The organism is Roseospira visakhapatnamensis (genome assembly GCF_014197915.1).
Taxonomy (GTDB): domain Bacteria; phylum Pseudomonadota; class Alphaproteobacteria; order Rhodospirillales; family Rhodospirillaceae; genus Rhodospira; species Rhodospira visakhapatnamensis.
The window spans coordinates 1-174,787 of the sequence record NZ_JACIGK010000005.1; the positions used below are offsets into that span (position 1 = coordinate 1).

Sequence of the window (174,787 nt, forward strand, 5' to 3'; positions counted from 1 at the left end):
CATGCGGACCGACCTCCTAACGGTCAGTCCGTTGAATCATAAAATCGATCCCATGGGAATCCCTGGCGACTCAACCCGACCCCAGAGCACTCTAGTCGCGTTGGTGTCTCCCATCCTGGCGGCCGGCGCCGTCCCCCAACGCATGCTACCTCTGATGATCTGTCTGATCGCATGGATCGGATTGGCGATCGCCATCACGGTCCGCCGTATCAACCGCTATCGGGGCGGCCCCCGGTGGTTTCCCCCCTATGGCCAGGACCCGTTGCCCGAACCGGTCGGAACCGGCGCCCCCCGCGCGCCCAGGCCCGACTAACCGCGACCCTTGAGTGCCGGAAATCTGGAGGGTTCGGGAGGCTGTGCTTCTCGGACGGGTGGTAGGGGGCAGGAGCCCCCTGGTTGATGTTTCAGGAGGCCCGGAGCATTGGCATCACCCGCCCGCGAATCGGCCGCCGATGAGGAATTCCTTGTTGCCCTCGGGGCCGGTGATGGGGCTGTCGGTGACGCCGAGCACGGTCCAGCCCGGCAGCCCCGCCAACCAGCCGGCAATGGTCTCGCGGACCTCGGCGTGCAGGGCCGGGTCGCGCACCACGCCGCCCTTGCCGACGCGGTCCCGGCCGACCTCGAACTGCGGCTTGATCAGCGCCACCAGATGCCCGCCCGGCCGCAGCAACGCCAGGGCGGCCGGCAGCACGGTGCGCAGGCCGATGAAGCTGGCGTCACAGACCACCAGGTCGACCGGTTCGGGCACCTGTTCGGCGGTGAGGTGGCGGGCGTTGGTGCGCTCCCGCACCACCACGCGGTCGTCGACGCGCAGTTTGTGGGCCAGTTGCCCATAGCCCACGTCGACCGCGTAGACCCGCGCGGCACCGCGCGCCAGCAGCACGTCGGTGAAACCGCCGGTGGAGGCGCCGACGTCCAGGGCCACGGCTCCCGCCGGGTCGATCCCGAAGGCATCCAACCCGGCCACCAGCTTCAGGCCGCCGCGCGAGACCCAGGGGTGATCCTGGCCGCGCACCGCCAGCGCCACGTCGGGCGCCAGCCGCTGACCGGGCTTGTCCAGGCGGCGCTCTCCCGAGAACACCAGCCCGGCCATCACCAGCGCCTGGGCGCGCGCCCGGCTGTCGACCAGCCCCCGGTCCACGAGAAGCTGGTCCAGGCGCGGGCGCGTGGCCGGTCTCGGGGGCGGGCTCAGGGCGCGTCGCCGGCCAGGCGGACGATGACGCCGAGGTCGTGGGACTCGGGTGTCAGGGGCGCGCCGGCCAGATCGCCGTGCAGGTCCTCGACCACGAAACCGGCGGCCGCCAGTTCGGCCGTCAGCGTCTCCACGGTGAAGTGCTGCAGCCAGTTGTACACCCGCCAGACACGCCCATCGGCCTCGACAATCGTATAGCGCTCCAGGCACAGGCTCTCGGCGTCATACAGGAAGGTCTCCTGCAGGCCCAGGTAGTCCCCGGGCGACCAGAAGCCGTCCATCAGCCGCCGCGCGGCGAAGGTCCCGGGGCGAAGTGTCTCGAAGCGGGCGCGGGTGAAGACGTCGAACGCCACGCGCCCGCCGGGCTTCAGATGGCGCCGCCAGACGTCATACAGGCGCCGGCGCTTCTCCGGCGACAGGGGGCAGAGATCGCCGTAGATCAGGGTGATGGCGTCGAAGCGCTCGGCCGCGTCGAAGGCCAGGTAGTCGGCCTCATGATAGGTGATGGCCAGGCCCGCCGCCTCCGCCTGGGTCCGGGCATGGGCCAGGGAGCGCGGCGAGAAGTCCAGCCCGGTGACCGTGGCGCCGGATTGGGCTGCGAAACGCTGGGTGTACAGACCGGGGCCACAGCCGAAGTCGCACAGGTGCCGGCCCGGCCCCAGGTCCAGGCGCTCGGCCAGCCATGCCACGGTGGCCTCGATCACGGGCAGGGTGCGCGACGCCTGCGGCGCCTCCGGGTTCAGGTGATAGGTCAGCATCTGTGCCGAGAGATGCGGGTCGACCCACAGGGTTTTTACTGTATCGGCGCCGAACGGTGACGGGCGCTGGCCCAGGTCGGACAGGGCATCCGTCAGCACGTCCAGCAGGGCGGGATCGCGGTCGGTCGCGGTGGCGGTGGTCATGGCTTGGACCTGATGGTGATGAGCGGGGCGGCCCTTCTTCCACCGCACGCGCGCGGCGTCCATGACACATGTCAAGGACACCACGCACGGCCGAAAAACGTGCGCGCGGCGGTTCTTATACCAGCGGCGGATGAGTGTGACTCATCCGCCGAGCGGCACCGGCCACGGACTGCAACGGTCATTCTCAATGACCGTTGGTATTAGGCCGGACGAAAGAAATCGTTGCCCTTGTCGTCGACGACGATGAAGGCGGGGAAGTTCTCCACTTCGATCCGCCAGACGGCTTCCATGCCCAGTTCGGGGTATTCCAGCACCTCCACCTTGCGGATGCTCTCCAGCGCCAGTTGCGCGGCGGCGCCGCCCACGGAACCCAGGTAGAAGCCGCCATGCGCCTTGCAGGCGTCCGTCACCACCTGGGAGCGGTTGCCCTTGGCGATCATGACCATGGAGCCGCCGGCGGCCTGGAACTGGTCCACGTAGGCGTCCATGCGGCCGGCGGTGGTGGGGCCGAAGGAGCCCGACGCCATGCCGTCGGGGGTCTTGGCCGGGCCGGCATAGTAGACGGGGTGATTCTTGACATAGTCCGGCAGGCCCTGGCCGGCGTCCAGCCGCTCCTTCAGCTTGGCGTGGGCGATGTCGCGGGCCACGATCATGGGACCGGTCAGGGCGACCCGGGTCTTGATGGGGTACTGGCCGAGCGTGGCCCGGATCCGGTCCATCGGCTGGGTGAGGTCGATGGGCACCACGTCGCCGCCCAGCTTCTCGTCCTTGATGTCCGGCATGTAGCGGGCGGGGTCGCGCTCCAGCGCCTCGACGAACACGCCGTCGGCGGTGATCTTGGCCTGCATCTGGCGGTCGGCGGAGCAGGACACGCCAATGCCCACCGGGCAGGACGCCCCATGGCGCGGCAGCCGCACCACCCGGACGTCATGGCAGAAGTACTTGCCGCCGAACTGGGCGCCGATGCCCAGACGCCGGGTCATCTCCAGCACCTCCTGCTCCAGGCCCACGTCGCGGAAGGCATGGCCGCTCTTGCCGCCCTCGATGGGCAGGCCGTCCAGGTACTTGGCAGAGGCCAGCTTGACGGTCTTCAGATTGGCCTCGGCCGAGGTGCCGCCGATGACGATCGCCAGGTGATAGGGCGGGCAGGCGGCCGTGCCCAGGGTCTTCACCTGCGCTTCCAGGAAGGCCATCAGCGACGCCGGGTTCAGCAGCGCCTTGGTCTGCTGGTACAGGAACGTCTTGTTCGCCGAACCGCCGCCCTTGGCCATGACCATGAACTTGTAGGCGCTGCCCTGGGTGGCGAACAGGTCGATCTGGGCCGGGAGGTTGTTGCCGGTGTTGACCTCCTCGTACATCGACAGCGGCGCCATCTGCGAATAGCGGAGGTTCAGGGACGTGTAGGCATTGGCGATGCCCTGGGACAGGGCCAGGGCGTCGTCGGCGCCGGTGAACACGCGCTCGCCTTTCTTGCCCAGGACGATGGCGGTGCCGGTGTCCTGACACATGGGCAAGACCATGCCGGCGCTGATGTTGGCGTTCTTCAGCAGTTCCAGGGCCACGAAACGGTCGTTGGGCGACGCCTCGGGGTCATCCATGATGGCCCGCAACTGGGCCAGATGGCCCGGCCGCAGCAGGTGGGAGATGTCGCGAATGGCCTCCTCGGCCAGCCGGGTCAGGCCGGCCGGATCCACCACCAGCATGTCCTGGCCCCGGAACCGGTCCACGGCGGCGAAATCGCCGTCGAGACGGCGATAGGGCGTGGTGTCCTCGGCGACGGGGAAGAGTTCGGCGAAGGCGGCGTCCAGCATGGTGGTCTCCGGGGCTGCGACGATCACGAGGAACGATCGGGGGGGGGACGGTCACGAAAGGCGATCGGTCCGGATGATCGGTCGGGGCGATCGACGCGGATGGGGGTGGTTGACGAGGGGGCACCGCGCCGCCCCGGGGGATTGGGTCCGGCGTGGAGCAAGGCACGGCCATCCCCCTCGGGGACGGCGGACTTACTGTTTCTTGCGGAAGGCGTCGAGGGCGATCACCTTGGCGCCGTCCTCGCCGGAGTCGGCCCCCGGGCGCGTGTCCGCGCCATGGTCCTCGTTGCCCTCGCCGCCGCCGACCAGCATGTCCCAGTCGGCGGGGACATCCTCGTCCATGTCCTCCCCGTCGCCGTCCATGGTCATCTCGGTCTGGAACTGCAGGCCGAAGCTGGCATGGGGGTCGGCGAAGGCGGTCACGGCGGCGAACGGAACCCGCAGGCGCTCGCGCTTGCGGTTGAAGCTGAGGGTCACCTCCAGGGCCTCCTCGAACACCTGCAGGTCCCAGAACTGGTTCTGGAGCACGATGGTCATGTCCTGGGGGTGCTGGGCACGCAACCGGTCGGGCATCACCACGCCGGAGCGGGTGGTGTCGAAGGTGATATAGAAATGGTGCTCCCCAGGCAGGCCGCCCTGGGTCTCCACCACTCTCAGCGCGTCACGCAACACCCCGCGCAGGGCATTTTCGACCATGCGATCGTAATGAAAGGTGGTGACGTCGTCGTTCACGGTCCTGGTCCCGTTTGCCGGAGAAAAGCACGGCCGCCGCCGGGTCCGGCGCGATCCGACCCCGACCCAGACTAGCAATATCGCGCGCCGTGGGAAACACCGTGCTGTCGAGGCCGGCACGGAAGATACCCCGCCGTCGCGCCGACGGTAGTGGTGTGACACGGGTTGGACGCAGGGTGGGGCGGCCTGATGCCGGCTTGGTTGGGTCAGCCCATATCATGCACCAATATCGCGAGTCGCGTTAGGCGCGTCGGTGGGCGGGATCGGCGGAGGATGGGGGGCTTCTGTTGGCGGGTGCCCCCCGAACCCCGCCCGAGTCTGCTAAGAACCCGGGACTTTAGAGTCGGTCACCAGCACCGCATTACGCAGCGACGGCTTCCGGAGCATAGTTGTCGTTGGCAACTATTGCATATGGCCCGATGACGGTGGTGCCATGCCGAACGCAACCTGTCTCTTTACCACGCGTGTCGAACCTGGTTCGCCCCCGTGAGACCCCGCGCGCCGTTGATCCAGACGACGGCGGAGCCCGAAGTGGTGGAGGCGCCGGGTACTGCCCCCGGGTCCACGACGCTTATTCCAGGCAGGGTTTAGCGTCATAGCCGGCGAACCGGCGGATCCAAATATAGAGTGTGCGGCGACCGCATGCAAAGGGGATCGCACGGACGTCGCGCGAGACGCTGCCCTACTCGGGGCCAAGGGCCGGCACCACCACCCGGGCCAGGGTCAGCACGTCCACCGTCAGGGCGCCGGCGCGGCGCAGCACGCGGGCGCATTCCTCCACCGTGGCGCCGGTGGTCAGCACGTCATCGACCAGCAGCACCCGCCGCCCAGCCACCCGCGCCGGGTCGGGCACACGAAAGGCCCCCCGCACGTTGGCGACGCGGCCCGGCCGTCCAAGCCCTCCCTGGGAGGGCGTCGCCCGCCGCCGTGCCAGCGCCAGCGGATCCCAGGGACGGCCGCTACGCCGGGCCAGCGCCCGCGCCAGCAAGGCGGCCTGGTTGTAGCGGCGCCGCCACAGCCGCCAGCGATGCAGCGGCACCGGCACGATCAGGTCCGTGCTGGCCAGCAGCGGCGCGCCCGCCCGCGCCATCCAGGCGGCCAGGGGGCGGGCGGCGTCGGTGCGATCGCCATGCTTGAAGGCCAGCACCAGGGCGCGGCTGTGATCGTCGTAGACCAGCACCGCGCGGGACCGGTTGTAGGCGGGGGGACGGCGCCGGCAGGACCGGCAGATGACGGCATCGCCGCCGACCGCACCGCCGATCGCGCCACCGGTCTCGCCAGGGTCCCCCAGCGCGTCGGCGAACGGCGTGCCGCAGCGGTCGCACAGGGGCGCGGTGATGAAGGCGGCGGCGGCGAAGCAGGCCCCGCACAACGCCCCCGGCTCGGCCACCAGGTCGCCGCAGTTCAGGCAGCGGGGCGGCAGCACCAGATCCAGCAACGACCGCAGGACCCGTTGCCCGGCGCCGGGCGGGCCGGTCGCGGAGCGGGGCCGGGCGTCGTCCATGACGCGGCGCGGACTCAGAGGCCCATCACCGCGCCGTCGCCGCGCGGATCGACGGCCCCGGCCACGGATCCCTCGGGATGGCGCGTCACCGCGCCCAGGTGCCCCATGATGTCGTCAAGGGCCGGCCGCCGCGTGAGCCGATGACCGAGACGCTCCAGGTCGGCGGCCAGGGCGGGGTCGAGGCGATCCTCGATCAGCACCTGAAGGTCGGTCTCCGGACCCGGCCGCCAGCGCGGCGCCGCCAGCGCCGCCGCCAGGTCCTGGCCGAACAGGACATGGCGGGTGAACAGCAGGGCTTGCAGCATCGGCAGGGCCGCGCCGCCCGTACCGCCGAACACCATCATGCGGCCGTCGCGCAGCCGGGCCACCGGCGCGGTCAGGCCATGGGGCGGCTTGCGGCCCGGCAGCAGCACGTTGGGCAAGGTGGGGTCGAGCTGGAAGGCGCGCGCCTGATTGGTCCACAGCAGGCCGGTTTCGGGCAACAGCACGCCGGCGCCGAACGGCTCGTGCAGGGTCTGCGCCAGCCCGGCGGTGCGTCCGGCGGCATCGATGCAGCCGATCCATGCCCCGTGTCCGCCGCCATGCGCCATCCTCGGCCCCGGCCTCGCGCGCTGGCGGTCGAGGGCGGCGGCGCTCTGGTCCAGCATGGTGTCGCTGAGATAGGTGGTGGGATGCACCGCCATGTAGCGCGGATCGCTGAGGTGCCGGTCGCGCACGGCGGCGGCCGCCCGCATGGCCTGGATCAGGCCGTGCGCGTGGTCAAGCCCGTCGGCGCCCGTGGGGTGCAGCCGTTCGGCCATGCCCAGGACCATCTGCGCGATCAGCCCCTGGGTGGGCGGGGGGCCGTCGTGGATCGTGGCGGAGGGGGTCTTCAGGGTCAGCGGCCGGCGGCGCACGGAGCGATGCGCGGCCAGATCGTCGGACACCAGCGGGCTGCCGAGGGCCTTCAGATCGGCGCTGATGGCCCGGCCGACGCCACCGCGATAGAAGTCGTCGAGGCCGGCGGCCGCGAGCGCCCGCAGGGTCTGTCCCAGCGCCGGGTTGGACAGGGGGTATCCAGGCGCCGGCGGCGCGCCGTCATCCAGCAGCAGGGACGCCAGCGGCGTGACCGCCAGGTCGCCGGCCGACCGGGTTACGGCGCGGGCCAGGCCGTCCGGCATGGGATGGCCGGCCTCGGCCCGGTGAATGGCGTCCTCCAACAGGCGGGCCAGCGGCAGGCGCCCTTCCCAATGGCGGGCGCCCACCTCCAGCGCCGTCTGCCAGCCGGCCACGGCGCCGGGCACGGTGGCCACCGCCCGTCCGCCATGGCGTGGTGGCCGGGTCAGGCCCTGGCGGCGGTCGTCATCGGCGGTGACCGCCCGCCCGGTGACGCCGGTGGCGTCGATGGCCAGCGGTGGCCGGCCCGGCCGCGCCAGCAGCCAGAGCCCGTCCCCGGCCAGCCCGCACAGGTGCGGGCAGACCACGGCCGACACGGCGGCGGCGGCGACAACGGCCTCAATGGCGTTGCCGCCCTCCCGCAGCACCTCCAGGCCAGCCCGCGCCGCCAGGGAAGTCGGTGCGACGATCATGGCCCGCTCGGCTTGGACGGTGGTCGGCATGGGGGCACAATCCATCGGTTGGTGGCGCGCCAGGGGGGCGAGTGTCGTCCCGGGAGTCCGGGCTCCTCCTGTATGGGCCAGGTGCCCCCCGGGCGTCCAGCCCCCGCGGCGCGGAAACGGTCGCCTTGATGGTATGCCGGGGTGCGAAACGCCGACTCCGATCAAAGGAATGCGTCCCGGCGCCGAAGGGCCGCCTGGGTTCCGGTCCCCGTCTTGCCCGTCCCCGCCGGGAGGGGTATTGACAAGGCCCGCAATGGCGCCTCGTCGCGCAGCCATGGAGTCCCGGGCCATGCCTCGGAAGGATTACACCCACAGCGTCTACATGCCCATTCCATGGGAAATCTTCCATCGCGACACGCGAATGTTGGCGCACCGCATCCTGGCCACCAAAGTGGTGTACAAGGGCATTATCGCCATTGCCCGGGGCGGCCTGATCCCCGCCTGCATCATCGCCCGGGAACTGGACATCCGCACGGTGGAGGCGGTGAGCATCGCCAGCTATGACGATCGCAGCCAGGGGACGCCGCGCATGCTCAAGGGCGTGGACGCCGATCTGGTGGGCGACGGCGCGGGCTGGCTGGTGATCGACGACCTGGTGGACTCCGGCGTGACGGCCAGCGTGGTCCGCGACCTGCTGCCGGCCGCCACCATCGCCACCGTCTATGCCAGGGTCGAGGGCCAGAACACCGTGGACCTGTTCGCGGTGCCCGTGAACAGCGAGGTCTGGCTGTTGTTCCCCTGGGACGCCGAACTGTCGCCCAACGAGCCGCTGGCGCGCCTGCGCTCCCCGGCTGGCGAGGCGGACTGATCCCGGGCGGTCACCGGCGGGCGACCGGCGCCGAACCACCGGGCATGGCACGCCGGCGGGGGACGCCCCATATGCTGCGGATCGCGCGCGTCCGGCCGGCCCGGGCGCGGGCCTACCCCACTCCGGAGTCTGGATCATGCCCCCCGTCGCCCCACCTCCCGTGTCTCCGACGCACGGCGCCCCGCCCCAACCGCTGTCCGACGCCGCCGGTCTGGGGGGACTCGCCAGGGTGCCTCGGGAACCTCTTGGATGGCGTGACAACCTGGTGGTGGACTGGCTGCTCCAGGACGGCTGGCGCATGGGCACGCCCGAGGCGCTGCTGGCGGGACTGGGGGCGGCGCTCTGCGGCCTGGGTGTCCCGGCGGACCGCATCAACCTGGCCATGCGCGTCCTGCACCCGCAGGTCTTCAGCCTGGCCTTCCTGTGGCACCCGGGCCTGCCCGTGGAGCGGCGGGAGGGGCCCTACTCCCTGCTGGACAGCGACGTCTTCCTGCTCAGCCCATTCAACGACCTTCTGAACGACGGCGCCAGCGCCATCCGCCGCCGGCTGACGGGACCGGCGGGGTCGCTGGACTACCCGATCCTGGAAGACCTGGCGGCCGAGGGCTTCACCGACTACGTCGCCTTGGCGCTCCCCTTCGGCGACGGCCGGCACAGCGCCATCACCTTCGCCACCCGGACCGACGGCGGCTTCGCCGTCCCCCAACTCGCGGTGATTGACGACGCCTTGCCGGTGCTGGCGCGCATGGTGGAAATCCAGGCGCTGCGGCACACCTCTCTCACCCTGCTGGAAACCTACCTGGGGCGGCAGACCGGGGCGCGGGTGCTGGACGGCAAGGTGCGCCGGGGCGACGGCGAGGTGCTGCACGCGGTGCTCTGGTTCTCGGACCTGCGCGGGTCCACGCCCTTGGCCGAGAGCATGGATGCGCGCTGTTTCCTGGAAACGCTGAACGGCTACTTCGAAGCCATGGCCGGCGCCGTCCTCGATCATGGCGGCGAGGTGCTGCGCTACATCGGCGACGCGGCACTGGCCATCTTCCCCTTCGTCCCAGACGACACCGACGCCACCGATCCGGCACCGCCGCGCGCGGCCCTGGCCGCCGCCCTCGACGCCCGGACGCGCATGGCCGACCTGAACACCCGCCGCCGGGAAGCGGGCCTGCCCTGCCTCAACCATGGCGTCGGCCTGCACGTCGGACGGGTCACCTACGGCAACATCGGCGTGCCGGCGCGTCTGGAGTTCACCGTCATCGGCGCCGCCGCCAACGCCGCCGCCCGGGTGGAGGGGCTGTGCAAGACCCTGGACGAGACCATCGTGGTATCCGACGCCTTCGCCCGTCGCCACCCCGGCCCCTGGCGGGATCTGGGGCGGCACGACCTGCGCGGACTAGACGGCGCCTTCTCGGTGTTCGCCCCGGAGATGTAGTACAAGCGGTCCATGGACCATGACCCCCGACGTCCGTGACCGGCCCACACCCCCTCCCGTTCCTGGATGCCGAATGTCCCTCTCCAAGCCGGTCATGCGCCGTGAGCGCCACGCGCCGCGCGACACCACTGGAAGCCCGCCGACACCGACGGATGGCATGATCGAGATCACCGGCGTCAGCCACCGGTTCGGGGACCGGGAGGTCCTCAAGACCCTCTCCCTGACACTCCGGGAGCGGCGCGTCGCCGTCGTGGGCAGCAACGGGTCCGGCAAGAGCACCTTCGCCCGCCTTCTCAACGGCCTCCAGGTTCCCACCGAGGGCCGCGTCCTGGTCGACGGGCTGGACACCCGCACCGAGGGACGCGCGGTGCGCCGGCACGTGGGGTTCGTGTTCCAGAACCCAGACAATCAGATCGTGTACCCGATCGTCGAGGAGGACCTCGCCTTCGGCCTGAAGAACCTCGGGCTGGACAAGCGGGAGATCGCCGCCAGGATCGACGCCGTGCTGACGCGCTACGGCCTGGAGAACCAGCGCCAGCAGCCCTCCCACACGCTCAGTGGCGGCGAGAAGCAGCTGTTGGCCATCTCCGGCGTCCTGGTCATGGCGCCCCGCTACGTCGTTCTCGACGAGCCGACCACCCTCCTGGACCTTCGGAACAAGCGCCGCGTCGCCGAGGCGATTCGCGGGCTCGACCAGACGGCCATCGTGGTCACGCACGACCTGGACCTGGTGAAGGACTTCGACAGGGTCCTCGTCTTCGATGACGGCCGGGTGGTGATCGACGACGCGCCATCCCGGGCCTTGGCGCGATACGTGGACGCGATGGGATGAGGCTCGGGCTCTACCTGGCGGGCGACTCGCTCTTTCACCGAATGTCGCCCGGTCCCAAGCTGGCGACCGTCGCCGTCGCCGGGACGGTTCTGTTCTTCCTCGACGACTGGCGCGCGCTGGCCGCGTCCCTGGGTGTGGTGTTGCTTCTGTACGCGATCGCCCGCGTGCCCTGGCCGGTGGCGGTGGCGCAAATCCGCCCCACCCTGTGGGTCCTGGGGCTGCTGTTTGTCATGCTGGCGCTGATCGAGGGACCGCTGGCGGGCGTCGTCATGGTACTGCGCTTCGCCGCGCTGATCCTGCTCGCCGCCCTGGTGACCCTCACCACGCGGGTGTCGGACATGACGGACGCCATCGAGGCGGGGCTGCGCCCGTTCGCCCGCCTGGGGCTGAACCCGGCGGTGGTCAGCCTGGCGATCTCGATGGCCATCCGGTTCATCCCGCTGATCGCCGAGATCACCCGCGAGGTCCGGGATGCCCAGCGGGCGCGTGGCCTCGGTCGCAGCGTCCTCGCCGTGGCGGTGCCCGTGATCGTGCGGACCATCAAGCTGGCGGACGACGTGGCCGATGCCATGGACGCCCGCTCCTACGACCCGACCCCGCGATCGCGGCGGGACCACGCGGCGGTGGCGGCGGCGGACCGGGATACGGGCAACCGCGCCCGGTGATGGGCGGTCTTGCAAGCCGGAGTCGACGGCGCCGCCGCCGGCATCAGTCCGCGATCCGCAGCCGGGCGTCACGGAACCCCGCCGCCGCGATGTCGGCGCACATCGTCTCCCACTCGCAGTCCACACAGGCATCGCGGAAGGCGCCCTCGGCATAGGCGGCCCTCAGGCGTTCGACCCTCTCCCTGGTCAGGACGAGGCGCTCCCCGGTTCGCACCCTCCAGCCGACCCGTGCCGACAGGGCCGCCGCCGCCCGGGCGTCCCTGTCCAGCACCGACCGGCGCAGGCAGTGGGCGTCGCCGGCCTCCGCGTCCACGACCGGACCGCAGATATCGTCGGGTCCCTCGACCAGCAGGCCCTCTTCACCGGCGGACAGCCGCGCGACCACACTGTCCAGAGTGGCAACGAACCGGGCGCTGTAGCCGTTGCCGGCGTAGCCGAGGATGCAGAGCAGATGATGGGCACGCAACCGCACGGTCATGATGGTTTCCTCTTGGTCGTCTTGCGGAGCGGCCGGTCCCCCGATCCAGGTCCAGGGCTGGCGATTCTCCGCCGACGGTGTACAACACCCAGGCTGAACAGCCTGGAGGGGGTTCGATGCAGACCAAGGATATCGTGTACATTGCCCTGTTCGCGGCCCTGACCGCCGCGCTGGGTCTGTTCCCGCCCCTGGCCGTCCCCGTCATCGCGGTTCCGATCACCGCCCAGTCCATGGGTCCCATGCTGGCGGGAGGCATTCTGGGCGCGAAGCGCGGCGCGCTTGCGCTCGTCCTGCTGCTGGTGCTCGTCGCGCTGGGCCTTCCCCTGCTCGCGGGCGGACGCGGGGGCTTCGGCGTCTTCCTGGGACCGACCGGCGGCTTCATGATCGGGTGGGTGGTGGCCGCCTTCGTCATCGGCTGGCTGTTCGAACGGTACTGGTCACGCCTCAGCTTCCTTTTGGCCGTGACCTTCATGTTGATCGGCGGCGTGGCTGTCGTGTATCTTTTCGGTATACTTTGGCTTGTTTTTTCCGCGCAAATCTCCGTCGCGCAAGCCACCCTGAGTTCCATGGCCTTTATCCCCGGCGACATCGTCAAGGCCGTCCTCGCCGCCCTGGTGGCCCTGGTGATCAAGCGGTCCTATCCGCTGATCGGCAGGGCCTGAGGTCGGCCAGGACCCCGGCCACGCCGAGTCGTGTTCGGATCCCCGCCGGACATCGGATACAGCACGGCGTAACGGGACCGCAAAGGGTTGGCGCGGCCCTCACCACGGGCCATATTCCGGGTCCGAGAGACGCACGAGGTCGGCCAACCATGGAGCAAACGCCGCTCAAGCGACCGCAGTTCTTTTTCACCACCGCCCCCATGCCCTGCCCCTATCTGGAGGGCCGGTTGGAGAGAAAGATCGTGACCGACCTCGCCGGCGCCGATGCCGACATGGTGCACGACGCCCTGTCGCGCGCGGGGTTCCGGCGGAGTCACACCATCGCCTACGCGCCCGCCTGCCCCGGGTGCCAGGCGTGCGTGCCGGTGCGCATCCTGGTTCGTGAGTTCACCTCGGGCGGCACCCTGAAGCGCATCTGGAAGACCAACCGGGATCTGCGCGTGGATCTGGTGCGCCCGGTGGCCACGGCCGAGCAGTACCAGCTTTTCTCGCGCTACCAGCAACGCCGCCATGGCGACAGCGACATGGCGCTGATGGGGTTCTTCGACTACCGCTCGATGGTGGAGGACAGCCCCATCGAAACCGTAATCGCCGAGGTCCGCGATGATCACGGCGCGCTGGTCGGGGCCTGCCTGCTGGACCGCATGGTCGATGGCCTGTCGGCCGTCTATTCATTCTTCGATCCCGACGCGCGGACCAAACGCAGCCTGGGCACGTTCATCGTGCTCTGGCTGATCGATCAGGCCCGGGTCGAGGGCCTGGGCCACGTGTATCTGGGCTACTGGATCGAAGACAGCCCGAAGATGGCCTACAAGAAGCGCTTCCGCCCCCTCGAATCCTTCGGTCCGCAGGGATGGTCGCGCCTGGAGCCGTGAGGCTGGCCGGCCGTCCGGGCATCGGCGGCGGATGAGAATCCCTCATCCGCCGGATGGTCCCGGGCTTTCCTCCCTCACCCGTTCGCCACCGCCGCCCCGTCGCCGGTCGCGGCGCGCGGGCGCGCCTCCCGCAGCAGGTGGACCAAGGCGCGGAATCCCTCGTGCTCGTGCAGCGCCTCCACCGGCACCGACAAACGGCGCCGCCAGTTGGGATGCTCGCTGACCGTGCCCGGCACATTGGCCTGATCCATCTCCCCCAGCGCGTCCTCCAGTTGCAGCAACAGCACCAGACTGGGGGTGGAGGCGATGAAGCGGTGGATGGCCTCCGACAAGGGGGACGAGAGCGTGGCGCCGGATCCGTCGTCGGTCACATCGATGCCCGCGTCGCGCAGCGTGGACAGGATGCGGTCGCGGTCGTCGGCGCGCGCGCGCCGTTCCCGATCATAGACCTCGGCCGAGGGAAACAGCTGCAGATCGTTCTTCACCTGAAGGTCATGCCCGGTCCAGAAGCCGCGCAGGGTCGGCAGGTCGTGCGTGGCCACGGCCACCACCGCCATGGCGGGATACTCGCCGGGCGTCTTCAGCGACTGGTCCATGTGGCGCTCGAAGACCATCAGGCGATAGGAGAGGATGTTCTCGTGATTCATGCGCTCACGGAACCCCTCGGGCACGGTCCCCAGGTCCTCCCCCACCACGACGCAGCGATTGCGATGGCTCTCCAGGGCCAGCACCGCCAGCATCTCGTCGAAGGGATAGAACACATAACCGCCGTCCTGGGCCTGACCCTCGCGCGGGATCCAGAACATGCGCATGAGCCCCAGCACGTGGTCGATGCGCAGCGCCCCGGCATGCCGCATGCTGGCCCGCAGGACCTCCACGAAGGCATCATAGGCCCGCTCGCGCAGACCCACCGGGTTGAGCGGCGGGAACCCCCAGTTCTGGCCGTTGAGGTTCAAGGGATCGGGCGGCGCCCCGACGGCGACGCCCTCCACCACCAGGTCCTGAAGGATCCAGGCATCGGCGCCGGTCGAATCGGCGCCCAGCGCCAGGTCGTGGTACAGCCCCACGGGCATTCCGGCGCCCTGCGCCTCGTCGCAGCACCGGCCCAACTGCCGGTCGGCCTCGAACTGAAGGTATTCATGCAGCGTCACCCGGACCGCGTGCTCGGCGGCGAAGGCCGCCACCGCCGGGGCGTCCGGATGGTGATAGTCGGCCGGCCAGTCATGATAGGAGTGGCCCACGTCGGCGAACGTCTCGGCCAGAACCTGATAGATGGCGAACAGCCGCAGCGGCCGCCCGCGCGCCGCCCGGAACGCCTGGAAGGCGCGGTCGCGGTCGGTGTCCCGGTCCAGGTCGCGGGCCCTGAACGTCTTGTAGAGCGCTTCCAGAACCGGCCACTTGGCGGCATGAACCGCCGTATGGTCGATCAGGTCGGTGGCGGTCAGGGCGTCCAGCCGCTCCCGGAATCCCGGCGTCTCCAGGATCGCGGTGGCATGATCGCTGTCGGCGAGTTCGGGCACCGAGGGAACATGGATGTACAGCGGGTTGAGGAACAAGCGGCTGCTGGGCGAATAAGGACTGGCGTGCCCCGGCCGGGTGGGGAACAGGGCGTGCAACGGGTTCAGGCCGACCACGCTAGCGCCCTCCCGGGCGCTGAGCGCGACCAGGTGGCGCAGGTCGTTGAAATCGCCCATGCCCCAGTCGTCCCGACCGCGCAGCGCGTAGACCTGCACCGTCGGTCCCCACATCCGCTCGCCCCGAGTCAGCGCGGCGGGCAGATAACAGCGCCAGGGCGCCACGATCACCGTGACCGTGACCGGCTCGACCCCGTCCACGGACACCGCCAGGTGATGATAGCCCCAGGTCACGGCCAGCGGCACCGCCAGGGACAGCCGCAGATGGCCGACCCCGCCCACGGTCGCCCCGCCGACGACGGCGCCGTCGGACAGGGACAGCGTGCCCGCCTGGGCCTGGTCGCCGGCGGACGCCGGCACGTCGACCAGCCCGGTCGGATCCGGCCGCCAGGACCAGGACAACGCGCGGTCACGCGCCGCCTCCGGCACCGACACCGCGAGGGGCAGGCGATCCAGCCCGTCGGCGTCGCACCGCAGCACCAGGCAGGGGGGCAGCATCCGGCTCCAGGCCCGGCGCTCCATCTCCTTCAGGGACGCGTCCACCTCGCCGTCATCGGCGACGGCCATGCCCATGCCGGCCAGGAAGATGCGCTTCGTGGTCTCGGAGACCACGGCATGGGTGCCGAACGCGTCCCAGTACTCCGGAAGCAACCCGGCGCGCCGGGCCAGCATTTCCAGCGAGTCTTCACGACTCATCCGTCTCTCCCTTATGCGGGCGGGTGTCCAACGCGCGCGGTGGCGAGCGTCGCGAGGGGCCGGCGACGCCCGGTCCTGGCCCCATGGGTCCCACGGCGGGCCGCGTCTGATGGTCGGCGGCCCTGGTGCCTGCGGTATCGTGGGCCTCGACACGCTGAAACAGCATCAACGAACGCCCCACCATCCGGCAGGTGTCCCCGTCCGCCAGCGGCGGACCGCTGCACAACGCCGGACCGAGAGAGGTATCCAGAAGCGGACGCCAGCGGCCATCCTCCGCCAGCGCCGGCAAGCGGCAGGCCAGCGTTTCTCCGCCCGCGTTCATGAAAATCAGGAAGCTGTCGTCGGGCTGCGGCTCGCCGGTGGCCGTGCGATGGTGTGTCCCGGCGTCGCCGCGCAACAGCAGGCCGAGGAACCGGGTCTCGCCGTTCTCCCAGTCCTGGACCTGGCGCTCCTGCCCGTCCGGGTTCAGCCAGATCGTGTCCAGGAGATCGGTCCCGGGGATCTCCTCGCCCTGGAAGAACTGTTCGCGGTGAAACACCACGTGGTCGCGGCGCAGCCGGATCAACCAGCTGACCATGCGCGCCAGGCGATGGCCGCTGGCCGGGATATGCTCCCAGTCCAGCCACGTGATGTCGTTGTCCTGACAGTAGGGGTTGTTGTTGCCCCTCTGACTGTGGCCGACCTCGTCGCCGGCCAGCAGCATCGGCACCCCCTGGGACAGCAGCAGCGTGGCCAGCATGTTCAGGCGCTGCCGCATGCGCACGGCGTTGATGGACAGATCGTCCGTCGGCCCCTCGACGCCGTGGTTCCAGCTCCGGTTGTCGTTGGTGCCGTCGCCGTTGTTCTCGGCGTTGGCCTCGTTGTGCTTATGGTCGTAGGAGACCAGATCCATCAGCGTGAAGCCATCATGGGCGGTCACGAAGTTGAGGCTGGAGGTCGCCGCGCGCCCGCGCCGGTCGAACACGTCGGCCGAGCCGGTGATGCGGCTGGCCATTTCCGGCACCTGCCCGGGATCGCCCCGCCAGAACCCGCGCACGGTGTCGCGGAAGCGGTCGTTCCATTCCCGCCAGCCCGGCGGGAAGTTGCCCAACTGGTAGCCTCCGTCGCCCACGTCCCAGGGCTCGGCGATCATCTTGACGCGCGACAGCACGGGGTCCTGGCGCACCGCGCCCAGGAACCCGGCCTGGCGATCGAAGTGGCCCATGTCGCGGGCCATGGCCGAGGTCAGGTCGAAGCGAAACCCGTCCACCTCCATGTGCTCCACCCAGTAGCGCAGCGAATCCATGACCAGTTGCAAGACCCTGTGATGTCGCAGGTTTAGGGTGTTTCCGCAACCGGTTGAGTCCATATAGTAGCGCTCGTTACCGGGAACGAGACGGTAATAGTTGGGGTTGTCGATGCCCCGAAAGGACAGCGTCGGCCCCATGTGGTTGCCCTCGGCGGTGTGGTTGTAGACGACATCCAGGATCACCTCGATGCCGGCATCGTGCAGGGCCCGGACCAGGGTTCGAAACTCCAGGACGTCGCCCCGCGCCAGATAGAGCGGATGCGGGGCGAAAAAGCCTATGGAGTTGTAGCCCCAGTAGTTCCGCAACCCCTTGCGCACGAGATGCCGGTCGTCCACGGACGCGTGCACCGGCATCAGCTCCACGGCGGTGATGCCCAGGGCCTTGAGGTAACCGATGACCGCCGGGGCCGCCATGCCGGCAAAGGTTCCCCGGTAGCTCTCGTGCACGTCCGGATGGCGCATGGTGAAGCCCCGCACGTGGAGCTCATAGAGCACGCTCTCCTGCCACGACCGCGACGGTCGTTGATGATCCGACGGCGCGCCCATGTCGACCACCTGGGCCTTCAGCATGGTCGCCGCGTTGTCCCTCGTGCAGAAGGACAGGTCGGCGCGGGGGTGATCCAGCTGGTGCCCGAAGTGCGCGCCGGACCAGTCGAGCGTCCCGGCCAGCGCCCGGGCATAGGGATCCAGCACCAGCTTGTGAGGATTGAAGCGCAGGCCGTGTTCGGGCTCGTACCGCCCATGCACGCGATAGCCGTACAAGAGCCCCGGCTCGACCTCGGGCACATAGCCGTGCCACACCTCGTCCGTATAGGACGGCAGGTCTACGCGGGTCTCCCGCCCCGATGCGTCGAACAGGCACAACTCCACGCGCGTCGCGTGCTCAGAGAAAAGGGCGAAGTTGACACCGCGCCCATCCCACGTGGCCCCCAAGGGAAACGGCTGGCCAGGCCATAGTCGAATATCTGAGCTGGCCAAGATGCCGCCCCCTCCCCTCGCCTGGATCGCGCGTCACGCGATGCCGTGCCCCGTGTTGGTGCCCCGTGTTGGCACCCTGTCTCGGCACCCCGTGTTAACACCATCATGTGTGGCGTGTGTCCCGCCGTGGCGCGCGCGTCCGCGGCTACGCGCCACCACCGCCATCGACGGTGACCTCCGCGGTCCGCTCGCCCATCACCAGACGATGCACGCCTCGGATCGGAATATGCGCCCAAGTGGGGCGGTTCGCCGTCTCGTAACCGATTTCATAGAACGCTTTTTCCAGCGTGAACAGATCCAGAAGGGCCCGCACCTGCTCCGCGTCCGACGGCACCGACGGACAGCCCTCGATGGCCTGCGCGTAGCCCTCCAGGAAGGTGGCCGCCACCTGGGTTTCCCAGGCGCGGATGACCGGTCCCAGATCCTCCAGCGCATCCGACTTCACCGCCCGGCGGTCGAACAGGGCCGCCCAGGCCGCGTAGTTGAACGAACGCAGCATGCCCGCCACATCCTTCAGGGGCAGGCTCTTCTGCCGCCGCTGGCTGACCTCGCGGGCCGGCTCGCCCTCGAAGTCCAGGATGTAGATGTCGTCCTTGGCAACCACCACCTGGCCCAGGTGCAGGTCGCCATGATAGCGCGTCTTGACCAGATCCAGCCCATCGGGCAGCGCGCGGTCGATCAGGCCGTGCACCCGGTCCCAGTTGTCCAGCAGATCCCGGACCAGGCCCGCCGTCTCCTCGTTCAGCGTGTCCCGCACCCGCTCCAGGGCGGCGCGGGCCTTGTCGGCCTCCACACGCACCATCGCGGTCCAGTGGTCACGGTCCTCGGGACGCACCGGCTCGGCCCGGAACGCCGGATCGTCGGTGTCGATGGCCATCGCCTTGTGCAACTCGGCGACCCGCCGGCCCATGGTGTGGATCAGCGACAGGTAGAGCGCGTGGTCCTCGTTCTCCGCCCCGCCGTCGTCGTGGCCGACATGGCCGCGCAGTTCGGCGTCGTCCAGGAACCGGCCCAGGTAATCCAGGGTATAGCCCCAGCCATCGCCCTGGTTGCGCACGAAGCCCTGCAACACCGCCAGCGCGGTCGGCGCGCCCTCGGAATCTTCCAGCGAGGCCCATCCCAGCAAGGGCGGCGTGTTGGCATACCCGGCCACCTCGGTCAGGAACAGGCCCATCTCCAGTTCCGGATGCACACCCGTGTGCAGGCGGCGATACACCTTCAGCACCATGCGCTCGTCGATCAGCATGGACGTATTGGACTGCTCGCGCCCCAGGCGCCCGATGGTCGCCAGATCGGCCGGCGGTTCGTCGGCGAGCCGCCGGGTGGCGCGGAAGCGCACCACGCCGCCGCCATCGGTCGGCCGGTCGATGCCATCACGCATGGCGTCGACGACGACGGCGGTGAACGGCGCGTCGGCCATGGCGTCGTGCAGCACGCCCACCCGATGCACCCGCCGCGCCCGGGCCAGCGCATAGGGCAGCAGGGCCAGCGCCGGATCCTCGTCCGTCTCCCAGGTCAGGGCCAGGGGCAGCAGGTAGCGCTGGGACTCCCCGTTGTTGAGGCCGGCGTCCATCAGGGTGATCAGGAACGACGGTTCGCCCGCGCGCGCCGGCAGCGCCACCTGGTCACCCACGGACACGCGCTGGAGCCCCTCTTCCTTGCCGGCGAACCAGCGCTGGTTGGGCAGGAACGAGGGCAGGATTTCGTCGATCAGCGACCGTCCCGTCTCCCCGGCGAACAGGCTAGCCCACCCCTTCGGCACCACCAGCGTCATCATGTCGGGCAGGGGATGGACATGGGGTTCGTGCCACAAGGGCGCCTCCGCTTCTTCTGTCAGGCGGAACCAGTAGAACCCATGGGCCGGAAGGGTCAGGAAGTAGGGCAGTTCCCCGATGGGCGGGAACGCGCTGCGTCCCAGCAGTTCGACCGGTACGCGCCCCTCGAACATCGACAGGTCCAGTTCCACGGGCTGCGAGGCCCGCGACAGGTTGGCCACGCACAGGATCGCCTCGTCCTCGAAGCGCCGCAGGTAGGCCAGGATCTTGCGGTTGCCGGGATACAGGAACTCCAGCGTGCCGCGCCCGAACGAGCGATGCCGGCTGCGGGTCTTGATGAGGCGGCGCATCCAGTTGAGCAGCGAATGGGGGCTGCCGGTCTGGGCCTCCACGTTCACGGCCTCGAACCCGTAGACCGGGTCCATGATGGGCGGCAGGAACAGGCTCGCCGGATCGGCCCGGGAGAAGCCGCCGTTGCGGTCCGGCGACCACTGCATGGGGGTGCGCACGCCGTCGCGGTCGCCGAGGAAGATGTTGTCGCCCATGCCGATCTCGTCCCCGTAGTAGACGACGGGCGTGCCCGGCAGGCTCATCAACAGGCTGTTGAGCAGTTCGATCTTGCGCCGGTCGTTGTTCAGCAGCGGCGCCAGGCGGCGGCGGATGCCGACGTTGATGCGCGCGCGCTGGTCGGCGGCGTAGGTGTCGTAGAGGTAGTCGCGCTCGCGATCGCTGACCATCTCCAGCGTCAGTTCATCGTGGTTGCGCAGGAAGATGGCCCACTGGCAGGTTTCCGGAATGTGGGGCGTCTGCCGCATGATGTCGGTGATCGGGTGGCGGTCTTCCTGGGCCACGGCCATGTAGATGCGCGGCATCACCGGGAAGTGGAAGGCCATGTGGCATTCGTCGCCATCGCCGAAGTAGGGGCGCACGTCCTCCGGCCACTGGTTGGCCTCCCCCAGCAGCATGCGGTCGCCGTAGTTCTCGTCCAGCCAGGCGCGCAGACGGCGCAGGACTTCGTGGGTCTCGGGCAGGTTCTCGTTGTTGGTGCCCTCGCGTTCGCACAGATAGGGGATCGCGTCCAGCCGCAGGCCGTCCACGCCGGCGTCCAGCCAGAACTTCATGACCCTGACCACTTCCTTGAACACGTTCGGGTTGTCGAAGTTCAGGTCCGGCTGATGGCTGAAGAAGCGATGCCAGTAGTACGCCTGGGCCACCGGATCCCACGCCCAGTTGGAGGTCTCCGTGTCCGTGAAGATGATGCGCGTGCCCTGGTACTTCTGGTCGGTGTCCGACCAGACATAGAAGTTGCGGTGATTGCTGCCCGGCTTGGCGCCGCGCGCCCGCTGGAACCAAGGGTGCTGGTCGGAGGTATGGTTGATGACCAGCTCGGTGATCACCTTCAGGCCCCGGTTGTGGGCCTCGCGCACGAACCGGCGGAAGTCCGGCAGGCTGCCATAGGTGGGATTGACCGCCTTGTAGGCGGCGATGTCGTACCCGTCGTCGCGCAGGGGCGACGGATAGAACGGCAGCAGCCACACCGCCGTCACACCCAATTCGGTCAGATAGTCCAGCTTGTCCGTCAACCCCCGCAGGTCGCCGATCCCGTCACCATTGCTGTCGGCGAAAGCCTTCACGTGAAGCTGATAGACGATGGCGTCCTTGTACCATTGGGGATCGGTGTTCATGGGCATGCCCTGAAGAAAAGGGGTGGAGATTGATGAGGCGTGAAGGCGCCCGCCCGGAGAGTCTCGCAAACCGCTTCGCCGGACGCCGGAAGCCGGCCGGCACGGCCCGAGCGGGACCATCGACCGGAGGCGTTCCGGCCGACGAGACCGGACCACCTGCCCGTGCCGACGGCGCCCTTCGCTCGGCGAGGCGCCCCCGTTCAAGTCGCCCGCCTAGAGGGATGGCGTACGGTAGTCCACCGGCCGCCAGGGAATCACCCGGAAAATGACCGCCGGGTTCACCGCCGGATCCAGATAGTAGTGATGCCAGCGTCCGGTCCAAAGGTGCCGCTCACCGCTCAGCAGTTCCTCCACCTCGAACGCCTGGGTCTCGGGGATGCCCATGGCCTCCAGCGGGAACTCCATCCACACGTGGGCCGGATCGAAGGGATTGGTGGTGCAGGCCACCAGGACGATGTTGTCGCCGTCCTCGGTCATTTTTCCGTAGAACAGGACGTCATCGTGGTCGCAGGCATAGAACCGGAGAGCCTCGAAGCGCCACAGGGCCGGGTTGTCGACGCGAATGTGGTTGAGCGCGGTGATCAGGCCCTTGATGTGGCCGGGGCGGTCCCAGTCCCAGACCTTGAACTGATACTTCTCGCTGTTGTTGTACTCTTCCTTCCCGGGAATTGCATCATTCTCGCACAGTTCGAATCCATTGTAGATACCGTAGACCGACGAGAGGGTGGCGGCCAGGACGGCGCGAATCATGAACGCGGGACGCCCCCCGCGTTGCAGGTACTCGGGTAGAATATCGGGAGTGCAGGTAAAGAAGTTGGGCAACATGTACTCGACACATTCGGTCTGCGTCAGCTCGGTCAGATACTCGGTCAGCTCCACCTTCGTGTTGCGCCACGTAAAGTAACTATAAGATTGCGTGAATCCCGCCTTGGCCAGCATCTTCATCATGGGAGGCCGGGTGAACGCCTCGGCCAGGAACTGCACGTACGGGTGCCGATCCTTGACCTCGCGAATGACCCACTCCCAGAACGGCACCGGCTTGGTGTGCGGGTTATCGACCCGGAAGATGGTCACGCCGTGGCTGATCCAGAACTCAAAGACATCGTACAGTTCACGCCACAGATCATACTGATGCGGCCCAAAGAACTCTACATTAACGATGTCCTGGTACTTCTTGGGTGGATTCTCGGCGTACTTGATGGTGCCATCGGGCCGGAACTTGAACCACTCGGGGTGTTCCTTGACCCACGGATGATCCGGCGAACACTGGATGGCGATGTCCAGCGCCACCTCCATGCCCCGGTGGTTGGCGGCGCGCACCAGCCGTTCGAAATCGGCCAGGGTTCCCAGGGCCGGATGGATGGCGGTGTGTCCGCCCTCCGCCCCGCCGATGGCATACGGGCTGCCGGGGTCGTCGGGGCCGGCCACCAGGCTGTTGTTCCGGCCCTTGCGATGGCTGACGCCGATGGGATGGATGGGCACGAAGTAGAGCACGTCGAACCCCATCGCCCGCACCTCGGGCAGGCGCCGGATGCAGTCCTCGAACGTGCCCCACCGGTCGGGATCCGTGCCCTGGGAGCGCGGAAACATCTCGTACCAGGCGGCGAACCGGGCGCGCACCGGCTCCACGATCAGCGGCAGCGGGGCATGATAGGTGACCGCCTCGCTTCGATCGGGCCACCGGGCCATTTTCGCCGCCAGGTCCGCCGACAGCATCAACGACACCCGCGCGGCCGGCTCCGGATCGGTATCGAAGCCGCGCAGCACCGTCTTGAGGTACTGGGCGTCCTCGCCCTGGGCACGGTCCTCGGCGTGCCGGACATGCGCGCGCCCCTCGGACAGTTCGAGCGACACGTCCTGGCCGGCCGTGTGCTTCTTGGTCACCTCGTCGACCCAGCTGGTCCAGGTGTCGCGCCACGCCTCGACCGTGTACTCGTAGCGGCCGATGTCCTCCAGCGGCATCTCGCCCCGCCACAGCGCCAGGCCGTGGTTGACGCAGTCCATCGGCTCTTCCCGCCAGGCGGCGTCGCCGGCCCCGGCGGGCCGCAGCTTCAGCACCGCCGACAGCGCGCCATGGCCCTCGGCGAAGACGGTCGCGTCCACCCGCAGGCGGTCGCCCACGCACCGCTTGACCGCGAACCGGCCGTGATCGATCTCCGGGCGCACCGCCTCGATGACGATCGGCCGGCTGGATAGGGAGGACAGATCGATGCAAACACCCGTGTCGGGCCTCGATCGCGCGCGCTTGGTCATGGTGCGGTCCTTGAATCCTTCACGAACACACGGATTTCGCCTGGCGCCAGCAGGACGGTGGCGTCGGGGGTGAGCACGCCATGGGCACGGCGCGGCGTGACCTCGCGCAATGCCCCGCCCTGGTCCTCGCGAAGCTGGCCGAGCACCGCCCCGCCGGGCACCGACCGGCCCGCCTCCAGGTCGAGATTGATGAGCGTCACGGCGAGGTCGGGATCGTACTCGGCCTCCCGGATCAGGGCGCTCACACTGGGCGCGGGGGTGAGCTGTCGCTGTGGCCCCTCCCAGTTGAGCACCCGGACGCGCCGCTTCAGGTCGTTGACCGCGCCCACGTAGTCGGAAATGTCGAAAGCAGGGTCTTCCCAGTGCTCGGGCCGGGTGCGCACCACGTCGGGCTTGCGGACGAAGCCGAACTCATAGCCCTGCGGCATCATCGCGCCGCTGGAGAACAGGGCGGCGAACAGCCAGGCCCGCTTGTAAGCGGCCTCCACGCGCGCCATCGGCCATGTGCCCGGAAGCTCGGCGCGCAGGCGCGGCGTATCGTGACTCTCGGGGAAGGCGATCGACGGCGCCAGCGAGCGGAAGCTGTTGTACTGCTCCAGCAGCCAGTCCGCCTTGAAGTCCCACCATTTGGAGCTGTTGAACAGATAATCGAAGCCGGCCGGCCGCAGGCCCTCGATCTCCTTCAGGCGGCATCCCAGGGTCTCGGCCGCGAACAGGGCCTCGGGCGCCCGGTCCCGCGCGGCCCCGATCAGGTCGGCCCAGACATCGGCCGGCACCTTGTAGGCCGCGTCACAGCGGAAGCCGGCGAAGCCCAGATCGACGAAGTGGCACAGGATCGCCCGATACCGATTGACCAGCGCGGCCCGTTCCGGACGGGGCGTGTAGTCCAGTTCCGCGAGGTCCCCCCACACCGTCTTGTTGTCGGCATTGGCGGGGTCGATGGCGAACGGTGACTCGACCTCGCCGTGCCGGTCGCGCACGTACCAAGTCGGATGCTCGGTCACCCACGGCGAGTCCTTGGCCGTGTGGTTGATCACCAGGTCCAGCATGACCTTCAGGCCATGGGCGCGGGCGGCCTCGAGAAAGCTGCGCAACTGATCGTCCACGGACCGGCCGCTGCCCTCGTCCAGCAGGGGATGCAGGCGATCATAGGCCTTGACCGCATAGAGACTGCCGGAAAACCCGGGATAGTGAAACGGGTTCACGTAAACCCAGTCGAACCCCATGGCGGCGATGTGCGACAGGTGCCCGGTCCAGCGGGACACCGGTCCAGACAGCAGCGGGAACAGGTTGTAGATACGCGGGGCGGGATGGGCGACGGGCGGGAAGGGCATGGTCCCGGAAATCCTATGCGACAACCCCGCCCGAGCCCGTGGCGGACCGGAACGGAGAGACACGGCGAAGGCCGACCGAGGCGCCAGACGTGGGCCGGCGGGGCAGCGCAATCCTGAAGCCCCCTGGCCCACGACGCCGGATGAGGACCCCGGCGGATGTGACCCCCGGGCTCAGCGCGCGGACACTACCATGCTCCCCGCCCGGAGGCGAAGCCCCGATCAGGGTCGGGATACCGACAAATTGCCGACGGATTCATGAGACCGACTCGCGGCACCCAGGCCCGTGACGAGGGCGCGGACCGGGTCCGGATCGCGCCGGCCATCGGCGCGGGTCGGGACCGGCCGGCGCGGGTCGCGCCCCCTTGTGTTCGTGACACCACATGTCGTGGCGTCACAATCGGGTCATACACAAATCGAGTGACGGAACCCCTTCATGCGTGTAGGCTTCGGGATGTGAGGGTTGGCACCGCGCGAGGGAGACGTCGACCATGGCCAAGCCCGACAGGCGAGCCGGCGCCCGAAGCCTCGATCCTCTCGGCCCCATCCATCGCGCCGCGAGGCGCACCGGGCCCATCATCGCCCGACCCGGCGGCGTCGGCCGCCGTCCTCGCGCTCTCGATCACACCCGTGTTGCCGCCCAACGCCTCCGGTTCCCGCCGGGGGCGTTTTTCGTCGGGGACCGGCGCAGGCCCCGGCCGGCCGTTGAACGCCGGCCCGTCGCCGACAGTTAGACCTTCGCTGAAAGGACGTGATCCTCATGGCCAAGCGTTCCAGCAAGACCACCCCCCTCGCCGTCGCCCGCCCGCCGCAGGACCATCGCCCCATTCCCCTGCATCCCCTCGGCGTGGGATGGGATCCGGTCGACAGCCACCGGGACCAGAGCTACAAGCGCACGGTGCGGCCGCAGAACGACAACCAGCGCCGCCTGCTGGACGCCATCGACGACCACCCCCTCACCCTGGCCATCGGCCCGGCCGGCACCGGCAAGACCTACCTGGCCATCTCCTCGGCCGTGCGTGCCCTGGAAGACGGCACCATCGACCGGATCGTGCTGTCGCGCCCGGCGGTGGAGGCCGGCGAGAGCCTGGGTTATCTGCCGGGCACCATGGAAGAAAAGCTGCTGCCCTACCTGCGGCCGCTGTATGACGCGCTGTCGGACCGCCTGGGCGGAAAGCGCCTGAAAAGCCTAATCGCCGACGGCACCATCGAGATCGCGCCGATCGCCTACATGCGCGGCCGCACCCTCAACAACTGCTTCGTGGTCATCGACGAGGCGCAGAACTGCACCTACGGCCAGATCAAGATGCTGCTGACGCGGCTGGGCTGGCATTCACGCATGATCATCACCGGCGACCCGGACCAGACCGACCTGCTGCCCGGCGTCTCCGGCCTGTCCGACATCGCCCATCGGCTGTCGGCGCTGGACGACATCGCCGTGGTGACCCTGACCGAGCGCGATGTGGTCCGCCATCCGCTGGTGTCCTGCATGCTGGCGGTGCTGTAGGGCGGTGTCAGGGGGCACGGCGCTGTACCACCCGCGGCGCCGCCCCCTTCATTCGCGGGACATCTTGCCCGCTATAGCCCCTCGAACAGCGCCGTGGACAGGTAGCGCTCGGCGAACGACGGCAGGATGACGACGATCCGCTTGCCCGCCCAGCCGTCGCGCCGGCCCACCTCTACGGCGGCGGCCAGGGCGGCGCCCGAGGAAATGCCCACCGGCAGGCCCTCCAGCCTGGCCACCGCGCGGGCGGTGGCGAAGGCGGTCTCGTTGCCGATACCCAGGACCTCGTCATAGATCTCCCGGTTCAGGATCTCGGGGACGAAGTTGGCGCCGATGCCCTGGATCTTGTGCGGCCCCGGCTTGCCGCCGGCCAGCAACGGGCTGTCCTCCGGCTCCACGGCGATCATGCGCAGGTCCGGATTGCGGGCCTTGAGCACCTCGCCCACCCCGGTCACGGTGCCGCCCGTCCCCACGCCGGAGACGACGGCATCCACCGCGCCACCGGTATCGCGCCAGATCTCCTCCGCCGTGGTGGCCCGGTGCACGGCCGGGTTGGCGGGGTTCTGGAACTGTTGCAGCATGAGGGCGCCGGGGATGGTGGCCACCAGTTCCTCGGCGCGGGCCACCGCGCCGTTCATGCCCTGCGGACCGGGTGTCAGGTCCAGTTCGGCGCCCAGCAGCTTGAGCATCTTGCGCCGTTCCACGGACATGGTCTCGGGCATGGTCAGGATCAGGCGATAGCCCTTGGCGGCGCAGACGAAGGCGAGCGCGATGCCGGTGTTGCCCGAGGTCGGCTCGACCAGGGTGGCGCCGGGTTTCAGGCGCCCATCGGCCTCGGCGGCCTCGACCATGGACAGGCCGATGCGGTCCTTGACCGAGGCCAGTGGATTGAAGAACTCGCATTTGCCGAGGATCTCGGCCGGGACACCCTCGGTCTCGGCGAAGCGGGACAGACGCACCAGCGGCGTGGCGCCGACGGTCTCGGTGAGGCTGTCGTAGATCCGGCCCCGGAAGGCGGGATGGGCGGCGGTCGCGGCGGATTCGGGGGTGACCATGGCAAAACTCCAGTTCGTGTATGTTGTTTACAGATTCAATCCATGTTCTCTTCGTATTTAATCAATCCTCGCCGCACCGCAACGAAAAAAAGCGCATCCGCCCCCACCCGACACGCCCCCCCTTCCCCGGCCGCCCGCAATGGGATAGGACCCCCCTCATGTCCCTGCTGCGCTCCATCGCCACGGTCGGCGGCTACACCCTGCTCAGCCGCGTCACCGGATTCCTGCGAGACATCCTGGTGGCGGGGGTTCTGGGCGCCGGCACGATCTCCGACGCCTTCTTCGTCGCCTTCCGCTTTCCCAACCTGTTCCGCCGGCTGTTCGCCGAAGGGGCGTTCCAGGCCGCCTTCGTGCCGCTGTTCGCCGGCCTGCTGGAGACCGAGGGCCGGGCCGAGGCCCGCCGCTTCGCCCAGCGCGCCTTCAGCGTGCTCGCCGTGATCCTGCTGGTGTTCACGGCGGCCATCGAGGTCGCCATGCCGCTGGTCATGGTGGTCATCGCCCCGGGCTTCGACGCCGTGCCGGGCAAGATGGAGCTGGCCACCGAACTGACCCGCATTGCCTTCCCCTACCTGCTGTTCATCAGTTTGGTGTCGCTGCAATCGGGGGTGCTGAACTCGCTGGGGCGGTTCGCGGCGGCGGCGGCGGCGCCGATCCTGCTCAACCTGACCCTGATCGCCGCCTTGCTGGGCCTGACGCCCTGGGTCGAGACCCCCGGGCACGCCCTGGCCTGGGGTGTCTGCGCCGCCGGCGTGATCCAGTTCGCCTGGCTGGCCTGGCACTGCCGGCGCGCCGGCATGGCCATCACGCCCATCGTGCCCCGGCTGACCCCGCGCGTGCGCACCCTGGGCAAGCGCATCCTGCCGGTGGTGCTGGGCGGCAGCCTGTATCAGATCAACCTGTTGATCGGGACGATCCTGGCCTCGCTGCTGGCCGACGGCGCGGTGTCCTGGCTGTACTACGCCGACCGGATCACCCAGTTGCCGCTGGGCGTGGTGGGCGTGGCGGTGAGCACGGCGCTGCTGCCGCTGCTGTCCCGTCAACTCAAGGCGGGCAACTGGGACGCGGCCGCCCACAACCAGAACCGGGCGCTGGAGGTGGCCTTGCTGATGACCCTGCCGGCGGCGGCGGCGCTGATGGTCATCCCCGGACCGGTGATCGCCACCCTGTTCGAGCGCGGCGCCTTCAGCCCCGCCGACACGGCGGCCACGGCGGCGGCGCTGGCGGCCTTCGCCAGCGGCCTCCCGTCCTATGTGCTGGTCAAGGTGCTGGCCCCGGCCTTCTTCGCCCGCGAGGACACCGTGACCCCGGTGCGCATCGCGGCGGCGGCCATGGTCGCCAACGTGGCCCTGAACCTGGTGCTGATGCAGGTGTGGGGGCATGTGGGGATCGCGCTTGCGGCCGCGCTGTCCAATTGGGGCAACGCCATCGCCCTCGCCTGGGTCCTGCACCGGCGCGGCCAACTGGGACTGGACGGCCGGTTCAAGGCCCGCCTGCCGCGGATCGCCCTGGCCACGGCGCTGATGAGCGTCGCGCTCGCCCTGGGCGCCTGGGGGCTCGGCCAGATCCCGGCATCGGGCGACCTGGCCCGGGCGACGGCGCTCGCGACCCTGGTTATCGGCGGCCTGCTGGTCTACGGCCTCGCCGCCCAGCTCTCCGGCGCCGCCAGCCTCGGCGAGATCAAGGGCATGCTGCGGCGACGTCCCGCCGCGTCATCCGCATCGTCCGCGTCGTCAGGCCCCCCGGAAGGTCCGCGCGGTTAGCAGCACCCGCCCCATCGCGGACACCACGCACAGCCCGGCCATGATCCAGGCCAGCACCGGGAATCCCGTGGGCCACAGGCAGAAGGCGACCAGGAACACGATCGTTTCCGTGCCTTCCATCAGGCCGCCCAGGTGGTACATCGACTTCCGCCCACGCGCCCGGGTGGTCAGGCCATGGCGCTCGGCCAGGATCGCGTGGGCCAGGAAGGTGCTGCCGGTGCCGATGAACGACAGCAGCAGCGCGGCCGCCGGCAGGGCATTGACGGCCGGATCGGCCAGCGCGAAGCCCAGCGGCACGGCGCCGTAGAAGGCGAAATCACAGACGATGTCCAGATAGGCCCCCCAGTCCGTCGGCCGGGTGGCGCGGGCGACGGCGCCGTCCAGGCCGTCCAGCACCCGGTTGAGGAGGATCAGGCCCAGGGCGACGGCGAACCACCCCGCCGCCAGGGCGGGCACCGCCAGCAGGCCGACGACGAAGGCGGCCAGGGTCAGGCCGTCCGCCGTGACGCCCCGCGCGGCCAGCCCGCGCCCCGCCGCCGTCAGCGGACCGTCGATCCAGGGCCGGAGGCACGCATCCAGCATGGCGATCCTCCGTCCCGCCGCGCCCGCGTCAGGCGCTGGTATCGACCGCCTTCGGCGTCTCCGGGGCGGGGTCGACGCCACCGTCGGCGGGGACCGCCGGCGCCGCGCGCTTCGGCCCGCCCCGCGAGACCACCACCATGGCCGGGCGCAGCAACCGGTCGTGGATGACGTACCCGGCCTGATACACCTGCACCACGGTGCCGGCCGGCACGTCCTTGTTCTCCATCTCCTGCACGGCCTGGTGCAGGTTGGGGTCGAAGGGCTGCCCCATGGCCTCCACCTTGGCCACGCCGTACTGGCCCAGCGCGCCCATGAACTCCTTGGCGGTCATCTCCACGCCGACCGCCAGGTTCTTCAGGTGCGGGTCGGCGGCGCGCGCCTCCTCGGGGGCGGCGGCCAGGGCGCGTTCCATGTTGTCGGCCACCGACAGCAGCGCCTTGGCCAGATTGGCGACGGCGTAGCGGGTGTTGTCCTGGATGCGCTTGTCGGCCAGACGCTTGGTGTTCTGGGCCTCGGCAAGGGCGCGCAGGTAGTCGCCGCGCATCGCCTCCAGTTCCGTCTCCAGCGCGGCGACGCGCGCGCCGAGGTCGGGCGCCGAGCCGGCGGCGTCGGTGGGCGATGCGACCGCCGCGTCGGCACCGCGCGCCTCCGCCGGGCCCGCCGGCTCGCCCGGGTCCAGGTCGAAACGCAGGGTGTCATCATCCGACATCGCGAAGGCCGGGTCCGGCGCCGCCGGGTTCGTCGCGGCGGCACCGGCCTCTGGCTCCGTCTCGGGTCCGGGAGCGTTGGGAGTGTTGGGGTCCTTGGCGCTGGTCTGGGTCATCGCGGGTTCCGTCTGAGTTGATCCGTCTGTGGTGATCCGTCGGGGACGGCGTGACAGGGACGCGGGTCGGGTCAGCCGATCAGGCGCCCGATCACCTTCGCCGTGTAGTCCACCAGCGGCACGATGCGCCGGTAGTTGATGCGCGTGGGGCCGACCACGCCGATGGCGCCGACGATCTCGCGGCGGCTGTTCTGGTAGGGGGCGACGATCATCGAGCAGCCGGCCAGGGTGAACAGGTCGTTCTCGGCGCCGATGAAGATCTGGACCCCCTCGGCGCCATTGACCAGGTCCAGCATGCGCAGCACCTGTTCCTTGGCCTCCAGGGCGTCGAACAGGGCGCGGATGCGGGTCAGGTCCTGGACGGCGTTCACGTCCTCCAGCAAGTGGCTCTGGCCGCGCACGATCAGCGCGCCGCCGGTGCGTTCGTCCGACCAGGTGGCCAGGCCGGCGGCCACCACCTTGCGCGACAGCACGTCCAGCAGGCCACGGTCGTCCGTCAGTTCTCCCAGGATGGCCTCGCGGGCCTCGTCCAGGGTGCGTTCGGCCAGCCGGGCGTTGAGGTAGTTGCTGGCCTCCACCAGCGCCGAGGGCGGCAGCCCGCGCGGTACCTCCACCACCCGGTTCTCCACCACGCCGTTGCCGGTGACGATCACCACCAGCGCCCGTCCCGGCCCCAGGTGCACGAATTCGATATGCTTGACCGAGGCGTCCGTCTTCGGCGCCACCACCAGGCCGGCGCAGCGCGACAGGCCGGACAGCAGGCCGATGGCCTCCTCCAGCATGGTCTCCAGGCTGCGGCCGGCGGCCTGGCACTGGGTCTCGATCCGGGCGCTTTCGACGGTGTCGATGGACCCCACCTCCAGCAAGCCGTTGACGAACATGCGCAGGCCGACTTCCGTGGGCAGGCGTCCCGCCGACGGATGCGGAGCGTACAGCAGCCCCTCGTGCTCCAGGTCGGCCATGACGTTGCGGATGGTGGCCGGCGACAGGGTCACCGACAACCGCCGGGACAGCGTACGCGAGCCCACCGGCTCGCCGGTCTCCATGAAGGATTCCACCAGCCGTTGGAAGACCTCGCGCGATCGCGCGTCCAGGTCTGTCAAGATCGTGGGGTCTGAGGCCATCGGCTCGCGGTCGCCTCTCCTGGGAGTCGGACCATCACCCGAACGCCGGGGTCGCGACGAAATCTAGGGAGCGCATGGCACCCCGTCAACGGCGCCCGCGCCGGGTTCCGTCCAGGTCGGCGCGCGGTTTCGTCCCGCCGGATTTGAGTCTAGGGTGCGCGACCTCGTCCTCTGTTCAGGAGTTCCCACCCCATGAGACCCTCAGGCCGCCTCGATACCCAGCTCCGCGCCGTCACCCTGGAAACGGGCGTGAGCAAGCATGCCGAGGGATCGTGCCTCGCGCGCTTCGGCGATACCCACGTGCTGTGCACGGCCAGCGTGGAGGAGCGCGTGCCCGGCTGGATGCGCAACAGCGGGCGCGGCTGGGTGACCGCCGAGTACGGCATGCTGCCCCGCTCCACCCATACCCGCACCAACCGCGAGGCGGCGCGCGGAAAGCAGACCGGCCGCACCCAGGAAATCCAGCGCCTGATCGGCCGCAGCCTGCGGGCGGTCGTCAACCTGGAAGCCCTGGGCGAGATCCAGGTGCGCATCGACTGCGACGTGATCCAGGCCGACGGCGGCACCCGCACCGCCGCCATCACCGGGGGATACGTGGCGCTGGCGCTGGCGATCCGCACGATGCAGGGGCGGGGCGTGATCAAGGCGAACCCGCTCACCGGTCAGGTGGCGGCCATCTCCTGCGGCCTGGTGGACGGCGCGGCGGTGCTGGACCTGGACTACGCCGAGGACTCCACCGCGCAGGCCGACGCCAACTTCGTCATGACCGACAGCGGCGGCATCGTCGAGATCCAGGGCACGGCGGAGACGGAGCCCTTCGCCGAGGAGCGGTTCCTGGTCCTGCTGGGCCTGGCACGGGACGGCATCACCGAGCTGTGCCGGCTGCAGCGGGCGGCCCTGGAGGGATAACGCGCCCGCCGGCCGATCGCCGCGACCGTCAGGGTTGATATGGATCGGGATCGTCCAGGCCCAGCAGGTCGGCATAGAGGCGCCGCCAAGCGTCCTCGTAGCGCCGATGGGCATCCGCGACGCTGCGCCGCGCGCCGACGGCGGCCCGCGTGACCGAGTCCGGCGTCAGGGCCAGCAGGGCCTCGGTCCAGGCCGCCGGGTCATCATGGCGGTCGACGGCCCAGCCGCCGCCGTCCGCGACCTGTTCGGGCAGGCCGTCCAGGGCGCTGACCAGGATGGGGCGGCCGGCGGCCCTGGCCTCCAGACCGACGAGCCCGAACGCCTCCCATCGCGACGGGATGGCGACCACGTCGACGTCGGCCAGGAAGCCGGGAACGTCCTGCACCGGCCCGCCCACGTGGACGTGCGGCAGTCCCTGGGCCTGGGTCCGCAATCGCCCCTCGTCCGGCCCCAGGCCGGCCAGCACCAGACGAATCCGCGCGGGGTCAAGGGGGCGCGCCGCCTCGACCAGGACGTCAAAGCCCTTCTGCTCGGCGTAGCGGCCGTAGGCCCCGACGACCAGGGGACGCCCGGACGGCCGGGCCGCCTCGCCCGCCGCGAAGGCGGCCGTGCACACGGTGGTGGGGACCACCGCGCAGCGGTCCGGGCGAACGACCCCGGCCCGCCGAAGCCAGTCCCCCTGCCCGCGCGACACCGCGACGACGCGGTCGGCCAGGCCATAGGACAGCCGCAGCATGACGTGGAACCGCAGCCGACGTCGGCGCGGAACCTTGAGGGCCTCGTAGGCCGCCGTATAGGAGTGCTCCTCGATCACCAGGGGCACGCCGGGATGACGCAGGCGCAAGCTGGCCAGCCACGGCAGCTTGCGCCAATTGGCCGTCACATGCACATGCAGCAGATCGGCCCCGAACCGCGGCGCCCAGGGGTCGCGCGGGTTGACCTCGACGCGCTCCATGTCGAACACCTGGGCCACGCGGCTGGTCATCACGTCCTTGATGTGCCGCGTCACGCCGCCCAGTCCGCCGTCATCGAGAAGATGGACGACCCGGGGTCGGGCCGGCCGGGCGCTCGGCGCGGATACCCTCATCCCCGGGTCTCCCCGGAGACGGTGGCGACCGAGCCCTCGGCGGGCGCCTGCCCGCGCCTCGCCCGCGCCCGGCCGATGGCCTTCAGCGCCACGGCCTCCAGGCCGGTGAACACCGCCCGGGGCAGCAGCCACAGCACCAGCGCCGCCCCCTGCGTGATCAGGGTTCGTTTGGGCTCGGCCAGCAGCGCCCCGGGTCCGACCCGCCAGGCGCGTCCCATCAACCGCAGCGCCGTTCCGGCATCGCGCGCGCGGACGGCGCGGCGCGCCAGGTAGCGGCACTGGTACGCCTCGGCGGCGCGGCCATGCCGGCGCACGATGTCCGGATCAAGCTGGGCCATCTTGTCCCGCATGCGGCGCCAGCTTTCGAACTGCCGCTCGATGTTGGCGGACAGGCCGTGGTCCCCCACGCGGTATTCGGTCAGAACGCGGTCCAGGCCCTGGAACCGCCAGGGCGTGGTCAGCGCCATGCGGACCCAGCACTCGATGTCCTCGGACTGGCGGAAGCTTTCGTCGAAGAAGCACAGCCTGTCGGACCCCGGCCCCTCAAGCGGACGGAAGGCGATCGCGTCCAGCGCCGCGCGGCGAATGACGGCGGCGCTGCCGTTGCCCACCGGGTTGCGCTTCAGGATATGGTCCACCGTGATGTCGGTCAGGCGCGGCGTCTGCACCAGTCCCAGGGGCACGCCGTGCTCGTCGATGAAGGCGGCGGGATCGAAGCTGACCCCCACGTCGGGGTTGGCCTCCAGGTGCGACACGTGATGGGCCAGCTTGGACGGCCGCCACCGGTCGTCCGAGTCCAGCAGCGCCACGTAGCGCCCGCGCGCCGCCAGGATGCCGGTGTTGCGGGCCCCGGCGAGCCCCCGGTTCGGCTGCTCAATCAACCGGATCCGGGGGTCGTCCAGGTGGCGCTGGACAATGGAGCGCGTCTCGTCGCCGGACCCGTCGTCGATCACCAGAAGCTCGAAATCCTCGAAGGTCTGGCCGCGAACGGATCGGATCGCGTCGTCGATGAAGGCCGCCACGTTGTAGGCCGGCATCACGACGGAAACCGTGGGGGGGGCGGACGGCATGGTCGCCGGGGTCCTGTCCGTTTCCATGATCGGGTCCTTCTTCTCCAGCGTCGGACGGCGAGGCGCCTATAGGCCGTGGCGGGCGAACAGCGTCTCGCCCAAACCACGCGGCACCACGGCCATCACCAGGGCGGCGGCCAGGGTCAGCAGGGTCCGGCGGGGTTCCCGGGTGGCCAGCGCCGGATGGCTGCGCACGGCATCCAGCATGAAGGCCAGGGCCTGGAAACGGCGCCCCCCGGACCGCAGCGCCTGCCGGGCCAGGTAGCGACGATGGCGCGCCCGGGCGTGCCGCAAGAGCACGGCCTGGTCCGGATCGGCGGTCGCGAACCGGGCGCACAGGCGCTCCCATCCCTGCGCCATGGCGTTCAGGTCGGCGGACAGCCCGCCCCGGCCCAGCCGGTACCAGACGGTGGTCGCGTCCACCCCCCGCACCTCGCCGTCGCCCCGGCAGACGGCGCGGGCCAGCCATTCCTGGTCCTCGGCATGGCTCAGGGTCTCGTCGAAGCCGCCGACGCGCGCCCAGGCCTCCCGCCGCACCACCAGATTGGAGCCGGTGCAGGCGGGATTGTCGCCCAGCACGTCGCCCAGGGTCAGCGGGTCCCCGGGCACCGTGGACCGGCGGCCCGTGTCCTGGCCATCCGCGGTCATGAAGGCCACGCGGCCGAAACAGGCGACAACGCGCGGATGGCTGCGCAGGAACGAGAGGTAGCGGTCGACCGCCTGCGGCGTCAGGTGGTCGTCGGCATCCAGGAACATCAGCACCTCGGCGCGCGCCGCCGACGCCCCGGCGTTGCGCGCCGCCGAGACTCCCCGCCGTGGACCGTCCATCACGCGAACCCGGCCGTCCTCGCCGGCGACGGCGAGGGCCAGCGCGCGCGACCCGTCGGAGGATCCGTCGTCGACGACGATCACCTCCAGCGCGTCCTCGTCCTGGGTCAGGGCGGACGACAGGGTCTCCGCCAGCGTCGCCGCCCCGTCGCGACAGGGAATGACGATGGAGACCAGGAGCTCGGGCGTGCTCATGACGCGCACTCCTGCAACGGGGCCTGATCCACGCGCGCGGTCCGGTCGCGGTGCCGCGTCGCCCGGATCCACACCCACACCATGAACAGCGGCTCCAGGGCCAGGTGGACGACGAGGATCGCTAGCGCGACCCCCAGCAGGCCGCCGGTCAGGCCGATCATCAGGGCTCCCAGGAACGCCACGGTGAACATCACGTTCCAGCGCAACTCCAAATGGGGGTGGTCCATGGCGCGCAGCAACTGCCCCGCCCCGTCGGCCAGGGGGCGCGTCAGGGCCGACAGGCACAGCAGCGTGAGGATGGGGATGGCCTCCGACCAGCGCTCGCCGAACACGATCGGCACGTACCAAGGCGCGAGCAGAGCCTGGGCCGTCACCACCGGTCCGGCGACCAGGACGGCCAGCAACAGGGCACGGCGCCAGCGGCTGACCATCACCCCCGGATCGCGGCCGGCCTCGGCCAGATAGGGGAACAGGACCACGTTCAAGGCGCCCACGAACGCCAGGCTCAGGCCCAGCCCGGCGCTGAACGCGAAGGCGTACATCCCCAGAAGCTCGATCCCGAGGTACGACCCGATGATCAGCTTGTCGGCATGCAGGCGGATCGTCTTCAACGCCTCCACCCCCAGGATGGAGCGCCCGAACGTCAGGAAACCGCGCACCGGCGCCAGCGGCACGTCGGGGTCACGGCGCCAGGGATGCGCCCGGCGCATCGCCACCACCCAGACCGGGGCCACCAGGATCTTCGGCAGGATGACCGCCCAGGCGCCGAGTCCGGCCACGGCGAGGGCCGCCGTCAGCAGGTTGTCGGCGGACACCTGGGAGCCGGCGACCAGGGCGATCACCTTCAGGCGGTTCTCGCGCATGACCAGGAAGCACTGGGTGAGCCCCAGCGGCATGACCAGATAGACGAGGGCCATGGCCGAGATCATCCAGGCCAGCGACGGCGCGTCGTACCAGACGGCCACCGCGACGCCGATCAGGCTCTGTCCGAGAAACAGCGCCCCGCACCAGACCCACTGGAGCCACCAGGCCCGGTGGCAGACGGCGTCCAGGTCGTCGGGCTCCGCCCTGATGATGCGCTGTCCGATGCCGGTGTTGGTCAGCACCCGGACAATCTCGTTGGTCGTGATCGCGATCGCCGCCAGCCCGTAGTCGGTGGGGTCCAGCATGCGGGCCAGGGCCACGGCGGTCACCAGACGCGTGACGCGGGTCATGGCCTCGGCCAGGCCGACCCAGCCCATGTTGCGCAGGAACCGGTCTCGCCCCAGTCCTGAGGCGAACTCGGCTAGCTTTGCAAACTGGAGGCGCGCGGACGGTTGCGAGAGATCACGCATGATCGGATACCTCCAGACGTCGTCCGCACGCTTTAGGAACGCTTTCCGTGTCAAGGAATACCAAGAATAGCAAAAACCGTGCCAAGGACACGCGCCCCGGCGCGGCGACGTCTCGGTTGGGCGCGTCGGCCCGACGGCCCCGGACCCGACCCCGCCGCGGGGTCATTTTGACCCGCACATCCCAAGGTGGTTATCAAATTGCCACGAACGCGCCCCCGCCGCCGCCGCCGGCCCCAGGATGCGGACCTTTCGGGCCGGCCATCCCTGGCACGCCCTTTGCGTGCGTAAAGACCCAGACAAGCACCTCGCCTGCGACCGCCCGGATACGGAGGGATGACCGGGCCCGGCGGCCGTGGCGCATGACCGGTCACGGCCGTGGCCGGGTGGAGACGAGCCGGAGCGGCCCGGTGGAAGCGTCATGCCTGTCCGCCGCCGCTCCGACGCAGGGAGCAGGGAAAGGACACCACCATGCCCACGCCAACGGCTGCCATCGGGACCGCGCACCAGCAGCCGGCCGTGTCTGGTCCGAGCGACGCCCCCCCGCCGCCCCGTTTCACGATTCTGGGGGTCGAGATCGATCGCTGCGGGTTTGACGAGGCCGTCGACTGGTGCGCCGCGATCGCCGACGGCCCCACGCAGAAAATCGCCGCCTTCGTCAACGCCGACTGCCTGAACATCGCCTCCGAGCAGCGGGACTACCGGCAGGCCCTGCCGGCGTTCGACCGGGTGTTCGCCGACGGCAGCGGCATTCGGCTCGCCTGCCGGCTGCTCGGCCAGCCGAGTCCGGACAACGTCAACGGAACCGACCTTCTGCATCCCCTGTGCGCCCGCCTGGCGCAGGGTGGCGTGCCGCTGTTCCTGCTGGGCGCCAAACCCGGCGTGGCCGACGCCGCCGCCGACGTCCTTCGCGACCGCCACCCGGGCCTGGACATCGTCGGCACGCAGCACGGCTTCTTTCATGAGATCGAGACCGAGACCATCCTCACGCGCATCAACCGGTCCGGCGCCAAGGTGCTGCTGGTGGCCATGGGCGCGCCGCGCCAGGAACTCTGGATCCGTCGCTACCGCGACCGGCTGGCGCCACGCCTGATCATGGGCGTGGGCGGCCTGCTCGACTTCACCGCCGGGCGGGTCTCTCGCGCCCCCGCGTGGGTGCGGCGCGCCGGTCTGGAGTGGACCTGGCGGCTGAAGGAGGAACCCGGCCGCATGTGGCGGCGCTATATCCTGGGCAATCCCTTGTTCGTGTCCCGCGTCTCCGGACAGCGGCGCGAGGAGGAGCGGGCCGCCAACCTGCCCGCCCGGCTGTCGGCGCGCTACGGGTCCGTGGCGGCGCTGATCCGCGACCGCTGGCGGGCCCGGCTGCGCATCACCCTGTGGCACGCCGGGGTGGCCTGCGGCCAGGGCGCCAAGCGCGGCCTGGACATCGCCGTGGCGGGCCTGCTGATCATCGCGCTGACCCCCCTTTGGCTGCTGCTGGCCCTGGCCATCCGGATCGACTCCCCGGGGCCGGTGCTGTTCAGCCAGATGCGGGTCGGGCGGCACGGCCGGCTGTTCCGCATGTGGAAGTTCCGCTCCATGTACCGGGACGCCGAGGCCCGCAAGGCGGCGCTGATGGCCCAGAACGAGATGGCCGGCGGCGTGCTGTTCAAGATGGCCCGCGATCCCCGGATCACGCGGGTGGGGCGGATCATCCGCAAGGCGTCCATCGACGAATTGCCGCAGCTCTGGAACGTGTTGATCGGCGACATGTCGCTGGTCGGGCCGCGCCCGCCGGTGCCCGCCGAGGTGGCGCAGTACAGCCTGCGCGACCGGCGCCGGCTGGACGGCGTTCCGGGGATCACCGGCCTCTGGCAGGTCTCCGGCCGCTCGTCCGTGCCGTTCCCGCAGCAGGTCGAGATGGACGTCAGCTACAACGACAGCCGGTCGTTCTGGATGGATGTCTGGTTGCTGATCCGCACCATTCCGGCCGTCCTGACCGGTCGAGGCGCGGTCTAGCATCCCCCGCGTCGGAAGGAGGCTCCCGACATGACCCACGCGGCCCCCGCGACGACTCACGAGACCCCCCAAGGCGCGGCGCAGGCCGCGACGGCCCCCGTGCCCAAGGTCCTGCTGCGCGCCGACCGGGACACGCCAGAACTGTCCCCGCTCAGCGACGACCGGCCCGCCGCCCTTCTGCCGGTGGCCGGCAAGCCGTTGCTGTTCCACGCCCTGGAAGACCTCGCGCTGTCCGGCATCCATGACGTCGTGGTCGCCGTCTCGCACTTCGGCACCCTGATCGAGGACGACCTGGGCGATGGCCGACGATGGGGGCTGACGCTGGCCTACCTGCCGACGGATGGCCGTGCCTCCGACGAGACGCTGCGCGCCCGCATCGATCCCCGGGCCAGCCACCCCTTCCTGGCGATCGACGCCCAGATCGTGCGCTCCCCGGTGGTGACCGCCTGCCTGGGCTGGCTGGCGGGCGACGCCGCGGAGACCGCTGGGCCGGGCGACACCGTCACCGTGACCACCGACGGCCGGACCGCGGGCATCACCGTGGTCCGGCCGGGCCGCCGGCCAGCCGACGGACCGCCGCCGTCACACCTGGCGCTGCCGGGAATGGCGCTTCCCGTGCGCACGCTGGCCGAGTATCACGCCGCCAACATGCGGGCGGTCGGCGGCGAAATCCCGGGCCTGTTCCTGGACGGGCGCGATGTCGTGAACACGGCGGAGGACCGCCTGATCGCCGAGGTGGGCAGCCGCGTGAAGGCGCGCCGGCTCCAGGACGGCAGCATGGCCCACGTGGGTCAGTACACGCTGGTCGACGGCCGCGCGTCGCTGGCGGGGCGGGTGGTCATCGGCGCCGAATGCATCATCGGTCCCGACACCGAAATCCGCGACAGCGTCATTCTGCCCCACACCCATATCGGCGCGGGTCTGCGGGTCGAGAACGCCATCATGAGCGGAACGCTGCTGATCCGCCCGGACCTGCATACCCATACGGTCATCGACGATCCCGGCTTGGCCGCCGACTTGCATCCGGCCTCCCGACGCCGCGACGCCTTCGCCGCGACACCGCTGAGCGAGCGCCTGCTGGCGCTGGCCCTGATGCCGGCGGGCCTGATGCGACGGCGGGCGCGCCACCGGGACCTATGGCGGGTCGTGCTGGGCAGGATGCGCCTGTTCGGCGTCCGGACCACCGACACGCCGGACCTGCCGCGCGGCGCCATCGCGCCGTCGGAACTGATGTTGCCCGAAACCGCCAGCCCGGAGGAATGCGTGCTGGCCGACCGCGTGGCGCTGCTGTCGCCGGGAGGGGCGCGATCCCTTCGCCTGCTGCTGCATGGCTGGCGGCACCTTCTGTAACGGCCTTGACCGGCGCACCCGACCGCCCTCCCTCCACGGAGACGCCCATCATGCCAAGCGAGTCCTGGCTTCGCCGCCGCCCGACCATCCTGGTGATCGACGACGACGTCGCGACGCGCCGTGTGCTTCAGCTATCCCTGAACCGGTCGCTGGCGGCCCAGATGCTGCTGGCCCATGACGCGACAACCGGGATCGCGCTCGCCGAGCGCAAGCGCCCGGACGTGATCCTGTTGGACTGGATGATGCCGGAGGTTGACGGGCTCGCCGCCCTCACCATCCTGAAAATGGGACCCACGACGCGCGCCGTGCCCGTGATCATGGTGACGAGCGTCAGCCGCATGGGCCAGATCGACGAAGCGCTGAGCGCCGGGGCCAGCGGGTATGTCTGCAAGCCTTTCGACTTCCATGTCCTGAAAACGACCGTGAACCGGGTGCTTGCCAAATCACGGCCGGCGGGCGCACGCGGTTGGGACCGGCTCGCGGCACTCGCCCAGCCGCTGGGCCTGGGATCGAACCGATGACCTGCCCGGTCTCCGCGCCGGGCTCCGGCGATGCACCGGCGGAGGCCGCCCGCGCCTCGGCGCCGCCCGGTGAGCACTGTCCGTTTTCCCCATCGGCGCACACCTCCGGGGCCGACCCGCCACGCCGCTGTGAACAGCAGATGCGCGCGGCCATCGACGCCGCCCTGGATTGCATCATCGCGGTGGACGCCGAAGGGCGGATCGTCGATTTCAATCCCGCCGCCGAGGAGACATTCGGCTACCGGCGGGACGAGGTGCTCGGCCGGATCATGAGCGGGCTGATCATCCCGCCGGCGCTTCGCGCCGCGCACGATGCCGGCATGGAGCGGTTGCGGCGGACGGGGGTGTCCCGGGTGGTGGGACAGCGCCTCGACCTGGAGGCGATGCGGGCGAATGGCGAGGTGTTCCCCTGCGAACTGGCGATCTCGGCCACCGACACCCAGACCGACCCGGTCTACGTCGCCTATCTGCGGGACATCAGCGACCGCGTGGAATCGGAACAGGCCCTGAAGGAGGCGCTGGCCCGGGCCGAGGAGGCGAGCCGCGTCAAATCCCGCTTCCTGGCCATGATGAGCCACGAGATCCGCACCCCCCTGAACGGGGTGCTTGGCGTTTTGGGCCTTTTGGAGGACAGCCCGCTCACGCCGGAGCAGTACCACTGGGTTCGCACCGGCGTGGACTCGGCGACCGGCCTCCTGGACATCATCAACGATATCCTCGATTTCTCGAAGATCGAGGCCGGACAGATGCGGCTGGAGGCCGAGGACTTCAGCCTGGTGACCCTGATCGATGGCGCGCTCGACCTGATGCGGCCCCGCACCATCGGCAAGGACATCACCCTGGTCCGCGACATGTCGGCGGCGCTGCCCGGGGCCATGACCGGGGATGCCGGCCGTCTGCGCCAGATTCTGCTGAATCTGCTGTCCAACGCGCTCAAGTTCACGGAAACCGGCGTCATCACCGTCACCGCCGCGCCGCTGGCGGACGCGCCGTCGGACGAGTCCTGGGTCCGCCTCACGGTGTCGGACACCGGACGCGGCATTCCCCAGGACCGGCAATCGGAGCTGTTCCAGGAATTCGTCTGCCTGGACACGGGGCTCGACCGCACCACCGGCGGGACGGGCCTCGGGCTGGTGATCTGCCGCCGGCTGGCCGAGATGATGGGGGGCCGGATCCACTTCGAAAGCGAACACGGCAGCGGCTCGCGCTTCCATGTGGATCTTCCCCTTCCCGCGGCCCAGGCGATGCCGATGGATGGGGCCCGGACCGCCACCGGGACCGCCACCCTGGCGCCTCCCGACACAGCCACCGGGGCGGCGGCGGCCGCCGCCGCCGAACGGCGGGGCAAGCCCATCCGCATCCTGCTCGCCGAGGACAACCAGACCAACGCGATGGTCGCCAAGGCGATGATCGGCAAGGCCGGCTATCGGATCGACACCGTCGCCAACGGCGCGGAAGCGGTGCAGGCGGCGCGGACCCTGCCCTACGACCTGATTCTCATGGATGTCTCGATGCCCGTGATGGACGGCCTGGAGGCCACCCGCCGCATTCGGGACCTGCCCGGCCGCAAGGCCCGGATTCCCATCGTCGCCATGACCGCCCACGCCATGCGCGACGAGCGCGAGGCGTTCTGGCAGGCGGGCATGAACGACTGCCTGCCCAAGCCCACGACACGGGACCACGTGCTGGGCGTGATCCGCCAGTGGACCAGCCTTCGGAGCTGGGACCAGCTTCACGAGGACACGCCGACGGACGCGCCGGCAACGGCGGAGCACGCCGCCGCCCCGGCCGCGCCCTACGACGACACCCCGGCGCTCGACGTTCAGGTTCTGGCCCGCCTGGCCCAGGAGACCGGCACCGACCTCCTGCCGCATCTGACCGAGGTGTTCGCCGACAACGTCCTGACGCTGACCCATGGCCTGATCGACGCCATCACGGCGTCGGACGCCACCGCCCTGGAGCGCGTCGCCCACTCCCTGGCCAGTTCGGCGGGCACCTTCGGCGCCATGACCCTGCACCGCCAGGCCCGCCACGTGGAAACGCTGTGCATGGAGGGCGACACGTCCACCGCCTTCCAGGCGGCGACGCAGATTCAGGAAGAAAGCGAGCGCCTGTTGACGGAACTGCCGCAGGCCGTCGCCGCGATTCAGGCCGACGACGTCGCGGCCACCGGAACGGCGTGAGCCGGGCGCCGCTCAGGCGTGCTCGGCCTGGACACCGGGCACCCGGGCGCTCCGCCAGCGGCGCGCCGGCCGCAAACCCGCGCCGACCAGGATCAGGCCGGGCCAGATCAGGTAGGCCAGGATCTCCAGGTTCTCGCCGAAGGAATAGAAGACCATCATCAGCGCCACGGAAAGCCCGGGTCGCGCCTCCGGGGTTCTCTGGGCGACCACGATCAGATGGCCCAGGGTCCAGACCAGGGGAATGAGCAGGGCCAGGAAGCCGACGATGCCCTTGACGAACAGCAGGCCGTACCAGCTGTGATGCGAGCCGATGGGCATGTACTCCACCAGGTGCGGCCCCCGTTCGACGACACCATGCCCCCAGATGGGCGCCTCGGACCGCCACCGCTGCCAGGCGATCCGCGCCAGGGCCTCGCGCACCCGCGTGGAATCGGCGCGAGCGCCCCGGAACTCGTTGACCGCGTCCTCGGCGATAATGAGCAGCGTGGTCGCGATCAGGCCGCCCAGGGTGCTCGCCAGCGCCCCCAGGGCGAGGATCGCGGGGTTCAGCAGTCGGCTCAACCCCCAGGTGGCCAGCGGAATCAGCATCAGCGCCAGCAGCGCCATGCGCGACTTGCTCAGAACGGCGATGATGACGGCGCCGGCCAGTCCGGCCGCCTTCCAGGACGGCGTCTTCTCGGCCAGGGCGCACACCAGCATGATGGACGACATGAACCCCGCCGCCGGCGCCCAGGGGGTGAAGAACTGCCAGCGTGGAGAGCCGTTGGACGGATCGATGAGATAGAGCTGGACGGCAAAGAACTCCGGTCCAGGCCCCCCCACCGCCTTCAGCGGCGAGACGTAAAGAACCTCCGGCAGCCGGACCACCCAGGCCGCGACCAGGACCGGCGTCAGCAGCAGCGTATGCAGTCCCACCACGCACATCGCCCGGTGAATGGTGGACGGGCGGATGTCGCTGACGACGCCCACCAGGATGAAGATGGCGATCAGCGCCCAGCCCTTGGCCCAGCCGATGGATGACTTGATCAACTTGCCCATGCCGAGATCGAACGACAGGTGGCCGCCGATCAGGGCCACCTCCATGGTGATCATGCCGATCACCCACAGCCAGACGGCGATGGGCAGGGCGGCCATGCGGGCCTTGGGCACGGGATCGTGGGTCAGGTACAGGCGCGCCAGGAACAGGCCGAACAACAGCCAGCCGAGCACCGGCCCCACCACGTACAAGGCGCCGAAGGCATAGAAGCCATAGGTCCAGACGATGGTGCGCTGAACAATGCGGTCCTCAAGACCCTGAGAGGACGGAACCGGGGCCGGGTCCGCCGTCATGAGGGCTCGGCCCGAAGCAGCTTGTGCAGGATGGGCTGGCGGATCCACAGCACCAGCAGGCAGGTCATCAGGAACAGGGAACCGAGCACGGCCCCCGCCACCGCCAGCGTCTTGCGGGGGGCCGAGGGATTCTCGGGCAGGGTCGGTTCTTCCAGCACCTGCACCAGGGGATACGCCTTGAACGCGTCGGCCTTGCCGCTGTCGACGCGGGCCAGGGCGGAGGCGAAGACGGCCTCGGACACCTGGAGGTCCCGCAACAGGTCCTCCAGGCGGGCGGCATCGTCGGTGCGCCGCGTGACCTCGGCGGCCAGCGCGGCGATGCGGTCGGACAGCGCCTGTTCGCCGCTGGCCAGACCGTTGGCCTCGACGGTGAGGGAGACCAGCTCGCGCAGCAACACCGTGCGGTCGGCGCCGCTGGTGAGGCTGACGAGGCGATCCAGGTCGGTGATCGGGCGCCCCAGAAGAACCTCGGCCCGGGCCTTCATGTCATCGCGAGCGGCCGCGCGCCGCGCGCGCTCGGCCCGCACCATGGCGTGATTGGGACCCCATTTGGTGGCGTGCCCGGCCAGCGACGCGCTGGCCTCCGCATGGACCTCGCGCAGGGCCTGGAAAGCCGGGTCGGACGTCAACGAGAAGGCATCGATCGCCACCTGAGGGGCGACGCCCAGTTGCTCGGCCAGGGCTTCGGCCTTGCGCTCCAGCCGGACACGCTCCGTCCGGGTTTCCCCCAGGTCGACGCGGAGATTGGCAAGCTGCGTGACACTGGCCGTGAACTGGTCGGGCGAGATCAGCCCGGTCCGGGTCTGGAACGCCAGGATGCCGGCGCGTGCCCGCCGGACACCCGCCTCGAACCCGGCCATCGACCGCCGATACCCCGCCTCCCGCTTTTGGGATTCGTCGGTCCGCAGCGAATCAAGCTGGATCTGGAACGCCGTCAGGACGGCGCCAAGCCGTCGCTGGGCTTCCTCCGGCGTGCCCGCGTCGATGCTCGCGTGAATAAGCTGCGTCTGGTCCACCAGCTTCACGCGCGGCTTTCCCAGGGTCTTGTGCGACAGGTCCAGCGTTTCGGCCGCCGCCAGCAGGACCACCTGGCTGGTCAGGATCTCCTTGTAGTTCACGGTGGGGCTGATGCTAGTTCCCGCGAAAGGGGACGGCGCGTTGGAACTCGCCTGCCCGATGCTCTCCAGGTTGACCGACGTGCCCACGCCGGCCCCGGGCAGGATCAGGCTGAAGTGGCTGCGCCAACTGGGCGGCGTCAGCACGATGTAGGCGGTCGTCAGGCCCCAGATCACCGCGATGCCGAGCACGCCGATCAGCAGATAGCGGCGCCCGCGTCCCGTCGCGCCCCCGGACCACAACAGAATGCCACGAAGCGCCACCAGCAACTCCGTGCCGGGCAGCGCGGCGCTCTTGTCCCGGGCCGGCCGCGCGTCGGGGTCGTCCGTCTCGGGCGACGTGACCTCGTCTCGCGTCCGCAGAGACTCGACCGGGCTGTGGGGCGGATGAGCATTCATCGCGTGTGTTCCGCAAAACCGACGGCGGACCGTGACTGACGCTGACCGGCGGCGTGGACGGCCTGCGGTCCCCCGCATCCGGACCGCCACCCGCTCGTGGGTGTGGCGGCGTCCGGGCCGCTCCGCCATCCGGACCGGCCCCTCCCCTCATCGGGCCAGAAGCCCCGCCAACGCCAGCGGCGACAGCACGTCGACAAAGCCCTTGGCGATGTCGCGGAGGGTGGTGACATCACTATCGTAACATGCGAGCGCGTCTCCGGGCAGCAGCACAGGGTTGAACGTGTCCCGATCGGTATCGCGCACAAGGGTCTCGATGGGGCGCTGGATCACCTCGCTGCGCTGGGTGACGGGGTTGGTGGAGATCAGCACGGCGTGGCGCGACGCATTGGTCGCCGGGATTCCGCCGACGCAGTTCGCCGCGACCAGGGCCTGCAGGAAGCGCGTGCCATAGGGCAGGTTGGACTGATCCTTGCCGATGGCGGACTGCGCGTTGCTGGAGGCCGGCTCAGTCAGGTTGGACATGTAGACCCGGATGCCCGGCGTGGTGACGGCGCTCGGTCGCGCCAGATCGGGCTGGAAGCATCCCTTCTCCGGGACGTGGACCGTGTCGCCGTCGGTCAGCGCGATATCGGCGCCGGCCGCGCCGGATGTCCCCGTCATCAGTCCGCGCAGGTCCAGGGTCCAGGCGCGGGGGCCGCGCCGCAGTTCGACGCGGCTCAGGTCGGCGTCCGGACGCACCCCGGCCGCCGCGCGCAAGGCCGCCGACACCCGCCGCCCCCCCGAGGCATCGCCGGAGATCACGGTGTCCTGGCCCGCCAGGTCCTCCGGCGCGCGCGCGTTGATCTCCACCGTGCCGGGCTGGAACACGGCCCCCGAGACGTTCACGCGGGCCGGACCACGGGCGGTGATCGTCAGCGTGGGCTGGGCGAACGCCCGGCGGAACAGGCCCTTGTCCACCAGCGCCTTGGCGAGGGCCGCGTTCACCTCGGCGAGCGGACGGCCGGCCGCCGGAATGGCCCCGACAAGCGGCACCGTCAACGCGCCGTCCAGCCCGATGACGTAGAGCCCCTCCAGGTCCTCCCCCTCGGGCAGGGACAGCCGCACCCGATCGCCGCTGGACAGCGGCAAGGCCGCCCCTCCGCCCGGCGGGGCGCGGGGGACGACCCCAAGAGGGGCATCGGCACCACCGGGTCCCGGCGCGGCCTCCGCGCAGGCCATGGCGGCCCGCTCCCAGCGCGACACGAAGGCTTCACGCGCGGTGGTGCCCGGCGGCGGCGGGGTGAGACGCTCCGGCATGTAAACCGCGCTGTCCGGCCCGGTTCCGTAGTAGGCCGACTCACCCGTGCACCCCGCCGTCAGAAGCAGGCCGACGAGACCGAGGACGACACGCCGGCGCCGGGGCAGACGCATGACCAGGCTCCTCCTCGCGTCGTGGCCGCACCCGGGACTGTCATCCGTCCCGCTCCGCTTCCAGGGCGGCGCGAGCCTCGTCGACCCCCAGGTAGATGGTGAACAGCTCGTTGAGGCGCGTCAGGTTGAGAAGGGCCCGGATGGGCGCCTGCGGCGTTGTCAGGACGAACGGAATGCCCTGTTCGGTCGCGCTGTTGTAGGTCGAGACCAAGACGCTGAGACCACTGGAGTCCATGAAGGTTGTGCCGGACAAGTCGACGATCAGGCCACCGCCATGCGCGCCAAGAGCCTCCATGAGGTCGCGACGGACGTCCGCCGTATTGTTCATCACGACTCTGTCCGGCACGGTGGCGACACCGATCGGCGCGGACGCGGCGGCACTGGAGCCGGAAGCTGGTGACGACATCGGCGTTCTCCTAGCTCGGTTTCACAGTCGATCAGAAGGCGCCCTTGATGCTATGCGGAACGCGACCAATCCGGTAGCAATCAAAAAGAACCCAGAGCATTTTTTACGGTGATAGGTGGATTTTCCGCCCGCGCCTGGGCCCGCGCCTGGGAAGGATCCCGGGCCCGGAAACGTCTCCAGGCGGAGACGAGCCTCTCCAGAACATCCTAAAATAGAGGATTCTTTCGTATTTTTCTACTATATAGGGTTGTCGTGACGGACCGGCCTTGGACGGCGGGCGCCATCCCGTCGTGGCCCGCCGGCCGACTCCCATGAACGGCAGTATACTTGGGGTGGCCGGCCCGCGTCTCATCGCTCATCGCCAGAAATCGGGATCGAACACATCGGTCGCGTGGAAACCCGGGATCAGGTCCACACCCGCGAGGCTCTTCAGACCATAAAGGGCCAAGGCCCCGGTGATCATGACGACCGCCACGATACCGCCGAACAACGAGGCGAAGGCGGCGCCACCCAGGGCGTGTTCGCCGGCCTTGCGCCGGTTCCGCTCCACGGCCGCCACGGACAGCCGCCGGTCCCGGCCGGCCAGCACCACCACATAGAACCGTCGGAAGTACACCGGAATCACGAAGCGAATGTCGATGGGATGTCGGCGCGACGGCGATCCGGTGCGGGACAGAACGAGCTTCAGGGCGCGGGCCTGCTCGGCATCGAACGGCGTCTTGGACTCGGCCACGAGATCCCGCCAGACCCTGTCGATCAGCGGATCGACGTCATCGTCGGGCGGCATCACCCCGTGCGCGGGCGAGCCTGAGGGGACAGCGGCCATGAAGACCTCCCTGTGCCGAAGGGTTGGCGAGTCCGCGCCTTTTAGATTAATCGAACTGCGATGCGTGCAAAATACGTGCTGACGACCGGCACGGGCGCGCCCACATCCGGTACCATGGCGACTCGGCATGACCCGCCGCCTGACCTAGGGGACCCCGTATCCATGACGCAGGACAACGCCCTTCCCTCGGCGCCCACGACAGCCGTGGGACTCGGCCAGCCTCCGGCCGCCGGGACACCGCCGGACCCCGCGCCGGAAACCGTTCTGGTCGTCGATGACGATCCCGCCATTCGCCTGTATCTGACGGCGTTGCTGACCCGCTGGGGCCTGCGCGTCGAGTCCGTCGACAATGGCGAGGCCGCCCTGGCGCGCCTGGCGAGCGGCGATATCGACCTGTGCCTGGTCGACTGGATCATGCCCGGCATGGACGGCACGGAGATGCTGCGGCGCGTGCGCCTCGATGAAGGCCCGGTTCGCGTCTACATGATCATGGTCACCGGGCGAGGCGGCGCCGAACACATCGCCGACGGACTGGCCGCCGGGGCCGACGACTATGTCAGCAAGCCCGTCGCCCCCAAGGAACTGCGACACCGGGTGGAAGCCGGTCTGCGCCTGGTGCGCGCGAACAAGGCGCTCGCGGATCGCAATCGTGTCCTGGAGGAAACCAACGCCAGCCTGGATGCCGCCGGCACCCGCATGCGCCAGGACCTGGAGGCCGCCCGCGCGATCGTGGCCGCCCTGTTGCCCAAGCCCGCCGGCACGGTGGGGGGCATGCGCTACGCCACCCTGTGGCGGCCGTTCAACCATGTCGGCGGCGACCTGATCGGGGTCCGGCCGCTGAACAGCCGGCAGACGGCGTTGTACTGCATCGACGTCGTGGGGCACGGCGTCACGGCGGCCCTGCATGCCACCCAGGTCCATCAGGCCATCACCCTGGCCGTGATCGGGCACGAGCAGGACGTGGGGCGCGTCGCGCGGGACCCGGCCAGCATCGTCGCCGACCTGAACCGCCATTTCCTGGACCGATCCGACGGCTCGCTGAACGTCGCCATGACCTATGGCGTCTTCGACGCCGAGGACGGAACCGTCGCCCTGTGTGTCGCCGGCAATCCCGTACCCCTGCTGCGGGGCCGCGATGGCGACGTGCGGCCCGCCGGCCGCCCGGGGTTTCCGGTGGGCATGCTGCCGATGGCCACGTACGAGACGGAGGTCGTGCCGATCTCACCCGGCGAGACGCTGGTGATTCATACCGACGGCCTCAGTGATCACCTGGGCGGCGGCGACGGCGTGGTCGCGGTGCTGGGACAGCCCGTCGCCGATACGGGCCTGCCCCTTCCCGATCCGATCATGCAGGGTATCCGGGCACGGTGCGAAACGGTCGCGGACGACCAGCACGACGACCTGTCGGCCCTGCTGCTGACGCCGTGCTGACGCCGTCGCCCCGACCGGCGTGACCGCCCGATCAGATGCCCCCTTGGCCCCGGCGCCGGGGAGGGGGGAGACATCACCTCCCTCCCACAGCGCGCGGGTCTGGCGCCCGGCCGTGTCCTCACGCGGCCTTGGTCTTGTATCCCAAGGCCGCGTTCAGCTTAGCCATGAGGTCGATGGCCGCATCGGGGATCGAGGTCCCGGGCGGGAAGATGGCCTTGGCACCGGCCTCCGTCAGGGCATCGAAGTCCTGCGGCGGGATCACGCCACCGACCACGATCAGGATGTCCTCTCGGCCTTCCTTGTCCAGCGCGGCGCGCAGCTCCGGCACCAGGGTCAGGTGGCCGGCGGCCAGCGACGAGGCACCGACGATGTGCACGTCGTTCTCGACCGCCTGGCGAGCGGCCTCGGCCGGGGTCTGGAACAACGGCCCGATGTCCACGTCGAAGCCCAGGTCGGCGAACGCGGTGGCGATCACCTTCTGGCCGCGATCGTGGCCGTCCTGGCCCATCTTGGCGATGAGGATACGCGGGCGGCGGCCGTCGTTGGCCTCGAACGCCTCGACCATGCCCTTGACCCGGTTGACCACATCGGACACGGCGGCGACCTCCCTGCCATAGACCCCGGAGATGGCGCGAATGTCGGCCTTGTGGCGCCCGTAGACCTTTTCCAGGGCGTCGGAGATCTCGCCGACGCTGGCCTTGGCGCGGGCAGCCGTCACGGCGAGTTCGAGGAGGTTGCCCTCGCCGGTTTCGGCGGCCTTGGTCAGGGCCTCCAGATGCGGACGCAGGGCCTCGTCATCACGCTCGGCGCGCAGGCGTTCCAGCTTCTCGACCTGCTCTCGACGCACGGCGGCGTTTTCCACCTTCAGGACCTCGATGTTGTCCTTGCCGGTGGCGCGGTACTTGTTGACGCCCACCACGGTCTGCATGCCGCTGTCGATGCGCGCCTGGGTGCGGGCAGCCGCCTCCTCGATGCGCATCTTGGGGATGCCGGCCTCGATGGCCTTGGCCATGCCGCCCTGGGCCTCCACCTCCTCGATATGCGCCCAGGCCTTGCGGGCCAGATCGGCGGTCAGGCGCTCCACATAGTAGCTGCCGCCCCAGGGATCGATGACGCGGTTGGTGCCGGCCTCCTCCTGAATGAACAACTGGGTCTGGCGGGCGATGCGCGCCGAGAAGTCGGTGGGCAGGGCCAGCGCCTCGTCGAGCGCGTTGGTGTGCAGCGACTGGGTATGTCCCTGGGTGGCGGCCATGGCCTCGACGCAGGTGCGGGCCACGTTGTTGAACACGTCCTGGGCGGTCAGCGACCAGCCCGAGGTCTGGCAGTGGGTGCGCAGCGACAGGGACTTGGTGCTCTTCGGCTCGAACTGGTGGATCAGCTTGGCCCACAGCAGGCGAGCGGCGCGCATCTTGGCCACTTCCATGAAGAAGTTCATGCCGATGGCCCAGAAGAACGACAGCCGGGGCGCGAAGGCGTCGATGGTCAGCCCGGCATCCAGGCCGGCGCGCGCGTACTGCACGCCGTCGGCCAGGGTATAGGCCATCTCCAGGTCGGCGGTGGCGCCGGCCTCCTGCATGTGATAGCCGGAAATGGAGATGGAGTTGTACTTGGGCATCTTCTGGGACGTGAAGGCGAAGATGTCCGAAATGATGCGCATCGATGGGAGCGGCGGGTAGATGTAGGTGTTGCGGACCATGAACTCCTTGAGGATGTCGTTCTGAATGGTCCCGGCCAGTTTGTCCGGCGTCACCCCCTGTTCCTCGGCGGCGACGATGTACAGCGCCAGCACCGGCAGCACGGCGCCGTTCATGGTCATCGACACGCTCATCTTGTCGAGCGGGATGCCGTCGAACAGTTGGCGCATGTCCAGGATGGAGTCGATGGCCACGCCGGCCATGCCGACATCGCCGGCCACGCGCGGGTGGTCGCTGTCATAGCCCCGGTGGGTGGCCAGGTCGAAGGCCACGGACAGGCCCTTCTGCCCGGCCGCCAGGTTGCGGCGATAGAAGGCGTTGGAGTCCTTGGCCGTCGAGAAGCCGGCGTACTGGCGGATGGTCCAGGGCCGCTGCACGTACATGGTGGGATAGGGGCCCCGCAGGTACGGCGGCTTGCCGGGCACCGTGTCCAGGAAGTCCAGGCCGTCCACATCGTCCGCCGTGTACAGCGGCTTGACGCCGATCTTCTCGGGCGTCTCCCACAGCAGGTGATCCAGGTGCAGGCCGGCCTCGGCGTCGGCGGCGGCGCGCCAGGCGGACGCATCCCCCTCGGCGCGGGGCTTGAGGGCGAGGGAAGAGAAGTCGGGAATCGCGCTCATCGGCTGGTCACTCCCAGATCAGCGTGCAGGCCGCGCAGCGTCCCCAGCACGTCGCACCCCATGTAGATGAACCGGTCGATGCCGGCGGCGGTATAGGCGTCCTGCTTGTCCCCGGGGCGGCCGGCCAGCAGCACGACCCGGCATCCCGCGGCCTTCAGCGCACGGGCGGTGGCCTCGGCAAGGTCGTCGTAGACCTTGTCGGAGGAGCACAGGACGGCGGCCCCGGCGCCGCTGTCCTTGAAGGCGGCGGCGCAGGCGTCGGCGTCGCGGAAGCCCTCGTTGGTCAGGCTCTCGATGCCGCCGGCGGCGAACAGGTTGGCGGCATAGGTGGCCCGTGCGGTGTGATGGGCGATGGGACCCAGGTTGGCCAGGAACACGCGCGGCCGCGCGCCGGTGGCGGTCAGATGGGCATCGGCGGCGTCGCGCAGGGCCTCGAAGTCCTCCGCCAGGCTGTGCGGCGGCAGCGGGGCGACCGTGGTTCCCGTGCCGTCGGTCGTGGCCTGGGCCAGGGCGCCCAGGGTGGCCCCCTTGATGGCCGCCGTGGCCAGATCGGCCGGGGTGGCGGTGGCGCCGAGGGCGCCCGGATCGGCCGTGGCCGACGCCCGCGTCGTCGCCAGCCGCGTCCCGGCCGCCGCGCGCAGCGCCGACAGATCCAGGGCGGCCAGTTCCGGGGCCTGCTCGTCCAGCTTGGCGAACTCGGACACGCCGGTGATCGGCGCCTTGCGCTTGGCGATGTCCTTGCGGCGCGCCTCCCGCACCTCGGCGATCTGCTCGGCGATGCGTCCCGACTCCAGGGCGCGGGCCATGCCGCCGTCGGCCTCAATGGCCTGGAACAGGGTCCAGGCGGCGCCGGCCAGATCCTCGGTCAGGTGCTCCAGCGCCCAGGAGCCGCCGGCCGGGTCGATCACCCGGTTGAGCTGGCTTTCTTCCTGCAGGATGAGCTGGGTGTTGCGGGCGATGCGGCGCGAGAACCGGGTGGGCAGGCCAAGCGCTGCGTCATGGGGCGGCACGGTGATGCCATCGGCGCCCCCGACGGCGGCCGAGAAGCAACTGATGGTGCCGCGCAGCAGGTTGACCCAGGGATCGCGGCGGGTCAGCACCCGCGTCGCGGTCACCGCGTGGATGCGGGCGGCCCGGGCCGGTTCGCCGACCCCGCAGGCCTCGGTGATGCGCGCCCACATCAGGCGCGCGGCGCGCAGCTTGGCGATGGACAGGAGCTGGTCGGTGCCCAGCGAAACGGTAAAGGCGATCTGCCGGCTGGCATCGTCCAGCGACAGGCCGCCGGCCTCCAGGGCGCGCAGGTAGGCGACGCCGGTCGCCATCGCGCAGGCCAGATCCTGGGCCTCGCTGGCGCCGGCGTTGTAGTAGGGCGCGGTGTCCACGCCCACCGCCGTCACCGCGCCCTTGGGGAAGGTGGTCGCGGCGTTGCGGGCGATGGCCGCCATGCGGCCCAGCGTCGTGTCCAGGTCGGCGGGCAGGCGCCCGGCCGTCGCCAGGGTGCCCAGCGGATCAATGTTGAAGGCGCCCCTGGCCTGCTCTTCCTTCACGCCACGCTGGCACCACAGGGCCACGGTCATGGCGGCGAGGGTCGGCGCCTGGGCGCCGGCGTCGAAGGCCAGCGGCACGCTGGTCAGGTCCACGCCAGACAGCAGCGCGTCCATCTCGGCCACCGACGACAGCGACAGCCCGCCCTCGCCGAACAGGTCGGCGGCGGCCGGATCGTCGGCGTCCAGGCCGGCGCGACCGGCGGCGTCCAGACGCAACAGCAACGAGGTGACGCCGTTGTCCAGGTCATCGTCCATGGCCGCCTGGGTGGCCGCCACATCCGGGTTGGCGTGCGGCTGGCGGATGTCCCAGCCGCTCATGGCCTGCGCCAGCGGTCGACCGCCCCGCGTGAAGGGCATGGCCCCGGGCATGCCGGACGGATCACCCTCCGCCGGCCAGTGCTCGCGCGTGTACAGCGGCTGAATGGCGATGCCATCCAGGGTGCGAGCCACCAGCTTCTTGTCAAAGGGCGCGCCGTCCAGCGCCTTCTCCACCAGGGCCAGCCAGTCGGCGTGCGAAGCGGGTGGGAAGTCGCCGGCCAGCGGCAGCGAGGCGTCCGTCATCGAGGTCTGACCCTTCCTTGGATGCGCGTGGGAGGGGCCGATGAGGGGGCCTCATCGGCCTCGCTCCGGCCACGGACTGACCACGGGATCATTCCGGGTGACCCGTGGTCCTGAGAGTTGATCGCCATCTTATCAAAGGAGCGCGGGCGCGTGAAAGCCCCCGCGATCACGGGCGCGCCCGGGTTTACGGCTCCCGCGTGGGCCATCGCGCGACGCACCGGACTCCGTGCGCCGGATCCCCCGCTCACAAGATCGTTGCGAGGTCGGCGCGAAATTGCAAGGCCCGACGGGACGGAATACCGAGCGGCCCGCTAGTCCTTGCGGCCGCCGGCGCAGGCGATGCAATGCGGAACGGCCGGATCGAACGCCAAGCGGCGGGCCGGGATATCCTCGCCGCACTGGAGGCAGATCCCGTAGTCCCCCTCGTCCATGCGCTTCAGCGCCGCGTCGATCCGGGCCAGTTCCACCTGGCGACGGCGTTCGGTCGCCTGGGCCATGGCCTGCTGCTGCAAGGCATCCATGCGCGACAAGCGGCCCATGGCGGTATCGCTGGCGTCCACCACGGCACGGTCGGCGACGGTGCTCGCCTCGTCGGCGCGCACGTCATCGCGATGCGCCACCAGGCGCGCGCGCAATGCGTCCAGGTCGAGGTCGGGTCTATGGGTCACGCGGACCTCCATCGGAAGGCCTCTCGGCGAGGCTCCCGGTCACGGACTCGAGAGCGAACGGCACACCGGGAACGAAAGAGTTGCATCATGACAATCGCATGACGCCGATCAGGATGCCATGACGAATCGCGGAGGCCAATGCCAGCGACGCAACGCAATCTAGGGCAAATCCCGAGCGATCCGAACCGGATCGCGACGACGATTTGCTTTAAAAACAAAAACGTGGAGCGTTTTGGGTGAGTCCAAAATCACGCAACACGCTCTAACGGACGCGTTCGACCTCCAGATCGGCGGACGACTCCGCGTCGGCGTCGGCCTCCCCGGAGACCGGGGTGGGAGCGGTACCCTCCGCGACGCGCCGGGGCAATGGCGCCAGGGCCTCCAGGAACAGGGTGGCCACCGCCGCCCAGTCATGCCGCAGGGCATGGGCGCGGCACGGCGCCGGGTCCAGCGCCAGCGCCGCCAGCGCCGCCTTGCGCAGGTCGTCGTCCAGCACACCGACGGGATGATCCGGATCGGTGTCGGCCAGCACGTCCCGGGGGCCGGCCACCGGGAACGCGGCCACCGGCAGGCCGCAGGCCAGCGCCTCCAGCAACACCAGCCCGAAGGTGTCGGTGAGGCTGGGAAACACGAACACGTCGGCGGCCGAATAGCAGCGGGCGATGGCCTCGTCGTCGTCCGGCTGCACGAAACGGACGCCCGGGTAGCGCCGTTGCAGGGACTCCCGCTCGGGTCCGACCCCGGCCACCATCTTGGAGCCCGGCAGGTCCAGGTCCAGGAACGCCGGCAGGTTCTTCTCGACGGCGATGCGCCCCAGGAACAGGAACAGCGGGCGCGGCAGATCCGAGAACGACGCGCCCTCCGTCGGGCGAAACACCTGGGTGTCCACGCCATGCGACCACAGCCAGAGATTCCTCAGGCGGCGCCGCCGCAACTCCGTCAGCGTGGAGGCGGCCGGCACCAGCACACGCGTGGCCGGTTTGTGGAAGTGACGCATCCAGGCGTACATCCACGCCAGCGGCACACCGGTCCGGGACTGGACGTATTCGGGAAAGCGGGTGTGGTAGGCGGTGGTGAACGGCCAGCCCCGGCGCTTGCACAGGGCGCGCGCCGCCAGCCCCAGCGGACCCTCGGTGGCGATGTGCACGGCATCGGGCCGCGCCGCGTCGATCAGACGGCGCAGCTTGCGCGCCGGGAATACGGCCAGGCGGATTTCCCGATAGGTGGGCATCGGCACGCTGAGGAAGGCGCCCGGTTCAATGACCGTCACCTGATGCCCGGCGGCTTCCACCTCGCGCCGGACACTCTCGATGACGCGCACCACCCCGTTGATCTGGGGGCGCCAGGCGTCGGTCACGATGCAGATGCGCACACCGGTGTCCTTCCGTGTCGCCCGGGCGCCCGGCCGCCCGGCCGAAAAGGGGTCCGTCGGTTGGAGGTCTTCGCTGGGCTGCGTCGCCGCATCCCGCGGCCGCCGCGCCCGCTTCGTCACCGCAGGCCCTGTTCACGCTGGAAGCGACGCCAACGGGCCACGTTCCTGTTGTGCTCCGCCAGCGTGGCGGCGAAGGCATGGCCGCCGGTGCCATCGGCGACAAAGTACAGGTCCTTGGTCTTCAGCGGATTGAGCACCGCCGCCAGGGCATCGCGCCCCGGGTTGCAGATGGGGCCGGGCGGCAGCCCCGCAATGACATACGTGTTATAGGGCGTCTCGGTTCGCAGGTCGCGCCGGGTCAGGCCCCGGCCGAGGCTCCCCGAGGGATCCAGACCATAGATGACCGTGGGGTCGGACTGAAGACGCATCCCCTTGCGCAGGCGGTTGATGAAGACTCCCGCCACATGCGCCCGTTCCTCCGGCCGGCCGGTCTCCCTTTCGACGATGGATGCCAGGATGACCGCCTGCCTGGGGGTGCGGATGGGCAAACCGTCGGCACGCGCGGGCCAGAGCGTCGCCAGCGTCTCGTCCATGGCGTCCATCATGCGCTGAACGACCGCGTCGCGACTGTCGCCCAGGGCGAAGTGGTAGGTTTCGGGCAGCACCTCGCCCTCGCCCGGGGTCAGGGAGAGGTCGCCGGACAACCCGCTGGTGCGGCGTACGAGGTCCAGGACGCGGCGCGTGGTCAGCCCCTCGGCCACCGTCACCTTGCGGGCCACCACGGCGCCCTCGGCGAGCATGTCCATGGCCTCGCGCGGGCTGACGCTCGCCGGAAACTGGTACTCGCCGGCCTTGAGCGCCCGCGCCTGGTCGGCCAGACGCACACCGACCTCGAAGATCAGCGGCTCGTCGACGACACCCGCGTCGGCCAGGCGCCGGGCGATGGCCGGCAGGCCGGTCCCCACGGGGACGACCACCGTCACCGGCTGGGCCAGCGGACCGGGGCTCGCGAACTCCTCCAGCACATACCGATAGCCGGCGTAGCCGGCCACCACCGCCACGCCCACCAAAACCAGCAGCAGGGTGAACAGACGCTGGATCATCGATCTCTCCGGGACGTCCTCGGGCGCGGCCCCCGACTTCCTCGCGCCGCCGCCGGCCACCGCCGCGCCGGGTCCGGTCCCGAACGGCGCGGCGGCGCGGGCGATGTCACGGGGTCTGGCCGATGATCAGGCAGGCGTTGGTGCCACCGAAGCCGAAGCTGTTGGACAGCGCGTTCCGGATCGGCCGTTCCTTGGCCTGCTTGGGCACCAGGTCCAGATCGCAGCCGTCCGAGGGATTGTCCAGGTTCAGCGTGGGCGGCGCCACACCGTTTCCGACGGCGAGGATGGAGTAGATGGCCTCGACGCTGCCGGCCGCTCCCAGCAGGTGACCGATGGCCGACTTGGTCGACGACATCGACAGGTTGGCGGCATCGGCCCCGAACAGGCGCTTGACCGCGTCGTGCTCGATCTCGTCGCCCAGCGGCGTGGAGGTGCCATGGGCGTTGATGTAATCGATGTCGCCCGGGTTCAGGCCGGCGTTGCGCAGCGCCGCCCGCATGGCGCGGAAGCCGCCGTTGCCGTCCTCGGCCGGGGCGGTGATGTGGTGTGCATCGCCCGACATGCCGTAGCCCTTGATCTCGGCATAGATCTTGGCGCCGCGCGCCTTGGCGTGCTCGTACTCCTCCAGCACCACAATGCCCGCGCCCTCGCCCATGACGAAGCCGTCGCGATCCCGATCCCAGGGACGCGAGGCCATGCCGGGCGTGTCGTTGAACTTGGTGGACAGCGCGCGGGCCGAGGAGAAGCCGGCGATGCCCAGGCGGCAAACCGCCGATTCCGCGCCGCCGGCCACCATCACGTCGGCGTCCCCGAACATGATCATGCGGCTGGCATCGCCGATGGCATGCGCGCCGGTGGAACAAGCCGTGACCACCGCGTGGTTCGGTCCCTTGAACCCGAAGCGGATGGACACGTGCCCGGAGACCAGATTGATCAGGTTGGCGGGGATGAAGAACGGGCTCACCTTGCGCGGACCGGACCGGTCGATCACCAGCGCGCCCTCGGCGATGCCCTGGAGGCCGCCGATGCCCGACCCGATCACGACGCCGGTGCGCTCGCGGGACTCCTCGTCCTCGGGCATCCAGCCGGCGTCCCGCACCGCCTCGTCGGCGGCCGCCAGGCCAAAGACGATGAACTCGTCCATGCGGCGCCGCTCCTTGGCGCTGGCCACGGAATCGGCGTCGAAGGAGCCGTCGCTCCCGTCACCGCGCGGGATGAGGCCAGCGACGCGCGCGGGAAGGTCGCTGACATCAAACCGATCGATGGCCCGAATACCCGATGCGCCGTTGACGATGCGATCCCAGTTGCGGGAGACACCGACGCCCAGCGGCGTGACCATGCCCAATCCGGTGACGACGACTCGTCTCATCTCATGTGCCATCCATGTTTGCGGTCCAGGCGAGAGGGGAGACGAAGGCCAGGACCGTGTCTCAACGCGGGGGGGGACGAACGCGGGCCCTCGACCCGGGGTCGGGCGGAACCGCCCGGATGGGTGCCGGACGGGCGGCCCTCCGGGATGTGTCCCGCGCCCCGCATCGCCGCGCCGGAGGGGTCCCGAAGACACGCAACCGGTCCCGCGATACCGCATGGCTTGGGCCGACATCCTCGGCGCCTCCCGCCTGGGCGCGCCGCTGGCCGCGTTCCCGCCGATCGCATCGCCCTCCCGGGCGCGTCCCCCCTTGTCCGGCGCATCCAATTACCGCGCCCGCCGGGGGCCTTTCTGGGGAGCCGGTGCCCCGGCGCTCCCAACCGTGGCGGTGGCTCCTGGCGATGGACGCGGGCCGCGCGACCTCGGTTCGGGCGCGGCGGTCGGTTCCCCCGGACTGTCGGCTACTTCGCGTTTTCGGCGATGAAGTTAATGGCGTCCTTGACGGTCAGGATCTTCTCGGCCGCGTCATCGGGGATCTCGCACCCGAACTCCTCCTCGAAGGCCATCACCAGTTCGACGGTGTCCAGGCTGTCGGCGCCCAGGTCGTCGATGAAGCTGGCGTTTTCCGTGACCTTGGACTCTTCCACGCCCAGGTGCTCCACGACGATCTTCTTCACGCGCTCGGCGACATCGCTCATCTTGCGTTTTCCTCGATTGGTTCCCATGTGGAGAGGCTCGAACCCGGGTGGTCACCGTTGCCGAATCCGAGGGTCTCCCCGATCGACGGTGCCCGGGGCGGGTACGATCGCGGTGCCGACCGATCCCAAGCCCGCGAGCCGGTCTGACCTGCCGCAAGGGGCGGCCGGCGCGACCGAAGACGCGCTACCTAACACACTTCGTTTCCCTTGACCAGCGCTGCCGCTCGACCATCACACCGCGATGCGCGAGGGGTGGAAGCGCCGGGAATTCCATGGGTTATGACCTCTTTTTCGGGTCTGGGCCGGGACCGTGACGACGCCGGTCGGCGGCGCCTCAGGGCATCGCCATGCCGCCGTTGACGTGCAGCGTCTGCCCGGTGACATAGCCGGCCTCGGCACTGGCCAGATAGACAACGGCGGCGGCCACGTCGTCCCCCGCGCCCATGGCGCCGGCCGGAATGGCGCCCAGAAGACGGGACTTCTGGTCGTCGGACAGGGCATCGGTCATGGCCGAGGTGATGAAGCCCGGCGCCACGCAATTGACGGTGATGCCACGCGGGGCCACCTCGGCGGCCAGCGACTTGCTCATGCCGATCAGACCCGCCTTGGAGGCGGCGTAGTTGGCCTGACCGGGATTGCCTGTGACGCCGACGATGGAGGTGATGGAGACGATACGTCCCCAGCGCCGCTTCATCATGCCCTTCATGGCCGCCCGGGACAGACGGAAGGCGGCGGTCAGGTTGACCTCCTGAACCACGCTCCAGTCATCGTCCCTCATGCGCAGCGCCAGGCCGTCGCGGGTCAGGCCGGCGTTGTTCACCAGGATGTCGAGGCCGGTGCCCAGGGCCGCCTCGGCCTCGCCCACCAGCGCGGTGACGGCGGCGGCGTCGGACAGGTCGCAGGGCACCACATGGGCGCGGCCGCCCATCGCCTCGGCCAGGGTCTCCAGGGCCGGGCGCCGGGTGCCGGAAAGGGCCACGGTGGCGCCCTGGGCATGCAACGCGCGGGCAATGGCCCCGCCGATGCCGCCGGAGGCGCCGGTCACCAGGGCGGTCCTGCCGCTCAGATCGAACATGGGAATGGTTTCCTTGGGAAGCGCGGGAGACGTCCGCGGACAGCGACACCATCGACGGCCGCGCGACGCTAGGCGTCGCGACGCGGGGCATCGCGACACGCCGCGCTGGAGCCGGCGGACGCGGCGGTCACATGCTGGCGAGAAAGCCCTCGATATCCTTCGGGGTCTGGACGCTGATGCCCTTCATGGCCGGGTCGATCCGCCGCGCGAGGCCCGAGAGCACCTTGCCGGTGCCCAGTTCCACCAGGGTCGTGACCCCCTCGTCCTTCATGAACAGCACGCTCTCGCGCCAGCGCACCGAGCCCGTGACCTGCTCCACCAGACGGGCCCGGATGGCGTCGGGATCGCTGATCGCGGAGGCCAGCACGTTGGCCACCACCGGCGGATTGGGCGCCACCATGGGCACGTCGGCCAGGGCGTCCAGCATCGCCTCGGCGGCCGGCGCCATCAGGGCGCAGTGAAACGGCGCGCTGACCGGCAGCATCACGGCGCGCTTGGCGCCCCGGTCGGCGGCCAGGTCGACGGCCAGCTTGACGGCCTCGGCATGGCCTGACACCACCACCTGGCCCGGCGCGTTGTCGTTGGCGGCGGTGCACACCCGGTCACCGGCCACCTCGGCGGCGATGGCGCGGGCCGCGTCCACGTCCAGGCCCAACAGCGCCGCCATGGCGCCCTGTCCGACCGGGACGGCGCGCTGCATGGCCCGCCCGCGCACCTTCAGAAGGCGGGCGGCATCGGCCAGCGAAAAGGCCCCGGCGGCGGCCAGCGCCGAATACTCGCCCAGCGAGTGCCCCGCCACGAACCGGGCCGAATCCGCCAGGGACACGCCGCCGTCCTTCTGAAGCACGCGGACCACGGCCAAGGACACGGCCATGAGCGCCGGTTGCGCGTTCTCGGTCAGGGTCAGGTCCTCGGCCGGTCCCTCGGCCATCAGCCGCGACAGCGACTGGGACAGGGCGTCGTCCACTTCCTCGAACACCTCGCGGGCGGTCTGGTATTCTTCGGCCAGGGCCTGCCCCATGCCCACCACCTGGGACCCCTGGCCGGGAAAGACGAAGGCCCGTGTCTGGCTCGCCTCGCTCATGTCCTGCCTCTCCTGTTGCGGACTCGTCGCCTCGATCGCCGGTGTCTCTCGCTCTCTCCGAGCGCCGGCCACGCGACATGCCGCGTCGGCCGTGGCGCGCCCGGCCCTCTCGAAGCCCACGATTCGAATGACGGGGGCGGCGGCGAGCGGGGACACCCTGGCATGGCCCCGGACCCTGGCGCGGCCACCCGTTGGACGGGGCCGCGCACCGGCCCGGACCATCTGAAACGAACCTGTAATGCCCTGGGTGGGCGCGTCCGTAAAGTCCTATGTACAGCTTCGTTGACACTTTGCCACAAAAAGGCGTGTTGTCTCAGGAAATCATACAAAACACGCGGGCGCACCCCCCTCATGCGCTTCGCGACCGGTCCCACCCCCTCCAAAAGGGTAGGTTCTGTCGCGGGATAGGTGGATCCGGCCGACATCGCGGTCCCGCCGCGCCGCTTGCGCCGGCGCCGGGACCGTGTATAGTGCGCCGTCCCGTGAACCCGCCGGCCCGGGATGCCGGCGGGACGGTTGTGTTCTGTCGGCACGTCCGATCGGACCTCGGCCGGCACGGGAGCGTCGACGCCGCAGGCGTCGATGTCTGCCGGCCTGGCCGGCGTATTCCCCTTGCCGGCGCGGCCGGCTATGCCCGCCCGCTCCACAGGCGCCGCCTGTCCGGAGCGGTGGGCTGAGACAATCCGAAAGGGACTTCGAGAATGCCATTGTACGAAAGCGTGGTCATCGCGCGGCAGGATCTGTCCGCCAACCAGGTGGAACAGATGGCCCAGCAGACCGCCGGCGTGATCAGCGAGTTGGGCGGCTCCGTCGCCAAGACCGAACACTGGGGCCTGCGCGCCCTGGCCTATCGCATGAAGAAGAACCGCAAGGGCCACTACTTCATGCTCAACATCGACGCGCCGGCCGCCGCCCTGCACGAGATGGAACGCCGCCTGCGTCTGAATGAAGACGTGCTGCGCTACCAGACCATCAAGGTCGAGGCGCTGGAGGAAGGCCCCTCCATCATGATGCAGAAGCCCGAGCGAGGCGATCGTCCGGACCGGGGCGGCCGTCGGGATCGGGGAGACCGTGGTGATCGGGGCGATCGCGGGGACCGTGGCGATCGAGGAGATCGGGGCGATCGGGGTGATCGCGGCCGGCGGCATGGAGGAGAGCAGTAATGGCCAGGCGTCCGTTTTTCCGTCGCCGCAAGACGTGCCCGTTCTCCGGCGCCAACGCGCCCAAGATCGACTACAAGGACATCCGCCTGCTTGGCCGGTATGTGTCCGAGCGGGGCAAGATCGTTCCCAGCCGCATCACCGCCGTCTCCGCCAAGAAGCAGCGCGAGTTGGCGCGGGCGATCAAGCGGGCCCGGTTCCTGGGACTGCTGCCCTACGTCATCAAGCAGTGATCGGCGACCGCTGATCCGGCCGGCGCCCTGCCCGGCGATCCCCGATGTCTCGGGAGACCGCCGGCCGGGCACCGGATCCGGAGGCAAGGACGGCACCACCATGCTCGCACGTCTGCCCCTCGCCCTGGTCGCCGGGCTCGCCGGTGGGTTCCTGTTCGTGGCCATGGTGATGCTCGGCCCGATTCTGGGCACCATCCCGTGGCTGGTCGCGCCGATGCCCGTGATCGCGGCCGGCCTGCTGCTGGGCTGGTCCGGCGCGCTGGTCGCGGGGACCGTGGCCGTCGTCGCACTGGCCCTGATGTCCCTGAACCCGGCCCTGGTCGGCCTGTATCTGATGTCCGACGCGCTGCCGGCGCTGGTCATCCTGTGGCTGGCGCTGCGACCGGCGCCGGGCGTGAGCCACCCCGATCCACGGCGGCCCGAGCACTGGGGCGCTCCGGGGCGCATTCTGGTCTGGCTGACGGTCCTGTCGGCGACCGGCCTGCTTCTGGCGGCCATGGTGGCCGGAGGCCCGCTGGCCGATCCGGTGCGGGTGACGGTGGAGCAGGTCGTCGACGACATGGCGGCCCTGTCGGCGGACGCGACGGTCGCCGAGGCCGTCACCGATCCCGCCGTGCGGGGGCCGCTGGTCGAGAGCCTGGTGTCCGTGATCCCCGGGGCCATGGCCATGGTGTGGACGATCCGCGCCGCCCTGGCCGGGGTTCTGGCCATGGCGCTGGTCTCGCGGCTGGGTCGGCCGGTGCGGCCGCGCCCGGTGTATTCGGCGACGCGGGTGCCCGCCTGGTATGGTGTCCTGTTCGCGGCGGTCCTGGCGATGTCGATGCTGGGGGGCGAGATCGGATACGTGGCCTGGTCGGCGACCGTGGCGCTGTCCCTGCCGTTCGTGGTGCTGGGGTTGAAGCTGGTGCACCTGGTGGCGCGCAAGACCCCGGCGCCGGGCGTGCTGCTGGTGGTGTTCTATGTGGTTCTGTTCGCGTCCGCCATCGGCTTGGTGGCCGTGGTGTTCGCTGGACTGGTGGAATTCGCGACCGATCTGCGGCGAGACGCGGGCGGTCGGTCAATGGAGGACGAGTGATGGAAGTCATCCTGCTGGAGCGCGTCGAGAACCTGGGCTTCATGGGCGACATCGTGAATGTGCGCCCCGGCTACGCCCGCAATTACCTGCTGCCGCAGAGCAAGGCCCTGCGCAAGTCGGACGCCAACCTGCGTTACTTCGAAACCCAGAAGGCCGAACTGGAGGCCCGCAACCTGAAGCGCCGCCAGGACGCCGAACAGGTGGCCGAGCGCATGGCCGGCCTGTCGATCGTGCTGGTGCGTCAGGCGTCCGAGGGCGGACAGCTTTACGGCTCTGTGAGCGCCCGCGACCTGGCCGATACCCTGAAGGACGAGGGCTTCACGGTCGGCCGCTCCCAGGTGCAGCTCAACGCGCCGCTTAAGGCGCTGGGCACCACCGAGGTGCGTGTCTCGCTGCACCCCGAGGTGGTGGTGGCCGTGACCGTGACCATCGCCCGCAGCCTGGAGGACGCCGAGCGTCAGGCCGCGGCGGCGCAGGCGGCGGCCGACGCCGAGGCGGCCACGGAGGCCGACGACCTGGTCGAGGACCTGGACGGCGCGGTCGACCTGGACGCCGACGGCGACGCACAGGACATCGAGGACGTCACCGACGAGCCGGAGTGAGCTGTCGGCCGCTCCGGCCGATCCTCGGTCTGGCGGCACGCGCCTCAAGAGACGCGGTCCCCTGTTCCGGTCGCGGCGAGAGTCGGGTGCCAAATGCCGGCGCGGGGCCGCGACACGGCATCCGTCCCCGGTTCTGGCCCGTCAGGACCGGGGACGGCCGTGGCCGGCCGGAGTCGGATCAGTCCTCCGTCAGTTCCGCCCGGTCGCGGAACTCGTCCAGGGCCTCGGGGTTGGCCAGGGCCTCGATGTTCTTGACCGGACGCCCGTGCACCACCTCGCGTACCGCCAGTTCAACGATCTTGTTGGACTTGGTGCGCGGGATATCGGCGACCTGCACCACCTTGGCCGGCACGTGGCGGGGGGTACAGTTCTGGCGGATCTGGCCCTTGATGCGCTTGGCCAGGGGCTCGTCGAGCGTCAGGCCGTCGCGCAGCCGCACGAACAGCACCACGCGCACGTCGTTATCCCACTCCTGACCGATCACCAGGGCCTCGACCACCTCGTCGAGCAATTCCACCTGCCGATAGATCTCGGCGGTGCCGATGCGCACGCCGCCCGGGTTCAGGGTGGCGTCGGACCGCCCGTAGACCACCAGGCCGCCGGTGTCGGTCAGCTCCACCCAATCGCCATGGGTCCAGATGCCGGGGAAGCGCTCGAAGTAGGCGGCGCGGAACTTGGCGTCGTCGGGATCGTTCCAGAAGCCGATGGGGGTGGAGGGGAACGCCTGGGTGCACACCAGTTCCCCCTTGGCGCCGCTCACCGGATGGCCGGACTCGTCGTAGACCTCGGTCTTCATGCCCAGGCCACGCTTCTGGATCTCGCCCCGATGGACCGGGGTGATGGGGCTGCCCAGCATGAAACACGACAGGATGTCGGTGCCGCCGGAGATGGACGAGAGCTGGATGTCGCTCTTGATGTCCCGATAGACGTAGTCGAACGACTCCGGCACCAGGGGGGACCCCGTGGAGGTCATGACCCGAACCGTGGCCAGGGAGTGGGTCTCGCGCGGCTTCAGGTCGGCCTTGCGAATGGCGTCGATCCACTTGGCCGAGGTGCCGAAGTGGGTCATGCCCTCGGCGTCGGCATAGTCGAACAGGATGGCGCCGGAGGGATACCCGGGGCTGCCGTCATAAAGCAGCAACGTCGCCCGCGCCGCCAGGCCGGCCATCAACCAGTTCCACATCATCCAGCCGCAGGTGGTGAAGTAGAAGACCCGGTCGCCGGGCTTGATGTCGCAGTGGAGCACGTGCTCCTTGACCTGCTGGATCAGCGTGCCGCCATGGCCGTGGACGATGCACTTGGGCACGCCCGTGGTCCCGGACGAGTACATGATGTACAGCGGATGGTCGAACGGCAGCGGGTCGAAGCGAATGTCCCCGGCCGTGTACGGCGCGATCAGGTCGTCCCAGGCCACCGCGCCGCGCACACCCGAAAGGTCGGCATCGGCGCGGGTGTAGGGGATGATGACCACCGTCTCCACCGACGGCATGCGCTCGACGATGGCCGCCGTCTTCTCCAGGCAGTCATGCGCCTTGCCGTTGTAGAAGTAGCCCTCCGCGGCGACCAGCACCTTGGGCTCGATCTGGCCGAAGCGGTCCACCACGCCCTGGACGCCGAAATCGGGCGAGGCCGAGGACCAGATGGCGCCGATGCCGGCGCAGGCCAGCATGGTGATCACGGTTTCCGGCATGTTGGGAATGTAGCCGGCCACCCGGTCGCCCTTGGCGACACCCCGCGCGATCAGCGCCTGCTGAACCCGGGAGACCTGATCCCACAACTCGCCGAACGTCAGCCGCCGACGCACATGGGTCTCGCCCCAGAACACCAGGGCGTCGGCGTCGCGGTCCCAGTCGGGGCGCAGCAGGTTGCGGGCCATGTTGATGGAGCCCTCGGGGAACCAGCGCGCGCCCGGCATGCGGGAGACGTCGTCCACCACCACCGCGCCCTTCTCGCCGATCAGGCCACAGAAATCCCATACCGCCGACCAGAAGGCCGCCGGCTGGTCGATGGACCACTGGTACAGCGAATCGTAGTCGCTCAGCGACAGGCCATGAGCCTGGTTCACCTGATCCATGAAGGCCATCATGGTACTGGCGCGGATACCGGCCTCGGACGGGCTCCAGAGCGGTTCGGTCAACGGTGTGTCCTCCCTTGGATGCGTTCCGGCCGCCAAGCTGGGGCGGGCAACGGGATACCGATCGGTCAGTGGTGGCTCATCGACCGTGGATTCGTTTTCTTCGGTTCGTCTCCCCCACCAGGGATTATGCCGGGGATTATGCCAGGGATTATGAATGTCGGGCATTCTGCCCCACCGGAACGATCTGGCCAAGGGGGGCAACCCGCGCGGTGGCGCGGCGGCGCGATGGCCTCCAGGGCGCGCCGATCGGGACCCCGTGCTCCGGAACCGCGGGCGCGCCATCAGGCCGCCGCCACGGCCCCCCCCTTGGCGCGAGACCCGCCCGAGTACATCCATTGAGATTTCGGACGTGATGGTTCTCTTCAAAAGACGCACCCCGGGGTCGTGCTGGACGATCGCCGTGCCGCGAAAATCCAACCGCGTATAGCGCGTCGTACAGGGCGCGATCCCGGCCGTCCGGACAGAGACGACACGCGGACCCGATCCGGAACGGCTCCGTTTCGTCGGACGCCCCTCGCCTTTCTCCTTGCCGCTTGACTTCCCGCCGGCTCCTGAAGAACCCTAGTCCAAACGTGGGCGAGGGAGGGTCCCGGGTGATGCGTGCGCGGGCGGCGGTGGAGCAATCGCCGGAAGACGCGGTGGTCGAGGTCATCAATCCAACCGGCCGGGGCCCCGTGGTCCTGGCCTGCGAGCACGCCAGCAACGCCGTTCCCGCCGACCTGAACGCCCTGGGGCTGTCGCCGGCCGCGCTGTCCAGCCATGTGGCCTGGGACCCCGGCGCCCTGGCCGTGGCCCGGGCGTTGGCCCAACGGCTGGACGCGCCCCTGGTGGCGGCGCGGGTGTCCCGCCTGGTGGTCGACTGCAACCGCCCGCCGGAGGCCGTCGACGCCATGCCGGCGCACAGCGAGGTCTTCGCCATCCCCGGCAACGCCGCCCTGACCGCCGACGAGCGGCGACGCCGGGCCGAGGCCATCCACCATCCCTTTCACGCCACCCTCGCGTCATGCCTGGACGACGCATCCCGCATCCATGGTCGCGCACCGGCATTGGTGACCGTGCATTCCTTCACGCCCGTGTACAATGGCGTGCCCCGGACCCTGGACCTGGGGGTGCTGCACGATGCCGACGCGCGCCTGGCCGACGCCCTGCTGTCGGCGCCGGCGCTGGGACCGGCGAGCGGGCTGGTGGTGCGACGCAACGAGCCCTACGGTCCGGCCGACGGCGTGACCCATACCCTGGCGCGGCACGGCGTGGCGCGCGGCCTGCCTCACGTGATGCTGGAGATCCGCAACGACCGGATCGCCGACGAGGCCGGGCAGCGAGCCTGGGCCGGTCGTCTCGCCGATGCGGTGACGCGGGCGCTGGAGGCGTTGGCGGTCGCCGAAGCGGTGGCCAGCGGGGTGTGAGAATCAACAAGGACAAACACATGCCAAAGGCCATAAGAATATATGTGCGGACAGTGGATAAATTCAATCGCGGCATCGGGCGCGTGACGATGTACATGATCTTCGTCATGATGGGTGTGTTGCTATGGTCGTCGATCTCCAAGACGTTCTTTTTGCCCTCTCTCTGGACCCTGGAAGTCGCCCAGTTTCTCATGGTGGCCTATTTTTTGGTCGGCGGCGCCTATTCCCTTCAGCTTGATTTCCACGTGCGCATGGACCTGCTGTACGGGTCCTGGTCGGACCGCACCCGCACCTGGATGGATGTCTTCACCGTCCTGTTCCTGATCACCTATCTGGTGCTGCTGCTGATCGGCGGCCTGTCCAGCACCCAATACGCCCTGGAATACGGCGAGCGCAGCTACTCCGCCTGGCGGCCCTACATGGCGCCCATCAAGATCGTCATGTGCATCGGGATTACCCTGATGCTGCTTCAGGCCATCTCCACCTTCTTCAAGGACCTGGCCCGCCTGCGCGGCGAGGAGATCGCGTCATGAGCTACGAGCTCATCGCTCTCCTGATGTTCGCCTCCATGATGGTGATGCTGCTGACCGGACAGCGCGTGTTCGCCGCCATCGGTGTCGTCGCCTCCGTCTCCGCCCTGCTGATGTGGGGCGACGGCGGCTCCGAGATGGCCTTCAGCGCCGCCATGAAGCTGATGAAGTGGTACCCGCTGCTGACGCTGCCGATGTTCATCTACATGGGCTATATGCTGTCGGAATCGGGCATCGCCGACGATCTGTACAAGATGTTTCACGTGTGGTTCGGGCCGGTGCGGGGCGGCCTGGCCATCGGCACCATCGCCCTGATGGTCGCGGTCTCGGCCATGAACGGGCTGAGCGTCGCCGGCATGGCCATCGGCGCGTCGATCGCGCTGCCGGAACTGCTGCGGCGGAACTACGACAAGATCATGGTCACCGGGGTGATCCAGGCGGGAAGCTCGCTGGGCATCCTGGTGCCGCCCAGCGTGGTCCTGGTGCTCTACGGCATGATCGCCCGCCAGCCCGTGGGCCAACTGTGGCTGGCCGGGGTGACGCCGGGGCTGATGATGGCCGGGCTGTTCGTGCTGTACATCGGCGTGCGTTGCTGGCTGCAACCGTCCCTGGGACCGGCCCTGCCCAAGGACGAGCGGTCCGTGTCCTGGCGCGAGAAGCTGCTGTTGCTGCGGGCCGGCATCCTGCCGCTGTTCATTTTCTTCTCGATGATCGGCCTGTTCGTCCTGGGCTACACCAGCCTGGTGGAAAGCTCGGCCATCGGCGCGCTGGCGGCCACCCTGGCCGCGCTGATCAAGCGCCGGCTGACGGCCACGGTGATGGAAGAGACGCTGCGCAAGACCCTGGGCGTCACCGCCATGTTCATGTGGATCATCCTGGCGGCCCTGTGCTTCGGCGCGGTGTTCGACGGCCTGGGGGCGGTCAAGGCCATCGAGACCCTGTTCGTGGAGCGCCTGGGCCTCAGCCCCTGGACCATCCTCATCCTCATGCAGTTGTCGTTCCTGCTGATGGGGACCTTCCTGGACGACACGGCCATGCTGGTGATCGTCGCGCCCCTCTATGTGCCGCTGGTGGGGGCGCTGGGCTTCGATCTGGTCTGGTACGGCGTTCTGTATACAATTACTTGCCAAATCGCCTACATGACGCCACCATTTGGCTACAACCTGTTCCTGATGCGCGCCATGGCCCCGCCCGAGGTGACGCTGATGGATATCTACCGGTCCATCGTCCCGTTCGTGATGGTCATGATCCTCGGCCTGGTGCTGGTCATGGCCTTCCCACAAATCGCGATGTGGCTGCCCGAGATGGTCTACGCCCGTTGAAAGACCCCGGAGCCATGGCGCATCGCGGACCCGGCGGCCGACCAACGGACGCCCTCACCCCGACAGGGAGACACGGCCCATGACGACGAACAGACGCGCCTTCATCAAGACCGCCGGCCTGGGCGCGGCGGCGGCGGCCGGCGCCACCACCCTGGCCGCGCCGGCGGTGCATGGTCAGAGCCCCATCCGCTGGCGCCTGCAAACCTATGCCGGCCCCGCCCTGGCCGAACACGTCATCAAGCCGTCCATCGATGCCTTCAATACGGTGGCCAACGGCGAGATGGAGATCGAGCTGTTCTTCGCCGACCAGCTCGTCCCGACCGGTGAGCTGTTCCGCGCCATGCAGCGCGGCACCATCGACGCGGTGCAAAGCGACGACGACTCCATCGCCGCGCCGGTGGACATCTCGGTGTTCGGCGGCTACTTCCCCTTCGCCACCCGCTACAGCCTGGACGTGCCGGTGCTTTTCAACCAATACGGGCTACGGGAGATCTGGGAGGAAGCCTACGGCGAGATCGAGGGCGTCACCTGGCTGTCCGCCGGCGCCTGGGATCCCTGTCACTTCAACACCAAGAACCCGATCCGCAGCCTGGAGGACCTGAAGGGCCTGCGGGTGTTCACCTTCCCGACCGCCGGCCGGTTCCTGTCGCGCTTCGGCGTGGTGCCCGTGACGCTGCCCTGGGAAGACGTCGAGGTGGCCGTGCAGACCGGCGAACTGGACGGCATCGCCTGGTCCGGCATCACCGAGGACTATACCGTGGGCTGGTCCAAGGTGACCCCGTACTTCCTGACCAACAACATCTCGGGCGCCTGGTGCGGTTCCTACTTCGCCAACAGCGAGCGCTGGGACGAATTGCCGGCGCATCTCAAGCAGCTTTTCCGGCTGTGCATGGACAGCAGCCACTACTACCGCCAGCACTGGTACTGGGGCGGCGAGGCGAACCTCCGCGTCAACGGCACGGACATGCAACTGACCACCATCCCCGAGGCCGAGTGGCAGACGGTCGAGGACGAGGCCATGACGTTCTGGGACGAGATCGCCGCCGAAAGCGAGCGCAACGCCCGCGTCATCGAGATCTTCAAGAAATACAACGCGGTCATGAAGAAGGCCGGACCGCCGTACCGCTCCGCGTGAGTCCGAACACCGCAGGGCGAACCGGGCCGATGCCCGGTCCGGGTCCTGGGAGCACAGCCCCCAGGACCCGATCTTTTCAAGCGAGCGAGAGGGTGCGGGACATCGCCTCCCGCGTCCCGCGTGCGGATCAGTCGGGCGCCTTGGTCTGCAAGGCCAGCGCGTGCAGTTCACCGCCCATCTTGCCTTGCAGCGCGGCATAGACCATCTGGTGTTGCTGCACCCGGGTCTTGCCGCGAAATGCCTCGGAGACGATGTTGGCGGCCAGATGATCGCCGTCGCCCACCATGTCCTCCACCGCCACCTGGGCGTCCGGGAAGGCGGCCTGGATCAGGGCTTCGAGGTCGCGGACATCCATGGGCATGGTCGGGGTCTCCTGGGATGGGTATATGCTCCCCGCACTCTAGCGCCGAAGGCAAGCGATGTCATCGGGCTGCCAGGGCCCGCCACGGATGGGCGATCCGCCGAACGGGCGGGATCCGTCGCCGGCTCCCGCCCGGGTCGGTCCATGGCGGACGCCCCGCCGCCGTTACTCCAGAACGATCGCCGGGGCGTCGTCCGCGTTGTCCGGGGTGACATCGATGATCGCCGCGCGGCCGACCACCGTGGTCGGCACGTCGCACGCGCTCATGCACACCTCGGCCGGCTGAGCATCGGGCCGGCTGTCGGCGATGAAGCCCTCGCGATTGGGCATCTCGATGTCGCCGATGTTTTCGTTGCTGAGAACGAAATCCTCATCGTCGATCACGAAATTGATGTACAGCAGATACGCGGTCAGGGCGTAGACCTGATCGGGCGTCATCAACTGCGCCTGTCCGAAGGGCATCGCCCGGTAGATGTAGTCGTACAGGGTCGAGGCATAGGGCCAGTAGCTGCCCGGGGTCTTCACGGGGTTGCCGCTGGCCAGGGTATCCTCGCCGCCGAACAGCACCGGATAACGTTCCAGGCCCTCGCCGAACTCGCCATGGCAGTAGGCGCACTGGACCATGTAGATCTCTTCGCCCTCGGCGGCGGTGCCCTGGCCCATGGCGGCGCCGGTGCCATCGGGCATGACGTCCACGTCCCAGCCGGCGATTTCCTCGGGGGTGGCCGGACGGCCCAGGTCGTAGACATGACCCGCGGCGATCTCGTCGGCCACGGCCGTGGCTCCCATGAGCAGGGATCCGGCGACGGCGCCGCCCAGCAGCGACTTAACCAAGACGGACATTCTCCACCTCCCCGGTCTTGTTCACCAGCCACGTCTGAATGGAGTTGTTGTGGTAGATGGAGTTGACGCCGCGCACCTTTTGCAGCGCCTGCATGGTGGGCTGGACATAGCCGGTGTCGTCGATCACCCGGCTTTGCAACAGCACCTCCTCGCCGTTCCATTCGAATTCCGCGTTGAAGCAGGTCAGGCACTTGGGCAGCACCGGGTCGGGCAGACGGGCCTGCATCCAGTTGCGGCCGCCGTCGAGGCTGACGTCCACGCGCTTGACGGTGCCGCGCCCGGACCACGCCAGTCCCTTGATCTGGTTGACGCCCTTGTGCAGCACCGGCTTTTCCGGGCACGGTCCGGTGATGACCGACTTGGCGTCCATTTCCCAGGTGAAGTAGCGCGCCCTGCCGTCGGCCAGCAGGTCCGTGTACTTGGAGGTCTCCTCGCGCGCGAACCACGGCTGGTCGCCCACCTCGATGCGGCGGATCCACTTGACCCACATGTTGCCTTCCCAGCCGGGCAGCACCAGGCGCAGCGGATAGCCGTTGGACGGCCGCAGCATCTCGCCGTTCATGGCGAAGGCCAGCAGGGTGTCATCCAGGGCCTTTTCCAGCGGGATCGAGCGGTTCATGCCCGAGGCATCGCCGCCCTCGGCCATCAGCCACTTTCCGTTCGGCTTCACGCCCACCTGGTCCAGGATCACCCGCAACGGCACGCCGGTGTACTGGACGCAGTGGATCATGCCGTGGGTGTACTGCACGCCGTTGAGCTGGGCGCCGCGCCATTCCATGCCGCTGTTGGCCGCGCATTCCATGAAGTAGAAGCGGCTTTCGCAGGGAAAGCGGAGGATGTCCTCCATGGTGAAGATCATCGGCTTGTCGACCAGGCCGTTGATCATCAGCCGGTATTCGGCCGGGTTCACCTCGGCGGTGCCGGCGTGGTGACGCTCGAAACACAGGCCGTTGGGCGTGACGAACCCGTGCAGGTCCTGGATCGGCGTGAAGTTCACCGACGATTCCGTGGTCGCCGTCAACCAGGGCACGTTGCGCCGCACCACATGGGCCTCGTGGGGCGACGGGCTGCCGTAGGGCTCGGCATCGACACCGTCCCCCAGGTAGTGACCCCACATGGGCACGTTGGGGGGCAGGTTGCCGGGGTCGATCTCGGTGGCGCCGGCCACCCCGGGGCGCCCCAGCGCCGCCCCCCCGGCGACCGTGGCGGCGGCCCCGGCCGCCACGCCGGCGCCGGCGCGCAGGAACTGCCGTCGCCCCCGCGACGACGGGTGCCCAGCCGCCCGGGATCCGGTTCCCGTGGCGGGAGCCTGATTGGTCTCTGTCATACGCGTCCTCCCTGTCCCGGTCCGATCGCTCGACCCGGTTGTTGTTCTGGTCCCGGCCCCGGGACGGCGCCGGCGTTGTCAGCCGAGCCGCCATCCGATGGGCCGTGGCACCCCGTTTTTTCGCCCCCTGCGAGTCAGGGTTGCACGGGTGTTGAATATTAGATAACCCTAACGAAATATCGGTCCTGATCAAGTCCTTTCCCGTGCCGACCGGCATCACGGCCCGACACCCGGGAGACGGCGGCACCCCCCCGGACCCCGGTCCGGCGGCCCGCCGGGATCGAGACGGGACCCAAGCAAGCCGAACGGCGCGGAGCGAACAAGACCGCGTCGACGGCCAAGGATACCGAGGGAGGATCCGAACCATGACAGACCCCCATCACCCCATCATCGGGTCATGGCGCGCCCTGGGCGCAGGCCTGGGACTCGCTCTGGCGGCCGCCGCACCCGCGCGCGCGGAGCCGGTCTCCCTGGCCTACCATGACCTAACCCTGACCGCCGACCACCGCGTGGCCGACGGCGCGGCGGCGAGCGATCCGACGGTGCTGCTGGTGCATGGCACGCTGGCCCACAACGGCATGGAGATCATGACCGATACCCAGGCGGCACTGGCCGAACGGGGCCTCAACACCCTGGCCATCACCCTCGGCCTGGGGGTGGACGCGCGCCAGGGCAGCTTTGCCTGCGATCAGCCGCACCGCCACAAGCATACCGACGCCATGGCCGAGATCGGGGCCTGGGTGGACTGGCTGGTGGCACGGGAGGTGGACACCGTCGTGCTGCTGGGGCACTCGCGCGGCGGCAACCAGGTGGCCTGGTACCTCACCGACTCTCCGGCGCCGGTGGTCACCGGGGCGGTCCTGGTGGCCCCGGCGCTCTGGAATGCCCGCGCCTTCGCCCAGCAGTACGAGGCGGCGACCGGCCGCCCGCTGGCGGATCTGCTGGCCGAGGCCAAGGACCAGGAGCCCGACACCCTCATGGACCTGGACCGCTTCCTGTACTGTCAGGAGGCGCGGGTCGCCGCCGGCACGGTGCTGGACTATTACGGCGACGACGCGCGCCGCCACACGCCGACCCTGCTGGGCGACGTCGACGTCCCCACGGTGGTCGTGGTCGGCACCGCCGATGACGTGGTTCCGGGCCTGATGGAGAACCTGGCGGGCATGGACAGCGACACGGTCTCCGTCCAGGAGGTCGAGGGCGCCACCCACTACTTCACGGACCTGTACGTGGAGGACATCGCCGACGCCGTCGAGACCGTCATCGACCGTTGACCATCGTGCCCCGGTCCGGACGGCGGCGATGGCCGGCGTCACGCCTTTGGGATCGCCGGGGCACGCCCCCACCAGGAATAACGACGCGGCGGTCCCGCCGGGCCTTGGCGCGCGGACCGGCGCGCACCCCCGCACACGGGAGACCCGCATGCGTAGCCTTCGTCCGTCGTGCCTTCGTTCCCTTGCCGCGCCGCTGCTGGTCGCCGGCCTCGTGCTAGCCGGCGGGTCAGCGCCCGCCGCCGCCGGAGAGACGGTGCTCACCGATCCGCCGCCGGACTTCGACACGCCGCGCCGGATCATCCTGCAACTCACCACCGCCGACGAGCAGGCCGTCCACAGCATCCTGTGGAACGCCATCAACCTCCAGAAGTTCTACGGCTTCGATAATGTGCAAATCGCCATCGTCGCCTTCGGCCAGGGCATGGACATGCTCTATCGCGACAGCCCGGTGCGGGCGCGCATCGAAAGCCAGATCAAGTTCGACATCGAGTACGTGGCCTGCGGCAACACCATGGAGACGACCGGACACGCGCCGGACGACCTGATTCCCGGGGTGGACTGGGTCCAGGCCGGCATCGCCGAGATCGTGGAACGGCAGTTGGACGGCTGGATCACCATCGCGCCGTAGCCGGTTGTGACGGCGACGGGGGAGCCGCGACTCGACGCCCACCGCGCCCCGCCGGATCACCCGACAGAGCGACCGGAAGCATCACGGCGCGACTATCAGCCTCCCATGGTTGAGACTCCGCAACCACTCTCGCCGGGTGACTTGCCCTGGAAATTGCCATGGAAACCGCGCGCCTCGTCATGCCCCACGCCGCAACCGGCGGTGGACAGGATGGCCGCCTCTTCCGGAACTTTTTGTGACATTGCCACGCGCGAAAACCGCGGAAACAGGCACAATGGAGCCCCACGCCGGATAGGCGCGGCCCTTGCCGGCGTCGCGGAGGGACCGGCGGGTCGGGTGCCCCCAGGCGTCCGCGTCCGGACAACTCTTGACAGGCATGATGAGAACTCTTCAATAAGCGCGCCTTGGCAGTTCTGCTGACGGAAACCGTCGCGTTTATAAGTGTTTCGCTGGGGAGACCTCAGGTTGCTTCTGCCCCTTGGCAGGATCAATTATTAGGGGTTTATTAACCTCTACAACACTCGGATCAGAGTATAACTTGGTAGGGCTGGAGTTGCGTTTCACGAGGTCACGGACGGAACGGTTCACTCCCCCCTTTATTCGGTCGCCTGAGGGAAGGTGCAGGTCATGGGGCTCAAGGACATCCGTATCAGCATCAAGATCTGGTTCCCGACCGTGGTCACGGCCTTGGGCCTCCTGGCCATTGTCGCGTTTTCGGTGACCGTCATTCGCAGCGAGATCATGCACGAGCGCGTCACCAGCGTGCGGTCCATCATCGACGCCGCCCGGTCGGAGATCGCCCTGTATCACCAGCAGGCGGAGTCCGGGCTCATCGACAAGGAAACGGCCCAGGACCGGGCCCGGGAGGCGGTGCGCGCCATGCGGTATGGCGCGGGTAACGAGTACATCTTCGTGATGGACTACTCCGGCCTGATGCAGGTGTTTGCCCCCCGGCAGGCGTGGGAGGGGACGGACAAGAGTGACCTGACCGATTCAGACGGCAAGCGCATCATCGAGGAGTTGATCGCCGCGGCCCGGAAGGGCGGCGGTCAGGTCGACTACCGGTTTCCCCGGCCGGGATCCGATCAGCCGGAACAGAAGGTCTCCTGGGCGGCGACCTTCGAACCCTGGGGCTGGGTGCTGGGCACGGGCGTTTATGTCAGTGACGTGAACGAGGCGACCTGGGTGCTGGCCGGACAGATGCTAGCCGTGGCCGCGCTGGTGCTGGCGCTCGCGGCCGTGGTGGCGGTGATGGTCCTGCACGGCATCACCCGGCCCATCGGGCGTCTGACCGGGAACATGATGGCGCTGTCCAGCGGTGATCTCTCCGTGAACATCGAGGGCCAGCATCGCGGCGACGAGATCGGGGCGATGGCCTCGGCGGTCGAGGTGTTCAAGGAGAACAGCCGCAAGATCGAGGCCATGCAGGCCGAGCAGGAAGCCGCCCACCGCCGCAACGCGCGGCGGGTCCAGACCGAGATGTTCGCGCTGACCAACGCGCTGGACGAGGAGGTGCGCAGCGCCATCGCCATCGTCCAGCAGCAGACCGAGGCCATGCACGACGCGGCCGTGGAGATGGCCTCGGCCGTCGACCACACCGAGAAGGGGGCCGGCGCGGCGTCGTCGGCATCCCAGGAGTCCTCCGCCAGCGTGGACGCCGTAGCGGCGGCGGCCGAGGAGATGGCCAGTTCCATCAGCGAGATCAGCCGCCAGGTGTCGGGGGCCTCGGACATCGCCCACCGGGCCGCGCGTCAGGCGGAAGGCACCAACGATCGCATCCAGGGCCTGGCGCAGGCGGCCGACAAGATCGGCGAGGTCGTCAACCTGATCAGCGACATCGCCAAGCAGACCAACCTGCTGGCGTTGAACGCAACGATCGAGGCGGCGCGCGCCGGCGAGGCCGGGAAGGGCTTCGCGGTGGTAGCCAACGAGGTCAAGACCCTGGCCACCCAGACGGCCAAGGCCACCGACGACATCGCCGAGCAGATCGGCGGCATGCAGGCGGCGACGCGGGAGGCGGTGGAGGCGATCCAGGGGATCGTGACGGTGATCGGCGAGATCAACGAGATCACGACCGGGGTGTCGGCGGCGGTGGAGGAACAGACGGCCGCCACCCGGGAGATCAGCCAGAACGCCCAGCAGGCGGCGCACAGCACCCAGGATGCGTCCGACAACATCGCGGCGGTGTCGGGCAGCGCCGAGACGACCGGCCGGCACGCGAGCGACGTGCGGCAGTCGGCGGAGGAGGTTCGGGAGCGGGTCCAGCACATGCAGGATGCCCTGGAGCGGATCATCCGCGCCGGCAGCGCCGAGGATCGCGAGGCCAACGCGCTGCGCACCCTGAATCTGGCGGTGACGGTGGACCTGGGCGACGGGCAGCAGCGCGCCTGCCTGCTGCAGGACGTGGCGGCCAGCGGCGTGGGCACCCTGGACCGCTCCCTGACCGCCGCGCGGGGCCAGACCTTCGGCATCGACATCCCGGGCATCGGGCACCTGTCCGGCGTGGTGGTGGCCCAGACCGAGGCGGCCACCCACATCCGCCTGGACATGAGCGAGGCCGAGGTGCGCGCGTTCACCGCGTTCGTCAGCAAGAGAAGCATCAGCAGCCGATAGCCGGCGGGCGAGACCGGCGTCGGGGGGACCGGCGGACGGGGGACCGGCGCGGCACCCCCACCCGCATCCGGAGTCCGTGGTGGCGTCGCGGTGACGAACCTCTGTCCGGCATGACTCGCGTCGCCCGGGGGGCCCGCGAGTCGGCCCCGGTCGCCAGCCTGATCCACCGTCGCGAACCGTCAGGCATCTTGTCGAACAGGACGCCAGATGGGTATGGTGGTCGACGGTTGAGGAGGACGGACGTTTTCGAATGTGTCGGGATATGAGAGGACCTGAGAAAAACTGCCGACAATACGAGCGATACATGCTTATATAAAACTCATGATTTTAATTCATGGCGCATGCTCACCTTGAGTATTTTACGCGTCTTTGTTTAAACTTGGTGCCCGCTTTCTAGTCCTGTACACTATGTTTTGTGGGTGGTAGCGTCACCGCGATATTTGTGTCGGTGATCATAAAGCGACTGGTTATGAATCCGCTCGATTTAGAGGCGTGGGTCCGTTCGGCGAAGAGCAAACCCTGGAGAAGCATGCCCTTCGCCACGGCCCGGTCCCGTGCCCTGGATCGCACCGCGCGCCTCCCCATGGTCCCCGCGCCGCGCGATCGGCGTGGCTTGGCGGGGAGCGTCCTCCCGGCCCATCCGGGGCGGACCCTATCCCCACCCCGGGCGTCTCTCCGGACCCGCTCCCGGCCCCCCGCGCCAGGACGCGCCGACCGCGTCGACATCCCGCCGGATGCCGGATGTATCGCCGCCGGGCTCATGGCCCGAACGGCCCCGGCCATGCGCGTCCGTCCCATCCTGAACGAGGCCGAGGCCCGTGCCGTCGCGCCGTCCCGGGCATGCGACGCGGGATCATCGCGGTCTCGTCCCCCCCAACAATGAGGCTCGATATGCTGAAGTCGATCCGCATCGGCAGCAAACTCTATGGAGGCTTCGGCATCGTGCTGGCGCTGCTGCTGATTCTTGGCGCCGTTGCCATTTTCTCGTTGTCCAACATCGGCTCCCTGTTCGCGGAGTACAGGAGGCTCGCCCAGTCCACCAATGAGGTCGGCAGCGTGCAGACCAACATGCTGCTGACCCGCATGGGGGTAAAGGACTTCATCATCCGGGGCGACGACAAGACCATCGACCAGGTGCGCGCGCAGGCCGTCGAGACCCAGGAGTCCATCACCTCCACCCTCGAGGTCATCGTCGACGAAGAACGCCGGGCCATGCTGGAGGGCATTCGCGTCGATCTGGTCAGCTACGTCTCGGGCTTCCGGCAGGTGGGTGACCTGGAGAAGGCCCGCGAGGCGGACGTGGCGAAGATGGACGAAAAAGGCCCGGCCATCGAACAGGCCCTGACCGACGTCATGCGCAGCGCCTACGACGACGGCGACGCCGAGGCCGCCTTTTTCGCCGGCCAGGCCATGCGGAGCCTGCTGCTGGCGCGTCTGTACGCCGCTCGCTTCCTGCAACGCCACGAGACGGCGGCCTATGATCGCGTCCGCCAGGAACTCAAGGACACCGACACCGGGCTCAAGGACCTGCTGGCCCGCCTGGAAAACCCGACCCGGCGGGCGCTGACGGAAGAGGCCAAGACCCTCGTGTCCGCCTATCAGGCCGCGTTCAACGCGGCGCACACCCGCACCTCCATGCGCAACAACGTGATCAAGACCAAGCTGAACGTGATCGGTCCGCGCGTCGCCGAGCAGATCGATGCCTTCAACGTCCACGTCAGGAGCCGTCAGAACGACCTGGGCGTGCAGGCCGAGGCCGGCGTCTCCATCAACACCACCGTCACCATCGCCCTCGCGCTGTTGGCCGTGCTGCTGGGGGCCGTCGCCGCCTGGCTGATCGCCTCCAGCATCGCCCGGCCCGTCAAGGCGATGACGGCGGCCATGGAACGGTTGGCCAACAATGACTTCACGGTCGAGATTCCGGCGAAGGACTATAAGGACGAGATCGGGGCGATGGCCTCGACGGTCGAGGTGTTCAAGGAGAACAGCCGCAAGATCGAGGCTATGCAGGCCGAGCAGGAGGCCGCCCACCGCCGCAACGCGCGTCGCGTGAAATCCGAGATGTTCGCGCTGACCAACGCGCTGGACGAGGAGGTGCGCAGCGCCATCGCCGTCGTCCAGCAGCAGTCGGACGTGATGCGCGACACCGCCGTGGAGATGGCCTCGGCCGTGGAGCACACCGAGAAGGGGGCCGGCGCGGCCTCGGCTGCCTCCCAGGAGTCCTCCGCCAGCGTGGACGCCGTGGCGGCGGCGGCCGAGGAGATGGCCAGTTCCATCGGCGAGATCAGCCGCCAGGTGTCGGGAGCGTCGGACATCGCCCACCGGGCCGCGCGTCAGGCGGAAGGCACCAACGATCGCATCCAGGGCCTGGCGCAGGCGGCCGACAAGATCGGCGAGGTTGTCAACCTGATCAGCGACATCGCCAAGCAGACCAATCTTCTGGCGCTCAATGCGACGATCGAGGCGGCGCGCGCCGGCGAGGCCGGCAAGGGCTTCGCGGTGGTGGCCAACGAGGTCAAGACCCTGGCCACCCAGACGGCCAAGGCCACCGACGACATCGCCGAGCAGATCGGCGGCATGCAGGCGGCGACACGGGACGCGGTGGAAGCGATCCAGAGCATCGTGACGGTGATCGGCGAGATCAACGAGATCACCACGGCCGTCTCGGCGGCGGTGGAGGAACAGACGGCGGCGACCGGGGAGATCAGCCAGAACGCCCAGCAGGCCGCACACAGCACCCAGGATGCATCCGACAACATCGCGGCGGTGTCGGGCAGCGCCGAGACGACGGGCCGGCACGCGAACGACGTGCGGCGGACGGCGGAAGAGGTCCGGGATCGGGTCCAGCACATGCAGGACGCCCTGGAGCAGATCATCCGCGCCGGCAGCGCCGAAGACCGCGAGGCCAACGCGCTCCAGACCCTGAACCTGGCGGTGACGGTGGACCTGGGCGACGGACAGACGCGGACCTGCCTGCTGCAGGACGTGGCGGCCAGCGGCGTGGGCACCCTGGACCGCTCCCTGACCACGGAGCGGGGCCAGAGCTTCGGCATCAACATTCCGGACGTGGGACGCCTGTCCGGCGTGGTGGTGGCCCAGACCGAGGCGGCCACCCACATCCGCCTGGACATGAGCGAGGCCGAGGCCCGTGCCTTCGGCGCCTTCATGAGCAAGCGAGGCGGTCACGCGTAGTCGACGGCACCGGGGGCGGGCACCGGCGCCCGCCCCCGCACCATGCCTACCCACGCCCGCCGAGGCCCGCCGGGCGCGGCCGGGATCGCTCACGGCACCGTATCGTTCCCGGGTCCGAACAAGCCCAGGCCGAAGTGACTGGCGAACCCGAGAACGAGAGGGCCGTCCTGTGTTTCCGGGAAGGTCAGGGTCAGGAAGCTTCCCTGGCTGTCGGGCTGGCGCTCGCTCCCCCGAGATCGAACCCGGTGAAAGTGGGTCGGGCGAAGGTCCTTGCCGCGCGTCAGGCGGAGCGTCGTCTCCGGCGTGACCTGGACCGCGTCGGCCACCTCGGGGCTCACCAGGCCGCGCCGTTTCAGCAGGCGGCGGACCTCGCCACCGTAGCGGTCGCGCTTCAAGTGGCCGGCGGCCAGGAACGGGGTCAGGCTGGTCCAGACACGGGACGAGCCGAACAACCGGCTGACCGACGCGAAGTCCACCGGCGCGCCGAAGCCGTCCAGGGCCAGAGACCATTCCTTGACGGCCCGGGCATGGGCCTCGGCATCCCCGGACGCCCGGTCCCTGGGGTTGAGCCACAGCTTGCGCAGGCCGGACAGCTTGGCCTGCCAGTCGGGGTGAAATCCGCCCGGCAGCCAGACCGTCACATGATCGATCCAGCCGTCGTTGTCGGCGTCCTCGGGCAGCCAGAAGGCGTGGCCATGCGACGGGTCCTCGCGCAAGGCGCCGTTGTCGCCCCCATGTCCGGAGATTTCGGGCGGCGCGCAGGGGATCTTGCGGCCCGTCCGCGGGTCCCGCGTCCAGCCGAAGGTACTCATGACGGCCACGCGCATCAGGTCGGCGATGCGGATGGTGTCCTCGACGCGCGGGCGCGGGCGGCCGGTCAGCACCCAGCGGGCCACGTCGGGCCGGTCGTCCGCGGCCGGGGCGCCACGCCGGCGGCGCCGCCGGGCGGTGGGCGCGCTCATACCAACGGTCCTTGAGACTGACCGTTGCAGTCCGTGGCCGGCCCGCCCCCAAAAGCGGTCCGAAGACTCGCGGCATACGGCATCCCAGTCTCCGACCAGACGCCGTCTCCACGAGTCAAGGCGGGTGTCCGCCCCGGCGCCAACGACGAAGAGTGTCGTCCGGTCCGCCACAACGCAACAGGCAAAATGGGGTTAAGCAACCGCCATGGGTCGGCGCGGTGCCCGAACCCGACGATCAGGACAGGGTGGCCAGGGGCACGTGGCGGGTGCGCGGGAACAGCAGGTCGATGAACCGTTCGGCCGTGGGTTGCGGTTCGTGGTTGGCCAGGCCCGGGCGCTCGTTGGCCTCGATGATCACATAGTCCGGCGCGAACGGCGACGGCACCATGAAGTCCAGCCCCACCACCGGGATCTCGATGGCCCGGGCGGCGGTGACGGCGGCGTCCACCAGCACCCGATGCAGCCGGTCGGTGACGTCGTGAATGGTGCCGCCGGTGTGCAGGTTGGCGGTCTTGCGCACCTGGACCTGATGGCCGGCCTCGGGCACCGAGTCGAGCGTCAGCCCGAGCAGCCCCAGACACCGTTCGGTTTCGCCGTCCAGGGGAATCCGGCTCTCCCCGCCGGTGGCGGCGGCGCGCCGGCGGCTCTGCGTCTCGATCAGGTCGCGCACCACCGACCGCCCGTCGCCGACAACGCCGGCCGGCCTGCGGATGGCGCCGGCCACCACCTTGTAGTCGATGACGATGATGCGCAGGTCCTGGCCCTCCACGAACTGCTCCAGCAGCACGGTGTCGGCCACCGTGCGCGCGTGATCGATGGCCGCCCGCACCGTCTCCAGGTCGCTCAAGTCCACGCTGATGCCCCGCCCCTGCTCGCCCCGGGCCGGTTTCACGACCACGCGACCGTGCTTGTCCAGGAAGGCGGCCACGGTGTCGTCGGAGTCCACCTCGACCTGATCGGGCACCGCCAGGTCGTGGGCGCGCAGCAGCCGCCGGGTGACGGCCTTGTCGTCGCAGCGGCTCATGGCGACGGCGCTGGTCAGCTCCGACAGGCTCTCGCGGCAGGTGACGGCCCGGCCGCCGAGGGACAACTGGAAGAACGCGGCGTCCTCGTCCAGCACGTCCACCGAGATGCCGCGCCGACGCGCCTCGTCCGTGATGATGCGGGCATAGGGGTTGAGCTTGGCCTCCGGCGCCGGGCCGATGAACAGCTTTTCGTTGATGCTGTTCTTGTTCTTCAGGCAGAACACCGGCACGCGCTCGAAGTTGAGTTTTTCGTAGAGGGCGATGGCCTGGGTGTTGTCGTGCATCACGGACAAATCCATGAATGTCCGGCCCTTGGCCAGGAAGTGCTCGGCCAGATGCCGGGACAGGGCCTCGCCCACGCCGGCCCGCGTGGTCTGGGGGTCCACCGCCAGCGCCCACAGGCTGGATCCATGGTCCGGATCGTTGAAGGCCCGCACGTGGTCCACGCCCATCACCACGCCGATGGGCGCGGCGGTGTCGGCGTCCTCGGCCACGAACCAGGTCAGGGTGCGGCTGTTGCGGTTCTCCTCCAGGAACCCGTCGGGCAGCGGCACCATGCCGCGCGCCCGATAGATGCGGTTGAGGGGCGCCAGATCCTCGGGCAGGCGCAGCTTGCGCACGAAAAAGCCCTGGGGGCGCCGCGCCGAGGTCCGGTAGCGGTCGAACCACAGGCGAAAGGTATGGGACGGATCCAGGAACAGGTCCTGGGGCGCCTGGGCCAGCACCACGTGCGGATCACGCAGGTAGAAGGCGATGTCGCGCCGTCCCGGCCTCTCCCGGCGCAGGATGTCGGCGATGGCGCGTCCACTGGAGAACGTCTGGGCGAACAGCAGCCGTCCCCAGCCGCAGTCCAGGATCACGTCCTGGCGCATGTCCTTGATCTCGGGCGATTGCGGCGCCGCGCCCCAGTTCTTGAGGGACGCCATGCGCAGGCGCTCGGCGCGGGGATCGTACTGCGGGGTCCTGGCATTGGTGGTCATGGCGCGTGATCCTTCGCGAACGGTTCACGAGAGCCATCCGGCCGCCGCGCGGGTGGCGGCGTCCGGACTCACAGTCCGTGGGTCTGCATCCACAGTTCCAGAAGCGCCACCTGCCAGAGCTTGGAGCCCCGCAGGGGGGTGATATGCCGGTCGGGCTCGGTCAGCAGGGTGTCGAGGGCGTCGGCCTGGAACAGGTCCCGCTCGCGCGCCGCCCGGCTGTGCAGGGCATCCCGCACGAAGTCCAGGTACGGCCCCTGGATGTACTTGAGCGCCGGCACCGGGAAGTACCCCTTCGGGCGATCGATCACCGCCGCCGGAATCACCCGGCGCGCGGCGGCCTTGAGCACCCCCTTGCCCTCGTCGCGCAGCTTGTGTTCGGCGGGAATGCGACCCGCCAGATCCACAAGCTCGTGATCCAGGAACGGGACACGCGCCTCCAGGCCCCAGGCCATGGTCATGTTGTCCACGCGCTTGACCGGGTCGTCCGCCAGCATGACGGTGGTGTCCAGGCGCAGGGCCTTGTCCACCGCCCGGTCGGCGCCGGGGCGGTCGAAGTGGGCCCGCACGAAGTCCAGGCTGTGGTCGCCATTCACGAAGCGCGGATGCACGACCCGGCTGAACTCCCGGTGATCGCGATCGAAGAACACCCGCGCGTAGTCGCCGACCGGATCGTTCGAGTCCACCAGCGGCGGATACCAGTGATAGCCACCGAAGACCTCGTCTGCGCCCTGTCCCGACTGCACGACGATGACGTGCTTCGAGACCTCCTTGGACAGCAGATAGAAGCCCACGTTGTCGTAGCTGACCATGGGCTCGTTCATGGCCCGGAAGGTCTCGGGCAGCGTGTCCAGCAAACGCTCCGACGGCACGAAAATGCGGTGGTGATCGGTGCCGTAGTGCTCGGCGACGATGTCCGAGTACTGGAACTCGTCACCGCTTTCGCCGCCCGCGGCCTCGAACCCGACGGAGAACGTCTTCAGGCCGGTCTGCCCTTCCTCGGCCAGCAAGCCGGTGATCAGGCTGGAGTCCAGGCCGCCGGACAGCAGCACGCCCACCGGCACGTCGGCCACCAGGCGGCGGCGCACCGCCGTCCGCAGGGACTCCAGGACCAGATCCTGCCAGTCCTCGAAGGAGCGCCTGAGGTCGTCGCCGGCCGGCTGCACGGCCATCGTCCAGTAGGTCATGTCCTTGCGGGTGCCGTCGGGCTCGATCACCGCCACCGTGGCCGGCGGCAGCTTGCGCACGCCCTTGAGGATGGTATGCGGCGGCGGCACCACGGCATGGAAGGTCAGGTAGTGGTGCAGGGCCACCGGATCGATGGCCGTATCCACGTCGCCGGCCGCCAGCAGCGCCGGCAGCGACGAGGCGAAGCGCAGCCGCCCCGGCCCCTCGGCCAGATACAGCGGCTTGATGCCCAGCCGATCGCGCGCCAGCACCACCCGGCCGCTGTCGCGTTCCCAAAGGCAGAACGCGAACATGCCCTGGAAGCGGCGCACGCAGTCGCGCCCCCAGGCGTGATACGCCTTGAGGATCACCTCGGTGTCGCCGTGGGAAAAGAACGTGTAGCCCTTGGCGATCAGGTCGTCGCGAAGCTGGGGATAGTTGTAGATGCAGCCGTTGAAGACGATGGCCAACCCAAGCGCCGGGTCGACCATGGGCTGCTGCGCGTGGTCCGACAGGTCGATGACCTTCAGCCGGCGATGGCCGAGGGCGATGCGCCCCTGCGCGAAGACGCCGCCGCCGTCGGGTCCGCGCGGCACCATGACCTCGGCCATGGCCTGCACCGCCCCGACGTCCGCCGCTCCACCGTCCAGTCGAAACTCGCCGCACACCCCACACATGATCCGTCGCGTCTCCCGTGTCCTACTTTTCAATGCATATGCGCAATGAAACGACCGGAAGACGTGGACGCCGGCCCCTCACGCACCGCAACAGGGGCCAAGAGTGACCATTTCGTGGGCGGATGTCCACCCCGTGCTGTCTGGTGCCCAAAAATTGGCTTATTTCAACCCGGGCGCTTCCGGAACCAGCCGCGCCAGCATGCCCTCGGACTCGTCGGTCAGCAGGTAGAGCGCGCCGTCCGGCCCCACCTCCAGGGCACGGAGTCGCCCCAGGTCGCCCTCCAGAAAGCGCTCCTCGGTCACCACCCGGTCACCGTCCATCTCCAGGCGGGCGATCAGGCGCGCCTTGAGGGCGCCCACGAACAGGTCGCCCCGCCAGTTGGGGAACAGGTCGCCGTCGTAGATCGCCAGCCCGGACGGAGCGATGGACGGCACCCAGGTCCAGACGGGCGGGGTCATGCCGGGCTTCTCGCGTCCCTCGCCGATGGGAAGGCCGCTGTAGGCGCGCCCGTGGGTGACCACCGGCCAGCCGTAGTTGACGCCGGCGCGGGCCAGATTGACCTCGTCGCCGCCGCGCGGGCCGTGCTCATGGAACCACACGGCGCCGGTGTCGGGATGCACGTCCATGCCCTGGCCGTTGCGCGTGCCCAGCGCATAGATCTCCGGCCGCACGCCGGCCCGGCCGACAAAGGGATTGTCGTCGGGGATGGCGCCGTCCGGATGCAGGCGCAGCAGCTTCCCCGCCAGATCCATGGGATCCTGGGCGCGGTCGCCGTCCCCCCGCTCGCCGGTGGTGATGTACAGCATGCCGTCACCGCCGAACGCCAGCCGCGCGCCGAAATGGCGTCCGCCACGCCCGGTGGGCAGCGCGTCGACGATCACCTCGACATCGCGCAAGGTATGGCCCGCCCGGTCGAACACCGCGCGCACCACCCGCGTGTGCGCGCGCCCGCCACCGTCGGGATGGGAGAGGGAGAGGTAGATCCAGCCGGTCCGGTCGACGTCTGGATGGACCAGCACGTCCAGCAGGCCACCCTGGCCCGAGGCCCAGACGGCCGGCACGCCGTCGATGGGGCGCGGATCCAGACGACCGTCGGCCCACAGCCGCAGGCGACCGTCACGCTCGGTGATCAGCGCCGCGCCATCCGGCAGGAAGGTCAGCGCCCAGGGGTAGGACAGCGCCCGAGTCAGCACCTCCACCCGGACGGCATGGCCGTCCACAACCGCTCGCGGCGCCGCCGTCGCCGTGGTCCCGTGGGTCCCCAGCGACACCGCCACGACCAGGGCCAGCACCGCGCGCCACGCGCGCCCCAGTCCCGGTCCCGTCCTCGGGAGCCCGGCCAGCCGTTCGCATTTGGTGGACATCGTTACTCTCCTCCCGCGTCACCACCCGAGCGATCGTTGCTCGATCGGCATGTGGGACAGCGGAAGACCCGGCTCAAGGCGTCGCCGCACAGGCGGCCCGGCGGGCCGGCACGCCGCCGATGATCTGACCCAGCCGCCAGGACAGCACGGCCGTCGTCAGCGCGCCGGCGGCGGTGCGCAGGGTCGCCAGGGGATCGCGCAGGGCCAGGGTGGCGTCGATCACCAGCGCCTGCGCCAGCACCGACAGCGGCCGCAGCCGGTCACCCTCGCCCGCCGCCAGCAGCGCGCGCGCGAACCCCCGGCGCCGCCAGGCCCGAGACCGCCGGCAGGCGGACCGCACGGCGCTCCCGCCCGCTCCGTTCCGATCGTCGGTCCGGCACAGGCGGTCGACGGCCCGCACGCCCGCCAGGTCGCTCGCGACCGACAGCACCTGGTCGGCCTGGCCGGCGATCCGCCCCCAGCCCAGGGTGGCCACGGTGATGGCGCGGACGACGCCGCCCTCGGCGAGGATCCGCAGCAGCCAGGCGCGATCCGAGCACGGCTCCAGCGCGGGGTCGAACCCGCCCAGGGCGTCCCAATCGATGCGGCGCACCGCCAGCACATCGCCGTCGTCGTCGGCGTGCAGGTCGGCGATCACCTCGGCCGCGCGCAGGTCGTGGTCGGGGATCACGATCCCCTCGACACGACCCCGCACCACCGTGACCGCGGGGTGGGCGCGCAGGCAGGTGACCATGCGGGCCAGCGCCGTCGGCTCCAGGAAGGCGCCGGCATCCAGGAACACCAGCACGTCCCCCAGGGCGGACTCCGCGCCCTTGTTGCGCACCACCGCCCGGTCGCCGAACGGCGCGCGAACGGGGCGCACGCGCGGGTCGACGCGGGCCAGGCCACGGACATGCGCCCGGACACCGGTGTCCAGGTCGGGGACCATGACAATCAGTTCCAGCGCATCAAGGCTGCTGGACAGCACGGACAAGAGCGTCGGTTGGACCGTGTCGACACCCTGCGGCACGGTCATGATCACGGATACGACAGGATCCCGAGAGACCATTGAGGGAACCTTAGACATGGCGGAACTCCTTGGCGCGAGACCGAAGACATGCACCCTTAAGCGCATGCGCCATGCCAGGACGCTCCGCCGCCAAACCACACCATAGGATATAGCCGAGTATCACGAACCTCAGAGGGATCTCGGTCACTCCGGCACGAATCCCGTGCTCGACCGGCGGTCGTCGATGCCGCCGTGTCAGAATGACTTCCACAAACAGCCATTCTGAGAATGCAACATGTCGCCAACGACCTCAATGATCGTATACAAAAACGATCATCACCATACAGGCTCGACGACGCGTCAGCGCCCGACCCGCGCGCCCATCAACCCTGTCATGCGCGTCCACGACGCCTTGTCCGGCGCGAAGACGATGTCGCCGGCCCGCAGGGTCGGCGCGTACGCGGATCCGTCGATCAGGCGCCCATAGCCGCCCGCCTCGGCGTGGATCAGCACGCCGGCGGCGTGATCCCAGGGCATCAGCCGGGAGAAGGCGGCGAACTGGAAGTCGTTGGTCACCAGGCGAAGATAGACCTGCGCGGCACTGCGAATGACGGGCACCGTCCGCACGTGCCCCCTCAAGGCCCGCTCGCGCGGGCCGAAGGCACACCCCCGAAACGCGTCCAGCGGTCCGGGTGGAGACGTCACCCGCGCGGGCTGGCCGTTCACGGTGGCGCCGGCGCCCAACTCCGCCATCGCCAGGCGCTCCGCCAGGGGATCGAGGATCCAGCCGGCCACCGTCTCGCCGCGATGGACCAGCGCCACGATCACGCCAAACGCGGGCTCACCCCGACTGAAGTTGCCGGTGCCGTCCACGGGATCGACCACCCACACCGGCCGGTCTCCGCTCAGGCGGTCGAGCACCGCGCGGTCGGCGTAGACCGCCTCCTCGCCCACCACCACGGATCCGGGCAGCAGGTCCGGCAGACGCCGGGTGAGGGCGCGCTCGGCCTCGATATCGGCCAGGGTCACCAGATCCTCGGACGAGGACTTGGCGTGAATGTCGGTGTCGGCCAGATTGCGGAATCGAGGCAGGATCTCGGTCGCCGCCACCTCATCGAGCACCGCGGCCACCGCTGTCATGGACACAAACTGAGTCATGGGGCTTCGTGTACGCCAGCCACCGCGTTCGGGCAAGGAGAACGGCGCCGGAGGGTCACCCCTGATACAACTCCCGGTCGCGGTGATACGCCGCGCGCAGGTCCGCCAGCTTCCCGGCGACCGTCGCGTCGTGTTCCGCCTGCTGCATCATCAGCCGGGTTGCGAAGGCGGCGAAGGCCACCGCATCTCCCTTGCCGCGCAGGTCATGGGCGGCGGCGATCTCGTCCAGGTAGCCATGCACCAGCCCCTGGGCCATGACGTTCAACTGCCGCTTGACGAGGTGGTTCTTGCCGCGCCATTTGCGCTGCGCCTCGGTGGTGGCCATGGCGTCCCCCTCCCCCGGTGTTCGCCGCGATCCGGCGTCACGGCGGCGTCCCCGCCTCCCAGGGCTCGCACGCCGGATCGGACAGGCCGAGCCGGCGGCGCAGCCGCGCCGCGTCCGGCGGATCCAGGCGGGCGCGCAGGTGCACGCCGCGCTCGTCGTCCACGCGGTCCAGCACCTCGCCCCGGCGGTACACCCAGGCCAGCGTGGCGCCATCGGCCACGTCCAGATCCAGGCTCAGGTCGATACGCGTCGCCGACAGGGCGGTGTCGATGGCCCGCGCCAGCGCGTCCAGCCCCTCACCGCTGACGGCAGAGACCGGGACCTGACGGTCCGGGCGATGCACCCCCACCGCCAGATCGGCGCGACCGGCCTCGTCCAGCCGATCGATCTTGTTGAGGGCCTCGATCATGCCGGCCTCGACGGCCGTCTCCAGGCCCAGGTCGCGCAACACCTGCGCCACGTCCGCCTTCTGGGCGTCGGTATCGGGCGAGGCCATGTCGCGCACATGCACGATGACGTCGGCCGCCAGCACCTCCTCCAGGGTGGCGCGGAAGGCGGCCACCAGTTCGTGCGGCAGGTCGGAGACGAAGCCCACCGTGTCCGACAGGATCACCGGCCGTCCGGAGGGCAGGTCGAGTCCGCGCATGGTCGGATCCAGGGTGGCGAACAGCATGTCCCGCGACAGCACGTCCGCCCTGGTCAGGGCATTGAACAGCGTGGACTTGCCGGCGTTGGTGTAGCCCACCAGGGCGACGATGGGATAGGGCACCCGCCGACGCGCCGCCCGGTGCAGTTCGCGGGTGCGCACCACCTCGTCCAGGTGGCGCCGCAGATTGGCGATGCGCTCGCCGATCAGGCGGCGGTCGATCTCGATCTGCGACTCACCCGGGCCGCCGATGAAGCCCAGGCCGCCGCGCTGCCGCTCCAGGTGGGTCCAACTGCGCACGAGGCGGCTGCGCTGGTAGGACAGATGCGCCAGTTCCACCTGCATCTGCCCCTCGCGGGTGCGCGCGCGCTCGCCGAAGATCTCCAGGATCAGGCCGGTGCGGTCGATGACCTTGCACGACCACGCGCGCTCCAAATTGCGTTGCTGCACCGGAGAGAGGGAACTGTCGACGATCACCACGGCGACGTCGGAGGCACGCACCATCTCGGCCAGACGGTCCACGGCGCCGCCCCCCAGCAGGGTGGACGGCCGCGCGCGCGTGACCGGGATCACCTCGGCCTCGACGATCTCCAGGTGGATGGCCCGCGCCAGCCCCACGGCCTCCTCCAGCCGCACCCAGGGGTCCCGGGTACGGCCCGCCGCCCCGGCGCCCTTGAGGTGCGGGTGGACGACCACGGCGCGATCGGGCGGCGGCGCGGTCCGGTCGTCGATGATCTGTTTGCTGCCCACGGCCTACGTCTCAGCCCCTTCCTCGGTCTTGGGCTCGAACAACTGAACCTGGGTGCTGGGCATGATGGTGGAGACGGCATGCTTGTATACAAGCTGTGTGTGACCGTCACGACGCAACAGCAAGGAAAAATTGTCGAACCAGGTGACAATACCTTGTAATTTTACGCCGTTAACCAAGAAGATCGTCACCGGTGTCTTGTTCTTGCGAATGTAGTTCAGGAAGACGTCCTGAACGTTCTGGGACTTCTCTTGGGGCATTTCAAGCCTCCTTATTGCTATGATATTGTTGTTGATGCCGTTGCAAGGCGGGTGCCTTGCCCAGCACGATCCTTTCCCGATATCCACGGCCACACGGACGGACCGTCGAACCCCACGCCGCCATGGTCCGGCGGACGGGTCACACGCGGCCGCCCGTGGATGAGTCCGTCGCGACCACACCGCCGGATGGCCGGTGACCGCATGACGGCCCGCAGCCGATATCGCTCCCGCACCCACCGGCGCCGGACGGACCGGCGCTCAGCGCGCCCGTCCTTCATCCCCGGTCCCACCAAGCAGACCCGCCACCACCTTCATGAGGTGGTCGCCATGAGACAGGTACACAAGGGGCGGATACTCGGCGAACTCGCCCGCCTCCGGCGCCCAGCCCCGCAGCAGCACCGGCGCGCACCCCGTGGCATGGGCACAGGCCATGTCCGTGGGCGTGTCGCCCACGAACCACACATCGGGTCCGGGCGTCACCGGATCCCGCCGAGGTCCCGTGGGCGCGCTGGACAGGGCCAGCATGACGGCCTCGGGCGCCGGCTTGTCCCGGGCCGCGTCGCCGGCCCCGACCTGGGCGAAGAAATAGGACTCCCAGCCCAGCGCCGCCACCTCGCGACGCAGCAGCGCCCCGGTCTTGTTGCTGACCAGGCCCATGGGCACGCCCCGGGCCGCCAGCCCCTCCAGCATCGCCGGCACGCCGTCCAGCACCGCCAGCATCTCCAGGTGCAGCGCGCGGAAGGCGTCCAGGAAGATGTCGCGCGCCTCCATCCACCGCTCCCCGAACATCTCCGGGAAGGTATCGCGCATGGAGCGGCCGACGCGGCGCTTGGTCTCCTCCATGGTCCAGGGGGGCTTGCCCATGCGCTCCATCAGCACCGTGATGGACCGATGGATGCAGGGCCACGAATCCACGAGGGTGTTGTCCCAGTCGAACAGAAGGGCGCGCGGCGGCGCCAGACCATCGGGCACCACCCGGTCCATGGCGGGATCCGGGTCCGGGGTCTCGATCACGGGGAGCGTCATGGCGCCAGCCAGTCCCCGGCGCCCGCGCCGCGCATGTGATCCTGGTAGAGCGCGCGCAGCCGGGTGGTGATGCTGCCCGGCGCCCCGTTCGCCACCGGCGCGTCGTCGATGGCCACCACGGCCAGCGCCAGCGAGGTGGTGCTGGACAGAAACGCCTCGCGCGCCGCCTTGGCCTCCTCCACGGTGAAGGCGCGTTCCTCCACCGCGAGGCCCTCGGCCCGGGCCAGCGCCAGCAGCGTCTGACGGGTGATGCCGGCCAGGATGTCCGCGCTCACCGGGCGCGTCACCAGGGTGCCGTCGCGGGTGACGATCCAGGCGTTGGTGGAACTGCCCTCGGTGACATAGCCGTCGCCGTCCACCTGCCACGCCTCGTAGGCGCCGGCCTCATGGGCCGCCTGTTTGGCCATCACATTGGGCAGCAGCGACACCGACTTGATGTCGCGGCGCGCCCAGCGCTGGTCCGGCAGGGTGGCGACCCGCACGCCCCGCTCGACCACCGCCGGTCCCGGCCCCAGGCCGGACCGCGCCGTGACCACCACGGTCGGCGACACCGTCTCGGGCGGGAACGGGTGGTCGCGCCGCCAGACGCCCCGGTTGATCTGCACATAGACGATACCGTTCCGCACCCGGTTGCGGCGGGTCACCTCCCGCATCACCACACCCAGACAGCGCGGCGGCATGGGCAGGGCGATGCGCAGTTCGTCGAGCGACCGGCGCAGCCGCGCCATGTGCCCCGGCAGGTCCAGCGGGCGGCCGCCGGCCACGGCGATCACCTCGTAGACGCCATCGGAAAACTGCACACCCCGGTCCTCCACGTGCACCGAAGCCTCGGCGTGGAGCTGGTAGGAGCCGTTGACATAGGCGATGCGCGACATGGGGCCTCTCTCAAGGATCACGAAATCTGTTGGCCGGCTAATCCCCCTGGTTCCGGCGACCGCATGATATCGGTGTTCCTTGCACAAGGCATGCGCCGCATGGGGTGCCAACCTGAAACAGGGGGATAAGCCTTTCTGTTGGAGCGCGACGTCAGAAGTACTCCAGGCGGACCGAGAACATCTTCTCCACCTTCTTGATCGACCCCGAGGCGGCGAACAGCACCACCCGGTCCCCCGCCTTCAGAACGGTGGTGCCGCGCGGCGTGATGACCTCCTCGCCCCGGACCACGGCCCCCAGCACGACCCCGGCCGGCAACCGGGCCTCCTTGAGCGGCCGGCCCACCAGGCCGGAGGTCTCCAGGGCGTCGGCCTCGATCAGTTCGCCGAACCCCTCGTGCAGCGAGTGGACGCTGTGGATGCGGCCGCGCCGGACATACTGGAGAATGGTCGAGACGGTCATGCTGCGCGGGTTGACCACCACGTCCACGCCCAGCGTGGCCACCAGCGGATTATAGGTGGATTTGTTGATGAGCGTGATGGCGCGCTGACAGCCATACCGCTTGGCCAGCAGCGACGCCAGGATGTTTTTTTCGTCGTCGTTGGTCACCGCCACCACGGTCTCGGTCTGGTCGACCGACGCTTCCTCAAGAATGTCCTGGTCGAGCACGTCGCCGTTCAGCACCACGGTCCGGGTCAGGGTCTTGGCCACGTACTCGGCGCGGGCGCGGTCCTGCTCCACCACCTTGACCGAGACATCGGGGAATTCCTGCTCCAGCCTTTCGGCCAGAAAAAGGCCGATGTTGCCGCCGCCGAAGATGAGAATGCGCCGCGCCTCGGGCTCCTCGTGGCCGAAGGCGGCCAGGGCGCGCTTCTGATGGGCGCTGGCGCACACGAAGTAGACATCGTCGCCGGGGATCATCTGGTCGTCGGCGCTGGGCACCATGGGGCGGTCCTGGCGGACGATGCCGACAATGACGATGGACAGCTCCGGGAACAGCACCGCCAGTTGCCGCAGCGGCGTGTTGACCACCGGGGTGTCGTGGGTACAGCGCACCCCCAGCAGCCGCACCTTGTCGCCGGCCAGGGGAATCAGGTCGATGGCCCCGGGCACGCGCAGGCGGCGGATGACGGCCTTGGCCACCTCGATCTCCGGCGAGATGGTCACGTCGATGGGCATGTTCTCGCGGCTGAACAGATCGGCCCAGGCGCCTTGCAGGTATTCCTGGTCGCGCACCCGGGCGATCTTGGTGGGCACGTGGAAGAGCGAGTGGGCCACCTGGCAGGCGACCATGTTCACCTCGTCGGCGGCGGTCACCGCGATCAGCATCTCGGCGTCGCCCGCGCCCGCCAGATCCAGCACCCCCGGATGCGAGGCATGCCCGACCATGGCCTGCACGTCCAGGCTGTCGGAGATCTTGCGGATCAGGTCCGGACTCTGGTCGATGACGGTGACGTCGTTGCCCTCGGAGGCCAGATAGCGGGCGATGTTGAAGCCCACCAGGCCGGCGCCGCAGACGATAACCTTCATGATGGTGGGACCTTCATCACAGCAGAGCCTTCACCACCGTGAAGACCGTCATGGTCGATGCGCGCGCAGGACGGCCGCCTGCCCCGGTCAGCAGGCATGCGCGGCGACCGGCGCCAGGGACGTCCCTCGCGCCGGCCTCCGGTGGTGCCGGACCGCCGTCAGGACACGGCGTTCCCGGCCGGCGCCGGCGCATCGGGTTCGCGACCATTGCCGCCGGCCCCGGTATGGGCCGCGCGTTCGGCGGCCAGGGTTCCGCCGGCCACGCCCAGGCTCTTCAGCTTGCGATGCAGGGCGGAGCGTTCCATGCCCACGAACTCGGCGGTTCGCGAGACGTTGCCGCCGAAGCGGGTGACCTGGGCCAGCAGGTAGTCGCGCTCGAACATCTCGCGCGCCTCGCGCAGGGGCAAGGTCATGATCTCCGGCGAGCGTTGCAGGCGCAGGGTGTCCGGCGTCACCGCGCCGATCTCGCTGGGCAGCATGTCGGCGCGGATGGCGTCGCGGGGCTCGCCCGGCGCCATGATCATCAACCAGTCGATCACGTTGCGCAACTGGCGCACGTTGCCCGGCCAGTCATAGGCCTGAAGGGCGGCCATGGCGTCCTCGCCGATCGGCCGGGGCACGATGCCGGCGGCGCGCGCGGCGGTCTCCATGAAGTGGCGCGCCAGCAGCGGGATGTCACCGCGCCGGTCGGCCAGCGACGGCACCCGGAGCGGCACCACCGCCAGGCGATAGTACAGATCCTCGCGGAAGCGGCCCTGCTGGATCATCTCGTTGGGGTCGCGCTGGCTGGTGGACAGCACGCGCACGTCCAGCGCCACCTTGCGGGTGCCGCCCACGTGCTCGAACGTCTGTTCCTGCAGGACCCGCACGATCTTGCCCTGGGTCTCCAGCGGCATGTCGGCGATCTCGTCCAGCAGCAGCGTCCCGCCGTTGGCCTGCTCCAGCAGCCCCACCTTGCGCGGCGCGTCATAGCCCTCGACCCCGGTCTCGGTACCGAACAGCTCCATCTCCATGCGATCGGGATGCATGGCCGCGCAGTTGACGATCACGAACGGACGGTCGTCGCGGCGGCTGCGCGCGTGGATCATGCGCGCCACCACCTCCTTGCCGGTGCCGGGCGGACCGGTGATCAGCACCCGCGAGCCGGTCGGCGCCACCTTGGAGACGGCCGCGCAGAGCTGCACGATGGACTGGCTCTCGCCGAGCAGGGTGCTCTGCACACCCACGCGGGTCCGCAGTTCGGCGTTCTCCCGCTTCAGGCGCGCCGCCTCGATGGCGCGTTCGGCCACCAGCAGCAGGCGATCCGACTTGAAGGGTTTTTCGATGAAATCGTAGGCGCCGTTCCTGATGGCCGCCACGGCGGTCTCGATGGTGCCGTGGCCGCTGATCATCACCACCGGCACGTCGGGGTAGTGACGGATCAGGCGATCGAGGATCTCCAGCCCGTCCAGCCGGCTTCCCTCCAGCCAGATGTCCAGGACCACCAGATGGGGCAGGCGCTGGGAGATGACTTCAAAGGCGCTGTCGCTGTCCGTGGCCTGGAAGCAGGTATAGCCCTCGTCCTCCAGGACACCGGCCACGGCATCACGGATATCGCTTTCGTCGTCAACAATGAGGATGTCGTGAGCCATGGTTATGCTGACGGGGCGACATCGCCCGCATCCCTGGTCATGGTGGCAAGGCAGGTCCGGATCCTGGTCTGGAACAGGGTCCGGGTGGTGAGGTTATCCGCCGGATCGCGTTGCATCGATTGTGGTCGCTCCCTTGGTCTCGATCAATGCATCCTGTCGGTCAGCCGGCGCCCGTCCGTCAAGGGCGGGCGCGGCGGCCTGCGGATCGCCGGGCCCGTCCTTGGGCGCCCCGGCCGCGGCCACGGTCCCGTCGCTCTCCGGATCCACCGCCGCCTCGGCCGGTCGCGGAAACACCAGCGACACCCGGGCGCCGCCCTGGACACCATCGCCCAGGACCAGGGCGCCCCCATGGTCCTCCAGGATCTTCTTGACGATCGCCAGGCCAAGGCCGGTGCCCTTGGACCGGGTCGTGACGTAGGGTTCGGTCAGCCGATCACGATCGGTGGGCGGCAATCCCTTGCCGTTGTCCTCCACGACAATCACGACCGAGGTGTCCCGCTCCGCGAGCGACACCACGATCTCACCGGCGGGAGCCTGATCCTTTTCCTTTTCCCGACGGGCGTCAATCCCCTCCACCGCGTTCTTCAGCAGGTTGGTCAGGGCCTGCGTCACCTGCCGCGTGTCGCACCGCAAACGCACCGGCGCCTCGGGGATGGCCACGCGGAAGGCGATGCGTGGGTAGGCCGTGCGCTGCAACACCACCGCCTGACGCACAATGCTGCCCACCACCTCCAGGCGCATGGTGGGCGCCGGCATGCGCGCGAAGGCAGAGAATTCGTCCACCATCTGGCCGATGTCGCTGACGTGCCGGACGATGGTGTCGGTGCACTGCACGAAGGTGTCCTGGTCCTGGGACAACTGCCTGAGGTAGCGCCGCTTGAGCCGTTCCGCCGACAACTGAATGGGGGTCAGCGGGTTCTTGATCTCGTGGGCGATGCGCCGGGCGACGTCGGCCCAGGCGGCCATGCGTTGCGCCTGCTGCAACTCCGTGATGTCGTCGAAGGTGAGCACGAAGCCCAGAATCCCGCCGTCCTCGTCGCGCTCGGCGCCCAGGCGGGCGAGCAGGGTGAGCGTGTGCCCCCCCTGCACGTAGCTGACCTCGGCCTGGGCGGGACGGTCGGGACGGGCCCGGATCTGCGCCATCAGGTCGCCGATCTGCCCGAACAGTCCGTCGGCCGGCTGACCGACCCAGCCGTCCAGGTTCTCGCCCAGGAGTTCGCTGGCCGAGCGGTTGAACAGCGTCACCCGGCCGTCCCGGTCCAGGGCGATCACCCCGGCCGAGACCCCGGCCAGGACGGTCTCGGTGAAGCGGCGGCGCTCGTCCAGTTCCTGATTGGCGTGCGTCAGGCTCTTGTGCTGGGCGTCAAGCTGCTCGGTCATGCGGTTGAAGGCACGCGACAGCGAGGCCACCTCGTCGTTCGCGGCGATCTCCTTGACCCGCACCCGAAGATTGCCCTGCCGGACCCGGTCGGCGGCATCGATCAACGCCATGATGGGCTGGGCCAGGCGGGTGGCCATGGTCAACCCCACGGCGATGGCCGCCAGCAGCAGCAGCAGCGACGCCATCACGAAGATCATCGACAGCGTGAACTCGTAGCTGGACCGCCGTCCCTCCAGGGCACGGTATTCGACCGCCGCCTGCTCCGTGCTCTCGATGGCCCCCAACACCTCCGGATCGACGAAGCGACCCACGAACAGATACAGCGGCGACAGGGACTCCAGCCGCACCAGGCCCCGCACCCGGTCCTCGTTCTCGCCGGTCAGCAACGCCACCTCGCCGCCGTCGGCGCGGTCCATCGCCCAGAACGGCACCTCCTCGAACTGCAAGGAATAGATATAGCCGGCGCGCGCGATCACCTTGCCGTCCTTGGCGAAGATCACCGCCTCGGTCAGGTTGCGCAAGGACGCCTGGGTGGCCAGAAAGTTGTTGAGAAAGCTGGGATTGCGACTCACCCGGAGCCAGTCGCGGTTGAGGTCGTTGGCCATGGCCAGCACCTCGCCCGCGATGGCCTGCTGGTGCTCCCTCAGGTACGCCTGGGCGACCCGCTGGGATTCATTGACCGCCGTCGACACCCGGCTGGAGAACCAGCCCTGCACGCCCACCTGGAACATCAGCACCGAGAACACCGACGTCAGGATCGCCGGCGTCACGGCCAGCACGCCGAAGAGCACCACCAGGCGCACATGCAGACGCGATCCGGCGCCGCCCGACCGCCGCGCCGCCCACACCTTCACCAGCCGGCGGGCCACCAGCACGCCCAGGGCCAGCATGATGACCAGGTTGACGTTCAGCAACACCAGCATCACCGACGGATCGGTGACCGTCGGGCCGAAGCCGCCCAGCGCCACGACCGTGGCGCCAACCGACAGCACGGCCGCCACCGCCAGCACCCAGGTCAACGCGCGCGTCAGCCGGATGCGCCGGGCCCAGAGCCCGAACCGCATCAGACGCCGATTGAAGGTAAGACTGGACGAGCCGCTCATGTCCGCTCCGACAGCGGGGCCAGGGCCGGTTCGATCCTCCCGACCCGGCCCGGCGCCCCTCGCGCACTCTCAATGCACGTCAATCACGTCACCATGGTGTGCCGCGACGCGGCCCAGGATCGCCGGACTCACCTTACGCCGCGCACCACCTGGATGTCCAATTCGCGGATTTTCTTGCGCAGGGTATTGCGGTTGAGGCCCAGAAGCTGGGCGGCGCGGATCTGGTTGCCGCGCGTGGCTTCCAGGGACAGGCCGATCAACGGCCGTTCCACCTCGCGCAGCACCCGGTCGTGCAGGCCGGCGGCCGGCAGGCCGTCCGGATGGGCGGCGAAGTGCTCGCGCAGGTGCCGTTCGACCAGGGCGCTCAACCCCTCACCGGGGGTGCCGCCGCCGCTGGCCAGGGCGGAGGGCGCGGTGGCCAGTTCGGCCTCGATCACGTCCAGGCCGATGGTCTCCTGGGAATACAGCGCCGCCAGCCGCCGCACCAGGTTTTCAAGTTCGCGGACGTTGCCGGGCCAGCGGTGGCGCTTCAGGCGGTCCATGGCCGCCCCATCCAGGCTTTTGCGCGGCAACCCCTCCTCGGTGACCTGGGCGAGGAAGTGGCGCGCCAGCTCGGGGATGTCCCCGGCGCGCTCGCGCAGCGGCGGCAGGCGGATGGGCACCACGTTGAGACGGTAGTACAGGTCCTCGCGGAACAGGCCCTGGCGAATGTGCTGGGTCAGGTCCCGATGCGTGGCGGCGACGATGCGCACGTTGGCGCGCACCGCCAGGCGCCCGCCGACCGTGGTGTACTCGTTCTCCTGCAACACCCGCAGCAGGCGGGTCTGCGCCTCCGGCGGCATGTCGCCGATCTCGTCGAGGAACAGGGTGCCGCCGTCGGCCTGCTCGAACCGCCCCACGCCCCGCGTGGTGGCGCCGGTGAAGGCCCCCTTTTCATGGCCGAACAGCTCGGACTCGATCAGGTCACGCGGAATGGCCGCCATGTTGACGGCCACGAAGGGGCCGGCGCGACGCTTGCCGTAGTCGTGCAGGGCGCGGGCCACCAACTCCTTGCCGGTGCCGGACTCGCCGGTGATCATCACCGTCAGGTCGGTGGTCATCAGCCGGGCCAGCGTGCGATAGATCTCCTGCATCGCCGACGACCGCCCGATCAGGGGCAAGGCGTCCTCGTCCTCGGCCAGGCCGGCGACGGACGGCGCCGCCGGGCCGTGGGGCATGGACAGCGCCCGGCGCACCACGTTGACCAGTTCGGTGAGGTCGAAAGGCTTGGGCAGGTACTCGAACGCCCCGCGCTCGGTGGCCTTGACGGCGGTCAGAAGGGTGTTCTGGGCGCTCATGACGATGATGCGCAGGTCGGGGCGGATCTTCTTGATGCGCGGGATCAGGTCCAGGCCGTTCTCGTCCGGCATCACCACGTCGGTGATCACCAGGTCACCGGCGCCGTCGGCCACCCAGGTCCACAGGGTCGCCGCGTGCCCGGTGGTGCGCACCTCGTAGCCGGCCCGCCCCAGCGCCTGGGTGAGCACCGTGCGGATCGACCGGTCGTCGTCGGCGATCAGGATGGTGCGCCCCTCGGCCCCGGCGGACTCCACGTAACCCGCCTGAGGGGTCGCGCCGTCCAGCACCGCGCCGTCCCCGCTCTGCGTCATGCGTCGTCCTCCTCCTGGCGACGATCCCCGGGCGCGGTTCGCCCATCCCACAGCGTCTCGTCCCGCCCCCCATCCTGATCGCCACCCAGCCCCCGGGCCGGGCGCCGCGCGTCGTCCCGGGCGATGGGCAGGACCACCCGGAACACGGTGCGGCGCGGTTGACCGTCGAACTCGACGATGCCGCCGTGGTCGGTGACGATCTTGGCCACCAGGGGCAGGCCCAGACCACTGCCGGACGGCTTGCTGGTCACGAACGGTTCGAACAGATGCCCGCGCAGGTCGTCCGGGATCCCGGGTCCATTGTCGCGCACGCTCACCACCAGCGGCAGGTCCAGACGGTCCGACGACCCCGGCGCGGTCAACCGCAAGCCGTGCTGATAGGCGGTGGCAAGCACGATCTCGCCATCGTCGTCGCCCACCGCCTCGGCGGCGTTCTTCACCAGGTTCAGGAACACCTGGACCAGCTGGTCGCGATTGCCGAACACCGGCGGCAGCGACGGGTCGTAGCGTTCGACGATGCGGCGGCCCCGCGCGAAGCCGTTCTCGGCCACCCGGCGCACATGCTCCAGCACGCAATGGATGTTGACCGGCTCGCGGCTCAGGGCGCCCCGGTCCGAGAACACGTCCATTCGGTCCACCAGGGCGACGATGCGGTCGGCCTCGTCGCGGATCAGGTGGGTGAGCACCCGGTCGTCCTCGGACACGCCCTGCTCCAGCAACTGAGCCGCCCCGCGAATGCCGGACAGGGGGTTCTTGACCTCGTGGGCCAGCAGCCGGGCCATGGCCGAGACCGAACGGGCGGCGCCCCGGCTGATCATCTGCTGACCCAGGCGCAGGGCCTTGGAATGCTCGTGCAGTTGCAGCACCACCCAGTCCGGCACCTCGCCGTGGGGCGACGCCTGCACGGTCACCACCCGGGGGCCGGTGCGCGGCGTGTCCATGTCCACCTCGTGTTCCGACACCGTGCCCACGTCGCGCCGGGCCTGGCGCACCAGCGCCATGACCGGGCCGTCCGGCGGCATCAGGTCGCTGACGGGCAGGCCGGTCAAATGCGCGAGGCTGCTGTCGAACAGGGTTTCACCGGCGGCGTTGACGAACAGGACGCGATCCTCGGCATCCAGGACCAGAACCGCCGAGGCAATGGCATTGAGCACGGCCATCGGCTCCACCACGGGACCCGGCGGCGGTCGCCCCATGTCCAGCACCTTCAGCGAACGGGTCATGCAGCCTCCCGGCGGGTCGGCGCCATGGGCGCGTCGGTGGACTCGGCGGGGTGCGCGACTTGGGCCGTCGCCCAGAAGGCGGCCAGCACGTCCCGCGCCCGGTCGGGATCGTCCTCGGTGTTGACGGCGCGCCGCAAGGCCGTGGCCGCGCGCAGGCCCTGGGTGGCCCAGGCCATGTGCTTGCGCGCCACCCGCAGGCCGACGAAGGCGCCGTAGTGGTCCAACAGCGCGTCGAAATGCTCCAGGGCGATGGCACCCCGCGTGATCGGATCGGGAGGCGGCGGCTCGGCGCCGCCGGTGGCCAGCGCCCGCGCCACATGCCCCAAAAGCCAGGGGCGCCCCTGGGCCGCGCGCCCGATCATCACGCCGTCGGCGCCGGTGGCGGCCATCAGCGCCCGGGCATCGTCGGCCGAGGTGACGTCCCCGTTGCCGATCACCGGAATGGACACCGCCGCCTTCACCTCGCCGACGACGGCCCAGTCGGCCCGGCCTCCATAGAACTGGTCGCGGGTGCGGCCGTGCACGGTGATCAGCCGCGCCCCCCGCTCCTCGGCCAGCCGGGCCAGGCGCGGCGCGGTGCGATGGTCCGCGTCCCAGCCGGCGCGCATTTTCACCGTCACCGGCAGATGGGGCACCGCGCGCGCCACGGCGTCGATGATGGCCACCGCGCGCGGTTCGTCACGCATCAGGGCGGCGCCCGCCCAGCCCTTGACGATCTTCTTGGCCGGGCAGCCCATGTTGATGTCGATCAGCAGGGCACCCCGGTCGGCGCAGACCCGCGCCGCCTCGGCCATCACCGCCGGATCGTGGCCGGCCAGTTGCACGGCGGTCGGTCCCGCCTCGCCGTCGCCGTCGCTCATGCGCAGCGTCGCGGCGTGAGCGGTGGCCAGGCGGCCGCTGGCGATCATCTCCGAGAACGCCAGCGGACATCCGAAGCGCCGCGCCAGCCGACGAAACGGGCGATCGGTGATCCCCGCCATGGGCGCCAGCAGGACCGGGCTGTCAAGGCGGACGGACCCGAGGGTCAAAGGTGACACTGTGAGCATGGGGATGGTGCCCGGGGGGACAGTGAGGTCGTCATGCATAATGATTAGGCAGATACCGCTTGATCAAGAGGCAAAACGGCCATTTTTTCCGCGCCCGCCCAGACGGGCCTCGCGCCCGAGGACCTTTGGTCGGCCCATCCCCTGGCGCTACACCATCCCGTCGCCAATGAGCTTGATCCCCGGAAACGCCAGGGTCAGCAGCAGGTAGGCCAGCAGCATGGTGCGCGCGGCCAGCCGCCCCCGCACGCCAAGCCAGCGGTGCGCCGCCAGCAGCCCGCCGATGATCGCGAAGGCCATGAGCGACAGTGCCGTCTTGTGGTCCAGCACCAGCGGCACGCCGGTCTGCACGGTTTCCAGCACCATGCCGCTGATCAGGCCGAGGCCGAGCACGGCCTCGCTGATCGCCAGCAGCCCCACCGACAGCCGCTCGGACTCGGCCACCGAGGGCAGCAGCCGGCTCAGCCGTGTGGGCCGCTTGCGTTTCAGGGCGCGTTCCTGGAGGAAGGCCCCCAGCGCCGCCACCGCCGCCACGGTCAACAGCCCGTAGGTGACGACCGACACCAGGATATGGAACACCAGCCAGGCCGGCGGCATGACCCCGCGCAGCGCCATGACCGGGTTATCCTCCCGCGCCCAGACCAGCGCCGCCAGCCCCAGCAGCGCCAGATAGGGCATGATCAGCGGCGACAGCCGCCAGGCATGGCGGTTGACCATGGTGACCAGGAAGAAGAGCAGGCTGCTCACCCCGACGATCACCCACAATGTGGCCGAGAAGCCGGTGTGCCATCCCTCCGCCAGTTGCAGGGTGACCCACGCCACCGGCCCCATGGCGGCCAGCACGGTGGCCATGCCCTGGGTCAGCGGCGAGATGAACCGCGACAGCGGCAGCACGGCCGCCGGCAGCAGGCAGGCCACGGCGACCAGATGAAACACGAGCGTATCGACCATGGCGGGACTATAGCGCGCTCCAAGCCCGCCCTCAACGTGGGGGTATCGCGTGGGGCGAGACGGCGGGCCGCAAGGACCGCCTGACGGGGCCACCGCCGGGAATTCCCCCGGGCCGCGAAATCCACTACCCTGCGCGGCCCGCGCCCCTCCAGGGGGCCGGCGGACGACACAGGCCACAACGACAGGACCATGGGCGAACGATGACCGGCGAGATCAGGGAACGGACAAGCGCGCGCCGCGTGGCGCTGGTGGTGGCGGCCGGACGCGGCCATCGAGTCGGCGGCCAGATCCCCAAGCAGTACCTCTCCCTGGGCGGACGCCCCATCCTGCGGCACGCGCTGGCCACCCTGGCCGCGCATCCGGACGTGGACGCCGTGCGCGTGGTCATCCACCCGGACGACCGGCCGCTGTACGATCAGGCGGCGACCGGGCTCGATCTTCTGGAGCCGGCGCCGGGCGGCGCGGAGCGTCAGGACTCGGTGCGCCTGGGGCTGGAAAGCCTGGCCTCCCTGGCGCCCGAGCACGTGCTGATTCACGACGGCGCGCGGCCGTTCCTGTCCATGGGGGTGATCGACCGGGTCATCGCCGCGCTGGACACCCACCCCGGGGCCATCCCCGCCCTGCCCCAGGCCGACACCCTGAAGCGCGACGACGGCGCCGGACTGATCGGCGGTACCGTGGAGCGCGCCGGCCTGTGGCGCGCGCAGACACCCCAGGGGTTCCACTACGCCGCCATCCTGGACGCCCACCGCGCCGCCGCCGGTCAGGCGCTGACCGACGACGCCGCCGTGCTGGAGGCCGCCGGCGGACGGGTGGCGCTGGTGGCGGGGGCCGAGGACAACGGCAAGGTCACCACCCCCGACGACCTGCGCCGGGCGGAGCGCCGCTTCCAGGGGCCGGGCGAGGTGCGCGTGGGCAACGGCTTCGACGTGCACGCCTTCGGCCCCGGCGATCACGTCATCCTGGGCGGCGTGCGCATCCCGCACACCCACGCCCTGATGGGCCACTCCGACGCCGACGTGGCGCTGCATGCCCTGGCCGACGCCATCTATGGCGCCCTGGCCGCCGGCGACATCGGCCGCCACTTCCCGCCCTCGGACGACCGCTGGAAGGGCGCGCCGTCGGACGTGTTCCTGCGCCACGCCGGAGCGCTGGTCCAGGCCCTGGGGGGGCGGCTGGTGCACCTGGATCTGACGCTGATGTGCGAGCGCCCCAAGATCGGCCCCTACCGCGCCGCCATCGCCGCCCGCGTCGCCGACATCCTGGGGCTGGACGGCGGCCGGGTGAGCGTCAAGGCCACCACCACGGAACGGCTGGGCTTCACCGGCCGGTCCGAGGGCATGGCCGCCCAGGCCACCGCCACGGTCTCCCTGCCGGGGTAAAGTCGGATTGGAAAGGGGGCCGGGCCGGCCCCTCAGGTGCCGAAGCTGAGGAAGGCGTCCACGTCCATCACCACCATCAACTCGCCGTCCAGCCGCACCACGCCCTGGGAGATGCCGCGCCAGCGCGGATCCAGGGTCGAGGGGTTGGGCTCGATGGCGTCCACGGACAGGCTGTGCACATTGCCCACCGAGTCCACCATCAGGCTGTACAATTCGTTGCCTTCCTCGACGGTGACGCACATGACCTTCTTCTGGTTCTTGGGCGGTGGCAGGCCCAGGCGCTTGCGGACGTCGATGACGGTGACGATGCGGCCGCGCAGGTTGATGGCGCCCGCGACCTCCGGCGGAGCCAGGGGAATGCGCGCGACCTTTTCGGGAATCAGGATGTCCTGCACCCGGTCCACCGCGATTCCGAACAACTGTCCGTGGACATAGACGGTCACGAACACCTGTTCGGCGGTGACATTGGCCAGCGCGCCGGACGCGCGGGTCGCGACGGCGGTGCTGGAGGAGGCGGCGGCAACCTGGTTCATGGGCATGGTCCCGGCTGGGCGGCCCCACCGGCCAAGCGCCGGCGGACGATGAAGGGAAATCCCGGGAACTGTGCGCGCGCCGGGTGCGGACTGTCAAGAATGCGGCGGCCGCGTTCCCGGCGGCCGCCCGAATAAATCCCGCGCCAAGTCCCCGCAAGTCCCCGGGTTCGCCTCAGGCGCGGAACAGATCGGCGTGGGTTTCGCGCAACTGTGCCTTCTGGACCTTCCCCATGGTATTGCGCGGCAATTCGGGCACCACGAACACCCGCTTGGGCGTCTTGTAGTTGGCCAGATGCTGGCGGCAATGGGTGACGATGGCGTCCTCGCTGGGCGGCGCGGCGGGGTCGGCGGGCACCACCACGGCCACCACGCCCTCGCCGAAGTCGGGATGCGGCACGCCGATGACGGCGCTTTCCAGCACCTCGGGACGGTCGTCGATCACGCCCTCGACCTCCTTCGGATAGACGTTGTAGCCCCCGGAAATCACCAGGTCCTTGGCCCGGCCGACGATGGACAGATAGCCGTCGTCGCCGATGCGGCCGATATCGCCGGTGCGGAACCAGCCGTCGGCCGTGAAGTCCTCGGCGGTCTTCTCGGGCAGGCGCCAGTATCCCTTCATGACGTTGGGGCCGCGCACCTGCACGCCCCCCACCTCCCGGGTCCCCAGGGGGCGGTCGCCCTCGCCGCAGACACGCACCTCGACCTGCGGAAACGGCACGCCGACCGAGCCCGGCCGGCGCTCGCCGTCGTAGGGGTTGCCGGTGAGCATGCCGGTCTCGGTCATGCCGTAGCGCTCCAGGATGGCGTGCCCGGTGCGGTCCTGGAAAGCCATGTGGGTCTCGGCCAGCAGCGGCGCCGAGCCGGCGGTGAACAGCCGCATGGACCGGCAGGCGTCGCGATCGAAGTCCTCGCCGGCCAGCAGCCGCGTGTAGAACGTGGGCACCCCCATGAAGACGGTGGCCCGGGGCAGAAGCCGCACCACGGTCTCGCGATGGAACCCGGGCAGCCAGATCATCGACGCGCCGGCCAGCAGCACGCAGTGGAAGGCAACGAACAGGCCATGGGCATGGAAGATCGGCAGCGCGTGCAGCAGCACGTCGTCGGCGGTGAAGCGCCAGCTGTCCACCAGGTCCTGACCATTGGCGGCCAGGTTGCGGTGGGTCAGCATGGCCCCCTTGGGTTTGCCGGTCGTGCCGCTGGTATACAGCATGGCCGCCAGATCGTCGGGATCGCAGTCCACCACGGGCGCGTCCGCCGGCACCGCCGCCGCCGCGTCGGCCAGGGACCCGGCGCCGTCGGCGCCCAGGGTCAGCACCATGGGATCACCGGCACGGGCGGCGATGCCCTGGACCACGGATTCGTCGGCCGGCCGGCAGATCACGGCCGCCGGCTCGGCGTTGTCCACCAGGAACGCCACCTCGTCCGCAGTGTAGGCCGTGTTCATGGGAACGAATACAAATCCCGCGCGCAGGCATGCAAGATAGAGGCACAGGGCACGCGCCGACTTGTCCACCTGCACCGCCACACGGTCGCCCTTGCGCACACCTCGATCCGTCAGCAGCCGCGCCAGCCGCGCCGCCTCGGCATCCGCCTCCGCATAGGTGACCCTGTGGCCGTCGTCGGCCTCCAGCAGGGTCTTGTTCCGGTCGGCGGGACAGCGGGACTGGAACAGGGCATACAACGCGTGCGACATCGGGAGGATCTCCGGCGAACAAGACGGGGAATGGCTGCGGTGCTGTCGGCATGACCGACCACACCTTGTATACGTGCCTCCTGTATAGCCGCCCCCTTTTCCGGACGCAAAAGGGCGCATACGTTCTGGATCAATCTGGCGAGTCCGCTCGCCCCCTCCGGAGAGCCCCCGCATGCACGTATCCCAACCCTACCTTCTGTTCCTGGGCGACGCGCCCGATGCCCTGGCGGCCAAGACGGCGCGCGGCATCCTGCACTGGCGACCCGAGGCATGCCTGGGTCAACTCAGCCTGCCCGGCTGCGCCACCACCCTCGGCCTGCGCGAGATGACAATCGCCGAGGCCGCCGAGGCCGGCGTCGCCACCCTGGTCGTGGGGGTGGCCAACCGGGGCGGCGTCATCGACGAGTCGTGGCACGGCGTGTTTGTCGAGGCCCTGGCCGCCGGCCTGGATATCGCCGCCGGCCTGCACCAGCGGCTCGCCGACATCCCCGCGCTGGCCGAGGCCGCCCGCGCCCACGGTCGCCGGCTGCATGACGTGCGCCACCCCACCGAAACCTTTGCCGTGGCCACCGGCGCGCCGCGCCCGGGCCGGCGCGTGCTGGCCGTGGGCACCGACTGCTCGGTCGGCAAGATGTACGCCATGCTGGCCATGGAGCGGGCCTTGAAGGCGCGTGGCCTGGCCGCCGATTTCCGCGCCACCGGGCAGACCGGCATCCTCATCGCCGGCGGCGGCGTCAGCGTCGATGCCGTGGTCGCCGATTTCATCTCCGGCGCCACCGAGGCTCTGTGCCCGGCCCAGGATGCCGACCACATCGACCTCGTGGAAGGCCAGGGCAGCCTGTTCCACCCCTCCTTCGCCGGCGTGTCGCTGGGGCTGCTGCATGGGGCCCAGCCGCAATCCCTGGTGCTGTGTCACGAACCCGGCCGCCCGCACCTGCGCGGCCTGCCCGGCGTTCCGGTGCCGAGCCTGGAAGACTGCATCGACCTCACCCTGCGCTGCGCCCGCCTGGTCAGCCCCGACGTCCGCTTCGTCGGCGCCGCCTTCAACACGTCCGCCCTGGACGAGGCGACCGCGCGCCAGGTGATGGACGACGCCGCCGTCCGCCTGGGCATGCCCTGCGTGGATCCGGTGCGCACCGGCGTCGAGTCCCTGGTGGACCGGTTGCTCGGCGATGGCTGATCGCGCCCCCACGCTGAGCGTCGCCGTCGAACGCTGGCCCATCGCCGGCGGCTTCACGATCTCCCGGGGCACCCGGACGGAGGCCGTGGTGGTGGTGGCATCCGTTACCCACGGCCCGCTGACCGGACGCGGGGAGTCCGTCCCCTATGCCCGCTACGGCGAGACCGTGGACGGCGTCGCCGATGCCATCCGGGGTTTGGCGGGCGACATCGCCGCCGGCCTCGACCGGGAGGGCTTGCGCGCGCGCATGCCGGCCGGCGCCGCGCGCAACGCGCTGGATGGGGCGCTCTGGGACCTGGAGGCCAAGCGTGCCGGCCGCCGCGCCTGGGAACTGGCCGGCCAGCCGGCGCCCCCCGCGCGCCTGGTCACCGCCGAGACCCTGAGCATCGCCGCGCCCTCGGTGATGGCCGAGAAGGCCCGCGCCCTGGCCGACCGGCCCATGCTGAAGATCAAGGTTGGGGCCGAGGGCGCGCTGGACCGCATCGCCGCCGTCCGCGCCGGCGCGCCGGACGCGGCCCTGATCGTGGATGCCAACGAGGCCTGGTCCCTGGACCAGTTGCGCGCCCTGCTGCCCGACCTGGCGGACCTGCGGGTGACGCTGGTGGAGCAGCCCTTGCCGGCGGGCGACGACGGCGGGCTTGCCACCCTGCCCGGCCCGCCCCCGGTGCCGCTGTGCGCCGACGAAAGCGCCCACACCGCCGCCGACCTGGACCGCCTGGCGACGCTCTACCAGGCGGTCAACATCAAACTGGACAAGGCCGGCGGCCTGACCGAGGCCCTGGACATGCTGGCCGGCGCGCGGGCGCGCAACCTGTTGGTCATGGTCGGCTGCATGGTCAGCACTTCGTTGGCCATGGCCCCGGCGACGGTCATCGCCGGCACCGCCGACGTGGTGGATCTGGACGGGCCACTCTTGTTGGGACACGACCGATCCCCATGTCTCACCTATGAGCGCGGCCACATGAGCCCACCGCCCGCCGACCTGTGGGGCTGACCGGCGGCGCGCGTCGAGACCGTGATCCCGAACCACGCAGGAACCACCCATGGACAGCGGCCAGGCCACACCCGTGACCATCGTCGTCTGCGTCAAGCGGCGCCTGGAGGGGGCGCCCTCCTGCGGCGGACGCGGATCGCGTGGCATCATCACCGCCTTGCGCGCGGACCTGGACCGCCATGGCACGTCCGCCGCTTTTCAGGAGGTTCCGTGCCTGGGGCGCTGCGCCATCGGTCCCAACCTGCGCCTCAAGGGCGGCCGCTTCTTCACCGGCATGACCGAGGCCCGAGTCGGGGAGGTCCGCGACGCCCTGATGGCCGCCCGCGCCACGCCGGCCATCCCCGCGGGCCACGACCGGACGCGGGAGTCGCCGGAGGCCGCTCCACCCCCTCACCAGGAGGCGGGCGGCAACCCGTCCTGATTGCCGAAATTTTAGACAAGTCATCATAGGTCGCCATTATATTGCGCGTCCGTACCTATTGGCCTATATTGAAAGTCAGGGAGTCGAGGGGTCGGCGTCGGGTCACGGCGGCCGGTCCCGCCAGAGGGTCTGTCGCCCATCCGGTCCACGGGGGATCGGGGCCACCATGGGGAGGAGCGCCACGCCATGCTCATCGCCCCCCTTGATGTTCAGACCACCTATGTGGTGCGGGAACGCGGTCCAGCGGGAGTCAACCCGGCTTCGTTGCGGAGCGGGCGTGACCCTGGTCAAGGTGACCTCGCCGCCGTGCGGCGGGCCGCCAGCGCGACTCTTTCTCAGACCACCGGCCGCGGCGTCGAGATCGCCGGGCGGTCGCCGTCCCTGTCCACCGGAATCATCGGCACCCTGGGCGAGATCGGCGGCGCCAGCCTGAACCGGCTCGATCCCCTGACGGGTGAGCCGATCGAGGTGGATCCCCTCACCGGCGAGCCCATGCCCGCCGACCCCCTGAGCGCGTTGTTGTCCGGTGACCAGGCCGGCGGCGGCGCCGGAACCGCGTCCGACACGGGCGACGGCGCGGGCGGCGACGGCGGAGCGACCGCCGTTGGCAGTCCCACCGACCTGACGCCCGAGGAACTGGCCGAGGTGCGGCGCCTGCAGGCCATCGACCGGCAGGTGCGCGCCCATGAGGCCGCGCACAAGGCCGCCGGGGCCGGCGTGACCGGGCCGGCCACCTTCACCTACGTGACCGGCCCGGACGGCCGCCAGTATGCGGTGGCCGGCGAGGTCGCGATCACCGTCAACGCCTCGCCCGCCAACCCGGAGCAGGCCGTCGAGCAGCTTGAGCAGGTCAAGCGCGCGGCGCTCGCGCCCGCCGATCCCTCCCCCGCCGACCGGGCGGCGGCCGCCGCCGCCGACGCGGCCCTGACGCAGGCCGAGGCCGAGGTTCGCGTTCAGAACAGGGCCGAGGCCCGCGACCAGGCCCAGCGCCGTGCCGAACGCCAAGGCGCGGAGGCCGCGGCCGGACTGACGGAGAGCCCGCCGCCGCTGTTCGGCGCGCCCGAGACCTCGGTCCTGGGCGAGATCGTGAGCGCCGGCGCCGCCCAGGCGTTCGCCACCAACCCGGTGGCCACCGCCCCGGACGGTGGGCGCCCCGGCTCCAATGGTCCCGGTTCAGGTGACCGTGGCGCCAATGGCCCAAACCCGAGTGGCGCCGATAGCGCAGGGGCCGTCGGGGGACCGACCACCGGCCGGGTGGCCCCGGCTGTTTCCGGCGATGCCGGCGCCGGCCGTGGGGACGCGGATGGGTCAGCCGGTGGGACGGTGGGGAGCACCGAGTCGCTCGGTGATGCGATTGCCAGCCTGACAGGCGGCGACGACGCACGTCGGGCCGTCGAGGACCCGGCGATCGCGGTTTCCTCCCCCTTCGCCGCCGCCGCGGCCGCCTATGGTCAGGCCGGCAGCCTGATCGGGGGAGCCCCGACACCGTTCGGCGACCCGGCCGGCGTGATCGAACCCCGCACGGTCTTCAGCCTGGTGGCATGACGACGCGCGCCGGCCATGCCGGAGCCTGGTCGGGATTGGGGTCAGGGTCGGGGTTGGAGTCAGGGTTGCTGTTGGGGGTGAGGTCGGGATCCTGGTCTTGACGCGGGCCCGGGGTTCGGCGCGCCACGATCTCCTGGTTGATGATCGCCAGCAGGTCGTCCGTGTCGGTGCCGAACCGCAGCGTGATCGGCACGTTGAACACCAGCGCGTCAGGCTCCGACAGCACGGCGGCCCGCATGGTTTCCAGGGTCGTGGTCAGGCTGCGGTGCAGGCCCATCCCGGCATCGGTGGCCACCAGCCCGGCGCGCAAGCCCCACTCCAGCACGCCGCGCTTGCGGCTTCGGGAGGACGCGACGGCCATGCGGAGCAGCAGGCGCCCGAGCCCGTCCGCGCGTGCCTGGTGATGGCTGGCGTTGCGCAGCACGAACAGCAGGTCCTTGGCGGACCAGACCTTCAGCGGCACGGTGTTGATCCACACCGGCCCGATGTCCTCCCACGGCAGCACGAGCCCCAGGTGCGCCATGTACAGGCCCTGGTCCGAAATCTCGAACACGCCGCGCCGGCCGCTCCGCGCCAGGGCGACGATCAGGATCGCGCAGCAGGTGCCGAAGAACAGCAGACCGAACAGCCCGATGAGCTGTTCCAACGCCGTGCCCTCGTTGAGCATCAGCGCACACCCCAGCAGCAGGAAGCTCCCGCCGCCCCAAAGGGCCCAATGAAACTTGGCCCCGGGGAAAAAGCGGATCGGCTGCCGCAACCCCTGGGTCCGGTACTGCTCCATGGCTGTCATGAGAGGCCCCCACCCCGTCCGTATCCGACCCGAAGTGGAGCAGACCTTTCCGGTCAAGAAAAGTCCGAAAAGACAGGGGACTTGAGCCTATACCGAGAAGCTCTCCCCGCAACCGCACCGACTGGTCTCGTTCGGATTGCGAAAGACGAAACCGCTGTGCATGCGGGTTTCCTCGTAATCCATCTCGGTGCCCAGCAGGAACATGATGGCCATCGGATCGATGAACACCTTGACGCCCTTGGTCTCCACCACGTCCTCGAAGGGACGCTGTTCCTCGACGTAGTCGACCTGGTAGCGCATGCCGGAACAGCCGGACTTCTTGACACCGATGCGCACACCGACCACCGGCCGGCCGGCCTGATCCAGCAACGCGCGCACGCGCGCGGCGGCCGCCTCGGTCACGGTCAGCGGCGGCGGCCGGGCGTCATCGGGCCTGACGGTTTCGGTCCCCGCCGCTTCGGTCCCCGTTGCGATCTCGGTGTCGGTCCCCTGCGCGTCAACCATGCTCCTGGCCTTTCCTGCAAGGCTTTGCAGACGTCTGCGAGCCCCGGCCCGCCCCCCTCCCGACCTCTCCCACGAAGGGAGGCGGGGTCCGGTCGGCCCTATCCCACGATACCGCGCGTCCGCGAAAAGCCACGCCGTTCGTCCACGGCGATCGTAGCGTCTGTCAGTACATATCCAGTTCAACCTTGGCGACCTCGGACATGTTGGCCGGTGTCCACGGCGGGTCCCAGGTCAGGGTGACGGCGACCTCGCCGACGCCGTCCACGGCGGCCACCGCCTCGGCCACCTGGCCCGGCAGTTCGCCGGCCACCGGACAGGCCGGCGCGGTCAGGGTCATGACGATGTCCCAGTCGCCGCGACCGCGCGGCTCGACCTCGTAGATCAGGCCCAGGTCGTAGATGTTGACCGGGATTTCCGGGTCGTGGACCGAGCGCAGGGCCTCGACCACGGCATCCTCGCCCACCGGCTCGGCCCCGTTGGTCAACGGGCTCCCGGCGTTGGCGGTGAAGCCCTCCTCGGGCGGCGGATCCATGGACGCGGGCATGGAGTAGGGCGGCATCATGGCGTCTGTTTCCCTTGATGACGGTTGTGTGTCTGATCCGTGCGGCCCTCAGGCCAGAATGGTCCGCGCCCGCTCCAGGGCGCCCACCAGCGCGTCCACGTCGGCGCGCGTGCTGTACAGACCGAACGAGGCGCGAATGGTACCGGTCACCCCCAGCCGCGCCATCAGCGGCTGGGCACAGTGGTGCCCGGCCCGCAGGCACAGGCCGGAGCGGTCCAGAAGGGTGGCCAGATCGTGCGGATGGGCGCCCGTCAGGCTGAAGGAGACCACCGCCGCCTTGTGGGGCGCGGTGCCATGGATCGTCAGGCCCTCCACCGACGCCAGCCGCTGCATGGCGTAGCGCAGCAGGTCGGCCTCGTGGGCGGCGATGGCCTCCATGCCGTGGCCCCGGACATAGTCGATGGCCGCCGCCAGGCCAACGGCCTCGACGATGGGCGGCGTGCCGGCCTCGAAGCGCGCCGGCGGCGGGGCGAAGGTGGTCGTCTCGAAGGTCACCGACTCGATCATGTCGCCGCCGCCCTTCCAGGGCGGCATGCTCTCCAGCAGGTCCAGGCGGCCGTACAGCACGCCGATGCCCGTGGGGCCGTACAGCTTGTGGCCGGTGAAGGCGTAGAAGTCGCAGCCGATCGCCTGGACGTCCACGGCGCCGTGCACCACCGCCTGGCTGCCGTCCAGCAGCACCCGGGCACCCACCGCATGGGCGCGGCGGGTGATCTCGGCCACCGGCAGGATGGTCCCGAGCACGTTGGAGCAATGGGCCATGGCCACCAGCTTGACCCGCTCGTCCAGCAGGCGCGCGAAGCCGGCCATGTCGAGGGTGCCGTCGTCGGTGATCGGCGCCACCCGCAGTTCGAAGCCCTTTTCGTCGCGCAACATCTGCCAGGGGACGATGTTGGCGTGATGCTCCAGTTCGGAGATCAGCACCGCGTCGCCCGGCCCCAGGTGGGTCCGCCCCCAGGTCTGGGCCACCAGGTTGATGGCGTCGGTGGCGTTGGCGGTGAAGACGATTTCGCGCGGGTCGGCGGCGTTCAGGAACCCGCGCACGGTCTCGCGCGCGGCCTCGAAGCGGCTGGTGGCCTCCTCCGACAGCCAGTAGGCCCCCCGATGCACGTTGGCGTAGCACTCGGTGTGGGCGCGCGCCATGGCGTCCAGCACCGCGCGCGGCTTCTGGGCCGAGGCGCCGGTGTCCAGGTAGACCAACGGCTTGCCGTGCATGGTCCGCGCCAGGATCGGGAAGTCCGCGCGCGCGGCCTCGGGATCGAAGACGGCGGCGGCGCGCGGCGCGGCGGTCAGGGTCGCGGTCACCATGAGTCGGGCCTCCCCATCTCAAGCCTGCCAGGTCACGGCGTGACGGCGCGCCTGCCAGGCCCGCACCGCGTCCAGGAAGGCGTCGCGCAAGGCGCCCTCGGGCACGGCCTCGACGACATCGTCCAGGAACGCCTCCACCAGCAGGGCGCGGGCGTCGGCCTCGGTGATACCCCGGGCCATCAGGTAGAACAACTGGTCGGCGTCCAGTTCGCCCACCGTGGCGCCGTGGCCGCATTTCACGTCGTCGGCGTAAATCTCCAGTTCCGGCTTGGTGTAGACCTCGGCGTCGCGGGACAGCACCAGGGCCTTGTGCAACTGCCCGCCGTCGCTGCGCTGAGCGTCGCGCCGCACCAGGGTCTTGCCCTGGAACACGCCGCGCCCGCCGGCATCGACCACGCCCTTGAACACCTGGTCCGAGGTGGTGTCGGCGACCGCGTGGTCCACGCGCAGCGTCGTGTCCACATGCTGGGCCTCGCGCACGCCGTAGGCGCCGCGCAAGCGGGTCTCCGCCCCCGCGCCCGCCAGCCGCACACACCCCTCGTGGCGCACCAGCCGCCCGCCCAGGGTCAGCGTGAAGGCGTCGTACGCGGCCTCGGCCCCCACCGTCACGGTGGTCAGGCCCAGATCGACGGCCTCGGCCCCGCCGTTGGCCAGGCTCAGGTGACGCAGCCGCGCCCGCTCCCCCACCACCATGTCGGTGACCATGTTGGTCAGGGTCGGGGCCGCGCCGGGGGCCGTCACCCGGCTTTCCACCAGCGTGGCGTCGGCGCCCGCGCCCAGCACCACCAGATGGCGGGGATGGATGTGGCGCGCGTGGTCCGGGGCCTCGGTCACCGAGATCATGTGCAGCGGCCGGTCCAGGGCCACCCCGGGCGCCACCAGCACCACCAGCCCATCGGCCATCAGCGCGGCGTTGAGCGCCCCCATGGGCGTGTCCGACAGGTCGGCGCCACGCCCCAGATACGGCGTCAGCAGGTCCGGTTCGGTCTCCAGCAGATGCGCCAGGCTGGCGACGCGCACCCCCACCGGCAGGGCGTCGGGCACGCCGACCGGCCGGCCATTGACCAGCGTGACGGTATGCGCGTCGGGCAGGTCCAGCGCGCCGCGCCCCCCCCAGTCGGACAGGCCCAGGGTGCCGTCATCGCGGACATGGTCGATTTTCCGCAAGCCCGCCAGGCTGGTGTACTTCCACGCCTCCACCCGCACCGTGGGCAGGCCCTGGCCGCGATAGACCGAGAGCCCAGCCCGGCGCAGGTCGGCGAGCCATGCCGGCTCGTTCACGCCCAGGGTCACCTCGTCGGGGGCCAGTGGGATGAGGTCCAGTGTTTCGGTCATGCCGCGTCCTCCTCCCGGGCTCACGCCGCCGCGCCGGCGAACTGGGCGTAACCGTGGGCCTCCAGGTCAAGGGCCAGCGCCTTGTCGCCGCTCTTGACGATCCGGCCGTCCACCAGCACGTGCACCACGTCGGGCACGATGTAATCCAGCAGGCGCTGGTAGTGGGTGATCACCAGCATGCCCCGGTCCGGACCGCGCAACGCGTTGACGCCATCGGCCACGACCCGCAGCGCGTCGATATCCAGGCCCGAGTCGGTCTCGTCCAGCAGGCACAGGCGCGGCTCCAGCATGGCCATCTGCAACACCTCGGCGCGCTTCTTCTCGCCGCCCGAGAAGCCCACGTTGACCGGCCGCTTCAGCATGTCCTCGACCACGCCCAGCGCCTTGGCGTTGGCCTTCATGCGCTTGAGGAACTCCAGCGCCTCGATCTCCGGTTCGCCGGCGGCCTTGCGCCGGGCGTTGATGGCCGTCTTCAGGAAGGTCGCGGTGGCCACCCCGGGGATCTCCACCGGGTACTGGAAGGCCAGGAACACACCCGCGCGGGCGCGCGCGTCGGCGTCCAGGGCCAGCAGGTCCTGGCCGTCGTAGGTCACCGATCCGCCGGTGACCACGAACCCGGGCCGGCCGGCGATCACATTGGACAGGGTGCTCTTGCCGGCACCGTTGGGGCCCATGACGGCATGGACCTCTCCGGGCCGGATGGTCAGGCTCACGCCCTTGAGGATGGGCTTGCCCCCGTCTTCCAGGGCGGCGTGCAGGTCGGTGATCTCCAGAAGGGCCATGGCTGAAATGTCCTGTCTTGATCGCGTCGGTCGTGCGGAGTTGGGGGGAGGCGTGGGAACCGGGGCCGGCCCGGCAGGGATCAGCCCACGCTGCCCTCCAGGCTGACGCCCACCAGCTTCTGGGCCTCCACGGCGAACTCCATGGGCAGGGTCTGCAGGACCTCCTTGCAGAACCCGTTGACGATCAGGGTCACCGCGTCCTCCTGCGGAATGCCGCGTTGCAGGCAATAGAACAATTGGTCGTCGCTAATGCGACTGGTCGTCGCCTCGTGTTCGACCTGGGCCGTGGGGTTGCGGGTCTCGATGTACGGCACGGTGTGGGCGCCGCAGCGATCGCCGATCAGCAGGCTGTCGCACTGGGTGTAGTTCCGCGCCCCCTCGGCCTTGGGCATCATGCGCACCAGGCCCCGGTAGGTCTGGTCGGCTCGCCCGGCGGCGATGCCCTTGGAGATGACGCGCGAGCGCGTGTTCTTGCCGATGTGGATCATCTTGGTGCCGGTGTCGGCCTGCTGGGCGTTGTTGGTGATGGCCACCGAGTAGAACTCGCCCACCGAATTGTCGCCCTGAAGGATGCAGGACGGATACTTCCAGGTGATGGCCGAGCCGGTCTCCACCTGCGTCCACATGATCTTGGAATCGCGGCCCCGGCAGGCGCCGCGCTTGGTGACGAAGTTGTAGATACCGCCCTTGCCGTTCTCGTCCCCGGGGTACCAGTTCTGGACCGTGGAGTACTTGATCTCGGCGTCGTCCATGGTCACGAGTTCGACCACGGCGGCGTGCAACTGGTTCTCGTCGCGCTGGGGCGCGGTGCAGCCTTCCAGGTAGCTCACGTAGCTGCCCTCGTCGGCGATGATCAGCGTGCGTTCGAACTGACCGGTGTTGCGCTCGTTGATGCGGAAGTAGGTGGACAGCTCCATGGGGCAGCGCAGGCCCTTGGGCACATAGACGAACGAGCCGTCGGTGAACACCGCCGAATTCAGGGTGGCGAAGAAGTTGTCCGAATACGGCACCACCGAACCCAGGTAGCGTTGCACCAACTCGGGATAGCGCTGCACGGCCTCGGAAATGGGGCAGAAGATGACCCCCATGTCCTCCAGCTTCTTCTTGTAGGTCGTGGCCACGGACACGCTGTCGAACACCGCGTCCACCGCCACGCCGGCCAGCATCTCCTGTTCGCGCAAGGGGATGCCCAGCTTCTCGTAGGTGCGCAGCAGCTCCGGATCGACCTCGTCCAGGCTCTTGGGCGCGTCCTCGGGGCTCTTGGGCGCCGCGTAGTAGTAGGCGTCCTGATAGTCGATGGGTGGATAGCCGAGCTTGGCCCAGGAGGGTTCACGCATGGTCAGCCAGTGGCGATACGCCTTCAGACGCCACTCCAGCAGCCAGTCGGGCTCGTCCTTCTTGGCCGAGATGAAGCGGACGATATCTTCGTTCAGGCCCTTGGGAGCCTTGTCGGAGTCGATGTCTGTGATGAAGCCGTACTTGTAGCGGCCCGTCGCCTCGGCGATGCGCTCCACCGTCTCCTGCGTCGCCACCATGGTCCAGTCCTCCGAATGCAGCCAGGGCCGTGTCCGGCCTGCGACAGGGCGGGTCATGCCCCACCCAGCCCGTGTCCTCGATATCAACCGTCACGCAAGCGCCGGACCAGAGTCGGCCGGCGCGGGGCGCCGGAACACCCCGCCCGGATCGGTCGCCGGCTGCGCCCTCCAGGACGCAGGGGCCGGCCGGGCCGCCATCTCGGCCAGGGTGATCCCGGTCAGGGCCTTGCGCACCGCCGTGTTGACGCGGTTCCAATGCCCGCTCATCGGGCAGAATCCCTCGCGCTCGCACGTGTCGTCGGCATCAAGCACGCAGGCCGTGAGGGCGATAGGGCCTTCCAGGGCCTCGATCATGTCGGCGACGGCGATGCTCTCGGCCGGTCGGGCCAGCACATATCCGCCGCTGGACCCCCGCGTGGAGCGCACCAGCCCGGCGCGCACCAGGGCCTTCATGACCTTGGCCACCGTGGGCACGGGAACGCCGGTATCCGCGGCGATCTGATGCGCCGCCCGGACCTGGCCCGCGCGCGCCATGTCCAACAGAAGCACCACGGCATAGTCCGTCAGCTTGTTGATGCGAAACATCCGCCCTCCCGATCGGTGGACCACTGCGTCCCCATGGACTCCCCGGCGCCCCTTCCTGGACCCGCCCCGAAACGTCCCTGGCCAAACCGTCCTTGGCCCGGCGGCGCCTCCCCGCGCGGCGGGGGGGCCTCCCGGGGGGTCCCTGAAACGGGACCAATCCGGTCCCAATTGGATAATCAGCGTCGCGGAGGATTTCAAGGGGCTGGTGCGAGGCGAGGTCCGTCGCGCGGCGTCCTCACCGGCGGCTGTGGCCGATCGGCCATGGCGCGCCGTGCACGTGTCCCGGAACCGGAGTGAGGTCAAGTTTCCATTGCCAACACCGCCAGGGGTGCGGATAAAAACGAAACGCTCGGCGCGCGGGGTTCACCCGGTTCGCCGACCAATCGTGCTTGCCCCCGGAGCTTGGGTTACCGCGACCCGGTATTCCTGGCCTGGCGCCGACCCAATCCGATGCGTGCATTCCGTGACCATTATGGTCCCGTCCCACCGAACTCATCCACAGTCGATCCCGTCCACAGCCGATCCCGGGGAAACCGAGACATGACCATGCAGAACGACCTGTTGGAGCGCATCCGGTCGCGCGCTTACGAACTCTGGCTGGAGGAAGGTCAACCCCTCGGCCGCGATGAAGACCACTGGGCCCGTGCCGAGGCCGAGGTTTTGGCCAACGAAGCCACGGCCGGGGCGGACAGCGCCGCGCCCAAGCCGAAAACGACCCGCCGTCGCACGACGAAGGCCGCCGACGCCACCGCCGAGGGGGACGACGCCGCCAAGCCCAAACGCACCCGGCGCACCACCAAGGCCAAGACCGAGGCGGATGCCGAAAGCGCCGACGCCACGGCAGCCAAGCCCAAGCGGACCGCGCGGCGCAAGAAGACCGAGGACTAATGCACTTCGATCCAGACAAAGCAAAGGCGACCTTAATGCCTTTGTATGGACCCGTGCACCAAGGTCAAAACATGGCGCAGAGACTTTTGTTGCCGAGGCACGGGCCACGCCCCGACCGGGGCCCGTCTTGACGGCAGGCGTGCGCGGATCCACCCTACGAGACACGGTGGACCCGCGCCTCGCGGACAACGGCGTCGACGCACAAGACCCAGGAACACGGCCGTACCCTGAACGCCCGTTGGTCGGGGGCTTGCCTCGACAGTGCGGGTGCGTCATGGTCCGGGGCCTTCGGTTCCGCAGATAACCGAGAGCAATCGCGACAGGGTCCATGAGTCGATCATGGCGATGGCCATGGCGTGGACCCCGCGATCTCCGCCCTCGGCCCCTTGTCACGCCCCGCGAGTCGGGTCCGTGTCGTCGCCGGCCCGGGACCCGACCCGCCGGCACTCCATGACCGGGAGACCGATTGCCGATGCTGACCCGTCCGACCGCCGACTCGATCGCCACGCAGGCCCATGACGTGCGCAACGCCCGGCATGGCGATCCGTTCGCTTTCCTCGGCCAACATACCGGAACCGCCGACGGCCACGCCCGGACGGGCCGCTGTGTCCGCGTGTTCCTGCCCTGGGCCGAGGCCGTGCGGGTGATCGACCCGGAGAGCGGCGCGGACCTGGCCGAGGCCGAGCGCGCCGACGACGCCGGCCTGTTCCTGGCCGACCTGCCCGACGCCACCCAGCCGGTCCCCTACAAGCTGCGCGTCACGCATGGCGAGACCACCGTGGACGTGTGGGATCCGTACGGCTTCCAGCCGGTGCTCGGGGAGCTGGACACCTATTTCATCGGCGAGGGCACCCATCTCAAGCTTTACGAGAAGATGGGGGCGCATGTCACGACCCTTGGGGGCGTTTCCGGCGTGGCCTTCACCGTCTGGGCCCCCAATGCGCGCCGCGTCAGCGTCGTGGGCGACTTCAACGGCTGGGACGGCCGCGTGCATCCCATGCGCAAGCATCTCAACTGCGGGGTGTGGGAAATCTTCCTGCCCGAGGCTCAGGCCGGCAGCCGCTACAAGTTCGAGATCGTCGGCGCCGACGGTGGCCTGCTGCCCCTGAAGTCCGATCCCTATGCCTTCTTCTGCGAGGTTCCGCCGGCCACCGCCTGCGTGGTCTACGACCTGGACGGCTTCGACTGGACCGACGCGGAGTGGATGGACACCCGCGCCCAGCGTGTCGAGCGCCGCGCGCCGATCAGCATCTACGAGGTCCACCTGGGGTCCTGGAAACGGGTGATCGACGCGGACAGCGGCGCCGAACGCCCGATGACATACCGGGAACTGGCCGACGACCTGCCCGCCTACGCGCGCGACATGGGCTTCACGCATATCGAGCTGCTGCCGGTCAACGAGCACCCCTTTGACGGTTCCTGGGGCTATCAGCCCATCGGCCTGTTCGCGCCCACCAGCCGCTTCGGCACGCCCGACGACTTCCGCTACTTCGTGGACCGCTGCCATGCCGCCGGGGTCGGCGTCATCATCGACTGGGTGGCCGGCCACTTCCCCGAGGACGCCCACGGCCTGGTGTGGTTCGACGGCACCCACCTCTACGAGCACGCCGACCCCCGCCAGGGCCGGCACATGGACTGGGGCACCCTGATCTACAACTACGGCCGCACCGAAGTGCGCAACTTCCTGCTGGCCAATGCCTTGTTCTGGCTGGACAAATTCCACATCGACGGGCTCCGCGTCGATGCCGTGGCGTCGATGCTGTACCTCGACTACAGCCGCGAGGGGGACGACTGGATCCCCAACCAGTTCGGCGGCCGCGAGAACCTGGAGGCCATCGACTTCCTGCGTCGCATGAACGAACTGGTGTACGGCCATTTCCCCGGCGCCGTCACCCTGGCCGAGGAAAGCACCGCCTGGCCGATGGTGTCGCGCCCGACGTACCTGGGCGGGCTGGGCTTCGGCTACAAGTGGAACATGGGCTGGATGAACGACACGCTGAAGTACATCAGCGAGGATCCGGTGCACCGGCGCTACCGCCACAACGACCTGACCTTCAGCCTGATCTACGCCTTCAACGAGAACTTCGTCCTGCCCCTGTCCCATGACGAGGTGGTGCACGGCAAGCGGTCCATCCTCGGCCGCATGCCGGGCGACTGCTGGCAGCAGTTCGCCAACATGCGGACCTACCTGGCCTACATGTGGACCCACCCCGGCAAGAAGCTGCTGTTCATGGGCTCGGAGTTCGCCCAGGGCCGGGAGTGGAACTACCGCACCAGCCTGGACTGGCACCTGCTGGAGACCGCCTGGCACCGCCAGACCCAGGGGCTGGTGCGCGACCTCAATCATCTGTATCGCGATGTGCCGGCCATGCATGTGCACGACTGCGAGGGCGAGGGCTTCGCCTGGATCGATTGCAACGACCACACCCACAGCGTGCTCGCCTTCGTGCGCCGGGAAAGCGCCGATCCGAACGCGCCGTTCCTGATCGTGGTCTGCAACTTCACGCCGGTGGTGCGCGAGACCTATCGCATCGGCGCCCCCCGCGCCGGCTGGTACACCGAAGTCCTGAACACCGACTCGGCTGACTATGGGGGCTCGGGCGTAACCAACGACCGGGTGGTGACCCTGCCGCAGGAATGCCATGGCCATTCGCAGAGCCTGTTGCTGACGTTGCCGCCGCTGGCCACCGTCATCCTCAAGCCTGATCCCGTGGAGTAGACGGACCATGGCGGGCCGAGGCGGATCCTTATCGCGGCGCCCGACGATCACATCGGGGCGCCCCGATCCCCTGGGGGCCAGCGTGGTCGGGGGCGGCACCAGCTTCGCCGTTCCCGCCCCCTACGCCACCGCCGTCGAGGTCTGCCTGTTCGACTCGGTGGACGGACCGGAGCGGGCGCGCGTCGCCCTGCCCGCCCGGGATCCGCGCGGCATCTGGCATGGCCAGATCGCCGGCGTGACCGAGGGGCAGCTCTACGGGCTGCGCGTCCACGGCCCCTATGATCCCGACCTCGGGCATCGCCACAACCCGAACAAGCTGCTGGTGGACCCCTGGGCGCGACAGGTCGTGGGGCGCGTCCATCCCCACGACGCCACCTTCGGCTACCCGCGCGGCGCCGGCCCGGCCGCCGCCGACGACGACAGGGCCTTCGACGACCGCGACAGCGCCCCCCACATGCCCAAGGCGGTGGTGCGCAAACCGTTCAAGCCCATGCCCCCGGGACCCAGGACACCGTGGGCCGACACCATCCTCTACGAGGCCCACGTCAAGGGCCTGACCATGCGCCATCCCGAGGTGCCGGAGGCCGATCGGGGCACGGTGCGCGGCCTGGCCCACCCGGCCATCGTCGGCCACCTGCGGGACCTGGGCATCACGGCGCTGGAACTGCTGCCGGTGTTCGCCTTCGCCGACGAGCGCCATTTGCCGCCCCTGGGCCTGACCAACTACTGGGGGTACAACCCCTATGCCTTCCGCGCCCTGGATCCCCGCTACGGCACGCCCGAGGATTTCCGGGCCATGGTGGCCGCCCTGCACGACGCGGGGATCGAGGTCCTTCTCGACGTGGTCTACAACCACACCGCCGAAAGCGACGAGCAAGGCCAGACCCTCGGCCTGCGCGGCCTGGGCAACCGCTGTTTTTATCGCACCCGCGAGGCGGGCCGCCTGTACTGGAACGACAGCGGCTGCGGCAACACCCTTCGGATCGAGCATCCCCTGTGCCTGCGCCTGGTCATGGACAGCCTGCGCTTCTGGGTGACGGAGATGGGGGTGGACGGGTTCCGCTTCGATCTGGCCGTGACGCCGGCGCGCCACAACGGCCGCTTCGACCCCACCGGGCCCTTCCTGTCGGCCGTCGCCCAGGATCCGGTGCTGGCCGACGTCAAGCTGATCGCCGAGCCCTGGGACCTGGGCACGGACGGCCATCGCACCGGCCAGTTCCCCGCCCCCTGGGCGGAATGGAACGACCACTTCCGCGACGCCACGCGGTCGTTCTTCGCCGGCACCGGGGATGCCGGCGCGCTGGCCTCGGCCCTGGCTGGCACAAGCCACCTGTTCGACCGCAACGGCCGGCCGCCGCAGGCGTCGATCAACTTCGTGACCGCCCACGACGGCTTCACGCTGCGCGACCTCGTCTCCTACGACGACAAGCACAACGAGGCCAACGCCGAGGGCAACCGCGACGGCACCACCAGCAACCTGTCCTGGAACGGCGGCGTCGAGGGCGAGACCACCGACCCGGCGGTGCTGGCCAATCGCGAGGCACGGCGCCGCGCCCTGCTGACGGCGCTCCTGACGGCGCTGGGCGTGCCCATGATCGTCGCCGGGGACGAGATCGGCCACACGCAGCGGGGCAACAACAATGCCTACTGCCAGGACACCCCGCTCACCTGGCTGGATTGGGAGCACGCGGACACGGACCTCCTGGCCTTCGTGCGCGACCTGATCGCCCGCCGCAAGGCAACCCCCGCGCTGCGCCGCGACCGCTTCCTGACCGGCGCGCTGGACCCCCGCACCGGCCGGCCCGATGTCATCTGGCTGGACGGGTCGGGACAGCCGCGCCGCGATTCGGCCGACTGGGCGCGCGACCGGGGTGTCCTGGGCATGGTGCTGGGCGAGGCGGCGGACCTGCCGCCTCTGTGGTTCCGGGCACCCGAGCGGGACGCGTAGGAGGAGGCCCGCTCACACCCGCCCGACCACGCGGAAGCCGGGCGGATGCAGCAACCGGACGGTGGTGATCGGCAGATCCCCCAGCCAGGTGGTCCGCTCGATTTCCAGAAGGGGCGCGCCCGGCGGACAGCCGAGCAAGGCCGCCTCGACCTCGGTCGCGGCGGCGGCCGACAACATTGTCTCGGCGGTCGACAGCGGCACCTCGCGCACCAGCCACTCGTTGGCGCTGATGGCGGCCAGATCGACCGACACCGCCTCGGGCACGGCGTCGAGATTGATCCAGCGATCCTCCACCTGGAACGGCCGGCCGTCGGCGCGGTGCAGGCTGCGCGCGTGCAGCGCCGCAGTCCCGGGGCGCAGGCCCAGACGGGCCCGAATCGCCTCGGGCGGCGGCTCGACGGCGCGGAACAGAAGGTCATGGCCATAGGCCCGACCGGTGTCCGTCACCTGCTGGCGCACCATGGGAATATCCAGCATGGCGCGGCGCACGGGATTCGCCGCGACCCGCGTCCCGGCACGGCGCTTGCGCTCCAGCACGCCGGCCTCGGCCAGTTCCCGCATGGCCCGGCTAATGGTCGCCCGGGCACAGCCGAACTCGGCCGCCAGGTCGATCTCGCCGGGAATCAGCGCCCCCGGCGGCCAGGTCTTGTCACGGATGCGGGCCAGGATCTCCCGCTGCACCGCCTGATAGGCGGCCCCCTGGGGGAGGCGCCGGGCCATGGTCACGCCGCGTCCCGCAGGCGCCGCAGCACGGCGCGGAACCGTTGGGCCACCACGTCGCGGGCCACGTGACGTCCGGCCACGACCCTGTGCCGGCCCGCCGACCAGACATCGGTCACCAGCCGGTCGTCACCGGCGAACACCCAGGCGTCGAGCAGCGCATCGCCCTCCAGATGCGCCAGCGCCAGGGCCTCGCCGTCCACCGCCAGCAGATCGGCCCAGCGTCCCGGGGCGATGGCCCCGGCGGGTCGGCCCAGCGCCCGCGCCGCCCCCTGGCAGGCGCCCTGGTAGAGCACCCGTCCCACCGAATGCTCGGCGGTGGCCAGCACCGCGCGGGCGTGGTCCCGCAGGCGCTGACCGTACTCCAGCACGCGCAGTTCCTCGGCCAGGGCGATCCGCACGTTGGAATCGGACCCCACGCCGAAGACACCCCCCTCGGCCAGGAAGCGGGCACCGTCGAAGATCCCGTCCCCCAGGTTGCCCTCGGTGATCGGGCACAGGCCGGCCACCGCCCCGCTTCGCGCCATGGCGGCGATCTCCGCCGGGGTCGTATGCGTGGCGTGCACCAGGCACCAGCGGCCATCGACCGGCGCATGGTCCAGCAGCCAGGCCACCGGCGGCGCGCCCAGGGTGGCGGTCACCGCCTCCACCTCGGCCACCTGCTCGGCGATGTGGATGTGCACCGGCGACTCGGGCCGCAGGGTGGCCACGGCTTCCAGCATCACCGGATCCACGGCCCGCAGGGAGTGGGGCGCCACCCCCAGCACCGAGTCACCGGGAAGACCGCGCATCCCCCGGCCCGCGTCCTCCAGAAGCGCGGCGAACCCGTCCAGGGTGCCCGCGAACCGCCGCTGCCCGCCCTCCAGCGGGCGCCCGTCCAGCCCGCCCCGCGCATAGAGCACCGGCAGGTGGGTGAGGCCGATGCCGGCGGTCGCCGCCGCGGCCATCACCCGGTGCGACATCTCCGCCGGCCGGTCGTGGGGCGCCCCGTCGGGCTGGTGATGCAGGTAGTGGAACTCGCCCACGGCAGCGTAGCCGGCCTCCAGCATCTCGACGAACACCTGGGCGGCGATGGCCTCCACGTCGTCGGGCGTCAGCCGCTCCAGAAAGCGATACAGCAGCGCCCGCCACGTCCAGAAACTGTCCTGACCCCGGGAGCCACGGCGCTCGGTCAGGCCGGCCATGGCGCGCTGGAAGGCGTGGGAGTGAAGGTTGCCAGGCGCCGGCAACAAGACCTGCACACGCAGCCCCGTGGGGGGCGCATCCGCCGTCACGCCGGCGATGCGGCCGGCGTCATTGATCTCCACCCGCACGTGGCACGCCCAACCATCGGCGAGCAGCGCCCGCCGCGCCCATAGGTCCGTCATGGGTCGCGATCTCCTGCTTGACAGATATGACTAGTCATAATGACAATCCGGGACACCGTCCTCAAGATCGGGAGTCTCATGTCCCAATCCGTGCTGATCCATGGCGCCCTGGCCACCATGACCCACGACCACGGCCCCGATGGCCTGGTCCCCGATGGCGCCCTGGCCATGGAGGGGGGCCGCATCGCCTGGGTCGGGCCGGCCGACGACCTGCCCCGCGCCTACGCCGCCTGGCCGCAGGAGGACGTGGAGGGCCGCCTGGTCACGCCCGGCCTGATCGACTGCCACACCCATCTGGTTCATGGGGGACATCGGGCGCGCGAATTCGAATTGCGCCTGAAGGGCGCCAGCTACGCGGATGTCGCCCAGGCCGGCGGCGGCATCGTCGCCACCATGACCGCCACCCGCGCCGCCGACGAGGCCGCGCTGGTCACCGGCGCCCTGCCGCGCCTGGACGCCCTGATCGCCGAGGGCGTCACCGCCGTCGAGGTGAAGTCCGGCTACGGCCTGACCGTCGCCGATGAAATCAAGATGCTGCGGGCCGCCCGGCGGCTGGAGAACGAGCGGCCGGTGCGCGTGTCCACCACCTGGCTGGCGGCGCACGCCGTGCCGCCGGAGTACCGGACCCGCGCCGACGCCTACCTGGACGATGTGGTCCACGCCGGCCTGGACCAGGCGTACGACGCCGGGCTGGTGGACGCGGTCGATGCCTTCTGCGAGACCATCGCGTTCTCGCCGACACAGGTCGCCCGGCTGTTCGATCATGCCCAGGACCTGATGGTGCCGATCAAGGTCCATGCCGAACAGCTATCCAACCAGGGCGGCGCGATGATGGCGGCGCGGCGCGGCGCGCTGTCCGCCGACCACCTGGAACACCTGGACACCGAGGGTATCGCCGCCATGGCCGCCGGCGGCACCGTGGCCGTGCTGCTGCCCGGTGCCTACTACACCTTGCGCGACAGCCAGCCGCCGCCGGTGGAGGCCCTGCGGGCGGCCGGCGTGCCCCTGGCGGTGGCCACGGACTGCAACCCGGGCTCGTCGCCGCTGACCTCGCCGCTGCTGGCCATGAACATGGCCTGTACCCTGTTCCGCCTGACGCCCCACGAGGCGCTCGCCGGCATGACCCGGTGCGCCGCCCGCGCCCTCGGCCTCCAGGACCGCATGGGCACGCTGGAGGCCGGCAAGCGCGCCGACCTGGCCGTCTGGTCGGTGGAGCACCCGGCGGAACTGGCCTATCGCCTGGGCTTCAACCCGCTGCACCGGCGCCTGTTCGGGGGGGTGGCATGACCCATTGGCTGACACCGGGTGGCGTGCGCCTGACGGATCTGGAGCGGATCCTGTCGGGCGGCGGCCCGGTGCGGCTGGACCCGGCCGCGCGCCCGGCCATCGCGGACACGGCGCGGCGGGTGGCCGAGGCGGCGGCCGGCGACGCCCCCGTCTACGGCGTCAACACCGGTTTCGGCAAGCTGGCCTCGCACCGCATTCCGGCGGCGGATACCGCCACCCTGCAACGCAACCTGATCCTGTCCCACTGCGCCGGCACCGGCGATCCCCTGCCCGCGCCCGTCGTCCGCCTGGTGCTGGCGCTGAAGCTGATGTCGCTGGGGCGCGGCGCCTCGGGCGTGCGGCCCGTGATCTGCGACCTGCTGGAGGGCATGCTGGCCGCCGACCTGCTGCCGGTGATCCCGGCCCAGGGATCGGTGGGCGCCTCGGGCGATCTGGCGCCGCTGGCGCACATGGCGGCGGTGATGCTGGGCGAGGGCGAGGCCACCCTGGCCGGCGGCCCGCCGCGGCCGGCCACAGACGCCCTAGCCGGCGCCGGGCTGACGCCCGTGACCCTGGGACCGAAGGAGGGCCTGGCGCTCATCAACGGCACCCAGGTGTCGACCGCGCTGGCGCTCGCCGGCCTGTTCGCCGCGTGGCGGGCGGCGCTGTCCTCGCTGGTCACCGGCGCGCTGTCGGCCGACGCGGCCATGGGCTCCACCGCCCCCTTCCATCCCGAGATCCACGCGCTGCGCGGCCACGCCGGGCAGATCGACGCGGCCCGCTTCCTGGCGGCGCTGATGGACGGCTCCGGCATCCGCGACAGCCACCGCGAGGGCGACGCCCGGGTCCAGGATCCCTATTGCCTGCGGTGCCAGCCCCAGGTGGCCGGGGCCGCGCTCGACCTGCTGCGTCAGGCCGGCCGCACCCTGCGCACCGAGGCCAACGCGGTGACCGACAACCCGCTGGTGCTGACGGACGGCGGCATCATCTCCGGCGGCAACTTCCATGCCGAGCCGGTGGCCTTCGCCGCCGATCAGATCGCGCTGGCCATCGCCGAACTGGGCTCCATCGCCCAGCGGCGCGTCGCCTTGCTGGTGGATCCCGCGCTCAGCCACGGCCTGCCGCCGTTCCTGACGCCGAACCCCGGACTCAACTCGGGCCTGATGATCGCCGAGGTCACCTCGGCGGCGCTGATGAGCGAGAACCGCCAGCGGGCGGCGCCGGCGTCGATCGACTCCACACCCACCTCGGCCAACCAGGAGGACCACGTGTCCATGGCCTGCCACGCGGCCTATCGCCTGCTGGCCATGGCCCGCAACCTGGAGGGCATCGTCGGCATCGAGGCCCTGGCCAGCGCCCAGGGTCTCGACCTGCGCGCGCCCCTGAAGACAAGCCCCCGGCTGCACCCGGTGCTGGCCGCGATCCGCCGGGCGGTGCCGCGCCTGGAGGCCGACCGGCCGCCGGCCCCGGACATCGCCGCCGCCACCCGCCTGGTGCGCGATGGCGCCCTGCTGGCGGCCGTCGCGAGCGGCGCCCCCGTTTCCCTGCCTGACCTGGAGGCACCACCATGATTCCCGTGGGTCCCGTTGGCGTCATCATGGGCGACGGCCCCGTCGTGCTGGGCATGCCCCACGTGGGCACGCACATCCCCGCCCCGATCTGGGAGCGCCTGACCGACGTCGGTCATGTCCGCGCCGACACCGACTGGCACGTGGACCGGCTGTACGACCGGCTGCTGCCCGAGGCGACCGTGGTGCGCGCCACCTTCCATCGCTTCGTCATCGACCCCAACCGCGCCCCCGAGGGCGGATCCCTGTACCCCGGCCGGGCCACCACGGACCTGGTGCCGGCCACCGACTTCGACGGCCGCCCCCTGTGGCGCCCGGGCGGCGCGCCGACCCCGCGCGACGTGGCCCGGCGGGTCGCGGCCTTCCACGCCCCCTATCACGCCGCCCTGACCCGGGAACTGGAGCGCGTGCGGGACCGTCACGGCGCGGCGATCCTGTTCGACTGCCACTCGATCCGCTCGGTCATACCGCGTCTGTTCGAAGGCCGCCTGCCGGACCTGAACGTGGGCGACGACGGCGGCGTCACCTGCGCCCCGGCGATCTCCGCCTGCGTGACCACCGCCCTGAAGGAGCGCGCGGGCCGCTTCACCTGGGTGCACAACGGCCACTTCCGGGGCGGCTGGAGCGTGCGCCACCACGGCCGCCCGGCCGAGGGTATCCACGCCATCCAGATGGAGATGGCCCAGGCCCTCTACCTGACCGCCGAGGCCCCGCCGTTCGACTACGACGAGTCCAGGGCCACCGTCATCCGCCCCCTGCTGGGCGAGATCCTGCGACGCCTGGAGCGCCTGGTTCTGGACGGAGGGCTGTAGACCCCGCCCCCGCCACGCGCGCCGCGCCACCGCCGCACCATAGAGGAAACAGTCGATGAGTCCGTCCGTCGCCGAAGCCCGCCGCAACAGCCGCGTCATCCGCGCCCCGCGCGGCCCGGAGCGATCGTGCCGGAGCTGGACGACCGAGGCGGCGTTGCGGATGCTGCACAACAACCTGGATCCCGACGTCGCCGAAAGCCCCCACGACCTGGTGGTCTACGGCGGCATCGGCCGGGCGGCGCGCACCTGGGACGACTTCGACCGCATCACCGCCACCCTGCGCACCCTCGACGACGACCAGACCCTGCTGGTGCAGTCGGGCAAGCCGGTGGGCGTGTTCCGCACCCACGCCGACGCGCCCCGGGTTCTCATCGCCAACTCCAACCTCGTGCCGCACTGGGCCACCTGGGAGCACTTCAACCGCCTCGACCGCCTGGGCCTGATGATGTACGGGCAGATGACGGCGGGCTCGTGGATCTACATCGGCAGTCAGGGAATCGTGCAGGGCACCTACGAAACCTTCGTCGAGGCCGGACGCCAGCACTACGACGGGTCCCTGACCGGCCGCTGGATCCTGACCGCCGGGCTGGGCGGCATGGGCGGCGCCCAACCGCTGGCCGCCGTGATGGCCGGCGCCTGCTGCCTGGCCGTGGAGTGCGACGCGGAGCGCATCGCCTTCCGCCGGCGCACCGGTTACGTGGACGAGTCCACCGACAGCCTGGACGTGGCGCTGGAGATGATCGACCGCTGGACCAGGGCGGGCGAGGCCCGGTCCGTCGGCCTGCTGGGCAACGCCGCCGACGTGTTCCCAGCACTGGTCGCGCGCGGCGTGCGCCCGGACCTGGTGACCGACCAGACCTCGGCCCACGATCCCATCAACGGCTACCTGCCCAAGGGCTGGACCCTGGGCGCCTGGCGCGACACGCGGGAGAGCGACCCGGCGGCGGTGGAACGGGCCGCCCGCGCCTCCATGAAGGACCACGTGGCGGCCATGGTGGCCTTCCACGAGGCCGGCGTGCCCACCCTGGACTACGGCAACAACATCCGCCAGATGGCGCTGGAGGAGGGCCTGGAGTCCGCCTTCGCCTTCCCCGGCTTCGTGCCCGCCTGCATCCGGCCGCTGTTCTGCCGGGGCATCGGACCGTTCCGCTGGGTGGCGCTGTCGGGCGACCCCGAGGACATCCGCCGCACCGACGACGCGGTCCGCGCGCTGATGCCCGACGACGCCCACCTGCACCGCTGGCTGGACATGGCCGAACGGCGCATCCACTTCCAGGGCCTGCCGTCGCGCATCTGCTGGGTGGGGCTGGGCGACCGCCACCGCCTGGGCCTGGCGTTCAACGAGATGGTCGCGCGCGGCGCGGTGAAGGGCCCGATCGTCATCGGCCGCGACCACCTGGACAGCGGCTCCGTCGCCAGCCCCAACCGCGAGACCGAGGGCATGGCCGACGACTCCGACGCCGTGTCCGACTGGCCCATGCTCAATGCCCTGCTCAACACCGCTTCCGGCGCCACCTGGGTGAGTCTGCACCATGGCGGCGGCGTGGGCATGGGATTCTCCCAGCACGCCGGCATGGTGATCGTCGCCGACGGCACCGAGGCCGCCGCCCGTCGCCTGGAGCGGGTGCTATGGAACGATCCGGCCACCGGCGTGATGCGTCACGCCGACGCCGGCTATGACCTCGCGATCGACTGCGCGCGCGAGAAGGGGCTGATGCTGCCCGGTATCCTGTGACCTTCCGTCGTCTAGGAGGACCCTTATGACCGATCACGACACCACGCCATCGCCGACGCTCTCCCGCCGCGCCGCCCTGACGGGCCTGGGCGTGGCCGGCGCCGTCGCCGGCACCGCGACCCTGGCGGCCCCGGCCATCGCCCAGGGTGTCCAGGACTGGAAGATGGTCACGGCCTGGCCCAAGAACCTGCCCGGACCGGGCGTGGCGGCGCAGATGCTGGCCGACCGCATCACCGCCCTGTCGGGCGGGCGCATCCGGGTCAAGCTGTATGCCGCCGGGGAGTTGGTCCCGGGGCGCGGCGTGTTCGACGCGGTCAGCGAGGGCACGGCCGAGCTGTATCACGCGGTGCCGTCCTACTGGGGCTCCAAGTCCAAGGGCATCCTGTTGTTCGGCTCGCAGCCCTTCGGCCTACGCGCGGACGAACAGGTCGGCTGGCTGGCCCATGGCGGGGGTCAGGCGCTGTATGACGAGATGTACGCCCGTTTCGGCCTGAAGCCGTTCCTGTGCGGTAACTCCGGCCCCCAAATGGCCGGCTGGTTCCGCAAGGAAATCAACACCGTGGACGACCTCAAGGGCCTGCGCTTCCGCACCACCGGGCTGGCCTCGGAAATGTGCTCCCGGCTGGGAATGGCGGTCCAGGCCATGGGCGGCCGCGACATGTTCCAGGCGTTGCAGTCGGGCGCGCTGGACGCCGGCGAGTTCATCGGCCCCTGGACCGACAGCGCGCTCGGCTACTACCAGGTGGCCAAGCACTACTACTGGCCGGGCGTGGGCGAACCGTCCTCGGCCGAGGAATGCGGCGTCAACCTGGCGGCCTATGAGGCCCTGCCCGACGACCTGAAACAGGCCGTGGCCTATGCCTGCGAGAGCCTGTACAACCCGGTTTGGACCGAATACACCACCAAGCACGCTCAGGCCCTGAAGCAGCTTGTCGAAGACCAGGGTGTCATGCTCAAGAAGATGCCCGATGACGTCTTGGTCGCCATGGGCAACGCCGCCGGCGAGGTCATCGCCGACCTGCGCGAGGACTCGGACGATTTGGTCAAGCGCATCGTCGAGAGCTTCCTGTCCTATCGGGTGAGCATCGCCGACTACATGATGTACGCCGACAATGGGCAGATGAACGCCCGCGCGCTCGACTACACCTACGGCTGAGGCGGCGCCGCTCCGGCCCTGGCCTTTGTCGGGGCCGGAGCGCCTTTTTTCGATCACCGGATCGGCCTATCTTATCGGGTGTGTTGCCCGTCGCCCGTCCGGGAGCCCCTCGCATGCCCCCTGCCCTCACCCGCCGCCGTCTGTTGGGCACAGCCGGCGCGCTTGGGCTCGCCACCGCCCTGCCCGCGCCATCCCCGCATGCCGCCGCCTCTCCGGACCCCGCCGACTGGCCGGCGGTGCTGGACCAGGCCCGGGGCCAGACGGTTCATTGGGCCGCCTGGGCCGGCGATGACAAGATCAACCGCCATATCGTCTGGATCGGCGACCGGGTCGGGGACCGGTTCGGCATCACGCTCCGCCACGTCAAGGTCGCCGACATCGCCAAGGTCATCACCCGCCTGCTGGCCGAGCGCGCGGCCGGGCGCCGCGACGACGGCGGCCGCGTGGACCTGCTGTGGATCAATGGCGAGAACTTCCTGACCGCCAAGGACGCCGGCCTGCTGTTCGGCCCCTTCGCCACCGCCCTGCCGAACTGGCGCTTCGTGGACCCCGTGGCGACGCCGACGGTGGCGACGGATTTCACCGTGCCCACCGAGGGCTATGAAAGCCCCTGGGGCCTCAGCCAGTTCACCCTGGCCTACGACAGCGCCCGCCTGCCGGACCCGCCCACCACCCTGCGCGCCCTGGGCGACCGGATCCGCGCCAATCCGGGCCGCTTTACCTATCCCGCGCCGCCAGACTTCCTGGGCTCGTCGTTCCTGAAGCAGGCCCTGTACGACCTGACACCCGACCCGGCGGTGCTGGTCCGCCCCGTGGCCCAGGCCGGGTTCGAGGCCGCCACCGCGCCGTTGTGGGCATGGCTGGCCGACATCCACCCCCACCTGTGGCGACATGGCCGCGACTTCCCGGCCAGCGGTCCGGATCTGCGCCGCCTGCTGGCCGACGGCGAGGTGGACGTCTACCTGAGCTTCCACCCCTCCGATGCCTCCTCGGCCATTGCCCAGGGGCTGGTGCCGCCCAGCGTGCGCACGGTCATGTTCGAGGGCGGCACCCTGGGCAACAGCCACTTCGTGGCCATCCCGGCCACCGCCCCCAGCAGGGCCGGGGCGCTGGTGGTCGCGGACTTCCTGCTGTCCCCGGACGCGCAGATCAAGAAGCTGCGCCCCGACGTCTGGGGGGACGACACCGTGCTGTCGCTGGCCCGCCTGTCCGCCGAGGACCGGGCGCGCCTTGCCGCCGTGCCGCTGGGGCCGGCCACCCTGCCGGTGGACGCCCGCCCGCCGGCGCTGCCGGAACCGCATCCGTCCTGGACCACCGCCCTCGAAACCGCGTGGCTGCGCCGCCACGGGAGCGGCGAATGAGCCCGCGCCGGACGCGCGCCCGCCGGCTGGCCCGCGCCGCCCGCTGGCCGCTGATCGCCGCCTCGGTGCTCGGTGCCAGTGCCTGCGCGGTGTTCACCCCCCTGCCCGAGCCGATCGGGCTGGAGGATCGCCTGTCCGCCCTGCCCACGCGGGGCCTGCCGCTGGAGCGGCCGGTCACGATCTCCTGGGATGCCCACCAGATCCCCTTCGTGGAGGCCGAGACCGACGACGACGCGGCCTTCGTCCTGGGCCTCGTGCATGCACATCTCCGCCTGGGACAACTGGAGACCGCGCGCCGCCTCAGCCAGGGACGGGTGGCGGAGATGGCCGGGCCGATCCCGGTGGTGCTGGACCTGGACCACGCCCTGCGCACCTTCGGCTTCGGACGCACCGCGCCGGCCGTGCTGGCGGCCATGCCCGATCGCTCCCGGCGCTGGCTGGAGCGCTTCACCGACGGCATCAACCACTATCTGACCGCCGTGAAGACGCTGCCCCATGACTTCGCGGTGCTGGGCCTGGAGCGCACTCCCTGGACGCCCGAGGAGGTGCTGACCATCGGCCGGCTGGCCGGCGCGGACGTGACCTGGCTCGCCTGGGTGCGCCTGCTGGGCCTGCGCGACCGGCCCGACTTCCCCGACGTCCTGCGCCGCGCCCTGCACGATGGCGCGCTGGCGCCGTCCAGCGCCGAGGTGGCGGCCGACGACGCGACCGCCAACCCGGGCCTGGAGCGCGCCCTGGGCATGCTGGCGGCGCTGCTGGAGTCGCGGGCGCGGGGCTCCAACAGCCTCGCCCTGGCCGGCACGCGAACCGCGAGCGGCGCGCCGATGATCGCCAGCGACCCGCACCTGGGCGTGTCGCAGCCGAACCTGTGGCTGATCGCCGGCGTCAAGAGCCCCGGCCTGCATGTGGTCGGGCTGATGCCCGTGGGCCTGCCCCTGTTCGCCCTGGGCCGCACGCCGGACATCGCCTGGGGCGGTACCAACATGCGCGCCGCCTCCAGCGACCTGGTGGACGTGAGCGGCCTGCCCGACTCGGTCTTCATCCGCGAGACTCATGACCTGGGCGTGCGGTTCTGGTTCGACACCACACGGGAGTCCCGCCTGAGCCCCCACGGCCCGGTGCTGTCGGACGCCCCCCTGCTGCCCTTCCAGGACGGGGAGCACGTAGCCCTGCGCTGGGTCGGCCACACCCCCACGGACGAGATCACCGCCCTGCTGGACGCCGCCCGGGCGCGCACGTTCCGGGAGTTTCGCGCCGCGCTGGAGCCCTTCGGCGTCTCCGCCCAGTCGCTGGTCTACGCCGACCGCCACGGCACCATCGGGCTGGCGGCGGCGGCCCGGCTGCCGCGCCGCGACCCCGACGCGGCCGACCGCCTGATCCACGACCCGGCCACGGTGGAGCGCTGGTGGGCCGACATGGCCACCGCCGCCGACCTGCCGGTGATCGAGAACCCGCCGCAGGGCTTCGTCGCCTCGGCCAACAACCCGCCGGGGCCGAGCCTCATCCCGCTGGGCTGGTTCTTCTCCGCCCCCGACCGCGTCGATCGCCTGTCCTCGCTGGTGCGCGCGGCGTCCGAGCCCTGGACCGTGGACGCCCTGGCCCGCATGCAGACCGACACCTACAGCCCCTCGGCCGTGGCCCTGCGCGATCATCTGGCGGCCCGCCTGGGCGCGCGGCTGGCCGGCGACGTCACCTGGGATACGGTGGCCGCCTGGGACGGCCGCTACGACGCGGACAGCCGGGGGGCGCTGGCCTACCAGGCGCTCTATGTGCCCCTGGCGACGGCGCTGTGGCGCGATCGGGGCTGGCCGGACCACGAGTGGCAGGGGGGCGGCGGTGCCTGGCGGGTGCTGGCGGTTCTCCAGGACCTGGACGACGGCTCCCTGGAGCACGCGGTCCGCGCCGCCCTCTCCCAGGCCGCCGAACCGTTGGCGACGCACCGGACCTGGGGCGACATCCACCAGATGGCGGTGACCATGCCGCTGGCCAACATCCCCCTGGTGGGCGGGCGCTACCGCTTCGACCGCTATCCGGTCGGCGGCGGCCAGGAGACGCTCATGAAGACGGCGCATGCGGAAACCCTGGCACCGCACACCGTCCGCTATGGCGCCCAGGCGCGGCACATCAGCGATCTTTCGGACCCCGACGAAAACCACTTCGTGCTGCTCGGCGGCCAGGACGGCTGGATCAACAGCACCACCCACCTCGACCAGATCGGCCCCTGGCGCGCGGGCACCCTGGTTCGCGTGCCGCTGACACCCGAGGCCGTGGCCGCGAACGCGGCGGTGGTGCAGCGGCTGACGCCGGCCGAACGGTAGGCCGCGGGCTCTTGCCGACCACCAGCCGCCCCACGAAAAACGGGCCTACGAAAACGGGGCGCCCGATGGGCGCCCCGCTCTCGTCTTCAGACCACACGGGCCGGATTACATGTCGTCGGCGTGCGCCGCCAGGAACTTGGCCACGCCCTCGGGCGTCGCCGTCATGCCCTCGGCTCCTTTCTTCCAGCCGGCGGGGCAGACCTCGCCATGCTCGTCATGGAACTGCAAGGCATCGACCATGCGCAGGCTTTCGTCCACATTGCGGCCGAGCGGCAGGTCATTGATCACGTAGTGGCGAATGTTGCCCGCCTTGTCGATCAGGAACGAGCCGCGCAGCGCCACGCTGTTGCCCAGCAGAACGCCGAAGCTGCGCGCGATGTCCTTGGTCAGGTCGGCGACCATCGGGAACTTGACCTGCCCCAGACCACCGTTCTCCGGCGTCGTCTTCTTCCAGGCCAGATGGGTGAAGTGGCTGTCCACGGAGACACCCACCACCTTGACGCCACGGGACTCGAACTCGCTCATGCGGTGGTCGTGCGCCAGGATCTCGGAGGGGCACACGAACGTGAAGTCCAGCGGCCAGAAGAACACCAGGGCATACGAGCCGTCGATGTAGGACTTGAGGTTGAAGGCATCATCGATGGTGTTGTCCCCCATCACGGCCGGCGCGGTGAAATCGGGGGCCGGCGCGCCGATGAGGTGGCCAACGGTCTCGACGGTATCAGTCATTGCTTCTCTCTCCTTTTCCCTGGTAAACGGCCTCGAACACGGAGCGCGGCGCGCGACGCGGCGATGTTGGCGCGTTCGGTCCGATCCGTCCAGTCAGACCAACACCCCGCCCTCACGACGGTCGGCAGCCAAGCCTGCGCCCGCCCCGTCGTCCGTCCCCGCCGTAGCTTAGAACTGTTCTAATATTTTCGATCGAGACCCGAATTGCAAGCCCCAAGATCCCGCCCCCCGCGATGGTTTCGAAAACGACATACGGCTGGACGACACCCGTCTCCGATTTTCCATTGCGCCTGACCCGAGCCACTTGTAATTTCGTTTCGCAATAGCAGGCCCCTTCCGACCGGATGCCGCCGCCCCATGCAACGCGTCAAACTGGATCGTGTCGATCGGTCCATCCTGACCGATCTTCAGTCCGATGGACGCATGACCAACGTCGAGTTGGCCCGCCGCGCCGGCATTTCCGCGCCCCCATGCCTGCGACGCGTGCGCGCCCTGGAAGAGTCCGGCTACATCAAGGGCTATCACGCCGACGTCGACCCGGTGGCCCTGGGCTATCACGTCACCGTGTTCGCCCACGTGGGCCTCAACAGCCAGGCGGAGGCCGACCTGAAGGCGTTCGAGGCCCTGGTTCGCCTGTGGCCGGAGGTTCGCGAGTGTCACATGCTGGCGGGTGAGACGGACTTTCTGCTTAAGATCGTAGCGCACAACTGGGATCACTACCAAAAGTTTTTGACGACCCGACTGACGGCCGCCCCCAACGTGGAGCACGTCAAATCCGCCCTGGCCATCCGCAGCGGCAAGGTCGAGCCCGGAGTCCCCGTGGACGGACCGGACGACGCCCCCTGAAGCCCCCGCGTGCGCGCGGGACGGGGCGGTTCCCCTTGGCGCTCGGGGCGACTCTGCCTATCCTCCAGGCATGAGCACCGCCCCTCTTCTTCTGCCCCTCTACGATCGCCAGCCCGCCGGGCCGCGCGCGTCGTTTCGTCTGGCCTCGGACTACACCCCGGCCGGCGACCAGCCACAGGCCATCACCGAGCTGACCCAGAGTCTGGAGGCCGGTGACCGCGACCAGGTGCTGCTGGGGGTGACCGGCTCGGGCAAGACCTTCACCATGGCCACGGTGATCGCCAACGCGGGGCGGCCGGCGCTGATCCTGGCGCCCAACAAGACGCTGGCCGCGCAGTTGTATGGGGAGATGACGCAGTTCTTCCCGGACAACGCCGTGGAGTACTTCGTTTCCTACTACGACTACTACCAGCCGGAAGCCTACGTTCCGCGCACGGACACCTACATCGAGAAGGACTCCAGCATCAACGAGCAGATCGACCGCATGCGCCATGCGGCGACCCGCGCCCTGCTGGAACGCCGCGATGTGATCATCGTCGCCTCGGTATCCTGCATCTACGGCATCGGCGCCGTTGAATCCTATTCCCGCATGGTGGTCACCGTCACCACGGGCGAGACCGTCGATCGCGACGTCCTGTTGCGCGGGTTGGTGGAGCTGCAGTACAGCCGCAACGACATCGCCTTCACGCGGGGCACCTTCCGGGCGCGCGGCGACGTGGTGGAGATCTTCCCCGCCCACCACGAGGACCGCGCCTGGCGTGTCTCGCTGTTCGGCGACCAGGTGGAGGCGATCACCGAGTTCGATCCGCTGACCGGCGATCGCACCGATACCCTGGACACCGTCACCGTCTATCCGGCCAGTCACCACGTCACGCCCCGCCCGGCCCTGTCCCAGGCCGTGCGCACCATCAAGGCGGAACTGAAGGAAAAGTTGGCGGCCCTGCACGAGTCGGGGAAGCTTCTGGAGGCCCAGCGGCTGGAGCAGCGCACCACCTTCGACCTGGAGATGATCGAGACCACCGGTCACTGCAAGAGCATCGAGAACTACTCCCGCCACCTGACCGGCCGCCCGCCCGGCGCGCCACCGCCCACCCTGTTCGAATACCTGCCCGAGGATGCCGTGCTGTTCGTGGACGAAAGCCACGTCACCGTGCCCCAGATCGGCGGCATGGCCCGGGGCGACTTCCAGCGCAAGAACACGCTGGCCGAGTACGGCTTCCGCCTGCCCTCCTGCGTCGACAACCGGCCGCTCAAGTTCGAGGAGTGGGAGGCCATGCGCCCGCAGTCGGTGTTCGTCTCCGCCACCCCGGGTCCGTGGGAGCTGGAGCGCACCGGCGGCGTGTTCGTCGAGCAGGTCATCCGGCCCACCGGCCTGATCGACCCGGTGTGCCTCATCCGCCCGGTGGAGCACCAGGTGGACGACCTGCTGTCCGAGGCCCGCGTGTGCGCCGCCAAGGGCCAGCGGGTGCTGGTGACCACGCTCACCAAGCGCATGGCCGAGGACCTGACCGAGTACCTGTCGGAACAGGGCATCCGGGTGCGCTACATGCACTCCGACGTGGATACCCTGGAGCGCATCGAGATCATCCGCGACCTGCGCATCGGCGCCTTCGACGTGCTGGTGGGGATCAACCTGCTGCGCGAGGGCCTGGACATCCCCGAATGCGCCCTGGTGGCCATCCTGGACGCCGACAAGGAAGGCTTCCTGCGCTCCAGGACCTCGCTGGTGCAGACCATCGGCCGCGCGGCGCGCAACGTCGAGGGCCGGGTGCTGCTGTACGCCGATACCCTGACCGACAGCCTGCGCTACGCCATCGACGAGACCAACCGCCGCCGCGAGAAGCAGCAGGCCTACAACACCGAGCACGGCATCACGCCGGCCAGCGTGCGGGCGCGCATCGCCGATGTGCTGCAAACCGTGGCCGAACACGATTATGTCACCGTGGACGCGGGGGCCGCCGGCGACGTGGACCACCGCGTGGGCCAGGACCTGCGCACGCACATCGCGGACCTGGACCAGCGCATGCGCGCCGCCGCCGCCGACCTGGAGTTCGAGGAAGCCGCCCGCCTGCGCGACGAGATCAAGCGGCTGGAGGCCCTGGACCTGGGCTTGCCCGCCGAGGGCGCCGCGGCGACCGGCGATGGACCGGCCGTCAATCCGCTGCTGGCCTCGGTGCGCCGCGCCGAGGCCGACACGCGCCGGCCGAACCGGGGCAGCGGACCGAAGGGCCGGAAGAAGACGGGACGGACCTCGTCCAGGACGGGGCGATAGGACGGGGCGATAGGACGGGGCGATAGGACGGGGCGGCCGGGTCGCCCACCCCCTACCCGTCGTCGCCGGACCGGCCGCGCATGGCCTTGACCCGGCCGCGCCGGACCTTCGTCTCCACGCGGCGCACCCGTGACGCCTTGGTGGGGCGCGTGGCGGTGCGCGGACGCGGGCGCTCCAGCGCGGCGCGCACCAACGCGCCCAGACGCTCGCGGGCGTCGGCGCGGTTGCGCTCCTGCTGGCGGAAACGATCGGCGACCAGCACCAGAACGCCGTCCCGGGTCAGGCGGCGCCCGGCCAGCCGTTCCAGGCGCCCCTTCACCTCGTCCGTCAGAACCCGGGAGCCGCGCGCGTCGAAGCGCAACTGGACGGCCGTTTCCACCTTGTTGACGTTCTGTCCGCCGGGACCGGAGGCGCGGGCGAAGCGTTCCTCAATCTCGTCATCCGGGATCGACAGCCATGGCGTGACGACCAGCATGGGCGTGTTCCTCGTCCTGGATCGCGGCCCCGATCGCGGCGCCGGTCACGGCGCGCCGCGCATGGCGTTGACGAACCCGGCCAGACCAAGCTGGCGCTGCCGCCGCAGCCGCTCGGCCGTCAGGATGGCGCGCACGTCGGCGATGGCCTGGTTCACCACGCGGTTGACGACAATGTAGTCGTACTCCGGCCAGTGGCTCATCTCGTCGGCGGCGCGGGCCATGCGATGGCGCACCACCTCGTCCGAATCCTGGGCGCGCGTATGCAAACGCCGCTCCAGTTCGGCCATCGACGGCGGCAGGATGAACACGCGCACCAGGTCGCTCCCCGCCGTCTCGGCCAGTTGCTGGGTGCCCTGCCAGTCGATGTCGAACAGCACGTCGCGGCCGGCCGCGAGTTCGGCCTCGACCGGTCCGCGCGGCGTTCCATAGTAGTTGTCGAACACCCGGGCGTGTTCCAGCAGGCCGTCGGACGCGACCAGCGCGCGATACTGATGCTCGTCGATGAACCGGTAATCGCGGCCGTCCACCTCGCCCGGGCGAGGCGGCCGGGTGGTGACGGACACCGACAGCGAGAGGGCGTCATCCCCCGCCAGCAGGGCGCGGGTGACGGTGGACTTGCCGGCCCCGGACGGCGAGGACAGCACCAGCATCAGGCCCCGGCGGTGGATGGCGTGATGGTCCGGGCCCTGATCGCGGGCGCCCTGCGGTTCGTCAGTCACGGTACGCGTCCCGTTGGCGGCGGAAGGAGGGGGGAGCGGAGGGCCGACGGGCACGGCCAGCGATGGGCGCGCCGGCCGGCCTCGCGGATCGCCACGATCACTCGATGTTCTGCACGTGCTCGCGAAGCTGGTCGATGGCCGCCTTCAGGGCCAGGCCCAGGGCGGTCAGGTCGGAGTCGGTGGACTTGGAACACAGGGTGTTGGCCTCGCGGTTGAACTCCTGACACAGGAAGTCCAGCCGCCGGCCCACGACGCCCTCCGTGGCCAGCAGGTCACGCGCCGCCCCGATATGGGCGCTCAGCCGGTCCAGTTCCTCGCGCACGTCCGCCTTGACGGCGAGGATGGCCGCTTCCTGGTGCAACCGTTCCTCCGAGGGCATCGGCGTGACATCCAGAAGTGCCGCCACCTGCTGGCGCAGGCGCTCGCGCAGCGCCTCGGGCTGGGTGGCCGCCAGGGCGCCTGCCCGCGCCCGCAGCGTGTCGATCTGATCCAGGATCCCGGTCAACACGTCGGCGAGACGCGCGCCCTCCGCGCGCCGCGCCGCGCTCAGCCCGTCCATGGCCTGCTCCAGCCCGGCCAGCAGGGCCTCGTCGCGCCGCGCCCGGGCCGCCTCGGCCTCGGGACCGGTGGCGACCTCGGTGTTGGCCAGGTCCAGCACACCCCGCAACCCCATCAGGCCGTCGATGCGCGCGGGCGCCAGATCCGGATGCCGCCGGGCCAGGTCGGTGGCCAGGGTCGCCAGGGACTCCAGCAGCACCTGATTGACCACGCAGGCGGTGCCGTCGCGCGCGGCCTCCACCTGCAGGGTCAGGCTGACGTTGCCCCGGACCACGTGACGCGCCACGGCCGCCCGCGCCGGGCCGTCCAGGGATTCGAATCCCTGGGGCAGGCGCATGCGCACATCCAGGCCCCGGCCATTGACGCTGCGGACCTCCCAGATCCAGGACGCGCCCGGCGACTCGCCGGACGCCCCCTCTTGGGACACCTCCAGGCGCCCCTGCGCCCGGGCGAAGCCGGTCATGCTGACGACGGTCACGAATCGGTCTCCCACTGCCCCATGATGATGAAGGCCAGCGGTCCCTCGACGGACCCGCCGGCCTTTCCCTGGCGCGGTTATAGCCAGCGGCGGCCCGCCGGGGCAACCCGGCGCTCGGCCCGTCCATCGCTGGCGGAGGCGGCCCCCATGGTGTATGGCACGGGGATCGCATCGCGCCCCCCGGCGCGGCGCCCCGCGTTCGACCTGACTTGACCCACCCGGAGCGGATCCCCGGTTCTCCGCCCCCCGAACTCGTCTGGAGGGTTCCATGCCACCCCATGGCCCGGCCCCACGGCCGCCCGAGTCCGATGCCCGCGCCCGGGGCATCGCCATGATCGCGCGCCTGGTGGGGTTCGACACCACCTCGCGCGAGTCCAACCTGGGCCTGATCCACTTCGTGCGCGACCATCTCGCCGCCCATGACATTCCGTCAACCCTGGTTCCCAACGCCGACGGCACCAAGGCCAACCTGTTCGCCACCATCGGCCCGGACGCGCCGGGCGGCGTGGTGCTCAGCGGGCATACCGACGTGGTGCCCGTGGACGGCCAGCCCTGGGACACGGACCCCTTCATCCTGACCGAACGGGACGGGCACCTGTACGGGCGCGGCACCGCCGACATGAAAAGCTTCTCGGCGATCGCCCTGGCGCTGCTGCCCGAGATGCTGGCCGCCGACCTGAAACGGCCCATTCACCTGGCGCTGTCCTATGACGAGGAGGTCGGCTGCCTGGGGGCGCCGGCCATGATCCGCGCCATGGCCGAGACGCTGCCGCCGGTACGCGCCGTCATCGTCGGCGAACCCACCGAGATGCGGGTGGTGGGCGCGCACAAGGGCATCCGCGCCTGGCGCACGTCGGTGACCGGGCGCGAGGCCCATTCCAGCCAGCCGCACCGGGGCATCAACGCGGTCATGGTCGCCGGCCGCCTGGTGGCCTGGCTGGCGCGTCAGGCCGATGATCGGGCGGACCACCCGCGGGCGGACTCGCTGTTCGATCCGCCGTGGTCGACCATCTCCTGCGGCGTCATCCAGGGCGGAACGGCCCTGAACATCCTGGCCCGGAGTTGCTTTTTCGTGTGGGAGACACGCTCCATGCCCGAGGACGACCCCGGCCGTCTGGATGCCGCCTTCCGCGCGGAGTGTGCCCGGCTGGAGCAGACGATGCGGGCGCAGGCCCCCGAGACCGGCATAGAGACCACCTTGCTGGCGGCGGCGCCGGCGCTGCGCCTGGAGCCGGACTCCGAGGCGGACCGGCTGGTGCGCTCCATCACCGGGGACAACACCACCAGCGCCGTGGCCTTCGCCGCCGAGGCCGGACAGTTCCAGGAGGCCGGCTTCTCCACCATCCTGTGTGGGCCGGGCAGCATCGACCAGGCTCACCAGCCGAACGAGTTCATCACCGTGGCGCAGGTCGAGGCCGGCATCGCCTTCCTGCGCGGCGTCATCGCCCGCCAGGCGGCGCCCTGACGGCCGCGCCGGACCGTCCCCGGCCGGCCCCGCCGGGGCGCCCATTTCCGGCATTCCTCCAGACCACAGGACAGGACCCGCCATGACCCTGCCCCCCGACTTCGGCCCCACCGGCGTCGGCGCCGAGGTGGCCTGCACCGGCTGCGGCACCCCGGTGACCCTGACCCAGTCGCTGGGACTGCGTTGCCCGCTGGCCGACAGCGACGACGGCCAGGACCACGCGCTCTATCGGTTCCTCGACGGCCCCCGGCTTTGCTTTCCGGAAAGCCTGGACCGCAACCCCTTCGTCCGCTACCGGACCCTGTTCACCACCTACCATGTGGCGCGTCAGTTGGGGCTGCCCGACGAGGACTATGTGGAGCTGGTCGCCGGTCTGTCGCGCCGGGCCGCCGACCTGCTGGGTGAACCGCTGCTGATGGCCGACGTGGCCGAGGTGCCGGTGGACAGCGCCGACCTTGCCCTGCCGGTGCGCCGCCTGGAGGCCACCAACGCGGTCCTGCCCTGGGCCACGCGCGGGCTGTTCGGCATCCTGGTCCATCTGGCGGCGCTGGAGGCCGTGGGCCAGCGGGCGGCCGTGGCGGCGCGCGCCCGGCCGCTGGTCTGCCTGGGCGATCCGGACACCATCCGGGTGGCGGTGATCCTGGCGCAGCTGTCCGGCCGGCCGATGTCGGTGGTGGTGCCCGATCCCTGCCCGGCCGCCGTGATGGCCTTCCTGCGCGCGGCGCGGGTGGAACCGCTGGTCGCCGATGGCCCCTCGCCGGCCGCCTGCCGCGCGCGCTTCCACCGGGCGCTCAGGGACGGTGCCCTGCCCTTCACGCCCTATGGCGCCCATGCCCTGCCCGCGCGCGAGGGCCTGGCGACGCTGGCCTACGACATCGCCGAGGCCCTGCACGCGCGCGGCGAATCGCTGGCCATGATGGTGGTGCCGGCCACCGGCGGCGCCCTGCCCTCGGCCCTGGTGACCGGTTACTCCGAGGCGTTCCTGGTGGGAGGCGCCGGCACGCTGCCGCGCCTGATCGTGCTGGAGGGAGAGGGCGAGGGCGCGCTGATTCACGCCATGGACCGGCTGGACGACCGCATGGGCCGGGTCTGCGAGCCCGATCCCAATGTCTATGTACCGGCGCTTCGGGACGCGGCCCGCGACCCCGACGCCTATCTCGACCCCGGACCGGACACTACGGCGGACGACGACGACCTTGACGACGACCTCGACGACGAGGACACCCGGGCCTGGGACGCGAACCCGGGGCAGCCCTGGGCGACGCGCCCGCCAGACTGGCTGGCCTGCCTGGACGGCGTCGTGCGCACGCGCGGCGCGATCATGGCCTTGGACATGGAGGAGGTGGACCCGGATGATCCTGAGGACGACGGCGCCGATGCCGAACCAGCCGACGGCACGCGGTCCGGTGGCGGCGCGACCGCCCAGGACGACAGCGACGTTGCGGCCCGGGCGGCGGCCCTTGCCCTGCGGGCCATGGCCGGGCTGCCCGATGATCAGCCCTTGCTGACCGAGATCGACAACGGCGTCGTTCTGGTGGTCACCTGATCCGCGCGGGACCAGGGCGGCCCCTGGCCGGGAGGCGGCCCCGGAGCTCCCGCATCACCGCTGCGCCCCGCCCGCCTGGCGCGATTCCAGGGTGATGTAGCCGCGCTCGAAGGCTTGTTGCAGCGCCTCGAAGCCGGCGCGGGCCTCCTCGTACAAGGTGCGCAGACCCTGAACCCGCATCATCTCGTCCACGTCGGCGTGGTCCCAGTCCACCGCGATCACGGCGTCCAGATAGTTGGCCCGCAATCGCGCGATGGACACAGCCAGACGGAAGAACGCCTTGCGATCCAGATGCGGGATCTTGTGACTGATGATCTCCTGGTTGGCCGCCCGCACCGCCATCTCCACCTCTTCCATGAAGCGGCGATGGGCCAGCATGTGGGCGCGATCATCCATGACGCCGGTCATCGGCAAGCGTCCTCCGTTGGGGTCCGTCCGGAATGCTCAGACTTACACGATTTGCGGACCATTATATCTGGCATAAACATAAAATAGAGCGGCTTTCGAAACGATCCGAACGGCGCCGGTCCCTCTAGAGCATGGTGCGTGAGTCTGGACTCACGGACCATGCTCTAAGACTCTGATATTGAAGCAAATCGTCGTCGCGATCCGGTTCGGATCGCTCGGGATTCGCTCTAAGGCCACGTCCGGCGTGGGACCCGTTTCAGGACCACGTTTCCCATGGGCTCACCGCGTTCGAGCGCCATGCGCGATCCCGGGCTCTCCCGTCGCCGCGTTCCCCGGTTCCGCCTTGGTCATCCGCCCTCGGGACTCCGTTGTGACAGCAGGCTCCTGGGGTGTGCCGTTCCACGCTCTGCCTCTAATCGTGTCGAAGCCGGGTCCTGGAATCAACCGCACGATCGTTATCCTAGGCTTTAGTCAGGGGCGCCCATGGGAGCCGTGCGTTTCGGCACTGCAAGAATTGCATGACCAGAAACGGCCATTTGGACCTAGATTACGGGTGACATCATGAAAAGACCAGGAGTCGGAAGTGGGTATTTCTTTTTGAAACCTGTCCGACTCATGCCAAGGAAGGACAACTGATCATGAGTACCGCCCCGTTCGACAGCGACACTCCTCTCGGGATCGAAATGATCGCGCGTCAGGAGCGTGACCGGTATCTTGCCGACTTGATGAAGGCCAGCGCGCGCGCCGTCTGGACACGCCTGTTCGGCACCCGGGCCACCGCCGCAGCCGCCGCCGACAGCCTGGCGCGCTGCTATGTGCGCGACTCCGGTCTGGCCCACATGCCCGACGCGCACCTGCTGGCCGCGCGCCGGTCCAACGATGTCTGTGACGGCACCCACGAAGACCACGCCGCCTGACGGCGGCGCCGGTGCGCGCGGGTCGGATCGGATCAGGCCGCCCGGCCCATGCGGTCGCTCACCAGGTCCGCCAGGGACGGCACCTCGGGACGGGCGCCGAAGTGGCTGATCACCTCGGCGGCGCAGACACCGCCCATGCGGGCGCAGTCCGCCAGGCTCCGGCCAGAGGTCAGGCCCCGCAGGAATCCGGCGGCGTATAGATCACCGGCCCCCGTGGTATCCACCACCGTGTCGATCGGCTCGGCGGGAACGCTGACGATGTCGCGGTCGTGGCCAGCCACCACCAGGGAGCCGTGGGCGCTGCGCGTGACGGCGGCCACGTCGACATGGTCCCGGACCGCCGCCACGGCGGTTTCCAGGTCATCGGTCTGGTAGAGCGCCTTGAGTTCCGCCTCGTTGGCGAACAGCACGTCGACGAGGTTGCCGCTGGTCAGGTCGAGGAATTCGTCCCGGTGGCGGTCCACGCAGAAGCTGTCCGACAAGGTGAACGCCACCTTGCGGCCGGCCTCGTGGGCGATGGCGGCGGCCTTGCGGATGGCCGCCTTGGCGCCGGGTTCGTCCCAGAGATACCCCTCGACATAGGTGATCAGGCTGCCGGCCACCACGTCCTCGTCGATGTCGTCGGGACCCAGGGCGGTACAGGCGCCGAGATAGGTGTTCATGGTGCGCTGGCCGTCCGGCGTGACCAGGATCAGGCACCGGGCGGTGGACTTGTCGGCCCCGTCGGCGCCATTGACCAGGGCCGCCGTGGCGTAGTGCGCGCCGATGGCGGTGATGTCGTGGCGGAAGATGCGCCCCAGGGCGTCGTCGGCCACCTTGCCGATGTACGCCGCGCGGGTCCCCAGCGCGGCCAGCCCGGCCACCGTGTTGGCCGCCGAGCCCCCCGAAACCTCCACGCCCGTCCCCATCTGGTCGTACAGCATGTCGGCTCGCGCGGCATCGATCAGGGTCATGGCGCCCTTGGGCATGCCGTGCCGGTCCAGGAAGGCCTGATCGGCGTGGGCCAGCACGTCAACGATGGCGTTGCCGATGGCGACGACGTCAAAACGGGGGGAGGTCATGGGCGGGACGGATCCTTCAGCGACGAAGCGGGCGAAAACCAGGCGGCGGCGGTCCATGCCGACGACACGGGCATGGTGTCCCCCCCGTTTGGTCAGAGAGGGCATGGCCCGAGAGGGCATACCACCATGGTGGGGCATGCTCCGGCGCGCCCACCCCCGGCGGGCGTCCAGCATAGACAAACCCGCCCCCGAAGCTCAAGCCGGGGGCGGGTTGCCGGATGCGGGGTCCCGTGCCCCGCGGTCGGACCGGTCAGGCGGAGGACGGATCCACGGACGACGGGCGGCGCACCGCGCGGGCGCCCGACTGACGGCGCGGCGTGGACCGCCCGGGCAGCGCGGTGGGAGCGGCGACCGCGTCCCCGGCCGCGCCGGCGGCGACACGCACCGCCGGCTCGACCTCCTTCTTGGTCTCGCGGGTGGCGGGCTCGGCGACCGGCACCGGACGACGCGGCGTCGCCGGCTTGGCCGCGCGGGTCCGGGGCCGCGCGGCGCCGGGCCGGGGCTCGTCCACGCGCTCTTCCTCCTCGCTGCCGGTGCGGATGATGCGGTCGTCCACCGCCAGCGTGGCGTCGAGGTTGCAGGTCTCCATCGGTCCGGCGAAACCCTTGCGCACGCGCTGCTCGTGGATGAACGCGGACACGCGCGGCAAGATCATCTCGCGCCAGCGGCGACCATTGAAAATGCCGTAGTGTCCAACGCCCGGACACACCATATGGCCCTGCAATTCGGCGGGCAGACTGGACACCAGGTCGTGCGACGCCTCGGTCTGGCCCAGCCCGGTGATGTCGTCCTTCTCGCCCTCGACGGTGAACAGGGCGATGTCGGTGATGGCCGACGGCTTCACCAGACGGTCACCGATCATCATGCGGCCCTCGGGCAGGTGATGTTCCTTGAACACGACCTCCAGGGTCTCGAGGTAGAAGCTGGCGGTCAGATCCAGGACCGCGAGGTATTCGTCATAGAACGCACGATGGGACGCCGCCGAGTCGCCATCGCCCTCGACCAGATGATTGAAGTATTCCTTATAGGCGTCCATGTGGCGGTCCATGTTCATGGCCATGAACCCGCTGAGCTGCAGGAAGCCCGGATAGACCTGACGGCCCATGCCCATGTAGGGCGCCGGCACGGTCTGGATGACCTTCTTGCGGAACCAGTCCATGTCCTTGCTTTCGGCGTACTGGTTCACCGCCGTCGGGCTGACCCGCGTGTCGATGGGGCTGCCCATCAGGATCATGGAGTGCGGCCGCGCGGGATCGTCGTCCTCCGCCATCAGCGAGGCGGCGGCCAGCACCGGCACGCCCGGCTGACACACCGCCAGCACCGCGCAGTCCGGACCCAGCAGGCGCAGGTATTCGGTCACGTGATCGACATAGTCGGTCATGGTGAAGTCACCGACCCACAGCGGGATGTCGCGGGCGTTGTGCCAGTCGGTGATGTAGACGTCATGCTCCGGCAACAGCGCCTGGACGGTGCCGCGCATCAGGGTCGCGTAATGGCCCGACAGGGCGGCCACCACCAGGATCTTGGGATCGTTGCGGGGCTCGTGGAGCTGCCGCTCGAAATGGATCAGGGAGCCGAACGGACGGCTGACCAGCTCGCGCTCCACCACCGGGACCAGGCGGCCATCGACGACGGTCTCGTCCAGCCCGAACGCCGGCTTGGGGTAGCGGCGCGTCATGCGCTCGAACACGTCGGTGCCGGCGGCCACGGTGCGGCCCAGGCCGGTGTGGCTGGCGGGCATCATCGGATGGGTGGCCATCATGTTGACGGCCTGGGCCATCCACCGCATCGGCAGCATGGCGTTCTGGTTGAGCTCATGGAGATGGTACAGCACGTCTCCGTTCCTCCTCGTTCCCGTCTGGGGCCGTTTCCGGCTTTTTTCGGTGTGCCACGCGCGTCCTTTCGCGCCGTGCGGCTCGCGGTCGCGCGCGGCTCCTGTTCCGTTCCGTCTCTTCCGTCGCGCCCGGGGCGCGATCTGAAGCCTTCCCTGTTGTCCGGCCCCGTTCTTCTTCGACCTTGCCGTCCCGGTTCTGGCCCGGTTCTGGTGTTCGGGTCGTGATGATGGCCCACATTCCGGCACTGGGGTTTCGGCTCAAACCGGCCCAAACCCCGCGTGAGGAGTACCTCCCCATGGCGGTCGAGTAATTTCATAACCGAGCCGGGGGCCGTCGCGCAATAAAATTGGTTGCGCATGCGAAGGAGGACTCGGGTCGGCGCCCTCCCGGACGAACCACACGACGCTATCGAAAGGCGGGACTCCCCGCGATGCACACCGAAAAAACCCTAAAAATGACCGGAGATACTCAAGAAAAGGTCCGGCGACCTCCCAAAGGTCACGACGACAACGGAGCGGCCGCCTCACCGCTGGCCAAAACTCGACCGTGCGGCACCGTCCATCACGATTAAGAGTATAGCGCTTTTCCGCCCCAAATTGCAATACAACTTTCACATATCTTAAGACTAGCACCAAATGGCGGAGCCCGAAGCCCTCCAACCCCTATCAAATGTCACCTTCTTGCTTGTCCGGAATAACCATCTCCCCCACTCAGGTCCCGTGTCACGGACCCATGCCCGTTTACGAAACAAAACGATCTCAAAGACTCGGGCATTTCGCGGACGGCCTCGGGACTGGCATCCTGGCGCGCCGCGGCCTACGTTGAAGCCCATCCCCGTTCGCGAGGCCCCCACGCCACGCCCCCAACCCGCATCCCCCGCCCATGGTTCGCCCCATGGCCTGCCTCATGTTCGGCAAAGAGGATACCGCCCCCATGCTGATCACCGCCTTCGCCAAGGCCGTCGCGCAAGTCAGCGACCCCCGCGTGCGCCGCCCCCTGATGCTCAGCCTCGGCCTCACCGCCGGCTGCTATGTGGCCCTGGTGATCGCCTTGTGGGTGGGCCTGGGCTCGGTGGAGGTGATCCAGCCGGCTTGGCTGGACACCGTGATCGACATCGCCAGCGGCCTGGGCGCCATCATCGTGGCGCTGATCTTCGTCCCCGTGGTGGTCACCGCCTTTGTCGGCCTGTTCCTGGAGCAGGTGGCCGACGCGGTCGAGGCCCGCCACTACCCCACCCTGCCGCCCCCCCGCGACGTGCCGATGACCGAAAGCATCCTGGGGGCCGCGTCCTTCGCCGGAACCGCCCTGCTGCTGAACCTGGCGGCGCTGCCGTTGTACATCCTCATGCCGGCGGCCAACGTGGTGCTGTTCCTGCTGTTGAACGGCTACCTGCTGGGACGGGAGTACCAGGAAATGGTGGCCGCCCGGCGTCAGACCAGCGCCGAGATGCGCGCCGACCGGCGCCGCCATCGCAAGACGCTGACACTGGCCGGCATGGCCATCGCCGGCATGATGGTGGTGCCGGTCGTCAACCTGCTGGCGCCCCTGGTGGCCACGGCCTTCATGGTCCACGTCGTGCAGGCGTTGCGGGCCGAGCCGTCGTCCGCGTAATCTGTCGGCGGTCGGACAGGCTCCCGCGCATCCGCCGCGCCGGGGCCTGGTCCGTCGTGACTCCACCACCGATCTCGTTCCACCGTGATCTTTTCAGGAAGGGACCGTCCACCGATGGCGTTCTTCAATTCCCCCCAGCAGGGCCGGCCGTCCGGCGGTGTCCAGGGCTCCGTTGACGGCGACCGCGTCGAGGCCAGTGGCGACGGCAAGGGCGGTGGGTTCCAGCCGCCGGATACGGGACCGGTGAGTTCGCCCAGCTTCAAGCCCGGGGTCCCGGTCAAGCCGCAGACCGGCGCCTACCGTCCGGAACCGCCGCTGCACGGGCGGACCGAGACGCCCAAGAGCCCGTCGCCGGACAGCGAGCCGGCCAGCCTGTCGCCGCCCGGCCTGACGCCCGCGCCGTCCGTCGGCCGCGACAGCGGCGAGGCCAAGAACCTGATCGTCGGCCGGGGCATCCAGCTCAACGGTCAGATCAGCGCCTGCGACCGCCTGGTGGTGGAAGGCACGGTGGAGGCCGACCTGAACGACGCCGAGGCCATCGAGGTCGCCGAGAGCGGCCTGTTCCGGGGCACCGCCTCGATTCAGGAGGCGGACATCTCCGGACGCTTCGAGGGCAACCTGATCGTCAAGCGGCGCCTGACGCTGCGCGCCGGGGGCCGCATTGAGGGCAACGTGCAGTACGCCGCCATCGTGGTGGAGGAAGGCGGCCAGATTCGCGGCCAGATGGACGTCCTCGGCGGCACCGCGAGCGGGGACTGAGCGGTCATTGGACACGCGGGGGGGGGGGCGATCCGTGACACGCCCCCACCCCGCCCCGGCCTCCAGCAACCGCCTCTCGTGGTGCCCCGCCCTACGGGCTCGCCGGCGTCGTCATGAGACCTCGGCCGCGCGCCAGTGCGCCGCAAGGGTATCGGCGATGACCCTGAAGAGGGTCGCGGGAAGCGCGTGCCCCAGCGAGTCGATCGTCACCAGCGTCGCCCCGGGAATACTGTCGGCAAGATGCTTACCGTGTGGCGGCGGGTTGAGCGGATCCTGTCCCGCCTGCAGGATCAGCACCGGGATCGAGATGGCGCGAAGCCCCGACGCCCGCGAGAGCGCAACCGGCGTTGCCCGGGCGTGGTTGGTGGCCGGCACGTGGGTTCCGCACCGCGCCGTGTCCCGCCGTTCACGCCCCCTGTAGTCGGCGTCGTCGAACGGCAGGGCGTCACCCGCCAGCAGTCGCCATTGCCGCACGCGCCGGTCCAGTTCCGTGCGTTGATCGGCGGCCGGTGGCTCGAACGCGCGCAAGACCTCCACCCTCGGCCCCGGCAACCCGCCGGAGACGGATGCGCCGACCAGGGCGGCCCGATAGGCCGTGGCGAAGTCCACGTCCAGGGCAGCCGTCATCATGGCCGTCATGGAGATCAGTCGATCCGGGTGGTCGATGGCCAGAAGCTGCGCGATGGTTCCGCCCAGCGACAGCCCCACCACATGGGCACGAGAAACACCCAATCCATCAAGGACCGCCACCGCGTCACGACTCAGGTCTTCGACGCTGTACGGGGACCCATCAAAATCGACCTTGCTCGAAAGACCGGTGTCACGGTGGTCGTATCGGATGACGCGGCGCCCGGTTTCGGCCAGCCGATCCACCAACGGATCCGGCCACATCATCGCCGTGGCATTGGCGCCAGAGATCAGGAGAACGGGCGTCCCCCGATCGTCGCCTCTGGAGTCCGTCCAGATCCTGACGTCCCCGCTCTCGATGATCCGCGTCGACATGAGCCGGTCTCCTCGTCTCCAGACACGCGGATCACCACAGGCGGCGGGCCCCCGCTCACACCCGCAGGAAGCCGACGGTCTCGTAGACCTCGTCCAGCACCGGACCGGCGATGGTCTGGGCGCGCGCCGCGCCGCGCCGCAGCACCGCGTCCACCTCGTCCGGGTGGGCGAGCAAACGCGCCATCTCGGCGGTCATGGGCCCCAGCGTCTCCACCGCCAAATCGGTCAGCGCCTGCTTGAACTGGCTGAAGGCCCAGCCGCCGGTCTCCGACAGCACCGCCTCGGGACTGGTGTCCGACAGGGCGGCGTAGATGCCCACCAGGTTGGCCGCCTCCGGCCGCGTTTCCAGGCCGGCGATCTCCGAGGGCAGCGGTTCCGGGTCGGTCTTGGCCTTGCGGATCTTCTGGGCGATCAGGTCGGCGTCGTCGGTCAGGTTGATGCGCGAGAAGTCCGAGGGATCGGACTTGCTCATCTTCCTGGTGCCGTCGCGCAACGACATGACGCGGGTGGCCGCGCCCAGGATCAGCGGTTCGGTCAGCGGGAACACCTCGCGGCCGAAGTCGTTGTTGAACTTCTGGGCGGCATCCCGGGTCAGTTCCAGATGCTGCTTCTGGTCCTCGCCGACCGGCACATGGGTGGCCTTGTACAGCAGGATGTCGGCGGCCATCAGCGCCGGATAGGCGAATAGGCCGACCGAGGCGTTCTCCTTGTGCTTGCCGGCCTTTTCCTTGAACTGGGTCATGCGGTTCATCCAGCCCATGCGGACCACGCAGTTGAGCACCCAGGCCAGTTGCGCGTGCCCGGGCACCGCCGACTGGTGGAAGATGACGCACGCCTCGGGATCGATGCCGGCGGCGAGAAAGGCGGCGGTCACCTCGCGCGTGGTGCGGGTCAGGTCCGCCGGATCCTGCCACTGCGTGATGGCGTGCTGGTCCACCACGCAGAAGATGCTTTCGTACTCCCGCTGCAAGCGCACCCAATTGCGAATGGCGCCCAAATAGTTGCCCAGGTGCAGGTTTCCGGTCGGCTGGACGCCGGAGAAGATGCGCTTCATGGATGCGGGATCCTCGTGGGAAGGGAACAACACGTCCCGACGGGGGGACGGATGTGGGCCTAGACCAATCGCCGGCCCCGGTCAACGGCGGGGTCCGGCGTGACATTCCCGGGGGCGCCCCCCTCGACGGCGCCCCCTCGCGGGACCACGTGAGTCACGCGGGGCACACACGTCATCCGTCACAAGGCCCCGCGCCGGCCCCGTCAGAGGGCCGTTCACGACAGGGAGGACTCCCCCCATGACGTTCTGGTCCATGACTCGGCGCCGATCCCCGTTATCCCACGCCACGGCCATCGCCCCCGCCACGCGGCCGGGTCGTCGCCTCCGGCCGTTGCTGCCGACCGGTCCCCTGGCCCTATCCCTGGCCCTGCTGTGGACCCTGACCACGGCCCAGGCCGCCCACGCCGCCGGCTGGACGCTGGATCCCGATGCCTCGACCCTCAGCTTCGGCTCCATCAAGGCCGGCCATATCGGCGAGGTCCACGAGTTCCGCGCCCTCAGCGGCACTGTGGACGACTCGGGCGCGGTCGACGTGGTCATCGACCTGGCCTCGGTCAGCACCGGAATCGACCTGCGCGACGACCGCATGCGCGACATGCTGTTCAACGTCGCCACGTTCCCGGTGGCCCGGATCACGGCCCAGGTGCCGGTGAGCGATCTGGCCGACCTGCCGGTGGGCGAGAGCGTGGAGCGCGACGTCACCGCCAAGCTGTCGCTGATGGGCGAGGCTCACGACCTGCCCCTGCCGCTGGCGGTCACACGGCTGAGCGAGAACCGGATCCTGGTCCGGCCGCTGCGCCTGGTGATGGTGCAGGCCGACGACTACGCCGTCGCCGAGGGCATCGAGAAGCTGCGCGCGGTGGCCGGGCTGGACCAGATCAGCATGGTCGTCCCGGCGACCTTCGCGGCCACGTTCGTCCGGGGCGAGTAGGTCCGCCCCTCACAACAGCCGCAACTGATCGCCCGGACGGGGCGGCGGGGCGAAGCGATCGCATGCCAGCTCCGGCGCCCGGTCGGACAAGCCCAGGCGCGCGCGCGCCACGGCGAACCGCCGGGCGAGCAGGCGCGCCTGTTCGCCCGCGCCGCGCATGCGCACATGAAAACGCCCCGGATCACCGGACCCGGTGCGATGGGCATCGATCAGGCTCATCACGCGCCGCGCGCGGTCCGGCGCGTGCGCCTCCAGCCACTCCCGGAACAGGCCCTCCACCTCACCGGGCAGACGCACCAGGGTATAGCCCGCCTGACGCGCGCCGGCGCCGGCCGCCGACTCCAGGATGCGCTCCACCTCGGCATCGGTCAGGCCCGGAATCACCGGCGCCACCAACACCATCGCCGGCACGCCGGCCTCGCTCAGCCGCCGAATCGTCCGCAAGCGCGCCGCCGGCGGGCTGGCGCGGGGCTCCAGGCGGCGGGCCAGATCGCGGTCGAGGGTGGTGATCGACAGCGCCACGGCCACCAGCCGGCGGCCCGCCATGTCGGCCAGCAGGTCCAGATCGCGGTCGACCAGCGCCGACTTGGTGGTGATGGTCAGGGGGTGGTGGAAAGCCGACAGCACCCCCAGCACCTGACGCATCAGGCCCAGGCGCCGCTCGACCGGCTGATAGGGATCGGTGTTGGTGCCGAAGGCGATGGGCGCCGGGCGGTAGCCGGGTTTGCGCAAGGCGGCCTCAAGCTGCGCGGCCGCGTCGGGCTTGTGAAACAGCCGGGTCTCGAAGTCCAGCCCCGGCGACAGGCCCAGGTAGGCATGGGTGGGACGGGCGTAGCAGTAGATGCAGCCGTGCTCGCAGCCCCGGTACAGGTTGACCGAGCGGTCGAAGGGAACGTCGGGGGACCTGTTGCGGGTCAGCACCGCGCGGCTGTGGTCCACCTCCAGCCGGGTGCGCGGGGACGGCGGCGGCCCCCAGGGATCCTCACAAGGGTCCTCCCAGGCGTCGTCCCCACCCCCCTCGGACTCTCCCGGGCGGCCCCGCCGGGCGCGGTCGAGGGTCCCCCAGCCGTCGTCCTCGGCGTCATGGCGCACCGCCTCGAAACGCCCGTCCGGATTGGACCGGGCGCCGCGCGTGTCCGAAGACCGGACGTCGGAAGGCCGGGGTCGGTGCGGTATCATCCCCGTCACATGGACCGGTTTCGCGAACATTTCAAGAACAAAATCATGGGACCATCACCCGGACATCGCCCGTCACGCGACAGGCGACGCCGCGAAAACCGCATTGAGGGGGTCCCGCCCGGCGCACTAGACTGCGCGCCGTCCACCCCCGGCGCGGGTCCGGCGCCCCGGCCTGTTCGCCCGATGTCCCCGGCCGGCCTCTCGCGGCGTCCTCCAACCCGTCCCGGCCTCCCTCGGCCCTCCCTCCGCAAGGAACCGTCCTCATGGGATTCTTGGCTCTCGGCATCGTCCTGTTCTTCCTCGCGCATGGGCTTCCGATGATGTCCATCCAGCGCGACCGCCTGGTGGCCCGCCTCGGCGCGGGTCCCTACAAGATGCTGTTTTCCCTGGTGTCGCTGGCCGGCCTCGGCCTGATGATCTACGGCATGGCCACCGGCCCCTTCCTGCCCGGCTACGCCCATCCGGCCTGGGGCCAGTACGCGACGCTGGCGCTGATGCCGCTGGCGTTCATTCTGCTGGTGGCCGCTTACGTGCCATCCAACATCAAGCGCTGGACGGTCCACCCGATGACCCTGGGCATCCTGGTGTGGGCGGGCGCGCACCTGCTGTCCAACGGCGACCGGATGTCGGCGATGTTGTTCGGGTCCTTCACCATCTACGCGCTCGTCAACCTGCTGAGCCAGGTGGCCCGGCCGCAACCGGCCCGCGTCGCGCCCCAGCCCTGGTCGCGGGATGCCCTGGTGGTGGCCATCGGCCTCGTGCTGATGCTGATCATGACCGGCGCGCACCACATCCTGTTCGGCGTCTCCGCCCTGCCGTGGCTGTTCGGCGCCGAGCCGGCATTGCCCTCGCTCTCCCAGTAGGCCGGCCCGAGAGGCCGACCCCGGCGGTCATGCCGTGTCCCGGACCGGATCGAGTCGAGTCGGCCCGGGACATCCCCTCGAGTCCCCAGGCCCGGCAAAAGCTGCCGGGCCGTTAAGGAGTTCTTTAACCGCCCGCGCTAGCCTTCTGAATGGCTGGGGCCGGCGACTCCCGCGGCGCGGACGTCCAAGACGGCGCCGCCGCGCGGACACCACGGATCCTGGCGCTCCCCTCCCCGCCCAGGGCGCCCGGCGCCAACCAGAGGGTCCGTGACGTGAACGGCTTCCTGCAACAACTCTCCAGCCTGGGTCCCCGGCGTCTGGCGCTCATCGCGGGCCTGGCGGCGGCGTTGATCGCCATGGCCGTCTACTTCGCCTCGCGCGTCGCCACGCCACAGTACGAACTCCTCTACAGCGGCCTTCAGCAGCCCGAGGCGGAAGCCATCGTGCGCCAGCTGGAGCAGGAGAACGTGCCCTATCAACTCACCAACGAGGGCACGGAGATCCGCGTGCCCGCCGACCAGCGCGACCGCCAGCGTCTGAACACCGCCGAACTGGCGGTGGGGGGCGGCGCCTCGGTCGGCTACGAGGTGTTCGACGACAGCAGCGCGCTCGGCTCCACCAGCTTCATTCAGAACGTCAACCTGGTGCGCGCGCTGGAGGGCGAACTGGCCCGCACCATCCGCGCTATCGACGGCGTGCGCAACGCGCGCGTGCATCTGGTTCTGTCCAAGCGCGAGGTGTTCTCGCGGGAGATGAACGAGCCGTCGGCCTCGGTGCTGCTGTCCACCGGAGGACGCCGTCTGGACCCCGGCCAGGTGGTCGCCATTCAGAACCTCATCGCCGCCGCCGTGCCGCGCATGACCCTGGACCGCGTCTCGATCACCGACGATCGCGGCCAGTTGCTGACACGCGGCATGGACAGCGACGGCAGCCTGGCCGCCGCCACCCGGGAACAGGCCCGGCTTGCCAAGGAGCATCAGCTCACCCGCGCCGTCGAGGACATGCTGACCCGCACCCTGGGTCCCGGCAAGGTGCACGCCGAGGTCCGCGCCGGCATGAACTTCGACCGCGTGGTCACCAACGAGGAGATTTACGACCCCGACACCCAGGTGGCCCGCTCCACCGTCACGGTCGAGGAAAACGCCCAGTCCACCGACAGCGAGCCGACCCCCGTGACCGTCGGCCAGAACCTGCCCGAGGGCCAGTTCAACCAGACCGGAGCCGCCTCCTCCTCCACCAGCGAGAACCGCACCGAGGAAACGGTCAACTACGAGATCTCGCGCAAGGTGGTCAATCAGGTGCGCGAAAGCGGCATGATCGATCGCCTCAGCGTCGCCGTGGTCGTGGACGGCATCACCACCACCGCCGCCGACGGCACCCGGACCTACGAGCCGCGCTCGGCGGAGGACATGGAGCGGATCACCGCCCTGGTGCGCGCCGCCGTGGGCTACGACGACCAGCGCGGCGACCAGATCACCGTTGTGAACGAGCAGTTCGCGGACCTGGAGGATCTGTTCGGGGATGAGGACGCGTGGTCCTTCATGGGCTTCACCAAGGACGAGATCATGCGCATGGCCGAGGGCCTGGGCGTGGCCATCGTCGCCATCCTGGTCATCCTGCTGGTGGTGCGCCCGCTGGTCACCCGCGCCTTCGAGAGCCTGCCCTCCGGCGCCGACGGCGGGGGAACCGGCCTGCTGGCGGCCGAGGCCGCCGGCGCGCCGCAACTGACCGGCCCGGCCACCGCGCCGGTGCCCATCGGCCTCGGCGACGACATGGAGGATACCGAGGAGTTGATCGACATCGAGAAGGTGGAGGGTCGGGTCAAGGCCTCCAGCCTGCGCAAGATCGGCGAGATCGTGGACAAGCACCCGGAAGAGGCGCTCAGCATCGTTCGCAACTGGCTGTACCAGGACGCCTAGCGCGGCGACGCCGTCAAGGAGACCATCCTTGACGGCATGAGTCGTTGCACAACATTTTGAAACACGTGCACTTTTGATCCTGGCAAAAGAACGCGGACAGCATCTTTCTGTCTGGAGTCGGTGCACGAGGGGCCGGACCCGAGAACCGCCGGACAGCCGTCCGGACCAGACACCGCCAGAACCCGCCTTACGGGAGACGTCATCGTGGGTCGCGTCAAGGAAGACTATCGCAGCCTCACCGGGCCTCAGAAGGCCGGCATCATGATGCTATCGCTGGGCGAGGAACATGCCGCCAAGCTGTTCAGCATGATGGATGACGAGGAAATCCGCGAACTCTCCCAGGTCATGGCGAACCTGGGCACCATCAGTTCCAATCTGGTGGAACGGCTGTTCGTGGAGTTCGCCGACGCCATCTCCAACACCGGCTCGCTGGTCGGCTCCTACGACACCACCGAACGCCTGCTGATGCGCTCCCTGCCCCGGGACCGGGTCGACGCCATCATGGAGGAGATCCGGGGTCCCGCCGGCCGCACCATGTGGGACAAGCTGGGCAACGTGAACGAGCAGGTGCTGGCCAACTACCTCAAGAACGAATACCCGCAAACGGTCGCCGTGGTGCTGTCGAAGATCAAGGGCGACCACGCCGCCCGGGTGCTGTCGCTGCTGCCCGAGAACTTCGCCATGGAAGTGGTCATGCGGATGCTGCACATGGAGGCGGTGCAAAAGGAAGTGCTGGACGGCGTCGAAAAGACCCTGCGGACCGAGTTCATGTCCAACCTGGCGCGCACCGCGCGCCGCGACGCCCACGAGATGATGGCCGAGATCTTCAACAACCTCGACCGCAACACCGAGAACCGCTTCCTGACCGCCCTGGAGGAACGCAACCGCGAGTCCGCCGAGCGCATCAAGCAGCTCATGTTCACCTTCGAGGACCTGTCGCGGGTCGATACCCAGGGCGTGCAGACGCTGCTGCGCCACGTGGAGAAGGACAAGCTGGGCCTGGCCCTCAAGGGCGCCTCGGACCCGGTCAAGGAATTGTTCTTCAAGAACATGTCGGAACGCGCCGGAAAGATGCTGCGCGAGGACATGGACGCGATGGGGCCGGTGCGCCTGCGCGAGGTGGACGAGGCGCAGAACGCCATCGTGGCCCTGGCCAAGGAACTGGCCAACAGCGGTCAGATCATCATCTCCGACGGCAAGGAAGAGGACGAACTGGTGTACTAGGACTGGGTCCGTTACCCTGCGGGCATGGCCCGGGCCCTCGCCCCCCGACCGCGCCCGCCCGCGCCGCCTCCCGGTCCGGCCGGCGCGGCCCGCGCGTCCCCGGCGGGCACCGCCCGCGCCCGATTCCCCGCCATCGCGGCGCGCGTCCGGCGCCGCGTCCGGCCCTTCCCGACTGGCGGAGCCCCTCGCCCCATGGCCACGGTGCAAAAGTTCCTGTTCGACACCTCGTTCGACGAGCCAGACTCGGAACCCGCGCGCAAGACCGGCCCCGTCCCGGTGCCGGAGGGTGGCCTGGACGACGAGGGAGACATGCCCCGCGTCGACGACGACGAACAACCCTACGCGGGGCTCGATCGACGGCGGCGCTCCGCCGACGCGCCCCTTCCGGAGCCCCCGCCCAACCTGTACACGGCGGCCCAGGTGGACGCCGCCCGGGAGGAGGGATACCTCAAGGGCCATACCGTGGCCCTGGAGGAGGCCGGCGCCAGCACCGCGCGGCTGACGGCCGCGGCGCTGAAGGACATCGTCGCCGCGTTCGACCGCATGGACGCCGAGCAGCGCGCCTTCAACGCCGAGGTGGAGAAATCCGCCACCCGGCTCGCCCTGACCATCGCGCGGCACCTGCTGCCGGCCGCCGCCGAGGCGGGCGCGGTACCGGAGATCGAACGCCTGGTGGCCGCGACGCTTCCCGACGTGCTCGACCAGCCCCGGCTGGTGATCCGCGTCCACGGCTCCCTGGCCGAGGCCATCCGCCAGGCGGTCCGGCCGATCCAGGACGACCATGGGTTCGAAGGCCGCCTGACGGTGCGGCCGGACAACGACCTGCCGGTGGGCGACTGCCGGCTGGAATGGGGCGACGGCGGCGTGGAGCGCGACACCGTCCGCCTGTGGGCGGAGATCGAGGCCGTGGTCGCGCGCTATCTGGACGAGATCGTGCCCCCACCGTCGCCTCCACGGCCTGACGCCACCGGCGCCCCCGAGGCCGACCGAACCGCGACACCGGGCGAAGGCGAGGCGCAGGCGGACCAGGACTCCGCCCCGGAACAAGGAGAGCACCATGGGTGACGACGGCGATTTCAACCTGGATGAACTGGACGGCGACGAGCACATCGGCGACGACGACGCCGGTCCCCCGGACATGGCCGCCCATGTTCCCGAACGGCCGCGCTCGGCCTCGGACCTGGAGGCGGTCTACGACATTCCGGTGCAGGTCTCGGCGGTGCTGGGCAAGGCCCACATGCAGGTCAACCAGTTGCTCAAGCTGGGTCGGGGGGCGGTCATCGAACTGGACCGCAAGGTCGGCGAGGCCATCGACATCTACGTCAACAACCGCCTGGTCGCGCGCGGCGAGGTGGTGGTGGTCGAGGAGCGCCTGGGCGTGACCATGACCGAGATCATCAAGACCGACCGGAGCTGATGCCCATGGCCGATGGCGGCCGTAGCCTGTTCTCCTCCCGCCGGGTCACCCCAGCGGGCGACCCGGCGAAGTCCACCCCCGACGCCGCGGCGCTCGTGGGCATCGGCGGCGCGCTGGCGCTGATCGCCCTGGCCACCGTGCTGGGCGGCTCGCCGGGGTCCTTCGTGGACATTCCGGCGATCCTGATCGTGGTCGTGGGCACGCTGGCGGTCACCCTGGCGTCGTTCAGCTTCGAGGAGGTGGGCGCCACCGCCGCCATGCTGCCGCGCGCCCTGACGCGAGCCGACACCGACGCCGGCGACCGGGCCGACCGCCTTCTCGATCTGGCCGACCACGCGCGCCACAACGGCCTGCTGAAGCTCCAGGGGGCGCCGCTCGACGGCACCCTGGACGACCCGTTCCTGCACAAGGGCCTGTCCCTGGTGGTGGACGGCGTCGCCGAGGAGGAGGTGGAGGCCATGTTGCGCCACGAGATGGAGGCCACCGCCGAACGCCACATCCGCGGCGCCAGCGTGTTGCGCCGCGCCGCCGAGGTCTCCCCCGCCATGGGGCTGATCGGCACCCTGGTGGGCCTGGTCCAGATGCTCGGCAACCTGGAGGACCCGGCCCGCATCGGTCCCAGCATGGCGGTTGCCCTGCTGACCACCTTCTACGGCGCCATTCTGTCCAACGTCGTGTTCGCGCCCCTCGCCAGCAAGTTGGAGCGCGCCGCCGGCGAGGAATGGCTGGTCAACCATGTCACCGTGCTGGGCGTGGTCTCCATCGCCCGCAAGGAGAACACCCGACGGCTGGAGATGCTGCTGAACAGCGTGCTCCCGCCCCATCAGAGGGTGCGCCGGTTCCATGTCTGATCGCCGCGTCCATATCCGCGCGCCCCGCCGCCCGGCGCGCTGCCTCCACCGCCGTCCCCGGGGGGCCCGGCCATGCGCCTCCTGATCGTCGGCACCCTGGAGGGCGAGGTGGGCACCGCCGCGCGCATCGCCCTGCAACGGGGCGCCAAGGTGACTCAGGCCGCCGATCCTGAGGCCGCGCTCGCCGCCCTGCGCGCGGGACGCGGCGCCGATCTGGTGATGATGGACAGCCGCCTCGACGTGGCGGCGCTGATCGGCGGCCTGGCCAACGAGCACATCGTCGTACCGGTGGTGGCCTACGGCACCGGCTCCGACACACGCGCCGCCGTGCAGGCCATCAAGGCCGGCGCCCGCGAGTACATCCCGCTGCCGCCGGACCCGGAGGTGATCGCCGCCGTGCTGGAGGCCGTGGCCGACGACCGCCACGCCCTGCTGTATCGCGATCCGGCCATGGCGCGGCTGATGCAGATGGCCGAGCAGGTGGCCCCCAGCGACGCGAACGTCCTGATCACCGGCGAGTCCGGCACCGGCAAGGAGTTGATCGCCCGCCACCTGCATCGCAAGAGCCGCCGCGCCGACGGCCCCTTCATCGCCGTCAACTGCGCCGCCATCCCCGAGACCCTGCTGGAAAGCGAGCTGTTCGGGCACGAGAAGGGCGCCTTCACCGGCGCCGTGGCCCGGCGCATCGGCAAGTTCGAGGAAGCCGACGGCGGCACCCTGCTTCTGGACGAGATCTCCGAAATGGAGACGCGCCTTCAGGCCAAGCTGCTGCGCGCCATCCAGGAGCGCGAAATCGACCGCGTCGGCGGCAAGCAGCCGGTACGCGTCAACACGCGCATCGTCGCCACCTCCAACCGCAACCTGCGCACCGAGGTCGCCGCCGGACGCTTCCGCGAGGACCTGCTGTTCCGTCTCAACGTCATCACCCTGGCGCTGCCGCCGCTGCGTGACCGGCCGCGGGACCTGCCGCTCCTGGCCGATCACTTCGCCCGCAAGTACGCGGCGGCCAACAGCCTTCCCGAACGGCCGGTGTCGGCCGCCGCCCTGGAGCGGCTGGGCACCCACGACTGGCCCGGCAACGTGCGCGAACTGGAAAACACCCTGCATCGCGCGGTGCTGCTGGCCAACGGCGCGGAGATCGGACCCGAGGCCATCCTGATCACCGGCGAGGAGAGCGACGGCCTGGCCGGCGGCGCCCTTGGCAACGACGACGCGGCGGGCGCCGCGCTCCGGGCCGACGGCCTGTCCGCCGCCGGCACCGCCGATCCGGGCGCCGACACCGCCGGCCTGGTCGGCCGCACCGTGGCCTCGGTGGAACGGGACCTGATCATCGACACGGTGCGCCACTGCCTGGGCAACCGCACCCACGCGGCCACCATCCTGGGCATTTCCATCCGCACCCTGCGCAACAAGCTGCGCCAGTACGCGGACGAGGGCGTCACCGTGCCCCCGCCCGGCGGCGGCGTCGCCGGCGAGGAAACGCGGGCGGAGTAGACAGACGCGGTTCGCCTAACCGCGCCAGCCCTGGCCCACGGGGCGCATGACGACAGGGAGAACCGGCACCGATGGCCGAGGATATGGGAGCACGACGCCAGGCCGTGGCCGCCCCCGGGGCATCCGGGGACGGGCGCGAGCCGGCGGGCGCCGACACCGGAGCGGCCGGGGGCGGCGGTCCGACCCTGGTCGCCGCCTGGGGGCGTCTCAACGAGACCCTGCGCAAGGGCGAACTGGGCCTGGCCCTGGGCGTGATCGCCATCCTGGTGGTGCTCATCCTGCCCATGCCGCCGTGGCTGCTGGACATCATGCTGGCGTTCTCGCTGACCCTGTCGACGCTGGTGCTGATGACGGTGATCTACGTGCGCCGGTCCATGGAGTTCAACTCGTTCCCCATGGTGCTGCTGATCGCCACCTTGCTGCGGCTGGCGCTCAACCTCGCCTCCACCCGCCTGATCCTGGCCAACGGCCACGAGGGCACCGACGCCGCCGGCCAGGTCATCGAAGCCTTCGGCGGCTTCATCATGGGCGGCAATTTCGTCATCGGCGTCATCGTCTTCGCCATCCTGGTGCTGGTCAACTTCATGGTCATCACCAAGGGCGCGACGCGCATCGCCGAGGTCTCGGCGCGCTTCACCCTGGATGCCATGCCCGGCAAGCAGATGGCCATCGATGCCGACCTGTCCACCGGCCTGATCGACGAGGCCGAGGCCAAGGCTCGTCGCGAGGACATGCAGAAGGAGGCCGACTTCTTCGGCGCCATGGACGGTGCCTCCAAGTTCGTGCGCGGCGACGCCATCGCCGGCATCCTGATCACCGTCATCAACATCGTCGGCGGCATGATCATCGGCATGGTGCAGGGCGGGCTGTCGTTCGGCGAGGCCGCCGAGGTCTACACCCGCCTGACCGTCGGCGACGGCCTGATCACCCAGATCCCGGCGCTGATCGTCTCGGTGGCCGCCGGCATCATGGTGGCCAAGGGCGGCCTGAAGAACAGCGCCGAGTCCACCCTGGTGGAGCAGTTCAGCGCCTATCCCCGGGCGCTGGGCATGAGCGCAGGACTGGCACTGGCGCTGGCGTTGTTGCCGGGCACGCCGTTCCTGCCCTTCGTGCTGCTGGCCGCGGGCGCCGGGACCGCCTCCTTCCTGCTCGACCGCAAGGCCCGCGACACCGCGCGGGTGGCCGCCGAAAGCACCGCCGCCGAGCCGATCGCCCCGGTGGCGGAAGAACCCATCTCCACGGCCTTGCGCATCGACCTGGTGCGTCTGGAACTGGGCTACGGGCTGTTGTCGCTCATCAACGGCGGCACCAGCACCCGCTTGACCGACCAGATCAAGGCGCTCCGCCGGGCCCTGGCCATGGAGATGGGCTTCGTCATGCCCTCGGTGCGCATCCAGGACAACATGCAGCTGGGGGCCAACGCCTACGTGCTGTTCGTCAAGGAGGTGGAGGCCGGGCGCGGCGACCTGCGCCCCGCCATGCTGCTGGTGATGGACCCCCGGGGCGAGGACATCACCCTGCCCGGCGAGAAGACCACCGAACCCACCTTCGGCCTGCCGGCGGTCTGGTGCGACCCGGCCAACCGCGAGGAGGCCATGTTCCGGGGCTACACCGTGGTCGATCCACCCACGGTCATCACCACCCACCTGACCGAGTTGGTCAAGGACCACATGGCCGATCTGCTGTCCTTCGCCGAGACCCAGAAGCTGCTCGACGAACTGGACAAGGAGCACCAGAAGCTGGTCGCCGACCTGATCCCCGGCCAGATCTCGCTGAACGGGGTCCAGCGGGTCCTGCAAAACCTGCTGGCCGAGCGCATCTCCATCCGCGACCTGCCGACCATCCTGGAGGGCATCAGCGAGGCCACCGCGTCCACGCGCAACATCCTGCTCATCACCGAGCATGTGCGGACGCGCCTCGCCCGCCAGCTCTGCGACGCCAACTCCAGCCCCGACGGCGTGGTCGCCCTGGTCACCCTGTCGGCGCAGTGGGAACAGGCGTTCGCCCAGGCGCTGGCCGGGCAGGGCGAGGAACGACAGCTGTCCATGCCGCCCTCGCAGTTGCAGGACTTCATCATGACCGTGCGCCAGACCTTCGAGCGCTTCGCCATGCAGGGCGAGGCGCCGGTCCTGCTCACCAGTCCCGGCGTGCGGCCCTACGTGCGCTCCATCATCGAGCGCTTCCGCCCCAGCACCGTGGTCATGTCGCAAAATGAGATCCACGCCAAGGCCCGCATCAAGACGTTAGGACAGATTTAAGGGACCTCCGCCTAGGATCGTGAGATCGTGAGATCCCGCGCCGTCCGCATCCGGGCGCGCGGGACCGCTGTCCGGCCGCGCCACCCCGGCCCGCCCGTCGATCCCGCCGCTGCCCTCTTCGGCGGACCTGCAGAAAGCACAAGTCCATGCGGCTCAAGTGCTACTCGGCTCCGAGCATGGCGGAAGCCATGACCCTGATCCGCGCCGAACTGGGCGATGACGCCATCATCGTCTCAACCCAGCGGGCGGCGGGCGATGGCGGCGTCCGCATCACGGCGGCGATCGAGGAGTCGACGCTGGACCGGGACATCGAGCGCGCCCTGGACGATCCCGGGGCCGGCCCCGGCGCGGACACCCCCGCGCCCTCGGCCGCGTACGACCCCCGCATCGCCGTCGTGCAGGAGGCGCTGGGCTACCATGGCGCGCCCCGCGCCCTGACCGAGCGGCTGGCCCAGGCCGTCGGCGCGGCCGAGGCCGAGGCGCCGCTGGACGCCTGCACCGCCGCCCTGGCCGATGCCTTCGCCTTCGCGCCCCTGCCGGCGCGCAAGTCCCCCCGCCCCTTCCTGATGGTCGGCCCCCCGGGCGCCGGCAAGACCATCACCGTGGCCAAGCTCGCCGCCCGCGCGCGGCTGATCAACCGGCCGGTGGGCGTGATCACGGCGGACTCGGTGCGGGCGGGCGCCATGGCCCAGTTGGCGGCGTTCACGCGGATCCTCGAAGTGGACCTGAAGCGCGCGCGCGGCCCCGAGTCCCTTCGCTTTTTGGTTGAGGAATCCATAGGATTGCACGACCTGGTCTTCATCGACAGCCCGGGCATCAATCCGTTCTCGGCGCAGGACATGGCCTTCCTGAAAGAGTTGATCGAGGCCGCCGACGTCGAACCCATCCTGGTTCTGGCGGCCGGCATCGATCCCATGGAGGGTGCCGAGGCCGGCGAGAGCTTCGCCCAGGTGGGCGCCACCCGCCTGCTGGCGACACGGCTGGACATGGCCCGACGTCTTGGTGGTATCCTCGCGGCGGCGGACCGGGGTCAGCTGATGTTCAGCGAGGTGACCATCAGTCCCCATGTGGCCAACGGGCTGGTGCCGCTGGCGCCGCAGGCCCTGGCCAAGCTGATCCTGCCCCGCCAGGACGAGGACGAAGACCCCACAAGAGAGGCCAGCGCGGATGTCATGCCGCAGTCGGATCGCCCGCCCTTCGACCTCACCGAGGCCGTGCGATGAGCACCGTTGACCCCAGCATGGTCGTGCCACGCATGGCCCCTGCCAAGCAGCGCAGCATCCTGGCCATCGCCTCGGGCAAGGGCGGCGTGGGCAAGACGTGGTTCGCCATCACCCTGACCCACGCCCTGGCCAAGCGCCAGCAGAGGGTGTTGCTGTTCGACGGCGACCTGGGGCTGGCCAACATCGACATCCAGTTGGGCCTGATGCCGCGCCATGACCTGGGCAGCGTGGTCGCCGGCAAGCTGACCCTGAACCAGGCCGCCACCCATTTCGCCAGTGGTGGCTTCGACGTCATCGCCGGCCGCTCTGGATCGGGCAGCCTGGCCAACATCCCCGCCAGCCGCCTTCAGCTCATCGCCGACGATCTGGCGCTGATGGCCCGCGACTACGACCGCGTCATCCTCGACCTGGGCGCGGGCGTGGAAAAGGCGGTGCGTCAACTGGCCAGCACCGCGCACACCATCCTGGTGGTGACCTCGGACGAGCCCACCGCCCTGACCGATGCCTACGCCTTCATCAAGATCAACGCCATCGAACGCCCGGAAACCGACATCCGGGTGGTGGTCAACGCCTCGAACTCGACCCGCGAGGGCGAGCGCACCTACACCACGCTGCTGAAGGCATGCCAGGGGTTCCTGCGCATCTCCCCGCCCCTGGCCGGGGTGGTGCGCCGCGATACCCGCGTCCGCGAGGCCATCCGCAACCAGACGCCGCTGCTGACCCGCTATCCCAACAGCGAGGCCGCCCTGGACGTGGAGGCCCTGGCCGACCGCCTGCTGGCCGGCTGACCGTGGCGACCGACGCGCGGGGGATGCGCCCATGACCACCGTGCCGCCCGCGCCGCCGCCGCCCCCGCAACCACCCTCCCCGGCGGCGCCCGCCCAGCCGGTGATCGTGCGGGTCTCGGCCCCGCCCCCGGCGCTGGCCCAGCAGCCCCCGAACAGCGTCCTTGAGGGGCAGGTCGTCCAGGCCGGCGGCCGGGGCCAGGCCGCCACGATCCTCACCGCCATCGGTCCATTGACGGTGCGGGCCCCCCTGCCCCTGCCGCAGGGGACCCAGGTCACCCTCGACCTGCTGTCGCTGACCCGGGGCGGCGCACTGCTGCGGATCACCGCCCTGAATGGCCAGCCCCTGGGGTCGGGTGGATCGGCGGACATCGCCGCCATGCGCCCGGGCATGGGCGCCGCCGGAGCGACGCCGCCGGGACCGACCGGACCTCAACGGCCCGACCCTCCCGCCGCCGGCTCGACACGCCCGGACACACGCGGCCTGATCACCGCCACGGTGGTGCGGGGCGGCGCGCCGCTGACGGGCGCGGGCGCCGCGCTGGAGGCCGGGGCACTGCTTCGGCTTCGTCTGGTGGGGGTCCAGCCGCCGGCCGGATCCCCTGGCGGGCCGGCTCAGGGCGGAGGGGCGATCGCGGGCGGAGCCCCCGGGTCGGGGGCGGCGGGCGCCGGGAGTCCCGGCGTGCCTGGCGGCGGACCAGCCTCGCCCGGCGGCGCGGCCGGCGGATGGGGCGGGGGATCGTTGGCCGGGGTCCCCGGAGCCCCCGGAGCCCCCAGTGGGCCGGGAACCCCGGGCGGGACACCGGCCCCCGCCACGCCCTCCACAGGCACGCCCCCAGGCCCGGGACGCGGCCCGGCCCCCGCCGACGGGGCCGCCGCCCAGGCCCGCGCCAGCCTCGGCGCGCTGGTCGGCCGCATCGGCGCCGCCCTGACCGTCACGCCGGCCAGCCCGCGCCCCTCGGGCGCCGCGCCGGCCGCCGGGTCCGGCCTCCCGCAACCGTCGCCCACGGCCACGCCCGTCCCGGCGCCGGCCACGCCCAGCACGGCCACGGGCGCCCCGGAAAGAGTGCTTACCGGCACCATCCAGGCCGGCGCCGCCGGCAACCGCACCCTGGTGAGCACCTCGGCGGGAACCCTGGCCCTGACCCTGCGCCTGGACGCCCCGGCCGGCAGCCAGGTGACCCTAGGCGTCGTCTCCACGACCCCTCAGTCGGCTACCCCGGCCCCCGCCCCCATGCCCCTGTCGATTCCGGAGGGCGGGGCGCGGGGCTGGCCGGCGCTGACGCAGGCGGTGGACACCCTGGCCCGCGCCGACCCCGCCGCCGCCAACGCCCTCCGGCAGGCGATTCCCCAGCCCGGCCCCCGACTGGCGCTGGCGCTGGGCAGCCTCACGGCGGCCCTGCGGGCGGGCGGCGACGTCCGGCAATGGCCCGGCGCCCAGCCCCTCACGGCGCTGGAGTCCAGCGGCGCCCGGGGGGAGCGGCTGGCCGAGACCCTGCGCGGCGAGATGCGCGCCCTGGCCGGACGCTCGCGCGAAAGCCCCGGCGGCGAATGGCGCGCGCTGACGCTACCGCTATCGGACGGCGCCGAGATCGCGCCCATCACCCTGATCACCCGGATCCGGGACGGGCGGGTCCGCGACGACGACGACGGCGAGACCACCCTGGCCCCCCGGCGCGGTGACGATCCCGGCGACCGGTTCGTGGTGGACCTGACCTTGTCGAACCTGGGGCGGCTTCAGCTCGACGGCCTCAGTCGCGGCCGGGCGCGCCAGCTTCACCTGATCCTGCGCACCGCCGCCCCGCTGCCCGCCTCCATGCGCGAGGACCTGCTGGTGATCGCCGAGACCGGCATGAAGGCCCTGGGCCTGGAGGGTGGCTTGACGTTCCAGGCCGACGGGCGTTTCGTGGATCCGGTGCCGGAGGCCGCGACGACCCCGATCCCGACGGCGCCGATAGAGGGCGTGATCGCCTGAGCCCCGGACCGCGCCGGAGACCCCACCACCCATGTGCCCGTCCCCCGATCCAGACCCTGCCCCCGGCCTCCCGCCCACCGACCCGGCCGAGCGGCGCGCCCGCCTGGCCACCCGCGCCAACCCGGCGCCGCGCCTGGATTATCGCGTCACCCTGGGGGCGCGTCTGGCCGCCGGTCCGGGGGTCCTTGGCGGCGCCCGCGTGGTCGTCGACTACGTGCCGGATCGCCTGCTGCTGGACCCGGAGGGCTTCAACCGCTACATCAACGGACTGAGCGAGCCGCCGTGGCCGGGACCGGAGGCGTTGGGCGTGGCCATCCTGGACGACATGAACAACGAGGTGGTGCCCCGCTGGCTGCGCGTGACGGTGCACGTGGCCCCCGATGGCGACACCCATCCCCCCGGGACCGTGGGGCGTGCTCCGGAGGAGCACCGCGTCGTCCTGGAGGATCGGCAACCTTATTGGGACGAGGCCACGGGCGCCGGACTTGACGGCCGCCCGGGCTCGCCACGCCGGGAATGACAACTCAATGGCGGCCCTGGTACGGGATCCCAAGGGATATTACGGGGTGCTGGGACTCACCCCCCGGGCCGACACGGCGGCCATCAAGCGCGCCTATCGCAGCCGCGCCAAGCTGCTGCATCCGGACCGCAACCCCTCGCCGCGCGCGGTCGCCGAGTTCCAGTTCCTGAACGAAGCCTACCGGGTGCTCAGTGATCCCGAGGCGCGGACGCTGTATGATCGCGCCCCCTTGCCCGCCGCCGGACGCGTCGGCGTGCCGGGCGTCGGCCAGCATGGCCGGGGCCGCCGGCATGGCCTGGCCGGCGGCCCCACGGTCGCGCGGACCACCGGCATGGCCACGGAGAGTCCGCTGGCGCCGCACGCCTGCCAGGTCTGCGGGCGGGTCACGGCGCAGCCCCGCTACCTGGTGCTGCATCGGGTGCGGGGGCTGGGGTTCCGGACGGAACAGCGGCCCATCAGCGGTATCTTCTGCCGGCTGCACGGTCACCGCACGGCGGTGGCGGCCAGTCTGTATTGCTGGGCGCTGGGCTGGTGGGCGATCCCCTGGGGACCGGTGCGAACGCTTCAGGCCCTGTGGCGCAACCTGCCGGGCGGCCAGCAGCCGGCGGCGGAGAACCACCAGCTTCTGATGCATCAGGCACGGGCGTTCCTGGCCCGGGGCAACCTGCCCCTGGCTCGCGCCCTGGCCGAACAGGGCCTGGGCTTCGCCCGCACCGACGAGCAACGCCAGCATGCGAGACGCATCCTGGAGGCCCTGGCCGACCAGCCCCGGCTGCGCCCCCGGGACCAGGGTCCGTGGCTGGGGACGGCCGTGCTCGCGCACCTGGCGCCGCTGCTGCTGCTGGGACTCCTGGCCCTGTACGTGGCCGGGCCGACGCGGGTGATCGGCGCGATGGTGACGCCCCTGGTGGCGCTGTGGAGCGAGCGAACGGACAGCACCCAAGAGGCGATCTCGGCCCCCCGCACCCAGGGACCGTTCACCGGCACGACCCGGCCCGCGCCGGCGGAGTCACGCCCCCCGACAGACGCCCCCCCGACAGAAGCCCCGCCGGCGGACCCGTTCGCTTCGACGGCCCCCCCCGGCGGGACCGCCGCCCGCCCCGCGCCCGGCGGCGCCAAGCCCAAGGAAGCGGACCGCCCCATCGAAGCCCCCGTGATCGGTCACCTCTACGCGGTACGGACCTCGGCCGTGGTGGTGCGGTCGGGTCCCGGAGAGGGATACCGGGTGCTGGCCACGGTGTCGCAGGATACGGTGCTGATGGTCACCGAACTGTCACCCGACGGCCTGTGGGGCCGGGTTCTGTCGGCGCGGGGCATCAGCGGCTTCGTGCCCACCGACAGCCTCAGACCGGCGCTGGCCGACGCGGTGACGCGGTAGACGGGCACGGGCACGGGCTCAATGGTCAGTGTCCAATGCCGCTGGTGTTACATCTCTCGAACTCTTGACTCCAGTCGAAACATGCCGAGTCCTCCAACGATTTGGGCCAGTGAGCGAAATTTTGCGGGATCGAGGCACGATCGACCCGGTCCAAGGCCGGGACGTAGGGCTTGATGTCGATCAGCGGTGTGTTGGGGTGAGTATCGATGAAGGGCGTTGTTATGATTCCATGTGCGACATCGACTTCCAGGATTGCAAACACCGACATCCCGATCGGGTTGGGCCTCGCCTCCGACCGTGAGGCAAAGATCCCGACATCAGCCTTGCTGGAGGTGTACGGCCTTTTACACGTCGTTTGGTCCCGGAGCGACGCGGAGTCGGCGTCATGGGCCCACCAAAGCGCGATGGCATGACTGAAGCCTTGCAACCCCTCCAGGGCATCCCGGTAGGCGGGCAGAATGTGCAGCGCGTAGTCGCCGTGCTCGAAACGGGTTTCTCCGATGCCCCTCACGCCAAAGATAGGCCCCATCGTCTACTCTCCTTTTTGGTGTCGTCAGCTTGTTGGGAGAGAACATCGTGAGAGGCCAATAATACCAACGGTCATTGAGAATGACCGTTGCAGTCCGTGGCCGGCCCGCTCTCCCACCCGGCCACCCCCCACTTTTCCTTGGGGCAGTATACTTGGGGTGGCCGGGTGGGGGAGCGGGCCGTTGCCGCCCTGGCACCGCTTTGCGGTGCCAAGATCTGGAACATCCGGGCGCCTGCAAGGCGCCCGGGGGCGGATGAGTCACACTCATCCGCCGCTGGTATAAGGCCGAAAGAATTCGATACGCCACTTCAGATCCAGAGCGAATCATCGCGACATTCTCAATAGTTTTTCCCTCCCCCTTCACAGAACCCGCACTGATTATCCACCATCGCTTCTCGAACAAAAATACGTGGAATAAAACAAGGGCGAGGACGAGGCATTAGCCTACATCGGTCTATGATAGTATGAAAGGCCTTTAATGCTGGCTTTTTTTGTCGGCACGGCTTGTCACCCCTGACGGTAACCGGGGCCAGTCTCTCGGCAGCCGCCACCACCGCTCTCCGCCCCGCCATGACCGGGCCGAACGCCGTGACCGACCCCGGGCGCAGGGCGAGGCCGAACGCCCCGAGGGCACCCAACCCAAGGGGCGCGCCGAATTCGTTGAATTGAATGGTGTGGTTCAGGTCCGGATCCCTGTTGACGTAGTCCCGGATGCGCCGCGCCGCGTTGGGGAAGTGTTCCTTGATGTAGGCGGGGTTCTGCAGGTACAAACGCATGCCCTCGGCCATCTTTTCACGGCT

The 174,787-nt window shown here is 70.0% G+C and carries 142 protein-coding genes and 1 other RNA gene; 62 read left to right on the top strand and 81 right to left on the bottom strand.

Going from position 1 to position 174,787, the window contains the following annotated elements:
• Positions 1 to 427 precede the first annotated feature (427 nt).
• The 7 genes from GGD89_RS04340 to GGD89_RS04370 form a co-directional block, all read right to left on the bottom strand.
• The gene (locus GGD89_RS04340) at positions 428 to 1,192 is read right to left on the bottom strand and encodes a TlyA family RNA methyltransferase (protein WP_184043020.1); all 765 of its coding nucleotides are present in this window, start codon (positions 1,190 to 1,192) and stop codon (positions 428 to 430) included.
• Complete coding sequence (locus GGD89_RS04345) at positions 1,189 to 2,094, bottom strand: SAM-dependent methyltransferase (protein WP_184042892.1); 906 nt, start codon at positions 2,092 to 2,094, stop codon at positions 1,189 to 1,191. Before GGD89_RS04345 ends, GGD89_RS04340 begins: the two co-directional genes overlap by 4 nt.
• A 200-nt stretch (positions 2,095 to 2,294) precedes the next feature.
• A complete protein-coding gene (locus GGD89_RS04350) occupies positions 2,295 to 3,905 on the bottom strand; it encodes a fumarate hydratase (protein WP_184043021.1) in 1,611 nt (536 codons plus the stop codon).
• A gap of 192 nt (positions 3,906 to 4,097) precedes the next feature.
• Positions 4,098 to 4,637, bottom strand: a complete 540-nt coding sequence (locus GGD89_RS04355) for an SspB family protein (protein WP_343058535.1) — start codon at positions 4,635 to 4,637, stop codon at positions 4,098 to 4,100.
• Positions 4,638 to 4,910: 273 nt separating this feature from the next.
• Positions 4,911 to 5,289, bottom strand: a transfer-messenger RNA (tmRNA) gene (ssrA, locus tag GGD89_RS04360).
• A gap of 30 nt (positions 5,290 to 5,319) precedes the next feature.
• Positions 5,320 to 6,141, bottom strand: coding sequence for a ComF family protein (locus tag GGD89_RS04365; protein ID WP_184042893.1), 822 nt, complete (start codon positions 6,139 to 6,141; stop codon positions 5,320 to 5,322).
• Between the two features lie 14 nt (positions 6,142 to 6,155).
• Entirely contained in the window at positions 6,156 to 7,739 is a 1,584-nt protein-coding gene (locus GGD89_RS04370; protein ID WP_184042894.1) for a gamma-glutamyltransferase family protein, read from the bottom strand.
• 289 nt (positions 7,740 to 8,028) lie between these two features.
• Here GGD89_RS04370 and gpt point away from each other — a divergent pair, with 289 nt between their 5' ends.
• From gpt to GGD89_RS04390, 4 genes are all read left to right on the top strand, one after another.
• Positions 8,029 to 8,547 (top strand): xanthine phosphoribosyltransferase, encoded by a 519-nt coding sequence (gene gpt, locus GGD89_RS04375; protein ID WP_184042895.1) that lies wholly within the window; start codon positions 8,029 to 8,031, stop codon positions 8,545 to 8,547.
• A gap of 229 nt (positions 8,548 to 8,776) precedes the next feature.
• The gene (locus GGD89_RS20495) at positions 8,777 to 9,973 is read left to right on the top strand and encodes an adenylate/guanylate cyclase domain-containing protein (RefSeq protein ID WP_184042896.1); all 1,197 of its coding nucleotides are present in this window, start codon (positions 8,777 to 8,779) and stop codon (positions 9,971 to 9,973) included.
• Between the two features lie 73 nt (positions 9,974 to 10,046).
• Complete coding sequence (locus GGD89_RS04385) at positions 10,047 to 10,805, top strand: energy-coupling factor ABC transporter ATP-binding protein (protein ID WP_343058536.1); 759 nt, start codon at positions 10,047 to 10,049, stop codon at positions 10,803 to 10,805.
• A complete protein-coding gene (locus GGD89_RS04390; protein WP_184042897.1) occupies positions 10,802 to 11,470 on the top strand; it encodes an energy-coupling factor transporter transmembrane component T family protein in 669 nt (222 codons plus the stop codon). The genes GGD89_RS04385 and GGD89_RS04390 overlap by 4 nt, the downstream gene beginning before the upstream one ends.
• 43 nt (positions 11,471 to 11,513) lie before the next feature.
• Here GGD89_RS04390 and GGD89_RS04395 read toward each other — a convergent pair whose 3' ends face one another.
• A complete protein-coding gene (locus GGD89_RS04395) occupies positions 11,514 to 11,948 on the bottom strand; it encodes a DUF1284 domain-containing protein (RefSeq protein WP_184042898.1) in 435 nt (144 codons plus the stop codon).
• A 116-nt stretch (positions 11,949 to 12,064) separates the two neighbouring features.
• Here GGD89_RS04395 and GGD89_RS04400 point away from each other — a divergent pair, with 116 nt between their 5' ends.
• Positions 12,065 to 12,610, top strand: coding sequence for a biotin transporter BioY (locus GGD89_RS04400; protein WP_184042899.1), 546 nt, complete (start codon positions 12,065 to 12,067; stop codon positions 12,608 to 12,610).
• A gap of 149 nt (positions 12,611 to 12,759) precedes the next feature.
• A complete protein-coding gene (locus tag GGD89_RS04405) occupies positions 12,760 to 13,485 on the top strand; it encodes an arginyltransferase (RefSeq protein WP_184042900.1) in 726 nt (241 codons plus the stop codon).
• A 74-nt stretch (positions 13,486 to 13,559) separates the two neighbouring features.
• On the opposite strand, the gene malQ is transcribed toward GGD89_RS04405, so the two are convergent.
• The 5 genes from malQ to GGD89_RS04430 all read right to left on the bottom strand — a co-directional run bounded on the left by malQ (position 13,560) and on the right by GGD89_RS04430 (position 25,128).
• Positions 13,560 to 15,815 carry a 4-alpha-glucanotransferase gene (gene malQ, locus GGD89_RS04410; protein ID WP_184042901.1) on the bottom strand — a complete coding sequence of 752 codons (2,256 nt, stop codon included), beginning with the start codon at positions 15,813 to 15,815 and terminating at the stop codon, positions 13,560 to 13,562.
• The gene (glgX, locus tag GGD89_RS04415; protein WP_184042902.1) at positions 15,805 to 18,081 is read right to left on the bottom strand and encodes a glycogen debranching protein GlgX; all 2,277 of its coding nucleotides are present in this window, start codon (positions 18,079 to 18,081) and stop codon (positions 15,805 to 15,807) included. Before glgX (GGD89_RS04415) ends, malQ begins: the two co-directional genes overlap by 11 nt.
• Before the next feature lie 145 nt (positions 18,082 to 18,226).
• On the bottom strand, positions 18,227 to 21,541 hold the full coding sequence (treS, locus tag GGD89_RS04420; protein WP_246422550.1) for a maltose alpha-D-glucosyltransferase: 3,315 nt from the start codon (positions 21,539 to 21,541) through the stop codon (positions 18,227 to 18,229).
• Between the two features lie 213 nt (positions 21,542 to 21,754).
• Positions 21,755 to 23,794, bottom strand: coding sequence for a maltotransferase domain-containing protein (locus GGD89_RS04425; RefSeq protein WP_184042904.1), 2,040 nt, complete (start codon positions 23,792 to 23,794; stop codon positions 21,755 to 21,757).
• Positions 23,791 to 25,128 (bottom strand): alpha-amylase family glycosyl hydrolase, encoded by a 1,338-nt coding sequence (locus GGD89_RS04430; RefSeq protein ID WP_184042905.1) that lies wholly within the window; start codon positions 25,126 to 25,128, stop codon positions 23,791 to 23,793. The genes GGD89_RS04425 and GGD89_RS04430 overlap by 4 nt, the downstream gene beginning before the upstream one ends.
• 757 nt (positions 25,129 to 25,885) lie before the next feature.
• Here GGD89_RS04430 and GGD89_RS04435 point away from each other — a divergent pair.
• Entirely contained in the window at positions 25,886 to 26,632 is a 747-nt protein-coding gene (locus GGD89_RS04435) for a PhoH family protein (protein ID WP_184042906.1), read from the top strand.
• Positions 26,633 to 26,703: 71 nt separating this feature from the next.
• Here GGD89_RS04435 and cysK read toward each other — a convergent pair whose 3' ends face one another.
• Positions 26,704 to 27,684 carry a cysteine synthase A gene (gene cysK, locus GGD89_RS04440; protein ID WP_184042907.1) on the bottom strand — a complete coding sequence of 327 codons (981 nt, stop codon included), beginning with the start codon at positions 27,682 to 27,684 and terminating at the stop codon, positions 26,704 to 26,706.
• Between the two features lie 158 nt (positions 27,685 to 27,842).
• On the opposite strand from cysK, the gene murJ reads away from it, so the two are divergent.
• The gene (gene murJ, locus GGD89_RS04445; protein WP_184042908.1) at positions 27,843 to 29,444 is read left to right on the top strand and encodes a murein biosynthesis integral membrane protein MurJ; all 1,602 of its coding nucleotides are present in this window, start codon (positions 27,843 to 27,845) and stop codon (positions 29,442 to 29,444) included.
• Here the strand turns inward: murJ and GGD89_RS04450 are convergent.
• The 3 genes from GGD89_RS04450 to hrcA all read right to left on the bottom strand — a co-directional run bounded on the left by GGD89_RS04450 (position 29,415) and on the right by hrcA (position 31,973).
• On the bottom strand, positions 29,415 to 30,026 hold the full coding sequence (locus GGD89_RS04450) for a CDP-alcohol phosphatidyltransferase family protein (RefSeq protein WP_184042909.1): 612 nt from the start codon (positions 30,024 to 30,026) through the stop codon (positions 29,415 to 29,417). The two genes, murJ and GGD89_RS04450, sit on opposite strands and share 30 nt — an antisense overlap.
• A 28-nt stretch (positions 30,027 to 30,054) precedes the next feature.
• Positions 30,055 to 30,849 carry a nucleotide exchange factor GrpE gene (grpE, locus tag GGD89_RS04455; protein WP_246422570.1) on the bottom strand — a complete coding sequence of 265 codons (795 nt, stop codon included), beginning with the start codon at positions 30,847 to 30,849 and terminating at the stop codon, positions 30,055 to 30,057.
• Positions 30,850 to 30,920: 71 nt separating this feature from the next.
• A complete protein-coding gene (gene hrcA / locus GGD89_RS04460; RefSeq protein WP_184042910.1) occupies positions 30,921 to 31,973 on the bottom strand; it encodes a heat-inducible transcriptional repressor HrcA in 1,053 nt (350 codons plus the stop codon).
• Between the two features lie 192 nt (positions 31,974 to 32,165).
• Here hrcA and rph point away from each other — a divergent pair, with 192 nt between their 5' ends.
• Positions 32,166 to 32,882 carry a ribonuclease PH gene (gene rph, locus GGD89_RS04465; RefSeq protein ID WP_184042911.1) on the top strand — a complete coding sequence of 239 codons (717 nt, stop codon included), beginning with the start codon at positions 32,166 to 32,168 and terminating at the stop codon, positions 32,880 to 32,882.
• Between the two features lie 28 nt (positions 32,883 to 32,910).
• Here rph and GGD89_RS04470 read toward each other — a convergent pair whose 3' ends face one another.
• From GGD89_RS04470 to GGD89_RS04485, 4 genes are all read right to left on the bottom strand, one after another.
• Positions 32,911 to 33,969, bottom strand: coding sequence for a glycosyltransferase family 4 protein (locus tag GGD89_RS04470; RefSeq protein ID WP_184042912.1), 1,059 nt, complete (start codon positions 33,967 to 33,969; stop codon positions 32,911 to 32,913).
• A complete protein-coding gene (locus GGD89_RS04475) occupies positions 33,966 to 35,039 on the bottom strand; it encodes a glycosyltransferase family 2 protein (protein WP_184042913.1) in 1,074 nt (357 codons plus the stop codon). Before GGD89_RS04475 ends, GGD89_RS04470 begins: the two co-directional genes overlap by 4 nt.
• Positions 35,040 to 35,105: 66 nt before the next feature.
• The gene (locus tag GGD89_RS04480) at positions 35,106 to 36,062 is read right to left on the bottom strand and encodes a glycosyltransferase family 2 protein (RefSeq protein WP_184042914.1); all 957 of its coding nucleotides are present in this window, start codon (positions 36,060 to 36,062) and stop codon (positions 35,106 to 35,108) included.
• On the bottom strand, positions 36,059 to 37,396 hold the full coding sequence (locus GGD89_RS04485; protein ID WP_184042915.1) for an oligosaccharide flippase family protein: 1,338 nt from the start codon (positions 37,394 to 37,396) through the stop codon (positions 36,059 to 36,061). The genes GGD89_RS04480 and GGD89_RS04485 overlap by 4 nt, the downstream gene beginning before the upstream one ends.
• A 468-nt stretch (positions 37,397 to 37,864) precedes the next feature.
• Here GGD89_RS04485 and GGD89_RS04490 point away from each other — a divergent pair, with 468 nt between their 5' ends.
• From GGD89_RS04490 to GGD89_RS04505, 4 genes are all read left to right on the top strand, one after another.
• Positions 37,865 to 39,391 carry a WecB/TagA/CpsF family glycosyltransferase gene (locus GGD89_RS04490; protein ID WP_184042916.1) on the top strand — a complete coding sequence of 509 codons (1,527 nt, stop codon included), beginning with the start codon at positions 37,865 to 37,867 and terminating at the stop codon, positions 39,389 to 39,391.
• Positions 39,392 to 39,421: 30 nt separating this feature from the next.
• Positions 39,422 to 40,741: a sugar phosphate nucleotidyltransferase gene (locus GGD89_RS04495; RefSeq protein ID WP_184042917.1), complete on the top strand. Its 1,320-nt coding sequence runs from the start codon at positions 39,422 to 39,424 to the stop codon at positions 40,739 to 40,741.
• A gap of 92 nt (positions 40,742 to 40,833) precedes the next feature.
• Positions 40,834 to 41,262: a response regulator gene (locus GGD89_RS04500; protein ID WP_184042918.1), complete on the top strand. Its 429-nt coding sequence runs from the start codon at positions 40,834 to 40,836 to the stop codon at positions 41,260 to 41,262.
• Positions 41,259 to 43,445 carry an ATP-binding protein gene (locus GGD89_RS04505; protein WP_184042919.1) on the top strand — a complete coding sequence of 729 codons (2,187 nt, stop codon included), beginning with the start codon at positions 41,259 to 41,261 and terminating at the stop codon, positions 43,443 to 43,445. Before GGD89_RS04500 ends, GGD89_RS04505 begins: the two co-directional genes overlap by 4 nt.
• A gap of 12 nt (positions 43,446 to 43,457) precedes the next feature.
• Here the strand turns inward: GGD89_RS04505 and GGD89_RS04510 are convergent, their stop codons facing one another.
• The 5 genes from GGD89_RS04510 to GGD89_RS04530 all read right to left on the bottom strand — a co-directional run bounded on the left by GGD89_RS04510 (position 43,458) and on the right by GGD89_RS04530 (position 48,930).
• Complete coding sequence (locus GGD89_RS04510) at positions 43,458 to 44,774, bottom strand: O-antigen ligase family protein (protein ID WP_184042920.1); 1,317 nt, start codon at positions 44,772 to 44,774, stop codon at positions 43,458 to 43,460.
• Positions 44,771 to 46,288 carry a GumC family protein gene (locus GGD89_RS04515; protein WP_184042921.1) on the bottom strand — a complete coding sequence of 506 codons (1,518 nt, stop codon included), beginning with the start codon at positions 46,286 to 46,288 and terminating at the stop codon, positions 44,771 to 44,773. Before GGD89_RS04515 ends, GGD89_RS04510 begins: the two co-directional genes overlap by 4 nt.
• 147 nt (positions 46,289 to 46,435) lie before the next feature.
• On the bottom strand, positions 46,436 to 47,698 hold the full coding sequence (locus GGD89_RS04520; protein ID WP_184042922.1) for a polysaccharide biosynthesis/export family protein: 1,263 nt from the start codon (positions 47,696 to 47,698) through the stop codon (positions 46,436 to 46,438).
• Positions 47,699 to 47,738: 40 nt separating this feature from the next.
• Positions 47,739 to 48,104, bottom strand: a complete 366-nt coding sequence (locus tag GGD89_RS04525) for an STAS domain-containing protein (protein ID WP_184042923.1) — start codon at positions 48,102 to 48,104, stop codon at positions 47,739 to 47,741.
• A 355-nt stretch (positions 48,105 to 48,459) separates the two neighbouring features.
• Positions 48,460 to 48,930, bottom strand: a complete 471-nt coding sequence (locus GGD89_RS04530; protein WP_184042924.1) for a hypothetical protein — start codon at positions 48,928 to 48,930, stop codon at positions 48,460 to 48,462.
• A gap of 162 nt (positions 48,931 to 49,092) precedes the next feature.
• Between GGD89_RS04530 and GGD89_RS04535 the strand changes: the two genes are divergently transcribed.
• Positions 49,093 to 50,361 (top strand): PP2C family protein-serine/threonine phosphatase, encoded by a 1,269-nt coding sequence (locus GGD89_RS04535; RefSeq protein ID WP_184042925.1) that lies wholly within the window; start codon positions 49,093 to 49,095, stop codon positions 50,359 to 50,361.
• A 118-nt stretch (positions 50,362 to 50,479) separates the two neighbouring features.
• Here the strand turns inward: GGD89_RS04535 and scpA are convergent, their stop codons facing one another.
• The 9 genes from scpA to fabD all read right to left on the bottom strand — a co-directional run bounded on the left by scpA (position 50,480) and on the right by fabD (position 62,152).
• Positions 50,480 to 52,675, bottom strand: coding sequence for a methylmalonyl-CoA mutase (gene scpA, locus GGD89_RS04540; protein ID WP_184042926.1), 2,196 nt, complete (start codon positions 52,673 to 52,675; stop codon positions 50,480 to 50,482).
• Positions 52,672 to 54,783, bottom strand: a complete 2,112-nt coding sequence (locus tag GGD89_RS04545; RefSeq protein ID WP_184042927.1) for a methylmalonyl-CoA mutase family protein — start codon at positions 54,781 to 54,783, stop codon at positions 52,672 to 52,674. Before GGD89_RS04545 ends, scpA begins: the two co-directional genes overlap by 4 nt.
• A gap of 311 nt (positions 54,784 to 55,094) precedes the next feature.
• A complete protein-coding gene (locus GGD89_RS04550) occupies positions 55,095 to 55,451 on the bottom strand; it encodes a TraR/DksA family transcriptional regulator (protein WP_343058537.1) in 357 nt (118 codons plus the stop codon).
• A 262-nt stretch (positions 55,452 to 55,713) separates the two neighbouring features.
• A complete protein-coding gene (locus GGD89_RS04555) occupies positions 55,714 to 56,823 on the bottom strand; it encodes a glycosyltransferase (protein ID WP_184042929.1) in 1,110 nt (369 codons plus the stop codon).
• Positions 56,824 to 56,939: 116 nt separating this feature from the next.
• On the bottom strand, positions 56,940 to 57,926 hold the full coding sequence (gene mltG, locus GGD89_RS04560; protein WP_184042930.1) for an endolytic transglycosylase MltG: 987 nt from the start codon (positions 57,924 to 57,926) through the stop codon (positions 56,940 to 56,942).
• Positions 57,927 to 58,032: 106 nt separating this feature from the next.
• Positions 58,033 to 59,295 (bottom strand): beta-ketoacyl-ACP synthase II, encoded by a 1,263-nt coding sequence (gene fabF, locus GGD89_RS04565; RefSeq protein WP_184042931.1) that lies wholly within the window; start codon positions 59,293 to 59,295, stop codon positions 58,033 to 58,035.
• 461 nt (positions 59,296 to 59,756) lie between these two features.
• Positions 59,757 to 59,993 (bottom strand): acyl carrier protein, encoded by a 237-nt coding sequence (locus GGD89_RS04570; RefSeq protein ID WP_184042932.1) that lies wholly within the window; start codon positions 59,991 to 59,993, stop codon positions 59,757 to 59,759.
• 334 nt (positions 59,994 to 60,327) lie between these two features.
• Positions 60,328 to 61,068: a 3-oxoacyl-[acyl-carrier-protein] reductase gene (gene fabG / locus GGD89_RS04575; RefSeq protein ID WP_184042933.1), complete on the bottom strand. Its 741-nt coding sequence runs from the start codon at positions 61,066 to 61,068 to the stop codon at positions 60,328 to 60,330.
• A 127-nt stretch (positions 61,069 to 61,195) separates the two neighbouring features.
• A complete protein-coding gene (gene fabD / locus GGD89_RS04580; protein ID WP_184042934.1) occupies positions 61,196 to 62,152 on the bottom strand; it encodes an ACP S-malonyltransferase in 957 nt (318 codons plus the stop codon).
• A 701-nt stretch (positions 62,153 to 62,853) separates the two neighbouring features.
• Here fabD and rpsF point away from each other — a divergent pair.
• The 4 genes from rpsF (at position 62,854) to rplI (ending at position 65,222) form a co-directional block, all read left to right on the top strand.
• Entirely contained in the window at positions 62,854 to 63,315 is a 462-nt protein-coding gene (gene rpsF / locus GGD89_RS04585; protein ID WP_184042935.1) for a 30S ribosomal protein S6, read from the top strand.
• Positions 63,315 to 63,545 (top strand): 30S ribosomal protein S18, encoded by a 231-nt coding sequence (gene rpsR / locus GGD89_RS04590; RefSeq protein WP_184042936.1) that lies wholly within the window; start codon positions 63,315 to 63,317, stop codon positions 63,543 to 63,545. Before rpsF ends, rpsR begins: the two co-directional genes overlap by 1 nt.
• 100 nt (positions 63,546 to 63,645) lie before the next feature.
• Complete coding sequence (locus tag GGD89_RS04595) at positions 63,646 to 64,620, top strand: DUF2232 domain-containing protein (protein WP_184042937.1); 975 nt, start codon at positions 63,646 to 63,648, stop codon at positions 64,618 to 64,620.
• The gene (gene rplI / locus GGD89_RS04600; protein WP_184042938.1) at positions 64,620 to 65,222 is read left to right on the top strand and encodes a 50S ribosomal protein L9; all 603 of its coding nucleotides are present in this window, start codon (positions 64,620 to 64,622) and stop codon (positions 65,220 to 65,222) included. Before GGD89_RS04595 ends, rplI begins: the two co-directional genes overlap by 1 nt.
• Before the next feature lie 178 nt (positions 65,223 to 65,400).
• Here the strand turns inward: rplI and GGD89_RS04605 are convergent, their stop codons facing one another.
• On the bottom strand, positions 65,401 to 67,359 hold the full coding sequence (locus GGD89_RS04605) for an acetoacetate--CoA ligase (RefSeq protein WP_281396663.1): 1,959 nt from the start codon (positions 67,357 to 67,359) through the stop codon (positions 65,401 to 65,403).
• Between the two features lie 596 nt (positions 67,360 to 67,955).
• Between GGD89_RS04605 and GGD89_RS04610 the strand changes: the two genes are divergently transcribed.
• From GGD89_RS04610 to GGD89_RS04625, 4 genes are all read left to right on the top strand, one after another.
• Positions 67,956 to 68,765 carry an N-formylglutamate amidohydrolase gene (locus GGD89_RS04610; RefSeq protein ID WP_184042940.1) on the top strand — a complete coding sequence of 270 codons (810 nt, stop codon included), beginning with the start codon at positions 67,956 to 67,958 and terminating at the stop codon, positions 68,763 to 68,765.
• A 20-nt stretch (positions 68,766 to 68,785) separates the two neighbouring features.
• Entirely contained in the window at positions 68,786 to 69,298 is a 513-nt protein-coding gene (locus tag GGD89_RS04615; protein ID WP_184042941.1) for a TRAP transporter small permease subunit, read from the top strand.
• On the top strand, positions 69,295 to 70,617 hold the full coding sequence (locus GGD89_RS04620) for a TRAP transporter large permease (RefSeq protein WP_184042942.1): 1,323 nt from the start codon (positions 69,295 to 69,297) through the stop codon (positions 70,615 to 70,617). Before GGD89_RS04615 ends, GGD89_RS04620 begins: the two co-directional genes overlap by 4 nt.
• A gap of 79 nt (positions 70,618 to 70,696) precedes the next feature.
• Positions 70,697 to 71,752 carry a TRAP transporter substrate-binding protein gene (locus tag GGD89_RS04625; RefSeq protein ID WP_184042943.1) on the top strand — a complete coding sequence of 352 codons (1,056 nt, stop codon included), beginning with the start codon at positions 70,697 to 70,699 and terminating at the stop codon, positions 71,750 to 71,752.
• 127 nt (positions 71,753 to 71,879) lie between these two features.
• Here GGD89_RS04625 and GGD89_RS04630 read toward each other — a convergent pair whose 3' ends face one another.
• The 3 genes from GGD89_RS04630 to soxC form a co-directional block, all read right to left on the bottom strand.
• Complete coding sequence (locus GGD89_RS04630; RefSeq protein ID WP_184042944.1) at positions 71,880 to 72,113, bottom strand: BolA family protein; 234 nt, start codon at positions 72,111 to 72,113, stop codon at positions 71,880 to 71,882.
• A gap of 165 nt (positions 72,114 to 72,278) precedes the next feature.
• On the bottom strand, positions 72,279 to 72,956 hold the full coding sequence (locus GGD89_RS04635; RefSeq protein ID WP_184042945.1) for a c-type cytochrome: 678 nt from the start codon (positions 72,954 to 72,956) through the stop codon (positions 72,279 to 72,281).
• A complete protein-coding gene (soxC, locus tag GGD89_RS04640) occupies positions 72,940 to 74,283 on the bottom strand; it encodes a sulfite dehydrogenase (RefSeq protein WP_184042946.1) in 1,344 nt (447 codons plus the stop codon). The genes GGD89_RS04635 and soxC overlap by 17 nt, the downstream gene beginning before the upstream one ends.
• Before the next feature lie 365 nt (positions 74,284 to 74,648).
• On the opposite strand from soxC, the gene GGD89_RS04645 reads away from it, so the two are divergent.
• The 4 genes from GGD89_RS04645 to GGD89_RS04660 all read left to right on the top strand — a co-directional run bounded on the left by GGD89_RS04645 (position 74,649) and on the right by GGD89_RS04660 (position 81,990).
• Entirely contained in the window at positions 74,649 to 75,557 is a 909-nt protein-coding gene (locus GGD89_RS04645; RefSeq protein ID WP_184042947.1) for an alpha/beta fold hydrolase, read from the top strand.
• A 148-nt stretch (positions 75,558 to 75,705) separates the two neighbouring features.
• A complete protein-coding gene (locus tag GGD89_RS04650; RefSeq protein WP_184042948.1) occupies positions 75,706 to 76,185 on the top strand; it encodes a DsrE family protein in 480 nt (159 codons plus the stop codon).
• Positions 76,186 to 76,812: 627 nt separating this feature from the next.
• The gene (locus GGD89_RS04655) at positions 76,813 to 78,798 is read left to right on the top strand and encodes a methyl-accepting chemotaxis protein (protein WP_184042949.1); all 1,986 of its coding nucleotides are present in this window, start codon (positions 76,813 to 76,815) and stop codon (positions 78,796 to 78,798) included.
• 891 nt (positions 78,799 to 79,689) lie between these two features.
• A complete protein-coding gene (locus GGD89_RS04660) occupies positions 79,690 to 81,990 on the top strand; it encodes a HAMP domain-containing methyl-accepting chemotaxis protein (protein WP_184042950.1) in 2,301 nt (766 codons plus the stop codon).
• Between the two features lie 89 nt (positions 81,991 to 82,079).
• On the opposite strand, the gene csb2 is transcribed toward GGD89_RS04660, so the two are convergent.
• The 18 genes from csb2 to GGD89_RS04750 form a co-directional block, all read right to left on the bottom strand.
• Positions 82,080 to 82,952 carry a type I-G CRISPR-associated protein Csb2 gene (csb2, locus tag GGD89_RS04665; protein ID WP_184042951.1) on the bottom strand — a complete coding sequence of 291 codons (873 nt, stop codon included), beginning with the start codon at positions 82,950 to 82,952 and terminating at the stop codon, positions 82,080 to 82,082.
• 235 nt (positions 82,953 to 83,187) lie between these two features.
• Positions 83,188 to 84,957 carry an N-acetylglutaminylglutamine synthetase gene (gene ngg / locus GGD89_RS04670; RefSeq protein WP_184042952.1) on the bottom strand — a complete coding sequence of 590 codons (1,770 nt, stop codon included), beginning with the start codon at positions 84,955 to 84,957 and terminating at the stop codon, positions 83,188 to 83,190.
• Positions 84,958 to 85,025: 68 nt separating this feature from the next.
• The gene (locus tag GGD89_RS04675; protein WP_184042953.1) at positions 85,026 to 86,798 is read right to left on the bottom strand and encodes an N-acetylglutaminylglutamine amidotransferase; all 1,773 of its coding nucleotides are present in this window, start codon (positions 86,796 to 86,798) and stop codon (positions 85,026 to 85,028) included.
• Positions 86,799 to 86,957: 159 nt separating this feature from the next.
• On the bottom strand, positions 86,958 to 88,163 hold the full coding sequence (locus GGD89_RS04680) for a PQQ-dependent sugar dehydrogenase (RefSeq protein ID WP_184042954.1): 1,206 nt from the start codon (positions 88,161 to 88,163) through the stop codon (positions 86,958 to 86,960).
• 73 nt (positions 88,164 to 88,236) lie between these two features.
• Positions 88,237 to 89,178 (bottom strand): glycosyltransferase family A protein, encoded by a 942-nt coding sequence (locus GGD89_RS04685; protein ID WP_246422640.1) that lies wholly within the window; start codon positions 89,176 to 89,178, stop codon positions 88,237 to 88,239.
• A 333-nt stretch (positions 89,179 to 89,511) separates the two neighbouring features.
• The gene (locus tag GGD89_RS04690; protein WP_184042956.1) at positions 89,512 to 90,309 is read right to left on the bottom strand and encodes an inositol monophosphatase family protein; all 798 of its coding nucleotides are present in this window, start codon (positions 90,307 to 90,309) and stop codon (positions 89,512 to 89,514) included.
• 55 nt (positions 90,310 to 90,364) lie between these two features.
• The gene (locus GGD89_RS04695) at positions 90,365 to 90,634 is read right to left on the bottom strand and encodes a hypothetical protein (protein WP_184042957.1); all 270 of its coding nucleotides are present in this window, start codon (positions 90,632 to 90,634) and stop codon (positions 90,365 to 90,367) included.
• Positions 90,635 to 90,671: 37 nt separating this feature from the next.
• The gene (gene hflX, locus GGD89_RS04700) at positions 90,672 to 92,030 is read right to left on the bottom strand and encodes a GTPase HflX (protein WP_343058538.1); all 1,359 of its coding nucleotides are present in this window, start codon (positions 92,028 to 92,030) and stop codon (positions 90,672 to 90,674) included.
• 3 nt (positions 92,031 to 92,033) lie between these two features.
• Positions 92,034 to 92,288 (bottom strand): RNA chaperone Hfq, encoded by a 255-nt coding sequence (gene hfq / locus GGD89_RS04705; protein WP_184042958.1) that lies wholly within the window; start codon positions 92,286 to 92,288, stop codon positions 92,034 to 92,036.
• A gap of 258 nt (positions 92,289 to 92,546) precedes the next feature.
• Entirely contained in the window at positions 92,547 to 93,314 is a 768-nt protein-coding gene (locus tag GGD89_RS04710; RefSeq protein WP_246422598.1) for an HAD family hydrolase, read from the bottom strand.
• The gene (locus tag GGD89_RS04715) at positions 93,311 to 94,189 is read right to left on the bottom strand and encodes a D-amino-acid transaminase (RefSeq protein ID WP_184042959.1); all 879 of its coding nucleotides are present in this window, start codon (positions 94,187 to 94,189) and stop codon (positions 93,311 to 93,313) included. Before GGD89_RS04715 ends, GGD89_RS04710 begins: the two co-directional genes overlap by 4 nt.
• 151 nt (positions 94,190 to 94,340) lie before the next feature.
• Positions 94,341 to 95,717: a Trk system potassium transporter TrkA gene (gene trkA, locus GGD89_RS04720; protein WP_184042960.1), complete on the bottom strand. Its 1,377-nt coding sequence runs from the start codon at positions 95,715 to 95,717 to the stop codon at positions 94,341 to 94,343.
• 158 nt (positions 95,718 to 95,875) lie between these two features.
• A complete protein-coding gene (gene ntrX, locus GGD89_RS04725) occupies positions 95,876 to 97,348 on the bottom strand; it encodes a nitrogen assimilation response regulator NtrX (protein WP_184042961.1) in 1,473 nt (490 codons plus the stop codon).
• Between the two features lie 93 nt (positions 97,349 to 97,441).
• Positions 97,442 to 99,832, bottom strand: a complete 2,391-nt coding sequence (locus tag GGD89_RS04730; protein ID WP_246422606.1) for a sensor histidine kinase NtrY-like — start codon at positions 99,830 to 99,832, stop codon at positions 97,442 to 97,444.
• Between the two features lie 128 nt (positions 99,833 to 99,960).
• The gene (ntrC, locus tag GGD89_RS04735) at positions 99,961 to 101,481 is read right to left on the bottom strand and encodes a nitrogen regulation protein NR(I) (protein ID WP_184042962.1); all 1,521 of its coding nucleotides are present in this window, start codon (positions 101,479 to 101,481) and stop codon (positions 99,961 to 99,963) included.
• Positions 101,478 to 102,704 (bottom strand): two-component system sensor histidine kinase NtrB, encoded by a 1,227-nt coding sequence (locus GGD89_RS04740; protein ID WP_184042963.1) that lies wholly within the window; start codon positions 102,702 to 102,704, stop codon positions 101,478 to 101,480. The genes ntrC and GGD89_RS04740 overlap by 4 nt, the downstream gene beginning before the upstream one ends.
• Positions 102,701 to 103,750 carry a tRNA dihydrouridine synthase DusB gene (gene dusB, locus GGD89_RS04745; RefSeq protein ID WP_184042964.1) on the bottom strand — a complete coding sequence of 350 codons (1,050 nt, stop codon included), beginning with the start codon at positions 103,748 to 103,750 and terminating at the stop codon, positions 102,701 to 102,703. The genes GGD89_RS04740 and dusB overlap by 4 nt, the downstream gene beginning before the upstream one ends.
• Positions 103,751 to 103,897: 147 nt before the next feature.
• Positions 103,898 to 104,698, bottom strand: a complete 801-nt coding sequence (locus GGD89_RS04750; RefSeq protein ID WP_184042965.1) for a cytochrome C assembly family protein — start codon at positions 104,696 to 104,698, stop codon at positions 103,898 to 103,900.
• A gap of 200 nt (positions 104,699 to 104,898) precedes the next feature.
• On the opposite strand from GGD89_RS04750, the gene GGD89_RS04755 reads away from it, so the two are divergent.
• Complete coding sequence (locus tag GGD89_RS04755) at positions 104,899 to 106,080, top strand: bifunctional 2-C-methyl-D-erythritol 4-phosphate cytidylyltransferase/2-C-methyl-D-erythritol 2,4-cyclodiphosphate synthase (RefSeq protein ID WP_184042966.1); 1,182 nt, start codon at positions 104,899 to 104,901, stop codon at positions 106,078 to 106,080.
• 32 nt (positions 106,081 to 106,112) lie between these two features.
• Here the strand turns inward: GGD89_RS04755 and GGD89_RS04760 are convergent, their stop codons facing one another.
• Entirely contained in the window at positions 106,113 to 106,613 is a 501-nt protein-coding gene (locus tag GGD89_RS04760) for a chemotaxis protein CheW (protein WP_184042967.1), read from the bottom strand.
• A gap of 172 nt (positions 106,614 to 106,785) precedes the next feature.
• Positions 106,786 to 108,306, bottom strand: coding sequence for a malonate--CoA ligase (locus GGD89_RS04765; protein ID WP_184042968.1), 1,521 nt, complete (start codon positions 108,304 to 108,306; stop codon positions 106,786 to 106,788).
• A 172-nt stretch (positions 108,307 to 108,478) separates the two neighbouring features.
• On the opposite strand from GGD89_RS04765, the gene dgcN reads away from it, so the two are divergent.
• The 4 genes from dgcN (at position 108,479) to GGD89_RS04785 (ending at position 112,446) form a co-directional block, all read left to right on the top strand.
• Positions 108,479 to 109,486 (top strand): N-acetyltransferase DgcN, encoded by a 1,008-nt coding sequence (gene dgcN, locus GGD89_RS04770; RefSeq protein WP_184042969.1) that lies wholly within the window; start codon positions 108,479 to 108,481, stop codon positions 109,484 to 109,486.
• Positions 109,479 to 110,480, top strand: coding sequence for an N-acetyl-D-Glu racemase DgcA (gene dgcA, locus GGD89_RS04775; protein ID WP_184042970.1), 1,002 nt, complete (start codon positions 109,479 to 109,481; stop codon positions 110,478 to 110,480). The genes dgcN and dgcA overlap by 8 nt, the downstream gene beginning before the upstream one ends.
• 49 nt (positions 110,481 to 110,529) lie before the next feature.
• Complete coding sequence (locus GGD89_RS04780; RefSeq protein ID WP_184042971.1) at positions 110,530 to 110,901, top strand: (2Fe-2S) ferredoxin domain-containing protein; 372 nt, start codon at positions 110,530 to 110,532, stop codon at positions 110,899 to 110,901.
• Positions 110,902 to 111,087: 186 nt separating this feature from the next.
• Complete coding sequence (locus GGD89_RS04785) at positions 111,088 to 112,446, top strand: putative metalloprotease CJM1_0395 family protein (protein ID WP_184042972.1); 1,359 nt, start codon at positions 111,088 to 111,090, stop codon at positions 112,444 to 112,446.
• Here GGD89_RS04785 and GGD89_RS04790 read toward each other — a convergent pair.
• The 8 genes from GGD89_RS04790 to GGD89_RS04825 form a co-directional block, all read right to left on the bottom strand.
• The gene (locus tag GGD89_RS04790) at positions 112,430 to 113,236 is read right to left on the bottom strand and encodes an MSCRAMM family adhesin (RefSeq protein ID WP_184042973.1); all 807 of its coding nucleotides are present in this window, start codon (positions 113,234 to 113,236) and stop codon (positions 112,430 to 112,432) included. The genes GGD89_RS04785 and GGD89_RS04790 overlap by 17 nt on opposite strands.
• Before the next feature lie 87 nt (positions 113,237 to 113,323).
• Positions 113,324 to 113,740, bottom strand: coding sequence for a HesB/IscA family protein (locus GGD89_RS04795; RefSeq protein WP_184042974.1), 417 nt, complete (start codon positions 113,738 to 113,740; stop codon positions 113,324 to 113,326).
• Positions 113,741 to 113,903: 163 nt separating this feature from the next.
• Complete coding sequence (locus GGD89_RS04800) at positions 113,904 to 114,302, bottom strand: iron-sulfur cluster assembly protein (protein WP_184042975.1); 399 nt, start codon at positions 114,300 to 114,302, stop codon at positions 113,904 to 113,906.
• Between the two features lie 48 nt (positions 114,303 to 114,350).
• Complete coding sequence (locus GGD89_RS04805; protein WP_184042976.1) at positions 114,351 to 115,610, bottom strand: cysteine desulfurase; 1,260 nt, start codon at positions 115,608 to 115,610, stop codon at positions 114,351 to 114,353.
• A gap of 18 nt (positions 115,611 to 115,628) precedes the next feature.
• Positions 115,629 to 116,945: a Fe-S cluster assembly protein SufD gene (gene sufD, locus GGD89_RS04810; protein WP_184042977.1), complete on the bottom strand. Its 1,317-nt coding sequence runs from the start codon at positions 116,943 to 116,945 to the stop codon at positions 115,629 to 115,631.
• 20 nt (positions 116,946 to 116,965) lie between these two features.
• A complete protein-coding gene (sufC, locus tag GGD89_RS04815) occupies positions 116,966 to 117,727 on the bottom strand; it encodes a Fe-S cluster assembly ATPase SufC (protein WP_184042978.1) in 762 nt (253 codons plus the stop codon).
• Between the two features lie 80 nt (positions 117,728 to 117,807).
• On the bottom strand, positions 117,808 to 119,262 hold the full coding sequence (gene sufB, locus GGD89_RS04820; protein ID WP_221238328.1) for a Fe-S cluster assembly protein SufB: 1,455 nt from the start codon (positions 119,260 to 119,262) through the stop codon (positions 117,808 to 117,810).
• A gap of 90 nt (positions 119,263 to 119,352) precedes the next feature.
• Positions 119,353 to 119,847: an SUF system Fe-S cluster assembly regulator gene (locus tag GGD89_RS04825; RefSeq protein ID WP_184042979.1), complete on the bottom strand. Its 495-nt coding sequence runs from the start codon at positions 119,845 to 119,847 to the stop codon at positions 119,353 to 119,355.
• 540 nt (positions 119,848 to 120,387) lie between these two features.
• Between GGD89_RS04825 and GGD89_RS04830 the strand changes: the two genes are divergently transcribed.
• The 3 genes from GGD89_RS04830 (at position 120,388) to glgX (GGD89_RS04840) (ending at position 125,402) form a co-directional block, all read left to right on the top strand.
• Complete coding sequence (locus GGD89_RS04830; RefSeq protein WP_221238329.1) at positions 120,388 to 120,735, top strand: DUF2934 domain-containing protein; 348 nt, start codon at positions 120,388 to 120,390, stop codon at positions 120,733 to 120,735.
• 472 nt (positions 120,736 to 121,207) lie between these two features.
• Positions 121,208 to 123,454 (top strand): 1,4-alpha-glucan branching protein GlgB, encoded by a 2,247-nt coding sequence (gene glgB / locus GGD89_RS04835; RefSeq protein WP_184042980.1) that lies wholly within the window; start codon positions 121,208 to 121,210, stop codon positions 123,452 to 123,454.
• Between the two features lie 7 nt (positions 123,455 to 123,461).
• On the top strand, positions 123,462 to 125,402 hold the full coding sequence (glgX, locus tag GGD89_RS04840; RefSeq protein ID WP_184042981.1) for a glycogen debranching protein GlgX: 1,941 nt from the start codon (positions 123,462 to 123,464) through the stop codon (positions 125,400 to 125,402).
• A gap of 12 nt (positions 125,403 to 125,414) precedes the next feature.
• On the opposite strand, the gene GGD89_RS04845 is transcribed toward glgX (GGD89_RS04840), so the two are convergent.
• Positions 125,415 to 126,122 carry a histidine utilization transcriptional repressor HutC gene (locus GGD89_RS04845; RefSeq protein WP_184042982.1) on the bottom strand — a complete coding sequence of 236 codons (708 nt, stop codon included), beginning with the start codon at positions 126,120 to 126,122 and terminating at the stop codon, positions 125,415 to 125,417.
• A gap of 2 nt (positions 126,123 to 126,124) precedes the next feature.
• Positions 126,125 to 127,489 (bottom strand): formimidoylglutamate deiminase, encoded by a 1,365-nt coding sequence (locus GGD89_RS04850; protein ID WP_184042983.1) that lies wholly within the window; start codon positions 127,487 to 127,489, stop codon positions 126,125 to 126,127.
• Between the two features lie 78 nt (positions 127,490 to 127,567).
• On the opposite strand from GGD89_RS04850, the gene hutI reads away from it, so the two are divergent.
• The 7 genes from hutI (at position 127,568) to GGD89_RS04885 (ending at position 137,705) form a co-directional block, all read left to right on the top strand.
• On the top strand, positions 127,568 to 128,776 hold the full coding sequence (gene hutI, locus GGD89_RS04855) for an imidazolonepropionase (RefSeq protein WP_184042984.1): 1,209 nt from the start codon (positions 127,568 to 127,570) through the stop codon (positions 128,774 to 128,776).
• Complete coding sequence (hutH, locus tag GGD89_RS04860) at positions 128,773 to 130,326, top strand: histidine ammonia-lyase (RefSeq protein WP_184042985.1); 1,554 nt, start codon at positions 128,773 to 128,775, stop codon at positions 130,324 to 130,326. Before hutI ends, hutH begins: the two co-directional genes overlap by 4 nt.
• Positions 130,323 to 131,135, top strand: a complete 813-nt coding sequence (gene hutG / locus GGD89_RS04865; protein WP_184042986.1) for an N-formylglutamate deformylase — start codon at positions 130,323 to 130,325, stop codon at positions 131,133 to 131,135. Before hutH ends, hutG begins: the two co-directional genes overlap by 4 nt.
• A 55-nt stretch (positions 131,136 to 131,190) precedes the next feature.
• Complete coding sequence (gene hutU, locus GGD89_RS04870; protein ID WP_184042987.1) at positions 131,191 to 132,870, top strand: urocanate hydratase; 1,680 nt, start codon at positions 131,191 to 131,193, stop codon at positions 132,868 to 132,870.
• 25 nt (positions 132,871 to 132,895) lie between these two features.
• Entirely contained in the window at positions 132,896 to 134,026 is a 1,131-nt protein-coding gene (locus GGD89_RS04875) for a TRAP transporter substrate-binding protein (RefSeq protein ID WP_184042988.1), read from the top strand.
• 113 nt (positions 134,027 to 134,139) lie between these two features.
• Positions 134,140 to 135,387, top strand: a complete 1,248-nt coding sequence (locus tag GGD89_RS04880; protein WP_184042989.1) for an ABC transporter substrate-binding protein — start codon at positions 134,140 to 134,142, stop codon at positions 135,385 to 135,387.
• Positions 135,384 to 137,705: a penicillin acylase family protein gene (locus tag GGD89_RS04885; protein ID WP_184042990.1), complete on the top strand. Its 2,322-nt coding sequence runs from the start codon at positions 135,384 to 135,386 to the stop codon at positions 137,703 to 137,705. Before GGD89_RS04880 ends, GGD89_RS04885 begins: the two co-directional genes overlap by 4 nt.
• Positions 137,706 to 137,810: 105 nt before the next feature.
• On the opposite strand, the gene GGD89_RS04890 is transcribed toward GGD89_RS04885, so the two are convergent.
• Positions 137,811 to 138,434: a peroxiredoxin gene (locus tag GGD89_RS04890; RefSeq protein ID WP_184042991.1), complete on the bottom strand. Its 624-nt coding sequence runs from the start codon at positions 138,432 to 138,434 to the stop codon at positions 137,811 to 137,813.
• A gap of 357 nt (positions 138,435 to 138,791) precedes the next feature.
• Between GGD89_RS04890 and GGD89_RS04895 the strand changes: the two genes are divergently transcribed.
• Both GGD89_RS04895 and uvrB read left to right on the top strand, forming a co-directional pair.
• A complete protein-coding gene (locus tag GGD89_RS04895; protein ID WP_184042992.1) occupies positions 138,792 to 139,280 on the top strand; it encodes an Lrp/AsnC family transcriptional regulator in 489 nt (162 codons plus the stop codon).
• A gap of 70 nt (positions 139,281 to 139,350) precedes the next feature.
• Positions 139,351 to 141,552, top strand: a complete 2,202-nt coding sequence (uvrB, locus tag GGD89_RS04900; RefSeq protein WP_184042993.1) for an excinuclease ABC subunit UvrB — start codon at positions 139,351 to 139,353, stop codon at positions 141,550 to 141,552.
• Between the two features lie 52 nt (positions 141,553 to 141,604).
• Here the strand turns inward: uvrB and arfB are convergent, their stop codons facing one another.
• From arfB to GGD89_RS04915, 3 genes are all read right to left on the bottom strand, one after another.
• The gene (gene arfB / locus GGD89_RS04905; RefSeq protein WP_184042994.1) at positions 141,605 to 142,027 is read right to left on the bottom strand and encodes an alternative ribosome rescue aminoacyl-tRNA hydrolase ArfB; all 423 of its coding nucleotides are present in this window, start codon (positions 142,025 to 142,027) and stop codon (positions 141,605 to 141,607) included.
• Positions 142,028 to 142,072: 45 nt separating this feature from the next.
• Positions 142,073 to 142,678 carry a guanylate kinase gene (gene gmk, locus GGD89_RS04910; protein WP_184043030.1) on the bottom strand — a complete coding sequence of 202 codons (606 nt, stop codon included), beginning with the start codon at positions 142,676 to 142,678 and terminating at the stop codon, positions 142,073 to 142,075.
• Positions 142,679 to 142,844: 166 nt separating this feature from the next.
• A complete protein-coding gene (locus GGD89_RS04915; protein WP_343058539.1) occupies positions 142,845 to 143,783 on the bottom strand; it encodes a YicC/YloC family endoribonuclease in 939 nt (312 codons plus the stop codon).
• Between the two features lie 268 nt (positions 143,784 to 144,051).
• Here GGD89_RS04915 and argE point away from each other — a divergent pair, with 268 nt between their 5' ends.
• Both argE and GGD89_RS04925 read left to right on the top strand, forming a co-directional pair.
• The gene (gene argE, locus GGD89_RS04920) at positions 144,052 to 145,248 is read left to right on the top strand and encodes an acetylornithine deacetylase (protein WP_184042995.1); all 1,197 of its coding nucleotides are present in this window, start codon (positions 144,052 to 144,054) and stop codon (positions 145,246 to 145,248) included.
• An 82-nt stretch (positions 145,249 to 145,330) separates the two neighbouring features.
• Complete coding sequence (locus tag GGD89_RS04925; RefSeq protein WP_184042996.1) at positions 145,331 to 146,794, top strand: PALP domain-containing protein; 1,464 nt, start codon at positions 145,331 to 145,333, stop codon at positions 146,792 to 146,794.
• Positions 146,795 to 146,848: 54 nt separating this feature from the next.
• On the opposite strand, the gene GGD89_RS04930 is transcribed toward GGD89_RS04925, so the two are convergent.
• On the bottom strand, positions 146,849 to 147,202 hold the full coding sequence (locus GGD89_RS04930) for a hypothetical protein (protein ID WP_246422608.1): 354 nt from the start codon (positions 147,200 to 147,202) through the stop codon (positions 146,849 to 146,851).
• Positions 147,203 to 147,840: 638 nt separating this feature from the next.
• Between GGD89_RS04930 and GGD89_RS04935 the strand changes: the two genes are divergently transcribed.
• On the top strand, positions 147,841 to 148,119 hold the full coding sequence (locus GGD89_RS04935; RefSeq protein WP_184042997.1) for a hypothetical protein: 279 nt from the start codon (positions 147,841 to 147,843) through the stop codon (positions 148,117 to 148,119).
• Between the two features lie 32 nt (positions 148,120 to 148,151).
• Here GGD89_RS04935 and GGD89_RS04940 read toward each other — a convergent pair whose 3' ends face one another.
• Entirely contained in the window at positions 148,152 to 149,180 is a 1,029-nt protein-coding gene (locus GGD89_RS04940) for an adenosine kinase (RefSeq protein ID WP_184042998.1), read from the bottom strand.
• A gap of 250 nt (positions 149,181 to 149,430) precedes the next feature.
• Entirely contained in the window at positions 149,431 to 151,014 is a 1,584-nt protein-coding gene (locus GGD89_RS04945) for a polyhydroxyalkanoate depolymerase (protein WP_184042999.1), read from the bottom strand.
• Positions 151,015 to 151,948: 934 nt separating this feature from the next.
• Here GGD89_RS04945 and GGD89_RS04950 point away from each other — a divergent pair.
• Both GGD89_RS04950 and GGD89_RS04955 read left to right on the top strand, forming a co-directional pair.
• Complete coding sequence (locus GGD89_RS04950; protein ID WP_184043000.1) at positions 151,949 to 152,626, top strand: EI24 domain-containing protein; 678 nt, start codon at positions 151,949 to 151,951, stop codon at positions 152,624 to 152,626.
• A gap of 114 nt (positions 152,627 to 152,740) precedes the next feature.
• On the top strand, positions 152,741 to 153,385 hold the full coding sequence (locus GGD89_RS04955) for a polymer-forming cytoskeletal protein (protein WP_184043001.1): 645 nt from the start codon (positions 152,741 to 152,743) through the stop codon (positions 153,383 to 153,385).
• A 111-nt stretch (positions 153,386 to 153,496) separates the two neighbouring features.
• Here GGD89_RS04955 and GGD89_RS04960 read toward each other — a convergent pair whose 3' ends face one another.
• A complete protein-coding gene (locus tag GGD89_RS04960; protein WP_184043002.1) occupies positions 153,497 to 154,387 on the bottom strand; it encodes an alpha/beta fold hydrolase in 891 nt (296 codons plus the stop codon).
• A 55-nt stretch (positions 154,388 to 154,442) separates the two neighbouring features.
• The gene (trpS, locus tag GGD89_RS04965; protein WP_184043003.1) at positions 154,443 to 155,441 is read right to left on the bottom strand and encodes a tryptophan--tRNA ligase; all 999 of its coding nucleotides are present in this window, start codon (positions 155,439 to 155,441) and stop codon (positions 154,443 to 154,445) included.
• A gap of 238 nt (positions 155,442 to 155,679) precedes the next feature.
• Between trpS and GGD89_RS04970 the strand changes: the two genes are divergently transcribed.
• Positions 155,680 to 156,372: a YceI family protein gene (locus GGD89_RS04970; RefSeq protein WP_184043004.1), complete on the top strand. Its 693-nt coding sequence runs from the start codon at positions 155,680 to 155,682 to the stop codon at positions 156,370 to 156,372.
• 9 nt (positions 156,373 to 156,381) lie between these two features.
• On the opposite strand, the gene GGD89_RS04975 is transcribed toward GGD89_RS04970, so the two are convergent.
• On the bottom strand, positions 156,382 to 157,464 hold the full coding sequence (locus GGD89_RS04975) for a PA0069 family radical SAM protein (protein ID WP_343058540.1): 1,083 nt from the start codon (positions 157,462 to 157,464) through the stop codon (positions 156,382 to 156,384).
• A 350-nt stretch (positions 157,465 to 157,814) separates the two neighbouring features.
• On the opposite strand from GGD89_RS04975, the gene GGD89_RS04980 reads away from it, so the two are divergent.
• The 13 genes from GGD89_RS04980 (at position 157,815) to GGD89_RS05040 (ending at position 173,458) form a co-directional block, all read left to right on the top strand.
• Positions 157,815 to 158,414, top strand: coding sequence for an NnrU family protein (locus GGD89_RS04980; protein WP_184043006.1), 600 nt, complete (start codon positions 157,815 to 157,817; stop codon positions 158,412 to 158,414).
• A 272-nt stretch (positions 158,415 to 158,686) separates the two neighbouring features.
• Positions 158,687 to 160,333 (top strand): flagellar basal-body MS-ring/collar protein FliF, encoded by a 1,647-nt coding sequence (gene fliF, locus GGD89_RS04985; protein WP_184043007.1) that lies wholly within the window; start codon positions 158,687 to 158,689, stop codon positions 160,331 to 160,333.
• Between the two features lie 204 nt (positions 160,334 to 160,537).
• The gene (gene fliG / locus GGD89_RS04990; protein WP_184043008.1) at positions 160,538 to 161,557 is read left to right on the top strand and encodes a flagellar motor switch protein FliG; all 1,020 of its coding nucleotides are present in this window, start codon (positions 160,538 to 160,540) and stop codon (positions 161,555 to 161,557) included.
• Between the two features lie 192 nt (positions 161,558 to 161,749).
• Complete coding sequence (locus GGD89_RS04995; RefSeq protein WP_184043009.1) at positions 161,750 to 162,622, top strand: FliH/SctL family protein; 873 nt, start codon at positions 161,750 to 161,752, stop codon at positions 162,620 to 162,622.
• Positions 162,615 to 162,974 (top strand): flagellar motor switch protein FliN, encoded by a 360-nt coding sequence (fliN, locus tag GGD89_RS05000; RefSeq protein ID WP_184043010.1) that lies wholly within the window; start codon positions 162,615 to 162,617, stop codon positions 162,972 to 162,974. Before GGD89_RS04995 ends, fliN begins: the two co-directional genes overlap by 8 nt.
• Positions 162,975 to 162,979: 5 nt before the next feature.
• Positions 162,980 to 163,825 (top strand): motility protein A, encoded by an 846-nt coding sequence (locus tag GGD89_RS05005; RefSeq protein ID WP_184043011.1) that lies wholly within the window; start codon positions 162,980 to 162,982, stop codon positions 163,823 to 163,825.
• 72 nt (positions 163,826 to 163,897) lie between these two features.
• Positions 163,898 to 165,319 (top strand): sigma-54-dependent transcriptional regulator, encoded by a 1,422-nt coding sequence (locus GGD89_RS05010; RefSeq protein WP_184043012.1) that lies wholly within the window; start codon positions 163,898 to 163,900, stop codon positions 165,317 to 165,319.
• Positions 165,320 to 165,390: 71 nt separating this feature from the next.
• The gene (gene flhA, locus GGD89_RS05015; protein WP_246422622.1) at positions 165,391 to 167,577 is read left to right on the top strand and encodes a flagellar biosynthesis protein FlhA; all 2,187 of its coding nucleotides are present in this window, start codon (positions 165,391 to 165,393) and stop codon (positions 167,575 to 167,577) included.
• A gap of 188 nt (positions 167,578 to 167,765) precedes the next feature.
• Complete coding sequence (locus GGD89_RS05020; RefSeq protein ID WP_246422624.1) at positions 167,766 to 168,800, top strand: flagellar biosynthesis protein FlhF; 1,035 nt, start codon at positions 167,766 to 167,768, stop codon at positions 168,798 to 168,800.
• Positions 168,797 to 169,588 carry a MinD/ParA family protein gene (locus GGD89_RS05025; protein WP_184043014.1) on the top strand — a complete coding sequence of 264 codons (792 nt, stop codon included), beginning with the start codon at positions 168,797 to 168,799 and terminating at the stop codon, positions 169,586 to 169,588. Before GGD89_RS05020 ends, GGD89_RS05025 begins: the two co-directional genes overlap by 4 nt.
• A 31-nt stretch (positions 169,589 to 169,619) precedes the next feature.
• The gene (locus tag GGD89_RS05030) at positions 169,620 to 171,560 is read left to right on the top strand and encodes a hypothetical protein (RefSeq protein WP_184043015.1); all 1,941 of its coding nucleotides are present in this window, start codon (positions 169,620 to 169,622) and stop codon (positions 171,558 to 171,560) included.
• A gap of 31 nt (positions 171,561 to 171,591) precedes the next feature.
• Entirely contained in the window at positions 171,592 to 172,080 is a 489-nt protein-coding gene (locus GGD89_RS05035) for a hypothetical protein (RefSeq protein ID WP_184043016.1), read from the top strand.
• 7 nt (positions 172,081 to 172,087) lie between these two features.
• Positions 172,088 to 173,458, top strand: coding sequence for a DnaJ domain-containing protein (locus tag GGD89_RS05040; RefSeq protein ID WP_184043017.1), 1,371 nt, complete (start codon positions 172,088 to 172,090; stop codon positions 173,456 to 173,458).
• 25 nt (positions 173,459 to 173,483) lie between these two features.
• Here GGD89_RS05040 and GGD89_RS05045 read toward each other — a convergent pair whose 3' ends face one another.
• Both GGD89_RS05045 and GGD89_RS05050 read right to left on the bottom strand, forming a co-directional pair.
• A complete protein-coding gene (locus tag GGD89_RS05045; RefSeq protein WP_184043018.1) occupies positions 173,484 to 173,987 on the bottom strand; it encodes a TrmO family methyltransferase domain-containing protein in 504 nt (167 codons plus the stop codon).
• 338 nt (positions 173,988 to 174,325) lie between these two features.
• Positions 174,326 to 174,787, bottom strand: a 462-nt coding sequence (locus GGD89_RS05050; RefSeq protein WP_221238331.1) for a hypothetical protein, incomplete at its 5' end; no start/stop codon positions are given.

Coding starts and splice junctions, on each gene's coding strand:
- GGD89_RS04345 (WP_184042892.1), bottom strand. CDS start 2,094: ATGACCACCGCCACCGCGACCGACCGCGATCCCGCCCTGCTGGACGTG.
- GGD89_RS04350 (WP_184043021.1), bottom strand. CDS start 3,905: ATGCTGGACGCCGCCTTCGCCGAACTCTTCCCCGTCGCCGAGGACACC.
- GGD89_RS04365 (WP_184042893.1), bottom strand. CDS start 6,141: ATGGACGACGCCCGGCCCCGCTCCGCGACCGGCCCGCCCGGCGCCGGG.
- GGD89_RS04370 (WP_184042894.1), bottom strand. CDS start 7,739: ATGCCGACCACCGTCCAAGCCGAGCGGGCCATGATCGTCGCACCGACT.
- gpt (WP_184042895.1), top strand. CDS start 8,029: ATGCCTCGGAAGGATTACACCCACAGCGTCTACATGCCCATTCCATGG.
- GGD89_RS04385 (WP_343058536.1), top strand. CDS start 10,047: ATGTCCCTCTCCAAGCCGGTCATGCGCCGTGAGCGCCACGCGCCGCGC.
- GGD89_RS04390 (WP_184042897.1), top strand. CDS start 10,802: ATGAGGCTCGGGCTCTACCTGGCGGGCGACTCGCTCTTTCACCGAATG.
- GGD89_RS04395 (WP_184042898.1), bottom strand. CDS start 11,948: ATGACCGTGCGGTTGCGTGCCCATCATCTGCTCTGCATCCTCGGCTAC.
- GGD89_RS04400 (WP_184042899.1), top strand. CDS start 12,065: ATGCAGACCAAGGATATCGTGTACATTGCCCTGTTCGCGGCCCTGACC.
- GGD89_RS04405 (WP_184042900.1), top strand. CDS start 12,760: ATGGAGCAAACGCCGCTCAAGCGACCGCAGTTCTTTTTCACCACCGCC.
- malQ (WP_184042901.1), bottom strand. CDS start 15,815: ATGAGTCGTGAAGACTCGCTGGAAATGCTGGCCCGGCGCGCCGGGTTG.
- treS (WP_246422550.1), bottom strand. CDS start 21,541: ATGAACACCGATCCCCAATGGTACAAGGACGCCATCGTCTATCAGCTT.
- GGD89_RS04425 (WP_184042904.1), bottom strand. CDS start 23,794: ATGACCAAGCGCGCGCGATCGAGGCCCGACACGGGTGTTTGCATCGAT.
- GGD89_RS04430 (WP_184042905.1), bottom strand. CDS start 25,128: ATGCCCTTCCCGCCCGTCGCCCATCCCGCCCCGCGTATCTACAACCTG.
- GGD89_RS04435 (WP_184042906.1), top strand. CDS start 25,886: ATGGCCAAGCGTTCCAGCAAGACCACCCCCCTCGCCGTCGCCCGCCCG.
- cysK (WP_184042907.1), bottom strand. CDS start 27,684: ATGGTCACCCCCGAATCCGCCGCGACCGCCGCCCATCCCGCCTTCCGG.
- murJ (WP_184042908.1), top strand. CDS start 27,843: ATGTCCCTGCTGCGCTCCATCGCCACGGTCGGCGGCTACACCCTGCTC.
- GGD89_RS04450 (WP_184042909.1), bottom strand. CDS start 30,026: ATGCTGGATGCGTGCCTCCGGCCCTGGATCGACGGTCCGCTGACGGCG.
- grpE (WP_246422570.1), bottom strand. CDS start 30,849: ATGACCCAGACCAGCGCCAAGGACCCCAACACTCCCAACGCTCCCGGA.
- hrcA (WP_184042910.1), bottom strand. CDS start 31,973: ATGGCCTCAGACCCCACGATCTTGACAGACCTGGACGCGCGATCGCGC.
- rph (WP_184042911.1), top strand. CDS start 32,166: ATGAGACCCTCAGGCCGCCTCGATACCCAGCTCCGCGCCGTCACCCTG.
- GGD89_RS04470 (WP_184042912.1), bottom strand. CDS start 33,969: ATGAGGGTATCCGCGCCGAGCGCCCGGCCGGCCCGACCCCGGGTCGTC.
- GGD89_RS04475 (WP_184042913.1), bottom strand. CDS start 35,039: ATGCCGTCCGCCCCCCCCACGGTTTCCGTCGTGATGCCGGCCTACAAC.
- GGD89_RS04480 (WP_184042914.1), bottom strand. CDS start 36,062: ATGAGCACGCCCGAGCTCCTGGTCTCCATCGTCATTCCCTGTCGCGAC.
- GGD89_RS04485 (WP_184042915.1), bottom strand. CDS start 37,396: ATGCGTGATCTCTCGCAACCGTCCGCGCGCCTCCAGTTTGCAAAGCTA.
- GGD89_RS04490 (WP_184042916.1), top strand. CDS start 37,865: ATGCCCACGCCAACGGCTGCCATCGGGACCGCGCACCAGCAGCCGGCC.
- GGD89_RS04495 (WP_184042917.1), top strand. CDS start 39,422: ATGACCCACGCGGCCCCCGCGACGACTCACGAGACCCCCCAAGGCGCG.
- GGD89_RS04505 (WP_184042919.1), top strand. CDS start 41,259: ATGACCTGCCCGGTCTCCGCGCCGGGCTCCGGCGATGCACCGGCGGAG.
- GGD89_RS04510 (WP_184042920.1), bottom strand. CDS start 44,774: ATGACGGCGGACCCGGCCCCGGTTCCGTCCTCTCAGGGTCTTGAGGAC.
- GGD89_RS04515 (WP_184042921.1), bottom strand. CDS start 46,288: ATGAATGCTCATCCGCCCCACAGCCCGGTCGAGTCTCTGCGGACGCGA.
- GGD89_RS04520 (WP_184042922.1), bottom strand. CDS start 47,698: ATGCGTCTGCCCCGGCGCCGGCGTGTCGTCCTCGGTCTCGTCGGCCTG.
- GGD89_RS04525 (WP_184042923.1), bottom strand. CDS start 48,104: ATGTCGTCACCAGCTTCCGGCTCCAGTGCCGCCGCGTCCGCGCCGATC.
- GGD89_RS04530 (WP_184042924.1), bottom strand. CDS start 48,930: ATGGCCGCTGTCCCCTCAGGCTCGCCCGCGCACGGGGTGATGCCGCCC.
- GGD89_RS04535 (WP_184042925.1), top strand. CDS start 49,093: ATGACGCAGGACAACGCCCTTCCCTCGGCGCCCACGACAGCCGTGGGA.
- scpA (WP_184042926.1), bottom strand. CDS start 52,675: ATGAGCGCGATTCCCGACTTCTCTTCCCTCGCCCTCAAGCCCCGCGCC.
- GGD89_RS04545 (WP_184042927.1), bottom strand. CDS start 54,783: ATGACGGACGCCTCGCTGCCGCTGGCCGGCGACTTCCCACCCGCTTCG.
- mltG (WP_184042930.1), bottom strand. CDS start 57,926: ATGATCCAGCGTCTGTTCACCCTGCTGCTGGTTTTGGTGGGCGTGGCG.
- fabF (WP_184042931.1), bottom strand. CDS start 59,295: ATGAGACGAGTCGTCGTCACCGGATTGGGCATGGTCACGCCGCTGGGC.
- GGD89_RS04570 (WP_184042932.1), bottom strand. CDS start 59,993: ATGAGCGATGTCGCCGAGCGCGTGAAGAAGATCGTCGTGGAGCACCTG.
- fabG (WP_184042933.1), bottom strand. CDS start 61,068: ATGTTCGATCTGAGCGGCAGGACCGCCCTGGTGACCGGCGCCTCCGGC.
- fabD (WP_184042934.1), bottom strand. CDS start 62,152: ATGAGCGAGGCGAGCCAGACACGGGCCTTCGTCTTTCCCGGCCAGGGG.
- rpsF (WP_184042935.1), top strand. CDS start 62,854: ATGCCATTGTACGAAAGCGTGGTCATCGCGCGGCAGGATCTGTCCGCC.
- rpsR (WP_184042936.1), top strand. CDS start 63,315: ATGGCCAGGCGTCCGTTTTTCCGTCGCCGCAAGACGTGCCCGTTCTCC.
- GGD89_RS04595 (WP_184042937.1), top strand. CDS start 63,646: ATGCTCGCACGTCTGCCCCTCGCCCTGGTCGCCGGGCTCGCCGGTGGG.
- rplI (WP_184042938.1), top strand. CDS start 64,620: ATGGAAGTCATCCTGCTGGAGCGCGTCGAGAACCTGGGCTTCATGGGC.
- GGD89_RS04610 (WP_184042940.1), top strand. CDS start 67,956: ATGCGTGCGCGGGCGGCGGTGGAGCAATCGCCGGAAGACGCGGTGGTC.
- GGD89_RS04615 (WP_184042941.1), top strand. CDS start 68,786: ATGCCAAAGGCCATAAGAATATATGTGCGGACAGTGGATAAATTCAAT.
- GGD89_RS04620 (WP_184042942.1), top strand. CDS start 69,295: ATGAGCTACGAGCTCATCGCTCTCCTGATGTTCGCCTCCATGATGGTG.
- GGD89_RS04625 (WP_184042943.1), top strand. CDS start 70,697: ATGACGACGAACAGACGCGCCTTCATCAAGACCGCCGGCCTGGGCGCG.
- GGD89_RS04630 (WP_184042944.1), bottom strand. CDS start 72,113: ATGCCCATGGATGTCCGCGACCTCGAAGCCCTGATCCAGGCCGCCTTC.
- GGD89_RS04635 (WP_184042945.1), bottom strand. CDS start 72,956: ATGTCCGTCTTGGTTAAGTCGCTGCTGGGCGGCGCCGTCGCCGGATCC.
- soxC (WP_184042946.1), bottom strand. CDS start 74,283: ATGACAGAGACCAATCAGGCTCCCGCCACGGGAACCGGATCCCGGGCG.
- GGD89_RS04645 (WP_184042947.1), top strand. CDS start 74,649: ATGACAGACCCCCATCACCCCATCATCGGGTCATGGCGCGCCCTGGGC.
- GGD89_RS04650 (WP_184042948.1), top strand. CDS start 75,706: ATGCGTAGCCTTCGTCCGTCGTGCCTTCGTTCCCTTGCCGCGCCGCTG.
- GGD89_RS04655 (WP_184042949.1), top strand. CDS start 76,813: ATGGGGCTCAAGGACATCCGTATCAGCATCAAGATCTGGTTCCCGACC.
- GGD89_RS04660 (WP_184042950.1), top strand. CDS start 79,690: ATGCTGAAGTCGATCCGCATCGGCAGCAAACTCTATGGAGGCTTCGGC.
- csb2 (WP_184042951.1), bottom strand. CDS start 82,952: ATGAGCGCGCCCACCGCCCGGCGGCGCCGCCGGCGTGGCGCCCCGGCC.
- ngg (WP_184042952.1), bottom strand. CDS start 84,957: ATGACCACCAATGCCAGGACCCCGCAGTACGATCCCCGCGCCGAGCGC.
- GGD89_RS04675 (WP_184042953.1), bottom strand. CDS start 86,798: ATGTGTGGGGTGTGCGGCGAGTTTCGACTGGACGGTGGAGCGGCGGAC.
- GGD89_RS04680 (WP_184042954.1), bottom strand. CDS start 88,163: ATGTCCACCAAATGCGAACGGCTGGCCGGGCTCCCGAGGACGGGACCG.
- GGD89_RS04685 (WP_246422640.1), bottom strand. CDS start 89,178: ATGACCGTGCCGCAGGGTGTCGACACGGTCCAACCGACGCTCTTGTCC.
- GGD89_RS04690 (WP_184042956.1), bottom strand. CDS start 90,309: ATGACTCAGTTTGTGTCCATGACAGCGGTGGCCGCGGTGCTCGATGAG.
- GGD89_RS04695 (WP_184042957.1), bottom strand. CDS start 90,634: ATGGCCACCACCGAGGCGCAGCGCAAATGGCGCGGCAAGAACCACCTC.
- hfq (WP_184042958.1), bottom strand. CDS start 92,288: ATGCCCCAAGAGAAGTCCCAGAACGTTCAGGACGTCTTCCTGAACTAC.
- GGD89_RS04710 (WP_246422598.1), bottom strand. CDS start 93,314: ATGACGCTCCCCGTGATCGAGACCCCGGACCCGGATCCCGCCATGGAC.
- GGD89_RS04715 (WP_184042959.1), bottom strand. CDS start 94,189: ATGTCGCGCATCGCCTATGTCAACGGCTCCTACCAGCTCCACGCCGAG.
- trkA (WP_184042960.1), bottom strand. CDS start 95,717: ATGAAGGTTATCGTCTGCGGCGCCGGCCTGGTGGGCTTCAACATCGCC.
- ntrX (WP_184042961.1), bottom strand. CDS start 97,348: ATGGCTCACGACATCCTCATTGTTGACGACGAAAGCGATATCCGTGAT.
- GGD89_RS04730 (WP_246422606.1), bottom strand. CDS start 99,832: ATGAGCGGCTCGTCCAGTCTTACCTTCAATCGGCGTCTGATGCGGTTC.
- ntrC (WP_184042962.1), bottom strand. CDS start 101,481: ATGACGCAGAGCGGGGACGGCGCGGTGCTGGACGGCGCGACCCCTCAG.
- GGD89_RS04740 (WP_184042963.1), bottom strand. CDS start 102,704: ATGACCCGTTCGCTGAAGGTGCTGGACATGGGGCGACCGCCGCCGGGT.
- dusB (WP_184042964.1), bottom strand. CDS start 103,750: ATGCTCACAGTGTCACCTTTGACCCTCGGGTCCGTCCGCCTTGACAGC.
- GGD89_RS04750 (WP_184042965.1), bottom strand. CDS start 104,698: ATGGTCGATACGCTCGTGTTTCATCTGGTCGCCGTGGCCTGCCTGCTG.
- GGD89_RS04755 (WP_184042966.1), top strand. CDS start 104,899: ATGACCGGCGAGATCAGGGAACGGACAAGCGCGCGCCGCGTGGCGCTG.
- GGD89_RS04760 (WP_184042967.1), bottom strand. CDS start 106,613: ATGAACCAGGTTGCCGCCGCCTCCTCCAGCACCGCCGTCGCGACCCGC.
- GGD89_RS04765 (WP_184042968.1), bottom strand. CDS start 108,306: ATGTCGCACGCGTTGTATGCCCTGTTCCAGTCCCGCTGTCCCGCCGAC.
- dgcN (WP_184042969.1), top strand. CDS start 108,479: ATGCACGTATCCCAACCCTACCTTCTGTTCCTGGGCGACGCGCCCGAT.
- dgcA (WP_184042970.1), top strand. CDS start 109,479: ATGGCTGATCGCGCCCCCACGCTGAGCGTCGCCGTCGAACGCTGGCCC.
- GGD89_RS04780 (WP_184042971.1), top strand. CDS start 110,530: ATGGACAGCGGCCAGGCCACACCCGTGACCATCGTCGTCTGCGTCAAG.
- GGD89_RS04785 (WP_184042972.1), top strand. CDS start 111,088: ATGCTCATCGCCCCCCTTGATGTTCAGACCACCTATGTGGTGCGGGAA.
- GGD89_RS04790 (WP_184042973.1), bottom strand. CDS start 113,236: ATGACAGCCATGGAGCAGTACCGGACCCAGGGGTTGCGGCAGCCGATC.
- GGD89_RS04795 (WP_184042974.1), bottom strand. CDS start 113,740: ATGGTTGACGCGCAGGGGACCGACACCGAGATCGCAACGGGGACCGAA.
- GGD89_RS04800 (WP_184042975.1), bottom strand. CDS start 114,302: ATGATGCCGCCCTACTCCATGCCCGCGTCCATGGATCCGCCGCCCGAG.
- GGD89_RS04805 (WP_184042976.1), bottom strand. CDS start 115,610: ATGGTGACCGCGACCCTGACCGCCGCGCCGCGCGCCGCCGCCGTCTTC.
- sufD (WP_184042977.1), bottom strand. CDS start 116,945: ATGACCGAAACACTGGACCTCATCCCACTGGCCCCCGACGAGGTGACC.
- sufC (WP_184042978.1), bottom strand. CDS start 117,727: ATGGCCCTTCTGGAGATCACCGACCTGCACGCCGCCCTGGAAGACGGG.
- sufB (WP_221238328.1), bottom strand. CDS start 119,262: ATGGTGGCGACGCAGGAGACGGTGGAGCGCATCGCCGAGGCGACGGGC.
- GGD89_RS04825 (WP_184042979.1), bottom strand. CDS start 119,847: ATGTTTCGCATCAACAAGCTGACGGACTATGCCGTGGTGCTTCTGTTG.
- GGD89_RS04830 (WP_221238329.1), top strand. CDS start 120,388: ATGACCATGCAGAACGACCTGTTGGAGCGCATCCGGTCGCGCGCTTAC.
- glgB (WP_184042980.1), top strand. CDS start 121,208: ATGCTGACCCGTCCGACCGCCGACTCGATCGCCACGCAGGCCCATGAC.
- glgX (WP_184042981.1), top strand. CDS start 123,462: ATGGCGGGCCGAGGCGGATCCTTATCGCGGCGCCCGACGATCACATCG.
- GGD89_RS04845 (WP_184042982.1), bottom strand. CDS start 126,122: ATGGCCCGGCGCCTCCCCCAGGGGGCCGCCTATCAGGCGGTGCAGCGG.
- GGD89_RS04850 (WP_184042983.1), bottom strand. CDS start 127,489: ATGACGGACCTATGGGCGCGGCGGGCGCTGCTCGCCGATGGTTGGGCG.
- hutI (WP_184042984.1), top strand. CDS start 127,568: ATGTCCCAATCCGTGCTGATCCATGGCGCCCTGGCCACCATGACCCAC.
- hutH (WP_184042985.1), top strand. CDS start 128,773: ATGACCCATTGGCTGACACCGGGTGGCGTGCGCCTGACGGATCTGGAG.
- hutG (WP_184042986.1), top strand. CDS start 130,323: ATGATTCCCGTGGGTCCCGTTGGCGTCATCATGGGCGACGGCCCCGTC.
- hutU (WP_184042987.1), top strand. CDS start 131,191: ATGAGTCCGTCCGTCGCCGAAGCCCGCCGCAACAGCCGCGTCATCCGC.
- GGD89_RS04875 (WP_184042988.1), top strand. CDS start 132,896: ATGACCGATCACGACACCACGCCATCGCCGACGCTCTCCCGCCGCGCC.
- GGD89_RS04880 (WP_184042989.1), top strand. CDS start 134,140: ATGCCCCCTGCCCTCACCCGCCGCCGTCTGTTGGGCACAGCCGGCGCG.
- GGD89_RS04885 (WP_184042990.1), top strand. CDS start 135,384: ATGAGCCCGCGCCGGACGCGCGCCCGCCGGCTGGCCCGCGCCGCCCGC.
- GGD89_RS04890 (WP_184042991.1), bottom strand. CDS start 138,434: ATGACTGATACCGTCGAGACCGTTGGCCACCTCATCGGCGCGCCGGCC.
- GGD89_RS04895 (WP_184042992.1), top strand. CDS start 138,792: ATGCAACGCGTCAAACTGGATCGTGTCGATCGGTCCATCCTGACCGAT.
- uvrB (WP_184042993.1), top strand. CDS start 139,351: ATGAGCACCGCCCCTCTTCTTCTGCCCCTCTACGATCGCCAGCCCGCC.
- arfB (WP_184042994.1), bottom strand. CDS start 142,027: ATGCTGGTCGTCACGCCATGGCTGTCGATCCCGGATGACGAGATTGAG.
- gmk (WP_184043030.1), bottom strand. CDS start 142,678: ATGCTGGTGCTGTCCTCGCCGTCCGGGGCCGGCAAGTCCACCGTCACC.
- argE (WP_184042995.1), top strand. CDS start 144,052: ATGCCACCCCATGGCCCGGCCCCACGGCCGCCCGAGTCCGATGCCCGC.
- GGD89_RS04925 (WP_184042996.1), top strand. CDS start 145,331: ATGACCCTGCCCCCCGACTTCGGCCCCACCGGCGTCGGCGCCGAGGTG.
- GGD89_RS04930 (WP_246422608.1), bottom strand. CDS start 147,202: ATGACCGGCGTCATGGATGATCGCGCCCACATGCTGGCCCATCGCCGC.
- GGD89_RS04935 (WP_184042997.1), top strand. CDS start 147,841: ATGAGTACCGCCCCGTTCGACAGCGACACTCCTCTCGGGATCGAAATG.
- GGD89_RS04940 (WP_184042998.1), bottom strand. CDS start 149,180: ATGACCTCCCCCCGTTTTGACGTCGTCGCCATCGGCAACGCCATCGTT.
- GGD89_RS04950 (WP_184043000.1), top strand. CDS start 151,949: ATGCTGATCACCGCCTTCGCCAAGGCCGTCGCGCAAGTCAGCGACCCC.
- GGD89_RS04955 (WP_184043001.1), top strand. CDS start 152,741: ATGGCGTTCTTCAATTCCCCCCAGCAGGGCCGGCCGTCCGGCGGTGTC.
- GGD89_RS04960 (WP_184043002.1), bottom strand. CDS start 154,387: ATGTCGACGCGGATCATCGAGAGCGGGGACGTCAGGATCTGGACGGAC.
- trpS (WP_184043003.1), bottom strand. CDS start 155,441: ATGAAGCGCATCTTCTCCGGCGTCCAGCCGACCGGAAACCTGCACCTG.
- GGD89_RS04970 (WP_184043004.1), top strand. CDS start 155,680: ATGACGTTCTGGTCCATGACTCGGCGCCGATCCCCGTTATCCCACGCC.
- GGD89_RS04980 (WP_184043006.1), top strand. CDS start 157,815: ATGGGATTCTTGGCTCTCGGCATCGTCCTGTTCTTCCTCGCGCATGGG.
- GGD89_RS04995 (WP_184043009.1), top strand. CDS start 161,750: ATGGCCACGGTGCAAAAGTTCCTGTTCGACACCTCGTTCGACGAGCCA.
- fliN (WP_184043010.1), top strand. CDS start 162,615: ATGGGTGACGACGGCGATTTCAACCTGGATGAACTGGACGGCGACGAG.
- GGD89_RS05005 (WP_184043011.1), top strand. CDS start 162,980: ATGGCCGATGGCGGCCGTAGCCTGTTCTCCTCCCGCCGGGTCACCCCA.
- GGD89_RS05010 (WP_184043012.1), top strand. CDS start 163,898: ATGCGCCTCCTGATCGTCGGCACCCTGGAGGGCGAGGTGGGCACCGCC.
- flhA (WP_246422622.1), top strand. CDS start 165,391: ATGGCCGAGGATATGGGAGCACGACGCCAGGCCGTGGCCGCCCCCGGG.
- GGD89_RS05020 (WP_246422624.1), top strand. CDS start 167,766: ATGACCCTGATCCGCGCCGAACTGGGCGATGACGCCATCATCGTCTCA.
- GGD89_RS05025 (WP_184043014.1), top strand. CDS start 168,797: ATGAGCACCGTTGACCCCAGCATGGTCGTGCCACGCATGGCCCCTGCC.
- GGD89_RS05030 (WP_184043015.1), top strand. CDS start 169,620: ATGACCACCGTGCCGCCCGCGCCGCCGCCGCCCCCGCAACCACCCTCC.
- GGD89_RS05035 (WP_184043016.1), top strand. CDS start 171,592: ATGTGCCCGTCCCCCGATCCAGACCCTGCCCCCGGCCTCCCGCCCACC.
- GGD89_RS05040 (WP_184043017.1), top strand. CDS start 172,088: ATGGCGGCCCTGGTACGGGATCCCAAGGGATATTACGGGGTGCTGGGA.
- GGD89_RS05045 (WP_184043018.1), bottom strand. CDS start 173,987: ATGGGGCCTATCTTTGGCGTGAGGGGCATCGGAGAAACCCGTTTCGAG.